Source organism: Cryobacterium sp. M91, assembly GCF_002929615.1.
Taxonomy (GTDB): Bacteria; Actinomycetota; Actinomycetes; order Actinomycetales; family Microbacteriaceae; genus Cryobacterium; species Cryobacterium levicorallinum.
On sequence record NZ_PJJT01000084.1, the window covers coordinates 1 to 179,724 of the forward strand.

At 64.9% G+C, this 179,724-nt stretch carries 169 protein-coding genes and 1 pseudogene; 121 read left to right on the forward strand and 49 right to left on the reverse strand.

The features are described from left to right. Window positions 1-162 precede the first annotated feature (162 nt). Window positions 163-1,509 carry an aminotransferase class III-fold pyridoxal phosphate-dependent enzyme gene (locus tag CXY80_RS09420; RefSeq protein ID WP_092450086.1) on the reverse strand — a complete coding sequence of 449 codons (1,347 nt, stop codon included), beginning with the start codon at window positions 1,507-1,509 and terminating at the stop codon, window positions 163-165. Between the two features lie 41 nt (window positions 1,510-1,550). Further along, window positions 1,551-2,378 (reverse strand): lysophospholipid acyltransferase family protein, encoded by an 828-nt coding sequence (locus tag CXY80_RS09425; RefSeq protein WP_369828668.1) that lies wholly within the window; start codon window positions 2,376-2,378, stop codon window positions 1,551-1,553. Window positions 2,379-2,445: 67 nt separating this feature from the next. On the opposite strand from CXY80_RS09425, the gene dxr reads away from it, so the two are divergent. Then, window positions 2,446-3,528, forward strand: coding sequence for a 1-deoxy-D-xylulose-5-phosphate reductoisomerase (dxr, locus tag CXY80_RS09430; protein ID WP_104132357.1), 1,083 nt, complete (start codon window positions 2,446-2,448; stop codon window positions 3,526-3,528). A 7-nt stretch (window positions 3,529-3,535) separates the two neighbouring features. Here dxr and CXY80_RS09435 read toward each other — a convergent pair whose 3' ends face one another. Then, window positions 3,536-4,021 (reverse strand): hypothetical protein, encoded by a 486-nt coding sequence (locus tag CXY80_RS09435; RefSeq protein ID WP_092450082.1) that lies wholly within the window; start codon window positions 4,019-4,021, stop codon window positions 3,536-3,538. After that, window positions 4,018-5,307, reverse strand: a complete 1,290-nt coding sequence (locus tag CXY80_RS09440) for a serine/threonine-protein kinase (protein WP_233195219.1) — start codon at window positions 5,305-5,307, stop codon at window positions 4,018-4,020. The genes CXY80_RS09435 and CXY80_RS09440 overlap by 4 nt, the downstream gene beginning before the upstream one ends. Window positions 5,308-5,418: 111 nt before the next feature. On the opposite strand from CXY80_RS09440, the gene CXY80_RS09445 reads away from it, so the two are divergent. Continuing rightward, a complete protein-coding gene (locus tag CXY80_RS09445) occupies window positions 5,419-6,798 on the forward strand; it encodes an RIP metalloprotease (RefSeq protein WP_092450080.1) in 1,380 nt (459 codons plus the stop codon). 3 nt (window positions 6,799-6,801) lie between these two features. On the opposite strand, the gene CXY80_RS09450 is transcribed toward CXY80_RS09445, so the two are convergent. Then, a complete protein-coding gene (locus tag CXY80_RS09450; RefSeq protein ID WP_104132359.1) occupies window positions 6,802-7,986 on the reverse strand; it encodes an acetyl-CoA C-acetyltransferase in 1,185 nt (394 codons plus the stop codon). 183 nt (window positions 7,987-8,169) lie between these two features. On the opposite strand from CXY80_RS09450, the gene ispG reads away from it, so the two are divergent. The 7 genes from ispG (at window position 8,170) to rbfA (ending at window position 16,679) form a co-directional block, all read left to right on the forward strand. After that, entirely contained in the window at window positions 8,170-9,324 is a 1,155-nt protein-coding gene (gene ispG, locus CXY80_RS09455; protein ID WP_170851566.1) for a flavodoxin-dependent (E)-4-hydroxy-3-methylbut-2-enyl-diphosphate synthase, read from the forward strand. A 147-nt stretch (window positions 9,325-9,471) separates the two neighbouring features. Then, on the forward strand, window positions 9,472-9,708 hold the full coding sequence (locus CXY80_RS09460; RefSeq protein ID WP_233195220.1) for a hypothetical protein: 237 nt from the start codon (window positions 9,472-9,474) through the stop codon (window positions 9,706-9,708). A 50-nt stretch (window positions 9,709-9,758) separates the two neighbouring features. After that, window positions 9,759-11,522 (forward strand): proline--tRNA ligase, encoded by a 1,764-nt coding sequence (locus CXY80_RS09465; protein ID WP_104132361.1) that lies wholly within the window; start codon window positions 9,759-9,761, stop codon window positions 11,520-11,522. Window positions 11,523-11,723: 201 nt separating this feature from the next. Beyond that, complete coding sequence (nusA, locus tag CXY80_RS09470) at window positions 11,724-12,761, forward strand: transcription termination factor NusA (RefSeq protein WP_092450070.1); 1,038 nt, start codon at window positions 11,724-11,726, stop codon at window positions 12,759-12,761. Window positions 12,762-12,769: 8 nt separating this feature from the next. Further along, window positions 12,770-13,027: a YlxR family protein gene (locus CXY80_RS09475; protein ID WP_104132362.1), complete on the forward strand. Its 258-nt coding sequence runs from the start codon at window positions 12,770-12,772 to the stop codon at window positions 13,025-13,027. 76 nt (window positions 13,028-13,103) lie between these two features. After that, complete coding sequence (gene infB, locus CXY80_RS09480) at window positions 13,104-15,932, forward strand: translation initiation factor IF-2 (RefSeq protein WP_092450066.1); 2,829 nt, start codon at window positions 13,104-13,106, stop codon at window positions 15,930-15,932. Window positions 15,933-16,187: 255 nt separating this feature from the next. Continuing rightward, window positions 16,188-16,679 (forward strand): 30S ribosome-binding factor RbfA, encoded by a 492-nt coding sequence (gene rbfA / locus CXY80_RS09485; RefSeq protein WP_104132363.1) that lies wholly within the window; start codon window positions 16,188-16,190, stop codon window positions 16,677-16,679. Between the two features lie 153 nt (window positions 16,680-16,832). On the opposite strand, the gene CXY80_RS09490 is transcribed toward rbfA, so the two are convergent. Beyond that, window positions 16,833-17,336, reverse strand: a complete 504-nt coding sequence (locus CXY80_RS09490; protein ID WP_104132364.1) for a dihydrofolate reductase — start codon at window positions 17,334-17,336, stop codon at window positions 16,833-16,835. Further along, window positions 17,333-18,340 (reverse strand): A/G-specific adenine glycosylase, encoded by a 1,008-nt coding sequence (locus tag CXY80_RS09495; RefSeq protein WP_104132365.1) that lies wholly within the window; start codon window positions 18,338-18,340, stop codon window positions 17,333-17,335. Before CXY80_RS09495 ends, CXY80_RS09490 begins: the two co-directional genes overlap by 4 nt. 23 nt (window positions 18,341-18,363) lie before the next feature. On the opposite strand from CXY80_RS09495, the gene CXY80_RS09500 reads away from it, so the two are divergent. Continuing rightward, the gene (locus CXY80_RS09500) at window positions 18,364-19,005 is read left to right on the forward strand and encodes a hypothetical protein (RefSeq protein ID WP_104132366.1); all 642 of its coding nucleotides are present in this window, start codon (window positions 18,364-18,366) and stop codon (window positions 19,003-19,005) included. On the opposite strand, the gene CXY80_RS09505 is transcribed toward CXY80_RS09500, so the two are convergent. Further along, window positions 19,002-20,015 (reverse strand): ketopantoate reductase family protein, encoded by a 1,014-nt coding sequence (locus CXY80_RS09505; protein ID WP_104132367.1) that lies wholly within the window; start codon window positions 20,013-20,015, stop codon window positions 19,002-19,004. The two genes, CXY80_RS09500 and CXY80_RS09505, sit on opposite strands and share 4 nt — an antisense overlap. Window positions 20,016-20,072: 57 nt before the next feature. Here CXY80_RS09505 and truB point away from each other — a divergent pair, with 57 nt between their 5' ends. From truB to CXY80_RS09525, 4 genes are read left to right on the forward strand one after another with little or no spacing between them, the layout of a single operon-like run. Beyond that, window positions 20,073-20,993 carry a tRNA pseudouridine(55) synthase TruB gene (gene truB, locus CXY80_RS09510; protein WP_104132368.1) on the forward strand — a complete coding sequence of 307 codons (921 nt, stop codon included), beginning with the start codon at window positions 20,073-20,075 and terminating at the stop codon, window positions 20,991-20,993. Continuing rightward, the gene (locus tag CXY80_RS09515; RefSeq protein WP_092450052.1) at window positions 20,990-21,358 is read left to right on the forward strand and encodes a hypothetical protein; all 369 of its coding nucleotides are present in this window, start codon (window positions 20,990-20,992) and stop codon (window positions 21,356-21,358) included. The genes truB and CXY80_RS09515 overlap by 4 nt, the downstream gene beginning before the upstream one ends. A gap of 58 nt (window positions 21,359-21,416) precedes the next feature. Continuing rightward, window positions 21,417-21,857 (forward strand): hypothetical protein, encoded by a 441-nt coding sequence (locus CXY80_RS09520; RefSeq protein ID WP_092450050.1) that lies wholly within the window; start codon window positions 21,417-21,419, stop codon window positions 21,855-21,857. Continuing rightward, window positions 21,854-22,789, forward strand: a complete 936-nt coding sequence (locus CXY80_RS09525; protein ID WP_104132369.1) for a bifunctional riboflavin kinase/FAD synthetase — start codon at window positions 21,854-21,856, stop codon at window positions 22,787-22,789. The genes CXY80_RS09520 and CXY80_RS09525 overlap by 4 nt, the downstream gene beginning before the upstream one ends. A 13-nt stretch (window positions 22,790-22,802) precedes the next feature. On the opposite strand, the gene CXY80_RS09530 is transcribed toward CXY80_RS09525, so the two are convergent. Next, window positions 22,803-23,021 (reverse strand): hypothetical protein, encoded by a 219-nt coding sequence (locus tag CXY80_RS09530; RefSeq protein WP_104132370.1) that lies wholly within the window; start codon window positions 23,019-23,021, stop codon window positions 22,803-22,805. Between the two features lie 176 nt (window positions 23,022-23,197). Here CXY80_RS09530 and CXY80_RS09535 point away from each other — a divergent pair, with 176 nt between their 5' ends. Together CXY80_RS09535 and CXY80_RS09540 are read left to right on the forward strand one after the other, a co-directional pair. Next, window positions 23,198-23,845, forward strand: coding sequence for a ScbR family autoregulator-binding transcription factor (locus CXY80_RS09535; RefSeq protein WP_104132371.1), 648 nt, complete (start codon window positions 23,198-23,200; stop codon window positions 23,843-23,845). Between the two features lie 44 nt (window positions 23,846-23,889). Then, window positions 23,890-25,113, forward strand: coding sequence for a CynX/NimT family MFS transporter (locus CXY80_RS09540; RefSeq protein ID WP_104132372.1), 1,224 nt, complete (start codon window positions 23,890-23,892; stop codon window positions 25,111-25,113). A 9-nt stretch (window positions 25,114-25,122) separates the two neighbouring features. Here CXY80_RS09540 and CXY80_RS09545 read toward each other — a convergent pair whose 3' ends face one another. After that, window positions 25,123-26,067 (reverse strand): ROK family protein, encoded by a 945-nt coding sequence (locus CXY80_RS09545; RefSeq protein ID WP_104132373.1) that lies wholly within the window; start codon window positions 26,065-26,067, stop codon window positions 25,123-25,125. A gap of 138 nt (window positions 26,068-26,205) precedes the next feature. Between CXY80_RS09545 and CXY80_RS09550 the strand changes: the two genes are divergently transcribed. The 10 genes from CXY80_RS09550 (at window position 26,206) to CXY80_RS09595 (ending at window position 38,077) form a co-directional block, all read left to right on the forward strand. Then, complete coding sequence (locus CXY80_RS09550) at window positions 26,206-27,150, forward strand: sugar-binding transcriptional regulator (RefSeq protein WP_092450038.1); 945 nt, start codon at window positions 26,206-26,208, stop codon at window positions 27,148-27,150. 62 nt (window positions 27,151-27,212) lie between these two features. Further along, a complete protein-coding gene (gene deoC, locus CXY80_RS09555) occupies window positions 27,213-28,241 on the forward strand; it encodes a deoxyribose-phosphate aldolase (protein ID WP_092450036.1) in 1,029 nt (342 codons plus the stop codon). Window positions 28,242-28,249: 8 nt separating this feature from the next. Beyond that, window positions 28,250-29,773 carry an aldehyde dehydrogenase family protein gene (locus CXY80_RS09560; protein WP_092450034.1) on the forward strand — a complete coding sequence of 508 codons (1,524 nt, stop codon included), beginning with the start codon at window positions 28,250-28,252 and terminating at the stop codon, window positions 29,771-29,773. Further along, on the forward strand, window positions 29,770-30,633 hold the full coding sequence (locus CXY80_RS09565) for an aldehyde dehydrogenase (RefSeq protein WP_092450032.1): 864 nt from the start codon (window positions 29,770-29,772) through the stop codon (window positions 30,631-30,633). The genes CXY80_RS09560 and CXY80_RS09565 overlap by 4 nt, the downstream gene beginning before the upstream one ends. A 54-nt stretch (window positions 30,634-30,687) precedes the next feature. Further along, a complete protein-coding gene (locus CXY80_RS09570) occupies window positions 30,688-32,175 on the forward strand; it encodes an SDR family oxidoreductase (protein ID WP_104132374.1) in 1,488 nt (495 codons plus the stop codon). Window positions 32,176-32,320: 145 nt separating this feature from the next. Further along, complete coding sequence (locus tag CXY80_RS09575) at window positions 32,321-32,881, forward strand: GDSL-type esterase/lipase family protein (protein ID WP_104132375.1); 561 nt, start codon at window positions 32,321-32,323, stop codon at window positions 32,879-32,881. 118 nt (window positions 32,882-32,999) lie between these two features. Beyond that, a complete protein-coding gene (locus CXY80_RS09580) occupies window positions 33,000-33,992 on the forward strand; it encodes a DUF2207 domain-containing protein (RefSeq protein ID WP_104132376.1) in 993 nt (330 codons plus the stop codon). A gap of 111 nt (window positions 33,993-34,103) precedes the next feature. Then, complete coding sequence (locus CXY80_RS20745; RefSeq protein ID WP_369828676.1) at window positions 34,104-34,376, forward strand: DUF6804 family protein; 273 nt, start codon at window positions 34,104-34,106, stop codon at window positions 34,374-34,376. A 320-nt stretch (window positions 34,377-34,696) separates the two neighbouring features. Then, window positions 34,697-36,883 (forward strand): DEAD/DEAH box helicase, encoded by a 2,187-nt coding sequence (locus CXY80_RS09590; protein ID WP_104132378.1) that lies wholly within the window; start codon window positions 34,697-34,699, stop codon window positions 36,881-36,883. Window positions 36,884-37,048: 165 nt separating this feature from the next. Then, window positions 37,049-38,077, forward strand: a complete 1,029-nt coding sequence (locus CXY80_RS09595; RefSeq protein WP_104132379.1) for a 6-phosphofructokinase — start codon at window positions 37,049-37,051, stop codon at window positions 38,075-38,077. Between the two features lie 43 nt (window positions 38,078-38,120). On the opposite strand, the gene CXY80_RS09600 is transcribed toward CXY80_RS09595, so the two are convergent. Beyond that, a complete protein-coding gene (locus CXY80_RS09600) occupies window positions 38,121-38,375 on the reverse strand; it encodes a mycoredoxin (protein WP_092450016.1) in 255 nt (84 codons plus the stop codon). Window positions 38,376-38,448: 73 nt separating this feature from the next. Between CXY80_RS09600 and CXY80_RS09605 the strand changes: the two genes are divergently transcribed. The 3 genes from CXY80_RS09605 to CXY80_RS09615 are packed head-to-tail and all read left to right on the forward strand — an operon-like array spanning window position 38,449 to window position 40,440. Beyond that, window positions 38,449-38,922, forward strand: a complete 474-nt coding sequence (locus CXY80_RS09605) for an 8-oxo-dGTP diphosphatase (protein WP_092450014.1) — start codon at window positions 38,449-38,451, stop codon at window positions 38,920-38,922. Further along, window positions 38,915-40,111: an inorganic phosphate transporter gene (locus CXY80_RS09610; protein WP_233195224.1), complete on the forward strand. Its 1,197-nt coding sequence runs from the start codon at window positions 38,915-38,917 to the stop codon at window positions 40,109-40,111. Before CXY80_RS09605 ends, CXY80_RS09610 begins: the two co-directional genes overlap by 8 nt. Further along, window positions 40,108-40,440 (forward strand): peptidase, encoded by a 333-nt coding sequence (locus tag CXY80_RS09615; protein ID WP_092450010.1) that lies wholly within the window; start codon window positions 40,108-40,110, stop codon window positions 40,438-40,440. The genes CXY80_RS09610 and CXY80_RS09615 overlap by 4 nt, the downstream gene beginning before the upstream one ends. Before the next feature lie 15 nt (window positions 40,441-40,455). Here CXY80_RS09615 and CXY80_RS09620 read toward each other — a convergent pair whose 3' ends face one another. Next, window positions 40,456-41,733 (reverse strand): uracil-xanthine permease family protein, encoded by a 1,278-nt coding sequence (locus CXY80_RS09620; protein ID WP_092450008.1) that lies wholly within the window; start codon window positions 41,731-41,733, stop codon window positions 40,456-40,458. A gap of 68 nt (window positions 41,734-41,801) precedes the next feature. Here CXY80_RS09620 and CXY80_RS09625 point away from each other — a divergent pair, with 68 nt between their 5' ends. After that, entirely contained in the window at window positions 41,802-43,355 is a 1,554-nt protein-coding gene (locus tag CXY80_RS09625; protein WP_092450006.1) for a carboxylesterase/lipase family protein, read from the forward strand. A gap of 63 nt (window positions 43,356-43,418) precedes the next feature. After that, window positions 43,419-44,903 (forward strand): NCS2 family permease, encoded by a 1,485-nt coding sequence (locus CXY80_RS09630; protein ID WP_092450004.1) that lies wholly within the window; start codon window positions 43,419-43,421, stop codon window positions 44,901-44,903. A 30-nt stretch (window positions 44,904-44,933) separates the two neighbouring features. Here the strand turns inward: CXY80_RS09630 and CXY80_RS09635 are convergent, their stop codons facing one another. The 5 genes from CXY80_RS09635 to CXY80_RS09655 all read right to left on the reverse strand — a co-directional run bounded on the left by CXY80_RS09635 (window position 44,934) and on the right by CXY80_RS09655 (window position 49,986). Continuing rightward, the gene (locus tag CXY80_RS09635; protein ID WP_104132381.1) at window positions 44,934-45,668 is read right to left on the reverse strand and encodes a FadR/GntR family transcriptional regulator; all 735 of its coding nucleotides are present in this window, start codon (window positions 45,666-45,668) and stop codon (window positions 44,934-44,936) included. Beyond that, window positions 45,668-46,435 carry a 3-oxoacyl-ACP reductase gene (locus tag CXY80_RS09640; RefSeq protein WP_304466174.1) on the reverse strand — a complete coding sequence of 256 codons (768 nt, stop codon included), beginning with the start codon at window positions 46,433-46,435 and terminating at the stop codon, window positions 45,668-45,670. The genes CXY80_RS09635 and CXY80_RS09640 overlap by 1 nt, the downstream gene beginning before the upstream one ends. Window positions 46,436-46,509: 74 nt before the next feature. Beyond that, on the reverse strand, window positions 46,510-47,856 hold the full coding sequence (locus CXY80_RS09645) for an aldehyde dehydrogenase (RefSeq protein WP_369828677.1): 1,347 nt from the start codon (window positions 47,854-47,856) through the stop codon (window positions 46,510-46,512). An 11-nt stretch (window positions 47,857-47,867) separates the two neighbouring features. Then, a complete protein-coding gene (locus CXY80_RS09650; protein ID WP_104132383.1) occupies window positions 47,868-48,632 on the reverse strand; it encodes a gamma-glutamyl-gamma-aminobutyrate hydrolase family protein in 765 nt (254 codons plus the stop codon). Then, entirely contained in the window at window positions 48,619-49,986 is a 1,368-nt protein-coding gene (locus tag CXY80_RS09655) for a glutamine synthetase family protein (protein WP_104132384.1), read from the reverse strand. Before CXY80_RS09655 ends, CXY80_RS09650 begins: the two co-directional genes overlap by 14 nt. Before the next feature lie 264 nt (window positions 49,987-50,250). Between CXY80_RS09655 and CXY80_RS09660 the strand changes: the two genes are divergently transcribed. Continuing rightward, complete coding sequence (locus CXY80_RS09660) at window positions 50,251-51,795, forward strand: amino acid permease (protein WP_104132385.1); 1,545 nt, start codon at window positions 50,251-50,253, stop codon at window positions 51,793-51,795. 56 nt (window positions 51,796-51,851) lie between these two features. On the opposite strand, the gene CXY80_RS09665 is transcribed toward CXY80_RS09660, so the two are convergent. Both CXY80_RS09665 and CXY80_RS09670 read right to left on the reverse strand, forming a co-directional pair. Further along, complete coding sequence (locus tag CXY80_RS09665; protein WP_233195227.1) at window positions 51,852-52,727, reverse strand: fumarylacetoacetate hydrolase family protein; 876 nt, start codon at window positions 52,725-52,727, stop codon at window positions 51,852-51,854. A 53-nt stretch (window positions 52,728-52,780) separates the two neighbouring features. Beyond that, entirely contained in the window at window positions 52,781-52,987 is a 207-nt protein-coding gene (locus tag CXY80_RS09670) for a hypothetical protein (protein ID WP_277871278.1), read from the reverse strand. A 139-nt stretch (window positions 52,988-53,126) separates the two neighbouring features. Between CXY80_RS09670 and CXY80_RS09675 the strand changes: the two genes are divergently transcribed. The 3 genes from CXY80_RS09675 (at window position 53,127) to CXY80_RS09685 (ending at window position 56,320) form a co-directional block, all read left to right on the forward strand. Beyond that, window positions 53,127-54,518, forward strand: a complete 1,392-nt coding sequence (locus tag CXY80_RS09675; RefSeq protein ID WP_104132386.1) for an FAD-binding oxidoreductase — start codon at window positions 53,127-53,129, stop codon at window positions 54,516-54,518. A gap of 33 nt (window positions 54,519-54,551) precedes the next feature. After that, a complete protein-coding gene (locus CXY80_RS09680; protein WP_104132387.1) occupies window positions 54,552-55,766 on the forward strand; it encodes a PrsW family intramembrane metalloprotease in 1,215 nt (404 codons plus the stop codon). A gap of 182 nt (window positions 55,767-55,948) precedes the next feature. Then, window positions 55,949-56,320 (forward strand): FKBP-type peptidyl-prolyl cis-trans isomerase, encoded by a 372-nt coding sequence (locus CXY80_RS09685; RefSeq protein WP_198414357.1) that lies wholly within the window; start codon window positions 55,949-55,951, stop codon window positions 56,318-56,320. An 84-nt stretch (window positions 56,321-56,404) separates the two neighbouring features. Here CXY80_RS09685 and CXY80_RS09690 read toward each other — a convergent pair whose 3' ends face one another. Next, on the reverse strand, window positions 56,405-56,650 hold the full coding sequence (locus CXY80_RS09690) for a DUF167 domain-containing protein (protein ID WP_092449986.1): 246 nt from the start codon (window positions 56,648-56,650) through the stop codon (window positions 56,405-56,407). Between the two features lie 78 nt (window positions 56,651-56,728). Continuing rightward, window positions 56,729-57,172 (reverse strand): pyridoxamine 5'-phosphate oxidase family protein, encoded by a 444-nt coding sequence (locus CXY80_RS09695; RefSeq protein WP_092449984.1) that lies wholly within the window; start codon window positions 57,170-57,172, stop codon window positions 56,729-56,731. A gap of 282 nt (window positions 57,173-57,454) precedes the next feature. Here CXY80_RS09695 and CXY80_RS09700 point away from each other — a divergent pair, with 282 nt between their 5' ends. Beyond that, window positions 57,455-59,119, forward strand: coding sequence for a BCCT family transporter (locus CXY80_RS09700; protein WP_092449982.1), 1,665 nt, complete (start codon window positions 57,455-57,457; stop codon window positions 59,117-59,119). 27 nt (window positions 59,120-59,146) lie between these two features. Here CXY80_RS09700 and CXY80_RS09705 read toward each other — a convergent pair whose 3' ends face one another. Next, window positions 59,147-59,413, reverse strand: a complete 267-nt coding sequence (locus tag CXY80_RS09705) for a protealysin inhibitor emfourin (RefSeq protein ID WP_134467618.1) — start codon at window positions 59,411-59,413, stop codon at window positions 59,147-59,149. A gap of 9 nt (window positions 59,414-59,422) precedes the next feature. After that, window positions 59,423-60,592 carry a M4 family metallopeptidase gene (locus CXY80_RS09710; protein ID WP_233195243.1) on the reverse strand — a complete coding sequence of 390 codons (1,170 nt, stop codon included), beginning with the start codon at window positions 60,590-60,592 and terminating at the stop codon, window positions 59,423-59,425. Between the two features lie 182 nt (window positions 60,593-60,774). On the opposite strand from CXY80_RS09710, the gene CXY80_RS09715 reads away from it, so the two are divergent. The 3 genes from CXY80_RS09715 to CXY80_RS09725 are packed head-to-tail and all read left to right on the forward strand — an operon-like array spanning window position 60,775 to window position 65,875. After that, window positions 60,775-61,674: an LLM class flavin-dependent oxidoreductase gene (locus tag CXY80_RS09715; RefSeq protein ID WP_104132388.1), complete on the forward strand. Its 900-nt coding sequence runs from the start codon at window positions 60,775-60,777 to the stop codon at window positions 61,672-61,674. A gap of 50 nt (window positions 61,675-61,724) precedes the next feature. After that, complete coding sequence (locus CXY80_RS09720; RefSeq protein ID WP_104132389.1) at window positions 61,725-62,834, forward strand: AI-2E family transporter; 1,110 nt, start codon at window positions 61,725-61,727, stop codon at window positions 62,832-62,834. A gap of 47 nt (window positions 62,835-62,881) precedes the next feature. Then, window positions 62,882-65,875 (forward strand): aminotransferase, encoded by a 2,994-nt coding sequence (locus tag CXY80_RS09725; protein WP_104132390.1) that lies wholly within the window; start codon window positions 62,882-62,884, stop codon window positions 65,873-65,875. On the opposite strand, the gene CXY80_RS09730 is transcribed toward CXY80_RS09725, so the two are convergent. Further along, window positions 65,853-66,191 carry an ATP-dependent DNA ligase gene (locus CXY80_RS09730; RefSeq protein ID WP_307725686.1) on the reverse strand — a complete coding sequence of 113 codons (339 nt, stop codon included), beginning with the start codon at window positions 66,189-66,191 and terminating at the stop codon, window positions 65,853-65,855. The two genes, CXY80_RS09725 and CXY80_RS09730, sit on opposite strands and share 23 nt — an antisense overlap. Window positions 66,192-66,394: 203 nt before the next feature. Here CXY80_RS09730 and rpsO point away from each other — a divergent pair, with 203 nt between their 5' ends. Both rpsO and CXY80_RS09740 read left to right on the forward strand, forming a co-directional pair. Then, on the forward strand, window positions 66,395-66,664 hold the full coding sequence (rpsO, locus tag CXY80_RS09735; protein ID WP_092112143.1) for a 30S ribosomal protein S15: 270 nt from the start codon (window positions 66,395-66,397) through the stop codon (window positions 66,662-66,664). Between the two features lie 168 nt (window positions 66,665-66,832). Beyond that, the gene (locus CXY80_RS09740; RefSeq protein ID WP_104132391.1) at window positions 66,833-68,362 is read left to right on the forward strand and encodes an amino acid permease; all 1,530 of its coding nucleotides are present in this window, start codon (window positions 66,833-66,835) and stop codon (window positions 68,360-68,362) included. Here CXY80_RS09740 and CXY80_RS09745 read toward each other — a convergent pair. Beyond that, on the reverse strand, window positions 68,359-69,579 hold the full coding sequence (locus tag CXY80_RS09745; protein ID WP_104132392.1) for a GAF domain-containing protein: 1,221 nt from the start codon (window positions 69,577-69,579) through the stop codon (window positions 68,359-68,361). The two genes, CXY80_RS09740 and CXY80_RS09745, sit on opposite strands and share 4 nt — an antisense overlap. Before the next feature lie 165 nt (window positions 69,580-69,744). Here CXY80_RS09745 and CXY80_RS09750 point away from each other — a divergent pair, with 165 nt between their 5' ends. The 11 genes and pseudogenes from CXY80_RS09750 to CXY80_RS09800 all read left to right on the forward strand — a co-directional run bounded on the left by CXY80_RS09750 (window position 69,745) and on the right by CXY80_RS09800 (window position 82,829). Next, on the forward strand, window positions 69,745-70,896 hold the full coding sequence (locus tag CXY80_RS09750) for an LLM class flavin-dependent oxidoreductase (protein WP_104132455.1): 1,152 nt from the start codon (window positions 69,745-69,747) through the stop codon (window positions 70,894-70,896). Between the two features lie 2 nt (window positions 70,897-70,898). After that, window positions 70,899-71,015, forward strand: a pseudogene (locus CXY80_RS20750) (NADPH-dependent FMN reductase); the annotation flags it as partial. A 463-nt stretch (window positions 71,016-71,478) separates the two neighbouring features. Then, window positions 71,479-72,027, forward strand: coding sequence for an NADH-quinone oxidoreductase subunit B family protein (locus CXY80_RS09760; RefSeq protein WP_104132393.1), 549 nt, complete (start codon window positions 71,479-71,481; stop codon window positions 72,025-72,027). Continuing rightward, window positions 72,024-74,084, forward strand: a complete 2,061-nt coding sequence (gene hyfB / locus CXY80_RS09765) for a hydrogenase 4 subunit B (protein ID WP_104132394.1) — start codon at window positions 72,024-72,026, stop codon at window positions 74,082-74,084. The genes CXY80_RS09760 and hyfB overlap by 4 nt, the downstream gene beginning before the upstream one ends. Before the next feature lie 26 nt (window positions 74,085-74,110). Further along, on the forward strand, window positions 74,111-75,004 hold the full coding sequence (locus CXY80_RS09770) for a respiratory chain complex I subunit 1 family protein (protein WP_146070716.1): 894 nt from the start codon (window positions 74,111-74,113) through the stop codon (window positions 75,002-75,004). Window positions 75,005-75,060: 56 nt separating this feature from the next. After that, window positions 75,061-75,651 (forward strand): hypothetical protein, encoded by a 591-nt coding sequence (locus tag CXY80_RS09775; RefSeq protein ID WP_233195229.1) that lies wholly within the window; start codon window positions 75,061-75,063, stop codon window positions 75,649-75,651. A gap of 1 nt (window position 75,652) precedes the next feature. Then, window positions 75,653-77,101, forward strand: a complete 1,449-nt coding sequence (locus CXY80_RS09780; protein ID WP_104132397.1) for a proton-conducting transporter membrane subunit — start codon at window positions 75,653-75,655, stop codon at window positions 77,099-77,101. Next, the gene (locus CXY80_RS09785) at window positions 77,101-78,663 is read left to right on the forward strand and encodes an NADH-quinone oxidoreductase subunit C (RefSeq protein WP_104132398.1); all 1,563 of its coding nucleotides are present in this window, start codon (window positions 77,101-77,103) and stop codon (window positions 78,661-78,663) included. The genes CXY80_RS09780 and CXY80_RS09785 overlap by 1 nt, the downstream gene beginning before the upstream one ends. Before the next feature lie 415 nt (window positions 78,664-79,078). Further along, complete coding sequence (locus CXY80_RS09790) at window positions 79,079-81,367, forward strand: polyribonucleotide nucleotidyltransferase (protein WP_104132399.1); 2,289 nt, start codon at window positions 79,079-79,081, stop codon at window positions 81,365-81,367. Between the two features lie 179 nt (window positions 81,368-81,546). Beyond that, the gene (locus CXY80_RS09795; RefSeq protein WP_104132400.1) at window positions 81,547-82,419 is read left to right on the forward strand and encodes an SGNH/GDSL hydrolase family protein; all 873 of its coding nucleotides are present in this window, start codon (window positions 81,547-81,549) and stop codon (window positions 82,417-82,419) included. 74 nt (window positions 82,420-82,493) lie between these two features. Continuing rightward, window positions 82,494-82,829, forward strand: a complete 336-nt coding sequence (locus tag CXY80_RS09800) for a metalloregulator ArsR/SmtB family transcription factor (RefSeq protein ID WP_199182248.1) — start codon at window positions 82,494-82,496, stop codon at window positions 82,827-82,829. Window positions 82,830-82,864: 35 nt separating this feature from the next. Here CXY80_RS09800 and CXY80_RS09805 read toward each other — a convergent pair whose 3' ends face one another. The 7 genes from CXY80_RS09805 to CXY80_RS09835 all read right to left on the reverse strand — a co-directional run bounded on the left by CXY80_RS09805 (window position 82,865) and on the right by CXY80_RS09835 (window position 90,743). Continuing rightward, entirely contained in the window at window positions 82,865-84,427 is a 1,563-nt protein-coding gene (locus tag CXY80_RS09805; RefSeq protein ID WP_104132401.1) for an NADH-quinone oxidoreductase subunit C, read from the reverse strand. Next, window positions 84,427-85,890: a proton-conducting transporter membrane subunit gene (locus CXY80_RS09810; RefSeq protein ID WP_104132402.1), complete on the reverse strand. Its 1,464-nt coding sequence runs from the start codon at window positions 85,888-85,890 to the stop codon at window positions 84,427-84,429. The genes CXY80_RS09805 and CXY80_RS09810 overlap by 1 nt, the downstream gene beginning before the upstream one ends. After that, window positions 85,890-86,549, reverse strand: a complete 660-nt coding sequence (locus CXY80_RS09815) for a hypothetical protein (RefSeq protein WP_104132403.1) — start codon at window positions 86,547-86,549, stop codon at window positions 85,890-85,892. Before CXY80_RS09815 ends, CXY80_RS09810 begins: the two co-directional genes overlap by 1 nt. A 12-nt stretch (window positions 86,550-86,561) precedes the next feature. Next, entirely contained in the window at window positions 86,562-87,533 is a 972-nt protein-coding gene (locus CXY80_RS09820) for a respiratory chain complex I subunit 1 family protein (protein ID WP_104132404.1), read from the reverse strand. After that, window positions 87,530-89,608 (reverse strand): proton-conducting transporter membrane subunit, encoded by a 2,079-nt coding sequence (locus CXY80_RS09825; RefSeq protein ID WP_199182249.1) that lies wholly within the window; start codon window positions 89,606-89,608, stop codon window positions 87,530-87,532. The genes CXY80_RS09820 and CXY80_RS09825 overlap by 4 nt, the downstream gene beginning before the upstream one ends. Further along, window positions 89,605-90,090, reverse strand: a complete 486-nt coding sequence (locus CXY80_RS09830) for an NADH-quinone oxidoreductase subunit B family protein (RefSeq protein WP_092449957.1) — start codon at window positions 90,088-90,090, stop codon at window positions 89,605-89,607. Before CXY80_RS09830 ends, CXY80_RS09825 begins: the two co-directional genes overlap by 4 nt. 188 nt (window positions 90,091-90,278) lie before the next feature. Continuing rightward, complete coding sequence (locus CXY80_RS09835; RefSeq protein ID WP_104132405.1) at window positions 90,279-90,743, reverse strand: Lrp/AsnC family transcriptional regulator; 465 nt, start codon at window positions 90,741-90,743, stop codon at window positions 90,279-90,281. 131 nt (window positions 90,744-90,874) lie between these two features. On the opposite strand from CXY80_RS09835, the gene pdhA reads away from it, so the two are divergent. The 3 genes from pdhA (at window position 90,875) to CXY80_RS09850 (ending at window position 94,445) form a co-directional block, all read left to right on the forward strand. Continuing rightward, window positions 90,875-91,969: a pyruvate dehydrogenase (acetyl-transferring) E1 component subunit alpha gene (pdhA, locus tag CXY80_RS09840; RefSeq protein WP_104132406.1), complete on the forward strand. Its 1,095-nt coding sequence runs from the start codon at window positions 90,875-90,877 to the stop codon at window positions 91,967-91,969. A gap of 86 nt (window positions 91,970-92,055) precedes the next feature. Further along, entirely contained in the window at window positions 92,056-93,015 is a 960-nt protein-coding gene (locus CXY80_RS09845) for an alpha-ketoacid dehydrogenase subunit beta (protein WP_233195244.1), read from the forward strand. After that, the gene (locus tag CXY80_RS09850; protein ID WP_104132407.1) at window positions 93,012-94,445 is read left to right on the forward strand and encodes a dihydrolipoamide acetyltransferase family protein; all 1,434 of its coding nucleotides are present in this window, start codon (window positions 93,012-93,014) and stop codon (window positions 94,443-94,445) included. Before CXY80_RS09845 ends, CXY80_RS09850 begins: the two co-directional genes overlap by 4 nt. A gap of 103 nt (window positions 94,446-94,548) precedes the next feature. Here the strand turns inward: CXY80_RS09850 and CXY80_RS09855 are convergent, their stop codons facing one another. Further along, entirely contained in the window at window positions 94,549-96,159 is a 1,611-nt protein-coding gene (locus tag CXY80_RS09855) for an HNH endonuclease signature motif containing protein (RefSeq protein ID WP_104132408.1), read from the reverse strand. A 347-nt stretch (window positions 96,160-96,506) separates the two neighbouring features. On the opposite strand from CXY80_RS09855, the gene CXY80_RS09860 reads away from it, so the two are divergent. Next, window positions 96,507-97,169, forward strand: coding sequence for a VOC family protein (locus CXY80_RS09860; protein WP_104132409.1), 663 nt, complete (start codon window positions 96,507-96,509; stop codon window positions 97,167-97,169). A gap of 129 nt (window positions 97,170-97,298) precedes the next feature. Here the strand turns inward: CXY80_RS09860 and CXY80_RS09865 are convergent, their stop codons facing one another. Then, window positions 97,299-97,898: a TetR/AcrR family transcriptional regulator gene (locus tag CXY80_RS09865; protein ID WP_104132410.1), complete on the reverse strand. Its 600-nt coding sequence runs from the start codon at window positions 97,896-97,898 to the stop codon at window positions 97,299-97,301. 113 nt (window positions 97,899-98,011) lie between these two features. Between CXY80_RS09865 and CXY80_RS09870 the strand changes: the two genes are divergently transcribed. From CXY80_RS09870 to CXY80_RS09890, 5 genes are read left to right on the forward strand one after another with little or no spacing between them, the layout of a single operon-like run. Then, window positions 98,012-99,619 carry a carboxyl transferase domain-containing protein gene (locus CXY80_RS09870; protein ID WP_092449941.1) on the forward strand — a complete coding sequence of 536 codons (1,608 nt, stop codon included), beginning with the start codon at window positions 98,012-98,014 and terminating at the stop codon, window positions 99,617-99,619. Window positions 99,620-99,627: 8 nt separating this feature from the next. Further along, window positions 99,628-101,697: a biotin carboxylase N-terminal domain-containing protein gene (locus tag CXY80_RS09875; RefSeq protein ID WP_104132411.1), complete on the forward strand. Its 2,070-nt coding sequence runs from the start codon at window positions 99,628-99,630 to the stop codon at window positions 101,695-101,697. Next, a complete protein-coding gene (locus CXY80_RS09880; RefSeq protein WP_092449938.1) occupies window positions 101,694-102,860 on the forward strand; it encodes an acyl-CoA dehydrogenase family protein in 1,167 nt (388 codons plus the stop codon). Before CXY80_RS09875 ends, CXY80_RS09880 begins: the two co-directional genes overlap by 4 nt. A 22-nt stretch (window positions 102,861-102,882) precedes the next feature. After that, on the forward strand, window positions 102,883-103,395 hold the full coding sequence (locus CXY80_RS09885; RefSeq protein WP_092449936.1) for a MaoC family dehydratase: 513 nt from the start codon (window positions 102,883-102,885) through the stop codon (window positions 103,393-103,395). After that, on the forward strand, window positions 103,392-104,309 hold the full coding sequence (locus CXY80_RS09890; protein WP_104132412.1) for a CoA ester lyase: 918 nt from the start codon (window positions 103,392-103,394) through the stop codon (window positions 104,307-104,309). Before CXY80_RS09885 ends, CXY80_RS09890 begins: the two co-directional genes overlap by 4 nt. 91 nt (window positions 104,310-104,400) lie before the next feature. Here the strand turns inward: CXY80_RS09890 and CXY80_RS09895 are convergent, their stop codons facing one another. After that, window positions 104,401-104,904, reverse strand: a complete 504-nt coding sequence (locus CXY80_RS09895) for a glutathione peroxidase (RefSeq protein ID WP_104132413.1) — start codon at window positions 104,902-104,904, stop codon at window positions 104,401-104,403. A gap of 351 nt (window positions 104,905-105,255) precedes the next feature. Here CXY80_RS09895 and CXY80_RS19485 point away from each other — a divergent pair, with 351 nt between their 5' ends. Continuing rightward, window positions 105,256-105,423 (forward strand): hypothetical protein, encoded by a 168-nt coding sequence (locus CXY80_RS19485; RefSeq protein ID WP_158251629.1) that lies wholly within the window; start codon window positions 105,256-105,258, stop codon window positions 105,421-105,423. 265 nt (window positions 105,424-105,688) lie between these two features. After that, window positions 105,689-107,374 carry a ribonuclease J gene (locus CXY80_RS09900; protein ID WP_092449930.1) on the forward strand — a complete coding sequence of 562 codons (1,686 nt, stop codon included), beginning with the start codon at window positions 105,689-105,691 and terminating at the stop codon, window positions 107,372-107,374. Between the two features lie 81 nt (window positions 107,375-107,455). Here the strand turns inward: CXY80_RS09900 and CXY80_RS09905 are convergent, their stop codons facing one another. After that, the gene (locus CXY80_RS09905; RefSeq protein ID WP_104132414.1) at window positions 107,456-109,069 is read right to left on the reverse strand and encodes a peptide chain release factor 3; all 1,614 of its coding nucleotides are present in this window, start codon (window positions 109,067-109,069) and stop codon (window positions 107,456-107,458) included. Window positions 109,070-109,423: 354 nt separating this feature from the next. Between CXY80_RS09905 and CXY80_RS09910 the strand changes: the two genes are divergently transcribed. After that, window positions 109,424-110,428, forward strand: a complete 1,005-nt coding sequence (locus CXY80_RS09910) for an aldo/keto reductase (protein WP_233195237.1) — start codon at window positions 109,424-109,426, stop codon at window positions 110,426-110,428. 3 nt (window positions 110,429-110,431) lie between these two features. Here the strand turns inward: CXY80_RS09910 and CXY80_RS09915 are convergent, their stop codons facing one another. Continuing rightward, complete coding sequence (locus CXY80_RS09915; protein WP_092449925.1) at window positions 110,432-111,022, reverse strand: TetR/AcrR family transcriptional regulator; 591 nt, start codon at window positions 111,020-111,022, stop codon at window positions 110,432-110,434. Window positions 111,023-111,278: 256 nt separating this feature from the next. Here CXY80_RS09915 and CXY80_RS09920 point away from each other — a divergent pair, with 256 nt between their 5' ends. The 4 genes from CXY80_RS09920 to CXY80_RS09935 all read left to right on the forward strand — a co-directional run bounded on the left by CXY80_RS09920 (window position 111,279) and on the right by CXY80_RS09935 (window position 114,532). Then, on the forward strand, window positions 111,279-112,622 hold the full coding sequence (locus CXY80_RS09920; RefSeq protein ID WP_092449923.1) for a pitrilysin family protein: 1,344 nt from the start codon (window positions 111,279-111,281) through the stop codon (window positions 112,620-112,622). Window positions 112,623-112,686: 64 nt separating this feature from the next. Next, window positions 112,687-113,289 (forward strand): histidine phosphatase family protein, encoded by a 603-nt coding sequence (locus CXY80_RS09925; RefSeq protein WP_092450135.1) that lies wholly within the window; start codon window positions 112,687-112,689, stop codon window positions 113,287-113,289. 44 nt (window positions 113,290-113,333) lie between these two features. Continuing rightward, a complete protein-coding gene (gene dapB / locus CXY80_RS09930; protein WP_104132416.1) occupies window positions 113,334-114,095 on the forward strand; it encodes a 4-hydroxy-tetrahydrodipicolinate reductase in 762 nt (253 codons plus the stop codon). Then, on the forward strand, window positions 114,092-114,532 hold the full coding sequence (locus CXY80_RS09935) for a hypothetical protein (RefSeq protein WP_104132417.1): 441 nt from the start codon (window positions 114,092-114,094) through the stop codon (window positions 114,530-114,532). Before dapB ends, CXY80_RS09935 begins: the two co-directional genes overlap by 4 nt. 11 nt (window positions 114,533-114,543) lie before the next feature. On the opposite strand, the gene CXY80_RS09940 is transcribed toward CXY80_RS09935, so the two are convergent. The 4 genes from CXY80_RS09940 to CXY80_RS09955 form a co-directional block, all read right to left on the reverse strand. Next, on the reverse strand, window positions 114,544-115,434 hold the full coding sequence (locus tag CXY80_RS09940; RefSeq protein ID WP_104132418.1) for a TIGR01777 family oxidoreductase: 891 nt from the start codon (window positions 115,432-115,434) through the stop codon (window positions 114,544-114,546). A 9-nt stretch (window positions 115,435-115,443) separates the two neighbouring features. Next, window positions 115,444-115,875 (reverse strand): OsmC family peroxiredoxin, encoded by a 432-nt coding sequence (locus tag CXY80_RS09945; RefSeq protein ID WP_092449915.1) that lies wholly within the window; start codon window positions 115,873-115,875, stop codon window positions 115,444-115,446. Between the two features lie 133 nt (window positions 115,876-116,008). Continuing rightward, window positions 116,009-116,512, reverse strand: coding sequence for a DUF4395 domain-containing protein (locus tag CXY80_RS09950; RefSeq protein ID WP_092449913.1), 504 nt, complete (start codon window positions 116,510-116,512; stop codon window positions 116,009-116,011). Then, a complete protein-coding gene (locus CXY80_RS09955) occupies window positions 116,499-116,966 on the reverse strand; it encodes a thioredoxin family protein (RefSeq protein ID WP_134477294.1) in 468 nt (155 codons plus the stop codon). The genes CXY80_RS09950 and CXY80_RS09955 overlap by 14 nt, the downstream gene beginning before the upstream one ends. Before the next feature lie 165 nt (window positions 116,967-117,131). Between CXY80_RS09955 and thyX the strand changes: the two genes are divergently transcribed. The 16 genes from thyX (at window position 117,132) to dapF (ending at window position 132,793) form a co-directional block, all read left to right on the forward strand. After that, window positions 117,132-117,842: an FAD-dependent thymidylate synthase gene (thyX, locus tag CXY80_RS09960; RefSeq protein ID WP_104132419.1), complete on the forward strand. Its 711-nt coding sequence runs from the start codon at window positions 117,132-117,134 to the stop codon at window positions 117,840-117,842. A gap of 88 nt (window positions 117,843-117,930) precedes the next feature. After that, entirely contained in the window at window positions 117,931-118,908 is a 978-nt protein-coding gene (dapA, locus tag CXY80_RS09965; RefSeq protein ID WP_092449909.1) for a 4-hydroxy-tetrahydrodipicolinate synthase, read from the forward strand. Window positions 118,909-119,085: 177 nt separating this feature from the next. Beyond that, complete coding sequence (locus tag CXY80_RS19715) at window positions 119,086-119,391, forward strand: hypothetical protein (RefSeq protein ID WP_199182250.1); 306 nt, start codon at window positions 119,086-119,088, stop codon at window positions 119,389-119,391. Window positions 119,392-119,448: 57 nt separating this feature from the next. Continuing rightward, entirely contained in the window at window positions 119,449-120,147 is a 699-nt protein-coding gene (locus CXY80_RS19720) for an efflux RND transporter periplasmic adaptor subunit (protein ID WP_199182251.1), read from the forward strand. Then, the gene (locus CXY80_RS09975; protein ID WP_104132420.1) at window positions 120,144-120,839 is read left to right on the forward strand and encodes an ABC transporter ATP-binding protein; all 696 of its coding nucleotides are present in this window, start codon (window positions 120,144-120,146) and stop codon (window positions 120,837-120,839) included. Before CXY80_RS19720 ends, CXY80_RS09975 begins: the two co-directional genes overlap by 4 nt. After that, on the forward strand, window positions 120,836-122,065 hold the full coding sequence (locus tag CXY80_RS09980) for an ABC transporter permease (protein WP_104132421.1): 1,230 nt from the start codon (window positions 120,836-120,838) through the stop codon (window positions 122,063-122,065). Before CXY80_RS09975 ends, CXY80_RS09980 begins: the two co-directional genes overlap by 4 nt. 99 nt (window positions 122,066-122,164) lie before the next feature. Beyond that, on the forward strand, window positions 122,165-125,065 hold the full coding sequence (locus tag CXY80_RS09985) for a DNA translocase FtsK (RefSeq protein WP_104132422.1): 2,901 nt from the start codon (window positions 122,165-122,167) through the stop codon (window positions 125,063-125,065). A gap of 3 nt (window positions 125,066-125,068) precedes the next feature. After that, window positions 125,069-125,662: a CDP-diacylglycerol--glycerol-3-phosphate 3-phosphatidyltransferase gene (pgsA, locus tag CXY80_RS09990; RefSeq protein WP_092449901.1), complete on the forward strand. Its 594-nt coding sequence runs from the start codon at window positions 125,069-125,071 to the stop codon at window positions 125,660-125,662. Continuing rightward, complete coding sequence (locus tag CXY80_RS09995; RefSeq protein WP_104132423.1) at window positions 125,655-126,224, forward strand: CinA family protein; 570 nt, start codon at window positions 125,655-125,657, stop codon at window positions 126,222-126,224. Before pgsA ends, CXY80_RS09995 begins: the two co-directional genes overlap by 8 nt. A 155-nt stretch (window positions 126,225-126,379) precedes the next feature. Continuing rightward, complete coding sequence (locus CXY80_RS10000) at window positions 126,380-126,703, forward strand: helix-turn-helix domain-containing protein (protein ID WP_092449897.1); 324 nt, start codon at window positions 126,380-126,382, stop codon at window positions 126,701-126,703. Window positions 126,704-126,806: 103 nt separating this feature from the next. Continuing rightward, a complete protein-coding gene (locus CXY80_RS10005) occupies window positions 126,807-127,031 on the forward strand; it encodes a DUF3046 domain-containing protein (RefSeq protein WP_092449895.1) in 225 nt (74 codons plus the stop codon). 317 nt (window positions 127,032-127,348) lie between these two features. After that, window positions 127,349-128,494, forward strand: a complete 1,146-nt coding sequence (gene recA / locus CXY80_RS10010) for a recombinase RecA (protein ID WP_092450132.1) — start codon at window positions 127,349-127,351, stop codon at window positions 128,492-128,494. Window positions 128,495-128,533: 39 nt separating this feature from the next. Next, complete coding sequence (locus tag CXY80_RS10015) at window positions 128,534-129,217, forward strand: regulatory protein RecX (protein ID WP_233195239.1); 684 nt, start codon at window positions 128,534-128,536, stop codon at window positions 129,215-129,217. 76 nt (window positions 129,218-129,293) lie between these two features. Next, the gene (miaB, locus tag CXY80_RS10020) at window positions 129,294-130,898 is read left to right on the forward strand and encodes a tRNA (N6-isopentenyl adenosine(37)-C2)-methylthiotransferase MiaB (protein ID WP_104132424.1); all 1,605 of its coding nucleotides are present in this window, start codon (window positions 129,294-129,296) and stop codon (window positions 130,896-130,898) included. Between the two features lie 5 nt (window positions 130,899-130,903). Next, window positions 130,904-131,902 (forward strand): tRNA (adenosine(37)-N6)-dimethylallyltransferase MiaA, encoded by a 999-nt coding sequence (gene miaA / locus CXY80_RS10025; protein ID WP_369828673.1) that lies wholly within the window; start codon window positions 130,904-130,906, stop codon window positions 131,900-131,902. 9 nt (window positions 131,903-131,911) lie between these two features. Further along, window positions 131,912-132,793 (forward strand): diaminopimelate epimerase, encoded by an 882-nt coding sequence (gene dapF / locus CXY80_RS10030; RefSeq protein ID WP_104132426.1) that lies wholly within the window; start codon window positions 131,912-131,914, stop codon window positions 132,791-132,793. Window positions 132,794-132,965: 172 nt separating this feature from the next. Here dapF and CXY80_RS10035 read toward each other — a convergent pair whose 3' ends face one another. Further along, on the reverse strand, window positions 132,966-133,574 hold the full coding sequence (locus CXY80_RS10035; RefSeq protein ID WP_104132427.1) for a class I SAM-dependent methyltransferase: 609 nt from the start codon (window positions 133,572-133,574) through the stop codon (window positions 132,966-132,968). A 40-nt stretch (window positions 133,575-133,614) separates the two neighbouring features. Between CXY80_RS10035 and hflX the strand changes: the two genes are divergently transcribed. Further along, window positions 133,615-135,195, forward strand: a complete 1,581-nt coding sequence (gene hflX / locus CXY80_RS10040; RefSeq protein WP_104132428.1) for a GTPase HflX — start codon at window positions 133,615-133,617, stop codon at window positions 135,193-135,195. Between the two features lie 239 nt (window positions 135,196-135,434). Here the strand turns inward: hflX and CXY80_RS10045 are convergent, their stop codons facing one another. From CXY80_RS10045 to CXY80_RS10055, 3 genes are read right to left on the reverse strand one after another with little or no spacing between them, the layout of a single operon-like run. After that, entirely contained in the window at window positions 135,435-136,454 is a 1,020-nt protein-coding gene (locus CXY80_RS10045) for a GTP-binding protein (protein WP_104132429.1), read from the reverse strand. Window positions 136,455-136,508: 54 nt separating this feature from the next. Further along, a complete protein-coding gene (locus CXY80_RS10050) occupies window positions 136,509-136,934 on the reverse strand; it encodes a (2Fe-2S) ferredoxin domain-containing protein (protein WP_104132430.1) in 426 nt (141 codons plus the stop codon). Between the two features lie 53 nt (window positions 136,935-136,987). Then, window positions 136,988-138,025 carry a GTP-binding protein gene (locus tag CXY80_RS10055; RefSeq protein WP_104132431.1) on the reverse strand — a complete coding sequence of 346 codons (1,038 nt, stop codon included), beginning with the start codon at window positions 138,023-138,025 and terminating at the stop codon, window positions 136,988-136,990. Between the two features lie 47 nt (window positions 138,026-138,072). On the opposite strand from CXY80_RS10055, the gene CXY80_RS20755 reads away from it, so the two are divergent. The 9 genes from CXY80_RS20755 (at window position 138,073) to metE (ending at window position 146,148) form a co-directional block, all read left to right on the forward strand. After that, window positions 138,073-138,222 (forward strand): ribosomal protein bL36, encoded by a 150-nt coding sequence (locus CXY80_RS20755; protein WP_134477310.1) that lies wholly within the window; start codon window positions 138,073-138,075, stop codon window positions 138,220-138,222. Window positions 138,223-138,526: 304 nt separating this feature from the next. Next, window positions 138,527-138,682, forward strand: a complete 156-nt coding sequence (locus CXY80_RS10060) for a zinc transporter permease (protein WP_104132432.1) — start codon at window positions 138,527-138,529, stop codon at window positions 138,680-138,682. Between the two features lie 163 nt (window positions 138,683-138,845). Then, on the forward strand, window positions 138,846-139,391 hold the full coding sequence (locus CXY80_RS10065; protein WP_166791487.1) for a Chromate resistance protein ChrB: 546 nt from the start codon (window positions 138,846-138,848) through the stop codon (window positions 139,389-139,391). Then, window positions 139,388-139,819 carry a chromate resistance protein ChrB domain-containing protein gene (locus CXY80_RS10070; RefSeq protein ID WP_092449875.1) on the forward strand — a complete coding sequence of 144 codons (432 nt, stop codon included), beginning with the start codon at window positions 139,388-139,390 and terminating at the stop codon, window positions 139,817-139,819. The genes CXY80_RS10065 and CXY80_RS10070 overlap by 4 nt, the downstream gene beginning before the upstream one ends. An 18-nt stretch (window positions 139,820-139,837) precedes the next feature. Next, complete coding sequence (gene chrA, locus CXY80_RS10075; protein WP_233195242.1) at window positions 139,838-141,241, forward strand: chromate efflux transporter; 1,404 nt, start codon at window positions 139,838-139,840, stop codon at window positions 141,239-141,241. Between the two features lie 567 nt (window positions 141,242-141,808). After that, window positions 141,809-142,024, forward strand: a complete 216-nt coding sequence (locus tag CXY80_RS10080) for a hypothetical protein (protein WP_146070717.1) — start codon at window positions 141,809-141,811, stop codon at window positions 142,022-142,024. Between the two features lie 101 nt (window positions 142,025-142,125). Further along, the gene (locus tag CXY80_RS20760) at window positions 142,126-142,350 is read left to right on the forward strand and encodes a sigma factor-like helix-turn-helix DNA-binding protein (protein ID WP_158251630.1); all 225 of its coding nucleotides are present in this window, start codon (window positions 142,126-142,128) and stop codon (window positions 142,348-142,350) included. 399 nt (window positions 142,351-142,749) lie between these two features. Further along, window positions 142,750-143,715: a methylenetetrahydrofolate reductase gene (locus tag CXY80_RS10090; protein ID WP_199182252.1), complete on the forward strand. Its 966-nt coding sequence runs from the start codon at window positions 142,750-142,752 to the stop codon at window positions 143,713-143,715. Between the two features lie 87 nt (window positions 143,716-143,802). Further along, complete coding sequence (gene metE / locus CXY80_RS10095) at window positions 143,803-146,148, forward strand: 5-methyltetrahydropteroyltriglutamate--homocysteine S-methyltransferase (protein WP_104132436.1); 2,346 nt, start codon at window positions 143,803-143,805, stop codon at window positions 146,146-146,148. Between the two features lie 107 nt (window positions 146,149-146,255). Here the strand turns inward: metE and lexA are convergent, their stop codons facing one another. After that, window positions 146,256-146,960, reverse strand: coding sequence for a transcriptional repressor LexA (gene lexA, locus CXY80_RS10100; protein WP_104132437.1), 705 nt, complete (start codon window positions 146,958-146,960; stop codon window positions 146,256-146,258). Window positions 146,961-147,250: 290 nt separating this feature from the next. Between lexA and CXY80_RS10105 the strand changes: the two genes are divergently transcribed. From CXY80_RS10105 to CXY80_RS10140, 8 genes are all read left to right on the forward strand, one after another. Next, entirely contained in the window at window positions 147,251-147,664 is a 414-nt protein-coding gene (locus tag CXY80_RS10105) for a LysM peptidoglycan-binding domain-containing protein (RefSeq protein ID WP_092449865.1), read from the forward strand. A 31-nt stretch (window positions 147,665-147,695) separates the two neighbouring features. Beyond that, entirely contained in the window at window positions 147,696-148,820 is a 1,125-nt protein-coding gene (locus CXY80_RS10110) for a histidinol-phosphate transaminase (protein WP_104132438.1), read from the forward strand. 9 nt (window positions 148,821-148,829) lie between these two features. Beyond that, complete coding sequence (hisB, locus tag CXY80_RS10115; RefSeq protein ID WP_104132439.1) at window positions 148,830-149,453, forward strand: imidazoleglycerol-phosphate dehydratase HisB; 624 nt, start codon at window positions 148,830-148,832, stop codon at window positions 149,451-149,453. Then, window positions 149,450-150,082, forward strand: a complete 633-nt coding sequence (gene hisH / locus CXY80_RS10120) for an imidazole glycerol phosphate synthase subunit HisH (RefSeq protein WP_104132440.1) — start codon at window positions 149,450-149,452, stop codon at window positions 150,080-150,082. The genes hisB and hisH overlap by 4 nt, the downstream gene beginning before the upstream one ends. Window positions 150,083-150,175: 93 nt before the next feature. Next, window positions 150,176-150,922, forward strand: coding sequence for a bifunctional 1-(5-phosphoribosyl)-5-((5-phosphoribosylamino)methylideneamino)imidazole-4-carboxamide isomerase/phosphoribosylanthranilate isomerase PriA (gene priA, locus CXY80_RS10125; protein ID WP_092449858.1), 747 nt, complete (start codon window positions 150,176-150,178; stop codon window positions 150,920-150,922). Further along, window positions 150,922-151,761: an SseB family protein gene (locus CXY80_RS10130; RefSeq protein WP_092449856.1), complete on the forward strand. Its 840-nt coding sequence runs from the start codon at window positions 150,922-150,924 to the stop codon at window positions 151,759-151,761. The genes priA and CXY80_RS10130 overlap by 1 nt, the downstream gene beginning before the upstream one ends. Window positions 151,762-151,809: 48 nt before the next feature. Then, window positions 151,810-156,504 carry an ATP-dependent helicase gene (locus CXY80_RS10135; RefSeq protein ID WP_104132441.1) on the forward strand — a complete coding sequence of 1,565 codons (4,695 nt, stop codon included), beginning with the start codon at window positions 151,810-151,812 and terminating at the stop codon, window positions 156,502-156,504. Beyond that, window positions 156,497-157,285 carry a DNA-formamidopyrimidine glycosylase family protein gene (locus CXY80_RS10140; RefSeq protein WP_104132442.1) on the forward strand — a complete coding sequence of 263 codons (789 nt, stop codon included), beginning with the start codon at window positions 156,497-156,499 and terminating at the stop codon, window positions 157,283-157,285. Before CXY80_RS10135 ends, CXY80_RS10140 begins: the two co-directional genes overlap by 8 nt. Before the next feature lie 66 nt (window positions 157,286-157,351). Here the strand turns inward: CXY80_RS10140 and CXY80_RS10145 are convergent, their stop codons facing one another. Further along, the gene (locus CXY80_RS10145) at window positions 157,352-157,717 is read right to left on the reverse strand and encodes a DUF1844 domain-containing protein (RefSeq protein WP_104132443.1); all 366 of its coding nucleotides are present in this window, start codon (window positions 157,715-157,717) and stop codon (window positions 157,352-157,354) included. Between the two features lie 289 nt (window positions 157,718-158,006). Here CXY80_RS10145 and infC point away from each other — a divergent pair, with 289 nt between their 5' ends. From infC to argH, 17 genes are all read left to right on the forward strand, one after another. Further along, window positions 158,007-158,633, forward strand: coding sequence for a translation initiation factor IF-3 (gene infC / locus CXY80_RS10150; protein WP_104127223.1), 627 nt, complete (start codon window positions 158,007-158,009; stop codon window positions 158,631-158,633). Further along, window positions 158,626-158,820 carry a 50S ribosomal protein L35 gene (gene rpmI, locus CXY80_RS10155; protein ID WP_092341054.1) on the forward strand — a complete coding sequence of 65 codons (195 nt, stop codon included), beginning with the start codon at window positions 158,626-158,628 and terminating at the stop codon, window positions 158,818-158,820. Before infC ends, rpmI begins: the two co-directional genes overlap by 8 nt. Window positions 158,821-158,856: 36 nt before the next feature. Next, entirely contained in the window at window positions 158,857-159,249 is a 393-nt protein-coding gene (gene rplT, locus CXY80_RS10160; protein WP_092449848.1) for a 50S ribosomal protein L20, read from the forward strand. Between the two features lie 125 nt (window positions 159,250-159,374). Next, window positions 159,375-160,175 carry an RNA methyltransferase gene (locus tag CXY80_RS10165; protein ID WP_104132444.1) on the forward strand — a complete coding sequence of 267 codons (801 nt, stop codon included), beginning with the start codon at window positions 159,375-159,377 and terminating at the stop codon, window positions 160,173-160,175. 263 nt (window positions 160,176-160,438) lie between these two features. Continuing rightward, a complete protein-coding gene (locus CXY80_RS10170; RefSeq protein ID WP_104132445.1) occupies window positions 160,439-161,227 on the forward strand; it encodes an amino acid ABC transporter ATP-binding protein in 789 nt (262 codons plus the stop codon). An 84-nt stretch (window positions 161,228-161,311) separates the two neighbouring features. Next, window positions 161,312-162,175: a glutamate ABC transporter substrate-binding protein gene (locus tag CXY80_RS10175; RefSeq protein WP_092449842.1), complete on the forward strand. Its 864-nt coding sequence runs from the start codon at window positions 161,312-161,314 to the stop codon at window positions 162,173-162,175. A 137-nt stretch (window positions 162,176-162,312) separates the two neighbouring features. Continuing rightward, window positions 162,313-162,960 carry an amino acid ABC transporter permease gene (locus CXY80_RS10180; RefSeq protein ID WP_092449840.1) on the forward strand — a complete coding sequence of 216 codons (648 nt, stop codon included), beginning with the start codon at window positions 162,313-162,315 and terminating at the stop codon, window positions 162,958-162,960. Further along, window positions 162,957-163,865, forward strand: a complete 909-nt coding sequence (locus CXY80_RS10185; RefSeq protein ID WP_092449838.1) for an amino acid ABC transporter permease — start codon at window positions 162,957-162,959, stop codon at window positions 163,863-163,865. Before CXY80_RS10180 ends, CXY80_RS10185 begins: the two co-directional genes overlap by 4 nt. Window positions 163,866-163,975: 110 nt before the next feature. Continuing rightward, window positions 163,976-165,001 carry a phenylalanine--tRNA ligase subunit alpha gene (gene pheS / locus CXY80_RS10190; RefSeq protein WP_092449836.1) on the forward strand — a complete coding sequence of 342 codons (1,026 nt, stop codon included), beginning with the start codon at window positions 163,976-163,978 and terminating at the stop codon, window positions 164,999-165,001. Beyond that, window positions 165,001-167,595: a phenylalanine--tRNA ligase subunit beta gene (gene pheT / locus CXY80_RS10195; RefSeq protein WP_104132446.1), complete on the forward strand. Its 2,595-nt coding sequence runs from the start codon at window positions 165,001-165,003 to the stop codon at window positions 167,593-167,595. Before pheS ends, pheT begins: the two co-directional genes overlap by 1 nt. A gap of 170 nt (window positions 167,596-167,765) precedes the next feature. Beyond that, window positions 167,766-168,812 carry an N-acetyl-gamma-glutamyl-phosphate reductase gene (gene argC, locus CXY80_RS10200; RefSeq protein WP_104132447.1) on the forward strand — a complete coding sequence of 349 codons (1,047 nt, stop codon included), beginning with the start codon at window positions 167,766-167,768 and terminating at the stop codon, window positions 168,810-168,812. Next, window positions 168,809-169,990, forward strand: a complete 1,182-nt coding sequence (gene argJ, locus CXY80_RS10205; RefSeq protein ID WP_092449830.1) for a bifunctional glutamate N-acetyltransferase/amino-acid acetyltransferase ArgJ — start codon at window positions 168,809-168,811, stop codon at window positions 169,988-169,990. Before argC ends, argJ begins: the two co-directional genes overlap by 4 nt. 2 nt (window positions 169,991-169,992) lie before the next feature. After that, on the forward strand, window positions 169,993-170,901 hold the full coding sequence (gene argB / locus CXY80_RS10210; protein ID WP_104132448.1) for an acetylglutamate kinase: 909 nt from the start codon (window positions 169,993-169,995) through the stop codon (window positions 170,899-170,901). Further along, window positions 170,898-172,079, forward strand: coding sequence for an acetylornithine transaminase (locus CXY80_RS10215; RefSeq protein ID WP_092449826.1), 1,182 nt, complete (start codon window positions 170,898-170,900; stop codon window positions 172,077-172,079). The genes argB and CXY80_RS10215 overlap by 4 nt, the downstream gene beginning before the upstream one ends. Before the next feature lie 96 nt (window positions 172,080-172,175). Further along, window positions 172,176-173,105 carry an ornithine carbamoyltransferase gene (gene argF / locus CXY80_RS10220; protein WP_104132460.1) on the forward strand — a complete coding sequence of 310 codons (930 nt, stop codon included), beginning with the start codon at window positions 172,176-172,178 and terminating at the stop codon, window positions 173,103-173,105. Window positions 173,106-173,301: 196 nt separating this feature from the next. Beyond that, complete coding sequence (locus CXY80_RS10225; protein ID WP_092449824.1) at window positions 173,302-174,501, forward strand: argininosuccinate synthase; 1,200 nt, start codon at window positions 173,302-173,304, stop codon at window positions 174,499-174,501. Window positions 174,502-174,508: 7 nt separating this feature from the next. Further along, window positions 174,509-175,939 (forward strand): argininosuccinate lyase, encoded by a 1,431-nt coding sequence (gene argH / locus CXY80_RS10230; RefSeq protein ID WP_104132449.1) that lies wholly within the window; start codon window positions 174,509-174,511, stop codon window positions 175,937-175,939. Window positions 175,940-176,059: 120 nt separating this feature from the next. On the opposite strand, the gene CXY80_RS10235 is transcribed toward argH, so the two are convergent. Together CXY80_RS10235 and CXY80_RS10240 are read right to left on the reverse strand one after the other, a co-directional pair. Beyond that, window positions 176,060-176,659 carry a hypothetical protein gene (locus CXY80_RS10235; RefSeq protein WP_092449820.1) on the reverse strand — a complete coding sequence of 200 codons (600 nt, stop codon included), beginning with the start codon at window positions 176,657-176,659 and terminating at the stop codon, window positions 176,060-176,062. Further along, complete coding sequence (locus tag CXY80_RS10240; protein ID WP_104132450.1) at window positions 176,656-177,285, reverse strand: DNA-binding protein; 630 nt, start codon at window positions 177,283-177,285, stop codon at window positions 176,656-176,658. Before CXY80_RS10240 ends, CXY80_RS10235 begins: the two co-directional genes overlap by 4 nt. A 145-nt stretch (window positions 177,286-177,430) precedes the next feature. On the opposite strand from CXY80_RS10240, the gene tyrS reads away from it, so the two are divergent. Next, window positions 177,431-178,732: a tyrosine--tRNA ligase gene (gene tyrS, locus CXY80_RS10245; protein ID WP_104132451.1), complete on the forward strand. Its 1,302-nt coding sequence runs from the start codon at window positions 177,431-177,433 to the stop codon at window positions 178,730-178,732. Window positions 178,733-178,792: 60 nt separating this feature from the next. Beyond that, window positions 178,793-179,332 (forward strand): GNAT family N-acetyltransferase, encoded by a 540-nt coding sequence (locus tag CXY80_RS10250; RefSeq protein ID WP_104132452.1) that lies wholly within the window; start codon window positions 178,793-178,795, stop codon window positions 179,330-179,332. Window positions 179,333-179,724 lie beyond the last annotated feature (392 nt).

Consider the following 179,724-nt stretch of genomic DNA (forward strand, 5'->3'; position numbering starts at 1 on the left):
AACTCAGTGCGAGTATTCGGCGGAAACAACTTGACCATAAAACGCTCCAATCACTAGAGCGTTGCTACGACCATATGACTTTGCCGGCGAAAACGGACCGATACTCACGGGTCGGTGCTGGAAACTCACGGCTCGGCGACGCAGGAACGACGCCGCTGGCTACTACGCGGGGTAGGCGGCCACCAGGGCGGTGAGGGCCTCTTCGATCACGGTCGCGGCATCGTCGATGAGCTCGTCGGAGATCACGACGCTCGGCATGATGCGCAGCACTGAGTCCCAACTGCCGGCATCGAGCACGATGACACCGTTTGTGGTCGCGTGCTTGATCACGGCGGTGAGCGCTTCGGGATAGGGCTTCTTGGTGCCGGGGTGCACGAGCTCGACGCCGAACATGGCGCCCTTGCCGCGCACCTCACCGACGATGGAGAACTTCTCGGCCCAGTCGCCGATGCGCGCCTGCAGCGCCTTCTCAACTCGCTTGGCTTCGCCGAGCAGGTCGTCGCGCTCGATCAGGTTGAACACCGCGAGGGCGGCCGCGGTCGAGACCGGGTTGCCACCGAAGGTGCCGCCGATACCGCCGGGCTGAACGGAATCCATGATGTCGGCACGTCCCGTGACGGCGGCGAGCGGGAATCCGCCGGCGATGCCTTTGGCCGTGGTGACCAGGTCGGGCACGACATCGTGGTGCTCGATCGAGTACCAGACTCCGGTGCGGGCGAGGCCGGCCTGGATCTCATCGGCTACGAAGACGATGCCGTTCTCGGTGCAGAATTCGCGGATGCGCTGGAAGTAGCCGGGCGCGGGAATAACGATGCCACCGTCGCCCTGGATCGGCTCGACGAAGAACGCCGCGATCTCGGTCGCGCCGATGTGAGTGGTGATGTAGTCGATGGTCTTCTCGGCCGCTTCGAGCCCGCTCAGGCCGTCGCGGAACGGGTAGCTCGTCGGCACGCTGTAGATCTCACCGGGGAACGGGCCCATGCCGGCTCGCTCCGGCCAGGGCCGATAGGTCATCGCCATGGTCAGGTTGGTGCGGCCGTGGAAGGCGTGGTCGAGAGCCACGATGGCGCGGCGACCAGTGAACTTGCGGGCGATCTTCACCGCGTTCTCCACGGCCTCGGCACCGGTGTTGACCAGAATCGAGTGCTTCTCAAAGTCGCCGGGGGTAATCTCCGCGAGCTTCTCCGCCACCGCCACATAATTCTCGTACGGCGTGACCGTGAACAGGGTGTGGGTCAGCTTCGCTGCTTGAGCGGATGCTGCCGCCGCGACATCCGGATGCGCGTGACCGATCGTGGTCACCCCGATACCGCAGCCGAGGTCGATGATCTGGTTGCCGTCGACGTCGACCAGGATGGCTCCGGCGCCGTGGTCCATATAGATATTGGCGAGGGTGCCGGCGCCGCGGGCGACGGTCTTCTCACGCCTGGCCTGCAGTTCAACCGACTTGGGGCCGGGAAGAGCCGTGACGAGTTTGCGTTGCTGGGGCACCGAATACGTTGCAGTCATTCGATCAGCCTATGACCGTCAGAGCATCAGACAAACCGCCGCTACAGGCGTTCGCGCGGAAACACCCGATGAGCGAGGCGATTGAGGGTACCGACCGGCGGCGATTCGTTGTAGGCGTTGGCCAATTCCTGACCGGACAGCTGGTGAATGGCCGCCATGATCTCATCCGTGGCCTGCCGGCGGGCCTTGCCGGAGGTAGCCGGGCCGTGGTGGCTGAGGTCGAGCGGTTCGCCGAAGGTGACGGTGACCTTGCGGATGCGCGGCACCGTGGTGCCGACTGGCTGAATCTCCTGGGTACCGATCAGCCCGACCGGAACGACAACGGCGCCCGTGGTGAGGGCGAGCCAGGCGACGCCGGTGCGTCCCTTATAGAGTCGTCCATCGAGCGAGCGGGTACCCTCCGGGTAGATCGCGAAGGCACCCTCGGTATCGAGCACGGAACGGCCGGCGTCGAGTGCGACCTGGGCGGCCTGCCCGGCTCCGCGTTCCACTCCGATGGCGCCGATCGCGGTGAAGAAGGTGCGGGACACCCAGCCCTTGAAACCGGTTCCGGTGAAGTAGGTCGATTTCGCCAGAAACTGCACGCGGCGGGTGGCGACGAGCGGAATGACGATGCTGTCGATGAATGACAGATGGTTGCTCGCGAGAATGACGCGACCGGTCGCCGGGATGTTCTCACGGCCGATGATCTTCGGCCGAAACACGATTCGTGCGACGGGCGCCATGATGCCGTAGCCGAGAAAATAGACGAATCCCGGGCGCTTGACCCGCTCCGGTTCGTCCTGCACGTCGTCAGGTGCGGCTTGCTCGTCACTGTCGATCGTGCTGGTTTCAGCGTTGTCATTGAGTTCTGCATCGGCACCAGTCACCCGTTGACACTACGCCACGACTGGCCAGCAACGAACATACGCCGCGCCCGGCACCTAGCATGGAGTTATGCGCAGAGTAATCATTCTCGGGTCTACCGGCTCGATCGGAACCCAGGCCCTGGACGTCATTCGCGCCAACCCAGAGCGGTTCGAGGTGGTGGGTCTGTCGGCCGGGCGCAACCGCGAACTGCTCGAGCAACAGGCGGCCGACTTCGCAGTCGACGACACCGCGCTCGGCGCCGACGAGGCCGAGCAGCTCGTTCGGGACGTCGAGGCCGATGTCGTGCTGAACGGCATCACCGGCTCGGTCGGTCTCGGCCCGACCTTGGCCGCGCTGAAGGCCGGGCGCACCCTGGCCCTGGCCAATAAGGAGTCGCTGATTGTCGGCGGCGACCTCGTGAAGAATCTTGCTGCGCCGGGGCAGATCGTGCCGGTGGACTCCGAGCACTCGGCGATCGCGCAGGCACTGCTCTCAGGAAGAGCGGATGAGGTGCGTCGCCTCGTGCTGACGGCATCCGGTGGACCTTTTCGCGGTTTTAGTCGGGACCAGCTCGCCCGGGTGACCCCGGCGCAGGCGCTCGCGCACCCGACCTGGAACATGGGGCTCGTGGTGACCACGAACTCGGCGACACTGGTCAATAAGGGTCTGGAGATCATCGAGGCGCACCTGCTGTTCGACGTGGAGTACGACCGCATCGACGCCGTCGTGCACCCGCAATCCGTGGTGCATTCCATGGTCGAATTCGTCGACGGCTCGACGATCGCTCAGGCCTCACCCCCGGACATGCGGCTGCCGATTTCGCTGGGACTCGATTGGCCAAACCGGGTCGCCGCCGTCGGCGCCCCGATCGACTGGACCGTTCCGCACAGCTGGACCTTCGAACCGCTCGACGAAGCCGCTTTTCCGGCGGTCGAGCTGGCTAAGCGGGTCGGCCGTAAGGGCGGCACCTATCCCGCGGTGTTCAACGCGGCCAATGAGCAGGCCGTGGCCGCTTTTCACGCCGGACGCATCGGATTTCTGGATATCGTCGACACGGTGCTGCGCGTGGTCGAATCCCACGAACAGGGCGGCGAACTCAGTCGGGAGTCGCTCGCCGAGGGCGAACGGTGGGCGCGTGCCGCCGCGGATCGGCTGATCGACCAGCGCTAGTTACCAGTCAGTCGTCCCGGTCCTCACGTTGTTCTTTGGCCCGTTCCTTGGCGGCTTCCGCGGCTTTCTTGGCGGCTTCTTCGGCCTGTTCGGCGCGGTCCTTAGCGTTTTCGTCGTTCTGCTGCTGGGCGGCAGCTGCTGCCTCGGCCGCCGCCTGAGCTGCCGCCTCGGCGGCAACGGCGGCGGCGTCGATCTCAACGGTCAAGTCGCCCTGCACCAAATTGATCGCGGACTGGATCGAGGCCGAACGCTCAGCGCTGACCTGGCCGGAGGCGGCGGCCGTGCGCAGATTCGCCTGCATGGCGGTGAGCAGGGTCTGGGCGTTGCTGAAGTCTCCGGCGGCGGAGGCCTCGGTGATGGCCAGAATCTCGGTCTGCAAATTCTCGGCCGTTGCGGCCTGCAGGTCGACCGGGTCGGCCGTGCAGCCGGACAGTGGCAGGAGCAGCCCGACGGCCAGGGCCAGGGCTAGGGGCAGTCGCTTGCGTCGATTCACGGGTTCACGCTCTCCTGAAGCTCTTGAAGATGGGTGCCGAGAGTGCCGTCGACGGTCGGATAGTTCGGTGGCGCCACGGCGGGCGCCTCGGCTGGATTGATCAGGAACAGGGCCACGACGGCGAGGGCGATAAGGGTGAGCCCGCTTACGACCAGGACGAGCACTCGCCGGTGCGCGAGACGGCGCGGCCTGGCCGGGCGCGCAGCGGCGGTGCCAGCTGCGGGAACGCTGGCGGGAGCATCCGCTTTCAGGATCTCGGTCGGAGCGGCAGCGGCAGCGGCAGCGGCTTCGGCACCCGGCAGCAACGGGGCCGGGTCGGGCGCAGCGACCGGCAACAACAGGGTCGCAGCGGGCGCCGGAGCCGGCAGCAGCATGGTGGGCGCATCGGTGGTGCCGCCACCGGCGGCCAGCGCCCGCAGCAACCCGGCGGCGTCGGCCGCGGTCGGCCGGTCGGCGGGGTCGCGGGCGGTCATCGTGCGCAGAACGTCGATCCAGTCGGTGCCGAGATCGTTCGGGATCTCCGGCTGGCGCTGCAGCCGGGCCATGGCCGATTCCACCGCGCTTCCCGGATAGGCGCGCGTTCCGGTGAGGCATTCGAGCAGCACCAGGCCGAGAGAATAGACATCCGTCGGCGCGCCGATAGCGCCGCCAAGCGCCTGCTCCGGGCTGAGGTAGCTCGCCGTGCCGAGCAGCGACCCGGTCGCCGTCAGCCTGGTTTCATCGAGCAGCCGGGCGATGCCGAAGTCGGCCAGCTTGGCGTGCATGCCGCGGCCCGGAAACCCGGAGGGTGCCAGCAGCACGTTGGCCGGCTTGACATCCCGGTGGATAATGCCCCGCTCGTGAACGTAGTGCAGTGCCTCGGCGAGGTCGGCACCCATGCCGGCCACGTCGACGCTCGGTACCGGGCCGTCTTCGATGCGGGTGCGCAGATCCGGGCCGTCGACGAGTTCCATCACGATGAAGGTGCGTGGGATGCCGTCCACCGTGGTGGTTCCGGCATCGAACAGGGTGACCAGCGCGAAGTGGTTCAGGCTCGCCAAGAGGGCGATCTCGCCGCTCTGGCGCTCGGGCTCAGTGCCACCGCCGTCGGCGCGAAACAGCTTGACGGCTACAGAGCGGCCCAGGGCGGTGTCGGTGGCCCGATAAACGGATGCCATCCCCCCGGTGCCGATCAGGCTCATGATGCTGAAACGGTCGGCCAACAGGCTGCCGACGGGGCCGAGAGTCGGCGGTACGGCTGGAGCGGGTGCTGAGAGCTTCTGCGTGGGCATGGTTTCGTGAGCCAAGGGGGACCTCCTGGTGCGTCCGACCTCTAGCCAACCACATGCATCCGCTCAGGGGGGAGATTGGTCGGCACAGCCAGCCGCTTGGCAGCTTGATGCGGTTACTCTACAACAGTGGAAACTGTACTGCTGTTCATACTGGGCGTCGCCATTGTCGTCGTCGGCCTCGCCCTCTCCATCGGCCTGCACGAAATCGGCCACCTGGTGCCCGCCAAGCTATTTGGCGTCAAGGTCACCCAGTACATGATCGGCTTCGGCCCGACGCTCTGGTCCCGCACCAAGGGCGAAACTGAGTATGGAGTCAAGGCTATCCCCATGGGCGGCTATATCGCCATGATCGGCATGTTCCCGCCGTCGAAGAAGGGCGGAGCGCCCCGCAGCACGACCACCGGGTTCTTCGATCAGATGGTGCAGGAGGGCGCGCCGGAGAAGAAGACGAGTGCCCTGTCGACCCTGGTCGACGACGCCCGCCAGGCGAGCGCCGAGACCATTGGCGAGGGTGAAGACCACCGCGCCTTCTACCAGCTGCCGGTCTACCAGCGTGTGATCATCATGCTCGGCGGGCCGACCATGAACCTGCTCATCGCGATCGTGATGTTCTCGATTTTGCTGATGGGATTTGGCTCCCCGCAGATCAGCACCACCGTCGGCAGCGTGAGCGAGTGCGTGCTGCCGGCATCGAGCGACCGCCAGACCTGCGCGGCAACCGACGAAGCCTCACCCGGAGCCGCCGCCGGCCTGCAACCGGGTGACCGACTGGTCAGTATCGGCGGAACCGCCATCTCGACCTGGGAACAGTCCACCGACATCATTCGTGCTTCAGCCGGACGCACCGTCGCGGTCGTCGTTGAACGTGACGGTGCCGCGCTTGACCTCTCGCTGACCCCCAAACTAACCGAACGCTACGTCTATACCGACGACAACGAAATCAAAACGGATGCCGCCGGCGATGCGATCACCGAGCAGGTCGGCTTCGTCGGCATCGGAGCAGCCGCCGAAATGGTGCCTCAGCCCGCAACCGCCGTGCTGCCCATGGTCGGCGACAACATTGCCAATGTTGCCCACCTGATCATCAACCTGCCCGACCGGCTCGTGGCGGTGGCCAACGCGGCGTTCGGGCCCGGGGAGCGCGACCTGAACGGACCGATCAGCGTGGTCGGCGTCGGCCGGGTGGCCGGCGAACTCGCCAGCATCGACACCATTCCGGTCGCCGACAAGGTCGCGAGCATGCTCGGCCTGCTCGGATCCCTCAATATCGCCCTGTTCGTGTTCAACCTGGTGCCCCTGCTTCCGCTGGACGGCGGCCACGTGGCTGGTGCGCTGTGGGAGGGCATCCGTCGATTCTTCGCAAAGCTGTTCAAGCGGCCAGACCCGGGGCCGGTTGACATGGCCAAGCTCATGCCGCTCACTCTCGTGGTCATCATTCTGCTCGGCGGCATGAGCCTGCTGCTGATCTACGCCGACATCGTCAAGCCGATCAACTTCTTCGGCTAGCAGCTACCGCGTCAGCAGCAGCGCTTCACCCTGGCCGCCACCGCCGCATAGAGCCACCGCGGCCTTGCCGGAGCCGCGCCGGGCCAGTTCGAGGGCAGCGTGCAGCGCGATACGTCCGCCGCTCGACCCGATCGGGTGGCCGATCGCGATGCCGCCGCCGTGAATGTTCACGACGTCGGCACTGACGCCGAGCACCTTCGATGATTGGTGCACGACGGAGGCGAATGCCTCGTTGATCTCGACCAGGTCGAGGTCGGCGGCGGTCCAGCCCTCGCGCTTCAGGGCGTGCGCGATGGCATTGGCCGGCTGGGAGTGCAGGGAGTTGTCGGGGCCGGCGACCTGGCCGCTCGCCTTGATCACGGCGAGCCAGGGCAGGCCGTGCTTTTCGGCCCAGGCGCGGCTGGTCACGACGACGGCGCTCGCGCCATCGCTCAGCGGGGCGGCGTTTCCGGCGGTGATGCTCCCTGCCGGGTCGAACGCTGGACGCAGCCGGCCGAGCGTCTCGGTCGTGCTCTCGGCGCGTACGCCCTCATCGGTGCTGATCACGAGCGGCTCACCCTTACGCTGCGGCACGCTGATCGGGGTGATCTCGTCGTGGAACACGTCGGCGGCTGCGGCTGCGGCGGCACGCTGGTGTGAGGCAGCGGCGATTTCGTCCTGCTCGAGGCGGGTTTGGCCGAGCCGGGCGTTGGCGCGTTCGGTGGAGAGCCCCATGGAGAGCCCGTCGAAGGCGTCGGTGAGTCCGTCGTGCGCGGCATGGTCGAGCGCGGACACGGTTCCGTAGTTCCAGCCCTGGCGGGAACCGGGCAGCAGGTGGGGCGCGCGGGACATGGACTCCTGGCCACCGGCCACGACGACATCCGCTTCGCCGAGCCGCACCAGCCGGGCGGCATCGATGACAGCGGCCAGGCCGGAGAGACACACCTTGTTGAGCGTCATAGCCGGTACATTCCACGGGATGCCCGCCGCGACGCTGGACTGCCGGGCCGGGTTCTGCCCGCAGCCGGCCTGCAAAACCTGCCCCATCAGCACGAAGTCCACCTGCTCCGGTGCTACTCCGGCCCGGGCGAGGGCGCCGGCAATGGCCGCCGCGCCGAGGTCAACGGCGGTGAGGGACGAGAGTTGCCCGTTCACGCGACCCTGCGGGGTGCGCGATCCGGCCAGGATTACGACGTCGGTTTCGGTCATCGGGACTCCTTTGTCGTGCATGTTTGATCGAGGTAATCCACCCAGCATATGGGTGCCCAGTGCGGATACGTTCGCCGACCTCGTGCACGCAGCCGCGTTCCGGGAGACGCTGCCAGCACGGCTTGAGCGCAGATCTCGGGCGGCATTCAGCTTGCCCGCTGCGGCGACAACTAAGCTAAGCAGGTGGCTGCAATCAACTTGGGGATGCCCAAAGTACCTGAGGTACTCGCTCCCAGACGCAAATCCCGTCAGATCAAGGTCGGAAAGGTTTTGGTCGGTGGCGATGCTCAAGTGAGCGTGCAATCGATGACGACCACCCCGACCACCAACATCAACGCGACGCTTCAGCAGATCGCCGAACTCACGGCGACCGGCTGTGACATCGTGCGTGTGGCGGTGCCGACCCGCGACGACGCTGAGGCGCTGCCGATCATCGCCAAGAAGAGCCAGATCCCCGTGATCGCGGACATCCACTTCCAGCCCAACTACGTGTTCGCCGCGATCGACGCCGGCTGCGCGGCGGTGCGCGTGAACCCGGGCAATATTCGCAAGTTCGACGACCAGGTGGGCAAGATTGCCGCCGCGGCGAAGGCCGCCGGGGTGAGCATCCGCATCGGCGTCAACGCTGGCTCGCTCGAGCCAAGCCTGATGCAGAAGTACGGCAAGGCCACCCCTGAGGCGCTCGTTGAGAGCGCCGTCTGGGAGGCGAGCCTGTTCGAGGAGCACGACTTTCACGATTTCAAGATCTCGGTCAAGCACAACGACCCGGTGATCATGGTCAAGGCCTATCGTCTGCTAGCCGAGCGCGGCGACTGGCCGTTGCACCTCGGTGTGACCGAGGCCGGTCCGAGTTTTCAGGGCACCATCAAGAGCGCCACGGCGTTCGGACTGCTGCTCGGTGAGGGCATTGGCGACACCATCCGCGTGTCGCTGAGCGCCCCGCCGGTCGAAGAAATCAAGGTGGGTCTGCAGATTCTGCAGTCGCTCAACCTGCGCGAGCGCAAGCTTGAGATCGTCTCCTGCCCCAGCTGCGGCCGGGCCCAAGTGGATGTCTACAAGCTCGCCAACGACGTCACCGACGGGCTTGAAGGAATGACCGTGCCGCTGCGCGTCGCCGTCATGGGTTGCGTCGTCAACGGACCGGGCGAGGCTCGCGAGGCCGACCTCGGCGTCGCGAGCGGAAACGGTCGCGGTCAGATCTTTGTGCGCGGCGAGGTCATCAAGACCGTGCCGGAGTCTGAGATCGTGAAGACCCTGATCGAAGAAGCCAATCGTCTCGCCGCCGAGATGCCTGCCGCTGAACTCGGCAGCCCCACGGTGTCCGTCGGCTCGCAGTAGTTCAAGAACGAGCCACCAAGATGAAATGTTCCACGACCGGGAACGGTTCGTAGAAGCGGTGACATTCGACGGAATGGCAACGACGGAATCGGCACACCCGAAGCGCTGAAGTACGGCTTTCGCGAAGACTGGTCTCGCAGAATCACCATGGAAATTGACTGGGTCAATCTGGGCCCCATCGTCGCGATCATCAGCGGTATCGTCTATGCAATCTTCGACCAATTTTTTAAAACCCGCCGTCGCCTGGCTGAAGCCGAGGGCACTTCAGCGTTGCGCATAGCGCTGACGCAGAGCAACCAGACCAATACCGCGCTGCTGAAGAAATTGACCGCAATGGACTCGCGGCTGGGGGCCATCGAGCGCACCCTGAGCGCGGTCGGCTGAGCCCTGCGGCTGCGGGGGCCGTAGAGCCGGCGCGCGCGTAAGGTAGACGGGTGCCTACACGTCTCTCCAACTACTTCCTCCGTACACTCCGCGAAGACCCCTCCGACGCCGAGGTGACCAGCCACCGCCTGCTCGTGCGGGCCGGCTACATCCGTCGTCAGGCCCCGGGCATTTTCGCCTGGCTGCCGCTCGGCTTGCGGGTGAAGGCCAAAGTGGAGCGCATCATCCGTGAAGAGATGACCGCTGCCGGCGCGCACGAGGTGCACTTTCCGGCGCTACTGCCGCGTGAGCCCTACGAGTTGACCGGCCGCTGGGACGAATACGGCGAGGGCCTGTTCCGCCTGAAAGACCGCAAGGGCTCCGACATGCTGCTCGCGCCGACCCACGAAGAGGTCTTCGCGCTGCTCGTCAAAGACCTGTACAGCAGCTACAAGGACCTGCCGCTATCGATCTACCAGATTCAGGACAAGTACCGCGACGAGGCACGCTCACGCGGCGGACTGCTGCGCGGCCGCGAATTCACCATGAAAGACGCGTACTCCTTCGACTACACCGACGCCGGCCTCGACCTGAGCTACCAGCTGCAGCGCGACGCCTACGAGCGCATTTTCAACCGGTTCGGCCTCGAATACGAGATCGTCCAAGCGGATGCCGGCGCCATGGGTGGCTCCAAAAGCGAAGAGTTTTTGCACCCCACCCCGGTGGGTGAAGACACCTTCGTGCGCAGCGTTGGCGGCTACGCGGCCAACATCGAGGCCTTTCGCACCCTCGTTCCGGCCGACAAAGATTTCAGCACCCTGCCCGCCGCGCAGGTCTTCGACACCCCGAACACCCCGACCATTCAGACGCTCGTCGACAAGGCCAACGCCGAGCAGCCGCGCCTCGACGGTCGCGAGTGGACCGCAGCCGACACCCTCAAGAACGTCGTGCTCGCGCTCACGAACCTTGACGGCACCCGTGAACTCATCGCGATCGGCGTTCCCGGCGACCGCGAAGTCGACCTCAAGCGCGTCGAGGTCGCCTTCGCCCCCGCCGAGGTCGAGGCCGCCAACGAGGGCGACTTCGCCAAGAACCCCGGCCTGGTCAAGGGGTATATCGGCCCGTGGGGAGCAGCTGGCGCCGTGCTCGGTACCAAGTCGACCACCGGCATCCGTTTTCTGGTCGACCCGCGCGTGGTCGCCGGAACCGAGTGGATCACCGGCGCCAACGAAGCGGGCCGGCACGTGTTCGGCCTCGTCGCCGGCCGTGACTTCGCCATCGACGACGTGGTCGAAGCCTCCGACGTGCGCGCCGGCGACCCGGCGCCCGACGGCTCCGGCCCGGTCGAACTTATTCGTGGCATGGAAATCGGGCACGTGTTCCAGCTCGGTCGCAAGTACGCCGAGGTGCTCGGTCTCAAGGTTCTCGACGAGAACGGCAAGCTGGTCACGGTCACGATGGGTTCTTACGGCATCGGCGTCACCCGCATCCTCGCCGTCATCGCCGAACTCAATAACGACGCCAAGGGCCTGATCTGGCCCGAATCGGTCACCCCGTTCGACGTGCACGTGATCGCCACCGGCCGCGACGAAATCGTCTTCGATACCTCGGAGGCCGTTGTTGCCGCGATCGAAGCCACCGGCCGCGAGGTGCTCTACGACGACCGCCGCAAGGTTTCGCCCGGCGTCAAGTTCGGTGACGCCGAGCTCATCGGCGTGCCGTGGATCGTGATCGTGGGTCGCGGCGCCGCCGACGGCATCGTCGAGCTGTGGAACCGTCGCACCGGCGACCGCGAGCAGGTCGACGTCGCTGACGTCGCCAGGCACTTCGTCTAAGAATCGTTTTATCGAGAACGGATACTGCCGGCCAACTGAGCAGGCAGCATCCGTTCTGCAGCGAGCCAGCGCTGGACCGACCCACCGCGGGGAGAATGGGTGACGGGACGCCGCAGATTCGGGTACCGTTGTATTCAGCCCGCTGCGCGGTTTCGCGGCGGCAAGATCATGCGACTAGATCGTACGTAGAGGAGGCCGGCCATGGACATCGACCTCAGTGTTTTGCGGCTATTGGAGCGCGAAAAAGAGATTCCCTTCGAGGAACTCGTGCAAATCATCGAACAGGCGATTCTGACCGCCTATGTCAAGCACATCCAGCAAGACGTGTCGAAGCTGGAAGCTTCGAAGATTGCTGAAGCCAAGCACGATATCCAGGAAGTGCCCGAAGCGCGCGTCGTTCTCGATCGCAAGTCCGGGCACGTGGACATCTACATTCCCGAGCACGACGACGAGGGCAACGTCATCGGCGAAGCCGTGGACAACCCCACCGACTTCGGTCGCATCGCCGCTTTCGCCGCCAAGCAGGTCATCAACCAGCGTCTGCGCGACCTGGCCGATGACGCCGTGCTCGGTCAGTTCAAGGGTCGCGAAGGTGACATCATCGCCGGAATCATTCAGCAGGGCCCTAACCCCCGCATGATTCACGTCGACCTCGGCACCATCGAAGCGATCATGCCGCCCGAGGAGCAGGTTCCTACCGAGAGCTACGTTCACGGCGCGCGCATTCGCGTGTTCGTGACGGCCGTCGGTCGTGGGCTCAAGGGCCCGCAGATCACCGTATCGCGCACCCACCCTTCGCTCGTGCGCAAGCTGTTTGCGCTCGAGGTTCCCGAGATCGCCAGCGGAGTCGTCGAGATCGTCTCGCTCGCCCGCGAAGCCGGCCACCGCACCAAGATCGCCGTGCGCGCCACCGAACCCGGCGTGAACGCCAAGGGTGCCTGCATCGGCGAACTCGGCCAGCGCGTGCGCGCCGTGACCGTCGAGCTCAACAACGAGAAGATCGACATCGTCGACTTCTCGCCTGACCTCGCGACCTTCGTCGCGAGCGCTCTGTCGCCGGCCAAGGTGACGAGCGCCTACGTGATCGACGAGTCGATCAAGGCTGTGCGTGCCCTCGTGCCCGACTACCAGCTGTCGCTCGCGATCGGCAAAGAGGGCCAGAATGCGCGCCTCGCCGCCAAATTGACCGGTGCGAAAATCGACATTCAGCCCGACAGCATTCTGGAGGATGCCGAATAGGGGGTACGATGAATTCCGTTAGAACGTGTATTGGCTGCCGTTCGCGCGCCCCTCGATCCTCACTTTTGCGGATCGTTGCTGGGAAATCAGAAGTTGTGGTGGATGAAAACGCCACAATCCCCGGTAGAGGTGCGTGGCTGCACGCCCTTGAAGCGTGCTTTCAGGATGCCGTAAGGCGCCACGCTTTCGGGCGTGCTTTTCGCGTGACCAGGTCACTGGACGCGAAACAACTAGAGAACAGGCTGAATTGGCTTATGGATAACTAATGAGCGGCTCGAAATGAGACCCGTCCGTTATTAACGGTCTGCCCCTTTCCGGGTGCAGACCCGGAACAGGAGAATTGTGGCTGCGAAACCACGCGTACACGAGATCGCTACCGAGCTCGGAGTCGACAGCAAGGTAGCCCTTGCTAAATTGAAAGAAATGGGCGAGTTCGTAAAAGGACCGTCTTCCAGTGTTGAACCGCCCGTAGCACGTCGCCTTCGAGCCGCTCTCGAGGCCGAAAGCAAGGCCGCTAAGGCTGCAACGCCAGCGCCCGCCGCCGGAGAAGCTGTAAAGGCAACGCCCGCTCGTCCGAGCCACGGCGCCAAGCCCGGTGCTCGTCCCGGCCCCAAGCCCGCCGCCGAGCCCGTTGCTCCGGTCGTCGTGGAGACCCCGGTAGCGGATGCTGCGCCCGTTCCGGTCGCACCGCTCACCGTCGCCGAGCGCCAGGCTCAGGCCGCGGAGAAGGCTGCTGCTGCGGAGAAGGCTGCTGCCGCCGCGGGTGACAAGCCCAGCACGGACACCCCCGAAGCGAAGGCCATGGAAGGATCGGCTACGCCGGTCAAGCCGGGCATGCCTCGCCCGGGAGCTGCGCGCCCCGGCAACAACCCGTTTGCCAGCAACCAGGGCATGGGCCAGCGCCCAGCTCAGCCGCCGCGTCCGGGGAACAACCCGTTCGCGAGCGCACAGGGCATGGGCCAGCGCCCCGCAACACCCACCCCGAGCAACATTCCGCGCCCTCCGGCGCCGCGCCCCGGTGCCCCTCGCCCCGGTGGACCCGGCCAGGCGGCACGCCCGACCGGTTTCGGTCAGCGCCCAGGCGCCTTCCAGCGCCCCGGCGGCGCCCCGGGAGGAGCCGGCGCCGCACGCCCCGGATTCACTCGCCCCGGAGCTCCTGCCGGAGCCCCCGGCTTCGGCCCGCCCCGCCCTGCCGGTGGAGGAGGCGGAGCCGGTCGCGGTCGCGGTCCGGGCGGTGGCACCGCTGGTGCCTTCGGTCGCGGTGGCGGCAAGAACAAGGCGCGCAAGTCGAAGCGTACGAAGAGAGCAGAGTTCGAGCTGCGCGAGGCCCCGTCGCTGGGTGGAGTATCCGTACCCCGCGGCGACGGTGGCACCGTTGTTCGTCTGCGCCGCGGAGCATCCATCACGGACTTCGCCGACAAGATTGACGCGAGCCCCGGAAACCTCGTTACCGTGCTGTTCCACCTCGGTGAAATGGCCACGGCAACGGAGTCCCTCGACGAGGCCACGTTCGACGTACTCGGCAGCGAACTCGGCTACAAGATTCAGATGGTCTCGCCCGATGACGAAGACCGTGAGCTGCTGCTCGCGTTCGATATCGACATCGATCAGGAACTCGAAGACGAAACCGACGAGGACCTTGCGATTCGTCCTCCCGTCGTCACCGTCATGGGCCACGTAGACCACGGTAAGACCGCGCTGCTTGACGCGATCCGTAACGCCAAGGTTGCCGAGGGCGAGGCCGGTGGTATCACGCAGCACATCGGTGCCTACCAGATCATCACCGAGCACGAGGGCATCGACCGTGCCATGACCTTCATTGACACACCGGGCCACGAGGCGTTCACCGCCATGCGTGCTCGTGGTGCGCAGGTCACCGACATCGCGATCCTCGTGGTTGCCGCCGACGACGGCATCATGCCGCAGACGATTGAGGCGCTCAACCACGCCCAGGCCGCCAACGTGCCGATCGTGGTTGCAGTGAACAAGATCGACAAGCCAGGCGCCAACCCGCAGAAGGTGCGTCAGCAGCTGACCGAATTCGGCCTCGTCGCCGAAGAGTACGGCGGAGACGTCATGTTCGTCGACGTGTCGGCCAAGAACAAGACCGGTATCAAGGAAATTCTTGACGCCGTGCTCCTGGTCGCCGATGCCGCACTCGACATGCGCTCCAACCCGAACAAGGACGCCCGCGGTGTCGCCATCGAGGCTCGCCTGGACAAGGGCCGCGGCGCGGTGGCAACCGTGCTCATCCAGTCCGGAACGCTGCACGTCGGAGACTCCATCGTCGCCGGAACGGCCTACGGCCGCGTTCGTGCGATGGCCGACGAAAACGGCGTTGCCGTTCTCGCCGCCACGCCGTCCCGCGCGGTCCAGGTGCAGGGTCTGTCGAGCGTTCCCCGCGCCGGTGACACCTTCCTCGTCATCGAGGAAGACCGCACCGCCCGTCAGATCGCCGAGAAGCGTGAAGCCGCCGAGCGCAACGCACTGCTGGCCAAGGCCCGCAAGCGCATCAGCCTCGAAGACTTCACCCGTGCGCTCGAAGAGGGCAAGGTCGAGTCGCTCAACCTCATCATCAAGGGTGACGTCTCCGGTGCCGTTGAGGCCCTGGAAGAGTCGCTCCTCAAGATCGAGGTCGACGATTCGGTGCAGCTGCGCATCATCCACCGTGGTGTCGGTGCGGTCACGGAGAGCGACGTCAACCTCGCTACCGTCGACAACGCCATCATTATCGGGTTCAACGTTCGCCCGGACACGAAGGCCCGCGAGCGTGCTGCTCGCGAAGGCGTCGACGTGCGCTTCTACTCCGTCATCTACTCCGCGCTCGAGGACATCGAAAGTTCCCTCAAGGGAATGCTCAAGCCCGAGTACGAAGAGATCCAGAGTGGTATCGCCGAAATTCGCGAGGTCTTCAGCTCGTCGAAGTTCGGAAACGTCGCCGGTGTCATCGTTCGCTCCGGTACCATCACCCGAAATGCCAAGGCTCGCGTTATCCGCGAGGGCATTGTGGTGGGGGACAACCTGGGCATCGAGTCGCTGCGCCGCTTCAAGGACGATGTCACCGAGGTCCGTACGGACTTCGAGTGTGGTATCGGACTGGGCAAGTTCAACGACATCCGAATTGGCGATGAGATCGAGACCATCGAAATGAAGGAGAAGCCGCGCGTCTAGCGTTGGTTTGGGGGTCGGGCTTCTCGCGAAGCCCGACTTCTGTATTGGGTCGGTCTTTTCATTGAGACCCGACCGTGGGTCGGGTCTCCGCAAATTTCCCCTCGAAAAAGAAAGAGAGCGGGGACCCCTACCCCGATTCCCTTTTCAAGGGGTAATTTGCTCCGACCCTCAGTTGGGTTCGCGGCATCCGTTTAATACGGTTTGAAAACGCAGAATGATCCGGCGCTTCGGCGCCGGCAAACAAGGAGTAGTGCAATGGCAGATCCGGAACGCGCCAGAAAGATGGCGGACCGCATTAAGGTCATCATCGCCAAGCGGCTGGAACGCGGCTTGCGCGACCCGAGGCTCGGGTTTGTGACCATCACAGACGTGAAGGTCACCGGGGATCTGCAGCACGCCTCGGTGTTTTACACCGTCTACGGCTCGATCGAAGAGCGCACGGACAGTGCAGCCGCACTCAAGGCCGCCACCGGCCTGATGCGCAGCGAGGTCGGCAAGAACATCACCGCGAGGCTCACCCCGTCGATCGAGTTCATCGCCGACGGTATTCCGGAGAACGCAGCGTTGATCGATGATCTGTTGCGTGAGGCGCACGATCGCGACACCGCGACCGAGGACAGCAAGGGCACGGCGACCTATGCCGGCGACGCCGATCCGTACAAGAAGCCGCGGGACTACGACCTCGAAGACGACGAGGCCGACGACGTGTCGGCTGACTCCGACGCTGCGAGCACCGCGAAGCACTAGCGCCACCTTCGACCGGGCCCGGGCCCGGAAACTGGGCCCATGATAGATCATGGGCCTGCTTTCCGGGCCCGGGCCCGGTCAGTTTAAAAGGCGGCGGGTTTACGGTGCTGGTGCTGGTGCTGGTGCTGGTGCTGGTGGGGCGGCAGGGTGCGGCTAGTGGATGGCGGGGGCGCGCTGGTAGCGCGCGAAACGGTAGGGCAGGCCGGTGCTGGAGTGGAGCCATCCGCTGGCTGGATTGGTGTTTACACGGGTCCAGTCGGGCGTGAGCGCTGGGGCGCGGGTATCGCCGGCGAACTGTTCGTCTATCTCGGTCAGCTCGAGGGTATCGGCGTGCGGGAGGGCGAGGCGAAAGATCTCGGCGCCGCCGATCACCCAGACCGGCCCAGCGGCAGTCACGATTGCGTCGTCGAAGCTGTGCACAACGGATGCCCCGGGCGCGGCCCAGTCCCGTTGGCGCGTGATCACGACGTTGTGGCGGCCCGGCAGGGGACGGAAGCGTTCGGGAATCGAGTCCCAGGTGAGCCGGCCCATGATGACGACACCGCCACCGGTGATCGCACGAAAATGGGCGAGGTCCTCGGGCAGGTGCCAGGGGAGGCGGCCGTCGAAACCGATCACACCATTGCGGCTTTGCGCCCAGATCAGACCGATGCTCATGACATCCCGTCGGGCAGGGTGTAACCGTCGGGGGAATCGACCGCCAGGCCGTCGGCCACGAGGCTGTGCAGCGCGCGCTGCAACTGGGCCGCCTCTGGCCAGAGCGAGGCAATCTCGGCTTCCGTTACGGCGCGGTGGGTGGAGCGGAGCTCGGCCATGATCAGGCCGCGTACCTGCCGGTCACTGCCCGCGAACTTCTTCTGCACGGTCTTGCGCGTTCCGGTGAACTCGGGGTAGTCGGCGGCGCGCCAGGCACAGTCGTCCCGAATCGGGCAGATATCGCAGTGCGGGCTGCGGCTGGTGCAGACGACCGCGCCGAGCTCCATGATCGCTGCGTTGAACAGGGCGGCTTCGAGCGCGCTACCCGGCAGCAGGGCACCCATCGCCTCGAGGTCACGCCCGCGGCTGGGCGGTGCCGGTTCTCCAGCGCCCGCGACGGCGCGGGCAATCACCCGCCGGGTGTTGGTATCGACGACCGGATGCCGGTGGCCATACGCGAACGCTGCCACCGCACGCGCGGTGTAGTCCCCGATCCCGGTCAGAGCCAGCAGCGCATCGATGTCGGAGGGGACGACGCCGCCGTGTTGCTCGGTGATCTGCACGGCCGCAGCGTGGAGCCACAGGGCGCGCCGCGGGTACCCGAGGCTGGACCAGGCGCGCACCGCTTCGCTCGGCGGCACCGCGGCGAGGTCGGCGGGTGTCGGCCACCGCGCGAGCCACTCCTGTAGCCGGGGAATGACCCGCTTCACCGGGGTCTGCTGCAGCATGAATTCGCTCACCAGAATGCCCCAGGCGCCGAATCCCTCGCGGCGCCAGGGCAGGTCGCGGGCGTTGGCCAGGAACCAGGCGTTGAGCGTGGTGCTGACATCAGCCGTCCTGCTGCCGGCCACCGCGCCCGGAGCGGCCGCACGAGCGGCGTTGTCTCCGGTGCCGGCAACTGTTGCGACGGGCACACCGGGCGCGTCCTGCGGCGCAGCGGGATCATTCGAGGGCGCGATGTTCATTCTTTCTAATCTAGGCTCGTTTCATGAAGCTGGTTTCCACACCCCGGATCGAATTTTTACGCACCCTGGCCGCCGAGATTCTGCACAATTACGGGCGAGGTCGTACGATCATTGCCGTCGACGGCAGCGAGATCGACGGCAGCGAGATCGACGGCAGCGAGAAAGCCGGCCGCGTTGGCTTCGCCGACGACCTCGCGGCGGTGTTCCGCGAGACCGAACACACCACGTTTAGAGCCAGCCTGCGAAATTTTCAGCACTCACGCGCCGAGCAACAGCGACTCGGCGGAGACCGCGTCGATGTTTCCGAGCGGTTGTACCGGGTCGGGTATGACTACTCGGCGCTGCGCCGCGTACTGGTCGAACCCTTTCGCCTGGGTGGCAGTACCGGGTTCGTCACCGAGGAATTCGACCCCGACCGCGATGCCTGGATTCAACCGACCTGGCAGACCGCCCCGGCTGACGCCATACTCATCGTCGACGGAGCCTACAGCAACCGACCGGAATTACACGGGCTGTGGCTGTTCAGCGTGCTGCTTGAATCGGAGCCAGGGAGCGACTCCGACCGGCAGTACCTCGCCGATGTGCGCCCGCGGGACCTGGTTTCGGCGGTCGTCGACAACACCAACGCCACCCTTCCGCGGCGGGTCTTGACCGACCGCTGCTAGTGGCTGGTGGCGGTGAGCTGATCGAACCGGGCCATGACTTGCGCCGGTTTCAGGAATTCCCGGCTGATCTCCACCTCGTGCACCAGCGCGGTCAGGAGCGCGTTGACCGGTGCCCGTCGTCCGGCCAGTTCGGCCTGGCGCACGACAGCGCCATTGAGGTGGTCGATTTCGGTCAGGTGGGCCCGCTTGATGCTCTGCAGGGTCGACCCCAGATTGGCGACCGGTCCCATTTTTGCGCCCATGCGCAGCGGCAGGGTCTGTCCGAGAGCCACCGGCAGCCGCGCGAACACGCGCAGGCTGCGATCGCTCATCCCCTGCAGTGACCCAAAGGTGACGTGGCGGGCCATCCCCACCTGCACGGTCTCCTGCATACTTTCGGTCAGGATTCGGCGCAGCGGTGCATCGGCGATGATCGCCTGGACGCTCAGCCCGGTGATGGCCGGCAGGGCGTTGAGCATGTTCACCACAAGCTTGGTCCACTGGGCGCCCACGAAGTCTTCGGCGGCGAAGGTGGGGAACGCCTCGTCCAGCACCGCCTGCCAGTGCTGGGTGGCAGCATCCGCTTTTCCGTTGCCGCGACCGAGGTAGCTTGATGCTGCGGTGGTCACCCGCACGCGGCCCGGCCCGATGTAGTGCGCGGCAATGAGGGTGAGCAGGCCGAAGCATTCCGAGTTGGGCAGCAGATCCTGGGCGATTCGCACCCCGTCCAGCCCGTTCTGCACGACGATCACCGGTGAGCCGTCGAGCAGCTCGGCGTTCTCGGCGATGGCGGCCGCGGCATCCTGCGCCTTCGTGCAGATGAGGGTCAGATCCGGCGTTTCGGTCAGAATCTCCCGCACCAACACGCGGCATTGCGCATCCCCGTAACCGCCGGTGAGTCGGATTCCGTTCTCTCGAATCAGCGACCTGGCGACCTCGCGGGCCGTGATGGTGAGATCGTGGCCGGCTCGCGCGAACAGGGTGGCGAAGAGTCCGCCCAGGGCGCCGGCGCCGATCACAGCAATTCGCATAGCCCCAGCCTAGATCGCGTTTCGAGCGGGAGCGTTCCACGCTGGTACCCTCATGGAGTGACTAGCGGCCTCCTCCTCATTGACAAGGCGCAGGGCTGGACCAGCCATGACGCTGTCGCCCGAACCCGGCGCCTGGCCGGGACCCGCAAGGTCGGCCACGCCGGCACCCTCGATCCGATGGCCACCGGCCTGCTCGTGCTCGGCATCGACAGCTCGACCCGGCTGCTCACCTTTGTCGTCGGGCAGGGCAAGGAATACCTTGCGACCATTCGTCTGGGGCAGTCCACCACGACCGATGACGCCGAGGGCGATGTACTCACTCGCGCACCGGGCGAACAGGTCGCCGCGATCACCGCCGAAGCCGTCATCGCGGGTATTGACAACCTCACCGGCGATATCAACCAGCAGCCGAGTGCCGTCAGCGCCATCAAGGTCGAGGGAAAACGGGCTTACGCCCGGGTGCGTGCCGGCGAAGACGTGCAGCTGCCGCCGCGACCGGTCACGGTGAGCGGTTTCGACCTGCTCACGAGCACGCCTGGCGACGGTTTTCTCGACCTCGAGGTGCGGGTCGAGTGCAGCTCCGGCACCTATATTCGCGCCCTCGCCCGTGACCTCGGTGTGGCACTCGGCGTCGGCGGCCACCTCACAGTGCTGCGCCGCACGAGAATCGGCCCGTTCCGCATCGAGAACGCGGCCACGCTCGAGCAGGTCGATGTCGTCGCCAACCTCATTTCTCCAGCGGATGCCGCCACCCGGCTGCTGGCGCGCCTCGACCTGTCCGCAGAGCAAGCCATCGACCTCGGTCATGGAAAACGCATCACCGTGGAGAAAGACGCCACCCGCACCGGTCCGGTCGCCGCCATTGCGCCGGACGGGCGCCTGGTCGGATTGGTCGAGTATCGCGGCGACCAGGCCAAGTCGCTGCTGAACTTTCCGCCAGATCTCCCGACCGCCACCGAACCGGAACACAGCTCATGATCGAATGGTTTACCTGGCTGCAGCTCGGCATCGCCGTGCCCGGCGGAGTGCTCTGTGTCATCCTCGGCTTGCTCGGCCGCAAACCCACCGACCTCACCATGGGCGCGGCCGCCCTCGTCGAGCTGCTGCTCATCGTGCAGCTCGCTGCCGCGATCGCGGCGCCACTGGCCGGCAACGACGCCACCGGCAGTCTGCTCGAGTTCTACACCTACCTGGTCAGTGCCATTGCGCTGCCGGTCGCGGCCGGATTCTGGGCGCTGGTCGAACGCAGCCGCTGGAGCACCGTCATTCTCGGCGTAACCTGCCTGTCGGTCGCGGTCATGCTCTACCGCATGAACCAGATCTGGAACGTGCAGGGGAGCTGACCCGGTTTCGGTAGCCCCGCGGAAGCTGCAATAATTATCGAGCAATGAAAACAGAGCGATGACAGAATCCCCGACCGAGAAGCCCGCCGCCGCCGAGCGGGTGAGCGGCATCGGTCGACTCCTCATCGCCGTTTACGGCGTGCTGGCCCTCGCCGCCACCGGCCGCTCCTTCGTACAAATCGCGCGGGCCTTCGATGAAGCCCCGCTCGCTTATTCCTTGTCTGCTCTCGCCGCGGTGGTCTATATCGTGGCCACGGTGGCCCTGATGCGGCGCAGCATCCGCTGGTATCGCATCGCCTGGATCACGATCAGCTTTGAACTGCTGGGCGTACTCGTCGTCGGTACCCTGAGTCTGGTTGATCCGGCGCTGTTCGAGCACGCGACCGTCTGGTCGATCTACGGCAGCGGATACCTCTTCATTCCCCTCGTGCTGCCCCTGCTGGGCATGTGGTGGCTCGCCCGCCACCGCGTCGCGTCGGTGAGCGAGGGTCGCGCATGAAGATTCTGAACGGCGTCGAGTCCGTGCCGAGCGACTGGCCCGACTCGGCCGTGAGCATCGGCAAGTTCGACGGCGTCCATGCCGGACACCGGGCGGTCATCGCCGAGCTCCAGACCGTCGCCGAGCGCGAACAGCTGGCGGCCGTCGTCGTGACGTTCGACCGGCATCCGCTCGCCCTGCTCTCGCCGCAAAACTGCCCGAGAACGCTGGTCAGCGCGGAGCAGAAACTCAACCTGATCGCCGAGACCGGGATCGACGCGACCCTGCTGCTCGAGTTCAACCACGCCCTGTCCAGCCTTCCGCCGCGCGAATTCATCGAAAACATTCTGGTCACCGCCCTGCACGCCCGTTTCGTGCTCGTCGGTCGTGACTTTCGGTTCGGAGCCAAGGGGGCCGGCGACGTCGCCCTGCTGAGGCAACTCGGCCTCGAATTCGGCTACACCGTCGGACTGATCGACGATGTGAAACCAGACGGGGAACGCCGGGTCTCGTCCACCTGGATTCGCGAATTGCTCGGCGCCGGTGCGGTGCGCGACGCCGGAGACCTGCTCGGGCATCTGCCGACCGTGCGAGGAATGGTGGTGCACGGCGCAGCCCGCGGTCGCGAACTGGGCTTTCCCACCGCGAACCTGTCCACCGATTCCGAGGGTCTGATTCCGGCCGATGGCGTCTATGCCGGTTGGCTGACGGATGCCGGTGCTCGCTACCCGGCGGCGATTTCGGTTGGCAACAATCCCACCTTCAACGGGGTGGCGCAGAAGCAGGTCGAGGCCTACGTGCTCGATGAGACCGAGCTGGACCTATACGACCGTGTGGTCGACGTCGCGTTCGTTGAGCGGATTCGCGGCATGGTCGCCTACGCCGGCATCGACCCGTTGATCGAGCAGATTCGCGACGACGTGGCGCGGGTGCGCACGATCCTGGGCCCGTAAATCCGGGAATGGTTTAGTCCAGTCGGAGCCGGTTACCGACGGCGAACCAGGCGGTCGCGCCAAACACCGGGGCGAGCAGCACCGCCAGGACCCAGTTGGTGCGCTTGGTCGGACACAGGTGTGCGGCCCGCCCGATCTGCACCATGGCGACGAGGGAGAGGGTGAGCACGACCAGCCCAGCAAGCACCGCCACCATGATGCCGACCCAGTCGTGACCGCCGATGTTTTCCATGCCCCAAACCATACCAAACAGTATGTTTATTGTTTCGCACAATGGGGTAACGGTATCTGAGCACTGGCACGCGGGGCTTAGCCCCAAAAGGGGGTGCCGTCAAGGCCCTCGGGGGGAGTCGATGCGGGTCGTTGCCCCGGGTATTCTGGAAACTCGCGCATTTCCCGGGGGATCTAATGTCACAACAAGTACGAGCGATCGAAACGCGCGCCGCGATAATTCGCGGTGCAGCAGCGGCCTTTGAGCAGCGCGGTTACGGGAGTACGTCCCTTGCCCAGGTCAGCAGCGCCGCAGGCGTGACGAAGGGCGCGCTGTACTTTCACTTCGATTCGAAGGAAGCCCTCGCCGTAGCGATTATCGCCGCCCAGCACGCGGCGTCGGCGGCGGCCGGGCAGAAGCTCCTCGATGACAACTATCCCGGTTTGCACGCCCTCGTCTCGATGTCCTACGAGCTCGCCCGGCAGCTCCGCGACGACCTCGTCGTGAGCGCCGGCATCCGTTTAACCATCGAAGCGGTGAATTTTTCCACCCCGGTGGCCGGTCCGTACCTCGACTGGATGGTCGCCTGCGAGGAATTCCTCCGCCGGGGGATCGCCTCCGGCGACGTCAACCCAAAGCTGGACGTCAGCGCGGCCGCGCATTTCTGCACCGCGGCCTTCACCGGCGTGCAGGTCGTCTCCGACGTATTGACCAAGCGGGCCGACATTGACCAGCGCCTCACCGAAATGTGGGCCATGCTTCTGCCGGCCCTCGTTGCTCCCGGCCGCTGGGAGGACCTGAAAGACCTACCGGAGCGCATCCGGCGGGAGCGCACGGGGCTGTAACCGTCGTATCCGCTCGGCTGAACCTCGCCCCCTAGACTGGCCGAGTGACTACCGCAACCCCCAGCCCCCTCTGGCCGGGACGCGGCCTGGCCCTGCTGGGCATCATTCTGGTCGCTGCCAATCTCCGCAACGCGGTGACCGCCCTCTCGCCCATCGTCGCCGAGATCAACGTCGATATTCCGCTCGGAGTGGTAGCTCTCGGCGTGCTCGGCATGCTTCCGCCGGTCTGCTTTGCCGTGTTCGGTATCTTCACCCCCATGATCACCCGCCGCCATGGCCTCGAACTGCCCCTCGTACTCGCTCTCCTGGCGATTCTGGTCGGTCATTTCACTCGCGGGTCATCCGGCTCGATCACCATGCTCATTATCGGCAGTGTCATCGCCTTCGCCGGCCTCGGCGTCGGCAATGTGCTCCTGCCGCCGCTGGTCAAGAAATACTTTCCGGACCGGATCGGCCTCGTCACGTCCCTCTACGCCACAATGATGTCGCTGAGCACCCTCGTTCCTCCGCTCATCGCCGTTCCGGTAGCGGATGCCGCGGGCTGGCGAATCTCGCTCGGCATGTGGATGCTGCTGGCTCTGCTGGCGCTGGTGCCGTGGATCACGATGCTCCTGCGGCACCGCACCGAGCAATCGCCGAGCCCCGTGGTCGATGAGGCCGATGCGGCCATTCTCGGTCGACTGTGGCGATCCTCGATCGCCTGGGCCATCGCCGGCGTGTTCGCGACCTCGTCGCTCAACGCCTACGCCATGTTCGCCTGGCTGCCTCAGCTCCTCGTCGAGACCGCGGGGGCGACTCCGGGCGAGGCGGGGACGCTTCTCGCGGTCTACGCCGGCATGGGAATCCCGTGCGCCCTGATCATTCCGATCCTCACCGCCCGCCTGAAAAATATCGGCCCGCTCGTCTACGTGGGCGTATTCGCGTTCGTAATCGGCGATCTGGGGCTATTGTTGCTGCCGGCGACCCTGACCTGGCTCTGGGTGTCGCTCGCCGGCCTGGGGCCCATGTTTTTCCCGCTGGCTCTCGTGCTCATTAATCTGCGCACCCGCACCCACGCCGGTGCGGTCGCGCTCAGCAGCTTCGTGCAGGGCATCGGTTACACCCTCGGTGCACTGGGCCCGCTGGTTTTCGGCCTGTTGCACGAACTGAGCGGTGGGTGGACCTGGCCGATGGTCTTCCTCCTCGTAACGGCGCTGGTCGTGCTTGTCGCTGGAGCGGTGATCGGTCGACCGCACATGCTCGAAGACGACCTGGCACGCTCCCGCTGAGCCAGCCGGCTACGGCACCAATTCCCCGCGGTGAATCAGCGCTGCGGCGCCGATCAGTGGGCCGTCGCCCGAGAGGGTCGAGTGCACCACGCGCACCCGGGTGGCGTAGGCGAATTGCACGCGTTCCAGGATCGCTGCGCGAGCGAAATCCAGCAGGTCGGGGGTGACATTCGAGAAGCCGCCACCGATGGCGACCACGTCGAGGTCGAGCAGCGTCGCTGCCGAGGCGATTGCCTGGCCGAGGGCCCGGCCGCTGCGCTTTACGGCCAGAATCGCGATCGGGTCGGCGGCCGCGTAGGCCGCCGCCAGGTCCTCGCCAGACTCGCCGGTGAAGCCCTGAGATCTGGCCCAGGCGACGGTTTTCGGCCCGGAGGCGATCGCCTCGATGCAGCCGGTGCCGCCGCAGGCGCAGGCATCCAGGAAGCCGCCGACCTCGATGTGGCCGATATGACCGGCATTTCCGGTGGGACCGGACACCGTGACGCCGCCGAGAATCAGGCCGCCACCGACACCGGTCGACACGATCATGCCCATTAGGTTGTCGACTCCGCGGCCCGCGCCCACCCAGTGTTCGGCCAGGGTGATGCACAGGCCGTCCATGCGCAGCCGCACATCCAGACCGGGAACCAGCTCGGCCACGAGCTCCTGGAGCCCGAACTCGCGCCACACCGGCAGATTGAGCGGCGACACCGCCCCCGAGTGCAGGTGAATCGGCCCGGCACAGCCAATGCCGACGCCGATCAGCGGATAGCCCGGCGGCACGCTCGCGAGGGTTGCCAGAATGACAGTTCTGACAGCGGATGCGAGCTGCTCACTGGTCGCGCTGGCCCCGGTCGGCGCGCGGTGCCGACTGCTTGGAAGCACCGTACCTCGGTCGTCCACGAGTGCAGCTTCGACCTTGGTTCCTCCAACGTCGACGGCGAGAACGTACTCGAGAGCTTCATTGGCGCGCATGCTCTGATCGTATGGGATGGGTTCGCTCAACGCGCCCAGCGGAGGCTCCTGCTCAAAAGAGCAAGATCGCCTACAGCTGTTGATTCGCGCGTCGGGCCCACGTAGGCTGGACTCAACCGATTGGACCGCGAACCGTATATGAGCGACACCGACGAACTCCTCTCCATCCGTGCGGCCGAGCTGTACTACGAAGAAAACCAGACCCAGGATGAGATCGGCGTGATTCTGCGCCTCACCCGCTGGAAGGTCGGCCGGCTGCTCGCGAGCGCTAAGGCGAACGGCTTCATCCGCATCGAAATCGTGCACCCGCGCGCCCGCCGGCTGCCGATCGAACGACGGCTGCGCGAATCGACCGGTCTGACCGATGCCATCGTGGTGTCCTCCGCCGGGGTGTCGAGCGATGCCGAGCTGCAATCGCGCACCGCACAGGCCGCCGCCGACTATCTCACGAGCCTCCGCCCGATTCCGCGCACGCTCGGCATCAGCTGGGGTCGCACCCTGCACGACGTGTCCCTGCACCTCAAACAGGGCTGGGCGCCGGGGGTGAACGTGGTGCAGATCAACGGCGGTGTCAGCCTGAATCAGCGCACCGGAACCGCGGCATCCACTGCGGTTACCATCGCGCACAAGGCCGACGGCTCGGCCACCCTGCTGCCGAGCCCCGCCATCTTCGAACGTCTCGAAACCAAACAGGCAATGGAAGCCGACCGCACGGTTGCCGGGGTGCTCGCCCTGGCCCGCAACGCCCAGGCCTACGTCTTCAGTGCGGGGCAGGCGGATGCGAATTCCGCCCTGGTCGACAGCGGCTACCTGACGGTCGCCCAGATCGACGACCTCGTGGCGCGCGGCGCCGTCGGCGACGTCGTCGGCCGCTACATCGACCACAACGGCCGAATCGTCGACCCCGAACTCAACGAACGCACGGTCGGCATCCAGCTCGACCAGTTGCGCCGCGCCCCGCTCACCATCGCCGTCATCTCCGGACGCTCCAAACACGCCATCGCCCGCGCCGTCGTGCGCAACGGGCTGTGCACCGTTCTGGTGACCGACGAAGACACCGCGAATGCCCTCCTCCAAGACTGAACATCTGTGACCCATAACACCAGTGCCACCGCACAGCACGTATATGCCCAGAAGGACACCCCATGACCAGTAGCCCCTTGGCCACCTACCAACCCGATCAGCGCGCCGCCTCGTTGATCGGCGGGGAGGCCACCGACGCCAACCTGCGCCGGTACCTGCACGGCATCCCCGGAATCGACGCCGTCGGCCTCGAAGCCCGCGCCGCCGACCTGGGCACCCGCTCGATTAAGACCAGCTCCAAGCGCTGGGCGATCGACACCATCATCGGACTGATCGACCTCACCACCCTCGAGGGCGCCGACACCCCCGGCAAGGTGCGTTCACTCGTCGCCAAGGCGCTGGTACCAGACCCGGGCGACCCCGGCTGCCCGCGCGTCGCCGCGGTCTGCGTCTACGGCGACATGGTCGGCACGGCCGTCACCGCGCTCGGCTCCGCCCACGCCGCCGGCGGCACCGAGGGAGCCGGTGTTCAGCGGGTACATGTGGCCGCCGTCGCCACCGCTTTCCCCAGCGGCCGCGCCTCGCTCGCCATCAAGCTCGCCGATGTGCGCGACTCGGTCGCCGCCGGCGCCGACGAAATCGACATGGTCATCGACCGTGGCGCCTTTCTGGCCGGCCGCTTCGGCCAGGTCTACGACGAGATCGTCGCGGTGAAAGACGCCTGCCGCCGCGCCGACGGATCGGTGGCCCACCTCAAGGTGATCCTCGAGACCGGCGAGCTGAACACCTACGATAACGTGCGCCGCGCCTCCTGGCTGGCCATTCTGGCCGGCGGCGACTTCATTAAGACCTCCACCGGCAAGGTCGCTCCGGCCGCAACGCTGCCGGTGACGCTGTCCATGCTCGAGGTCGTGCGTGACTGGCACCGCCTCACCGGCGTGCGCATCGGCGTGAAGCCGGCCGGCGGCATCCGCACCTCGAAGGACGCCATCAAGTACCTCGTGACCGTCGCCGAAACGGTGGGAGAGGAGTGGCTCGTGCCGCACCTGTTCCGCTTCGGTGCCTCCAGCCTGCTGAACGACGTGCTGTTGCAGCGCCAGAAGATGACGACCGGGCACTACTCCGGCCCCGACTACGTGACGATTGATTAGGAACGACCATGAAATTTCTTGACTACGCTCCGGCCCCCGAGTCGCAGGCACTGCTGGGCCTCAAAACCGACTATGGCCTGTTCATCAACGGTGACTTCACGGCTGGCCGCGGCACCCCGTTTCAGACCATCAACCCGGCCACCGAACAGCAGATCGCCATGATCGCGACCGCCAACGAAGCGGATGTCGACGCCGCCGTCTCGGCCGCCCGGCACGCCTACGACGGGGTCTGGTCCCGTCTGTCCGGCAGCGACCGGGGCAAGTACCTGTTTCGCATCGCCCGCCTGGTGCAGGAACGCGCCCGCGAACTCGCCGTCGCCGAAACCCTCGACAACGGCAAACCGATCAAAGAGACCCGCGACGTCGACATTCCCCTCGTCGCCGCCTGGTTCTTCTACTACGCCGGCTGGGCGGACAAGCTCGATCACGCCGGCGTAGGCCCGAACCCGGCCTCGCTCGGCGTTGCCGCCCAGGTCATCCCGTGGAACTTTCCGCTCATGATGCTCGCCTGGAAGATCGCCCCCGCCCTCGCCGCGGGTAACACCGTCGTGCTCAAGCCCGCCGAAACCACCTCGCTCACCGCGCTGTTGTTTTCTGAGATTCTGCAGCAGGCCGACCTGCCCGCCGGTGTCGTGAACATCATCACCGGTGATGGCAGCACCGGGCAGACGCTCGTCAACCACCCCGGCGTCAACAAGGTCGCCTTCACCGGGTCGACCTCGGTCGGGCGGGCCATCGCCCGTTCGGTCGCCGGAACCGACAAGAAGCTCAGCCTCGAGCTCGGCGGGAAGGGCGCCAACATCGTCTTCGATGACGCCCCAATCGACCAGGCGGTCGAGGGCATCGTGCGCGGCATCTTCTTCAACCAGGGCCACGTCTGCTGCGCCGGCAGTCGCCTACTCGTACAGGAAAGCATCCACGACGACGTCATCGACCGGCTCAAGCGCCGCATGCAGACGCTGCGCCTGGGCGACCCGCTCGACAAGAACACCGACATCGGCGCCATCAACAGTGCAGAGCAACTCGTCCGCATTCGCGAACTGTCCGAGCTGGGTCAGCAGGAGGGCGCCGAACGCTGGAGCGCCGACTGCGTCATCCCCGAGAACGGCTTCTGGTTCGCACCGACAATCTTCACCAACGTGTCGACCAGCCACCGCATCGCCCGTGACGAGATCTTCGGCCCGGTGCTCTCGGTGCTCACCTTCCGTACCCCGGCCGAGGCCATCGCCAAGGCGAACAACACCCCGTACGGTCTCTCCGCCGGAATCTGGAGTGACAAGGGCAGCCGCATCCTGGCCTTCGCCGACAAGCTACGCGCCGGCGTGATCTGGGCGAACACCTTCAACCAGTTCGATCCGTCGAGCCCGTTCGGCGGCTACAAGGAGAGCGGCTACGGCCGTGAGGGCGGCCGCCACGGCCTCGCTGCCTATCTCAAGCCCGCCGTGCGCACCGGCTCGCGGTCCGCCGCCGCCGTTGTGCAGCAGAGTCCCGCCACCAAGAAATCAGCATCTGCAAAGAAGGCCGCCAAGTGAACCGCCTCGCCATCCCCAAGACCTACAAGCTGTACATCGGCGGCAAGTTTCCGCGCAGCGAATCCGGCCGCGTCTATGAGGTGCTCTCGCACAAGGGCGAGTTTCTGGCCAACGCAGCGAAGGGCAGCCGCAAGGATGCCCGCGACGCGGTCGTTGCCGCTCGCAGCGCTCTCGGCGGCTGGGCCGGCGCCACGGCCTACAACCGCGGCCAGGTGCTGTACCGCATCGCCGAACTGCTCGAGGGCCGTCGGGCGCAGTTCATCGACGAGATCATGAGCAGCGAGGGCGTCAATGCCGCAGTGGCAAGCGCCCAGGTCGACGAAGCCATCGACCGCTGGGTTTGGTACGCGGGCTGGGCCGACAAGTACGTGCAGGTTGCCGGCAACGCCAACCCGGTCTCCGGCCCGTTCTTCAATCTGTCCGTGCCCGAACCCACCGGCGTCGTCGCGATCATCGCGCCGCAGGGCACCGAATCGCTCCTCGGACTGGTCAGCGCCATCGCCCCGGCCCTCGTCGCGGGGAACACCGTCGTCGTCGTCGCCAACGAGACTGCGCCGCTGTCTGCGATCAGCCTCGGCGAGGTGCTCGCCACGAGTGATGTGCCTGGTGGAGTGGTCAACATCGTGACCGGTTCGCCAGCTGAGATCGCGCCCTGGCTGGCCAGCCACGCCGACGTCAACGCCCTCGACCTCGTTGGAGCCGGCGACCTGGATTGGGTCGAGCTGCAGATCAGCGCCGCCGACACGCTCAAGCGGGTGCTCCCGCCCGAGACGGGAACGGATGCCGCAGCACCGGCGTTGTCCCGCATCCTCGCCTTCACCGAACTGAAGACGGTCTGGCACACCAAAGCTATTCTCTGATTCGGTTCCGGGGCACTCAGCGGGGGGTCAAGTGGACGGGATAAACTCCGCCGCATGACCTCACGCAGAGCACTTGTCACCGGTGCGACCGGTTACATCGGCGGACGCCTCGTACCCAAACTCCTCGAAGCCGGCTTCACGGTGCGCGTGCTCGTGCGCACCCCGTCGAAGCTGCGCGATGTGCCCTGGTCTGACCAGGTGGAAATCGTGCAGGGCGACCTCGGCGACGCCAAATCGGTGCAGTCCGCCTGCGCCGACATTGACGTGCTCTACTACCTCGTGCACTCGATGGGTGCGGCCGGTGATTTCGAGAAGACCGAGCACATCGCAGCCGAAAACGTTGCTAAGGCCGCCGCTGCAGCGCAGGTGTCGCGCATCGTCTACCTCGGCGGGTTGCATCCGGACACACAGACGCTCTCGGCCCATCTGCGTTCCCGCATGGAGGTCGGCCGCATCCTGCTCGACAGCGGTGTGCCGACCACGGCCTTCCAGGCCGGCGTCGTTATCGGCTCCGGCTCGACCTCGTTCGAGATGATCCGTCACCTCACCGACGTGCTGCCCTGCATGCCGGCGCCCAAATGGGTGCGTAACCGTATCCAGCCGATCGCCGTGCGCGATGTGCTCTACTACCTGCAGGCGGCAGCTGATCTGCCCAGTGAGGTGAACCGTACCTTCGACATCGGCGGCCCCGACGTGCTGCGCTACGACCAGATGATGAACGGCTACGCCCTCGAGGCCGGCCTCAAACATCGGGCGATTATCGCCCTGCCGGTGCTCACCCCGTGGCTGGCCTCACAATGGGTGAACCTGGTCACACCGATTCCGCGCAACCTCGCCATTCCCATCATCGCGTCGCTGCAGTATGACTGCGTCGTGCACGAGAGCGACATCGATCAGTACATTCCGCAGCCGGACGGCGGCCTCACCGGCTACCGGCGGGCCGTGCGCCTCGCGCTGGGCCGCATGCGCGACGGAGACGTGGAGACCAGCTGGCGCAACTCCTCGATCGAGGGCGCTTCCAGCAACCCGCTGCCGAGCGACCCGAACTGGGCCGGCCACGCCGTCTACACCGACCTGCGGGAGAAAACCACCCCGGCCGATCCGGCTGCGCTCTGGCGAGTCATCGAAAGCATCGGCGGCGAGAACGGCTGGTATTCCTTCCCGCTGGCCTGGGCCGTGCGCGGCCTGATGGACAAGGCCGTCGGCGGTGTTGGCCTGCGCCGCGGCCGACGCAATCCCGACCACCTGCACACCGGCGAGGTGCTCGATTTCTGGCGGGTGGAGCAGATCGACCACGGCAGCTTTCTGCGGTTGCGCGCCGAAATGCGCGTACCAGGTCGGGCCTGGCTCGAAATGAGCGTCACACCAACGGATGCTGGCGGCTCGCTCTACCGCCAGCGCGCGGTCTTCTTTCCCCGCGGGCTCGGTGGACGGCTGTACTGGGCGGCGATCATCCCGTTCCACAGCATCATCTTCGAGGGCATGGCGACCCGAATCACGGCGACGGCCGCGGCCGAATGCGTGGCGAAAAACGAGGCCTAGGAGCGGCTTTCCCTGGCGGTGGTTTCTCGCTCCCACCACGACTGATCCGGCGGGTAGATGTGTCGATAAATCGTGCGTATACTCTGGGAATTCTGGCGACTCGGCCCGGTTCGGGGCATGATGGGTAAAAGATAGGAGGCCTACTATGACAGTTTCACTCGCCTTTCTGGGCGACGGCCTCACCGCGAATGGTCAGTGGGAAGAGTGGTTTCCCGAGTACGTGGTGCACAATCTCGCTGCCAGCGGTAATACCACCGATGAGATTATTTCACAGCTTGATCAGGTGATTGAGTTGCGGCCCGACGCCATTGTGATCGGGGTCGGCACCAACGATCTCGGCTGGCGCAAATCCGACGAATATGTCGTGCGCAACCTCGAAACCATCCTGCACACGCTGCGCCGTGCCCTGCCGGAGACCCGCATCATGGTGCAATCGGTGCTGCCGCGCGACCGGGACTTCGCCGGCACCATCCGCTCAATCAACCGGCACGTCTGGCAGTACGCCCCCACCCAGCACGCGCAATACCTCGACCTGTGGCCGGCCCTGGCCCTGCCAGACGGTGAACTCGACCCGACCTTCGGCATCGACCGGCTGCACCTGAACGAGGCCGGCTATGCCGCGTGGCTGGCCGAGTTGCGGCCGGGGCTGGAGATGCTGTTCGAGCGACCGCCGTCGACGACGTCGATTCCGATTCAGCACGCCTGAGCTGTTCGGGACTGAGCTGTTCGGGACTGAGCTGTTCGGGACTGAACTGTTCGGGACTGAACTGTTCCGGACTGACCCGCGCTGCGGGCGGCTCAGCCCGGCTCGGTAGAGTGGACTCATGCTCCGATCGGTTCACCCCGCACGTGTCCTGACCCTCGGTGAGCTGGTCGTCGGTGCCGCCGCTAAGGCGATGGCCGCACAATTCATCAGCTTCGCCGTGCGCGGCAACGTGCGCATTCTCGATGCCGACGACAAAAAGAATCACTTTCTGCTGGAATTCGTGCACGCCGACGGTGTCGATGAGACCGAAAGCCGCATTCTGGGCAAACTTTTTCCCGGCTTGCGGCCCGGCGACCAGCGCGACCTGAAGAAGAAGAGCGTTTCGCTCAGTAAGGCCCTGCAGAAGGAACGGCTTGCGGCCCGCGCCGAATCGCTGCGGTTGGGCGTAAGGAAAAAGCAAAACGATGGGCTGCGGGTCTGGCTGTTACTGCTGGCCAGCGTGAGCGCCCTGGCCGCCGGAGTGGCGAGTCTCGGGGCGGTCATCACCGACGTGGGCGGTTTCTGGCCGCTGCTGTTCATCGTGCTGGGCATCACCACCGCGGTGGTCACCTTCGTTTGTGCCGGAAATCTGCGACCGCTCACCGACAGCGGCGCTGAACTGCGTGACTATTTGAAAGGCGTCAAATTGTATATAGGTCTTGCCGAAGCCGATCGACTTCGTGTTCTGCAGAGTTCGGAGGGGGCCGTGCGATCGGTCTACCGGCCGGAGAACGGTCGTCCCGATCTGACCAGAACCACCACCACAGCGGATGCCCCCTCCGTTCAGATCGTGAAACTCTACGAGCGCGTACTGCCACTGGCCATACTGTTCGGCCAGGAGAAGGAATGGTCGAAGGTCCTGGGCGAGTATTACGGGGAGAGCGGCACCCAGCCCGACTGGTATCTGGGAACGGGAATGTTCCAGGCCGTGCTGTTCGCCGGTGCTATCGGCAGCTTCTCGGCGTCCTCTGCCGCGTCGTGGTCGGGCAGTGCCACCAGCTCGTCGACCTCGGGCGGCGGTGGCGGCGGGTTCTCCGGAGGAGGCGGCGGCGGCGGGGGAGGGGGCGTCTGATGGGTACGCCAGTCGAACCGACCTTCACCCGCTCTGCCCTCGCACCGGGTCTGCTGGGGGCGATCGCNGACCTTCACCCGCTCTGCCCTCGCACCGGGTCTGCTGGGGGCGATCGCCCTGCTCGCCGGCCTAGCCCTGCTGGACAGCGAGAGCTTCATCATCATCCGCTACGCCGTCAGCATTCTCGCGCTCATCATCTGCGTCTTCGTGCTGCAGGCGCGGTCCTGGTATTGGCTGATCGGCCTCGTGCCGATGGCGATTCTGTGGAACCCTGTCGTGATTCTCGACCTCAGCGGTCAGGGCTGGGTCTCGGCCCAGTTCATCGCCGCGATCATTTTCATCGCCGTCGGCCTGCGCACCAAGGTGCCGGTTCGCAAGAATTGAACGGGGGCGTAGACTACTAGCGCGTTGAGAGAACCGGGTCAGGTCTCTACTGTGCGCTCGCTGGCGATGGCCGTACTCGTTGAATCAGTACCTGTAGAGGCGCGTGATTCGACGGCACCACCGCTGCGACAGCATCCGCTTGACCGCGAGTTTTGTGTGAAGATCGCGACCCGTGCTGTGTTTCGTGAATCGTTTGTTCCTGAGAACTCATCAGAACGATTGGCGGGCTGCAGCGTTCCGGCAACACCTGGATGCCGTGACCGGCTCGCGTGGACGGATACAGCCGGTACCCGTACCGTGCTGCTTTTGAGTGGAGAACAATGGCTTATACCCGCACCGATGCCTCGGGCAGCCGGAACAACCTCGGCCGCGGCGGTGTCACCCGCAATCGGGCCCACCCTCGTTCGCGTGACGACGACGCGCCGATCATCCCGATTCTCGCCCGCAAGGTGCGCGAGGTCGAGGCGAAGGCGCAGTCCGGTACCAAGCTCGGGCCGACCAACCGCACCAAGTATCAGGTCATCGCCCTGCTGATGCGCGAGGAACGCGCCAGGGTCAAGGGCGATAAGGGGCTCTCCGACGCCAATCGGGCCGAGCTGCTCAAACGCCTCGACGGCATTGCCCAGATTCTGGCCAAGACCGCGGCTCGCGATACCAGCCTGATCACCCTGCTCGAACCCGATGCCGGCGTCTCCACCGTCGCGCAGCGTTTTCGCCGGGACTGGCTGCTTGAATCCGGTGCCGAACTGAGTCCGGACGAACTCATCATCACCCGCGAACCCGAAGCCAAACCGGTCGTGCTGCAGAACCAGGTCGTCCCGCAGTCGGTCAAGGCCCGGCAGCTGGCCAACCCGTTCCTCGCCCCCGACTTCAGTGCAGCAGCCCAGCCGATCGTGCACCCGCGCCGGCTGGCCAATTGGGAATTGCTCGGCCCCCTGTTCAAATCGTTCGAGTACGGTTCGGGCGGCCAGGCCGCCAGCATGGACATGCCGGAAGCCCCCAAGCTTGACCGACTGTCGCCGAACGGTATGGAGCTCATGCGGCACCAGGCCCGGTTCATCGAGAGCGCTCGTCTGGGCCACCGCAGCTATCTGCTCGCCGATGAGCCGGGCCTCGGCAAGACGGCGCAGAGCCTGCTGGCAGCATCCGTTGCCAACGCCTACCCACTGCTGGCCATCGTGCCCAACGTCGTCAAAATGAACTGGGCCCGTGAAGTGGAAATGTGGACGCCGAACCGGCGTGCCACCGTCATCCACGGCGATGGTGACAGCCTGGACGCCTTCGCCGACGTGGTCGTCGTCAACTACGACGTGCTCGACCGGCACCTGGCCTGGCTGGGTACCCTCGGCTTCAAGGGCATGGTCGTCGACGAGGCCCACTTCATTAAGAACCTCGCCTCCCAGCGCTCCAAGCACGTACTCTCGCTGGCCGACCAGATTCGCCGCCGCACCCCGGGCGGCAACCCGCTGCTGATGGCCCTGACCGGAACGCCTCTGATCAACGACGTCGACGACTTTCGGGCCATCTGGCAGTTCCTCGGCTGGATCGACGGCGACAAGCCGGCCCCCGCACTGCTGAAACGCCTCGAAGAGACGGGCCTCACGCCCGCCGACATGGGTTTTTACAAGGAAGCTCGCGCCGCCGTGATCGACATGGGCATCGTGCGTCGCCGCAAGATCGACGTCGCCGCCGACCTGCCGGCCAAGCGCATCGCCGACCTCCCAGTCGAGCTGGACGACGACCTCGGCCGCTCCATCCGCCAGGCCGAACGGGAACTCGGTGCCCGGCTGGTCATCCGGTACCGCGCACTCGTCGCCGCCCGGCACACCGGCTCTGGCGGCCCGGCCGTTCCCGATGAGGATCAGCGGGATGCCTACATTCGCGCCGTCGCGCACGCCGAACTCGAAGATTCCAAGGGCCAGAGCACCGGTGAAAACGTATTCACGATGGTGCGCAAAATCGGTCAGGCCAAGGCCGGTCTCGCAGCCGACTACGCGGCCCAGCTGGCCCGGTCGGTCGGTAAGGTCGTGTTCTTCGCCAAGCACATCGATGTAATGGACACCGCTGAGGAGATCTTCGCCAAGCGTGACCTGAAAACGGTGTCGCTGCGCGGCGACCAGAGCGCGCTTGCCCGGCAGGCAGCGATCGACTCCTTCAACAACGACCCCGACGTTGCGATCGCGGTCTGTTCCCTCACCGCGGCCGGCGTCGGCGTCAACCTCCAGGCCGCGTCGAACGTTGTGCTGGCCGAGCTCAGCTGGACCGCAGCCGAGCAGACCCAGGCCATCGACCGGGTGCACCGCATCGGGCAGGATGAGCCGGTCACCGCCTGGCGCATCATCGCCGCGCACACCATCGACGCCCGCATTGCCGACCTGATCGGAAGCAAGCAGGGCCTGGCGGCTCGAGCACTGGATGGTTCGCAGGAAGAGTACGCCGCGGCCGATTCGGTGCAGGAGAGTGCGCTGATCTACCTGCTCACCCAGGCCCTCGACGGAAAACTATAGGCCGTGCGCGACTGACCGGGCCGGATGCGATTTGAGCCGTGCCCGGTCAGGCAGCATGATTGTCAAGCGTGCATCGTTGATGCGCTTGTTCTGACATTGATTGGTGGCGCGCGTTGCGTCATGATCAATCGACCGGATTCGCCCAGCTACCAAGATCGGCCAGCAATGAAGATCGGCATCCTTACCAGCGGCGGCGACTGCCCCGGACTCAACGCGGTCATTCGTGGCGCTGTGCTCAAGGGCGTGCGCACGCACGATTTCGAGTTCGTCGGAATTCGCAACGGGTGGCGCGGCCTGGCGCAGAGCGAATTCATGCCGCTCGACCGGCACAGCGTTCGCGGGCTCTCTCGCCAGGGCGGCACCATTTTGGGTAGTTCCCGTACGAACCCGTTCGAGGGTGAGAACGGCGGACCGGAGAACATCCAGCGCACGCTCGATGAGAACGGCATCGACGCCGTGATCGCCATCGGTGGAGAGGGCACGCTCACCGCCGCGCATCGCCTGACCGAGGCCGGCCTCAATATCGTCGGCGTGCCCAAGACCATCGACAACGACCTCGAAGCCACCGACTATTCCTTCGGCTTCAACACGGCCGTCGAAATCGCCACCGAAGCCATCGACCGGCTGCGCACCACCGCCGAATCCCACGGCCGCTGCATGGTGGTCGAGGTGATGGGACGCCACGTCGGGTGGATCGCCCTGCACTCCGGCATGGCCGGCGGCGCCCACGCCATCCTCATCCCGGAACAGCCGAAGTCGATCGAACAGATTTGCAACTGGGTCGAGCACGTGCGCGACCGCGGCCGGGCCCCCGTCATCGTGGTCTCCGAGGGCTTCCTGCTCTCCGGTATGGAGGAGGCGCACTCCACCAAGGGGCTGGACGCCTTCAGCCGTCCCCGGCTCGGCGGAATCAGTGAGGTCATCGCGCCGCTGATTGAAGAACGCACCGGCATCGAGAGCCGAGCGACCGTGCTCGGTCACACCCAGCGCGGCGGCGCCCCCTCGGCATACGACCGCGTGCTCGCCACCCGACTCGGCATGGCCGCCGTCGACGCGATCCACAATTCGCAGTGGGGCTCGATGGTGTCACTGCGCGGCACCGAGATCGTCGTCGTGAGCATCGCCGCCGCCACCATCGGTCTCAAGCGCGTCTCACCGGCCCGCTACGACGAGGCCGCCGTACTGTTCGGTTAGCCGCGCGGGCTCGCGCAGGGCGGTCAGGTCAGGTCAGGTCAGGTCAGGCGAGTTTGGCCTGAACCTGTGCCAGCGACGGATTCGTCGCCGCTGAGCCGTCGGGGTACAAAATCGTCGGCACGGTTTGGTTGCCGTTGTTGAGGCTCATGACGAGCTCCGACGTGCCGTCAACCCGTTCGATATTCACCTCGGTGTAGCCGATTCCGACGCTGTCGAGCTGCTTCTTCAATCGTTTGCAGTAACCACACCAGTCGGTCGTGAACATGGTAATGGTTCCGGTAGCTGGTAAAAAGTCCATGTTCGGAGCTTATCCGAGCTGCCTCCCAACCAGCTCCACGCGCCCTCTGTTCAACAAGCATTAAGATGAGGCAATGACTTTGCCCCAGGTATGCGTGTGCTACCTCACTCGACTATCTCCCGAAGGCAACCGACAGGTCCTGCTGGGGCGCAAGAAGAAAGGCCTCGGCATGGGAAACATCGTCGGGCTGGGTGGCAAGCTCGAAAGCGGCGAAACCGCAGTGGATGCTGCGGTGCGCGAAATCGAGGAGGAGTCGTCTCTCGTGGTGGCGGCATCCGCTCTTACCGAACTGGGGCTGCTCACCTACCTGTTTCCCCACCGCGAGGAGTGGAGCCAGGAGTCGACCGTCTTCGTCTGCGAGGAGTGGTCGGGAACACCGCGGGAATCCAACGAGCTGAACCCCCTCTGGTTCGATGTGGCGACCCTGCCAGTAGATGAGATGTGGGACGACGCCCGCCATTGGCTGCCCGGTGTTCTCAATGGTGTGTCCGTACGCGCCACCTTCACCTTCGGCGCCGACCTGGAGAGCGTGGTGTTCCGTGCCTGATTTCAGCCTCATCATCGTGCTGGTCATCGCCCTGGCCCTCATCTTCGACTTCACCAACGGCTTTCACGACACGGCGAACGCCATGGCCACCCCGATCGCGACCGGCGCCATGAAACCCAAGGTCGCCGTCGGTGTCGCTGCGATTCTCAACCTGGTCGGGGCATTCCTGTCGACCGAGGTCGCCCGCACAATCTCGGGCGGCATCATCAAGGAGGGCGACGGCGGGGTGCTGATCACCCCCGAGCTGATCTTCGCCGGTCTGATCGGCGCAATTGTCTGGAACCTGGTCACCTGGCTAATGGGGCTGCCGTCGAGCTCCAGCCATGCCCTGTTCGGCGGTCTCATCGGCGCCACCATCATCGGTGTCGGCACCCAGGCCATCGACTACAACGTTGTCGCCGCGAAGGTCATTCTGCCCGCCCTGATCGCGCCCGTGATCGCCGGCGTCATCGCCCTCGTCGCCACCCGCCTCGCCTATACGATCACTCGCCGGGACGTCGGTCAGCCCGACGGGCGCGGCGGCTTTCGCTACGCGCAAATCTTCTCCTCCTCCCTCGTAGCCCTGGCCCACGGCACCAACGATGCGCAGAAGACGATGGGCGTGATTACCCTGACCCTGATCGCCGGTGGATTTCAGGCCGTTGGCAGCGGGCCAACGTTCTGGGTGATCGCCGCCTGCGCGCTGGCGATCGCGATCGGCACCTACACCGGCGGCTGGCGCATCATCCGCACCATGGGTACCGGATTGACCGAGATCAAGCCAGCGCAGGGCTTTGCCGCCGAAAGCAGCACCGCCGCGACCATCCTGGCCTCGAGTCACCTCGGCTTCGCACTCTCCACCACCCAGGTCGCCTCCGGTTCGGTGATCGGCTCCGGGCTCGGCCGCCGTGGCTCGACGATTCGCTGGGGCATGGCCGGACGCATCGCGCTCGGCTGGGCTATGACGTTGCCGGCCTCGGCCATCATGGGTGCTTTCGCGGCCGGGCTGGCCTTGCTCGGCCCGATCGGCATCGTGCTGGACATGGTGATTGGCACCATCGTGATCATGGCCCTGTTCCGCTGGTCTCGGCGCAATCGGGTCACTCACCACACTCTGCTCAACGACATCGATGATGCCGGCCGGGTGGTAAGGATCAGGAAAACGCCGCGTCGCCCCACTCGTTCCGACCGCAGGAGGGTGTCGCTGTGATCGACTGGGCGGCTTTCCTCATCGTCTCCACTGCGTCGCTCGTCTCGGCGGCACTGGTGGTGAGCCTCTACTCGCTCGGTCTGCGCCTGCTCACCACGGCCGGCCGAATCCCCCTGGTCGAGCCGTACGAGTTCACCGGCGCGATTACCGTGCTGAGCCCCAAAAAGGCCGCGAAGCAGGTCAAGCGAGCGCGCAAGGCTGCCGCGGCGAACCCGCTGTCGGATGCCCAGAAGCGGTTGGCTCTCTACGCCGGCTACGTCTGCTTCACCCTGTGCGCGGCCGCCGTGCTCTACGGCGTCTACCTGATCGTGCCCGTCCTGCACGTCTAACCCTGCACGTGCGAGCTAGGCGGTTCCGCGCACCCGCGCTAGCCAGGTCATCAGGTGGTAGATCACGATGGCCGCGACCGTGCCGAGCGCGATGCCGTTGAAGCTGAGGGTGCCGGCGTTCAGCGTGAAGTCGGCGATGCCGATAATGAGCGCTGTCGCCGCCGTGAACTGGTTGACCGGCTTGGAGAAGTCGACCTTGTTGTCGAGCCAGATCTTCACGCCGATGACGCCGATCAGCCCGTACAGCGCGGTGGTGACGCCGCCAAGCACCCCGTCGGGAATCGTGAAGATGATCGCACCGACCTTGGGGGAGAGGCCGAGCAGGATCGCGACGATTCCGGCGACCCAATAGGCCGCCGTGGAATAAATACGCGTCGCCGCCATCACGCCGATGTTCTCGCCGTAGGTCGTGGTTCCGCTGCCGCCGCCGAAGCCAGCGAGCATGGTGGCTAGCCCGTCGGCGAGCAGGGCGCGCCCGGTGAGCCGGTTCACCTTCGCATCCGTCATTTGGGCCACACCCTTGATGTGGCCGACGTTCTCGGCGATGAGTACGAGCACGACCGGCAGGAAGGCGGGAAGCACCCCGAACACGGCGGCCGGGTTCTCGAACGGGTTGGCCGGGGCGGTGAACGGCGGCAGGCCGATCCAGGCGGCCTCGGCGACCCGGCTGAAGTCGACCTCGCCGAAGAAGACGGCCGCGACGTAGCCGACGAGCACGCCGAGAAAGATCGACAGCCGACCCAGGATGCCGCGAAACAGCACCGTGCACAAAATGACCGCGACGAGGGTGATCAGCGCGGTGAGCGGTGCCTTGTCGAAGTTGGCTTTGGCGACCGGGGCCAGGTTGAACCCGATCAGGGCGACAATGGCGCCCGACACGATCGGCGGCATCAGCCGGTCGATCCAGCCGGTGCCGGTGAGCTGCACGATCACCCCGACGAGCGCGAGCAGCGCTCCGACGACCAAAATTCCGAACAGGGCGCTGCCCATGCCGGCCGAGGCCGTTGCCGCGGTGATCGGCGCGATGAACGCGAACGATGAGCCGAGATAACTCGGCAGTTTATTGCCGGTGATCAGCAGAAACAGCAGGGTTCCAAGACCGGAGAACAGCAAAGTCGTGCTGGGCGGAAAGTCGGTGAGCAGCGGCACCAGAAAGGTTGCGCCGAACATGGCGACGACGTGCTGCGAGCCGATTCCGATGGTCAACGGCCAGCTCAGTCGTTCGCCCGGGCCGACGACGTCCTGTGCGCCAACCGTTTTTCCGTCACCGTGCAGGGTCCAGGGCAGTGCCATGTCGTTCTCGTTTCTTCTGTTCCGTGATCAGGTTTGAGCGTAGCCTGCGCAGCAATAAACTCGAGCCCATGAGCCAGCTCGCTGATCAGACCACCAATCAGGGTCTCGAGGTGCGAGTGGCCACCGGACTGCTCCGCGGCGTGCGTGAACGCGGCGTGCTCGCCTGGCGCGGCATTCCCTACGCAGCGGCTCCGGTGGGCGATCTGCGCTTTCGCGCCCCGCGGTCAGCCTCGGCCTGGACCGGCGTGCGCGACGCGAGCCAGTGGGGCCTGATCGCCCCGCAAAGCCACAAGGGCCAGTTTCGCGGCGCCCACCCGCGCATTCCGCAGGGCGAAGACTGCCTCAATCTCAATGTGATCGCCCCCGATGAGCGGATGCGCGCCGGCGCGCAACTCCGACCGGTCATGGTGTTCATCCACGGCGGGGCCTACAGCGTCGGATCCAGCCGCGAGGTTCCGCGCCAGGGTGAGGGATTGGTACGCCGCGGCGGTATCGTCTACGTCAGCCTCAACTACCGACTGGGCGCCCTCGGGTATCTGGACTTTTCCCGGTTTGCCACGCCGGAGCATCCGTTTGAGAGCAATTTGGGGCTGCGCGACCAGGTCGCAGCCCTGCGGTGGGTGCGGGACAACATCCGCGCGTTCGGCGGGGACCCGGATGCCGTCACCCTGTTCGGCGAGTCGGCCGGCGGCAATGCCGTCACCACGTTGATGACGGTGCCGAGCGCGGCCGGCTTGTTCCACCGGGCCATCGCGCAGAGCGCTCCGCCGAACGCGGTCTATCCGAGTGAGCTCACCGCGCGCTGGGCCGGCGAATTCGTGGACAGCCTGGCGCACGGCCCCGCAGATTACAGCGACGAACAAGCGGCCAGCCTGCTGCTCACCGTTGACCCGGACGTGCTCGCCGCCGCGACCACCGCGCTGACCGTGCGTACGCCGGACCAGGATCCGGGCACGATTCCGCTCTGCCCGGTCATCGACGGCGATTTTCTGCCGGAGCGGCCGCTCGATGCCTTTCGCGACGGCCGGGCCGCGCGCATCCCGTTGATCATCGGCACCAATGCGCGGGAGGGTTCGCTGTTCAGCGGTCGCATTGACATTCTCGCCACCACGCCGGCGCGCATCCGCACGATCTTCAAGAAGACCAAGAAGAAGGCGAAGAAGGCGCTCAAGGCACAGTATCCGGGCATTCCGGCGTTGCGAGCCGCGCTCGATTTTGGGGGTGACTACTCCTTCTGGTATCCGAGCGTGAAGGTCGCCGAGCGGCATTCCCGGTATGCTCCGGTGTACTTCTACCGCTTCGATGCTGCTCCCCGCCTGCTGCGGCTGATGGGCCTCGACGCCACACACGGCCTCGAACTGTTTCCGTTGTTCGACCGCCTCGATGGCTGGTTCGGCCGCGGCATGACGGCCCTCGGTGGGCGCCGCGCCTTTCAGGACATTGGAAACAGAATGCAGGGCTGGTGGCTCGGCTTCGTGCTCGACGGGGTGCCATCGTCCGAGTGGCCGCGGTATGAAGAGGGTGCCAGAGAGACGCTCATTATCGATCGGGACGACACGATCAAATCCGACCCGCATCGGGAACGACGTTTGGCCTGGGGTCGGTTTGTGCCGCACGTCTAAGCCAGCGGCGGCCCGGTCTTAGACTGGAACCTTGCGTTAGAGCCACGGCACCGGGAGCACACCATTAGCAGCACTGAATCACCCACTCAAGCTGCCTCGCCGCAGCCGGCATCGCGTAGCCTCAAGGCCCGCGTCGACTCCTATTTTGAGATCACCAGCCGCGGCTCCACCTGGTCCCGCGAATTCCGCGGGGGAGTCGTCACCTTCGTCACGATGGCCTACATCGTCATTCTTAACCCACTGATTCTCGGCGGGTTCAGCGCCGACCAGGCCGCCGTCGACGTCGAGGGTGGCTGGCTGCCCAACGAGCAGGTCGCCGCCGTCACCGCGCTGACCGCCGGCGTCATGACCATTTTGTTCGGCGTCATTGCCCGCCTGCCCTACGGCTTCGCTGCGGGCCTCGGCATCAACTCCTTCCTCGCCGTGAGCGTCGTCGGCCAGGTCACCTGGGCCGAAGCGATGGGCCTCGTCGTCATCAACGGCCTCATCATCGTGCTGCTCGCCTCCACCGGCCTGCGCGAACTCATCTTCAACGCCATCCCGCGCCCTCTGAAAATCGCCATCACGGTCGGTATCGGCCTGTTTATCGCGTTCATCGGACTGGTCGACTCCGGTTTCGTGCGCGCCAGCGGCGCCAACTCGCCGCCGGTGCAGCTCGGCGATGCCGGCTCGATCGCCACCCTGCCGACCGCGGTGTTCGTGATCGGACTGATCATCATGGGCGTGCTGCTTGCCCGGAAGGTCAAGGCCGCCCTGCTGATCGGCATCGTCGCGACCACCATCGTCGCCGTCATTCTGGAAGCCATCTTCAAGGTCGGGCCTTCGTTCGGTACGAACCCGGCCGGCTGGAACCTCAACGCCCCGGTGCTGCCGACGAGCGTCGTCGCCGTGCCCGACCTCGGCCTGATCGGCGAGGTCTCCTTCGGCGCGTTCGAACGCATCGGCATGCTCGCCGCCGTGATGCTGGTCTTCACCCTGGTCTTCACGAACTTCTTCGACGCCATGGGCACCATGACCGGCCTGGCCAGTGAAGCCGGCCTCGCCGACAAGGACGGCAAGTTTCCGCGGCTGAAGTCCGCCCTGATCGTCGAGGGCATCGGGGCCGTCGCCGGCGGTGCGTCGAGCGCCTCCTCGAACACCGTGTTCATCGAGTCCGGTGCCGGCATCGGCGAGGGAGCCCGCACCGGCGTTGCGAACGTGATCACCGGCATCCTCTTTCTGGCCGCCATGTTCTTCACGCCGCTGACCCAGATCGTGCCGCTCGAGGTGGCCGCAGCCGCCCTCGTCATCGTTGGAGCGCTCATGGTGTCGCAGATTCGGCACCTCGACTTCACCGAATTCTCCAGCACCCTGCCGATCTTCCTCACCATCATCGTGATGCCGCTGACCTACTCGATCGCCAACGGCATCGGCGCCGGCTTCATCAGCTGGGTGCTCGTGCGCAGCCTGTCCGGCAAGGCGCGTGAGATCAGCCCGCTGCTCTGGGTCGTCGCCGTCGGCTTCGTGCTCTACTTCGTGCGTGGCCCGGTCGAGCTGCTCATCGGCTGAGTTATCCGACAAGCGGATGCCGCGGCGCGGCTACTCGAGAAAGCCGCGCAGCAGCAGCGCTGTCCCGGCTAAATGCTCACGCATCGCCTGGGCGGCGGCACCTGCCCGACCGGACAGGATCGCCAGCACAATCTGTTCGTGCTGCGCGTCGGAGTGGGCGATATTCGGGCTCAGCAACGGGATGGCGTCGAGCAGATCGTTGACCCGCATCCGCACGTCGGCCAGCAGCGGCACGAGCGACGGCGAACCGGCCAACTCCCCGATATAGAGGTGCAGGCGAGCATCGAGCCTTCGGTAGTCCTCGGCGCTGGCCTCCCGCACCGCACCGAGGCTGGCCCAGAGCAGCTCGCGCTCCGCCGCCGGCAGCACCCGGCTGGCGGCGGCCCGGGCGGCGCCGACCTCGAGAATGTCGCGCAGCGTCAGCACATCGTCGATTTCGGCGGAACCGGGCGCCGGCGCGGCACCGTCGGGGCCGGGCGAAGCGGGAATCACCGCGGTGACGAAGGTGCCGCCGTAGCGTCCACGCCGGGACACCAGATAGCCAGCCTCGGCGAGGGAGGCGATCGCGTCGCGCAGCGTGTCCCGGCTGACGTTCAACTGCGCGGCCAAATCCCGTTCGGCGGGCAACCGTTCCCCGGGCGCGACCAAGCCCAGTCGCACCGTCTGCAGCAGCCGCTGCACGGTCTCCTCGAAGGCGTTCCCGCCCGGCACCGGGCGCAGCAGCAGACCGCTGTCGAGGCCACTGACTGCGGGCGGGTCGGCCATTATTCTGGGGTGACGTAGGCCGAGCTGATACCGCCGTCGACCAGAAAGGTCGAGCCGGTCATGAACGAAGAATCATCGCTTGCCAGAAAGGCCACCGCTGCCGCGAGTTCCTCGGGCTCGGCGAACCGGCCGACCGGAATATGTACGAGCCGCCTTGCGGCACGTGCCGGGTCTTTCGCGAACAACTCCTGCAACAGCGGAGTGTTCACCGGGCCGGGGCAGAGCGCGTTCACCCGAATGCCCTGGCGGGCGAACTGCACGCCGAGTTCACGGCTCATCGCCAGCACCCCGCCCTTCGAGGCGGTGTAGGAGATCTGGCTCGTCGCCGAACCCAGCACCGCGACGAAACTCGCCGTGTTGATGATCGATCCGCTGCCCTGCCTGACCATGTGGCGAAGCGCCGCCCGGCAGCACAGATACACCGACTTGAGGTTGACGTCCTGCACGTTCTGCCAGGCCGGCAGCTCGGTTGTTTCAATGGAATCGTCGTTGGGCGGGGAAATACCGGCGTTGTTGAACGCCACATCGACCGAGCCGTAGGTGTCGAAGGCTGTGTCGAACAGGTGGTTCACCTCCTCCTGATCGGTGACGTTGACCTTCACGAACAGCCCGCCGACCAGCGCGGCGGCCGCCTGCCCGGCGGTTTCGTCGAGGTCGCCGATCACGACCGTCGCCCCCTCGGCGGCAAACCGTTTCGCCGTGGCCAGCCCGATACCGCTGGCTCCGCCGGTGATGACGGCGACCTTGCCGGCCAGACGCTGGGTCAGGTCTATTCGAGCGATGCTGCTCACGATTTTCTCCTTCAATCTCAGACAAGCGGATGCTTCGCGCGGGTGCTGCGCTAGTCGACCGCGATGAAAACGTTCTTGGTATCGGTGAAGTTCAGCGGGGCATCCGGCCCCAGCTCACGTCCGAGCCCCGACTGCTTGAACCCGCCAAACGGGGTCGAGTAGCGCACCGAGGAGTGCGAGTTGACCGACAGGTTGCCGGATTCGACACCGCGCGCCACGCGAAGGGCCCGGCCGACATCGCGGGTCCAGATCGAGCCGGACAGCCCGTACTGGGTGTCGTTGGCCAGTCGCACCGCGTCGGCTTCGTCATCGAAGGGCAGCACCACCACGACCGGGCCGAAGATCTCGTCGGTGACACAGCGATCGGTGCGGCTTGCCGGGGTGAGCACGGTTGGTGCGACCCAGAATCCGGGGCCGATCGGGGCGTGGCCGCGAAACGCCACCGGAGCATCCACTGGCAGATAGGCGGACACCGCGGCGTGATGCTGGCGGGACACGAGCGGTCCCATTTCTGTGGCCGGGTCGGTCGGGTCGCCGACCGCGACCGCGGCAACGGCCGGTTCGAGCAGTTCCAGGAAGCGGTCGAACTGGCTCGCCTGCACCAGGATGCGGCTGCGGGCGCAGCAATCCTGGCCGGCGTTCTCGAACACGCCGGACGGCGCGGCGGCGGCGGCCCGTTCGAGGTCGGCGTCGGCGAAGACGATGTTGGCGCTCTTACCGCCGAGTTCCAGGGTGACGCGTTTCACCTGCTCCGCGCAGCCGGCCATGATCTGCTTGCCGACTGCGGTCGATCCGGTGAAGACGATTTTGCGTACGTCGGGGTGGGTGACGAAGCGGTTTCCGACGACGGAACCGCGCCCGGGCAGCACCTGGAACAGCCCATCGGGCAGTCCGGCTTCGAGGGCCAGTTCACCGAGCCGCAGGCTGGAGAGCGGGGTCCACTCGGCCGGTTTCAGCAGCACGGCGTTGCCGGCCGCGAGGGCTGGCGCGAAACCCCAGGCACCGATCGTCATCGGAAAGTTCCACGGCGTGATCACTCCCACCACGCCGAGCGGCTCGTGAAAGGTGAGGTTGATGCCGCCGGAGACCGGAATCTGCTGTCCGAACAGGCGCTCGGGTGCCGCCGAATAATACTCGAGCACGTCGCGCACGTGCCCGGCCTCCCAACGGGCTTGCGTGATCGGATGCCCCGAGTTGCGCACCTCGAGGCCGGCCAGGTTCTCTCGGTCGCCGTCGACAGCGGCGGCGAATCGGCGCAGCATTCGGGCCTTGTCGGCCGGAGCCACGGCCGCCCACAGCTTCTGGGCCGCGACCGCCCGGGCGACGGCCTCGTCGGTTTCGTCCACACCGACGTGCTCGATGGTCTCGGCGGTCGACTCGTCGGCCGGATTGACGATGGTGTAACTGCTCACGGGGTTGCTCCTTCAATGTGGGCCGCCCGGTATTCGGTGGCGGCTGCAACGAGCCCGCTGAACAGGCGCAGGTCATCGGGCGACTGCTCCGGATGCCACTGCACGGCCACCCCGAACGGAACCGTCGGCAGTTCGATCGCCTGCACGATGCCGGCATCCGTTTTCGCCGTCACCGTGAGGCCGTCGGCGACCCGGTCGATGGACTGGTGGTGATACACCGGCACCGCCGGCAGCAGGGTCTGGCCATCGAGCAGTGTGCTGAGGGTCGTGTGCGGTTCGATCACGACGTCGACGACGTTGAACACGCCGCCGCCCGCCTGGTAGCTGGTGTCGCCGACCAGATCGGGCAGATGCTGGTGCAGGCTGCCGCCGAGGGCGACGTTGAGCATTTGGGCGCCGCGACAGATGCCCAGAAACGGAAGTTCGCGGGCAATGGCCTCGTGCAGCAGCAGATCTTCCCAGGTGTCGCGGTCGGGCCGGGGTTCGTCGGTCTGTGCGTGCGGCGCCTGCCCGTACCGGGCCGGGTCGACGTCTTTGCCGCCGGTGATGATCAGGCCGTCGAGCCCGTCGAGCACCCGCCGGGCGACGGCGGCATTCACCGGCTGCGGCGGCAGCAGTACGGCGATCCCGCCGGCGCTCGTGACCGCATCGAAGTACACCCGCGGCAGGATCGCGGCCGGCACGTCCCACACCCCGGTCTGGGCCTGTTCCAGATAGGTGGTCAGACCGATGATCGGTCCGGGAGTTTCAGAGGCGTTCAAAGCCGCGCACCCGCTCCCAATCGGTCACGGCGGCGTCGAAGGACGTCACCTCGATGCGGGCGTTGTTGGCGTAGTGCTCGACGACCTCGTCGCCGAAGGCCTCCCGGGCGATAGCCGACCCGGTGAACAGGTCGGCCGCTTCGCGCAGGGTCGAGGGCACCCGTGGCAGGTCGCTGGTGTAGGCGTTACCTTCGAAGGCCGGCTCCAGTTCAAGCTCGTGCTCGATGCCGTAGAGACCGGCCGCGATCAGGGCGGCGACGGCGAGATACTGGTTGACGTCGCCGCCGGGCACCCGGTTCTCCACTCGGATACCTGGGCCATGCCCGACCACGCGCAGGGCACAGGTGCGGTTGTCGAAGCCCCAGCCGAGCGCGGTCGGGGCGAAACTACCGGGCACGTAGCGCTTATAGGAGTTGATATTGGGGGCAGAAAAGAGGGTGAGTTCGCGCATCACCGCGAGCTGTCCGGCCACAAACTGTCGGAACACGGGCGACATGCCGTTCTCAGCATCAGCTTGATAGAACGCTGATTCGCCGCCGGGGCGCTGCAGACTGATATGGATATGGCAGCTGTTGCCCTCGCGCTCGTTGTATTTGGCCATGAAGGTGATGCTCTTGCCCTGGGCGTCGGCGATCTCTTTGGCACCGCTCTTATAGATGGAGTGGTTGTCGCAGGTGGCCAGGGCCGTGGCGTAGCGAAACCCGATCTCCTGCTGACCGAGGTTGCACTCACCCTTGACGCCCTCGCAATACATTCCGGCGCCGTCCATGGCCAGACGGATCTCCCGCAGCAACGGCTCCATTCGAGCGGATGCCTGCAGCGAGTAGTCGATGTTGTAATCGCTGGCCGGGGTCAGGCCTCGATAGCCCTTCTGCCAGGCATCGCGGTAGCCATCGTCGAACACGATGAATTCCAGCTCGGTCGCGCAAAAGGGGAGGAGGCCGTGTGCGGCCAGTCGGTCGAGCTGCCGGCGCAGAATCTGCCGCGGCGAGGCGACCACGGGGATGTCGTCTGGCCAGTACAGGTCGGCGGTGACCAGGGCGGTTCCGGGCAGCCACGGAGCCAGACGGAGGGTGTCAAGGTCGGGCCGCATCGCCATATCGCCGTAGCCGCGGCCCCAGCTCGACATGGCGTAACCCTCGACCGTGTTCATCTCCACGTCGACGGCGAGCAGATAGTTGCAGCACTCAGCACCGTGCGCCGCGGCATCCTCCAGGAACAGCCGTGCTGAGAGACGCTTGCCCACCAGCCGCCCCTGCATGTCGGTGAACGCGACGATCACCGTATCGATCTCGCCGAGCGCAACCCGCGCGGTCAGCTCGTCCAGGGTGAGGTTTCCGGTACGGGTGGTCATTGAGCTTCTCCTCGGAGCCGGTCAAACGAAACGAGTCGGTCAAAGCCGGCAATCGTGCGATTTTCAACCATTAGACCACAGACCCAGCCGTACAGGGAAGGCCAATTTGCCTACACTGAGCAGATTTCATTTACTCAAAGGTATATACACCGCACCATTCCAGGCCATACCATCGTGCCAATCTCACTGAACTAGTGCTCACCGGCCGAAGGTGTTTTGCGTCTGTTTACCGACCGGGTGCGCAACGAGCGCAAAGGAATACTGATGTCCAAAGACACCTTGAAAGTTTCGGGCGTTAAATACACCACCGCGAAGGTCGGATACTTCGAGAAACGCAAGCTCAAACGCACTGCTGGCATTTGGGGCCTGTGGGGATTGGCGGTGGCCGCCGTTATCTCCGGCGACTTCTCCGGCTGGAACTTCGGCATCGGATTTGCCGGTTTCGGCGGGATGCTCATCGCCTTCCTGCTTCTCATCGTCATGTATTACGGCATGATTTTCAGCATCGGCGAGATGGCGGCAGCCATGCCGCACACCGGCGGTGCCTACTCCTTCGCCAGAGCGGCGATGGGGCCCTGGGGCGGATTCGTCACGGGACTCGCAGAAACAATCGAGTACGTCGCGACCACCGCCGTCATCGTCTACTTCTCGGCCTCCTACGCCGACTTCATCGCCACGGAACTGCTCGGCGTCTCACTGCCGCCCTGGCTCTGGTGGATGCTGCTCTACGCCGCGTTCATCGCACTGAACGCTGCCGGGGCTGCGATCTCGTTCAAATTCGCCATCGTGGTCGCGATCATTTCGATCGCCATCCTGCTGGTGTTCTCGGCCATGGCAGCCCTCTCCGGCCTGTTCAGCTGGGATAACCTGTTCAATATCGTGCCGGATGCCGGCCAGAGCGCGTTCCTGCCGCACGGCATCATCCCCATCCTGTTCGCCCTGCCCTATGCCATGTGGTTCTTCCTCGGCATCGAGGAACTGCCGTTGGCCGCCGAAGAATCGCACAATCCGGTGCGGGATATTCCCCGGGCCGGATTCATCGCTCGCTCGACCCTGATCGTGACCGGGTTGCTCGTGCTGTTCCTGAACACGGGAGTGGTTGGTGCGTCGGAAATTGCCGGTTCGGGCGAGCCGTTGCTCGACGGGTTCCGGGCGATCGTCGGTGACGGCGTGGCGGCCGTGCTGGCACTGTTCGCGCTGATCGGGCTGCTGGCCTCGCTGCAGGGGATCATGTTCGCTTACGGACGCAATATGTATTCGCTCTCCCGAGCGGGCTACTATCCGAAGTTCCTCTCGCTCACCGGAAAACGCCAAACCCCGGCCATCGCCCTGCTGGTCGGTGCGATCATCGGCTTCGTGGCACTCGTGCTGGTCGACGCGCTGGGCGGCTCCGGCGGCGTCGCGGGGGCCATCGTGCTGAACATCGCTGTCTGGGGCGCCGTGATCGCCTACGTGCTGCAGATGGTGTCGTTCGTTCTGTTGCGCAAGAAGTTCCCCAATGCGCGCCGACCGTACCGCAGTCCGTGGGGTGTCCCCGGAGCGGTCATCGCCGGCATCCTCTCACTGGCCATCTTCTTCGGGTTCTTCATCAATGAACCGGCTCGGCCCGCGATCGTGGCCATCGCCGTGGTCTACGTCGTCATGCTCGCGGCCTTTGCGCTGTGGGGGCGCAAGCGCCTCGTGCTCTCACCCGAGGAGGAATACGCGGTGTCCGGCGGGTTGCACCGCGACCCGCAGCAGGAAGGCTACGGCGGCACCGTCGAAGACGACCTCCTCGCCAGCGACGGTCGTGACGCGCCACGCCCCTGACCGGTCGGTGTACCGAGCGGCGGCATCCGCTTTCTCGAGCGGATGCCTGCTGGCGGCTAAATCTCGCGGCAGTGCGTCGTGAGCATGCCGATTTTGTCGATCGAAATGGTCACCGTCGAGCCGTCGCGCAGAAAGATGGGAGGCTTGCGGCTGTACCCGGCGCCGCCCGGGCTCCCGGTGGAGATGAGCGTGCCCGGCAGCAGGGTCGACGTCTTCGACAGGTAGGAAATGATCTCGGCGACGGTGCGCACCATGTCGCCGCTCGAGGCATCCTGCAGGATGCGCCCGTCGACGTGGGTGGTCAGCCACAGGTCCTGCGGGTCACCGATCTCGTCGGCGGTGACGACGAGCGGGCCGGTCGGGGTGAAGCCGTCGAAGGACTTGCAGCGCGACCACTGCGCTTCGGAGAATTGCAGGTCGCGCGCGGTGATGTCGTTCACGACGGTGTAACCGAAGACGTAGTCGAGGGCGTTGGCGACCGTCACGTTGCGGGCCGGACGGCCGATGATCACGCCGAGTTCCGCCTCGTAGTCGACCTGTTCGGTCAGGTCGCGCGGCCAGGTGATGGTCGAGCCGTGTCCGGTGAGCGAGTTGGGCCAGAGCGAAAACACGGTCGCGGCGGTTTCGAGGCGCAGGCTGAGCTCGGAGGAGTGCGCGGCGTAGTTGGCGCCGATGGCGATAATCTGCGGCGGGCGCAGCACGGCGGAGGAGTGCCGCAGCTCGTCGACCTGGGTTAGTACCGCCCCACCTGAAACAGCGTCCAGGCTGATCGCCCGCACGTGTTCGTAGCCGGCATCGCCGCGTTCCAGCAGGTCTTGCAGGTCGCGCGGCGCGTCGTTCATGACGTCGTCGAGGAACAGAGCCGCGTCGTCAAAGACCACAGCCAATCGGGGAACGGAATGGCCGTCAACTCTGAGATGCGCAAATTTCACTCTTCTAGGCTAGCGGCCCGGGCGTCGGCCCGCCCTGTGGGGTGCGCCAACCCTCATTCGATCCGCTTGGAGGAAACGGGGGATATGGGAGGTATTGCCCCGGCCGCCCGCCAGAGATGCATTCCCGCGTAGCTGCGCCACGGCGCCCAATCCGCGCCGCGGGCCGCGAGCGCGCGCGGTTCGATTGGTAGGCCGAGCAGGCCGGCACCCTGCCGCAGGGCCAGGTCGCTGGTCAGCAGATTGTCCGGGCTGCAGAGCACCCGCAGCGCTCGGCGAAGACCCGGTCGGCCATTGGCGGGTCGGCGGCGGTAGCTGAGCGGTTCACCCCCTCAGCCCGCCACGCCAGCACGAGCATCGGTAGCGAAAATCAGACATCGTGCCGCTCACTAGGCTGAACGGATGAACGCACTGACGCGCCTCCAGACCGAGCTTGGCGACATCGTCAGCATCGACCCGCTTGACCTTGCGGCCAGCCGCACCGACAAGTCCGGCTGGGTCGCCGACGGCACACCGCTGGCCATCGTGCGCGCGACCGAGGTGGACCAGGTGCAGGCGGTGCTGCGCATCGCAACCGAGTTTCGGGTGCCGGTGGTGACCCGCGGGGCCGGCACCGGCCTGTCCGGGGGAGCCTGCGGCACCGACGGCTCGATCGTGCTGAGCGTGGCAGGCCTGAACCGCATCCTCGAAATCAATGCAGACGACGAACTCGCCATCGTTGAAGCGGGTGTGATCAACCAGCACCTCAATGACGTGCTGGCCGAAAAGCAGCTCTGGTTCACGCCCGATCCGGCGAGCAAGGCCATTTCCACGGTCGGCGGCAACATTGCCACGAACGCCGGCGGGCTGCTCTGCGCCAAATACGGCGTCACCCGGGAGGCCGTGCTCGGCCTCGTGGTCGTGCTCGCCGACGGCAGCCTGCTGCGCACCGGCCACCGCACCATTAAGGGCGTCACCGGCTACGACCTCACCGCACTTCTGACCGGATCGGAGGGAACCCTCGGCGTCATCGTCGAGGCAACGGTGCGGGTGCGCGCGCTGACCGCTGGCACGGTCGCCACCATCGGCGCGGTCTTTGAGACCGTCACCGCGGCGGCCGCAGCGAGCGCTGCCGTCACGGCCGCTCGCATCCGTCCCGCCGTGATGGAACTGATCGACCCGATCGCCCTCGCCCACGTCGCGACCTACCTGGGCCCGGAGGGGTCGGCCGGGTTGCCGCTGGGCCGCGGCGCATTTCTACTCGTGCAGACCGACGGGCCGGCTGCGCTCGCCGAGGCCGAGCACGCCCTCATCGTGTTGCGCGCAGCCGGCGGCGAGGCCACCCTCTCAACGGATGCCGCTTCCGGCGAACGCCTGCTGGCCATCCGCCGCGCCATGCACCCGGCCCTCGAGCAGCTGGGCCAGGTTCTCATTGAAGACGTGTCGGTGCCGCGCTCGCGCATGGCCGAGATGTTCGCCGCGATCGCCGATATCAGTACCCGCACGGGGATTCCCATCCCAACGGTCGCCCACGCCGGCGACGGAAACCTGCACCCCAACTTCGTGATCGAGCGGCAACCCGGTGCGGCAGCGGATGCGCCGGTGCCCGACGAGATCTGGGCGGCGGCCGACGAAATGTTCCGGGCAGCGCTCGCGTTGGGCGGCACCCTCACCGGCGAACACGGTGTCGGCGTACTCAAGCGCCGGTGGTTGCGCGATGAGATCGGCGACCGCAGCCTAAACCTGCAGCGTCAGCTCAAGGCGGTGTTCGATCCGCTGGGTATACTCAACGCCGGCACCATGTTCGCCGCCTGAGCGCCGGCGGGGTCGTCCCGGTATTCTCAAGTAATGAGTCTCGACCAGCCGCCTGGCCAGCCGTCCCCCGAACACCTTCCCGTGCAGGCGAGCCCGGCCCCGGTTCAACCGGTCTGGAACCGGGCGGTGCGACCCTCGCGTGCCGGCGCGATCGTGCTCGGCGTTGTCGGAATCGTGCTCGCCGGGCTGGCCCTGCTGGCCGTCATTTTGTATCTGACCACGTTCCTCGGCACCGGGGCGCTGCTGCTCGGACTGCTCCTGGCGTTGCTGCCGCTCGCGGTCGTGCTGCTGGCGGTACGCTGGATTGACCGCTGGAACCCGGAGCCGCGCCCGGCCCTCATCTTCGCCTTACTCTGGGGCGCTGGCATCTCCATCGCCAGCGCGCTCGTCTTCGACCTCGGGGTGCGGATCACGATTGCGGCGAGCTCGGGGGCACTCGCCGGGAGCGATTTCGCATCCGCTGTTATTCAGGCGCCCCTGGTCGAGGAAATCGCCAAGGGGTTCGGCGTTCTGGTCTTGTTCTGGGCGGTGCGTCGGCATTTTGACGGTCCGCTCGACGGCGTCGTGTATGCCGCCACCATCGCCGCTGGCTTTGCCTTCTCCGAGAATATTCAGTACTTTGGCCTGGCCATGGCCGACGGCGGCGCGCAGCACCTGGGGGTCACGTTCTTGTTGCGCGGAGTCTTTTCGCCGTTCGCGCACGTCACCTTCACCATCTGCACCGGACTGGCCTTGGGCCTGGCCGCCCGGCGCGGCGCCTCGAAGAGTGGGGCGTTCGGATTCTTTCTGCTCGGCCTCCTGCCCGCAATCGGCCTGCACGCGCTCTGGAACGGTGCCACCTTTGTGCTGGCCGGTGACGCATCCGTTCTGATCTACTACGTCGTCGTGCAGGTGCCGCTGTTCATCGTCGCTATTCTCATCGTGGTATTTTTCCGCCGCCAGGAGGCGCGCATCACCCTGCGACGGCTGCACGAATATTCGCAGGCCGGCTGGTTTACCGCGGACGAGGTTTCCATGCTCGGCACCGGGGCCGGCCGACGTCAGGCTATGGCCTGGGGCGCGCGTCAACCGCGCTCGCGCCAGCTCGCCATGCGCCATTTCATAGCGGATGCGACCCGCCTCGCCTTTGTTCGAGACCGCCTCGTTCGCGGCCAGGGCACCCCCGCGTTATACGCCCGCGAGGCACTCCTGCTCGGTTTGCTCATAAACCACCGGGCCGAGGTACTGGGGCAGCAGCCTCCGGGCTGAAAACGAATAGTCCGCACCAACAGAAACTCGCCGCTTCGGTGGTGTGGCAATGCCGACGACTCTACCGATGCGACGAGTTGGTGTACGACTAGAGTGCACCTGCGGCGCCGTGGACGCAAGCATTATTTTTTTTTGGATCTCGCCGGTGTGCAATCGGGCACAAAATCCGGTTGGATGGGTGCATGACTGATATGAATTCCAAGCCCGAAATCGACTTTCCAGAGGGCGCTGCGCCCGAGCAACTTGAGGTCACCGATATCGTCGTCGGAGACGGCGCCGAGGCGGCTGCCGGCGCGACCGTCGACGTGCATTACCTCGGTGTTGAGTTTGAGTCCGGCGACGAGTTTGACTCGTCCTGGAACCGAGGCCAGTCGATCAACTTTCCGTTGCGCTCGCTCATCGCGGGCTGGCAGGAAGGCATCCCCGGCATGAAGGTTGGCGGGCGTCGCAAGCTCGTTGTGCCCCCGCATCTCGCCTACGGCCCGGCTGGCTCCGGCCACCGTCTCTCCGGCCAGACTCTGATCTTCGTGATTGACCTGCTCGGCGTCAGCTAAAGCGCCACTCGAATCGAAACTAAACGAAACGGGATGCGGCTGCGGCAGTCGCATCCCGTTTCGTCTGCCGGGTGGGCGCTACGACTATGACCGGTCGATGCGCAAATGCTTGATCTTGGAGGTGTGACCGCGAATGATGCTCACATCACGCTTGGCCACCTTGAAATGCTTGGCCAGCAGAGCGACCAGGGCGTCATTGGCCGCGCCCTCTACCGCGCGCTGCTGCAGAAAGACGGTGACGGAGGCGTGTTCCGGAGTGCTTTCGGCATCGTCGACCACGAGGGGGCCTTTGCGGCTGCCCGGCTTCACGTGCACGGTCAGGTTGAGCATGGCGGGCACGGGACTCCTGTTTGCCCTGGTTGGATGACAACGGGCTCACCTCAACGGTAGCGCGCCCGGTCACCGGCTCTACATCAGCGCCGTTGTGGGTTCCGGGCCGAGGGTGAACCGTCGCCCGGTGATCGTTGTTGGCATGATTTCGACGAAGGTCGGCTTGACCGTGGGAATCAGAGGCCGAAGCGGCAGGGCGGCGGCCGCGTCAATCTCGTGCTGGGAGTCGAGCGCCCGTGCCGTTCCGTGCACGACGACGCTCCACGCTTCGTCGCGACCCACGCCATCCGTTTCGAAGGCCACCGTGTGGTTCACGGTCAGTTCTACGAGTTTGGTGCCGGCTGCCGTGCGAAACAGCAGCCGACGATCGGCCGCGACGAAATTCACCGGAAAGATGTCGGCAACGCCGCCGACGGCGACCGCGAGGCGGCCCAGACTCGCCGAGAGCAGGGCATTCCAGCATTCCTCTTCCGTGAGAGTGTGCACGGGATTGTGGGTGGCGTCGACATCGTCGTAGGTCATGGTCCATAATCACACGATCCGGGACCCCGATCGAGGGGTGCATCGGCAAAAGTCGGCCTGTTCCTAAGAAAATCTCTTGCCCCACTTTGCGGCACGCTTTACCGGTAAGCTGGAAATTTGCCCAGCGGGGCACATGCCTGGCGGCTCAGCAACGGTTTCTTTCGTTCGCCACAATCTATTCTTTGAGAAAGTTTCACAGTGAGTGCGCTACCCGAAGTACCGGCGAAAACGCCGAAAATCAGTCCCCCCCGACCCCGGCGATTTGTTATTCCGGCACCTCGAGTGTTTTATCCGGCCCTCGGCATCATTTTGGCCGTCGTGATCGTCGCCATCGCCTTCCCGGTACGCACCGGCAGCGTGCTCGCCCTGCTGCAGGGTTGGGTCGTCGCCGGTCTCGGACCGTACTACATGGTCATCGTGGCCGCCTTCGTGGTCTTCGCCATCTGGATGGGCGCGAGCCGCTTCGGCGACATCAAACTTGGCCAGGACGACGACAAGCCGGAATTCGGCATCATGAGCTGGTTCGCGATGCTGTTCGCCGCCGGCATGGGCATCGGCCTCGTCTTCTGGGGAGCGGCCGAGCCGCTCACCTTCTTCACCAACCCCAAACCCGGCGTGACCGGAGACTCGCAGGAGCTCGCCGCCGCCGCCATGTCGCAGACCTTCCTGCACTGGGGCTTTCACGCTTGGGCAATCTACGCCGTCGTCGGACTCGCGCTGGCCTACTCCATCCACCGCAAGGGCCGTCCGGTATCCATCCGCTGGGCTTTGGAGCCGCTCCTCGGTGACCGGGTCAAGGGCCGCCTCGGTGACGCCATCGACGTCATTGCCATCGTCGGAACCCTGTTCGGCGTGGCGACCTCACTCGGTCTCGGGGTCAAGCAGATTGCGGCCGGCCTGAGCTACCTCGGCGTCGTGGGTGAAGTCAACAACACCCTCCTTGTCGTGCTCATCATCGTGATCACCGCCATCGCCACCGTTTCCGTGGTGAGCGGAGTCGGCAAGGGCATCAAATGGCTCTCCAACATTAACCTCGGCGTGGCCGGGCTGCTGCTGATCGCTGTACTCGCCCTCGGCCCCACGCTCTACCTGTTCCGTCTACTCGTCGAGTCCATCGGTGGGTATTTTCAAAACGTCGTCGGCCTCACCTTCGACGCCGGTTCTTTCACCGGCCAGGCGGGAATCGACTGGCAGGGCGCCTGGACAATCTTCTACTGGGGCTGGTGGATCTCCTGGGCGCCGTTCGTCGGTGTTTTCATCGCACGCATTTCGCGCGGCCGTACCGTGCGTGAGTTCATCGCCGGCGTGCTGCTCGTGCCTACCCTGGTCACCTTCGTCTGGTTCGCCGTTATGGGCGGCAGCGCCATCAAACTGGCCTGGGAAGGCGACGGCGGCGGTCTCTTCGACCCCGCGGTCGGAATCATCTCCGAGAACGTGCTGTTCAACTTCCTCGGCCAGCTGCCGCTCGGCGGCATCCTCTCGGTTATCGCGGTCATCGTGGTGGCGATCTTCTTCATCACCTCGGCCGACTCTGGCTCGCTCGTGATCGACATGCTCGCCTCGGGTGGCGACACCAACCCGCCCAAGTGGAGCCGCATCATGTGGGCGAGCCTCGGCGGAATCGTCGCGATCGCCTTGCTGCTGGCCGGCGGACTCGCTGCCCTGCAAACCGGAGCGATTCTGACCGCGATACCGGTCAGCATCGTCATGATCGGTATGTGTATTGCCACCTACAAGGCGTTCCGCATCGAGCACGAGGTTCTGGTCAGCGCTGAACGTCGTCAGCGTCGGGAGGAGATGGCGCGCCGCATCGGCAAGACCGTGACCGCGCACCTCGAGGAGAACTTCGACGACCACTTCGGCGTTCAGGTCGACGGCCACATCGAGGCCGCGCTGACCGATGATCCAGCCCGTCGCCCCCGCTGGGGCCGTCGCTCGAAAGAATAACCAGCACCACCGCCGGTTCAGGGCCGCCTACATTCCGTTGGCGGCCTTGACGCGGTTGACCAGGTCGCGCCACGGACCGTTGACCTCGGGCTCGGCGAGCACCACCTCGTGCGGGGCGCATCGAATGCGATAGGCGAACCGGTCTGCAGTTGCCACGCTGTCGGTAACGTCGTCCCAGGGCAGCGAATCGAGAAAATCCGCCCAGGTTGCGGGGTCGGGTTGCTCTTCAACTCTGACTTCCCAGGTGAGGCGGATCCCGGCCATCCCGCCGCTGCGCGAGACAATGACTTTCATACCGAAAGGTTACCCCGATGGTTGCCCCGCGGTCGGCCCGCGTGGCGGCTCCGGCAGCATCGGTGCCAGCGGGTCGACGAGAGGTGCCGAATACGCTGGCGGCAGGGAGATACCAGGGGCGCTCGGAGTGCCGGTCGTGTTGGGCAGCGGCGAGGGAACGGCGGCCACTACCCCGACCGTCGCCCAGGCCCGCAAGACCGCGTCGTGGGCGGTCGAACCGTTTCCATAGAGGTGGGCCGCGGTATCCGCCGTCGCCGCCGCGAAGGCAGCAAAATCGCTCTGCGGGCGAAGCATCGGTCCGGTGAGCGTGTCATACCAAATGCGGCCCGGCATTTCCCAGGCGTTGCCGCCGATGGCCTCGGCGACGAGATAGAAGGCGCGGTTGGGAATGCCCGAGTTGAGGTGCACCCCGCCGTTGTCGTCGTCCGTCTCGATGTAACCGGCCATGCTGTCCGGCTGCGGATCCTTGCCAAGCACATCATCGTTGTAGGCCGTGCCGGGCGCTTTCATCGAGCGCAGGGCGATGCCCTCAACCTGTTCGGTGAATAGGCCCTCGCCGATCAGCCAGCTGGCCGCACTGGTCGGCTGTCCTCGCAGATTTTGCTCGACGAGCGCGCCGAACACATCGGAAATGGACTCGTTGAGCGCGCCGGACTGACCCTCGTACTCCAGGTTCGCCGTGAATTGGGTGACGCCGTGCGTGAGCTCGTGACCGATCACACTCGGCGAAATGGTGAACCGGTTGAAAACCTGGCCATCTCCGTCGCCGAACACCATGCGTTCACCGTCCCAGAAGGCGTTGTCGTATTTCTGGCCATAGTGCACCGTGGCATCCATCGGCATACCACCGTTATCGATGCTGTCGCGTCCGAACTGGTTCCAGTACATCGCCTGGGTGGCTCCGAGGCTGTCATACGACTCGGTCACGGCAGGGTCGGTTCCGGCGGGCTGACCCTCCGTGCGCACCCGGCGACCGGGTAGGCGTTCGAGGCCACCGGCATCCGAAATGGTGCGATCGGATTCCCCCGGTGTGCGGGTGGGCAGGCTGCGCGCACTCGGGTGGGCGCGTGGATGCGTGCCATCGCGCAATTGCCGAATCCGCGAGTCCCGCAGTAGCGAGTCCCTGGCGGCAGCCGCGGCCCGTGCGAATTTGGGAACGTCTAGTTGTGCCAATCGCATCAGCAGGTACGGCGGCACGATCGTGCAGTGTGGGTGGATCTGCGGCGTGTAGATCTGCGGCGTGTAGATTTGCGGAGTGTGGATTTGCGGAGTGTGAATCTGCGGAGTGTCCATGTGCAGAGTCTGGCACCGGGCACCGACATCGCAACAGGTCGAAGCGCCCCGCTGAATAGACTCGCCTCATGCGCTTTGGAATCGTCATTCTCCCGCAAGACCCGTGGCCGCGTGCGCGCGAGAAGTGGCTCGGTGCCGAGCAGTACGGCTTCGACCACGCCTGGACCTACGACCACCTGTCCTGGCGGTCGCTCGTCGACGAACCCTGGAATGCGACCATTCCCACCCTGACCGCCGCAGCGGCCGTGACCGAACGCATCGTTCTGGGCACCTTTGTCTCCTCACCGAATTTTCGGCATCCGGTGCCGTTTGCCAAGGACATAGCCACCGTCGACGACGTGTCGAACGCACGGTTTCTGCTCGGGGTCGGGTCGGGCGGCACCGGGTTCGACGCCACCGTTCTGGGCCAGCCCGAGTACACGCCCCGGCAGCGGCACGAACGGTTCGCCGAATTCGTCGCCGACCTCGACCTCTTGCTACGCGGCGAGGAGGCGGGTTCCACCGCGGGAATCAGTTTCGCTGGTGACTGGTACTCGGCTGTCAATGCGCGCATGGTGCTGCCCAAGTCGACCGCCCCGGTGCGCCAACGCGTGCCGTTCGTCATCGCCGCCAACGGCCCCAAAGGCCTGGGACTGGTCAGTCGGTTCGGGCAGGGCTGGGTGACGACCGGCCAGGATGGAGCCTCGGGGGAGGACTGGTGGGAGGGCGTTCGCGGCCTCACTCACCGGCTGGACGACGTGGCGACCGCTGAAGGCCGAGACCCGGCCGCCATCGACCGCTACCTCTCACTCGACAGCGGCGGAACGTATTCCCTGCAGAGCATGAATGCGTTCGAGGATGCCGTCGGCCGCGCTGCCGACCTCGGTTTCACCGACGTCATCAGCCATTGGCCGCGCGCCAGTGGAATCTACGCCGGCGACGAAGCCGTACTCGAAGCGGTGGCGGGCACCTTCACCGAAATCAAATGAAGTAGCCGGTCGATCGGGGTTTCTGCCCGATGCCTGTCTAGGCTGGGTGCATGCGCGCACACGACGACCCCACGCCCCTGGTTCCTCGCACTCCGCTGAATGACCGCCTCGGCTGGCTCGGCCTGCGCAGCGGGCAGATTCTCCTCGTTATCGTGCTCGCGTCCGCCGTCATCTACGGACTCGTGCAGCTCAAGCTCGTCGTCATCCCGGTCTTGATCGCCATCATCCTTGCCTCGGCTCTGAGTCCGGTGATCAACGGACTGCGCAAGCGCGGCGTCGCCGCTATTCTGGCCACCTGGATCACCCTGCTCGGCGGCATCGCCGTGTTCGGCGGCATCATCACGCTCATCGTGTTCGCTGTGCGCGACCAGTGGAACGAACTGTTCTCCTCGGCCTCCGAGGGCATCGACAAGCTCCAGCAGTTCCTCATCGACGGACCGATCCAGGTCGACGAGCAGCAGATTACCGACGCCCGCAATAGTGTCGTCGATTTTCTCACCAGCAGTCAGTTCGGCTCGGGGGCGCTGGCCGGGGCATCCGCTGTTTTTGAACTGATCACCGGGTCCGTGCTGCTCGTGGTCATTCTGTTCTTCTTCCTTAAGGACGGCGGCCAGATCTGGAACTTCTTCCTGAGTCCGTTCAAGGGAGAGCGCCTGGCCCGTGGCCGACGCATCGGTCAGACCTCCCTGCGCGTGCTGGGCGGGTACGTACGTGGCACCGCGATCGTCGCCGCCGTCGACGCCACCGCGATCGGCATCGGCCTGGCCATTTTGCAGGTTCCGCTCGCCCTGCCGCTCGCGGTCATCGTGTTCCTCGGAGCGTTTATTCCGCTGATCGGAGCGACCGCGGCCGGAGTGCTCGCCGCGCTGGTGGCCCTGGTCGCGAGTGGCCCGGTCGTGGCGCTCATCGTGCTCATTATCGTGGTCGCCGTCAACCAGCTCGAGGGAAACTTTCTGCAGCCGGTCGTCATGGCGCAGTCACTCAAGCTGCATCCGCTCGTCATCCTGGTCGGCCTGACCGCCGGAACCATTCTCGGCGGCATTGTCGGTGCCGTGCTCTCGGTGCCGATCGCTGCCGTCGCCTGGGCCATCGCCAAGGCCTGGAACACCCCGGATGCCCCACGCGCCATTTTGCCGAAGCGGCTCGTGCGCAAGCGCTAAACCCATCCTGCTCGTGCCACCGCTGCCACCCGCATGACTGGAGAACCATGACCGAGCAGAGCCACTTCCACCTGCCGCGCCCGCGCCTAACGCTCGACCAGGCGGCCGATCTCGCCCGCGAGCGGTTCAACGTCATCGGCGTCGTCACCGAGCTGGGCAGCAACCAGGACCGCAACTTTCGCATTTACACGGATGCCGCCACGGTCGTACTCAAGGTCTCCAACCCGGCCATCGCGGCCGTCGAGCTTGAGGCGCAGAACGCTGCCCTGGCGCACCTCGGCGATCTGGGCCTGGACCTGCCCGCTGCCGTCACGGCGATCGACGGCAACGAGATCCAGCGCATCACGATCGACGGGCAGACCCTCGACCTGCGCCTGCTGACCTACGTCGACGGGCATCCGCTGACCGATTCGGTGCGGCTCACGGCAGGGCAGGTGCGCTCGCTCGGCGATGTGGCCGGCCGGATCGTGCGTGGCCTGTCCAACTTCGAGCACGCGGGAACCGACCGCTTTCTGCAGTGGGACCTCCGGCGTGGGGGCGAGGTCATCGACGCACTCCTCGGCCAGGTCAATGACGACGCGCGCCGCGAACATCTGCGCACCGTGACCGACGCCGCCCGAATGCAGCTCGCCCCGCTCAAGGGTGACCTGCGCGTGCAGACGATCCACGGCGACCTGACCGACGACAACGTAGTGAGCCGGGACGGCGACAGCATCTCCGGCGTCATCGACTTCGGCGACGTCGCCCAGGGCTGGCTCGTTGCCGAGCTCGCCGCGACCTGCGCCTGTGTGTTGTATCGCAGCCCGCGGCATCCGCTGGCCATTCTCGACACCATCGATGCCTTCGCCAGGCAGGTGCCGCTCTCCGACGCCGAACTCACCGCTCTCTGGCCCCTCATCGTGCTGCGCACGGCGGTGCTCGTGGTGAGCGGCGAAGCGCAGGTGCAGCTCGACGGTGACAACGACTATGCCGACGCCAACCGCGCCCGCGAGTGGCTCGCCTTCGCCACGGCCGCCGACCTTGATGGTGCAGAGGTCGAAGCCCTCATCCGGTTCATGTTGGCGGGCGCCGACGCCCCCATCATGACAACCGACTACCCCCTGGCTGGGCCGCTCGATCCAGCGGCCATCATCGACCTGTCCGTGACGAGCGCCGGTTACGACGCCGGAGTCTGGCTGGAACCGGACATTGATGCGCGCATTACAGCGGATGCCGCAGCCCAGCTCGGCCACGCCGTCACCCGCTACGGCGAATACCGGCTCTCCCAAACGCGCACCAACACGGCCGAGGAATCCGTCACCCTGGCCCTCGGCGTCGAGGTGATCCTGCCGGCCGGCAGCCACATCATCGCGCCGATCGCGGGGACGGTTGTGGTCGTCGATTCCGACACGGTGCGGCTCGAGGCCGCCCACTTTGACCTGTGGCTGACCGGCATCGACGCCGCGGCGATCGACGGCCAGACCGTCGAAGCCGGAACGACTCTCGGTACCGCTCTCGGTACCGCTTTCGGTACCGCTCTCGGTGCGGCTCAGGCCAGTTCGGCCGGTGCACGCCACGCCGCCCGAGTGGCCCGCGTGACCCTGCAGACCAGTCGGCTTCGCGGCATCCGCCCGCCGTTCTTCGCCGCACCGTCACACGCGGCGCTCTGGCAGCGGGTCTGCCCCGACCCGTCAGCGCTGCTCGGGCTGGAAACCGCCCGTTCACTGGCCGATGCCGGCGCCCTGCTGCAGCGCCGGGACCAGTCCTTTGCGCGCGTGCAGGCACACTATTACCAAGCCCCGCCGCAGATCGAACGTGGCTGGCAGCATCACCTCATCGATACTCACGGCCAGGCCTACGTCGACATGGTGAACAATGTCACGACAGTCGGCCACGGGCACCCGCGCATTGCCGAGGCCGCGCGCAGCCAATGGTCGCTGCTGAATACCAACTCCCGCTTTCACTACGAGGAGCTTGTGCGCTTCACCGAGCGCCTCGCCGCACTCGCCCCCGACCTGCTCGACACCGTCTTTCTGGTCAATAGCGGCACCGAGGCCGTCGACCTCGCCCTGCGCCTCGCCCTCAGCTACACCGGCCAGGACACCGTGCTCGCGGTGCGCGAGGCCTATCACGGCTGGTCGCTGGCAGCGGATGCCGTCTCCTCCTCGGTCGCCGACAACCCCCGGGCGCTCGACACCCGGCCCGACTGGGTGCACCTGGTCGAAGCGCCGAACGCCGTGCGCGGCAAATATCGGGGCATGCAGTCTGCCCCGCAGTACCTCGACGACCTCGACGGCGATCTGCGGGACCTGGCCGACGCCGGGCGCACGGTAGCCGCGTTCATCGCCGAACCCGTATTCGGCAATGCCGGCGGCGTGTTATTGCCCGACGGCTACCTGGCCGGCGTCTACGAGCGGATGCGCGCCCGCGGCGCACTCTGCATCGCCGACGAGGTGCAGGTGAGCTACGCCCGGCTCGGCAAGCACTTCTGGGGTACCGAGCAACAAGGAGTGGTTCCCGACATCATCACCATCGCCAAGGCGATGGGCAACGGGCATCCGCTCGGCGCGGTCATCACCCGCCGCGACATTGCGGAGCGCTTCAGCGAGGAGGGACCGTTCTTTTCGTCGGCTGGCGGCAGCCCGCTGAGCTGCCGCATCGGCCTGACCGTGCTCGACATCATGCGTGACGAAGGCCTGCAACAAAATGCTGAGGTCGTCGGCCGGCATCTCAAACAGGGCCTGGAACGGCTCGGCGAACGCTTCGATCTGATCGGTGCGGTGTACGGAATGGGGCTCTACCTCGGCGTCGAGCTGGTCAGCGACCGCGCCGCCTTCACTCCGGCGACGGGCGCGGCCGCGCGGCTCTGCGACGAGCTACTGCTGCGCGGCTGCATCGTGCAGCCCACCGGCGACTTCAAAAACGTGCTCAAGATCAAGCCGCCGCTCTGTCTCAGTATCGCCAGCGCCGACCATTTTCTGGACGCGCTGGCCGACGCGCTGGGTGCCATCGCCCCCAGAGCAGCGCAGTCCCCGACGCTTAGCGCCGCGTCTTCGCGCTGATGCTCGGCGACGGTGTCGGCTCGGCGATGAACGCCAGGCCGCCGGCACTGTTGGCCGAGAGCATGAGGGCTTCGATCCAGTCCCGGTTGATCGACGGGGTGCGACTGCCAAAATATCGGTAGTAGAGCGTGCTCGTCGGGTCGAGCCAGATCGCGCTGCGACCACTTCCCTCGTCGGCCGAATCGGACCAGGTGAAAATGAAACTCTCCCGGCGCCGCAGCTTGGTGCTGATCACGATCTGCAGGTGCATGAGGGCACGATCGTCGAAGGTGATTACGATACCCGGATTGCCATAGAGCAACGTACCCATGTTCATGCACCTCCTCGATTGTTCCCCCACTGTAGCGCTATGAGCGGGCGGGAATAGACCGGGCGCATGGCACCAAAACGGGAGGGTGTGCCGGTTTTACCCGGGTGCTCTGCTAGGGTATCAAGGTTGCCGTTCAACGGCCGCGGATAAAGAGAGCTCAGGCATCCTGCCAAGGGCACCGCGCAGTGAGAGAAAGGGGATCCCACTTTATGGCACTCGAACCAGATGCTAAGAAGGCGATCATCGAAAAGTACGCTACCCACCCAGGCGACACCGGGTCCCCGGAAGTTCAGATTGCAATGCTCACGCAGCGCATTCTTGACCTCACCGAGCACCTGAAAGAGCACAAGCACGACCACCACTCACGTCGTGGCCTGCTTCTTATGGTTGGTCAGCGTCGCCGTCTGCTCGGTTACCTGTCGGACATCGACATCACTCGGTACCGCACACTGATCGGCAGCCTCGGCCTGCGTCGCTAATTTCGCGCAGTTTAATTGCACGAAGTGAATGCAGCGTTGACAACGCGAACTTCTTCACAACGGGTCGTCACCTTTTAGGTGGCGGCCCGTTGTGTGTGCCGCCGCCGAGCGGGGGTAGAACAGCGGCTTGCTAACATAGGTGGTTGGCAATAACGAACGGAAATCAGCATGAGTCTTAGGCGCACCAAGAGTATTGAAGATTCGATAGCAGACTCGCTGGAAAAGGGCCACAGCCTCAAACGCACACTCGGCACCTGGGACCTCATGATCATGGGCGTAGCGGTCGCCGTCGGAGCTGGAATCTTCTCGGTCGGCGCCAAGGCAGCCGGCAGCTACGCCGGACCGTCGGTTACCCTGGCCTTCCTGCTCGCCGCCTTCACCTGCGCCCTCGCGATCATGTGTTACGCCGAGTTCGCCTCGGCCGTGCCCGTCGCCGGGTCCGCCTACACCTTCACCTACGCGACCCTCGGCGAGCTGCTCGCCTGGATTATCGGCTGGGACCTCATTCTCGAGATGCTCACGGCTGCCGCCGTCATCGCCAAATACTGGGGCATCTACCTCAGCACCGTGTTCGATCTGGCCGGCTGGAACATTCCAGCGACGATCACCGTGATCGGCCTCGACGTCAGCTGGGGAGCTTTCGTCATCGTCGCCATCTTCACCGCCCTGCTCGTGCTCGGCACCCAACTCTCCGCCCGCGTCGCCAGCGTCTTCACGATCATCAAGGTCGCCATCGTGGTCTTCGTCATCATCGTCGGCGCGTTCTTCATCAACACCGCGAACTACACGCCGTTCATTCCGGCCGAAGTTCCCAGGGCCGGCGGCGAGGGCGACGTCTGGATGCAGTCCCTGTTCTCCTTCATGACTGGGGCGGCCCCGGCGCAGTACGGCCTTTTCGGCCTGCTGGCCGGTGCATCCCTGGTGTTCTTCGCGTTCATCGGCTTCGATGTGGTCGCTACGAGCGCCGAAGAGGTCAAGAACCCGCAGAAGACCCTGCCGCGCGGCATCTTCGCCGGCCTGGCGATCGTCACGGTGCTCTACCTCGGCGTCAGTCTCGTCCTCACCGGCATGGTTCCGTACACCGTACTGGCCGACGACCCGAACGCCTCCCTCGCGACCGCATTCGTCGCGGTCGGCGCCGGCTGGGCCGCTCAGGTGATCTCGATTGGAATCCTGGTCGGCCTCACCACCGTGATCATGGTGCTGCTGCTCGGCCTGTCCCGCGTGCTGTTCGCCATGAGCCGCGACGGCCTGCTGCCGCGCTGGCTCAGCGTCACGAGCGAAAAACGCCGCACGCCGGCGCGCATTCAGATCATCTCCGGTACCGCCGTCGCTCTCATCGCCGGGCTCACCGACGTGGGGGTGCTCGAAGAGATGATCAACATCGGAACACTGTCGGCCTTCGTGCTGGTGAGTATCGCCGTCGTCGTACTCCGCAAGAAGCGTCCCGACCTGCCGCGCGCGTTCAAGGTGCCGTTCTCGCCGGTGTTGCCGATCCTGTCGGCCGTGCTCTGCGTCTGGCTGATGCTCAACCTGACCACCCTCACCTGGGCACGGTTCGGGGTGTGGCTGGCCGTCGGGTTCCTCGTCTACTTCGCCTACGGTCGCCGCCACTCCGTGCTCGGCATCAAGCAACGTGCGGCTGCTGCCGAAGCGGCCAGGGTCGAAGCTGGCGCCGCGACCAAGCGCGTCGACTAGCCGGCGAACTCGCCGTTCGTGTTCATCTCTTCCTGAATCATGAGGGCGAGCTGGCGCAGGAGGACAGCATCGAACCCCGAGTCCGCGCGCGGTTTCGGATCGAACACGCCGAGGGCGCCGATGCGCTCGCCCGAGGCCGCTTCGATGGGGAATCCGGCATAGAAACGCATGTGGGGCGCGCCGGTGACGAAGGCTTTGCGCCGCAGGCGTTGATCGGCGAGCGTGTCGGGCACGATGACGGCACCGCGTGCGCGCACAACCATCGCCGACATCGAATCGCTCCAAGCCGGGCTCGGCAAGGCTGGGCCGGCACTCGACCGAATCTGCAGGCGATTGCTGTCCCGAATAGCGAAGAGAGCGGATGCCGTGCCGAAAGACTGCTGCGCCAGCGCCACAATATGATCCAACCGGGTGTCACAGCCGCGTCTGAGGCGGCGCTGGTCACCGCCACGGATGGGCGCCGTGCTGGGCGTTGCATCGGTGGATCCGAGCGGTACCGGATAGCGGCTGCGCTGCACGACGTCCAGACGCCCCGCCATCTTCTTGGCCAGAAATTCGCCCCAGTGGCGATAATCGGTGGAATCCGACAGACCAGCGGAGGCTAGAAACTCGACGTCCGCCACGGGGACGAAAACGGAGCGACGCATCGACAGGCAGACCCGTTCGGTGATCGCGTCGAGCGATCGGGCGTGCCGGTCGGCGATTGTTCCGCCGAGGCTGTTGAAGATCGGAATGGCACGAATGGGTTGGATACCCTGAACGTAAATGTACGCGCTGTCATTCGTGTGTCGCTCGACAAAATTCAGGAGTCGAGTGAGGTTGGCCTGCCAGGTTTGCTCGGCCGTGAGGTGTAGGGCGTCACCGACGCCCAGAACGACGACGATCGCATCGAGGCGTCGAAGGTCAGCCCCGCGCAGTTGTACCTGCGCGGAGGCCAGCAGCCCGATCGAGCTGGCAATGAGGGCGACGTCAGCTCCGCGCTGCGTGCGCCCCGAAAGCGCCCGAACGAGCGAACCGGGCAACGCGAGGTCGTGGCTGCTGACGCCCCAGCCGGCGGCCGGCCCGCTGCCGAGCACGAGAATGCGATCGCTGTCGATGCCGGGGGAGTGGGCCACCGGGGTGTCGCTGGGCTGCGGAATGGTGACGCTGCCCTGCATGCTGATCGCGGCCCAGGCACGCATCATTCCGGCTGCCGCCACCCGCGCGAGTCCCTGCATCGGCGCATCCTCATTTCAGTCACTAATACTTTGTCTGACACTGGAACGTGTGCCACCCATTCTCATGGCACCAGTTCGGGGCGGTTTACTGCCGGGAATGCGGTCAACCCGGCCGCAGTTACTGGTAATATCAATGCAAACGCATTGATTTTCCTGGAGGTTTACATGCAGTTCGGAATCTTCACCGTCGGCGATCGCACCGTTGACCCCACGACCGGGCGGGAACCGTCCGAGCACGAGCGCATCTCGGCAATGGTCACGATCGCCCAGAAGGTCGAAGAAGTCGGCCTCGACGTCTTCGCCACCGGTGAGCACCACAATCCGCCCTTCGTGCCGTCGTCCCCGACCACCATGCTCGGCTACATCGCAGCAAAGACGCGCCGCATCATCCTCTCGACCGCGACCACCCTGATCACGACCAACGATCCGGTGAAGATCGCCGAGGACTACGCGATGCTGCAGCACCTGTCCGAGGGTCGGGTCGATCTCGTGCTCGGTCGCGGCAATACCGGCCCGGTGTACCCGTGGTTCGGCCAGGACATCCGTCAGGGCATCCCGCTGGCCCTGGAGAAATATGCGCTGCTGCGTAAACTCTGGCGTGAAGACGTGGTGAATTGGCAAGGCCAGTTCCGCACCCCGCTGCAGGATTTTCAATCAACGCCACGCCCGCTCGCTGGTGTGCCGCCCTTCGTCTGGCACGGCAGTATCCGCAGCCCGGAGATCGCCGAGCAGGCCGCCTTCTACGGTGACGGCTTCTTCGCCAACCACATTTTCTGGCCGGCCAGTCACACCCAGAAAATGGTCGGTTACTACCGCGAGCGGTTTGAGTACTACGGACACGGATCCGCCGAGCAGGCCATCGTCGGTCTCGGCGGCCAGGTCTTCATGCGCAAGAATTCCCAGGACGCCGTGAAGGAATTCCGCCCCTACTTCGACAACGCACCCGTCTACGGACACGGCCCGTCGCTGGAAGACTTTACCGAGCAAACCCCGCTCACCGTCGGCAGCCCGCAGCAGATCATCGACCGCACCCTCGGTTTCCGCGACTACGTCGGTAACTATCAACGCCAGCTTTTCCTCATGGATCACGCCGGTCTGCCGCTGAAAACCGTGCTAGAGCAACTCGACCTTCTGGGCGAAGAGGTCGTGCCGGTGCTGCGCCGCGAGTTCGCGCAGAATCGCTCGGCCGCCGTGCCCGCTGGCCCGACCCATGCTTCGTTGGTCGCGGAAGCAGCGAAAACGGATGCCGCAGCTCCAGCCTCCGGTTCGCGCACCGGGGCAGCCTCCGGGCTGTCCGCGTCGGCGAAGCTGGCTTAGTCATGGCCCCAACGACCCGCACCATCGCGGTGGTTACTGCGGGACTGAGCCCGCCGTCATCCACTCGGATGCTGGCCGACGAGCTCGCCCGGGCGACCGCTGACCGTCTGATCGAGCGATCCGATCGCTCCACCGCGGTGCGCGACCCCCTCGCTGTAAACCCGTCCTTCAGTCTGACGAACGGCTTCTGAGACCGATTGCCACGGCGAACGCCTCGTCTTGGAAAACAACGACGGCCCTGGCTTTCTCGGGGGCCAGAACTCCGGCGCTTGTACCGAGTTTTAGGCAGCTTTGGCCAGGTAGGCGTCGTTGAGGTAGCTGTCGATGTGGTCGTCGATAGCCCAAAATACTCGTATTCTGACGTTGGCACCGCCTGCTGCGTTATCCTCGCTGACCCAGCCAAATCATGAAAGCACCCAGCCGAAGTGTCGTCGCTGACCGTACACTACTGTCGGGTGTATAATTGACCAGAATAGATAAGATCATAGTAGGCACTCGTGCCACTGTTTCTTGATTTTGAACTTGAACTTGTCCTTGGTTAGCAGTCACCTGAACTTTAACGAGAGATAACGATAATCTTGCATGCGTGAATTTTTATCTAAAATCATTCAGACACCTCGGCTCTTGACGCCAACTCGTCATATTATGCAGCAACTACCAGAACTAGAAGTGATTGGTTCGGCCTTGCAGGATAACGTGCGACGGCTATTTAAGGGGTCGCTGGCTATACGACAGATTGATACTGGTTCTGACAATGCGACCGAACAAGAACTGGCAGCTTTAACGAACGCTTATTATGATATTGAACGGTTCGGTATTCACTTTGTCCCCTCTCCGCGCCACGCCGACATGTTGCTGGTGACTGGGCCGGTGACGCGTAACATGGCCGAAGCATTAAAGCGGGCGTATGATGCCACGCCCCATCCAAAGTTGGTGGTGGCTGTGGGTGACGATGCGATCGACGGTGGAATTTATAAAGGTTCCTATGCCGTGCTTGACGGCGTCAGTCAGGTTATTCCAGTTGATTATCAGATTGCCGGCGACCCGCCATCGCCATTAGTAATTATGCAATCATTGTTGGCGATTTTGGACGGAGCAAAAAAGGCTCCCAAACAAAAGGGCCAGTCATGATGAGCGCCCTTGCCTCTCCCACTATGTTGATCGCCGCGATGGCCCTGTTTGGGATCGGTGGAGTTGGCGCTGTGTTGCTCCGAAAGTCAGATCGGCTAGCGAATTACTGGTCGAGTGCCCTCGCACTGTTCGGGTCCGTCGCCGCGCTGGTATTTGCAGTTTCGATGCTGGCGAGTGGGCAGACATTTGTGGCCCAGATTACCAGTGATAGTTTTCCGTTGCTGTCGTTCGCACTGAACATTGACAGGTTGGCAGCTTTCTTTTTAGTGACAATTTCGATCGTAACGTTTTTTTGCTCACTGTACGGAATCGGTTACATCAAACAATATTATGGCCGCTACAACATCGGGTACTTGGGATTTTTATACAACCTGTTTATTGTGGCGATGCTGTTGGTAGTCACGTCGTCAAACGGCATATTTTTCTTGATCGTGTGGGAAATCATGTCCCTGGCCTCTTACTTTCTAGTGGCCTACGATCGTCATGACCCCGAAAACGTAAAAGCCGGTTTCTTATACCTGGTGATGACCCATATTGGCACGGCTTTCATTTTGTTAGCCTTTATACTCCTTTACGTTCACACGGGAAGCTTTGACTTCACGGTTATTCAAGCCGCGATGCCGACGGTGCCGGCGCATATCAAAGACAGCGTATTTTTGCTGGCGTTGATTGGCTTCGGCGTCAAAGCCGGCATTATTCCACTCCATATTTGGCTGCCGGCTGCTCATCCAGCTGCCCCGTCGCATGTCTCGGCGATCATGTCTGGGGTGATGATAAAAACAGGAATTTACATGATGATCCGGCTCTTTTTGGACGTCCTGCAGCCAGCTCCGCTTTGGTGGGGCATTGTCGTGTTGGTGATTGCGGTCGCATCGTGTGTATTGGGGGTTTTGTATGCTTTGACCGAGCACGACATAAAGCGACTGTTGGCCTATCACAGCATCGAAAACATTGGTATTATTTTGCTCGGAGTGGGCAGTGCATTGGTATTTTCTGCCCTTGGAATATCAGGGTTGGCGGTGCTGGCCTTGACTGCTGCGCTGTTTCATACCCTCAATCACGCGATCTTTAAGTCGTTATTATTTTTGAGTGCGGGCTCGGTCATTCATGCCACTGGAACTAGAAACATGGAAAAATACGGCGGCCTCATCAAGCTGATGCCAGCCACCGGGTTGTTCTTCTTAGTGGGTTCGATCGCCATTTCGGCGTTGCCACCGCTGAACGGTTTTTTTAGTGAATGGCTGACATTTCAGGCGCTATTTCAGGGTATCGCGCAGACTGACTTTTATATTAAGTGGCTGTTTATTGGGGTCACTGCCGCCCTGGCACTCACCAGTGGCCTGGCCGTGGCTTGTTTCGTTAAGGCTTTTGGTGTCACTTTTTTGGCCCGGCCGCGCAGTCAGCGAGCCGAAAAAGCCCACGAAGCTTCGGCGGTCATGATCGCTGGCATGGCGGGTTTGGCGGTCCTGTGCGTGGCTGTTGGCGTTGGCTCGTCATGGATTATCGCCCAGCTGCAAACGATTGCCCAGGGTGTTCTTTCGGCTGGTGACCACGCGACGCTAGTGACGGTCACATCGGGTCATATTCTGTCTATCGCGGAGGGTTTTGCTACCGTATCGGCACCGCTACTATCACTGCTATTGATCGCGGTGCCATTGGTGGTATGGACGATTACCAGGTTTGGCATCAACCGTTCGCAGCGTGTGACGACTGGACGGACCTGGGACGGTGGAACGGATCTCACTAGCCGGATGGAAATCACCTCAACTGGTTTTGCCCGCTCGATCATCCTTATATTTCGGGGCCTCCTGAAGCCAAGTTTGCAGCACAGTGTTGAATACGAAGACGCCGCCAGCCGCCTGATTCCCCGCTCTCGCTCGGTAACATTGAGCGTCCAGGATGTCTATCGTCGCTATCTGTATCGTCCAGTATTTATCGGCTTTATTCATCTGTCTCACTGGATTAAAAATGGTATCCAAAACGGGAACATTAATGCCTATATTTTGTACATCTTGGTGGTGTTGCTGGTAATGCTCGGATTGGTTGGTGTCTGGTGAGTTACCTCCTATGGATTATCCAGATCATGTTTGTGCCCCTGGTGGCGCCACTTGGCGTCGGCCTGATCAATAGCTTGAAGGCAAGAATTCAAAAACGGCGTGGTGCCAGTCTGTTGCAGCCGTACCGAAATTTGTGGAAGTTGTTTTACAAAGACGAAGTGATTAGCCGGGACGCGTCATTCATCTTTCGATTTGCGCCGTTTATCGCCATGGGAGTCACTATTATCGTTGGTGCCTGTCTGCCAATTTTTACGTCAACGCTCAGCACACCGATGAGTGATTTGCTGGCGGTTGTTTACACCTTGGCACTGGGGACGTTCTTTATGGCGCTGGCTGGTATGGACAGCGGCAGCGCATTTGGTGGTTCTGGGTCAAGCCGTGAAATGACGATATCGGCTATCGTCGAAGCATCATTCATTTCCTCGATTCTGACCGTAGCGTTCCTGAGTGGCACAACCAATATTGCCGTGATGTCTGCCGGCCTGTCGCCCGGTAGCGGCAACTTTTTGATCCCAATCGTGTTGGCCTTTGCTGCTTTTTGTATCGTGTTGCTCGCCGAAACTAGCCGCTATCCGTTTGATAATCCGGATACGCATTTGGAACTGACGATGATCCACGAGTCGATGTTGTTGGAGTTTTCTGGTAAGCGATTAGCTCTTATGGAATGGGCAGCTGCAAACCGGCTGCTTATCTTTTCAATTTTGGCGGTCAATTTATTTTTTCCGATTGGCATCGCGCACGACCAAGCGGTGCTGTCGGTGCTACTCGGCATTAGTTCAACCCTTTTGAAAGTAGCAATTGTGTACATCGTGTTGGCTGTTCTAGAGTCAACGATCGCTAAATATCGCTTCTTTCGTCTGCCGGACTTGCTGCTGGTGGCCTTTGTGTTGAACGTCGTTGCGATTGGGTTGGTCCTATGAACAGTCCACTGCTCGTCCCGATCTTGATAACGGTCATATATTTGACTAGCATTTATATGCACCTGGCTAAAAAAAACAATGGCGTCGCTGGCCTGTATGCGCTTCAATCGGTAGCCTTGGTGCTGCTGTTTGTTTCGTCGTTTCTTGCCAACCCAACCGTTTTACTTTTTCTGGTTATTATCGTGTCCATAATAGTAAAAGTGATACTGGCACCGCGCTTTTTTAACCGACTGGTGACGCGTCATAAGGTGAAGTTTACGGTAAGTTCATACGCTAATACGCCCGTTACGTTGATCGTTATTATGTTCATTACGGCTTTTGTTAATTCAGACGTTTTTTTGCCGATCACCGATCTTTCGGCTAGCAATAGTACGTATGTTGCGCTAGCGATTGCTGCCATGCTGGTGTCAATATTTTTGATGGTCAATCGTAAAAGTGCACTGTCGCAGATTGTGGGCGTGCTATCGCTCGAAAACAGTATTGTAGCGTTTGGCATTATTGCTGGGCTCGAGCAATCCGCACTGCTGCAGCTGGGTACACTGTTTGACATCTTTGTTTGGATGTTGGTCGCGACGGTCTTTGTGTCGATGGTGTATCGGCATACGGGTTCGCTTGTCGTCACGACCATGCGGCATTTGAAGGATTAATATGATTATATATATTGTCGTTGGTGGACTATTGACAGCGAGTTTGTTGAGCCTGCTGTTTAAAAACCGGGTTGTGGGCGCGGCCGCCAGCATTATCGCTCATGGGCTGGGGCTGATTGGCGCCGTCGTCCTCTGTTTGCGAGTGGCCTCCGACGGCGACTACATCCCCTCTCTGTTTACGCTGGTGGATCCACTCAGCGCGCTGACTGTGCTGATCATTTCTATCGTTGGTCTGGCCGCCAATGTGTACGCTGCCCCGTATTTAGACCGTGAAGTCTCGAAGGGAATTATTGGTCCCAAGCGCTTCCGGCAGTACTTTGGGCTGGTGAATTTATTCATGGCGTGCATGTTGTTATCGGTGACTGCCGCGCACCCGATTGCAGCTTGGATTTTTCTGGAGGCGACGACGCTGTCGACGGCCTTTTTGATTAGCTTTTATGACAGACCGTCAACGATCGAGGCCGCCTGGAAATATTTGATTATCAATTCAACGGGATTGCTGCTCGGGTTCTTTGGCGCGTTGCTGTTCTTTAGTGCTACTAGCCGATCTGGCCTTGATGGCTTTGTGACCTGGCAAAGTTTGCTCCAGCAGGCGCAGTCGATTGATCCAGGCGTCGTCAAGGTCGCCTTTGTATTTGTGCTGGTTGGCTTTGGCACTAAAGTTGGTCTGGCACCGATGCATGCCTGGAAACCCGATGCCTACAGTAAATCACCGGCTCCGGTTGGCGCCCTATTGTCGGGCGCGTTGCTGCCGGTTGCACTGGTGACGATTTTGAAGTTCAAGGTAATTACTGACACGGCCGTTGGGGGTGCGTTTAGTAGTCACCTGCTAATGGTATTGGGCGTGCTGTCGCTTCTCATTGCCGCCTTTAGTATTTTGACGATCCGCAACTACAAACGCATGATGGGATATTCGAGTATTGAACACGCTGGTCTGATGGCACTTGGTTTTGCGTTTGGCGGGCTTGGTGCCTTTGCTGCAATTTTACACCTGATATATCATTCGCTTATCAAAGCCGGACTCTTTTTTACTGCTGGTAACCTGCGGCTGTCGTTTCATTCGGCCAAGATTAAGAATGTTAGCGGCGCCCTGAAAGTGGTACCGGTCACAGCTGGTTTGTTTATGCTGCTGTTTTTGGCAGCAACGGGCCTGCCGCCGTTTGGCATTTTTATGTCCGAATTGTACATATTCGGGGCCGGTTTAAAGCAATATCCGATCGTGACGATTGTGGCACTGCTGGCCGTCGCGTTGGTGTTTGTCGGCTTTTTCCGGCAGGTATCGGCTGTGTTGTTTGGGGATCCGCCAGAGGGAGCGCAGGATGCAAAGTCGAATAAGTGGTTGCTGATCCCGCCTATTGTGCTGCTATCGCTGGTACTTGTTTTTAGCTTTTACCTGCCGCCCCCATTGCTCGATTTAATCAACGAAGCCGTCAGGAGGTATGACCTATAATGAACCAATTATACCCCGACTGCCTAACACAAATAGCGAATGTGACGAGTGATGGCTCTGTGCATCAGTTTGTCATCGAGTCGGCGGAAACTACCAAGACGTTGAGGCAGCTGCTTGAAAGTGACGATCTGACATTTAAGATGATAGATGCTACTCACGATAACCATCGTGAGTTCCGGTTGTACTATATTTTTACCGATACAAAACGGCATACGTTTATTGTTGCGGTGCTGCCGTTACTCGATACGATCGAATTTGCCACCATCGCGAATGTGCTCCCAGCCGCAGGTAGGTATGAAAACAAGCTGTGCGAAATGTTTGGACTGCACGTCACGGGCCGAGGCCCGTCGCAGCGCATGCTGCTACACGAAAACTGGCCAGAAAACCTGCATCCGCTGCGCAAAGACGTTAAGTGGGATTCGCGGCCCGAACCTGCAGGCGGTAACTACCAATTCCAGGATGTGAGCGGTGAAGGTATCTATGAAATACCGGTCGGTCCGATTCATGCCGGCATTATCGAGCCAGGACACTTTCGCTTTAGTGTGGCTGGTGAAGAGATCGTCCTGCTAGAGCCGCGCCTGGGCTACGCTCATAAGGGGAGCGAAAAGTTGTTTGAGCAATTACCCTTCGCTAGACAGATTATATTGTCAGAAAAAATCGCTGGCGATACATCATTTTCGTACTCATTGGCCTATTGCCAAGCAGTCGAGTCACTAGCTGGAATATTGGTTACACCCGAGCACGGCCAAGCGCGCGTCCTATTCTCCGAACTTGAGCGGCTAGCCAACCACTTTGGTGATATCGGCGGTATTATGCTTGATGCCGGGTTTAACTTTGGCGGTGCCGGCGGCGCTAGAATGCGCGAGACGATATTACGGCTGAATGATAAGTTGTCGGGCAGTCGTCTATTGCGCGGCATTAACACGTTTGGCGGTGTGGCGATTAGACTGTCACGGGCCCAAATCACGGACTTGCGGGCTGAGCTGCCTCTTGTCGAAAAGGATTTCGAGCAAGTTATGAGTATTGCCGAAAATACGGTGACGTTATTGAATCGGCTAAAAGGTACTGGCGTGCTTACGCTAGACGTCGCTGCTCGGTTTGGCATGATGGGCCCCGTCGGTCGAGCGAGTGGCCAAGATGTGGACGTTCGACGAGATTTTCCTTACGCCGGGTACGGTACGCTGCCTTCAACACTTGTTCCGGTCGAGACCAGCGGTGATGTGTACGCTCGGTTTAGGGTGCGGGTACGAGAAGTTGGTGTCTCTTTCAAGATAATCGACGAGGTGCTCAGTAGCATGTCGAGTATTGTGCCTATACCTTCCAACAAAACGATTAAATTGTGCAGAAATAGCCTGGGCATAGGGTGTACCGAAGGCTGGCGCGGCGAGATACTCTGTGTCGTTCACACCAACGCCGAGGGGGTCGTCTCGCGCGTTGCTGTTCGTGACCCGTCTTTTGTCAATTGGCAAGGAGTAAGCGAAGCCGCGTTTGGAGGAGTGGTTCCCGACTTCCCGCTGGTGAATAAGAGCTTCGGCCTTTCTTACTCGGGGAACGATACGTAGAAAAAGCAGACTCGCTGCTTTACACGAAGGTCCATTACCGGCTTCTCATCGCGCTCTGCACTGCCGATCATCCACCCGCACCCACCGAACTCAGGAACGCTCTACGCACCATCGACGCACCCGAGCTACCGTGTCGGCCGCTGAACCACGTAGTGCCTGTCAGCCGGTCTGATAGCATTGCAGAGGTCAATCCTCGGATTGGCCAGTTATCTGGAGCGGCCAGGTAGGACGCTGGTTATCGGTGGTGATTTTCCAACACGGTTTGCGTGGTGGTGAGTTTCCTCTGGTGGCCAGCAAATACGCTGCCTGACACTGCTCGCTGACATTGCACGCTGCCCAACTCGCCTGTCATACGGGCATGCGAGCCTTCATCGCCAGCATGGCGAGAAGCAAACTTAAAGGAGAAAACCCCCACATGGAGGGTCCAGAAATCACGTTCGCTGAAACCGTTATCGATAACGGCAAGTACGGCAAGCGCACCATCCGTTTTGAAACCGGGCGTCTCGCCCAGCAGGCGCAGGGTTCTGCCGCCGCCTACATTGACGACGAGACGATGCTGCTCTCCGCCACGAGCGTCAGCAAGCAGCCGAAGGACAACTTCGACTTCTTCCCGCTCACCATCGACGTTGAAGAGCGCATGTATGCAGCCGGCCGCATCCCGGGCAGCTTCTTCCGCCGCGAAGGTCGTCCCTCGACCGACGCCATCCTCACCTGCCGTCTGATCGACCGGCCGCTGCGCCCGTCGTTCGTCGATGGTCTCCGCAACGAGATCCAGGTTGTCATCACCGTTCTGGCCATCGAGCCCGACGAACTGTACGACGTGCTCGCGATCAATGCGGCCTCCATGTCGACGCAGCTCGCCGGCCTGCCGTTCTCCGGACCGATCGGTGGCGTTCGCGTCGCCCTCATCCCGGACGAGAACGGTGGCGGCCAGTGGGTTGCCTTCCCGAAGCACTCGCAGCTTGATGACGCCGTGTTCAGCATGGTCGTCGCCGGTCGTGTTGTCACGGACGCCAACGGCGCGCAGGACGTCGCGATCATGATGATCGAGGCCGAAGCGACCGACGCAGCCTGGAACCTGATCAAGGGCGGCGCCATCGCGCCGAACGAAGCCGTCGTTGCCCAGGGCATCGAGGCTTCCAAGCCCTTCATTAAGCAGCTCGTCTTCGCGCAGCAGCAGGTAGCGGATGCCGCCGCCAAGCCGACCGCCGACTTCGCGCTCTTCCCGCCGTACCAGCCGGCCACCTACGACGCGGTCGCCGCGCTGGCCTACGACCAGCTCAAGACGGTCTACACGATCGCCGACAAGGTCGAGCGTCAGAACGCTGACGACGCGCTCAAGGCATCCGTCAAGACCGCCATCGCGGCCAAGGTTGAAGCCGGCGAGCTCGACGCGAGCGCCAACAACCAGGTCAACGCGGCGTACAAGTCGGTCACCAAGCTCGTCGTTCGCTCACGCGTGCTCAACGAGGGCATCCGTATCGACGGTCGTGGACTGGCGGACATCCGTCCGCTCGATGCCGAGGTTGCGGTCATCCCGCGCGTGCATGGTTCGGCCATCTTCCAGCGCGGTGAAACCCAGATCCTGGGCGTGACCACGCTGAACATGCTGAAGCTCGAGCAGTCGATCGACTCGCTGAACCCGGTCACCAAAAAGCGTTATATGCACAACTACAACTTCCCGCCCTACTCGACCGGTGAAACCGGCCGGGTCGGAACGCCGAAGCGTCGCGAGATCGGCCACGGTGCGCTCGCTGAGCGTGCCCTGGTCCCCGTGCTGCCCACGCGTGAGGAGTTCCCGTACGCTATCCGTCAGGTCTCCGAGGCGCTCAGCTCCAACGGTTCCACCTCGATGGGTTCCGTCTGCGCTTCGACCCTGTCGCTGCTGAACGCCGGAGTGCCGCTGCGCGCCCCGGTCGCCGGTATCGCCATGGGCCTGATCAGCGACACCGTTGATGGTCAGACCCGTTACGCGGCGCTGACCGACATCCTCGGTGCCGAAGATGCCCTCGGCGACATGGACTTCAAGGTTGCCGGTACGAGCGAGTTCATCACCGCGATCCAGCTGGACACCAAGCTCGACGGTATTCCCGCCTCGGTCCTGGCCGGCGCGCTGAACCAGGCGAAGGATGCCCGCACCACGATCCTCTCCGTGTTGAACGCGGCGATCGACGCTCCCGACGAGATGGCGCCCACCGCGCCGCGCGTCATCAGCGTGCAGATCCCGGTCGACAAGATCGGCGAGCTGATCGGCCCGAAGGGCAAGACGATCAACTCGATCCAGGACACCACCGGTGCCGACATCTCGATCGAGGAAGATGGCACCGTGTACATCGGAGCCGTCGACGGGCCGTCAGCCGAGGCCGCTCGCGCCCAGGTCAACGCCATCGCGAACCCGACCAACCCCGAGGTTGGCGAGCAGTTCCTCGGAACCGTCGTCAAGATCGCCGCGTTCGGTGCCTTCGTTTCGCTGCTCCCGGGCAAGGATGGTCTGCTGCACATCTCCGAGGTGCGTAAACTTGCTGGTGGCAAGCGCGTCGAGAATGTCGAAGACGTGCTCGGCGTCGGCCAGAAGGTTCTCGTGGAAATCACGAAGATCGATGACCGTGGCAAGCTCTCGCTCGCTCCGGTGCTCGATGAGGCTGCTGACACCGAAGGTCGCGCTGCGGCTTCCGACAGCGCAGACGCTTCAGTCGAGGTTTAGTACTGACGAACACCTTGCCCCAATAGATCTCCCGATCACCTCTCGCCAGGTCGGTCGGGTAGACGGAAGGCCCGCACTGCTTGCAGTGCGGGCCTTCTCGCGTCCGCCTTGTGGCGTGCTGCAGAAGGGGATCATTTACGCGCCTTGCCGAGTCTGATGTCGGGGTCTACGTTCGTCGCATGACAAAACAACGCTTGGTTTCACGATTCCTGCCGCGCCTCAGTGCCGTCGCTGTGCTCACAGCGGCCCTGCTGACTGGCGCGGTGAGCGCCCCGGCGCTCGCACACACCTCGCCGACCAGGCCGGCCGTGGTTGCCGGCCCAGCCGTCAAGGCCCCTGCAACCCGTTACGTCGCGCTCGGCGATTCGTTCACGTCTGGTCAGGGCGCCCCGCCGTACGTGCTCGACGGTACTCCGTGCCTGCGTTCCAAGCAGGCCAGCTACCCGATTTTTGCGAACCTGGTCAGTCCCTTCAAACGCGTGTCGAATAAAGCATGTTCCGGGGCCAGCACAGCGGATGTTCCCGCTCAGCTCGTCGGGGTCAGCAAGGAAACTGCTCTGGTCACGTTGACCGTCGGAGGCATCGACGCCGGCTCCAACATCGTTTTGGCGGCGTGTGCGCCCGACCCGGTCAGTACGATCTGCCTCGGTACCATCCAAAACAGTGTCGCCCAGCTGAACGTTCTCGCCCCCAAGCTCGTGGGCACCTACGGTCTCGTGGCGGCGACGTTGCCGCAGGCGAAGATCGTGGTGCTCAGCTATCCGCGGCAGTTCAAGCCGGGATTCTCCCCGCTGGGCGATATGCTCAACGGGGCCACCGACGCGCTAAACACCGTTATCGTCGGATCCGTCGCGGCGATGGCGACGCCGCGCGTCCGCTTTGTTGATGCATCGCAGGAATTTGCCGCACACGGCGTTGGGTCGCGGGTTCCGTACTTCGCATTTGATCCGCTGAACCCGTACGCGCCGGCCAACTTTCACCCGAACGCGCTCGGCAACAGCTTTGGTTGCACTCGCGCCCTCGTGCATGACGGGGTGCTGCGTGTCCGTTAGCGCCGATTCAGCGTTAAGCATTCAGCGACGGGTATCTAGTTGAAAGAATCATTAGGTAGCGATATACTAAACCTGTGTTGTCCTCTGGTTTGCCCGCCGCCCAATTGAAGTCCGACCTGTTCAAGGCGCTCGGGCATCCGCTGCGGGTGCAGGTTTTGGAACAGCTCGTCGCCGGCGAACGTTCGGTGGGGTCACTCGCCGAAGCCCTCGGCTGCGAGCTGTCCAACCTGTCCCAGCAGCTCGGTGTGTTACGGCGGGCCGGCGTAGTAGTGACCCGGCGCGAGGGCAACTCCATTTTCTATGCCCTGCGCGATCAGGGTGCGGTGGAGCTGCTGACCGCGGCCAAGCGCATGGTGCTGGCCAGCCTCACCGACTCGCACGCACTCCTGCGCCACCTCGAACAGGAGTAGGACGCGCCCGCCGCGGTCAGCTCACGCGACGCGGCCTACAGGTCGTTGCCGGCGTAGGAGAGGTTGAAACTCTTGTTCGCGAGTGGAAAGTCGGGAACGATTGTTTCCGACAGGGCCTGCGGCACAGCGGGCCAGTTCAGGAACGACGGGTCGACGATCTTGACCCGGGCGAGCGTGCCGTCGGCGGCGAGTTCGACCCTGTGCGTTACAGTACCCCGCCACGCCTCGACCAGAGCCAGCCCGGTGCCGGCCGAGGTCGGGTTCAGGCTGTGCGCGGTGCCCGTGCGCCCCTGCAGTCGCTTGAGCAGGTCGAGCAGGATAGCGGTCGACACCTCGACCTCCCGAGCGCGCACGGTGTAGCGAGCGAGCACGTCGCCGCCGTCCTCGGTCACGACGTGAAAGACCTCGCCGAGATTGACGAACGGATGCTCAAGGCGGGCATCGGTGTCGATGCCGGAAGCTCGGGCGACATAGCCGAGCGTGCCAAGCGTGGTCGCATGGGCGCGGGAAAGGCGGGCCGTGCCGGTGAAGCGGCCACGCACGATGGCGTGGCCGAGCGTGATCTCGGCTAGTTCGGCCATGGCTGCGGCAATATCCGCCAGATCGTCGGAGCTCGGCAGGGCGTTGACCCTGGTGCCACCGACGCTGAGGGCGCTGCGGAGCAGACGATGCCCGGTGACTGACTTGTTGATACGCATGAGTTGCTCACGCAGGCCCTGAGCCCGCGCGTCAATGATGCCAAAGCCCACATCGTTGGCGAGCGAGCCCAGGTCTGTGACGTGGTTGTACAGCCGCTCAAGCTCCAAGAGCAGGGCGCGCAATAGCCGGTCGGGTTCGGAAACCTCGATGCCAGCGGCCTGCTCGACAGCCATGACGAATGCGAGGGAATGGCCGACGGCAGTGTCCCCGCTAATTTGCTCGGCGAGCAGCACGCCCTCGGCGGCGCTCTTGCCCTCGAAGACCTTCTCGACTCCGCGGTGCAGGTACCACTGACGGGCTTCCATGCGCACGATCGTCTCGCCGACGACCGAGAAGCGAAAGTGTCCGGGCTCGATGATCCCGGCGTGAATCGGTCCGACGGCGATCTCATAGACCCCGGGACCTTCGACCGGGACAAACGGGAAGGATTCCACGTCGGGCTCGAACTCGGGTACGACCGAGTTGGCCTTGAGCATCGGATACCAGCCGCGCGGCCAGTGGCCGTGGCGCACCAGGCGGTGAGGCTGCGGGTGATCCCGTGGCTCGACACCGTACAGATCGCGAATCTCCCGCTCGAAGTTGCCGGCCGAAAATGACAGTTCGGCGAGGCTGGGAATCCAGGCGTCCGTGCGGGGCACGCTCACTGACAGGTCAGCGCGCAGTGAGGGGTCGGCTCCGACAAAGGAATATACGATGCGAAACTGGTCGTTGTCTTCGTGACACGCGATCAAGGCCAGACGGCTGCCGGCATCCAACAAGGCACCGGCTGCCGTGGCCAGCCTCGAACGGTCGAGGTGACGTAGCTCGGCACCGTCGCCGGCGGCCAGTCCGCGTTCGGTGGAGCGGCCTGAGGCTAACTCGTCGGCGGCGTGGTCTTCAGGGGTCCGCTCATCGCGCATCAGTTGGTACCTCCCAGAACGGCTGTGGCCTGCAGCAACAGAGTGCCGACCGGCTCGGCCACGAAGGCGATCGTCGTTGTGGTCGCCAGGGCCAGAATGATGGGCAAAATCGGCCCATGGGTGGAATAGTCCGGGGTGAAGGCTTGCGGGCTCGGGGGCACCGTGGCCGCGGGAGCGCCGATGGTCATCTGCACGGTCAGACGGGTGAAGGCGGCGAAGATGACGAGCAGCAGCACGAGGGCAGCGCCGACGACTCCGCCAAGTCCCACCGACCAGCCGGCCATGATGATGCCGACCTCGGAGAAGAAGATGCTGAACGGGGGAAAGCCTACGATGGCCGCCATGGCGATCAGCCACGGGATGGCGAGCCCGGGTCGTCGCACCAGCAGGGCCCGCACATCGGCGATCACCGGGGTGCCCTCGATCTTCAGGATCCGTCCGGAGAGGACGAACAGGGTCGCCTTGATCAGACCATGGCCGAGAATGTAGAGCAACACCGACGGGAGGGCAGCTGGGCCGATGGCCACACCGATTGCCATGAGGCCCATGTGTTCGATGCTGGAGTAGGCCAGCATCCGCTTGTAATCGCGTTGCCGAATGAGCAGGGATGCGGCAATGAGCAGGGAGAGCAGGCCAGCGATGCTGAGCATGGTGCGCAGAAACTCCGGGCCGATCACGAGGTTGGTGATCGACTGGATGCGCAGGATGGCGTAGAGCGCAACCGAGAGCAGCACGCCGGACATGAGGCCGGAAACCGGAGCCGGGGCCTGGCTGTGGGCATCCGGCAGCCAGCTGTGCATCGGGGCCAGGCCGGATTTGGTAGCGAATCCGAGCACGGCGAGGGCGCCGCCGGCCGTGATGAGTGCCGGGTCGAGGCCTCGCGTGGACTGGCTGAGGAGTATCCAGGAGAGCGTCGGGGTATCGGTGCCGACCGAGGCGGCGTAGATCAGCACGATCCCGAGCAGCGCGATGGCTACACCGACCGAGCCGAGAATGACGTATTTCCAGGCGGCTTCGAGCGAACGACGGGTGCGGTGGTGGCCGACCAAAAAGGCGGTGGCAATGGTCGTGGCCTCGACGGCGGCCCACATCAGGCCGATGCTGTCGGCGAGCACGGCGAGGGACATCGCGGCCAGGAACAGGGCGATGAGTGCCTCGTAGCCGGCGGCGTTCTTGGTGCGGCTGGACGCGGCACTGCTGAGGCCGCCCCAGGTGGAGATGAGCCCGACCGCTCCGACGACACTGAGCATGTAGGCCGAGAGGGCGTCGGCACGCAGTATTCCGCCGCCGCCTTCGGGGATATCGCCGTTCAGGACGGCGCTGATCAGGAACAGACCGGAGACCAGCACGGCGCTCGACGCTGCGACGCCGACGAAGCGTCGCAGCGATGAGCCGCGCAGCAGCAGGCTCAGGGCTGCGAAGACGAGCGGGCCGACCAGGGGAATCCACAGAACAAATGACATCAATCGTGCAACTCTCTGAGCTGATCGACGGCCGTGCCGCCGAACTTGGTGCGCATGCGGCCGGTGAACACGTGCAGAATCAGCACGACCAGCAAAACGTCGAGGGAGACCGCGAACTCGAGCAGAATCGGCACACCGCCGCTGGTGAGGAACGTCGTGGTGGCGATGCCGTTGTCGAGTACCAGAAAGCCGATCAGCTGCGAGCGGGCCCGGCGGCGGCTGATCAACAGCAGAAAGCCGATCAGTACCATGGCGAGCCCGATCGGAGCGGCGTGCCCCGTGCTGCTGTCGCCTAATCCGAAGACTCGGCTGACGACGACGTAGCTGAGGATACTCAAGAGTGTGACGGCGAGCAGAGCGGCCGTGGGGTTGAGTCGGGTCGATTCCTGAATCTGTTTGATCGACGCCTTGGACTGGTACGCGAGCACCCAGGGCAGGCCGATGCCCTTGACCGAGAGAATGAGCAGCGACACCAGCCCCAGTTCGGATTCGCCCTCGGCGATGCCGATCACGGCGACAAGCGCGGCCAGGGCCACGCCCTGCAGCGCGAGCAGACGGATGGACGCCAGTAGGGAGTGTCGCCAGACCATGAGCGCGCTGGTCAGCAGCAGGGCTCCGGTGCACAGGCCGATCAGTTGGGGAAAGAAAGTTTCAAACACGACGGATGCTCCTCAGGCGACCAGATAAGAGGCGGTAACGGCCAGGAAGGCGAGGGCGAAGGAGCCAGCGAGCAGCTCGGGCACCTGGAACAGTCGTACCTTGGCGAGAAAGATCTCGCCGACGCTGAGCAGCACCCCCAGCACCAGCACCTTCACGGCGATCGAGACGACGCCAATTAGGAGGCCCAGGGCACTGAAATCGGTGACGATGCCCCACGGCACGATCAGGTTGCTGACCAGGCCGAGCAGGGCGGCCAGCTTCAGCCAGGAGCCGACTTCGAGCCAGGCGAGGTCGCGTCCGCTCGCTTCGAGCGTCATCGCCTCGTGCAGCATGGTCACCTCAAGGTGGGTGCCGGGGTTATCGATGGGCAGTCGGGCGGTCTCGGCCATGATGGCGATCGATAGCGCGACGAGGGCCAGCACGCTGACCGGCGAGATGATCAGCTCGGGGGAGAGCAGCCGGGTTTCAACGATGACCGACAGGGTGCTGGTTCCGGCCGGAATTGAGAACGCGTAGACCGAGAGCAGCAGGGTCGGCTCAACCAGCGCGGCAACCGTCATGTGTCGGCTGGACCCCATGCCGCCGAAGGCGGTACCGCCGTCGAGGCCGACAAGGGCGAGGGCGACGACGCCGATCAGCATGATGGAGACAATGACGAACAAGTCGCTGGGAATCAGCGCGAACGGAATCGTACCGACGAGCGGCAGCAGCACGCAGAGCAGCAGGCTCGACACGACCAGGGCGACCGGACCGACTCGCAGCATCCAGCTGCTGTCGGTGCCGCGCACCGGGTTCTTCGCGAGCAGTTTGCGCAGGTCGCGCCAGGGCTGCCAGATTCCGGCGCCGGCGCGGCCCTCGATGGTGGCTCGCACCTGCCGGATCACACCCATCAGCAGCGGGGCGAGGAACACGAACAAGACAACCTGCACGAGGGCGATGATGATGGCGCTGACGTCCGTGGCATTCGCGTCGTAATTGTTCATAGGGAGACCACAATCAGCACGATCAGCAGCGCGACAAAGGAATAGGAGAGGTAGCGGTGGATGCTGCCGTTGGCGACGTGCCGCACGACCACGCCGTAGCGCTGGAACAGGTTGAGCACCGGACGGTACAGCCGGGTTTCGATCACATCGGAGACGCTCTGTTCCACCCGCACGCGTTCCACCAGATAGCGGGACTCGGCCACGTGGGTGACCTGCACGTCACGGGAGGGCTTGAGCACGTCGTCGAAAACGCGAACCAGCGGCTCCGCATACGACGTCGCGGTGTACTGCATGCGTGGCCGGGCTCGAGATCCGCCGCCACCCCAGGGCAGGTCGACGATACGGTGCGGATGCCGGCGGGCCGAGACGATGATCGCGACGATCACCGGGATGGCGACGAGGGCCGACAGGACGACGAGCATGATCGGGTCGAGCACAGCGCCGATGCCCGGCAGCGATACCCCGCCGAGTCCGACCGACCGCACCGCGGCCGTCGGGTCCGAACTGACCGTGGTCGCCACGAGGGTGGCGATCGGTCCCGGCAACAAGCCGAGAGCGAGCACGGCCAGGGCGCCGAGGGCGAGTGAAATGCGCATCAGTGCTGGCACTTCCCGGGCGTCCGCTGCGGCGCTGCTTCGTGGTCGGGCCAGGAAGGCGATGCCGTAGGCCTTGACGAAGGTGAGCAGCGCCAGACCGGCGGTGAGGGCGATCACGGCGACGGCGAGCGGCATAGCGACGGATGCCGCGACCGAGACGACCGCCCCATCGAGGCGACCGCCGTGAATGAGTGACTGCAGCAGCATCCACTCGGCGACGAAACCGCTCGTGATCGGGATGGCGGCCGCGCCGAGGCTGGCGATGCCGAACGCGGCGGCAGTGACGGGCATACGGGCGCCGAGGCCGCCGAGCCGGTCGAGGTTGCGTTCGCCGGTGGCGTGGATAATGGCGCCAGCACCGAGGAACAACGTGGACTTGAATGCGGCGTGGCTGACGGCGAGCAGCAGGGCGGCGACGAGCGCGGCATCCGCTGCCGCTTGCGCGTCGTAGCCGCGCAGCAGCATGCTCGCGCCGAGGCCGAGAAAGACCAGACCCATGTTCTCGGTGGTCGAGTACGCCAGCAAAACCTTGAGGTCACTCGACACGGAGGCCTGCAGAATGCCGTACAAAGCGGATGCTCCACCGACCAGCATGATCGCGATGCCCCACCAGGCCGGACCGTCGGGCAGCAGACGCACGCAGACCAGCAGGCCGCCGTAGACGCCGATCTTGACCATAGCGCCGCTCATCGCAGCCGAGACGTGGCTCGGGGCTTCGGGCAGTACCCGGGGTACCCAGACGTGCAGCGGAACGAGTTCGGCCTTGCCGCCGAAACCGAGCAGGAACAGGACAAAGGCGACGTTCGCGGCCCAGTCACCGGGTTCGATCGCCTGCAGGCTGGTGAAGCTGGTGCCGCCCGAAGCGGCGGCGAGCACGGCGAATCCGGCGAGGATGAAGAAGAAGCTCAACTGTGACATGGCTGAGTACCAGATGCCGGCCGAGGCGACCGAGGCGCGGCTGGCGTGATCGGCCAGCAGGAGCACGGTGGAGCCGAGGGTCATGACCTCCCAGGCCAGCAGGAACGACACCGAGTCGGTCGCCGCGGGAACGAGCTGCATGCCCACTAGGAACACCGGCATGGCGACCCAGGCGGTGCGGCTCGCGTCGGGTCCGCTGGTCGAGCTCATCGAGTAGAGCGAGACAAGTATGCCGACGCCCGACACGATGAGCATGAACAGACCGCCGAGACGGTCGGGGGCCAGCAGCAGTGGGTCCATCGGCAGGGCCAGGGGAATAAGCAGGCCGCCGGTCGAGCCGAGCATCGCGGCGAGGCCGGTGACGAAACCGGTCACGGCGATCAGGGTGCAGAGGATGCCGCCGGCCCGCGACCGCAGGGACGGTGCGGCCAGCAGGGCGGTCACCACGGCCAGCGCGCCGAGGCCCAGTTGCAGCAGGAGCCCGGCTCCGATACCCGTTTGCATGAGCAGGCCCGTTCCGGTCTCGGTGTGCAGCAGGAGCCCGGCTCCGCTACCCGTCATCGGCCGGTCATCCGGCGCAGGGCCTGCACGATCTCGGTTGGTTCCGGCGGACTGCCCGGTACCTCGATATCGACGTGCACGAAATCAGAAACGGGCCCCATAATGCCGTAGCCGTCGCGGAAGGCGCCACCGTGGATGGCGCAGTCGCCGACCACGATCACAAACCGGGGGGTGGGGGTGGCCTCGATGGTGCGGCGCAACGGCTCGGCCATATTGCGAGTCACGCTGCCGACGATGAGTAGCACGTCGGCATGCCGCGGCGAGGGCACCAGGCGAACGCCGTAGCGTTCCACGTCATAGACCGGGCCGAACGCGGCAGAAACTTCCAGGGCACAGTCATTGCAGCCGCCGGCGTTGATGTAGCGCACCTGTACGCTTCCGCCGAAGACTTCGGCTCCGGGAAACAGGGGCGGAGCGGTCGGTGCCGGTTCGGCGATACGTCCGCCGTGGCGAATGAGCGTGGCCAATCGAAGGAAGCTCATCGGAGCCCCTGGTCTGCATGCATGTTCACGAAGCTGGAGCCTTCTGTGGGGAGCGCGAAAGTCGAAGGTGCTGGGCAGGCGACGGATTCTGCGGTGCGTCTGGTTGGGTGCAAGACTACCAGCGCGATTAACTTCATTACTTCTTTATATAACTATATAAAGAATTTAGCAAATAGATCGAATCGTGCTTAGGCATGCCGGTCGAGCAGCGGGGTGAGGCGATACGGGATGACCTCGCCCATCGCGAGCGAGGTTTCGGTGCGCTCGACCCCATCACAGGCGAGGATCGTGCCATCGATCCGAAACAGATCAGCGGCATCCGTGCAGACCACGCGCACGAGCAGATCGGCCTGCCCGCTCATGCCGTGCGCCTGCACGATTTCGGGAATTTTGGCGAGATCGATCACGATTTGAGCGAGGCGCTTCTGCTGCACATGCACCTCGATGAACGCGGTCAGCGGGTAGCCCAGAGCGGCCGGATTGATGCGGCGGTCGAAGCCGAGAAAGGCGCCAGAATCTTCCAATCGCTTCATGCGGGCCTGCACGGTGTTGCGCGACAGCCCCAGGGTGTCGGCGAGGGCGACGAAGGTGCTGCGCGGGTCGGCCGAGAGGGCTTGCAGGAGCTGTGTGTCGGTCTTGTCAAGGCTGTACATAGTGCAAAACTTTAACACGGTCCGACGAGTCTGAATAGGGCACTCTGCTCACTTTTTTCGTCAGTGGTTGTGCTCCTTGCGGGGTCGACGTAGGCTCACGTCAACTTTAGCAATGACGCTCGGAGCGAACCATGATTGATTTCTCCCCTCAGCTGGTGCAACTTCTCTCGCTTGACGGCGAGCGGATGCCCCGGCCCGACTTCGACCCGTGGGTCGACGATCTTGACGGGCCGGCACTGCTGGCCCTGTACCGCGACATGGTCGTAGTGCGCCGGATCGACACCGAGGCGACCGCCCTGCAACGCCAGGGCGAACTCGGACTGTGGCCGCCGCTGCTCGGCCAAGAGGCTGCGCAGGTCGGGTCCGCTCGCGCCCTGCGCAGCGACGACTTCATCTTTCCGAGCTACCGGGAGAACGCCGTCGCCTACTGTCGCGGCGTCAACCTGACCGACATCGTCAAGGTCTGGCGCGGTAACGCCCAGTCCGGCTGGGACCCTTACACGGTCAATATGGCCACGCCGAACATCATCATCGGCGCGCAGACCCTGCACGCCACCGGGTGGGCGCTCGGCGCCCAGCGCGACGAAGTCGACTCGGTCGCCATCACCTACTTCGGCGACGGCGCCACCAGCCAGGGCGACGTCAACGAGGCCATGGTTTTCGCCGCAAGCTTTCAGGCCCCGGTGGTTTTCTTCTGCCAGAACAACCAGTGGGCCATCTCCGAACCGGTCGGGCTGCAAGCACACCGCAACATCGCCGATCGGGCACCGGGCTTCGGCATCCCGAGCCTGCGCATCGACGGCAACGACGTGATCGCGGTGATGGCGGCGACCAAGATCGCCCTCGACCGGGCCCGCACCGGCGGCGGCCCCACCTTCATCGAAGCGGTCACCTACCGCATGGGACCGCACACCACAGCGGATGACCCCACCCGCTACCGCGACCCGGCCGAACTCGCCGAATGGAAGACCCGCGATCCGCTGCTGCGGCTGCACCGGCTGCTGGAGCGGCTTGACGTGATCACCCCAGAGGTCGAAGCCGAGACCCAGGCCATCGCCGACCAGGTGGCTGCCGAACTACGCGCCGGCTGCATCGGCCTGGCCGACCCACAACCGCTGAGCGTGTTCGACCACGTGTACACCACCCCTAACGCGACCCTCGAGCGCCAGCGCACCGACTATGCCGGCTACCTCACGAGCTTCGGCACACCTGGAGAAGGACGATGACCATGACCACCCTGATGACCCCCGCCAGCTTGCCCGGCCTTGCTGCCCCGAAACCGGTCCCACTGACCGAGACCAAGACCCTCACCATGGGGAAGGCAATCAATGAGGGCCTGCGCCAGGCCATGCTCGACGACCCCAAGGTCGTGCTCCTCGGCGAGGACATCGGCGCCCTCGGCGGTGTCTTTCGGGTCACGAGCGATCTGCTCGCCCAGTTCGGCGCCCGCCGGGTTATTGACACACCCCTGGCCGAATCCGCGATTATCGGCACCGCGGTCGGACTGGCCTACCGCGGCTACCGTCCGGTCTGCGAGATTCAGTTTGACGGTTTCATCTTTCCCGGCTTCGACCAGATCGTCAGCCAGGTCGCCAAGTTCCACTACCGCACCCAGGGGGCCGTGCGCATGCCCATCACCATTCGGGTGCCGTTCGGCGGCGGCATCGGCGCGGCCGAACACCACTCCGAATCACCGGAGGCCTACTTCACCCACACCTCCGGCCTGCGGGTGATCGCCGTCTCCAACGCTCAGGACGCCTACAGCCTCATCCGGCAGGCCATCGCGAGCGACGACCCGGTGCTCTACTTCGAGCCCAAGCGTCGCTACCACGTCAAGGGTGAGGTCGTTCCCGAGCTCGGCGCCCCGATGGAGCAGGCCGTCATCGTCACTCCGGGAACGGATGTCACGCTCCTCACCTATGGCGCGCTGGTGTCGACCGCGAAGGATGCGGCGCTCGCTGCGGCCGACGAGGGCGTGTCGATCGAGGTCATCGACCTGCGGTCGCTGTCCCCGGTGGATTACGTGGTGGTGGAGGCATCCGTTCGCAAGACCGGGCGCTTGGTCGTGACCCACGAGGCGGCCCAGTCGGGTGGACTCGGCGGCGAGATCATCGCGACCGTCACTGAACGCTGCTTCAGCTATCTGGAATCCGCCCCGGTGCGGGTGACCGGCTTCGACGTGCCGTATCCGCCGGCCAAGCTCGAAAGTCACCACCTGCCCGGCCTGGACCGCATTCTCGACGGCGTCGACCGGGCGATGGGGCGACGATGATCAAGGTCTTCAAACTGCCCGACCTCGGTGAGGGGCTCACCGAATCAGAGATCGTCGCCTGGCTCGTGGCGCCGGGCGATGCGGTCACGCTCAACCAGCACATCGCCGACGTCGAAACGGCCAAGGCCGTGGTCGAACTGCCGAGCCCGTTCGCCGGTGTGGTGAGTGAGCTGCACTGTCCGGCCGGTGTGGTCGTGCACGTCGGCGAGCCGATCGTCAGCTTCGACGTGGGTGGCGACGCCGACACCCCCGATACCGGTGCAACGGATGCTGCGGCCCCCGCCCAAGCCGAGAAGCGCGAGGCCAACCTGGTCGGCTACGGACCTGCCGTCGAGAGCGGCGGGCACCCGCAGCGCCGGGCCCGGCCGGGTGACGGCGTGACGGTCTCAGCCGGCGGGCCCGCCGTTGCCGAGGCTGATGGTTCCGCTGGCGGTCAGGCCGCTGGCAACACGGCAGTGCCGGCTGCGTCCGTCGGCCGGGCAGCGGCAGCCCCCGGAACGTCTGCCGTCTCCGACCAGCCCGCCGCAGCATCCGTTGCAGACCGGCCGCGCTCGACCCCGCCGGTGCGCGCCCTGGCCCGCGATCTCGGTATCGACCTCACCACGGTCACCGGGACCGGGCGCGACGGCCTGATCACCAGAGATGACGTGCGCGCCCACATCACCGAGTCGGTGCCGGCGACCGGTCTGCCCGTATCGACGCCCGACGGATCCGGGTCAGGAGAGTTCGAGCGTGAGACCCGCGCGCCGATCAAGAGCCTGCGCAAGCTCACGGCCGAGGCCATGGTGCAGAGCGCATTCACGGCACCGCACGTGACCGAATTCCTCACCATCGACGTCACGCCGACCGTGGAACTGCTCGATTCCCTGCGCGCTGACCGGGCCTTTGCCGATGCCGGCATTGGAATCCTGACCGTGGTGGCCAAAGCACTCTGCCTCGCCGTTGGCCGCACGCCCGCGGTGAACACCCGGTGGGATGAATCGGCCGGCGAAATCGTTCAGTTCCACTACGTGAACCTCGGCATCGCCGCGGCCACCCCGCGTGGACTGATGGTGCCGAACATCGTCGACGCCGACCGGCTCGACCTGCGCGGCCTCGCCGCGGCGCTCGCCGAACTGACGACGGCGGCCCGGGCTGGCACGACAGCCCCGGCGGCACTGTCCGGCGGCACGATCACGATCACGAACATTGGGGTGTTCGGCATCGATGCCGGAACGCCCATTTTGAACCCGGGGGAGGCGGCGATCCTCGCGATGGGCGCCATTCGCTCGCGGCCCTGGGAGTATCGCGGTCAGATTGCGTTGCGCAAGGTGCTCACGCTCAGCCTGTCATTCGATCACCGTCTGGTCGATGGCGAGCAGGGCTCCCGCTTTCTCGCCGACATCGGCACCATCCTCGCCGACCCCGCTCGGGTTCTGACCATGGTCTAGCCCTCTCACAGCACGGCGGAGGTGCGGTGGCGCTGACAGGCGCCCTGGTCCGTTGATCCAGTTCTTGCACCAGCAGCGTCAACCGCTCTAATTCGCATGGACTTCACGTGCGCCAGGGCGGTTCGGGGCTGGGAGTGTTGGCCCGGTGGCTTTGTCCCGGGCGCCACGTCTGAGACGGGTCCCAGACCAGGGGGCCGCGTACTTGAGGCCGACCGTCTTTCATGCGAATTTTCCATCCACTGGTCTCAATCGTGTGGTGATGGAACCAACATAGGAGACACCCGTTGTCGACGTTGGTCGGTCCGCCCTTTCCGGCCGGGAGTACGTGGTGGACTTCGGTCCAGCGGGCGGGGATGGTGCAGCCGGGGATGATGCAGCCTCCGTCGCGGGCGGCGATGGCGGCGCGCTGTTTGGGGGTGAAGCAGCGGACTTTGTCGCCGAGGTAGAGGACGTCGCCGTTGTCGCCGAAGATGATTTTTTGGGCGCCGCGGGAGCAGATCGTCTCTTTCACCCGGCGCATGCTGACGGGGGCTTCGACGCCGTCGATCCAGCCGACGCCGCGGCCTGCGTTGAGGTCGGTGGCGTTGACGTGGATCATGACGATGGGGGCGGCGCCGCCCATGGTCGGGGTCTTGGGGTCGCGCGCGGCCGCCTGGAAGACGTCGCGGAAAATGTCGGCACGTTTCTCACCCGCAGTGCGGCGGTCCCCGTCGAACCGGGTGTCCCCGCTGTACTGTTCAGAGCTGTACTGTTCAAAGCTGTATCGTTCGGCGCTGTATTGGTCGGCGCTGAAGCGTTCGGTGTTTCCGTCTGCCTCATCAATACCATCTAGTGTGGCGCCGTCGGTGCTGCCGTCGGTGCTGCCGTCGGTGCTGCCGTCGAGGGACTCGGTGGGCAGGAACATGGGGGTGCGTGACCTGGCCGACAGGCAGGTGTCGAAGAGGGTGTCCATGATGCCGCGCAGTTCGGGGGTGACGTCGGCCCGCAGCGGGTAGAGACCGTTGCGCAGCAGCCCGAACGTCAGGGTGCTCTTCGCCTCGGTCACGTCGTCGTTCGGGGCGGTGCCGTCGGGGTCGAGGCGGGCCTGCCATTCCATTGCCTGCGCGCGCAGCACGTCGGGGGCGAAGCGGATGCCCGCGCCGGGCAGTCCGGCCGTCTCCGGGGTGATGGCACCAGTGGCGGTGGCGACGAGGGCGCGTTCAACTCGGTCGAGGTCGTCGGGCATGACTTTCCCCTCGAGGGCGGTGAGGGTGCTGACGATGATCTCGGCTGATTCCACGCTGAGTTCGCCGCTGCCCAGGCCGTCGGCGATGACTGGGTACCGGGCGGGGATGGGCAGGCCGAGTGGGGTGAGTTCCACCGCGGTCTCACCGAGCTTGAGGCGCCGTTTGACCTCGCGGCCGGAGATGCCGGCGAGCTGGGTGATGAACTTGACCCGGTTGCGGCATCCGTTCTGGTAGGCCAGCGATCCGTTGCCGAGGTCGGTTTCGGCGCTCACGCCGATGTCGGTGGTAGCGCGTAGCCTGGCCCCATCGACCTTGCGGCCCAGCCCTCCCAATGCCGCGAGAACGGCAACGGCTTCGGCAACCTCGAGCTGACCAAACCGTACCGCGTCGACCACAGAAGCGAGCAACGCGCCGACCTGGGCAATGACCGAAACGCGGGACCCCTCTGGTACGGAGCCGGCTGCGGCGGGCGGGGCAGTGAGGGTCATGGCGTCGATGCCTCCTTCACCCACAATTATAGCCGAAATCAACCCCAAACGCGAGCAAATCTCAGTAATCTGGTGACGTGAAATCAGAAATTAATTCGCATTCGAGAGCGGTTGAACTGTTACTTCGGCCTTCCTGGAGCAACCGTTGCCCCGTTCTCGCGAGCTCAGGCAGACACACAACGCCGTAGTAACCGCGCAGGGCCGTGACGGCCTACTGCCGACCATCCGTCATGGCTTCGATTGCCGGGTCAGTAAGGGGTAGGCGGATCACCATCAAAGCTTGCGCAATCGGGTTTCAGTGGACGCGGGCAGTTGACCCGGGTGCGGTGGCGGAGGACAGTTGAGGCATGAACGCTCATGGTGCACTCCTCGCCCCCTTCACGACGAAGAAGCAGTTGACGGGCACCGCTTTTGTGCACCTCGACGGATTCCTGCACGCCGCTTTCCGCACCAAGGACTTCGCCTCCGCCCTGGAACTGGTCAACCGGGTCGGCGACGTGGCCGAGTCGATGAACCACCACCCCGACGTGCGCCTCGGCTACGGCAGCGTCTCACTCACCCTGACCTCGCACGATGCCGGGGGAGTCACCGCGCGTGACCTAGAGCTCGCCGTGCGAGTTCAGCAGATCGCCGATACCCTCGGTGCCACTGCCCACGACCAACAGCCGACCCGCTACGACATCGCGATCGACTGTACCGACGCGGATGCCGTGCGCCCATTCTGGCGGGTCGGCCTCGGCTATACCGAAGTCGCCGGCGACGACGGCATCGAACTCGTCGACCCACGCGGCCTCGCCCCGAAGGTCTGGTTTCAGCACATGGAAATCGCCCGCATCGCCCGCAACCGCATCCACCTCGACGTCTACGTTCCGAGCGACGATGCCGAAGACCGGGTCGCGGCCGTACTAGAAGTCGGCGGCGTGCTGCTCACCGACGAACACGCGCCCGACTGGTGGGTACTCGCCGATGTCGAAGGCAACGAGCTCTGCGTCTGCACCGCCGCCTTCTGACGCCGCTTTCCGGCTGGTCTTGCGGTAAGGACTGCGTTCTGGTTCCGTAGGGCGCGACCGCCACGGGTCGCGATTCCGACCGCAGCCCGATCCGTACGTCATTAACGAGGAATACTGCGCTCGGGATCGCTAGGCGCTCGGCAGGCCCAGAGCCGCGAGCGCCATCTCCTCGAGCAGGGCGCGCACGGCGGGCTGCGCCGAGGTGCGGGCGCTGTGTGGTGTTGAGTTCAGGAGCCCGAAGGTCGCATGGGCCCGAATGCGGAGCAGGGCTTCGTTACCCGAGGGGTGCACGCGCTTCAGCACCTCCACCCAGAGTTCCACATACTCGCGCTGCAGCAGCCGCACCCGGTGGCGGTCGGCCTCGGCGAGGCTGTCCAGGTCGCGGTCCTGCACTCGGATCACATCGGGGTTGGACAGGGCGAAGTGCACGTGAAAGCGCACCAGCTCGCGCAGGGCGGCCGCGGCATCCGTTGTTTCGGAAACGACCGCATGGCCGCCGGCCACGAGATCCTGGCTCACGTCGATGAGCAGCGCAGCGAGCACGGCCTGCTTGCCGCTGAAATGTCGGTAGACGGCGGGCCCGCTCACTCCGGCGGCAGCGCCGAGGTCTTCGATCGAGACCCCGTTGAATCCGGACTGGGAGAAGAGCGTGGCCGCGGCGCTGAGCAGGGCCGAACGACGGTCGGCTTTGGCCTGGCTGCGCGGCGTCGTTTCTATCGGGGCGCTCATGCGAACCTTTCAACTAGACATTTCAGTTAATCACGACTAACCTGAATTTCAGTTAGTAATCACTAACTGTAGTTGATGCCGGGTGCTCCGGCCTCACCAATGGGAAGATGTCGATGGAGACACTCGCGAGTCAGCTCGACTCCTCTGCTCAAGCCTTTGTCACCAATGACGCCGCCCAGCGGCAGCTCGTGACCGACCTGAAACAGCGCCTCGCCACTGCCGCGCTCGGCGGGCCGGAGAAGTCCCGGCAGCGTCACCTCGCCCGCGGCAAGCTGTTGCCGCGCGAGCGCATCGACCAACTGCTCGATACCGGCAGCCCGTTTCTCGAAATCGCGCCGCTCGCCGCGACCGGCCTGTACAACGACGACAGCCCCGGCGCTGGCGTCATCGCCGGCATCGGGCTCGTGCACGGCCGCTACGTGCTCGTGATCTCCAACGACGCCACGGTCAAGGGCGGCACCTACTACCCGATGACGGTGAAGAAGCACCTGCGAGCCCAGGAAATCGCCCTCGAGAACCGACTGCCCTGCATCTACCTCGTCGACTCCGGCGGCGCCTTTCTGCCGATGCAAGACGAGGTCTTCCCCGACCGCGACCACTTCGGCCGCATCTTCTACAACCAGGCACGGATGTCCGCGGCCAAGATCCCGCAGATTGCCGCGGTCATGGGATCCTGCACCGCCGGAGGCGCCTACGTTCCGGCGATGAGCGACGAGACCGTGATCGTGCGCAATCAAGGGACCATCTTCCTGGGCGGCCCGCCGCTCGTGAAGGCCGCGATCGGCGAGATCGTCACAGCGGAGGAGCTCGGCGGTGGCGACCTACATGCCCGCGTCTCCGGCGTCACCGACCACCTCGCCGAAAACGACGAGCACGCCCTGCAGATCGTGCGCGACATCGTTTCCACCCTGCCTCGCGTTCATGCCCCGGCGTGGCAGGTACTGCCCACCATCGACCCGGTCGCCGACGAGAGCGAACTCTACGGAGCCGTCCCGGTCGACGTGCAGGGCCAGTATGACGTGCACGAAGTCATCGCGCGCCTCGTCGACGGCAGCGAATTCCACGAATTCAAACGCGAGTACGCCACCACGCTGGTGACCGGGTTTGCGCACATCCACGGCCACCCGGTGGGCATCGTCGCCAACAACGGCATCCTGTTCGCTGACTCCGCGCTCAAGGGTGCCCACTTCATCGAGCTGTGCGACCAGCGCGGCATACCGCTGCTGTTTCTGCAGAACATCTCCGGGTTCATGGTCGGTAAGGACGCCGAGGCCGGCGGTATCGCCAAGCACGGCGCCAAAATGGTCACCGCCGTCGCCACCACCCGGGTGCCCAAGCTCACCGTCGTCATCGGTGGCTCCTTCGGCGCCGGCAACTATTCCATGTGCGGCCGGGCCTACTCGCCGCGCTTTCTCTGGATGTGGCCGGGCAGCCGCATCTCCGTGATGGGTGGTCCGCAGGCCTCCGCCGTGCTCGCGACCGTGAAGCGGGAGCAGATCGAGGGCGGCGGTGATGAGTGGTCGGCCGAGGCCGAGTCCGCGTTCAAGGACCCGATCCTGGCGAAGTACGAGACCCAGGGTAGCCCGTACTATTCCACCGCCCGGCTCTGGGACGACGGCGTCATCGACCCCGCCGACACCCGCATGGTGCTCGGGCTTGCCCTGGCCGTCTGCGCGACCGCGCCGCTCGGCGAGTCCGCCTTCGGCCTCTTCCGAATGTGAGTGAGCCCATGACCTTTGACACCGTGCTGGTCGCCAATCGCGGGGAGATCGCGTGCCGCATCATCCGCACGCTGCGGGAGCGGGGCATCCGCTCAATCGCCGTCTTTAGCGACGCCGACCGCACCGCGCGACACGTATTCCAAGCGGATGCCGCGGTGCGCCTCGGCGGCGCCGCCCCGGCCGACAGCTACCTCAACTTCGAGGCCGTTCTGGCCGCTGCGGCGCGAACCGGAGCGCAGGCCATCCACCCCGGCTACGGATTTCTCAGCGAGAATCAGGCCTTCGCCCAGGCCTGCGCCGACGCCGGCATCGCCTTCATCGGTCCGAGCGTGCACGCGCTGAACGTGATGGGCGACAAGATCCGCTCGAAGAACCACGTGGCCGGCTACGGGGTGCCGATTATCCCCGGGGTCGCTCAGCCGGGCCTCAGCAACGAGCAGTTGATCCAAGCGGCCGTCGATGTGGGTTATCCGATGCTCATCAAGCCCTCCGCCGGCGGCGGAGGCAAGGGAATGCACGTGGTGGAACGCGCTGAAGACCTGCCCGCCATCCTCGAGACGGCCCGCCGCGTGGCGCTGAGCGCCTTCGGCGACGACACCCTGCTGCTCGAACGGCTCGTGTCGACTCCGCGGCACATCGAGGTGCAGGTGCTCGCCGACAACCACGGCGCCGTCATCCACCTCGGCGAGCGTGAGTGCTCGCTGCAGCGGAGGCATCAAAAGGTCATCGAGGAGGCGCCGTCGCCCCTGCTCGACGCGGCCACCCGGGCGCGCATCGGGGAGGCAGCCTGCGCCGCCGCCCGCAGCGTGGGCTACAGCGGCGCCGGAACCGTGGAATTTCTGGTCTCCGCGACCGCGCCCGACGAATTCTTCTTCATGGAGATGAACACCCGCCTACAGGTGGAACACCCGGTCACCGAGCTGGTCACCGGCCTTGATCTGGTCGACTGGCAGCTGCGCATTGCCGAGGGGGAGCCGCTCACGGTCACCCAGAGCGACATATGCCTCACGGGGCATGCAATCGAGGCCCGGGTCTACGCCGAGAATCCCGGGCGCGGCTTTCTGCCGACCATCGGCACGGTGCTGCAGCTGCACGAGGCGACCGGCGAGGGAGTTCGGGTCGACAGTTCGTTGATGCCGGGCCTGACCATCGCCTCGCACTACGACCCGATGCTCGCCAAGGTGATCGCCTGGGCTCCCACCCGGCTGGAGGCGTTGAACCGACTCGACCGGGCGCTCGCCGACACCGTGGTGCTCGGCGTGCAGACCAACACCGAGTACCTGCGGCTGCTCCTAGCGGATGCCGACGTGCGCGCCGGCCGCCTCGACACCGGTCTGATCGAACGCAAGCTTCCGGGCCTCAAGTTTCAGGGAGCCGACGAGCACGTACTCGCCGCCGTGGCATTGTTCCTGCACGGGCGCGCCTTCGCCGGGTCGGAATTGGCCGCGTCTAGTCTGGCCGACGTGAACGGCGTGTGGACGCGGCCGAGCGGGTGGCGGGCGGGTTCGCCACGACCGGTGCGCTACTCGCTGGGAATGCGCGCGACCGAATCCATTGACGTGCGGGTAGTGGGGGAGCCGGGGATGGCATCCGTTTCTATCGGTGACGGCCCGGCCGTCGAAGCCGGACTCCTGCGCGTCGGAGACGGCGCGTGCAGCGTCGACTACGGCGGCGAGACCCGGGTGTATGCCATCGAACAGTCCGGGGCCAGCGTGTACATCGGCGCCGACGGCTTCTCGCTCGAACTACGCCACCGCTCCCGGGCCGAGCAGCTCGCGGAACACCTCCTCAGCCGTGACCGGGTGCCTGGTGCGGTCAGTCCAGACGTGCGCTCGCCGATGCCCGGCACCGTCATCGCGGTGCACGCCGCCACCGGTGACGTGGTCACAGCAGGGCAGACCATCCTCGTAGTCGAGGCCATGAAGATGGAACACAAACTCGTGGCCGCCACGGCGGGCCGCGTCACCGTGAACCTCAAGACCGGCGACCTCGTGGTCCTCGACCAGATCGTCGCCACCGTCACACCAGAAACCAGCACTACCCCCGGAACCAGCGCAGACAAGGAAGACTCAGAATGAGCTACGAACTCACCACCGAATACCAGGCGCTCAGCGACACCGTTCGCGATTTCGCCGACACCGTCGTCGCGCCCGCCGCCTACGAGTACGACACCAAGCGCAGCCTGCCCTATGGCATCATCGCCCAGATGGGGGAGCTGGGGCTCTTCGGTCTGCCGTTCCCGACGGAGTACGGCGGCCAGGGCAGCGATTACTTCGCGCTCTGCCTCGCGGTCGAGCAGCTTGCGCGCGCCGACCAGAGTATCGCTGTCACCCTCGAAGCCGGGGTCGGCCTCGGCATCATGCCGGTGTACCGCAGCGGCACCGAGGCACAGAAAGAGGAGTGGGTTCCGCGCCTCGCGAGTGGCTCGGCGCTCGCCGCGTTCGGCCTCACCGAAGCGGATGCCGGATCGGACGCCGCGGGCACCAAGACCACCGCCGCATTGGACGGCGGCGAATGGGTCATCAACGGCACGAAGCAGTTCATCACCAACTCCGGCTCGGACATCACCCGGCTCGTCACGGTGACCGCCGTCACGGGGGAGTCCACCCGCGCGGACGGTTCGATCAAGAAGGAACTCACCGCCATCCTGGTGCCGACGCCGACCCCCGGTTTCACGGCACTGCCGCCGTACGACAAGGTGGGCTGGCACACGTCGGACACGCATCCGCTCGTGTTCGACAATGTGCGGGTGCCGGAAGCCAACCTGCTCGGGGAGCGCGGCCGTGGTTTCGCGAACTTCGTGCAGACCCTCGACGAGGGTCGCGTCGCTTTCGCCGCGCTGTGCACCGGCGCCGCCCAGGGCTGCCTGGAAGAATCCATCCGCTACGCCAACAGCCGCAACGTGTTCGGCCGCTCGATCGGATCCAACCAGCACATCGCCTTCAAGATCGCTCGGATGCAGGCGCGCGTGCACACCGCGCGTCTCGCCTACTACGACGCGGCGCTGAAAATGATCAACGGCAAGCCGTTCAAGATGGAGGCTTCGATCGCCAAGATGGTCGGCAGCGAAGCGGCCATGGACAACGCCCGCGATGCCACCCAGATCTTCGGCGGATACGGATTCATGAACGAAAACCCGGTCGCCCGGCACTATCGTGATTCCAAGGTGCTCGAGCTCGGCGAGGGCACAACCGAGGTGCAGCTCATGGTCATTTCGCGGGCCCTGGGTTTCGCCGGCTGACCTGACGAAATTGGAGAAGCGGATGCCCGATTCCAGTACGAAGGAGCTGCAGCCGGAGGAGCGCCACCCAGTTCAGCAGCGCGGCCTGTACTTCGAGGAGTTCGACCTGAAGGCGCTCTACCAGCATCGCCCCGGCCGCACCGTGACCGAGGCCGACAACGTGCTGTTCACGACGATGACCATGAATACCCAATCCCTGCACCTCGACGCGGCCTGGTCGGCAACGCAGCCGTTCGGTGAACGCCTGGTCAATTCCATGTTCACCCTCTCGACCATGGTGGGCAGTTCGGTCGCCCAGTTGACCCAGGGCACGATCGTGGCGAACCTGGGTTTTTCGGCCGTGACGTTTCCGCATCCGCTGCACCACGGCGACACCCTTTATTCGGAGACCATCGTGACCGACAAACGGCTGTCGAAGAGCCGGCCGGGGCAGGGCATCATCACGCTCGAACACAGGGGACGCAACCAGCACGGCGTCATCGTCGGCACGGCCGTGCGCACCGTGCTGGTCTGGTGTCGGGGGGCAGCAGAATGAGCGGCCCGTTCGACGGGGGCCCACTCGATCCCGACCCGTTTGAGGAGTATCCGGCCGGCCCCGACCCCTTCGACGACAGCCCGAGCGGGTTGAGCCCCTTTACTCCGGCCCCGTTCACCCTCGGACCGGCGCTGCTGTTCTGCCCGGCCGACCGTCCCGAACGCTACGCGAAGGCCGTTGAGCGCGCCGACGCGGTCATTCTCGACCTCGAAGACGCCGTCGCGCCCGCAGCCCGGGCCGACGCGCGTCGGGCGCTGATTGAGCATCCACTCGACCCGATGCGCACGATCGTGCGCATCAATCCGGCCGACACTGCCGACTTCGCGCTCGACCTGGCCGCGCTGGAGCGCACGGAGTACCGCGATGTGATGCTCGCCAAGACGGTCAGTTTCGGCCAGGTCGAGATGCTCGATGACTTCCGAGTGATCGCGCTCTGCGAGACCGCCGCCGGTGTCATCTCCGCGCCCGAGATTGCCGCGGCACGAAACGTCGTCGCGCTCATGTGGGGTGCCGAAGACCTGGTCGCGTCACTCGGTGGCAGCTCCAGCCGGTTCCCCGACGGCCGCTACCGCGACGTCGCTCGCCAGGCCCGCTCCCAGGTGTTGTTGGCCGCCCGAGCACACGACAAGGCCGCGATCGACACCGTGCACCTCGACATCACCGACACGGCCGGGCTCAGCGACGAGGCTGCGGATGCCGTCGCGAGCGGCTTCACCGCCACCGCGTGCATCCACCCCAGCCAGGTGGAGGTCATTCGGTCGGCGTACCAGCCGACCACCGCCGAGGTCGACTACGCCCTCGGGCTGCTCGAGGCCGCCGCCAGTGCGCGCGGCGTCTTCCAGCACGAGGGCCGCATGATCGACGGCCCCGTGCTGCGTCACGCCGAGGCCGTGCTGCGCCGCGCAGCCGGCTGAAATTCTCCGGGCCCACCTGAGAGTCCTGGGCCCATGATCCAGCATGGGCCCACTTTCCGGGCCCGGGCACGGGAGGTAGAGACGCGAGGGGCTAGGCGGCTTTGGTGGCCAGAACCTTTTCGATCGCGTCGACGATCTCGGTCGACTCCGGTTCCACCGAGGAGGCGAAGCGGTCCACGATCTCACCGGTCGGTGTCACCAGAAACTTCTCGAAGTTCCACTTGATCAGACCGGGGAACAGGCCCTGCTTGAACTTCGTCAGCTCCGCGTAGAGCGGATGCTGGTGCTTTCCGCGCACATCGACCTTGGCTGTCATCGGGAAGGTCACGCCGTAGGTCATGCCGCAGAATTGGGCGATGTCCTCCTCGGTGCCGGGCTCCTGGCCCATGAACTGGTTGCTCGGCAGCCCAAGCACGACCAGCCCGTCGTCGGCGTAACGCTCGTAGAGTGCCTCCAGTCCAGCGTACTGCGGCGTGAAGCCGCACTTCGAGGCCACGTTGACGACGAGAACCGTCTTGCCCTGGTAGGCGCCGAAGGTGGTTTCTGTTCCGTCGATGAGGGTGAGGGGGATGTCATACAGCGCAGAAGAAGTCATTACAGAATTTTATCGACTTTAGTCTCCATGCTGGCTGCACGGTACCTGTGTAGCTGTAGGCCATCCTGTAACTGCATGGCGCCTGTGTAGATCGTGCATTTCCCCCAAATGGGTGGCACGCTGCGGTATTCTTAGTGCAGCTCAGAAATCATGGCGGTCCATTAGAGGATCCGGGTTTCTGCAGCCCGCGCGGCGCAGCGCATTTTCCCCGCCGACCGGGCCATCACCCCAGTTTCACTCGAACCAGCTCCTCGCAGACACGCCTGTGCGTTTTGCGAGGACTCTCGAACGTGACTGGGTGCTCTGTCTGACTGTCGGCATCCGCTTTCACTCAATTGCACCAGGAGCACCGTGAATTCCTACGTATCGAAGCCCACGACACTCACGACCACCGCCAACGAGTACGTCACCCACGACGTTCGCCGAGCGATCACCGCCACCGGCTACGTCAGCGGCACCGCGCGGCACCTCGAGGCCGGCGGATACGTGTCGGCGCAGGCCGCGCCGTGTAGTCGTTAACCAGACCGACCGCCAAGGTCGATGACACGAATCAGGGGACTCCGCCGAGCGCGGGGCCCCTTTTTCGTGCCCAAAACTCCGATCGTGGATGCGTCGGTAGACTAGGGAGGTATCTGGCCGGTATTTTGCTTGCCCGCCAGACACGACACGAGGTACGCGTATGCGCGCTGAGGCCCCCTGAGTATTGCTCGTCGGTCTTTCGCATGCCCGATCTCGGTCCCCACACACCTGGACATGCAGTATCGCAGACAACGAAATGAGATTCATGAATAACCACTACCTCGACCTGAGCACTCCGCCGGCATTGCCGGCCCGCGGCATGCGCATCATCCCGCTCGGAGGCCTCGGCGAGATCGGCCGCAACATGACCGTCTTCGAGCACAAGGGAAAGCTGCTCATCATCGACTGCGGCGTTCTCTTCCCCGAGGACAACCAGCCCGGCATCAACGTGATCCTGCCTGACTTCACGGCCATCCGCGACCGCCTGCAGGACATCGAAGCCATTGTGCTCACCCACGGTCACGAAGACCACATCGGCGCCGTACCCTACCTGCTCAAGGAACGCGGCGACATTCCCGTCGTCGGCTCCAAGCTCACCCTGGCCTTCCTCGCCGCCAAGCTGCAGGAGCACCGCCTCAGCCAGAACTTCATCGAGGTGAAAGAGGGCGAGCGCCGCACGATCGGCCAGTTCGACCTCGAATTCATCGCCGTGAACCACTCCATCCCCGACGGCCTGGCCATCGCCATCCGCACCGAGGCCGGCCTCGTGCTCGCCACCGGTGACTTCAAGATGGACCAGTTCCCGCTCGACAAGCGCCTCACCGACCTGGGCGCCTTCGCGCGTCTGGCCGAAGAGGGCGTGGATCTGTTCATGACCGACTCGACCAACGCCGAGGTTCCCGGCTTCACCACTGCCGAGAAGGATATCGGACCGGCAATCGACACCGTGTTCCGCACCTCCCCGCGCCGCATCATCGTGTCGAGCTTCGCCAGCCACGTGCACCGCATCCAACAGGTCATCGACGCTGCCGTCAAACACAACCGCAAGGTCGCGTTCGTCGGCCGCTCCATGGTGCGCAACATGGGGATTGCGAGCGAGCTCGGCTACCTCAACGTTCCCAAGGGCCTGATCGTCGATATGAAGGCGCTCGAGCGTATGAAGGACGACAAGGTCGTTCTCATCTGCACCGGTTCGCAGGGGGAGCCGATGGCAGCCCTCTCGCGCATGGCAAACCGCGAACACGTCATCAAGATCGGCGAGGGCGACACCGTGCTACTCGCGAGCTCGCTGATCCCCGGCAACGAGAACTCCATCTACCGCGTCATCAACGGCCTGATTCGTTGGGGTGCCAACGTTGTGCACAAGGGCAACGCCAAGGTGCACGTCTCCGGCCACGCGAGCGCCGGCGAGCTCGTCTACTGCTACAACATCGTCAAGCCGGTCAACGTCATGCCGATCCACGGTGAATGGCGTCACCTCACGGCCAACGCCGACCTCGCCATCCAGACCGGCGTCCCCTCGGAGAACGTCATCGTCGTCGAAGACGGCGTCGTTGTCGACCTCATCGACGGCCACGCCAAGGTCACCGGCCGCGTTGTCGCCGACTACGTCTTCGTTGACGGCATGACCGTCGGCGGGGCAGCATCCGCTGCGATGGAAGATCGTCGTAAGCTCGCCGAGGACGGCACCATCACCATTCTCGGAATCCTCAACGCCAAGACCGGCACTCTCTCCGAGCCCGTCGAGTTCCTGGCGCGCGGATTCGTGCACGACGACGAGTGGGTCAAGGGCGCCACCAAGGTCATCGATGAGGCCATGAAGGCCGCGAACCGCATCAAGATCGTGGACGGCGCCGAGCTCGAGGATCTATTCACGCAGTCCGTGAGCCGTTGGATGAACCGCAAGTACCGTCGCAGCCCCGTCATCACCTCCGTGGTCGTCGATGCGTAACCGCTGCATCACCTAGCTGCTACAGCACGAGAAAGGCCGCATCCTCCACGAGGATGCGGCCTTTCTGGTTAGTGAAACACGCTACATAAAGTCGTCGGCCGTCGCGTTCGCAATGTCGATCAGCACGAGCTTCGGGTTCTCCTTGGCAATGGCCTGCAACCGCCACGGCGTGCTGAACAGGGCGAGCAGCGTGCCGTCGGAGCGGGTGAACACCTCCACCTGGCGGGTTCCGGCGAGCACGAGCGCGCTCTCCTTGTCGGTCTTGCGGGCCACCTGGTATGGCAGCGCTTCCATGCGGATATCGGCGTGAAAGTCGTGCACCATGCGGTCTTCGACGACCTCGAACTGCATCGGTCCGACGGCACCGAGCACCGGGGCCTGCTCGCCGCGCACCTCTGAGCGCATCACCTGGATGACGCCCTCATGGTCGAGCTGGTCGATGCCGCGGCGAAACTGCTTGTGCTTGCTGCTGTCTACCGGGCGAATGGCGCGAAAGTGTTCGGGCGAGAACAGTGGTAGCGGCGGAAACTCCACCCGCTCGTCTTCGAAGATCGAGTCGCCCACCCGCAGCGCCGACGCGTTCACGAGTCCGACGATGTCGCCGGGCCAGGCCCGGTCGGTGACGGTACGTTCCTTGCCGAACAATTGCTGGGCATACTTCGTGGCAAAGGGCCGGCCGGTCGCGGCGTGGGTGACGATCATGCCGCGGCGAAATTCGCCGGAGCAGACGCGCACGAAGGCCACGTGGTCGCGGTGCGCCGAGTTCATGCCGGACTGCACCTTGAACACAAACCCCGAGAACGGCGAGGTGACCTTGCGCGGGTTGCCATCGATATCGATGCGGGCTTCGGCCGGCGGCGCGAACTCGACCAGGGTGTCGAGCAGCTGCTGCACCCCGAAGTTCGCCACGGCCGCGCAGAATAGCACCGGGGTGGTCTGGCCGTCGAGAAACAGCTCGGAGTCGTGATTCTGCGACTCAGCGTCGAGCAGCTCAGATTCTTCGACAGCGGATGCCCAGGCCGGGCCCTCTTCTTTGGCCGCGTCACCCGCATCCAGCCGCACCGATTCGGCCACGGTCGCGCCACCAGCCGTGCGGGTGTAACGCAGAAAATCACCGGAACGGCGATCGAGCACACCGCGCAGGTCGCCGGCCTCGCCGACCGGCCAGTTCAACGGCGTCGGCAGCAGACCGGTACGGGTCTGGATCTCATCCATCAGGGCCAGGGGGGTGTCGCCCGGCCGGTCCCACTTATTGATGACGGTGATGACGGGAAGCCCGCGCTGCTTGCAGACCGCGAACAGCTTCATGGTCTGCGGCTCGAGACCCTTGGCGGCGTCGACGAGCATCACCGCGGCATCCACTGCCGAGAGCACCCGAAAGGTGTCCTCGGAAAAGTCGGCGTGGCCGGGGGTATCGACGAGGTTGATCACGGCGTCGTGGTACTCGAACTGAATCGCGGCGCTCGTGACCGAGATGCCGCGAGCCTTTTCCATCTCCATCCAGTCGGAGACGGTACCGCTGCGGCCGGCCTTGCCGTGCGTGGCTCCGGCGGAAGTGATGGCGCGGGCGTGCAGCAGCAGTGCTTCGGTCAGCGTGGACTTTCCGGCGTCCGGGTGAGAGATCACGGCGAAGGTGCGGCGCCTGCGAGCCTCACGGGGAACCTGAGGGTTGGGCACGGAGGCGTCGGTGGTCATGGCTGCTTTCCTGCGGCTGATTCGGGCAGGATACCTCGCCAGAAGATCGAATAGTCGATTCGATAACCGGCGGCCCAGGGCGGATGTGCGCCTGCACATTCAGCCCAATTTTCGCGCAACGGCCAGTCTAACAAATCATGCGGGTACCGACTGTCGACCAACGCAGTCTGGCCCCGCCTTGAGGGTCAGCAGCACCAATTCGCCCCGTTCCGACGCACGTTTTGGTAACGGTTTAGCGTGCCGCCGGGAAATGTCGGTGGCCTCGCCTAAAGTCGGGCCAATAGCAAGCTTCACGCATCAAAAATCCGGCAGAAACGACTGGCCCGGCGAACACCCCGCGGGAGGAGAATCACGATGACCAGACAAACGCTCTCATCCTCCCTCGACGCGATGTCGATCGACCGTTCCGGGCTGGCCGAGTTGACCGTTGGTGCGCCTGTGGTCCGGCGCCAGATTCCGGGGACTGAGTTGTTCGTGCATCCGTTAGCTCTGGGCTGCAACGCCTTCGGCTGGACGGCTAACGGTGAAACCTCAACCGCGATTCTCGACGTTCACCGCGATCTGGGCGGAAATTTTCTGGACACGGCCGACAGCTTCGCCGCCGGTCGCAGCGAGGTGATCATCGGTGGGTGGCTGCGCTCGCGTCGAGCGCGCGCCGAGACCATCGTGGCCACCAAGATCGGACACAACCTCGATAACCCCGGGTTGAGCCAGCGCAGCATCGTCGGCGCCGTCGAGGCCAGCCTGGCTCGGCTCGGCACCGACTATCTCGACCTGCTCTACTTTCACTTCGACGACAAGTCCGTCGCCCTCGAAGAGAGCCTGGTTGCCGTGGACACGCTCGTGCGCGCAGGCAAGGTTCGCCATCTTGCGGCCTCCAACTTCTCGGCTGAGCGCCTGATGCAGGCCCGGGTTCTCTCGGCATTAGGCCTGCCCAAGTTCGTCGCCGTCGAAACGCCGTACAACCTCGTGCACCGTACCGAACTGGAACCGAGTATCGCGGTTGCGGCCGGTGCACAGAATCTCGGTCTCATGCCGGGCTTCGCTCTGGCGCACGGTTTTCTGGCCGGTGCCTATCGCACCAAAGCGGATGCCGCCGGCACCGCCCGCGGTCAGCTCGCGCGGGTTTATGTCAACCGGCGGTCCCTGCGCGTGCTCGCCGTGGTCGATCGCATCGCCGCCGCCCACAGCGTCCCGCCTGCGACGATCGCACTGGCCTGGCTCCTGGCCCGGCCGGATGTGGTCGCACCGATCGCTGGGGCCGGGCAACCTGATCACGTGGCGTCGCTACTGGCGGCGGCGAGCATCCGTCTCGGTCGGACCGATCTGGCCGACCTGGATCGGGTGTCGACCGTCTGATTTCTAGTCGCTCGACTCGTCGAGGACGCGCTGCACGGCACGAATCAGCGCGGTGTGGGCGCCGATCGGGTCGCCGAGGTTGGCGCCGGCGAAGGCACCGTCCCTGGCCAGAAAGAAGTCGTCCGACGCGTCACCGGGCCGGGCATGACCCATGCCGCGGAACAGGTCTTCGACGCTGCGGCCGTACCAATCGCGGTGAGCGGCGACAGCCTGACGTACCGGGTGCGTCGGGTCGGTGAACTGCGCTGCAGCGTTGATGAACGGGCAACCGTGGAATCCCTCGCGGATCACCTGAGCCGAAATTTCGGCTACGACACCGCGCAGGCGTTGCTCGGGGGTGTCGAAGCGTCGCTCCAGCTCGGCGAGAAGCTCCCGAGCGCGTCGGTCCCGACCCTGCAGGTAGACCACGATGAGGGCGTCCTTGGAACGGTAGTACTTATAGAAGGTAGCTTTGGTGACTTTGGACTCGCTGATGATTCGGTCCACACCCACGGTGTGCACGCCCTCGGTGTAGAACAGACGGTCGGCGGTGGCGAGAATGCGCACCTTCGCGTGTGTCGCCGGCCGAACGGCCTCATCTGTCAGCGTGGTCATTCGGGCTCCTCTATCGGGGGCCGTTTGGGGCCCAGATCAGCGCAAAACCGCGGGTTTGGGCAGGTCAGCTCCCAGACTGTAACACACACTAGACAGACCAGTCTGTCGGATCTGACGGCTCGGTTCGATTTGGCCAAACTGGGGGTATCGAACGGTACTGATGTTCAGCGGAACACTACTGGTGCCAGCGTTGTGGCGGTGCCTCCCCGCGGGTACGCCGGCGCGAACGGAGCGGTCAAGTAAGGTTGTGGGTGATATGAACGGTGCAGTCGACTTTCCCCTAGACCAGGCCGAACTCACGTTTCGGGCCGCCGGTGATGCCCTCGTGCGTCGAACCGTTTTGCCGAGTGGGGTGCGCATTCTTAGCGAGCAGGTACCGGGCGCCCGCAGCCTCACCATCGGCTATTGGGTTGCCGTCGGGTCGCGCGACGAGCAGCCCGGCCATTTCGGCTCCACCCACTTTCTCGAACACCTGCTGTTCAAGGGCACGCCCACCCGGTCAGCGCTCGACATTGCCATCTCCTTCGACGCGGTCGGCGGCGAACATAACGCCATGACCGCCAAGGAGTACACCTGCTACTACGCAAAGGTGCAAGACCGCGACCTCGGCATGGCCATCGACGTGCTCACCGACATGCTGACCTCGTCCAAACTGGATGCCGGTGAGTTCGAAACCGAGCGCGGCGTCATTCTCGAAGAACTCGCCATGGCCGATGATGACCCGGCCGATGTCGCCAATGAGCGTTTCTTTGAAGCCGTGCTGGGGCAGCATCCGCTCGGTCGCCCGATCGGCGGCAGCGCCGACGACATTCGCGGTGCCACCAGATCGGCCGTCTGGGAGCACTACCAGGCCAACTACCGCCCGCAGGACCTCGTCGTCACTGTCGCCGGCGCTGTTGACCACGACGTGCTCGTCGCCGCCGTCACCCGGGCCCTCGAACTGGCCGGCTGGGACCTCAGCGTCGCGCAGACCCCGGTAAGCCGTCGCGGCGGTGTCGCAGCCGATATTCAGCAGGGCCAGGCGCTCACCATCGTCAAACGGCCACTGGAACAGGCCAATCTGTTGCTGGGAATGCCCGGGCTGCTGGCCACCGACGACCGCCGCGTCACCATGAGTGTGCTCACCTCGATTTTCGGTGGCGGCATGTCGAGCCGGCTGTTCCAGGAGGTGCGCGAGAAGCGCGGCCTGGCCTACTCGGTCTATTCCTTCGCTCCCGGTTACTCCGACGCCGGGCTGTTTGGCATGTACGCCGGATGCACACCGGCCAAGGCCGGCCAGGTCGCCGAGCTCATGCTCAGCGAACTGCACCGCCTCGCCGATTCCGGCGTGACCACCGACGAGATGAAGCGGGCGTCGGGGCAGCTGAGCGGAGCATCCGCTCTCGCGCTGGAAGACTCGGACACGCGGATGTCCCGGCTGGGTCGTTCCGAGATCACCCTCGGTGAGTTCGCCGATCTCGATGAGGCCCTGCGCCGCCTCGCGCTCGTCACCGCGGCCGACGTGCAGGAGCTCGCCGCCGAGCTCGCGAGCGGGCCCGTGTCGATCTCCGCAGTTGGCGCGCTTGACGATGACGCCTTCGCGGCGATCCTCCCCGGCTGAGCCGGCCGCAAAGCTTCTGCAGTATCCGCACCCGCGGACTCCTTGAAATTCGAAATGGACAATGATGCCCCAGTACATCTACCTGGTACGCCACGGCGAGCAGCAGGATGCCGAACACGGCCTGCATGACGGTCCACTATCGCCGCGTGGCAAACGTCAGGCGTTACTGATCGCCGACCGGCTGAGCGGCGTTCCCTTCACCGGCGCGTGGCATTCACCGCTGCAGCGAGCGGCCGAAACCGCCGAAATCATGGCCGAACGGTTGCCGTCGGTGCAGAGCGAATCGTCTGCGTTGCTGTTCGACTGCATTCCTTCTGGCCGGGCTGCCGAAACACCCAAGGCCTACGACCCTTTCTTCGGCTCGGTCACAGAGGACGAAATCGCTGCCGGACGCGCCCAGATGGAAGACGCGGTCGCCGAATTTCTGCAGCCACGTCGCAGCCAGCGGCACGACCTGCTGATCACCCACAATTTCGTGATCGCCTGGTTTGTGCGTGAGGTGCTCGGAGCTCCCGACTGGCGCTGGGTCGGCATCAACCAGGCCAATTGCGGATTGACCGTGCTGCAGCAGAAACCCGGCCGTCCCTGGACGCTGGTCACCCACAACGATCTCGGCCACCTGCCGGTCGAGCTGCGCACCGGACTGCCCGAACCGCTGATGTTCTAATCGACCGGGCGTTGCTGACAGAGATCAATTGGTAGATTGGTTCCATGACAACACGGGTGGCCATTATCGGCGCAACGGGCAAGATGGGCCGCCTGGTCTCCGACCTGATCGACCGAACCGAGGGCTACGAGGTCGTCGCCCGGCTTGATTCCCGCAGCGAGCTGAGCGAGATGCTCGGCGCCGAGATCGCCGTTGACCTGACCCGTCCCGACGTCAGCCGCACCGTCGTCGACTTCGCCACCGAGCACGGTCTGCGGGTGCTCGTGGGCACTTCGGGCTGGAGCCAGGAGGGCATCGACGCACTCGGCCACCGCCTCGAGGGCCGCGACGATACCGGCGTCATTATCATTCCCAACTTCTCGATCGGATCAGTTCTCGCCACAGCGTTCTCCGCCTTGGCCGCCCGATTCTACGACTCCATCGAGATCGTCGAGGCGCACCAGCCCGGCAAGGTTGATTCGCCGTCGGGCACCGCTGTGCGCACCGCCGAACTGATCGGTCGTGCCCGCGCCGAACTGGGCCCGGTGTCTGCTCCGCACACCGACCAGCGGGCCCGCGGGCAGCAGGTCTCGAGTGTGCCCGTGCACAGCCTGCGCCTTGCCGGACTGCTCGCCCGGCAGGACGTGATTCTGGGCGGGACCGGTGAAACGCTTACGATCAGCCACAACACCCTGTCGCCGAGCGCCTACGAGAGCGGCATTCTACTGGCCCTCGCCGCGACACGCACCGCCACCGGGGTGACGGTGGGCCTGGACCAGATCGTCGACCTTGGATTCGGTTCGGACACCGCGGGAGCGAACAAATGAAGGGCAAAATCGCCGTCATCGTCATGGCGGTACTCCTGGTTTTCTACCTACTGCTTGCCGGAGTGCGCGCCATTGCGTTCATCCAGAGTGGGGAACCGGTCGGGATAGCGATCGGCGTGGCGCTGCTCGTCTTGCCGCTGATCGGATTCTGGGCGCTCGCGCGGGAGATTACCTTCGGCATCCGCTCGGAGCGGCTGGTGCGTCAGCTCGACGAACTCGGGGGGTTTCCGTCGAACGACCTGCCGGTGCGTCCGAGCGGTCGTCCTTATCGGGACGCTGCCGACGCTCAGTTTCCGGCGGCCCAGGCCGAGGTTGAGGCGGAACCCGAGAATTGGCAGTCCTGGCTACGTCTCGGCCTGGCCTACGACGCCTCCGGCGACCGCAAACGTGCGCGCGGCGCGATTCGCACGGCGATCACCCTCGAGCGCACGCGCTAGAGCCAGCGCCGCTACGGCTGGCGCAGCATCCAGGCGATCGCGGTGGCCGGCGTACGCTGAGCGAACTCGAATCCGTCGTCGAGCAGCTTCTGGGGGCTCACCTGCTGATCGGCGAGCAGCAGTTGGCGGGCGGCATCCTGTAACAGAAAAGTCAGTATCGGTTTCGGTACCGGCAGCCGGAACGGCCGGTGCAGCGCTGCGGCGAGTGTGCTGATGATGTCGTTGGCCGTCGCGGGGGTCGGCCCGACCAGGTTTACCGGGCCGGACAGGGTCGAGGTCAACAGGTGCACGATCGCCGCGGCCTCGTCGTGCAGGCTGATCCAGGCCCAGTGCTGCATTCCGCTGCCGAGCGGCCCGGCCAGACCGAGCTTGGCCAGCGGCAGCACGGGTTTGAGCGCCCCGCCCTTGGCTAAAACCAGACCGGTCCGCAGAGTGACGACGCGGGTCGATTCGGGTGCGAGTTGCGCCTCGGCTTCCCAACGCGTGACCACCTCGGCGAGAAAATCGGTGCCGACAGCGGATGCCTCGCTCAGTACTTCCCCCGGCCGATTCCCATAGATCCCCACCGCAGAGCCGTTCAGCAGAACGGTCGGCGGGTTCGTTGACCGACGCAGCGCGTCGGTCAACGTGCGCGTGGCGTGCAGACGGGATTGCAGGATTTCCTGGCGGTACCCGCTTGTCCACGGCAGCCGCGCCAGCGACGCGCCGGACAGGTTGACGACGGCGTCGATGTCGTCGAGCACGCTCGGATCCAAAACCAACGTGGCCGGGTCCCAACGAATCTCGTTGGGACCGAGGGCCTCGCGTCGTACCAGCCGCACCGGGGTGTGGCCGGCAGTTTCGACCTGGCGGCTAAGCTCCCTGCCGATGAGACCGGATGCGCCGGCAATCAGAACGCGCATGGCCTGAGCCTAGGCCAGCTCTGCTTCAATGGTGATCGGAATGCCGGCGAGCGCCTTCGAGATCGGGCAGTTCTCCTTGGCATCCTGTGCAAACGTTTCGAACTCGGCCTCGGTCAGACCGGGAATCTTCGCGCTGACCAGCAGGTGGCTGCCGATGACGCCGGTTCCGGCCGCAAAGGTGACGGCGGCGGTGGTCTGGATACTCTCGGGGGTATGGCCAGCCGAGCCGAGGGCGTTGGCGAGGGCCATAGAGAAGCACGCTGCGTGAGCGGCGCCGAGCAATTCCTCGGGGTTGGTGGTGTTCGATACCCCTTCGGCGCGAGCCTTCCAGTTCACCGAAAATTCCGCGGTATGTGAGGAATCGAGCGTGACAATTCCGGAACCGGTCGGAAGATCGCCGGTCCAGACGGTGGTTGCTTCACTCGTGAGTGTCGTGGGCATGGTGTTACCTCCAGGTGGTTGAATTCCACCCTATCCGTCAGACCTGCCCGGCGAACCTGTCCCGTCTGGGAACTTCCTGAGAGCCAGCCCGACACGACCCCGGCCCAGTTTCCCGGCTGGGCCTGGAATACCTTCAGGCGCCTCGAACCCGTGCACCCCGGTTCAGCAAGCCGAATCGTACGAGCAGCAAGTAGATCTGGCAGCCGAGGCAGTAATCGAACACAGCGTTGAGAAAGGCCGCGACGAAGGCTGCCGCCGCGGCGATGCCGACCGCGCCGGGCACTCCGGCCAGCCCGAGAGCCACGCCGACGAGCGCGACCGCGAGGCCGACGCCCTGGGCAAAGGTCGGTGGAGCGGCATCCTCGAGTTCGGCCGGGGGAGCAAGGCGGGGTCGGACGAATTTCTTGAACAGCACGCCATAGGGATGCCGTCCGGCTCCGGCCGCAGCGCCCCACGCGAATAGTCCGGTCAGCGCCGACAGCAGGATCAACGCGGCAACGGATGCCCCGGTCAGCGACAAGAAGACCACGGCGAGCAGCAGCACGGCGGTGATCGCCGCACCGAACCTGGGCCCGCGCGGATCGAGCCGGGGGCGCACCCTGGGTGGCGTCGTGATCGGCGAATCAGCGGTTGACATAGGAACTCCAAAGGGTTGTGGACCGACCCGAACCGGGCTCGAAATTGTCCAGGGCAGCGGCGATGGCAGCGCGGTTCGGCGCACCACCCACTCGTGCGCGCACCCGTCCGGCTCCATCGAGAATCAGGGTCGTCGGTGTTTGCAAAATGGAGTACCGGTTCGCTAAATCCGCGCGATGGGTCAGGTCCACGTCGACGTGCACGACGCCGGGGCGGGAATCCGCCACGGCACCAAGTAGTCGGCGGGTGCCCGGGCAGCGGGCGCACAACTCGGTCGAAAACTGCAACAGGGTCGCCGCAGCGCCGAACGGGGTCGCAGCCGCGACATCCGCTGGCCTGATGATCTGGCCGGAAATCTGGGTGACGCGACCCTGTCTGGCCCGCCAGAACAGGCCGAGCACGGTCGTGCCGGCCAGCAATGCCAACAGCAGGCCGATAGCTTCGAGGGGATTCATGGTTGCAACGCTACGCGGGCGTACTGTGAATCTCGCACTGTGACGAGAGATTACGCCGGCTCACGGTGTGGCCCGACCCCTACCTGCGGTGGATGCGACTAACCTGAACCAGTGTCTGATACCGCCGAACAAGAGCCCCGCCCTGAAATCGAATTTAGATCGGAAATGACCGTCGAACTCGTGCGCGCGAGTGCCCACGACTCCGATGTGCTGTTTGCCGCCCGGGTATCGACCCTGGGGGAGCAGACCCTGGAACAGAGTCAGCTCGAGGGGTCCGAGAGCGAGGCCGACGAGAAGCGTGACCGCGGCCTGATCAATTACCTCATGCGCGACCGCCACGGCTCGCCGTTCGAACACAACTCGATGACGTTTTACGTGCGCGCGCCCATCTTCGTGTTCCGCGAGTTCATGCGGCACCGCATTGCCTCCTACAACGAAGAATCGGGCCGCTACCGGGAGCTGGGCCCGGTGTTCTACGTGCCCTCCAACGAGCGCAACCTCGTACAAGTCGGCAAGGCCGGTGCCTATGACTTTCTGCCCGGAACCGCCGAGCAGACCGCGTTGGTGCAGCAGCAAACCCGTGCCGCCGCGATTCACGCCTACGAGGCCTACCAGCGGATGCTCCAAGCCGGCGTCGCGCGCGAGGTCGCCCGCATCGTGCTGCCGCTGAACATCTACTCCTCGATGTATGTCACACTCAACGCTCGTTCGCTGATGAACTTTCTCAGCCTGCGCACCAAGCGGGAGGGGAGTCAGTTCCCGTCCTTCCCGCAGCGTGAGATCGAGATGTGTGCCGAGCAGATGGAGACGCACTTCGAGAAACTGATGCCGCTGACCCATGCATCCTTCAATAAAAACGGTCGCGTTTCGCCGTAACGAGATTTCGTTCAGAAGTGCCCGGTTCACACGGGCACTTTTTGGGCTCTCGCCGGGCGGAGGGCGTGGAGACGATAGCCTGTAGCTCGTGTCTACCTCTACGAATCCCTTTGGCCAGGTGCTGGTCGCACTGGTCACCCCGTTTACCTTTGATGGCGAAGTGGACTGGGCCGGGGTGGAGAAGCACATCGACGACGTCATCAACGCCGGGGCCGATGGCATCGTCGTCACGGGCACGACCGGTGAGACCAGCACGCTGACCGACCCGGAGAAGATCCGCCTGGTCGAGGTCGGCAAGTCGGTCGCCAACGGCCGCGCCAAGATCATCACCGGCGGTGGCTCAAATGAGACCGCTCACGCCATGCAGCTGGCCCGGCAGAGTGAAAAAGCCGGTGCGGACGGCAATATGATCGTCACGCCGTACTACAACAAGCCGACCCAGGCCGGTATCCTCACCCACTTCCGCATGATCGCGGATGCCACCGACCTTCCGGTCATTCTGTACGACATTCCGGGGCGCACCGGCGTCGCGATCGCCTACGAGACCATCCTGCGCGCGGCCAAGCACCCCAATATTCTGGCTATCAAAGATGCCAAGGGCGACTTCGCCCAGGTCAGCCGGGTACTTAACCAGACCGACCTCCTGTACTTCTCCGGCGACGACCCCAACGTTCTGGCACACCTCTCGATCGGCGCGACCGGCCTGATCGGCGTGACCGGCAATATCACGGCCACCCCGTACCGGCACATGGTCGACGCGGTCAACCGTGGCGACCTCAAGGTCGCGACCGCCGCCCATCAGCAGCTCGAACCACTCGTGCGCGCCGTGATGACACACGTTCCCGGCACCGTGGCGGTGAAGTACATTTTGCACGGCCTCGGGCGCATCGGCAGCCCGCGGGTGCGCCTGCCCCTGGTCGGCCCGGAGGACTCCGAAGCCGCTCAGATCGAGGACGAACTCTCGCTCGTGCAGGACATCCCCGGCGTGGACTTCTCTAACTTCCGTCCGGACCGCAACGCTGCGGCCGGCGGATCGCTCCCCAAGGTCGCCGGCACCACCCGCTAAAGCGTTGATCGTGCTCGCGGCACTCGTTGGCGTTCGCGGCGCCCGTCCGTAGGGTCGCCGCGAACTGCAACGAGTGCCGCGAGCCCGGCAAACCCAGCGCGCGATGCACCTTGCCACAAAACGCTAGGCTCAGGCCATCGAGCTTGACCAGGTCCGGTCGGCCGGGTGGGGAGTCTCGTGAATATTGCACGCAAATGGGTTTTTCCCATACTTCGATTGATCGTGATTGCGGCCATCGCCGTTGCCTTGGTCAAGATTGCCTTCTACCCAGACGCCGCAGCCGACAGCAACCCGGCCGAGCCCACCGGCGTCATCGTCGAGCCCCAAATTCCGGTGGCCCTCGGCACGATCAGCAACGATGTCACCCTGCCGGGCACGGTCAGTGCAGACCCGGCCGTCGCCATCAAAGCGACCGCCGTCGGAACGGTCGACGAGATCTTCATCGCGGCCGGACAAGCCGTGAACAAAGACGACAAGATCTAAGACATCCGGGTTGAGACGATCAAAGACCCGGTCGAAACAACGGATGCCGACGGCAACGTGACCATCACCCAGCCGAAACCAGTGGTCACCTTCGCCAAGGTATTCGCGCCGATCACCGGAATTCTCAGCTCGCTCACCGTGATTCCCGGTCAGAGCGTGGCCGTTGGCGACGCCACCGGGCAGGTTGCACCGCCCACCTTCTCGGTGAGCGGCGCACTCAGCCCCGAGCAGCAGTATCGGCTGCTGACCAAGCCGACGGAAGCATCCGTTGCGATAACGAAGGGGCCGGCACCGTTCACCTGTACCGGCCTGACCATCACCACCCCGCTGGCCGGGGAATCGGCCGGTGGCGACGGCTCGGCGGGCGGCCAGGCGGGCACGAGTGGCACGACCGTGACATGCGCGATTCCGGCCGACGTGACGGTGTTCGCCGGCCTCGCCGCGCAGATCACCATCGCCGCCGGCCTGGCGGAAAACGTGTTGGTCGTGCCGACCACCGCCGTCGAGGGCTCGGCCGAGACCGGTGTCGTCTGGTTTGTGCTGGCCGACGGCGGTACCGAGGAACGCCCGGTCACGCTTGGCATGACCGACGGCACCAACGTGCAGGTCATTGACGGACTCGTCGAGGGCGATGTGATCAATCAATTCGTGCCGGGTGCCCCCGTGGCACCGGGAGCCGACGGCTGTGATACCCAACCCGATGGCAGCCAAGTCTGCTACATGCCGAGCATCTCCAGCAGAGCGATCTCCCATTGAGTCTTCTACATCTTGAGGGCGTCACCCGCACCGTGCAGCTCATCGATGCGCCGCCGCTGACGATTCTCTCCGGCATCGACCTCGACATCGACGTGGGCGACCGCGTCTCGATCGTGGGCCGCTCCGGTTCGGGCAAAACCACCCTGCTCAACCTGCTCGGGCTGCTCGACAACCCCACCAGCGGCACCATGCTGTTCGAAGACCGCCCCGTGCAGTCGCTGTCCTCCGGCGCGCGGGATCGGTTGCGCGGCCGAGAGGTCGGCTTCATCTTTCAACAGTTCAACCTGTTGCAGGGACGCACCGCCCTCGAAAACGTTATGACTCCGCTGCTCTACGCGGAGGGCCGCCAGTTCTGGCAGCGCACCCGAATCGCCACCGAGATGCTCGAACGCGTCGGGCTCGGCGACCGGCTCGGTTCACTGCCCGACAAGTTGAGTGGCGGTGAACAGCAGCGGGTGGCGATCGCTCGCTCGCTCGTGCGCGGCCCACGGCTGATTCTCGCCGACGAACCCACCGGCGCTCTCGACCTCGAGACCGGCGAAACGGTGATGGACCTGATCGACGAGGTCGCCACCGAATCCGGCGCAGCCCTCGTCACCATCACGCACGATCCCGCCATCGCCGCCCGAGCCAGCCGACACCTGCGCCTCGACCACGGCGCGCTGCAGGCCACCAGCACGGTGCCGGCATGAAGCGCGCCGTCAGTAATCTGGTAGGCGCGGTGATCGAGGCCTGGCAGGAGGTGCGCATCCACAAGACCCGCGTCATGCTGTCGTTGATCGGCGTCGCCGTCGCCGTCTGCGCCATCACCACCGTGGTCGGGCTTGGCGCGGTCGCCCAACAGGCGACCGTCGAATCGAGCGAACGCTCGGGTGGGCGCGCCGCGAGCCTCTTTCTGTCGGCATCGATGAACGACGGCTCCACCCCGCCGGGAATGCCCGAAATCTGGCGCACAGCGCTTGAACGCTACCAAATCGACTACGCCAGCCGGGTCATGAACACCAGCCAGACCGTGCAATTCGCCGACGGAGCCGTACCGGTGCAGACCCTCGGCATCGACCCGCCCTACGGCACCATGCACCGCATCACCCTCGAGGAAGGTACCTGGTTCACCGAGGCCGATACGGCCCGGCTTGCACCGGCACTGCTCGTCAACTCCATCTTTTATGACCGTCTCGGTCGGCCGGATCTGCGCACGCACCCGACCACGACCCTGATCGGTGAACGCACCACGACGGCCGTCGTCACCGGCGTCTACCCCTCACTCTCGTGGGAGACCGAACCGGCCATGTACATGCTCGCCGACGCACTCACCGCCATTACGCCCGTCGTTAGCGACCCGAACCTCCAACAATTCGGACCGCCGTCCTACGAGCTGTGGGTGCCTGTTGACGTGTCGGAGCAGCTGGTCACCGCGCTGCAACGCGACGTACAGGGCGCGCTCGGCGCCGACGCCTTCGTGCAGGTGAACCGGCAGGACTTCGCGGCCTTCCAGGACGGCGACCCCTACCTCTCGCTCAAACTCACCGTCGGCGCGATCGCCGGGCTGGTGTTGCTGCTCGGCGCGCTCGGCCTGGTCAATATCGCCCTGGTCACCCTCAAGCAGCGCATCCGGGAGATCGGCATCCGGCGCAGCTTCGGCGCCACGGCCGGGCGGGTGTTCTTCGCCGTGATGATGGAAAGCGTCGTCGCGACCGTCGTCGCCGGAATCATCGGCGTGATCGGCGCCGTCCTCATCGTCAAGAGTCCTTTTGTCGAGGATTTCATCAGCCAGGGCCAGGTCACCGACTTCCCGCCGTTCCCGGTTGAGGCAGCCATCCTCGGCCTGGTCTGCGCCACCGTCGTCGGCGCCCTCGCCGGGCTGATCCCCGCGCTCGTCGCGGTGCGCGTCAAGGTGATCGACGCCATCCGCTATTAGCAGCAAAACGGATGCCGCGGCCAGGCTTTCGCGGACCAGTCACGCGGGGCGTAGGCGTGGGGCCGAGGGAATGTCACCGGTGCTTGGTAGCGTTATTTCATGGCTACGAGCACTAAGTCGACCGGGCGTGCCCGCACCCCCGCAGCGAAGGGCGCTCCGGCGCGCAAACCCGCAACGCGGGGAGCCGGCGGCACGGCCGCGCAGAAGACGGTCAAGTTCACCGCCGTCGAGGTGAAACCAAGCCTCGGAGCCCGCGCCTGGATGGGCCTGGCCCACCTGACCGGCGGCGCAGCGCGTGCCCTCGGCCCCGAAAAACTCTCCAAAGACGAACGCCGTGACGGTCTGCCGTTCTTTCTCGTTCTGCTCGCCATCTCCGGCGCCATCGTCGAATGGTTCCTGATCAATAACTTCGTCGCTCAGCAGCTCGACGCCTACACCTTCGGCGGATTGTTCGGCCGGGTCGCCTTTGCCCTCCCGGTCATCCTTCTGCTGTTCTCCGTCTGGCTGTTTCGCAAACCGAGTTCGGTGCACGACAACGGTCGCATCGGCATCGGGCTGAGCCTGCTGCTCGTCACCATCTCCGGGCTCTGCCATATCTTCGGCGTGCAACCCGAGCCGCAAGACGGCATGCCGGCCCTCGCCCTGGCCGGCGGCGTGATCGGCTGGATGATTGCCGCCCCGCTGATCCTGCTCAGCACCTCGATCGGTGCCACCATCGTCGTCATCCTGCTGTTGCTGCTGAGCCTGTTCATCATCACCAAGACGCCGCCGAATCGCATCGGTCAGCGCTCCCGCGAGCTCTACGACTGGCTGTTCGGCGCGCAACTGACCGACGACGAAGAACGCGCGGCCGCCAGCAAGGTCGCCAAATCGGGCAAGACCGTTCAGGTCGAACTGGACGGCGTCGACGAAGACGGCCCGGAGGGCGCGCTGCCCTGGTGGCGCCGCAACAACAGCAAGCGGGAGGAAGACCCCGACTTCGGCAGTGCACTCTCGACCGAAGAACGAGGTGCCGACGCCAAGGCGGCGGACACCGCCGACCCGATGAGCGTGCTGCTCGGCGGCAACCAGTCCCGCGGCGGTTTTGACAGCGCGATCGAACCCGAAGTCACCGACCACACCGCCCCGCCGGAACGCGACCATTACGGCACCGAGGTGCTCGAAGACCTGCGCAAGGCCGAGCTCGCCGTCAAACGGTTCACCGGAGAGGTCGACCTCGGCGCGGGTCCGTCCACCGGCCTGCACTCTGACGACCCGGCCGGCCACACCGAGGTCCTTCCCGGCTTCGACGACGTCTTCCCCGAACTGAGTCAGGCAGTGGATGCCGACGGCGCGACTCTGCCGCCTCTCGCCTCCACAGATCCCCACCCTGCCATTCCGTATCTCGTGCCGGCAGCATCCACTCTCACCGCCGGCCCGCCGGCCAAGGCCCGCTCGGCCGCCAACGACGACGTGGTCAAGTCGATCACCGAAGTACTACGTCAGTTCCAGGTCGACGCGAAGGTCACCGGGTTCTCGCGTGGCCCCACGGTCACCCAGTACGAGATCGAACTCGGCCCGGGTGTCAAGGTCGAGCGGGTGACCGCCCTGAGCAAGAACCTCTCCTACGCGGTCGCCTCGAACGAGGTGCGCATTTTGTCGCCGATTCCCGGCAAGAGCGCCATCGGCATCGAGATTCCCAACACCGACCGTGAAATCGTCACCCTCGGCGACGTGCTGCGCTCGAGTACCGCCACCAACGCCACGCACCCGATGACCATCGGCGTCGGTAAAGACGTCGGCGGTGGCTTCGTCATCGCCAACCTCGCGAAAATGCCCCACCTGCTCGTGGCCGGTTCCACCGGTTCGGGAAAGTCGAGCTTCGTCAACTCCATGATCACAAGCCTGCTGATGCGGGCCAAGCCGAGCGACGTGCGCATGGTGCTGATCGACCCGAAACGGGTCGAGCTCGCTGCCTACGCCGGCGTGCCCCACCTGATCACGCCCATCATCACGAACCCGAAGAAAGCGGCCGAAGCGCTGCAATGGGTCGTGAAAGAGATGGACATGCGTTACGACGACCTCGCCAGCTTTGGCTTTCGCCACATCGACGACTTCAACAAGGCCGTCAATAACGAGGAGATCGTGCTGCCGGTCGGCAGTGAACGCAAGCTCAAGCCGTACCCGTACCTGCTGGTCGTCGTCGATGAGCTGGCCGACCTCATGATGGTCGCCCCGCGCGACGTCGAAGACTCGATCGTGCGTATCACCCAGCTCGCCCGCGCCTCCGGTATCCACCTCGTGCTCGCCACGCAGCGTCCAAGCGTCGACGTCGTCACCGGGCTGATCAAGGCCAACGTGCCCTCCCGGCTCGCCTTCGCCGTGACGAGCGTCACCGACTCCCGAGTCATCCTCGACCAGCCGGGTGCCGATAAGCTCATCGGTCAGGGGGACGCGCTGTTCCTGCCAATGGGCGCGTCCAAGGCCGTGCGCGTGCAGGGCGCCTGGGTGACCGAAGACGAGATCGAAAAAGTCGTCAAGCACGTCACCATGCAGGCCAGGCCCGACTATCGGCCCGATGTCTCCATGGTCGCCCCGCGTAAAGAGATCGACTCCGACATCGGCGACGACCTCGAAGTGCTGCTCGCCGCCGCAGAACTCGTCGTCTCCACCCAGTTTGGGTCCACGTCCATGCTGCAGCGCAAACTGCGGGTCGGCTTCGCCAAGGCCGGCCGCCTGATGGACCTGCTCGAGTCCCGCGAAATCGTCGGCCCCTCCGAGGGCTCCAAGGCCCGCGACGTGCTCGTCAACGCCGAACAGTTGCCGAGCGTGCTCGCCCGCCTGCGCGGCTCCGACGACGAACAGCACGCCCTCAAGGCTCAATCCGACGATTCCCGTGCAGCCGCGGCACCCGACCCGCGCTACGCCGACGACCCGGTGGAGAAAATGTCGCAGGGGTATCCTGAGGTCGACGGCACCGAGGACGACGAGGATGCCTGGAAACTAACGGGCAGGGACTGAACCATGGCATCACCGCAAGCATCCGTCGCCCGCCCGAGCAACTGGAACCTGCCCAACCTGATCACGGTCGTACGCATCCTGCTCGCCCCCGTCTTCATTTGGATGCTGCTGGCCGACAACGGCGCCCACGACGCACTGCGCTGGGCCGCCGCCGTGCTGTTCATCATCGCGATCGCCACCGATGGAATCGACGGCATGATCGCCCGCCGCCACAACCTCGTCACCGACCTCGGCAAGATCCTCGACCCGATCGCCGACAAGATCCTCACCGGCGGCGCCCTGGTCTGCCTCTCCATCCTCGACGAGTTGCCCTGGTGGGTGACCATCGTCATCCTGGTGCGCGAAATCGGCATCACCGTGTTCCGATTCGTCATGCTACGCGACCGGGTCATCCCGGCCAGCCGCGGTGGCAAGCTCAAAACCGTGTCCCAGTCGGTGTCGATCTCGCTCGCGCTGCTGCCGTTCTGGCTCGTTTTCGGCGAGTGGGTGCACTGGCTCAACACGGCTACCATGACCATCACCCTGATCCTCACCGTGGTGTCCGGCCTCGACTACCTGCTCTCGGCCTGGCGCCTGCGCAAGCACGACGATGCCTGACCCGGCCGACTCGATCGACCTCCCCGACGTCACCCTTCGCGCCCGCACCGCTTCAGGCGATCTGCAAGCGGATGCAACGGCCGATTTGATCGCGCAACTCACCATTCGGCACCTCACCATTGCGGTCGCCGAGTCACTGACCGGCGGGCTGCTCGTGGCCGAACTCGTGCGCATCCCTGGGGCATCCGTTGTGGTGCGCGGGGGAGTCGTCGCCTATGACTCGGACCTCAAACGGAGCCTGCTTCAGGTCGACAGCAGCGTGCTCAACGTTCATGGCCCCGTGCACGCCGACGTCGCCAAGCAGATGGCCGTCGGTGTACGCACACTCCTCGCCGTCAATGATGTGCGCGCCGACGTCGGGGTGTCCACGACGGGCGTGGCCGGACCGGGCCCCGATGGTGGCCACACGGCCGGAACCGTCTACATCGGGCTCTCCAAAGGCACCGGATCCTGGGCGGTGCCCCTGCAACTCGATGGAGACCGAGCCGAAATTCGCACCGAAACGGTGCGCCAGGCCATCCTTGCTGTGCGTGCGCTGATAGCGCGCGGTGACGCGGAATAGTTCTTGTTACGGGCTGGTTACATCGAAGGAATACATAAGCAAAGTCCAACGTATTTCGGTTAGTGTCAGCTTGTCAGAGGAATGACGTAGTGTAAGCACCAACTGGAACTTCAGTAGTTTGGGCTCGAGTTATTAAGGTATAGAAGGAGGTTCCGATGATTCTTGTTCGTCAGGAAATCGGCGATGTGCTCAGGGACTTCCGCCTGCAAAAGGGGCGTACCCTGCGTCAGGTCGCAAGCAAAGCCAGCGTCGCGCTCGGCTACCTCAGCGAGGTAGAACGGGGACAGAAAGAAGCCTCCTCGGAGATTCTCGCGTCCGTGGCCGATGCACTGGAAACCCCGATTTCGGTCATCATGCGTGAAGTTGGTGACCGTCTCGCCGTCATCGAGGGAATGGATCAGTTCCCCGACACGGTACCCGACGACCTCGTCACCACGTTCGATTCCGGGCTGATGTCGTTAGACAGCGGCGCGCGCTAGTCGCCCCACCGATTCAAAACAATAAGGCCACCGTCGACACCTTGTGTCGGCGGTGGTTGTCTTTCAGGAGTGTGTGTGTTCAGATTCGGGTGGAGGCAGCGCCGTGCGATTGAGTGAATTTCGCACCGCGCTGAAGGAAGAATTCGGCGACGGTTACGGCCGAGTGCTCACCCGTGACCTCGTGCTCACCCCGCTCGGCGGACGCACTGCCGATCAGGCACTCGCAGCCGGCGTCCCGGCCCGTGACGTGTGGCTGGCACTGTGCGCCGCGGTCGACGTGCCGCGCAGTCGTTGGTATGGCGCTGGCATCCCGGCCCCTCGCCTGTAACAGACTGGACTTCACCTTAGGCCTCTGATTCGACACGCCGTGCACAATATCCGGGAATGCTCGAATACCTGTTCGGCTTTGATAGGCTCCTCAACAGCAGACTTTCTGACAGGTTCTCCACTGTTCGATCGTGCTCCCGGCCAATGTCGGAGGTGCGGCGTACAGTCGAATTTGTCAGAGAAAGTCGGCGATTGCCTTGTCGAAACGGGCATCGGGGTCCTCTCGATGAGCGGGCCGACAGCCTATAGGCGCCACCAGGCACGTCCCGAAGCTCCGTTCAAAGCGAGCGACCGTGCAGAACCCAGGAGATGAAGACCATGGCATCACAAGCGAACCGCGAGAAGGCCCTCGAAACCGCCCTCGCGCAAATCGATCGTCAGTTTGGCAAGGGCTCGGTCATGCGCCTCGGCAGCGACGAGCGTGCCCCCGTTGAAACCATTTCTACTGGGTCGATCGCGCTAGACGTCGCGCTCGGCGTAGGTGGACTGCCGCGTGGCCGCATCGTGGAGATCTACGGTCCGGAATCCTCGGGTAAGACCACGCTCACCCTGCACGCCATCGCGAATGCGCAGAAGAACGGTGGCATCGCCGCGTTCATCGACGCGGAGCACGCCCTCGATCCGGAATACGCCAAGAAGCTCGGCGTCGACATCGATGCCCTGCTGGTCTCGCAGCCCGACACGGGCGAGCAAGCCCTCGAAATTGCTGACATGCTCGTGCGAAGTGGGTCCATCGACCTCATCGTTGTCGACTCGGTTGCTGCCCTCGTGCCGCGTGCTGAGATCGAGGGCGAGATGGGTGATTCCCACGTGGGCCTACAGGCCCGGCTCATGTCGCAGGCGCTCCGCAAGCTCACCGGTGGTTTGAGCCAGACCAACACCACCATGATCTTCATTAACCAGCTGCGCGAAAAGATCGGCGTCTTCTTCGGTAGCCCCGAGACCACGTCGGGCGGTAAGGCACTCAAGTTCTACGCGTCGGTGCGCCTTGACATTCGCCGCATTGAAACCCTCAAAGACGGAACCGAAGCCATCGGTAACCGCACCCGGGTCAAGGTCGTCAAGAACAAGATGGCACCGCCCTTCAAGCAGGCTGAGTTCGACATCATCTATGGCATCGGAATCTCGCGCGAGGGCAGCCTGATCGACTTCGGAGTCGACCAGGGCATCGTTAAGAAGTCCGGTGCCTGGTACACCTACGACGGCGACCAGCTCGGTCAGGGTAAAGAGAACTCGCGCAACTTCCTGCTCAAGCACCCCGAGATGGCCAACGAGATCGAGAGCAAGATTCTGATCAAGCTCGGCATCGGCCCGGAGGGCATCGCGGCCAAGGCCGCCGAGAAGGCCGCAGCGGCGATTGTCGCTGAGGCCGAAGCGAAGGCTAAGGCAGAAGCGGATGCCGCGGCGGTACTCGATGGTGGTCCGGTCGCCATCAAGGTACCGGCAGCGCGCAAGAGCGCCTAACCGAGACCACCGCACGACAACGAAAGGCAGGTCACGGGAATGGTTCACTTCGAACCCAAGAATGACGCAGCACCACAAGCAGACGCCGGCTTGGCTCCCGTGACCTACCTGCCCGGTGCGGCTCCGGGAATGAAGCGCCGCTCGCCGCTGCAGGCAGCGGCCAGCGAACCCGACGCTGAGATCGACGACGTCGACGCTGACGCTGACGCCGAAACCGATGCAGACGCCGACGCGCTCGACCAGCGTGAGCGGGCCGAGAAGGTGCTGTTGCACCGGTTGCGTGGCCGTTCCCTGTCCACCGTCGAGGCCCTGCTTGTCTTGAACGGCACCGGGGTAGACTCCGGCGAGGCGAGTGAGGTCATCGAGAAGTTCATTCAGCTGCAGTACCTCGATGAGGCCAAGCTCGCCGATCAGATCATTCACAGCCACAACGTGCGCAAGGGTCTCGGTCGCACCGGTGTTGAGGCTGAAATGCGGCGGCGCAAGCTCGATCCGAGCGTCATGATGGACAAGCTCGAAGAGCTTCCCGACGACGAAGCTGAACGTGCCATCGACCTGGCCACCAAGCGCATGGGTCAGATGGAACGTTTCGACGACCAGACCATCGACCGTCGACTCACCGGTTTTCTCATGCGCAAGGGCTATAGCTCGGCCGCCGTACGATTGGCGGTCAAAGCCGCAATGGACAGCCGCGGTGGCGGCTCGCGTGTGCGCTTCCGCTAATGCTGCCGCCCGTTATTTCTGACCGCGCGTCGCACACGGCTCGCACACCGAATTGCTCGCGTAAACTATACCCACTATGAGTATCGTCGCCCCCGCACTTGCCCGCCGAACCGTGATCACCCCCTCGGTAGCCGCGATCGACGCCTCGGGGCGTGCGCGCACCTATGAGGTGCGCACCTTCGGCTGTCAGATGAACGTGCACGACTCCGAACGCTTGAGCGGCTCTCTCGAAGCCGCCGGCTACGTCTCGGCGAACGGCGGTGAGGCCGACATCGTCGTGATCAACACCTGCGCCGTACGAGAGAACGCCGACAATAAGCTCTATGGCAACCTCGGCTACCTCGCCTCGGTCAAGCGCAAGCATGAGGGCATGCAAATTGCCGTCGGTGGGTGCCTCGCGCAAAAGGATAAGAACACCATCCTCGAGAAGGCGCCCTGGGTGGACGTCGTCTTCGGAACGCACAACATGGGCTCTCTTCCGAGCTTGCTCGAGCGGGCCCGCCATAACGGTGAGGCGCAGCTCGAGATTCTCGAGTCGCTCGAAACCTTCCCGTCCACCCTGCCGACCAAACGTGACTCCAGCTACAGCGGCTGGGTCTCCATTTCGGTTGGCTGCAACAACACCTGCACTTTCTGCATCGTGCCCGCCCTGCGCGGCAAAGAGAAAGACCGCCGTCCGGGCGAGATCCTCGCCGAGATTCAGGCCCTCGTCGACGACGGCGCCATCGAGGTCACCCTGCTCGGGCAGAACGTCAACTCCTACGGCGTTGAATTCGGCGACCGCCTCGCCTTCGGTAAGCTGCTGCGCGCGGCCGGCAAGATCGACGGGCTGGAGCGCATCCGCTTCACCAGCCCACATCCAGCCGCGTTCACCGATGATGTCATCGACGCCATGGCGGAGACGCCCTCTGTCATGCCCCAGCTGCACATGCCCCTGCAGTCCGGGTCCGACCGGATCCTCAAGTCAATGCGCCGCTCCTACCGCTCGGCGAAGTTCCTCGGCATCCTCGACCGCGTGCGTGCACAGATGCCACACGCCGCCATCAGCACCGACATCATCGTCGGCTTTCCCGGCGAAACCGAGGAAGACTTTCAAGAGACCCTACGGGTCGTTGAACAGGCTCGCTTTGCCACTGCGTTCACCTTTCAGTACTCGATTCGTCCGGGTACCCCGGCCGCGACGATGGCCGACCAGGTTCCCAAGGCCATCGTGCAAGACCGCTACGAGCGTCTCGCCGCCCTGCAGGAACGTATCTCCCTCGAAGAAAACCAGGCCGTCATCGGTCGCGAGGTTGAACTGCTCGTCGCCAACGGCGGTCGCAAGGACAGCGACACCCACCGCCTGAGTGGGCGCGCCCCCGACAGCCGGCTCGTGCACTTCGACGTACCGGCCGGTTCGCCACGGCCACGTCCCGGCGACGTGGTTACGGTCGTCGTCACCCAGGCCGCACCGTTCCACCTGATCGCTGACTCGACCACCGACGCGCCCCTGCGCATCCGTTCCACCCGTGCCGGGGATGCCTGGGACCGCCTTGAAGCCGAATCCTGCGGCGTTCCGTCACACGGTGGAGCAGCTGGCGGTACTGGTCCGGTCTCGCTTGGCCTGCCGACCATCGGTCTGCGAGTCGAGAGCGGCTCGAGCACCATCCCCATCTACAACGTGAACGACGACGAGCGTTAGGAACGGTGTCGCCTGAGAAACCGGTGCCAGCCGAACCATTGGGGTCAGCTGCCTTGCAGGTGCTGATCGCGATCGTCGGATCGACCGGCACCGGTAAGTCGGAGTTGTCCCTTGATCTGGCCGAACGGCTGATCGAGCGCGGCCAGCCGGCCGAAATCGTCAACGCCGATGCCATGCAGCTCTATCGCGGCATGGATATCGGCACGGCAAAACTCACCCTCGCGGAACGCCGCGGTATTCCGCACCACCTGCTCGATGTGCTCGAGGTGACCGCCGAGGCCACCGTGAGCAATTACCAAACGGATGCCCGTGCAGCGATCACCGAGATCATCGCGCGTGGCGCCGTGCCGATCCTGGTCGGCGGCTCGGGATTGTATGTCTCCTCGGTCGTGTTCGACTTTCGGTTTCCCGGCACTGATCCGGAGCTGCGCGCCCGGCTCGAAGCTGAGTTGATCGACAGTGGACCCGGCCTGATGTACGCCCGGCTGCAGGCCGTCGACCCGCAGGCTGCACAGAGCATCGGCCCGAGCAACGGCCGGCGCTTGGTGCGGGCGCTAGAAATCGTTGAGCTGACCGGTGCCCCGCACCTGGCCGCCCTGCCGGACGAGCCAGTTTACTGGCGCGCCAGCGTCTTGCTTGGCCTCCGCACCGCGCGCGAACAACTGACCCCTCGGCTCGACGCCCGAGTAGAGCGGATGTGGGCGGTCGGCATCGTCGACGAAGCACGCGGGCTGCTCGCGGGCGGCATCGAAGACGGCGTGACGGCGAGCCGTGCGATCGGCTACGCCCAGGCCCTCGGTCAGGTGCACGGAACGCTCGGCCAGGCCGAGGCGATCGAGGCAACCCAGCAACTCACTCGGCGCTATGCCCGCCGCCAGGTGAGCTGGTTCAAGCGCTACGCCCACACCCACTGGATCGAATCCGACGCGGCCGACCGGGTCGATGACGCGCTCGCGCACGTCGACCGCGCCGTGACCGCAGAGTACGCAGCGACCGCCCCGTAAACTGGCAGCATGGGCATCACTCTGAACTTCACCAAGGGCCACGGCACGGGGAACGACTTCGTGCTGTTCGCTGATCCAGACGGAAAACTGGAACTGACTCCGGCACAGATTCGTGCCGTGTGCGACCGCAAGTTCGGAGTCGGTGCCGACGGCATTATCCGTGCCGTGCGCAGCCAGAACCTGCCCGACGGTACTGCCGCCCTCGCCGAAGACGACGCGGCCGAGTGGTTCATGGACTACTGGAATGCCGACGGCACCGTCTCGGAAATGTGCGGAAACGGCATCCGCGTCTACGCCAAATTCCTGATCGAAAACAACCTTGCCGAGCTGTTACCCGGTGACACCCTCATTATCGGCACCCGCGGCGGCGTGCGCGACGTGCAGCGCAACGCCTCCGGTTTTCAGGTCGACCTCGGTCGGTGGAAGCTTGACGGCACCGAGCCGCTCGTGCGCACCAAGAACCTGCCCGTGGCCCGTCCGGGCCTCGGCATCAACGTCGGCAACCCGCACACGGTCGTCGCACTCGCCGACGACGACGAGCTGGATGCCGCTGACCTCACCTTCATTCCGCAGCTCGACCCGGAACCAGTCGGCGGCGTCAACATCGAATTTGTGGTGCCGAACGACCCGCTCGTCGTCAACGGCGTTGGGCGGTTCCGCATGCGCGTGCACGAGCGTGGCAGCGGGGAGACACTGTCGTGCGGCACCGGAGCGGTCGCGGCGGCCCTGGCTACCCGGCACTGGGCCGGGAAAGCGGCACCGCATCAGTGGCGGGTCGAGGTTCCCGGCGGCGTGCTCGGGGTACGGATGTTCCCGGCCGAGGATGGCGAGCACGTGTCGCTGTCCGGGCCGGCGGAGCTGGTGTTCGACGGGGTTCTGAACCTAGGCTGACACCGGTTTCTGGAGGTGGGGCCGGGCCGGCGGGTCATCCGCTCCTCGCTCAAACATTCGGACCTTCCGGGCGGTCTCCGCGAAAAGCGTGCGGAAACCTCCCAAAAGACCCGAAAACTCGCAACCCCGCGGAAAACCCCGCCGCCCCGGCCGGTTGACCGGAATTTGGGGACTAAGAGCGGTGCACCTGGAGTACTCGGAAGCCCTTGCTGATGGCCTCGCGGGTGGTCTCAAAGGTGTCGGGGAGTTCGGCAGCGAGCCAACGCTGGAGTGAGTCAGAGCCGAGGTTTCGCTGGATGACGAGCCAGGCATCCGCTTCGGATTCGAGGCGGGGCAGCCAGGTCTGCATGAGGCCGTGCAGCTCGTCCTTGCCGACGCGGATGGGCGGATTCGACCAAATGGTGCGAAAGCTGATGTCTGCGGGCACGTCGGCGGCGAGCACGGCCTTGACGTTGGTCAGGCCGAGGGTCGCGGCGTTGGTGCGCACGAGGTCGAGTGCGCGCTCGTTCACGTCCACGGCCCACACGGTGGACTCGGGGGAGGCCAGGGCGAGATGCAGCGCGATCGGACCCCAGCCGCAGCCGAGGTCGAGAAAATGACCGGTCAGGGGCGGCTCGGGGGCGTATTTCAGCAGTACCTCGGTGCCGGTGTCGATGTGGGCGGGGCTGAACACCGAGTTGGCGGTCGTGAGTTCATGATCCTGCCCGTGCAACTGCACTGTGATCTGTCGGGTTTTCAGTACGGTGCCGGGCGCCGGAGAAAAATAGTGGTCGGACGACATAGGAGGAACCTTTCAACTTCGTTGAACTAAGGTTAATGGGATGAATGATCCAACGGCGCCCCGCGGCAACGACGCAGTAGAAAACGAGCCCGTAGAACCGGCACTTGACGCCGATGATGTCGTGGCGCGCGTGTTGGCCAGCGCCGACAGTAAGGCTGCCGGCTATTCCCTGTTCCGTAGCGGATCGGCTCAGGCCCTGCAAACGCAGGCCTCCGGTGAATATGACGGCAGCGACCACGACGGTGACCAGTCCGAACGTGCCGACCGCAACGCCCTGCGTCGCGTCGGCGGCCTCTCCACCGAGCTTGAAGACGTCACCGAGGTGGAATACCGCCAGCTGCGCCTCGAAAACGTGGTCCTGGTGGGCGTCTACACGCACGGCACCGTCGACGACGCCGAAAACTCTATGCGGGAACTGGCCGCCCTGGCCGAGACCGCCGGCGCAACCGTGCTCGACGGTTTGCTACAGCGTCGGGCCACCCCCGACCCCAGCACCTACCTGGGCAAGGGCAAGGCCCAGGAAGTCGCCGACATCGTCAAGGCGCTCGGCGCCGACACCGTCATCGCCGACACCGAACTCGCTCCCAGCCAGCGGCGTGCCCTCGAAGACGTGGTCAAGGTCAAGGTCATCGACCGCACCGCCGTGATCCTCGATATTTTCAGCCAGCACGCCAAAAGCCGGGAGGGTAAAGCGCAGGTCGAACTGGCTCAGATGGCCTACATGCTGCCGCGCCTGCGTGGCTGGGGTGACTCGATGTCTCGCCAGGCCGGTGGCCAGGTCGGTGGCACCGGGGCCGGCATGGGCTCGCGTGGTCCCGGTGAGACCAAGATCGAACTCGACCGTCGCCGCATTCACACCCGGATGTCCAAGCTGCGCAAGCAGATGGTTGAGATGAAACCCGCTCGCGAGGCCAAACGCGCCAACCGCAAGCGCAACTCCGTTCCCTCGGTCGCAATCGTCGGTTACACGAACGCTGGCAAGTCCAGCTTGCTGAACCGCATCACCAAGGCCGGAGTGCTCGTGGAGAACTCCCTCTTCGCGACCCTCGATGCCACCGTGCGAAAGTCGACGACCGCCGACGGCCGCCTGTACACCCTCACCGACACGGTCGGCTTCGTGCGCAACCTGCCGCACCAACTGGTTGAGGCGTTTCGTTCGACCCTGGAAGAAGTTGCCGATGCCGACGTCATCGTGCACGTGGTGGACGGCTCCCACCCCGACCCGGTCGCGCAACTGGCGACCGTGCGCGATGTTATCTCCGAGGTCGGCGCCCGCGACATACCCGAACTGGTCGTCTTCAATAAGAGCGACCTGATCAGCGACGATGACCGGCTTGTGCTGCGCGGCCTCGAGCCGAAGGCGACGTTCGTCTCGGCCCGAACCGGTGAGGGTATCGAAACCGTGCTTACCGCGGTGGCGCTGTTGCTGCCGACGCCGCAGATCGAACTCGACCTGCTCATTCCCTACGATCGAGGCGACCTCATCGCCGTGCTGCACGATCAGGGCCGCATCGAGGCGACCGAGTACGTGGAAGCCGGTACTCACGTGACGGCGTTCGTCACCCCCGAGATCGAGCCCCAGTTCGCCCCGTTCGTGATTCTGTCCGCGCTCTCCGCGTAGCTTTTCGCTTCAAGTAGGGTGGACGCACGAGGAAACGATCTATTCCGCGGTTCCTTGTCTTCCTCGTCGTAGTAGTTGCATCGAGTTCCGCTCTCATGCTCGTCGTTCCGGCCAGTCTTGTTGCGCGTAGCCGTCGGGGTCGAGGGTTCGGCTGAGGCGTTTCCAGTGGCGGCCGGGCCCGCGAGCGGGGCGTCACCCTGACCGATACGTCCTGCGGTTAGTGGGCCGTGTCAAATCGGTCAGATGCTCAACCGACGCAGCCGGGTGAGCCGACGGAGACCGTCGTTGGGTGAAAGACTTCGTGCCGGGTTGACGGCGCTTTCGAGGCGGTTGCGCACCGACGCCACGATTAGATGCATCCCGATCGCGACCAAGCCGTCTTCGCCCGATCCGACCGGGTGCGGGGCGATGTGGATGTGCCGGCCGACGACGTTGACCGAAATTCGGCGCCGACGGGATCCAGCCCCTACCGTGACCGCACCCTTTAGCCGGTACACCCCATCGGGCGGGTGCTCAAGAAGATCCACCAGCCGACCGGCGTCCACCGGCGCAAGGGCCGTCACCGTCACGGCGTCGGCATGCGGGTGGGGGTGTAGGTCACGAACCGGGCCAGAGCCGAGCAGCGCGGCGAACGATAGCTCGCCATCTGGAGCCGGTTCGAGCGCCGCGTCGAACACTAGCGCGGGGTCGAGGCGCCCCTGGGCCGTGCTGATAATGCGAGCCCAGGGATTGCGCTGCCGAATCCGATTAACGATGCGCGCCACCGCAGCTTCTCGTTCCGGCGGCGGGATACGGTCGGTCTTGTTGATCACAATGAGAGATGCCGCGGAATACCGCGCCAGCGCCAGGACACCGGTGTCGATGGTCTTGAAGTGTTCTACGGCGTCTACGATATCCACTAGCCCGCCGGACCGTACGTTGGCAACTCCGCTGTAGCGGATGAGGCGGGCAAGAGCGGACGGCTCGGCCACGCCACTGGCCTCGACGATCACGGCGTCCAGTCGCAGCCGTGGCTGGGTGAGCGCGTCGAGGGCGGCATCAAGGCCGCCCGCGTCGGGCAGGCAGCACACGCATCCGCCACAGATGCCCGCCACCTCATCGATTTGGCCGATCGCCAAGCCAGCGTCGACGTTGAGGACGCCAAAGTCGTTGATGACGACGCCCAGACGCGCGTCCGGGGCGCGCAGTAAGTGATTGAGCACCGTGGTTTTGCCGGCGCCGAGGTGGCCCGTCAGAGCGATCACCGGAACTTGCCGCACAGCGGATGCCTCTCCTTCATTCGGTCGCGCCGCTGGCGGTCCAGCCGGCCCTGCCTACCGCTTATTAGGATGGGCCTGGATGGGTTTGCCGACGCCGAGGACGGCGTCTTGCAGCAGGAGGGGTACGTCGTTGGCTGGCATTTCGCCGGGCAACGGTCCGCCGCCGCGAATCCACCCGAGGAGCGCGTCCAGGATTGCGGGCCGGTCCACGCCACCCAACCATACGGATGGTCCGGTCGTGCCGGTGACTCCATCGCGGCGGGCAACAGCGGCGACTGCCCCATTGGCGCAGGCGCCCAAGCAGGGTGCGGACACGAGCACGGCGCCGCGACCGCTCACGATCGTGGTGCGCACTCTGTCGGTGCCGGTCTGGTCATCGGCCAGTCGGTGCAGAGCCTCGCAGCGGTGTCCGGTGCAGAGAGCGACGAGTGGGCCGCTCGCGCCGGGAACGATCGAGGTGTGAGTGTGGGGGCTGGTCATAGTTGTCTCCCTTGCGGTGTGTTGCGGTGTGTTGCGGATGGGGCGGTGCCGTTTCAGTCGTCATCCTGGTTGAGGTCCCAGGCCGGGAACGGGTCGGTCAGGCTCCGCCACTCCATGGGACCGCCGATGAACTCGCGATCGTCGAGCAAGCAAGCGTCAAGGTTCGCGGTGAGTCGGGCGCCGTCAAGGTTTCGGCCAAAGAAGGCGATTTCCTGACCCCATGGCGACTCGGGGTCGTGGCTGCCCATGCTGGTCGGCTCGAATGCGATGGTGGGACCGGCGCTGTTCCACGACCCGACGACGTGCGGGCGCGATGCCAGTCTGAACAATCCACGGGAGCGGAGGATCTCGCCGGACTCGGTGGACGTGTCGCTGAGGAAGCTGGCGAGGCGGCCCGGGTGAAAGGGGCGGGGATCCCGGTAGACGACGCAACCGAGACCGGTGCGGCCCGAAGCTAACAGCCCCTCGCTGTTCAGCTGTCGGATCCAGCCGGGGCTCTGCTGCAGCCAAGTGAGCATGTCCACCCGGGGTGGCAACCACGCACTGACCGAGCTGTGCCCGTGACGGGCGAAGATCACCTGGCAGGACGGGTTGAGCAGTCTCACGAAGTCGCGCAGGTCCGCGCACTCGGCGGCGGTGGAGAGATCGGTCTTGTTGATCACCACCACGCTGGCCCACTCGATCTGTTGCACGAGGGCATCGGCCACCGTGCGGTCGTGCTCACCGTGGGTGGCGCAGGGCTGCGGTGGCTCGGGTGCGAGTTTATCGCTGCGTATGTCCCGCCAGAAGGTGGACGCATCGAGCACGCTGACGAAATTTCCCAGGCGGATGGCGCCGGCTTCCGAGTGCAGAACTAGGTCACCGCCGGCGGCCATGACCGCGACGGCCACCTCGAGCGGCACGGCGGATGGGTGGATCTCCAGCATGACCTCGCTCCGAGTGCCGGTGCCCGCGATGGCCCCACTGACGGCGGCCCGATCGGCACCGTCCAGACTGATGCTGGTTCGGCCGCTCGCGCGAGCGATGGAGGACTTGCCGGCGCCGGCGAGGCCGCTCACGAGGTTCAGGGTGAGGAATGAAGGCGATGTCATGCCTGCTACTCTAATTGATACGTATTCTCAATAAGGAAGAAATGGTCATGAAGGTACGCAATTCGCTCAAGAAGCTCCCTGGCGCCCAAATCGTGCACCGGCGCGGTCGGGTGTTCGTGAGCGACAAGAAGATCCCCGCGCCTGAAAGCCCCACACGGCTGGTCCTGCCCGTAACCGACCGGCCACCGACTCCGTAGACGCGGTCGACCTGTCAACCGGTGAGACCGCCGCCTCGACCAAGCCGCCGGAGCACCCGGTGAGATCGCAGTCATCACCGACAACTGCACCGCTGCGGGATGCCGTCATGCTGCCAGGTGCTGGTCCAGCAAACCCCATCCGCGCATGAAGCCGCGACAAGCGTGACAATACGGCACCACTCGAGTCTTCCCTGCCGCCTGCGGAACATGCCCAACCCGGGAACGAATACATCGTCGATCGCTCATGTATCTGGTTGGCTGGATCTACTAGCAGTTGCCTAGACGGATCCACAAGGAGAACAGCATGCCCCTCACCGACACCCATGCAGAGCACGCGGTCGCGGACCACCAACACGGCGACAACTGCGGCCACCAAGCCATCAGTCACGACGACCACACGGACTACGTGCATGGCACGCACCACCACGCTTTGCACGGCGACCACTACGACGAGCACTAGCTAGACGGCGTCCTTCCCGGCTACGGCTCGTCCAACGGTTTATTGCATTTCATTGGTTGTGAGACGGTGGCATGTGTTGAATCTCGGCTGTGGGCAAGCTCCCTGTCTGCGCGACGCCGCTGACCTCCGCCTTAGAAAGTGTAACTATGGTTACACTAAAATTATGGATCTGACCTCTCCGCCGCCCGAAACGCACCCGTGGGTGTTGTTGAGCTATCACCTGCCCCGTGAACCGTCGGCGCCCAGAATCGCGCTCTGGAGGAGGTTCAAAGTCCTAGGCGTCGTCAGGTTGCAGACCAATCTCGTAGCCCTTCCCGCCGAGGCCAAAACTCGTGAACAGCTGGAGTGGCTCGCCGAACAGGTAGTGCACAACGGCGGCGAGGCGGGAGTGTGGCTGGCAACGGCCGGGTCTCAACGTCAAGAACAGGACCTGGTCGCGTCCATGACGGCAGACCGGGTCGCGGAATACCGCACCCTCGCGGAGGCTGTGGTTCAGGCCCAGCCCCTGATCGGCACCGCCCGGACCACAGCGATCAAGAAGTTGCGCCGCGAGTGGCGGGACATCAGCCGGCGGGACTATTTTCCCCCGCCGGCCAAAGAGGTAATCTCCCGTCTGTTGGACGAGATGGCCCGGTCCGCCCTGGACGGCGCTGTCGGAGCTGGCGACATTGTCGGCGTTGCAACCCACGCAGCCGGCGCGCCATCATGAAGTGGGCAACGCGCGAACATATGCATATCGACCGGGCTGCATGCGCCTGGCTGGTAACGCGATTCATCGATGCGGATGCCCAGTTCATCTTTGTCGCCGATCCGACCCACGTTCCGAAAGGGGCGACGGCATTCGATATGCGCGGCGCCGAGTACTCCCACGTGGGGTCCGACTGCACGTTCGAAACGATCCTGCGCCGGCACGAACTGGCCGATCCCGTACTCTGGAAAATCGCCCAGATCGTGCATGAGGCCGACATCGAAGATGGGCGCTTCGACGCGCCCGAGGCCCCCGGACTCGACGCCGTCCTGAGGGGACTCTCCCTGACGGGCACCGACGAACAGACCCTGGCCGTGAGTAAGCCGATATTCGACGGTCTGTATGAGTTCTACCGCCGCAGCCTGCTCCACGGCCGCGAAGCCTCCTGACGATACGAGAACTGCACTGTGAAACCCAAGAAGGCCCGGCCAGTGTCCGCAACGGATGCCGCCGAGACCCGAGACCTGGTCCCGTTCCGGGACGCCCTGCGCGTCTGGTTCCTCGTCTCGCTCGAGACTTTCGGCGGGCCGGCCGGACAGATCGCCGTCATGCACCGCATCCTCGTCGAAGAGAAACGGTGGATCGGACACCGCCGCTTCCAGCACGCCATGAACTTCTGTGTCATGCTCCCCGGCCCCGAGGCGCAACAGCTTGCCATCTACATCGGCTGGTTGCTCAACGGCAAACGCGGCGGCCTGGTCGCCGGCACACTGTTCGTTTTGCCGGGCGTCGTCGCCCTCCTCGCCTTGTCCGACATCTTCGTGGCCTACGGTGACGCACCCGTGGTCGCAGCGCTCTTCACCGGCATCGCCGCCGCGACACTAATCATCGTGGGACAGGCCATCGTCAAAGTCGGCCGACGGTGCCTCGTCCACCCCGCCTTGGTCGTGCTCGCCGTCGCCGGGTTCGCCGCCCTAGCCCTGTTCGCAGTTCCCTTCCCCGTCGTGATCCTCATCGCAGCCCTGACGGGCTGGCTCCTCACTCGATATGTGCCCGGCGTAGCGAAGAAGATCGACGGCAGCGGCGATGCACCCGACCGAATCCAACCCGTCATCGCCGATAACGCGCTCAACGCCGGGAAGCCCTCCGCCGTGAGCGCGGGCAAGATTCTGGCCGTGGGGCTGACAGTGTGGATCCTGCCCATAATCGCCGTAGTACTTTTCACCGGCATCGGCTCGGTATTCACGCAGCAGGGCGTGTTCTTCTCCACCATGGCCCTGGTCACCTTCGGTGGCGCGTACGCCGTGCTGGCCTACGTCGCCCAGCAAGCGGTGGAGGTCTTCCACTGGCTCACGCCCGGGGAGATGGCGCGCGGACTCGGTCTGGCCGAGACCACACCCGGACCCCTGATCATGGTCGTCCAGTTCGTCGGCTTCGTCGGCGCGTACCGCAACCCCGGCGACCTCGACCCGTGGGTCGCGGCCATCATCGGAGCCCTCCTGACCACCTGGGTCACCTTCGTGCCCTGCTTCATTTTCATCTTCCTTGGCGCACCCCACATCGAACGGCTCCGCGGCAACCGCCAACTCTCCGGAGCGCTCACCGGCATCACTGCGGCGGTCGTCGGAGTCATCGCCAATCTCGCCGTCTTCTTCGCCTTCAACATCCTCTTCTCCGAAACGTTCCGCCTCGACTCCGGGCCGCTACAACTCCAGCTGCCTGTGCTGAGCTCGGTGAGCATCCTGCCGCTCGCCGTCGCCGTTGTCGCGGGAGTGCTCATGCTGAAACTCCGGTGGACCGCACTGCGCACCATCGGCGTGTGCGCCCTCCTCGGACTCGCCGCCGGACTACTCGAGCTGGCCACCGCATAGATATATTTCAGGACGCCCCGCGAGCGACATATAGCGAACACAGAATGCCGCCACCAAACGGCAAAATCCACATGGTATGTCGATTCGACCGCGGTCTCAGTCTGCGTGAAAAATCGGCGACGTTCTCGCTCCTTGCCCGGACTTCATCACATCCAATCAGGGAGATCAACTTGCCGAGTGATCGTTTCGAGTCCGTCCGGACATGTCTGTAATGACGGACCCTTCAGACTTGGAGCAACACATGAACGCAGCAGACCCACTCGACGTGATGCTTGACCAATCATCACCGGGGACGGTGACGATCACGCCGAGTGTGCAGCGCGATCTTGAGGTAACGAATAGGGCAGCAGCACGCGAAGTCGTGGCATTGACTCCCTCTCGTTGGACCACTCGTTTGGTCGTCGGATTCGGCCTTGCCCTGGCGCTGCCGGCGCTGCCACAGCCACCGGTGTTTTCGCGTGGCTGCCCTGGGCTGAGAATCCTGACATGGCCTACGCGTTTGTGCATGTCAGCGGTGAGAGGTGTGGCCGTTTCCGACGCCCAGGTCCAGTGCGCGGTTGTCGCGCCGTGAGCGCCCGTCAGAAGGGCGAAAAGCTGAAGTCCATCCTCGACCAGTATGCTGGGGACGTGCTGCGTTACCTGCAACGCCGAGTGGGGCCCGACGATGCCGCCGATCTCCTCGGCGACACAATGGTCGTCGCCTGGCGCCGGGTGAACCTTCTTCCCGAAAACGCAGAGGTGCCCGGATGTGGATCTTCGGACTTGCCAGGGGAACCGTCCTGAACCATTCCCGCGGTGAACGACGTCGCCTCGCCCCGACGTAGAAGATTCGAACACGCGGAATATCGGCCTGTACCGCGCCGGCAGCCGACGAGGGCAGCGAAGTGCGGGGCGCTCTCTCGCAACTCAACCCCGCGCTTCGGGAAATCGTTCAGCTCGTCCATTGGGAAGGGTTCACCCTCGCTCAAGCTGCCCAGGTCGTCGGAATTCCCGCACCGACGGCGCGCGGGCGGTATGCACGTGCGAAGGACGAACCGCGAAAACTACGAATCCCGATAGGGGGACGTTCTTTGTGCAGTTCTCTAGCTAGGCTAAAACGGCGACGTTAATGGCGTTGACCCGCCCCGATTTTAGGGACGAGAAGACGATCGGTTGCTCAGCGCCCGCATGCGAATAGGCGTCGTAGCCGCCGGTCTCCGGCAGTACGGGAAGCGCCGAAATCGGTGACACCGTAGGGGACCAGTCACCCGCGCGGGCTTAACACCTATCCCGTCCGCTGGGCCAGCGGATAGATGCCGTCTGACCGCGCGGATGACACGAACTGTCATATTCGCATCGCTCGACGTTGGTGTTGTTACTGTCTAATCAATCGTTGCCGACGGAATTCATTCCCCGGCATGGAGCGACAGCCGAGCCCGGCATCCGCCCGCGAAGAACCGCCAGCCCGCTGGCGCGTCCGCGGCCACCCGGCCATCACCCGCTGTACTGCTTCTGCCGAATGAGGAACCATGACCACGACAGGAATTTCCGCGTGTAACGCCCGCCCGGCGTTCTCGTTCGAGGTGTACCCGCCCAAATCGGTGGCCGCAGCATCCGCTCTAATGAGCACCATCGACCACCTGGCCGCCGCCGGCCCCGAGTTCATCTCGGTCACCTACGGCGCCAACGGCTCCTCGCGCAACTCTTCTCTGGACGTGCTGCGCTACATCAAGGACCACACCGAAGCGGATGCGATGGCGCACCTCACCTGCGTCGGCTCCTCGCACGCAGGCGCAAGCCGCCTCATTCGGGAGTTCCTCGACGCCGGCATACGCAGCTTTCTGGCCATTCGCGGCGACGCACCGCAGGGTGCGGTCGAAGGCGACAACACTTTTCTCGGCGATCTGCACAGCGCGGGGGAGCTGGTGCAGCTCATTCACCGCGTGCAGACCGAACGGGTGCCGTATATCGAAACGGTGATTCCGGGCCTGCCCGGCGCCCGCGGGGTGAAAACGGAACGCAGCAAGGTGCGCATCGGGGTCGCGGCCTTTCCGAACGGACATCCCAACTCCCGGTCGGTCAGCCAGGACATCGACACCCTGCTGGCCAAGCAAGCAGCTGGTGCCAACCTCGCCATCACCCAACTCTTCTTCCACGCCGACGACTACCTGAGCTTCATCCAGCGGGCTCGCTCGGCCGGGGTGCTCTTTCCCATTCTTCCCGGCATCATGCCGGTGACCAGCCCCAACCGGTTGCGCCGAATTCTGCAGCTCTCCGGGGAGAAGCTGCCGGCCGACCTGTCCATCGACCTTGAAGTCGAACCGACCGAGGAAGGGCAGCGCCAGATCGGCATCGACTACGCCGTGCGCCTCGGGCAGGATGTGCTTGCGGGCGGCGCCCCCGGACTCCACCTCTACGCCTTCAACCAACACGACACTGTGCTGCAGGTTCTCGAGGGGTGTGGGGCACTTCCGGTGCCGGCAGTAATGCTTTAGGCCTCACGCCCGCTTCAGCGTGTAGGCCCCGAACTCGTTCGTTATTTTGCACCATTCCAACGACCAATCTCCAGTGAAGGAATCTCCATGCCCATTTCACCCGCATTTCCCACCGGTACCATCCTCGGCTACCCGCGTATCGGTCGCCGGCGCGAGCTCAAGAAGGCCGTGGAAGCGTTCTGGTCTGGGGCGATCGACGCGGTCGCTGTGGAGAGCGTGGCCGCCGAACTGCGCTCGGCCACCCGGGAACGGCTCGTTGACCTCGGGCTCGGCCGCGCCGACTCGTCGATCCCCGAGTCGTTCTCGTACTACGACCAGGTGCTGGACACCATTGTCGCCGTTGGAGCGATTCCCACCCGGTTTGCCTCGCTCGTCGGTGCTGATGGAACCATCGACCTGGCCGGGTATTTCACCCTGGCCCGCGGCGAGGGCGAGAACCTGCCGCTTGAGATGACCAAGTGGTTCGACTCGAACTACCACTACCTCGTGCCCGAGATTGGCCCGGAGACCGTGTTCTCGTTGGCCGGTGACCGCATCGTGCGCGAGTTTCTCGAGGCCAAGGCGGCCGGCTTCCTCACCCGTCCGGTGCTCGTCGGTCCGGTCACCTTTCTACTGCTCAGCAAGGCCAGCGATGAGGCGCCGGCCGGGTTCTCCCCGTTGTCCCGGCTCGACGACCTCCTTCCTGTCTACGCAGCGCTGGTATCGCGGCTAGCGGATGCCGGCGCCGACTGGGTGCAACTCGACGAGCCGGGACTGGTCAGCGAATCGATCGATGTGCCACGCGGGGACACGCTGGCGGCGGTCGCATCCGCTTATGGCGTGCTCGGTCGGCTCAGTGGCCGCCCCGCCCTGTTTGTCGCGGCGCCCTACGGCAGTCTCGATGATGCCCTGCCGGTTCTTGCCGGCACTACCGTCGAGGCGATCGGCCTCGACCTGGTTCGGGGCACCCTGCCGCAGGCGGTGCCCGGGCTGGCCGCCAAGACCCTCGTTGCCGGGGTGATTGACGGGCATAACATCTGGCGCGGCGACCTGGCGGGCGCCTTCGAGCGCGCCGAGAGCGTGCGCGCGCTGTCTGACTCCGTCACCGTATCCACCTCAACGTCGCTGCTGCACGTGCCGCACGACGTGCTCGATGAGACCTCGTTGCCGGTCGACCTGGCCAGCTGGCTGGCCTTTGCCGACCAGAAGGTGGGCCAGGTTGCCACCCTCGCGTTCGGCCTCGCTGCGGGGCGGGCGGCCATTGCCATTCCGCTCGCGGATGCCGCTGCCGCGCTGACCGCGCGTCTCGCCGCTCCGGGGGTGCGCGACGGTTCGGTGCGAGCGCGTTCGGCCGCACTCACCGACGCCGATTTCACCCGTGGTGCCTACGCCGATCGCCTGACTGCTCAGAATGCTGCGCTGCAGCTGCCGTCGCTGCCCACGACCACGATCGGATCCTTCCCGCAGACCGCAGACATTCGCCGGGCACGCGCCCAGTTTCTCAAAGGAAACCTGCCAGCCGATGACTACCGCGACCTGATGCGCGCCGAGATCGGCCGCGTCGTCGCCCTGCAGGAAGAGATCGGACTCGACGTGCTCGTGCACGGGGAACCCGAGCGCAACGACATGGTGCAGTACTTTGCTGAGAACCTCGACGGGTTCGCCGTGACCGAGAACGGCTGGGTGCAGTCCTACGGCAGCCGCTGCACCCGGCCATCCATTCTGTGGGGCGACGTCTCGCGCCCGGCCCCGATCACGGTGGACTGGTCGGTGTACACGCAGAGCCTGACAGCCAAGCCGGTCAAAGGCATGCTCACCGGACCGGTGACGATTCTGGCCTGGTCGTTCGTGCGTGACGACCAGCCGCTTGGCGAGACCGCTCGCCAGGTCGCCCTTGCCCTGCGCGATGAAATCGGCGACCTGGAAGCTGCGGGCATCCAGATCGTTCAGGTCGACGAGCCGGCCTTGCGGGAGCTGCTGCCGCTAAAGGAGAAGGACCACGCCGACTACCTGGACTGGTCGGTCGGCTCGTTTCGGCTGGCCACGGCCGGGGTCGCGGAAGCGACTCAAATTCACACGCACCTCTGCTACTCGGAGTTCGGCGTCGTCATCGAGGCTATCCGCAACCTCGACGCCGACGTCACGAGCATCGAAGCTGCCCGCTCGCGCATGGAGGTGGTACAGCAGATTGAGGCCGGCGGGTTCAACCATGGCATCGGGGCCGGCATCTATGACATCCACTCGCCGCGAGTACCCAGCGTCGACGAGCTGACGACCCTGCTGGACACCGCCCTGGAATCCATCCCCGAACGCCAGGTCTGGGTGAACCCGGACTGCGGGCTCAAAACGCGTGGCTACGAGGAGACGGTGCAGTCCCTGCACAACATGCTGGCTGCGACCCGGGTGGTGCGCGATCGCCGCGCTGCCGATCTGAGAGCCAGCCTCACCCGGTAACTCACCCGCGTACCTGGCGCCAGCAGGCAGTCTTCAGGCCCGATCACCGGTTAGTGGTCGGGCCTCACGCCGTGCTTCTGCTCTCTTCTTTGCTTGAAGCTGACTCGCTAGACCGAGCGCAATACGGCGACGACCTTGCCGAGGATGTCGGCGTAGTCGCCGACGATGGGCTCGAAGTTACTGTTGCGCGGCAGCAGCCAGGTGTGGCCGTCGCGCTTGCGCAGTACCTTCACGGTGGCCTCGTTGTCGAGCATGGCCGCCACGATCTCGCCGTTCTCCGCGGTCTTCTGCTGGCGAACGACAACCCAGTCACCGTCGCAGATCGCCGCATCGATCATCGACTCACCGACGACCTTGAGCATGAACAGCTCCCCCTGGCCGACGAGCTGGCGGGGGAGCGGGAAGATCTCGTCTATCTGCTGATCGGCCGTGATCGGAATGCCAGCAGCGATTCGACCGACGAGGGGAACCATCGCAGCGTCGCCGACCTGCACGCCCGGGTGAAAACTGTCCTGGTCGCCGGTTCCGACGTCTTCGGGCGCGCGTTGAATCTCGATGAGTACCTCGAGTGCGCGAGGACGATTCGGGTCACGACGCAGATAGCCGCTCAGCTCAAGCTGGTTGAGCTGGTGAGTCACGCTCGACAGCGAGGCGAGGCCGACGGCGTCACCGATCTCACGCATGCTCGGCGGGTAGCCGCGCGAGCTGACCGAACGCTGAATAACGTCGAGGATGGCGAGCTGGCGCGGGCTCAAACTCTTTCGGCGCCGAGTGCCGCCCTTGTCGCGGGTACCGCCGGTGCTTTGTGTCACGAGAAGCGCTCCTTGAGTCGGTCCCGCGCGGGTTAGAGGACGTCTCGCGGGAATGTCGGTGGTGTCTGGTTGAGTAGCAATCAAGCAATTGACCTATCGAAAGTTTATCCAGTTCTCGGCCTTGAAACAAACACTTATTCGAGTGTGTTGCGTGATTTTCCGGGCAGAGACGAGAAAAAGCTTGCATGTTCGATTGTTCGAAGTTATATTCGGAACATAGTTTCGTATTCGGTCCTCCCGGCCGAGGGCCGAATACGAGACTCGCAGCCCGCCTACCTTGGAGGTTTGACATGACCACAGCATTTGCCCCCGCAGTTTCTCTCCCGCCCGTCACACGTCTTCGCCTCACCCGGCGTGGACGAGTCGTCTTCACCACGCTCGCCGCATTGCCGGTCATCCTTGGCGCCCTCGTATTTGCCGTCAATGGGGGAGCGGCCGGCGCCTCTGGGTCCGCCACCGGCATCGATCTCATGTCGTACACAACCGACTCCGGCATTGTGGCCACGCTGGCCTATTCACCGACCGACGTCGGTTCAGCCCGATTCATCACGGTCGAACCCGGCCAAACCCTCTGGAACCTTGCCGAAGAGAACTTTCCCGCCGCCGACCCGCGCGACGTTGTCGCCGATATCAAGCGCATCAACGCCCTGTCGGTGGAAACGCTGCAGCCGGGCCAGCGCCTGGAAATCCCCGCCAACTCCTAAGTAGTGATGGGCAGCAGTACGGGGCCCTAGCATGGAGAGGGTGACCAGTCTCGAAGATCTTCCCCTCCGCACCAACCTGCACGGCCTGACGCCCTACGGGGCTCCGCAACTGCATGTTCCAGTGGCCCTGAACGTGAACGAGAACACGCACCCCATTCCTGAAGCGGTGGCCCGCGACATCCTCGCAGGCCTGGCCGAGGCCATCCGCACGGTGAATCGGTATCCCGATCGAGAGTTCACCGCCCTGCGCGAGGCGCTCGCCCGCTACCTCGGCGAAGAACTGACCGCCGAGAATATCTGGGCGGCCAACGGCTCCAACGAGGTGCTGCAACAGGTGCTGCAGGCTTTCGGCGGACCGGGACGCAGCCTGCTGGGCTTTGCCCCGACCTACTCGATGTACTCGATCCTCGCGTCGGGAACCGACACCACCTGGATTGCCGGTGCCCGCGACGCCGACTACGAGCTGTCGCCAGCGACCGCCGTGAGCGAGATCACGCGTACCAAGCCCGATATCGTCTTTCTCTGCTCGCCGAACAACCCCACCGGTACGCCGCTCTCCCTCGAGACCATCGCCGCTGCCTATGACGCGACCGACGGCATCGTCGTGGTCGACGAGGCCTACGCCGAATTCGCTCCGGTCGGCACCCCGAGCGCGCTCACCCTGCTGCCTGGCCGGGAACGCCTGCTCGTCTCCCGAACGATGAGCAAGGCCTTCGCGTTCGCCGGTGCCCGTGTGGGCTACCTGGCAGCCGATCCGGCCGTAACGGATGCCCTGCGTCTGGTTCGCTTGCCGTACCACCTCTCGGCCCTGACCCAGGCGGCCGCAAACGCGGCCCTGGCTCACAGCGTCGAGATGCTCGCGATGGTCGATGACATTCGTGGGCAGCGCGATCGGCTCGTTGTCGAGCTTGCGGGCCTGGGCTATGCCCCGCACCGCAGCTGGAGCAACTTCGTACTGTTCGGGGGAGTAGCCGACCCGCACGAGACCTTCGAGGCGCTGCTGGCTGAGGGAATTCTTATTCGCGATGTGGGCATCGCCCACCACCTGCGCGTAACCGCCGGCACCGAACAGGAGACGACCCTGTTCCTAGACGCCATCGCCCGACTTGGTCGCAGTGGCGGCTCCGGTCAAATTGCGCCCGCCCAAGCCGAATAAACTAGGTCCATGAGCTCACCTGCTGACATTCCCGCGCCCCGCGTCGCACACCTGCAACGGGAGACGAGTGAATCCAGCATCGACCTGTCTCTGAACCTTGATGGCACCGGCGTCAGCGACATCCGTACCTCGGTTCCGTTCTTCGACCACCTGCTGACGGCGTTCGCCAAACACTCCCTGACCGACCTCACGGTGCGCGCCTCCGGCGATGTCGAAATCGACGTGCACCACACCGTCGAAGACGTGGGAATCGTGCTCGGCCAGGCCATTCGTCAGGCCCTTGGTGACAAATCGGGCATCTCCCGTTACGGTGACGCTCTCGTGCCCCTCGACGAGGCGCTGGCCCAGGCCGTGGTCGACATCTCCGGCCGCCCCTACCTCGTGCACACCGGCGAACCGGCCGGTTTTGAATTTCACCTCATCGGCGGACACTTTACCGGCTCCATGGTGCGTCACGTCTTCGAAGCGATTACTTTTCACGCCGGCCTGACGGTGCACGTCACCCTGCTTGGCGGGCGCGATCCGCACCACATTGCCGAGGCTGAATTCAAGGCCTTCGCCCGCGCCTTCCGACTCGCCAAGGCCCTCGACCCGCTGGTGCACGGTATTCCGTCGACTAAGGGAGCCCTATGACGAAGGTTGTCGTCTTCGACTACGGAACCGGAAACGTGCACTCCGCGGTCAAGGCGCTCGAGTTGGCCGGCGCCGAGGTCACCCTCACGAGCGACCGCACGACTGCATTGGAGGCCGACGGTCTCGTCGTGCCCGGAGTTGGAGCGTTCAGCGCCGTGATGGCAGCGCTCAAGTCCGTTCGCGGTGACGACATCGTCGACCGTCGTCTGGCCGGCGGCCGCCCGGTGCTCGGAATCTGCGTCGGCATGCAGGTCATGTTTGAGCATGGAGTGGAACGTGGCGTGGACACCGAGGGGCTCGGCGAATGGCCGGGAACGGTCACCGAGCTTCCCGCGAAGATCCTTCCGCACATGGGCTGGAACACCGTCACGAGCGCACCCAACTCTGAATTGTTCCGAGGCATCGAAGAAGAGCGGTTCTACTTCGTGCACTCCTACGCCGCGCAATCCTGGACGCTTGAGGTCATGCCGCCGTTCCCAGAGCCCCGGCTGACCTGGGCCGATCATGGGGTGCCGTTCCTGGCCGCGATCGAGAACGGACCGCTCAGCGCCTCCCAGTTTCACCCGGAGAAATCGGGGGAGGCAGGCATCCGCTTGTTGAAGAACTGGATCGGCACGCTGCACAGTTAGCCCGGCGAGCCTAGACTTCACAGTCCCATCCGCATCACAGCCACAGCCCCTGCAATTGGTCGCACAGCGCGACCGCACCAATCAAGGACACCAATGAGTGAGTTCAACAAGACACCGAGGCTCGTCCTCCTGCCCGCCGTCGATGTGGCCGGCGGCAAGGCGGTTCGCCTGACCCAGGGCGAGGCCGGCACGGAAACGAACTACGGTGACCCCGTCGACGCCGCGGCCGACTGGGCCAGGCAAGGTGCTGAGTGGATTCACCTCGTCGACCTCGACGCGGCCTTCGGCCGTGGCAGCAACACCGGTGTGATCAAGAAGGTCATTCGTCAGGTCAAGGGCGTGAACATCGAGCTCTCCGGCGGTATCCGCGATGACGAATCGCTCGAAGCGGCACTGACCACCGGCGTTAAACGCATCAACCTCGGCACCGCAGCGCTGGAAAACCCGGAGTGGGCGGCGAGCGTCATCGCACAATACGGTGAGGCCGTTGCCGTTGGCCTTGATGTACGCGGAACAACCCTGGCCGCGCGTGGCTGGACCAAAGATGGCGGGGACCTCTGGCAGGTCCTCGAACGGCTCGAAACAGCCGGGTGTGCCCGCTATGTGGTGACCGACGTCACCAAGGACGGCACTCTGCAGGGCCCGAACATCGACCTGCTGCGTCAGGTACTCGACCGCACGCGCAAGCCGGTCATTGCCTCCGGCGGCATTTCGAGCCTTGATGACATTCAAGCGTTGCGCAAGCTTGTGCCGCTGGGGCTTGAGGGTGCCATCGTGGGCAAGGCGCTCTACGCCGGCGCGTTCACGCTGGCCGAGGCCCTGGACGTCGCGGGGGACTAATGGCTCGGGCGCGAAACCTCGGCTCAACGGGAGACCCCTCGGGCCAGCCGGGCTCAGGGCGACCTGGCGACGGGAATGAGTCAGCCAACACGGCCGACTCGGCCGGCCAGCCGTGGGCCGGACGGGAATTCGAGGCCAACCTCGAAGCCGGTGATGACGGGGCCGCGCCCGCCGCCCTTGCCGCGGCGCTTGCCCGTTTTCAAGCTCGAGAGGCCGGCGAAGAAAGCGTCATCGATGCCATTCGCGGATCTCGTCTGCTCATTCCGCTGGTGACCAAGCTCGGCGAGGCCGCCGTGAACGCGCGTGGGCAGACCATCGATAAAACCCAGGAACTATCGATCATCACGGTTGAAGGGCCGGACGGCCGTACCGTGCTCCCAGTCTTCTCGTCGACCGCTGCCATGGCGGCGTGGAACCCCCTCGCAAGGCCCGTACCAGCGGATGCCGTGCGCGTCGCCCTGGCCGCCGCGCAGGAAGACACCGACCTCGTCGTGCTCGACCCGACATCCCCCGGGGAATTCATCATTCGGCGACCGGCGCTTTGGGCGATCGCCCAGTCGCTGCCGTGGACTCCGAGTTACGCGAGCCACTTCATCGCCGACGCTTTCACCGCATCAATCGCCACGGAACTCTCGGTGCTCTCGGTTCAGCTCATGGCGGGCGACCCGCTGGCGCAGCTCAAAGGTCCCGAACTCGTGGTCCAACTGGAATTGGTCGACGGCCTCACCCAGTCGGACCTTGACGCGATTCTGAGCCGCCTCGGCACCCGGTGGTCGGAGAGCGAGATCATCACGACCGGCGTGGATTCGCTGCGCGTCAAGCTCGTCGCCTCCGCGTAGGTTTCCGGGTGAAACCCGAATGTCGGTGGGGTGAGCGACAATAACGGTATGAGCGACGTTCTTGAACGATTCTCCCCGGCCGCTCGGGCCTGGTTCACCGAGGCTTTCGCGGCACCGACAGCAGCGCAGCTGGGAGCATGGGAGGCCATTTCGTTGGGTTCGCACGCCCTCGTGGTGGCTCCGACTGGGTCGGGCAAGACCCTCGCCGCGTTCCTGTGGGCCATTGACCGGCTGGCCACCGAGTCGGCCGCACCGGCCGTCCCCGCCGCTTCCACGCCCATCACTCGCGTGCCCGCCGCTTCCACGCCTATCACTCGCGTGCCCGCCGCTTCCACGCCCATCACTCGCGTGCTGTATATCTCGCCGCTCAAAGCACTCGGCGTCGATGTGGAACGCAACCTCACCGCTCCGCTCGTGGGAATCACCCGTTCGGCCCAGCGGCTCGGCCTGGAGCCGCCGCGCGTCACGGTTGGCGTGCGCTCGGGAGACACGCCGGCCGCCGACCGGCGCAAACTGGTCACCTCGCCGCCCGACATTCTTATCACCACCCCGGAGTCGTTGTTTCTCATGCTGACCTCGGCCGCCCGCGAATCCCTGCGCGGCGTGCAGACCGTCATCATCGATGAGGTGCACGCGGTCGCGGCGAGCAAACGCGGTGCACACCTGGCCGTCTCCCTCGAGCGACTCGACGCCCTGCTGAGCCGGCCGGCGCAACGTATCGGGCTCTCCGCCACGGTGCGGCCGCAGAGCGAGGTGGCCCGATTTCTCGGCGGCGCCGCACCCGTGCAGATCGTGGCTCCGCCCGTGCTGAAACGGTTCGACCTGCGGGTGGTCGTACCGGTGGACGACATGAGCGACCTCGGTCCGGTGCCGCAACGCGAAGGAGTCACGTCAGCTTCGGCGCCGCAGACCGGGTCGATCTGGCCCCACGTAGAGGAGGCCATCGTCGACGAGGTGCTTGCACACTCCTCCAGCATCGTGTTCGCAAACTCGCGCCGCCTCACCGAACGGCTCACGGCGCGGTTCAATGAAATCTATGCCGAGCGCCTGGCCGGGGAGGAGGCATCCGCTCTCGTGACGGTGTCGCGGGGGGACGCCCGGGCGGTGGGCAGCCCCGCGCCTGCCAGACCGCCAGCCGAGCTCATGGGCGCAAGCGGCGAGAGTGCGGGGGCCGAACCGCTGCTCGCTCGCGCGCATCACGGTTCGGTCAGCAAAGAGCAGCGCGCGCTCATTGAAGACGACCTGAAATCGGGGCGGCTGCGCTGTGTCGTCGCCACGTCGAGCCTTGAACTCGGCATTGATATGGGCGCCGTCGACTTGGTCGTGCAAGTGGAGTCACCGCCGTCGGTTTCGAGCGGGCTGCAACGGCTCGGCCGGGCCGGGCATCAGGTGGGTGAGATTTCGCGCGGGGTCATCTACCCCAAACATCGGGCCGACCTCATCCACGCCGCGGTCGCCGCCGAACGCATGGTCGCCGGTGCCATCGAATCGCTGCGGGTGCCGACCAATCCGCTCGATATCCTGGCCCAGCAGACGGTCGCGGCCTGCGCGCTCGAACCAATCGACGTCGAGACCTGGTTCGACACCGTGCGGCGCAGCGCACCCTTCGTAACCCTGCCCCGCTCCGCCTACGAGGCCACCCTCGACCTGCTGGCCGGTCGGTATCCCTCCGACCAGTTCGCAGAACTGCGCCCGCGCATCGTCTGGGATCGCGACGCCGGCACCCTCACCGGCCGCCCCGGCGCGCAACGGCTGGCCGTCACCAGTGGCGGCACCATTCCCGACCGCGGTCTATTTGGCGTCTTCATGGTCGGCGGAGAGCAGATCACCGGCAAACGGGTCGGTGAACTCGACGAGGAGATGGTCTACGAGTCCCGCGTGAATGATGTCTTCGCGCTCGGCACCACGAGCTGGCGCATTCAGGAGATCACGCACGACCGAGTACTCGTCGTGCCGGCGTTCGGGCAGCCCGGGAGGCTGCCGTTCTGGAAGGGCGACGGGCTGGGCCGCCCGGCCGAACTGGGCCAGGCCATCGGTGCCTTCGTGCGCGAGGTCGGCAGCCTGCCGGCCGACCAAGCCAGGGACCGCTGCGCCGTGGGTGGCCTCGACGACCGGGCGATCACTAACCTGCTGGCCTTTCTCGGCGAGCAACGCGCTGCCACCGGGCAACTGCCGACCGACCGCACGCTCGTGGTCGAACGCTTTCGTGACGAGCTGGGGGACTGGCGGGTCGTGCTGCATTCCCCGTACGGCGCCCCGGTAAACGCACCGTGGGCACTCGCGGTCGGTGCCCGCGTGCGCGAACGCTATGGAATCGACGGCTCCTGCGTGGCAAGTGACGACGGCATCGTCGTACGCATTCCCGACACCGAAACCGAGCCGCCCGGCAGCGAACTGTTCGTGTTCGACCCCGACGAGCTCGAGCAACTGGTCACCGACGAGGTTGGTGGCTCGGCTCTGTTCGCGTCCCGGTTTCGCGAGTGCGCCGCCCGAGCCCTGCTTCTGCCCCGCTACAAGCCCGGGGCGCGCTCACCGCTCTGGCAGCAACGCCAGAAGGCGGCGCAACTGCTCGACGTGGCCCGCACCTTCCCCACTTTTCCGATCATTCTCGAAACCCTGCGGGAATGCCTGCAAGACGTCTACGACCTGCCAGCCCTCGGGGTGCTGGCCCGACAGATCGCTTCGCGCGAACTGCGCCTGATCGAAATCACGACCGACACCGCGAGCCCGTTCGCGAGTACCCTATTGTTCGGTTACGTCGCCGCCTTCATGTATGAGGGCGACACCCCGCTGGCCGAGCGGCGGGCGACCGCCCTCGCGATCGACTCGAGCCTGCTCGCCGAACTCCTGGGTCGGGTCGAGCTGCGGGAGCTGCTCGACCCAGCCGTCATCGACCAGACCGACCGGGAACTGCAGCGGCTCACCTCCGACTACCGGGCCAAGGGCGTTGAGGGTGTCGCGGACCTGTTGCGTACCCTGGGGCCGCTCAACACCAGCGAGGTCGCCGAGCGGATGCTCCTGCCCGCGCCCGAATCGCCGCACGTGCCCGGTGCGATGGCGGCAGAGCAGGCCCTGCTCGCTCTCGTTGATGCCCGCCGTGCCATCCGGGTCAACGTCGGCGGTGAGGATCGCTGGGCGGCGGTCGAAGACGCCAGCCGGTTGCGCGATGCCCTCGGTGTTCCCCTGCCGATCGGCGTTCCCTCCGCCTTCACCGAATCCGTGCCTGATCCGCTCGGTGATCTGGTGAGCCGGTATGCGCGTTCCCACGGGCCCTTCACAACGAATGCCGTCGCCGACCGGTTTGGCCTCGGTACGGCCGTCGTCCAAATCGCCCTCGGCCGACTCGCCGATGCCCGACGCATCGTGGCCGGAGAGTTTCGACCCAACGGCAGCGGCCTGGAATGGTGCGACGCCGAGGTGCTGCGGCGGCTCCGCCGTCGTTCCCTCGCCGCGCTCCGGCACGAGGTCGAACCGGTCGACCAACGGGCGATCGGCCGGTTTCTGCCGGCCTGGCAGCACGTGGGCGGAAAGCTGCGCGGAATCGACGGCGTCGCATCCGTTGTTGAGCAGCTGGAGGGCGCGCGCATTCCGGCATCCGCGTGGGAGACGCTCATTCTGCCCGCCCGGGTCAGCGACTACCGTCCGGATATGCTCGACGAACTCACCAACGCGGGCGAGGTGCTCTGGGCCGGCGGGGGAACGCTTGCCGGCAATGACGGCTGGGTGAGCCTGCACCTCGCCGAAACCGCCCAGCTCACCCTGCCGGTACCGATCGACGTCGAAACGACGCCCCTGCAACAGGAGATCCTGGCGACCCTGGGCAGTAATGGTGCCTACTTCTTTCGGCAACTTGCCGATGCCGTCGGTAGCCAGAATGACCAGGAATTGGTGCATGCGCTGTGGGACCTGGTCTGGGCCGGCCTGATCACCAATGACACCTTCGCCCCGGTCCGGTCGCTTCTCTCCGGCGGTCACACCGCGCATCGTCCGAGCCGGGCCGTGCCCCGGGCACGCCTGCACCGCGGGCGGTCGATGCCCCGGCCGAGCCTGGCGAGCCGCGGCGGACCACCGACGGTGTCGGGTCGCTGGTCGATTCTGCCCGTGGCCGACGACTCACCGACCCGCCGCGCGCACGCCCTGGGGGAGACCCTGCTCGAACGCTACGGAGTAGTGACGCGCGGCGCGGTCATGGCCGAGAGCGTCATCGGCGGATTCTCCCTCGTCTACCGCACGCTCACCGGATTCGAGGAGATGGCACGCTGCCGACGCGGCTACTTCATCGAGGGGCTCGGCGCTGCCCAGTTCGCCACCGGCGGCACCATCGACCGGCTGCGCACCTTCGCCGCCGGGGTAGCCGACTCGTCGGTCGGGCATCCGGCCGTGGTGACCTTGGCCGCGACCGACCCGGCGAACGCGTACGGTGCTGCCCTGCCGTGGCCAGCGCTCCCCGGCGACACCACCCATCGCCCGGGCCGGAAGGCGGGTGCACTCGTCGTGCTCGTCGATGGCGCCCTCGTGCTCTACGTCGAGCGCGGCGGCAAGACCGTGGTTGCCTTCGAGACGGATGAGGCCAGGCTCGCGGCCGCCACGGCGAGCCTGGCTGCTCTGGTCACAACGGGTCGCATCCAGAAAATCGCGGTCGAAACGGCCAACGGCGTGTTCGTCATGGGCACCGAGGTGGGTGCGGCTCTGCGCGCCGCGGGATTCACCGAGACTCCAAAAGGGCTGAGGCTTCGTGCCTGAGGGCGATACCGTCTATCGCACGGCCCGAACCCTCGACCAGGCGCTGCGCGGCAGTATTCTCACCGGCTGCGACATCCGCGTGCCAGCCTTCGCGACCGTCGATCTCACGGGCCAGACCGTGCACGAGGTCGTCAGTCGCGGCAAACATCTGCTGCACCGGGTCGGCGAGACGAGCATCCACTCGCATCTGAAAATGGAGGGCGCCTGGCACCTGTACCGGCCCGGCACGCGGTGGCAGCGGCCGGCGTTCCAGGCGCGCATTGTGCTGCAGACCCTGGACTGGGTCGCGGTCGGGTTCGAGCTTGGTGTGCTGGAGCTGGTTCCCACCCGGGCCGAGTCGGAGGTGGTCGGCTATCTCGGACCCGACCTGCTCGACACCGAATGGAGTGCGGTCAACAGCGCCGAGGCGGCCACTCGCCTCGCTGCTCGGCCCGAACAACCGGTCATTCTGGCCCTCGCCGACCAGCGCAATCTGGCCGGACTCGGCAACGTCTATGTCAACGAACTCTGCTTTCTGCGCGGACTATTGCCGACCCGGCCCCTGGCCGAGGTTACCGACGTCCCCGGACTCGTCGCCCTGGCCCGGCGCCTGCTCCTGGCCAATAAAGACCGCGACGAACGCACGACCACCGGCAACCTGCGCCGCGGCACCCAGACCTGGGTCTACGGGCGAGGCGGTCAGGCGTGCCGACGCTGCGGAACCCACATTCAACGCAGCACTCTCGGTCGCAGCGATGTCGAGCAGCGCAATACATTCTGGTGCCCGCACTGCCAGACCTGACTCAAGCTGCGCAGAACGGATGCCGTCGGTCGGGTGACCGGCGGCATCCGTTCGTGAGGGGAGGAATCAGTTGACCGGGCCGGTGAGCTTCTCGCCGGGGCCTTCGCCGATCGCGTCGGGAAAGGCGGACGCCTCGCGGAACGCCAGCTGCAGTGAGCGCAGCCCGTCGCGCAGGCTACCCGCATGAAGGCTGGAGATGTCGGGAGCGGCAGCCGTGACCAGCCCGGCCAGAGCAGTGATCAGTTTGCGCGCCTCGTCAAGGTCGATCTGGGCATCGGGATCGTCGGCGAGCCCGCACTTGACGGCGGCCGCGCTCATCAGGTGCACCGCGGCCGTGGTGATGATCTCGACAGCGGCCACATCAGCGATATCGCGCGTTGCCTGTGCTGCATCCTGCTCAAAATCCGTATCTTGCTCAAAACTGGGGCTCACTGCATTCCTCTGCTAGGCTTGTCTTTGGTTCCGAGACAATAGTCTCGGTACGAAAGTGGAGAATCTCCCACCCGCGCATACCGCTTCATCAAGGTTACCGGGTAGATTGCACTCCGCCGTCGCGTTATCGCCTCCCTCGGGAAGGTGGCAGCGTGAGGGTAGACAGGGTGCCGTGTGGAACACATCAACGAAAAAGTTGGCGTGGAAATCGCGTGATTTTCCTCTCTTCGTCCCCAGGCGGCATCCGCTGTCTGGTTGTGATCACGAAGTTAACCAAGAGGAGAGACGCATCAGCGATCCCCGTACAAATGACCGTATACGCGTCCCCGAAGTTCGTCTCGTTGGTCCCAACGGCGAGCAGGTCGGGGTCGTGGCGATTGATGTTGCCCTGCGCCTGGCACAGGATGCCGACCTCGACCTCGTCGAAGTTGCACCCGAAGCCAAGCCGCCCGTGGCCAAGATCATGGACTACGGCAAGTTCAAGTACGAGGCTGCGCAAAAGGCCAAGGAGGCCAGGCGCAACCAGGCGAACACGATCCTGAAAGAGGTTCGTTTCCGTCTCAAGATTGATACGCACGACTACGAGACCAAGCGCAAACGCGCCGAAGGCTTCCTGAAGAGCGGTGACAAGGTCAAGGCCATGATTCTTTTTCGTGGCCGTGAACAGTCCCGGCCTGATCAGGGCGTACGACTGCTCCAAAAATTTGCCGAGGATGTCGCCGAGTACGGTTCCGTGGAATCGACTCCGATGATCGACGGTCGAAACATGGTCATGGTGATTGGCCCGTTGAAAAACAAGTCAGAAGCCAAGGCCGAGATCAACGCCCACAAGGCTGCCGAGAAGGCAGACAAGGTCGCCGATAAGGCAGACAAGGTTGCCGACAAGGCAGCGAAACAGGAGGAACCACATGCCTAAGATGAAGACCCACTCCGGAACCAAGAAGCGTTTCAAGGTCACCGGAAGCGGAAAGATCATGAAGCAGCAGGCCGGGCTTCGTCACAACCTCGAAGTCAAGAGCACGCAGCGCAAGTCCCGTTTGAACCAGGACCAGGTGCTGGCCAAGTCAGACCAGAAGGTCATCAAGAAGCTTCTCGGTCTGTAACACCAGGCCCCCGTAACGAATAAGGATTTGTAAAAAATGGCAAGAGTAAAGAGGGCCGTAAACGCCCACAAGAGTCGCCGCGTTATTCTCGAACGCGCCAAGGGCTACCGCGGACAGCGTTCACGCCTGGTCACCAAGGCGAAGGAGCAGCTCACTCACTCCTTCACCTATAGCTACCGTGACCGTCGCGCACGCAAGGGTGACTTCCGTCGCCTGTGGATCCAGCGGATCAACGCTGCGTCGCGCGCCAATGGCCTGACCTACAACCGTCTGATCCAGGGCCTCGGCCTGGCCGGCATCGAGGTTGACCGTCGTATCCTCGCCGACCTGGCCGTCAACGAGGCAGCGACGTTCGCCGCCCTCGTTGAGAGCGCCAAGGCAGCCCTTCCCGCCGACACGTCGGCACCGAAGGTCGCCGTCAAGGCGTAATGCTTCACCGTGATTGACCACCACCGGCTGCCTCCTGGGCGTGAACGTGGTGAATCGGTCAGAATTCCACAGTGAGGAGCGGGCGACCTGGTCGCCCGCTCCTTTTCTGCAAGTAAACTTGCCACATGCTTGATAATCCACGTTCACCGCGCGTCCGTGCCGTCGCAAAACTTGCCAAGCGCGACGCGCGCCTCGAGTCCGGTCTCTTTCTGCTCGAAGGCCCGCAGGCCGTCTCAGAAGCCCTCACCTTTCGCCCAGAGCTCGTCGTGGAGCTGTTCGCCACGCCGACCGCGCTCGATCGCTATACCGATCTGGCCCAGAAGGCCGTCGACGCCCAGGTCGAGGTGGAGTTCGTCTCCGAAGAGGTACTCGAGGCCATGGCCGACACGGTCACCCCGCAGGGCTTCGTGGCTGTCTGCCACCAGTTCCCCACCTCGGTCAAGAAGATCTTCAACGCTGCCCCCAAGCTCGTCGCCATTCTCGAAGAGGTGCGCGACCCCGGCAACGCCGGCACCATCATTCGGGCAGCGGATGCCGCCGGCGCGGACGCCGTCATCCTCACCGGTCGCAGCGTTGACCTGTACAACCCCAAGGTCATCCGTTCCTCGACCGGCTCCATTTTTCACCTCCCTGTCGCCATCGCGGGTGATCTCTCCGACGTGCTGGACCGTGCTCGCTCCGCCGGCCTGCAGCTGTTCGCCGCCGACATCAAGGGTTCCGACCTGCTTTCCGCCCGCAATGAGGGGCTGCTCGCCGCTCCGACGGTGTGGCTGTTCGGCAACGAGGCCCGCGGCCTGACCGACGAAGACCTCGCCCGGGTCGACCGCAGCGTCAGCGTGCCGATCTACGGCGAGGCTGAGTCGATGAACCTGGCGACCGCGGCATCCGTTTGCCTGTACGAAAGCGCGTTCGCCCAGCGCGCCTGACCTGCCGTTCCGAACAAAAACTCGATGCCCGGACTGCTCCGTCCGGGCATCTGGCATGCCCGGGGCGAGTGTGCTCGGGCATGGCCGAGCCGACCCTTTTTCTGCGGCGACCGAGCCGCTGGACGGGCCGGCTGGTGCCCGGCCGGAGACCGCCGGCTGACCTGCTACATAGCACAGACGACGGATGGCTGGACTGTTACAAATGCGTTACTGTCCGGGAATTTGGCACCCCTCATCCGGTGATCTGTTCTAAGTTGGGGGGTATGGAGCCAATAGATTCGTCCCCGGCCACCTCGAATATCACCGTTCGTCGGGGCGAACCGCTAGTCGTCGTCAAGGACATCAACAAGCACTACGGAGAACTGCACGTTCTCAAGAACATCAACGCCGTAGTCAACCGCGGCGAGGTGGTCGTCGTGATCGGACCAAGTGGGTCGGGAAAATCGACGCTCTGCCGGGCCATCAACCGCCTCGAGACCATCGATGGCGGCGTCATCACCATCGATGGCGTCAAGCTTCCGGAAGAGGGCAAAGCCCTCGCCCACCTGCGTGCGGACGTCGGCATGGTCTTTCAGGCCTTCAACCTGTTTGCGCACAAGACCGTGCTTGAAAATGTGACCCTCGGTCCGATCAAGGTGCGCGGCCTCAAGAAAGCCGACGCCGAGAAGAAGGCGATGGCACTGCTCGACCGTGTCGGAGTAGCCAACCAGGCGCAGAAGATGCCCGCACAGTTATCCGGTGGCCAGCAACAGCGCGTCGCCATTGCGCGTGCCCTGGCCATGGATCCGAAGGTCATCCTTCTCGACGAGCCGACCAGTGCCCTCGACCCGGAGATGATCAATGAGGTGCTCGAGGTCATGGTCGACCTCGCCAACGACGGTATGACCATGATCGTCGTGACGCACGAGATGGGCTTCGCCCGCAAGGCCGCAGACCGCGTCATTTTCATGGCGGAGGGCGAAATCGTCGAGGAGACCTCCCCGGAGGAATTCTTCACGAACCCGCAGAGCACCCGCGCTCAGGACTTCCTCTCCAAAATTCTCGACCACTAAAACTTTCTTCCACTAGATCTCTTGTCCACCAGTCAGTGTGCAAGATCGTCCAGAGCACCTCACAGTAATCAGGAGCAGACACAAATGAGACTCAAAAAAGGCCTTGCAATTTCGGCCCTTGCCCTCGCCAGCGCACTCGTACTCAGCGGTTGCACCGACTCCGGGGCAACCACCGACACGGTCGACGTAGCCGACGCCCCCGAATTCGAAGCGGGAACTACCATGGCCGCCCTCGCCGAAGCCGGCGAGATCACCATCGGCACCAAGTTCGACCAGCCGCTCTTCGGCCTCAAGGGCACGGGAGACCCCATCGGCTTCGACATCGAGATCGGCAAGCTCGTCGCCGGTGCGCTCGGAATCAGCGCCGACAACATCAACTGGATCGAAACCATCTCCGCGAACCGCGAGCCGTTCATCATCAACGGCCAGGTCGATATGGTTGTCGCCACCTACACGATCAACGATACGCGCAAGGAATCCGTCTCCTTCGCCGGACCGTATTACTCGGCCGGGCAGGACCTGCTCGTGCTCGCGGGCAACACCGACATTACCGGCCCAGAGGACCTCGCCGGTAAGGCTGTTTGCACCGTGAGCGGTTCTACTTCGGAGAAGAACATCGCCGAGTACACGACGGACATCATCGCCACGGATGCTTATTCCAACTGCCTCGGCCCGCTGCGCAGCGGCGAAGTCGCCGCTGTGACCACCGATAACGTGATTCTCGCGGGCCTCGCCGACCAGAACGGTGATGAGTTCGAGGTCGTCAACAACCCGTTTACCGAGGAGCCCTACGGTATCGGCGTTGCGCTCGAAGACACGGAGTTCCGTAACTTCATCAACGATGTACTCGAAGCCTCCTACGAAGACGGAACGTGGGTGAAAGCCTGGGAAGCCACCGCGGGCAGCGTTCTCGACACCCCAGAGCCGCCGGCCGTCGACCGCTACTAGGTCGATTGCAGCAGCAGCGCACTCGCGCTCAGTCCGGATGGCCCGTTCGTCTCACGGACGGGCCATCCGGGTGAACCCGCACTACGATCTATCCGGTCGCTCACACAGTTTTACATCTACAGAAGGGGAGGTGAGTTGTGGACGCAGTTATCGACAACCTGCCGTTGTTCTTGGAAGGCTTCCGGAACACGCTGGGCCTCCTCGCTGTCGCCGGCGTGGGCGCATTCATCCTCGGCGTGCTCGTCGCCGCAATGCGCATCTCACCCGTGGCATCGCTCCGGGCCTTCGCCACGGTTTACACCGAAATTGTGCGTAACACACCGCTCACGCTCGTGTTGTTCTTCTGCGCCTACCTGCTGCCCTACCTGCAATTCTCGCCGGGGTACTTTCAGCTCGCTGCGATCGGCCTGACGGTGTACACCTCGCCGTTCGTCGCCGAAGCGCTGCGCTCCGGCGTCAACGGCGTGCACGTGGGCCAGGCCGAGGCCGCCCGTAGTGTCGGCCTGACCTTTGGCCAGACGCTCTCCTTTATCGTTCTGCCGCAGGCGTTCCGAATGGTGATCCCCCCGCTGATCAACGTGTTCATCGCCCTGGCCAAGAACACCTCGGTCGCCGGCGCATTCTTCGTCTTTGAACTTTTCGGGGCGGCTCGCCGTATCACCAACGATCGTGGGGACGCCGTCATTGCGATCCTGCTCGCGGTTGCCGCGTTCTACCTCATCATCACCATTCCTTTGGGCTTCATCGCCGGCAGGATCGAGAAGAAGGTGGCGGTACTCCGATGACCTCCGTGCTCTACGACGTTCCCGGCCCCCGAGCCCGCTTCCGCTCCAAGATCTTCTCCGTCGTCGGCGTCGTCATCATTGTTGGTGCTTTGCTGACCCTGATCGTGGTTTTGGGCCTTCCCAAGACGAGTGCCAACGGGGCCGTGCAGCCCGGCATCTGGGATGCCTCCCGTTGGGACGTCCTCAACGACGTGCAGGTCTGGCGCACCCTGGGCATCGGCGCCTTAAACACGCTGCGGATGGCCTTCGTCGCGGCGGCTTTTGCCCTCGTGATCGGCGTTCTCTTCTCCTTCGGCCGTTCCTCCGGCGCCGCCTGGATCCGCATCCCGACCACGATCGTGCTCGAATTCTTCCGCGGCATGCCCGTGCTGCTGATGATGCTGTTCATCCTGCTGGTCTTCTCTACCGGTTCGTTCTGGGCCGGCGTGGCCGCCCTGGCCGTCTATAACGGTGCAATCATTGGCGAGGCCCTGCGCGCGGGCATCAACGCCCTGCCGAGCGGACAGCGTGAAGCTGGGCTGGCCATCGGCCTGACGCCGATCGCGACGCGTTTTCGCATCGAATTTCCGCAGGCGTTCCGCCAGATGCTTCCGATCATCATCGCGCAGCTGGTTGTGCTGCTCAAGGACACCTCGCTGGCTTTTGTGGTCGGCTACCCCGAACTGATGCGCTCCGGAAACTACAACCTGGGTACCTTCTTCGGCAACCAATACCAGTTCTCGTTCTTCTTCGTCGTGCTTGCCATCTACCTGACGATGAACCTGTCGCTGTCTTGGCTGGCCCGCCGAATCGCCAAGCGCACCGGGCCACAGGCTGGCAAGCTCATCAAACCCGACCCTACGCCGCCGATCGACCCGAACCTCGTCGACCCGCGCGCACTGGGTGCGCAGAGCAGAGGCCAGTAGCAAGCCCGCTAAACTTGGGCCTTGTGTCTGTTCCCAGCGTTCCCCCAGAGCCCACCACACCATCCGATCCGGCGGCACCTGACGCCGTCGCATCCGCTCAGCCGGAGCCGTTGATCTCCGAAGACGCCGTCAACGCCGCGGTTGACGCGGCATTAGCCGCCATCGCTGCCGCCACTACGACCGCCGCGCTCAAGCGTGTGCGCAGCGAGCACGCGGGGGAGTCGTCGCCGTTGTCGAAGCTCAACGCGCTCATGCGCAGCGTGCCCGGAAACCAGAAGGCCGCCGCCGGCAAGCTCGTCGGCCAGGCCCGCGGCGCTGTCACGAAGGCGCTGACCGCCCGCGAAGACGAGATCGGTGCGATTGAAGCCGCCGCCCGGCTGCTCGCCGAAACGGTGGACGTGACGGCCGCAGCATCCGCTTGGAAAGCCGGGGCGCGGCATCCGATTTCACTGCTGACCGAACGGGCCGCCGACGTGTTTGTGGCCATGGGCTGGGAAGTAGCCGAAGGACCGGAGCTTGAGAGCGAATGGTTCAACTTCGACGGGCTCAACTTCGACGAGGACCACCCCGCCCGCGCCATGCAGGACACCTTCTTCGTCGAACCGACGGATGCCCACCTCGTTTTGCGCACGCAGACCTCGCCCGTGCAGCTGCGCGCGTTGCTCAGCCGCGAGCTTCCGGTGTACGTGGTCGCGCCCGGACGGGTGTTTCGCACCGATGAGCTCGACGCGACGCACACGCCGGTGTTCCACCAGATCGAGGGCATCGCCATCGACAAGGGCCTCACCATGGCGAACCTGCGCGGCACGCTCGACCACTTCGTGCAGGCCTTGTTCGGCCCCGAAGCCAAGGTACGCCTGCGCCCGAACTACTTTCCGTTCACCGAACCGAGCGCCGAGCTCGACGTCTGGCACCCGACCTTCAAGGACGGCGCGCGCTGGATCGAGTGGGGCGGCTGCGGCATGGTGCACCCTAACGTGCTGCGCTCCGCCGGAATCGACCCCGAGGTGTACTCCGGGTTCGCGTTCGGCGTCGGCGTGGAACGAGCAGTGATGTTTAGAAATGACGTAAAGGACATGCACGACATGGTCGAAGGCGATATCCGGTTCAGCCAGCAGTATGGGATGACGATCTAATGCGGGTACCACTGTCCTGGCTCGGCGAATTCGTCGACCTCGCGCCCGGCACGACGCCGGAAGACGTGCACGCCGCTCTCGTCAGTGTCGGCCTCGAAGAAGAAGACATCCACCGCTTCGAGGTGTCCGGCCCGATCGTGGTCGGCGAGGTACTCGAATTCGTCGGCGAAGAGCAGAGCAACGGCAAGACCATCAACTGGTGCCAGGTGCGCGTAGCCCCCGAGGGTGAACTCGCCGCCGACGGCGGCCCGGCGGTGCACGGCATTATCTGTGGTGCGCACAACTTCGCCGTCGGCGACAAGGTCGTTGTGACCCTGCCCGGCGCCTCGCTGCCGGGACCGTTTCCGATCGCCGCCCGCAAAACGTACGGCCACGTCTCCGACGGTATGATCGCCTCGGCCCGTGAACTCGGCCTTGGCGACGAGCACGATGGCATTCTGCTGCTGTCATCGCTCGGCATCGACGCCCCGGTGGGAACGGATGCCATCCCCCTGCTGGGCCTGGACGACAGCGCCGTCGAGATCAACGTGACGCCTGACCGCGGCTACGCCTTCTCCATTCGCGGCGTCGCCCGCGAATATTCGCACGCGACCGGCGTACCGTTTCGGGACCCCGCACTCGCCCTCACCGTCGTGGCTCCGGTCACTCGGTTCCCGGTCACGATCGACGACCAGGCCCCGATTCGGGACCGGACCGGTGCGACGGTGTTCGTGACCCGCGTCGTGCGCGGCGTCGACCCGACCCGGCCAACCCCGGCCTGGATGATGGCCCGGTTGGGGCTGGTCGGCATCCGCTCGATCTCGCTCGTAGTCGACGTGACCAACTACGTGATGTTCGAGCTCGGCCAGCCGCTGCACGGCTACGACCTCGACAAGCTGGCCGGCGGCATCATCGTGCGACGCGCGATCGCCGGCGAGAAATTCACCACGCTCGACGCCGTCACCCGCACGCTCAACATCGAAGATCTGCTGATCACCGACGAATCCGGGCCAATAGGCCTGGCCGGAGTGATGGGAGGGGCGAACACCGAGATCAGCTCGGAGACCGTCAATGTGCTCGTCGAGGCCGCCAACTTCGACCCGGTGTCCATTGCGCGCTCGGCCCGCCGCCACAAGCTGCCCAGCGAGGCGAGCAAGCGGTTCGAACGCGGCGTCGACCCGCAGGTTGCTGCCGTTGCCGCCGCCCGCGTGGTGCAGCTGCTGGTGGAACTTGCCGGGGGAGTTGCCGACAACCTCGGGTCGGTTTACAACGAGGCGCCGGCCGCACAGCCGATTCTGCTGCCGACCGGATTCGTGTCGGGCCTGATCGGCTTTGCCTACACCGGCGACGAGGTGCGTGCTGCCCTGGTCGACGTCGGTGCCTCCCTCGAGGAAGCCGACGGCGACCTGCAGGTCACTCCGCCGAGCTGGCGCCCCGACCTCACCGACAAGTGGACCCTGGCCGAAGAGGTCGCCCGCATTGTCGGGTACGACAAGATTCCCTCGGTTCTGCCGGTCGCGCCGCCCGGCCGCGGCCTGACGCACACCCAGACGCTGCGCCGCACGGTCGCGCAGACCCTCGCCGCCACCGGCCACAGTGAGGTGCTGACCTATCCGTTCGTCTCCGAGCAGGCGAACAACCTGTTCGGTGTGGCCGTCGTGCCGTCGCAGACGGATACTGACAGCACCGACGGTGCTGCGGCATCCGCTGCACCGGTCGCGGTGCCCCAGATGAAGGTCGCCAACCCGCTCGACGGTGAGGCGCCGTACTTGCGCACCTCGATCCTGCCCGGAATGCTGCAGATCGCGCACCGCAACCGTTCTCGCGGGCTCGTCGATGTGGCCATCTACGAGCAGGGCCTGGTCTTTCGGCCCGTGGCCGGGGTGAGCTACGGCATGGCTGTGCTTCCCGCCGGGGCCGCACGTCCGAGCACGCAGGATGAGGCGGCGCTGAACGCGGGAATTGTGCCGCAGCCGCTTCTGGTTGGCGTCGTTCTCATCGGCAACGACGTGCGGCACCAGCCGGGCCAGGCTGCCGTCGCCGCCGGCTGGCAGTCGGCGCTGGCCGCCGTGCAGCAGGTGGCGCTGGCCACCGGGGTGCGCATCGAGGTTCGCCAGGGTCGGCACCCGGCGATGCATCCCGGGCGCACCGCCGAACTGTTCGTCGCTGCTCCGGGCACCACCGCCACGGTGTCGGTCGGATTTGCCGGCGAACTACTGCCCGCGGTAGCCGACGACTACGACCTGCCCGCAGTCGTCGCCGTCGCAGAGATTAACCTCGCGCTCGTCTTCGCGCAGGCCGGAGTGATCAATACGGTCACGCCGATCCGCACGATGCCCGCCGCCACCCAGGACCTCTCGCTCGTCGTGGCGGCCTCCGTGCCGGCTGCTGACCTGCGTGCGGCCGTGGCGGAGGGCGCCGGTGACCTGCTCGAGAGCATCGAACTGGTCGATGACTACCGCGGTGCCGGAGTCGAACCCGGCCAGAAATCACTCACCTTCGCGCTGCGTTTTCGCGGCGAGGAACGCACGCTGACCGCTGCCGAAGCCAGCGCTGCGCGCCTGGCCGGTGTCGCTCTCGCGGACGACCGGTTCGGCGCGACCCTGCGCGAGTAAACGCTGGTGAGCGGATGCCGCGGCCCGACCCTGCGGGGTCGGCCCGCGGCATCCGCTGTTCGGGCTGCGAGGTTCAGCGTTCGGATGCGGCCGGGACCGCACCGAACTCGCGCATGACGCCGCGCGCCGATGCGGAACCGGGGCCGCCGGGGCCGCGCTAGGTTTAACCCATGGTTTTTTCGGTGGCAGTGGCGGGCGCGAGCGGGTATGCGGGCGGCGAACTGCTGCGGCTGCTCGCCGGACACCCCGAATTCGAGGTGCGCACGGTCACCGCGCACAGCAATGCCGGGCAGCTCCTCATCGATGTGCAACCATCGCTGCGTTCCCTCGCCCACCTGACCCTGGTCGACACGACCCCGCAAAACCTCAGCGGGCATGACGTCGTCTTCGTCGCCCTGCCGCACGGAAAATCCGGCGAGCTGACCGCGCACCTGCCGGCCGACACCCTCGTCATCGACTGCGGCGCCGACCATCGCCTCGAGAACCCCGACGACTGGGCCGCGTTCTACGGCGGCGACTACTTTGGCGCCTGGAGCTACGGCGTACCCGAACTGCTGATCGGCACCGGCAAGCAGCGCGACCGACTGGTCGGTGCCCGCCGCATCGCCGCCCCCGGTTGCAACGCCAGCACGGTCGCCCTCGCCCTGGCTCCCGGCATCCAGGCCAGCGTGATCGAGGCGCAGGACCTCGTCGCGGTGCTCGCCGTCGGCCCGAGCGGTGCCGGCAAGAGCCTGAAGCTACCCAACCTCGCGGCCGAGATCCTCGGCTCGGCCAACCCCTACGCCGTCGGCGGCACCCACCGGCACATTCCCGAGATCGTGCAGTCGTTGCGCTGGGCCGGCTCCGAAACCAACGCCACCATCTCGTTCACCCCGGTGATCGTGCCGATGGCTCGCGGTATCCTCGCCACCGCGACCGCTCGAATTGTGCCGGGCACCAGCGCCGCGGTCGTGCGTGCCGCCTGGCAGAGCGCCTACGCCGACGAACCGTTCGTGCACCTGCTGCCCGAGGGGCACTTTCCGCGCACGGCTGACGTTATCGGCGCGAACACAGCCCTGATCGGCCTGGCCGTCGACGTAGCAGCCGGCCGGGTCGTCACGATCACCGCCATCGATAATCTTGTTAAGGGCACCGCCGGCGCTGCCATCCAATCCGCCAACATTGCCCTGGGCCTGACCGAAACGCTCGGTCTGACCCTGAATGGAGTTGCTCCGTGAGTGTCACCCTTCCCGCCGGTTTTGCTGCTGCCGGTGTCACCGCCGGCCTGAAAAAGTCCGGCGGGCTCGACCTCGCCCTCGTGCAAAATCTCGGTCCGCTGCAGAACGCCGCGACCGTGTTCACGAGCAACCGCTGCCAGGCCAACCCCGTCATCTGGAGCACCCAGGTCATGAGCGACGGCCGGGTCAGCGCGATCGTGCTCAACTCGGGCGGTGCCAACTGTTATACCGGCAGCATCGGCTTCCAGACCACCCATGCCACCGCCGAAGCGGTCGCCACGCGCCTCGACATCTCCTCCGGCGACGTACTGGTCTGCTCCACCGGGCTGATCGGAGAACAGCTCGACCTCGACCTCGTCACCGCCGGCGTCTGGGACGCTACCCTCGCCATCAAAACGGATGCCGCCACCACGCCCGAAGCCGGCCTCCTGGCCGCGCAGGCTATCATGACCACCGACACTCGCCCGAAGCAGGCCTCCCACACCTCGCCTCACGGCTGGAGCATTGGCGCAATGGCCAAGGGTGCCGGTATGCTCGCGCCGGGACTGGCCACGATGCTCGTCGTCATCACGACCGACGCCGTGCTCAGCTCGACCGACCTCGACACTGCGCTCCGCGCGGCGACCCGGGTCACTTTCGACCGCCTCGATTCCGATGGCTGCATGTCGACCAACGACACCGTGAGCCTGCTCTGCTCCGGGGCGAGTGCCGTCCCCACCGACCACGCGGAATTCAGCAAAGCGCTCACCGACACCTGCCGCGACCTGGTCCTGCAGCTGCAGGGTGACGCCGAGGGCGCCGCGCACGACGTGGCGATCACGGTCACCAACGCCGTCTCCGACGACGAAGCCGTCACCGTGGCCCGTGCGGTCTCGCGTAGCAACCTGTTCAAGTCGGCCATCTTCGGCAACGACCCCAACTGGGGCCGAGTGCTCGCCGCCGTCGGAACGGTACCGGTTCAGGACGCCGCATTCGACCCCTACGGCATCGATGTCGCCATCAACGGTGTGCAGGTCTGCACAGCGGGGGAGCCCGACCAGCCGCGCGAACTCGTCGACCTCTCGGGCCGCGCCGTGACTGTATTGATCGACCTGCACGCGGGTAGTGAAACGGCCACGCTGTGGACCAACGACCTCACCCACGATTACGTCGAAGAGAACAGCGCGTACTCGAGCTGAATATGACCGACATCACCCACGCAGACGAAACCAGCCAGGCCGAAGCATCCGTCAAAGCCGCGACGCTGATCGAAGCGCTGCCCTGGCTCAAACGCTTTCACGACCAGATCATCGTCGTGAAATTCGGCGGCAACGCCATGGTCAGCGAAGAGCTGCAACGCGCCTTCGCCGAGGACATGGTTTACCTGCGCTACGCCGGAATTCGCCCGGTCGTCGTGCACGGCGGCGGCCCGCAAATCTCGGCCATGCTCAAGCGCCTCGGCATCGAGAGCGAGTTTCGCGGCGGCTACCGGGTGACCACGCCCGAAGCGATGGACGTGGTGCGCATGGTGCTCACCGGCCAGATCAACCGCGACCTGGTCAGCCACATCAACCAGCACGGTCCGCTCGCCGCCGGACTGTCCGGCGAAGACGCCGGCCTGTTCCGCGGAAGACGTCGCGGCGTGGTCATCGACGACGAAGAAGTCGACCTCGGACTGGTCGGCGACGTCATCGACGTCGACCCCGAAGCGGTGCTCGCCCAGCTCGCGGCAGGCCGCATCCCGGTGGTCTCGTCGATCGCCCCCGATACGGATGTCCCCGGCCAGTCCCTCAACGTCAACGCCGACGCTGCTGCTGCCGCACTCGCGATCGCGCTCGGCGCGGCGAAGCTCGTGATTCTCACCGACGTCGCCGGGCTGTACCGAGACTGGCCGAACCGGGATTCGCTGGTGTCGATCATCGACGTGGTCGAGCTGCGCGGTCTGCTTCCGCAGCTGGAATCAGGCATGATCCCCAAAATGACCGCCTGCCTCGACGCCGTCGAGGGCGGCGTCGCCAAGGCCGCGATCATCGACGGGCGAGTGCCGCACTCGATCCTGCTCGAAATTTTTACTGGAAGCGGCATCGGCACGGAGGTAGTACCCGCATGACTCAACATCCCTGGCAAGACCGTTTCGCCGACGCGATGATGAAAACCTTCAGCCCGCCGTTGGCCATGCTCGTGCGCGGTGAGGGCTGCTATGTCTGGGACGAAAAAGGCACCCAGTACCTCGACTTTCTGGCCGGCATCGCCGTGAACTCGCTCGGCCACGCCCACCCCGAGGTCGTCGCCGCCGTCACGAAGCAGATCGGCACGATCAGCCACGTCTCCAACTATTTCGCCACGCCGCCCCAGATCGAGCTGGCCGAACGTCTCAAGCGCATCACCGGCGCCGGCGACGAAGGTCGGGTTTACTTCTGCAACTCCGGTGCCGAGGCCAACGAGGCCGCGTTCAAACTGGCCCGCCTCAACAATAAGGGCCACCGCAACCGCATTATTTCGCTGCACGACTCCTTCCACGGTCGCACCATGGGAGCCCTCGCGCTCTCCGGCAAACCGCACATGCGCGAGGCCTTCGAACCGGTTCCCGGCGGCGTCGAACACATCGACAGCACGATCAAGGCACTCGAAGCGACCATCGACACCACCGTCGCCGCACTGTTTCTCGAACCGGTCAAGGGCGAGGCCGGCGTCATCGACCTGCCCGATGGCTATCTGAAGCGTGCGCGGGAGCTGTGCACCGAGCACGGTGTGCTGCTCATCCTCGATGAGATCCAGACCGGCATCGCTCGTTCCGGCGCCTGGTTCGCCTACAACCACGCCGACATTCTTCCGGATGCTGTCACCATCGCCAAAGGGATGGGCGGCGGTGTTCCCATTGGTGCGCTCGTCACCTTTGGCTGGGCCTCCGAACTGTTTCGCCGTGGCCAGCACGGCTCGACCTTCGCCGGGAATCCGCTGGTGACCGCGACCGCGAACGCGGTGCTCGGCGTGATCGAACGCGACGATCTCGCCGCCAACGCCACCTTAAGGGGCCAGCAGCTGCGCGAGATCATTCTCGGTTTCAAGTCTCCCTGGATCGAGGAAGTGCGTGGGCGCGGACTGCTGCTCGGCATCGGCCTGACCGAACCGGTCGCGTTGAAGCTGGGAGCTGCCGCTTTGGCCGAGGGCCTGATCGTCAACGCCGCCAATGAGACCAGCATTCGAATCGCCCCACCGCTGATCGTGGGTGACACCGAACTCGCCGACTTCCAGGACCGGTTCGGGCGAGCCCTGGCCAGCCTCTAGGCTGGACGAATCCCTCTGTGCTTGCTGGGAACCGTGCGGGGCCGCTGGAGCGGCATCCGCTTGCCCGCTAAAAGCATTCCAACCGAAAGTGACACCGTGACCCGCCATTTCCTGCGCGACGACGACATCTCCCCGGCCGAACAGGCCGAGATTCTCGACCTGGCCCTGGAGCTGAAGCGAGACCGATTCGCGGTGCGCCCGCTCGATGGCCCGCAGACCGTGGCGGTCATTTTCGACAAGTCTTCGACCCGCACCCGGGTGTCCTTCGCGGTCGGCATCGCCGACCTCGGCGGCAGCCCGCTCATCATCAGCACCGCGAACAGCCAGCTCGGCGGCAAGGAAACCGCCGCCGACACCGCTCGCGTGTTGGAACGCCAGGTCGCCGCAATCGTCTGGCGCACCTACGGTCAGGCCGGACTCGAAGAAATGGCGCTCGGTACCACGGTGCCGGTCATCAACGCGCTCAGCGATGATTTTCACCCCTGCCAGCTGCTCGCCGACCTGCTTACCATCCGGGAACACCGCGGCGACCTGGCCGGTCAGACCCTCGCCTTTCTCGGCGACGGCGCCTGCAACATGGGCCAGTCCTACCTGCTCGCCGGCGCGACTGCGGGGATGCACGTGCGTATCGCGTCGCCGGTCGGGTACACCCCCACCGATCAGGTCGTAGCGGATGCGACCGCCATCGCCGCCCAGACCGGCGGCTCTGTCGCGCTGTTCACTGACCCGCGCGAGGCCGTCACCGGTGTCGATGTGGTCATCACCGATACCTGGGTGTCGATGGGTAAGGAAGAGGAGAAGGCCGCGCGCCTCGGCGACCTCGGCCGGTACCGGGTCGACGCGGAACTGATGAGCCTGGCCAAGCCGGGCGCGCACTTCATGCACTGCCTGCCGGCCGACCGCGGCTACGAGGTGACCGCCGACGTCATCGACGGCCCGCAGAGCATCATCTGGGACGAGGCGGAGAACCGCCTGCACGCCCAGAAGGCGCTGTTGGTCTGGCTGCTCGCCCACAACGCGGCCTGACCGACCCGAGCGCGGCCATCCGCTCTCATGCTTTCTGACCGGGCCCGGGCCCGGACACTGGGCCCACGATAGATCATGGGCCCGCTTTCCGGGCCCGGGCCCGGAAAGAGTGAGAGAAGCGGGCGGGCGACCGGGCGACCGGCGGGCCGCGCCACAGCACGTAAACTTTAGACAGATCAAGATTTTAGGGAGAACCATGGCGGAACGCGTTGTACTCGCATACTCGGGCGGACTGGATACCTCGGTCGGCATCGGCTGGCTCAAAGATGCCACCGGCAAAGAGGTTGTAGCCCTCGCCGTCGACGTCGGACAGGAGGGCGAAGACATGGACGTAATCCGTCAGCGCGCCCTCGACTGCGGCGCCGTCGAATCCATCGTCATCGACGCCAAGGACGAGTTCGCCAACGACTACATCATCCCGACACTCAAGGCCAACGCCCTGTACCAGAAGCGTTATCCGCTCGTTTCGGCCATCAGCCGCCCGCTGATCGCCAAGTACCTCGCCTCCACTGCCAAGGAACTCGGCGCCGACAGCGTCGCCCACGGCTGCACCGGTAAGGGCAACGACCAGGTTCGATTCGAAGCCGCCGTCGCCGCGCTCGCCCCCGAGCTGACCTCGCTCGCCCCGGTGCGCGACTTCGCGCTGACCCGCGACAAAGCCATCGAGTACGCCGCCAAGCACGACCTGCCCATCGTGCAGTCCAAGAAGAGCCCGTACTCGGTCGACCAGAACGTCTGGGGTCGCGCCGTCGAGACCGGATTCCTCGAAGATCCGTGGAACGCGCCGATCGAAGACCTCTACACCTACACGCAGGACCCGTCGGTCACCCGCGCCCCGACCGAGGTCGTCATCTCCTTCGAGCAGGGTGTGCCCGTCGCCATCGACGGCAAGAAGGTCACCCCGCTGCAGATGATCCAGCTCATGAACCGTCTCGCCGGCGACCAGGGTGTCGGTCGCATCGACATCGTCGAGGACCGTCTGGTCGGCATTAAGAGCCGTGAAATCTACGAAGCCCCCGCGGGAATGGCGCTCATCGCCGCCCACGAAGAGCTCGAGAACATGACCGTCGAACGTGACGTCGCCCGCTACAAGCGCGGCGTCGAGAGCAAATGGGCCGAGCTCGTCTACGACGGCCTGTGGTTCTCCGGCCTGAAGAAGAGCCTCGACGTGTTCATCGAGGACACTCAGAAGTACGTGACCGGCGACATCCGTTTGAAAATGCACGCCGGCACTGCCGTCGTCACGGGGCGTTCGAGCACGACCAGCCTGTACGATTTCAACCTCGCCACCTACGACACCGGCGACTCCTTCGACCAGACCATGGCGAAGGGCTTCATCGAGCTGTGGTCGCTGCCGAGCAAGGTCGCCGCACGACGCGACGCCGCCGCGAAGTAGGGCATCCGTGTCGAGTGAGAAAAACCGCGCCGGCCGAGCTGGTGCCCTCTGGGGCGGCCGTTTCGCCGGGGGACCGTCGCCGGAACTGGCACGGCTGAGCAAGTCGACCCAGTTCGACTGGATGCTGGCCGAATACGACCTGCAGGGCAGCCGCGCGCACGCTAGGGCCCTCGCCGCCGCCGGATATCTCACCGACACCGAATTGACCCAGATGGTCGGCGCGCTCGAACAACTCGAGCGCGCCGTCGTGGCCGGCGAATTTCTGCCAGCCGAAGCCGATGAAGACGTGCACTCGGCCCTTGAACGTGGCCTCATCGACATCATCGGCGTCGAGGTCGGCGGCAAACTTCGCGCCGGCCGCAGCCGCAATGACCAGGTCGCAACGCTTGTGCGCATGTGGCTGCGCGACCACGCCGCCATTCTCGCCTCCCTCGTCATCGAACTGATCGACGCCCTCGCCGCTCAGGCCGAAGCGCACTCCGGGGCCATCATGCCCGGCCGCACCCACCTGCAGCACGCCCAGCCGGTGCTGCTCGCCCACCACCTGCTGGCGCACTGCTGGCCACTCGTGCGCGACCTCGACCGCTTCGCGGACTGGGGCCGGCGAGCGGATGCGTCCCCCTACGGTTCAGGCGCCCTCGCCGGCAATACCCTCGGTCTCGACGCGCATCTCGTCGCCGTCGACCTGGGCTTCGCCGCCGTGGTTGAGAACTCCATCGACGGCACCGCGAGCCGCGACCTGGTCGCCGAATTCGCCTACATCACCGCTCAAATCGGCATCGACATGTCGCGGCTGGCCGAAGAGATCATTCTCTGGAACACCCGCGAATTCGGGTTCGTCACCCTCGACGACGCCTATTCCACCGGGTCCTCGATCATGCCGCAGAAGAAGAATCCAGACATCGCCGAGCTCGCTCGCGGCAAGTCGGGCCGCCTGATCGGCAACCTCACCGGGCTGCTCACCACGCTCAAGGGCCTGCCGCTCGCCTACAACCGCGACCTGCAGGAAGACAAAGAGCCGGTCTTCGACTCGATCCAGACCCTCGAAGTACTGTTGCCCGCCTTCACCGGCATGGTCGCGACACTCACCTTCCACACCGAGCGGATGGCCGAGCTCGCGCCGCAGGGGTTCTCCCTCGCCACGGATGTCGCCGAATGGCTGGTCAAACGCCACGTTTCGTTCCGTGATGCGCACGAGATCACCGGTTCGCTGGTGAAGTTCGCCGAGACGAACGGACTCGACCTGCATGAGGTCGACGACGCGGCGCTGCTGGCGATTTCGCCGCACCTCGTTCCGGAGGTGCGCGAGGTGCTCACCATCCGCGGATCGGTCGACAGCCGCGACGGCGCCGGCGGAACCGCGCCGGTGCGCGTCGCCGAGCAGCGGGCCCACCTGGTCAACCGGGTACGCGACCTGACGGCGGCGCTCAGCCGGTAACCGTGCCGAACGCGTCCGGCCCGGCTGGAAAGTCAGTGGGGTTGGCGCGTGGAATCGAGTCCTCGTGGTGGTTTTGGATGCCGGGGGAGGCATCCGTTCAGGCCGTCGAAAAGAGCGGCGCTAGACCAGTGCCATCGGCACGAGGGCGGCGCAGGCACAGGCCCAGGTGAGGCTTGACAGGGTGCCGATGATGAACCTCTCACGCGATTCTGCCGCGGCCAGCTCGGTGAACCGGCCGACACCCTTGATGGCGACGACGACGGCGATGGCCTCGGGGAAGCCAGCCAGAATAGCGCCGGCCACGGCGAGACGTTCCAGGATGCCGATGGTCACACCCCCGCGCAGCACCTCGTGGGTCTCCGGATCACTGATCCCGGCCATGGTCGGGGCCGGTTTTCCGGCGTTCAGAACCATGATTCCACCGTGCTGGCCCGGCGGCACCGAGTTGTTGGTGGCGAGATCGAGGGCGAGTACCGCGACGGGGCCGCCGCCGATGACGGCGAGGGCCAGGGCCAGCATGCCGAGCACAATGCCGAAAGCGCTCGGGCCGGGCCCGACGGGGACAGCGGCCAGCACCAGCGCGACGGCCAGTCCAGCGATGGCGGCGACGGCGTAGAGCTGCCGATGCAACTTGAAGGCGATCGCGGCGCTGGTGAGCGCGGCGAGGGTGACCAGGAGTAGGACGACCCAGTACAGAAACGTGAGAACGGTGAAAGTCATGCGGGTTCCGTTTCGTTCGGGCCGGTGTTCGGGCCAGCATCGAGTTGCTCTAGCAGCCTAACCAACGCCGGCCGTGCGGCCTGCTCGACCCGGTACTGCGCCGCTTTGAGCCGCTGGCTCACCGCCCCGGTGGTGATGCCGAGCCTGTCCGCGATGTCGGTCTGGGCCAGTCCGCTTTCGAACAGATCACCGGCCTGCCAGCCCTGCGGGGAGCGGCGTTGACGCAGCAGCAGGAGCATGGTGAGGAGTGCCTCGATGCCGGGGGCTGCGGCATCCGTTTGACCGACGTCGAGCGCAAAGTGCGCCTCGGTCTTCTTGGCCCGAAGTACGGCCTCGCGGGCTGCGATGAACGCGCCACCGGTGGCCTGCCGTGTCGACGCCGGCAGGGGAGTGCGTACGGTGCCCACCCCGAGTCCGACGCTCCAGTGGCCGGAACGGTGCAGCGTGAGAATGGCGTTGAGCGTTGGCCGGGCCGTCGAGACAAGCAATTGGATCTCATCGCCCGCCGTCTGGTCGGGCGGCAGACTATATGCGTGCGGGCTCTGGTCCACGAGTCGCGCGATCATCTCCCGCGCTCGATCGTGATCGTTGCGGCTGTCAATCTGGTCAGCGGTGATGACAAACATGGGCTGAGGCTCCGTCCTGCATTCAATATAATTCAGGTCACAGACTAAATCAAATGAGATATAGGTTTTAGACTAAATTGCTCTTCGAGACGAGCGGATGCCGCCCGCAACTCGTCGAGGCCGCCACGGCTGGTAATCTGAACGCGTGTCAGACCCCACCATCCTCGCCCAGCAGACCAACGATCCCTCTTTCGATTCCGTCTGGGAGGAGATCAACTGGCGCGGCCTCGTGCACGTCTCCACCGACGAGACCGAGCTCAAAGCGCTGCTCGATGGCGGTCCGATCACCTACTACTGCGGATTCGACCCGACCGCGCCGAGCTTGCACCTCGGCAATCTCGTGCAGCTGCTGCTAATGCGGCGCCTGCAGCTGGCCGGGCATCATCCGCTTGGACTGGTCGGCGGATCCACGGGACTCATCGGGGATCCGCGCCCGACCGCCGAGCGCACGCTGACCCCGACCGATACCGTCGCAGAATGGGTCGGCTACCTGCAGGCCCAGGTTTCGCGGTTCTTGAGCTCAGAGGGCGATAACGCCGTCACCCTGGTGAACAACCTGGACTGGACCGCACCGCTTTCCGCGATCGATTTTCTGCGCGAAATCGGCAAATACTACCGCGTCGGCACGATGCTCAAAAAGGATGCTGTCAGCGCGCGGCTAAATTCTGATGCCGGCATTAGCTACACCGAATTCAGCTACCAGATTCTGCAGGGCCTGGACTACCTCGAACTGTTCCGCAGCTACAACTGTGTGTTGCAGACCGGTGGCAGCGATCAGTGGGGCAATCTCACGAGCGGAACCGATCTCATCCGTCGGGCCGAAAGCGGCAGCGTGCACGCGATCGGCACGCCGCTCATCACTAACAGCGACGGCACCAAATTCGGCAAGAGTGAGGGCAACGCGGTCTGGCTGGACCCCAACCTGACGAGCCCCTACGCCTTTTACCAGTTCTGGCTCAACACTGACGATGCCGACGTGGTTTTTCGGCTCAAGGTGTTCACGTTTCTGTCACGGATCGAAATCGATCGGTTCGCCGAGCTTGTCGAAAACGAACCGTTCCGCCGGGAAGCGCAGCGCCGACTCGCCCTCGAGGTGACCAGCCTCGTGCACGGCCAGGCGGCGACGGATGCTGCCATCCACGCCGCCGAGGCGCTGTTCGGTCAGGGCGACCTTGCTGAACTCGACCCCGATACCCTCGAGGCCGCGCTGCGCGAACTTCCGCACACCACGACGGCGCCGCACGCCACCGTATTGCAGTTGCTCGTCGACACGGAATTGTCGAAGAGTCTCGGTGACGCGCGCCGCGCGGTGCAGCAGGGCGGGGTCTACCTGAACAACGAGAAGGTCACCAGCGTCGACCTGACCATCGAAGGATCGGTGCTTCCCGGGGGAGTGGCTGTACTGCGTCGCGGCAAGAAGACGCTCGCCGGCATTTTCGTCGAGTAGCTGTTTCGAGGCGCGAGCTCGGTGCAGGGGTCGGGCAGGTGTGGGTGGCAAGATGTCGACGTGGACACTCTTCGAACCGAACGCCTGCTGCTGCGCCCCTGGACCCTCGATGACACCGACTTCGTCTTCGGGTTGTACTCGTTGTGGTCCGTGCAGCAACACATCGGGTTGCATCCGCGGGTGATGACCGACCGCGCCGAGGCGATCGCCGTGATCACCCGGTGGCAGGGAATGGAACACCCCATTCACGCCATCAGGGCCGTAACGGATGCTGACACCGGCGAAATCTTCGGCAACCTGCTGCTCAAGTCGATTCCAGCCTCGAGCCCGGTCACGCCGCTTGAACCGTCGGGGGATACCGAGATCGGCTGGCACTTTCACCCGAACGCGTGGCACCACGGCTACGCGACCGAGGCGGCATCCGCTGTACTGGCCGAAGGGTGGAAGACGGGACTCGACCGGGTGGTGGCCGTGACCACCCCGAGCAATCGTCCGTCGCAACGGGTCTGCCTGCGCATCGGTATGACGCACAAGCGGAGAACCGACCAGTACTACAACTCCGTGAGCGAGCTCTTCGTCGCCGAGGCCCCCGCGACTTAGCCGTCTCCAGTGGGGTGTGGCACCCCGCCTTGCCCCGTCACCCGCAGCCAGCCCCGGTCGGTCCATCCATGGATAGGTTCGGGGCCCGGGCCCGGGCCCGGAAAGCGGGCCCATGTTCTATCGTGGGCTCGGTTCCCGAAGGTGGGCCCGGCTTTCTCGGTGGACCGGTTCATGAGTAGAGCGCGGGTCGGTCTCTAAAACGCCCCATTCTGTTGATCGAGCTTGTCGAGATTGCCATACGACCGGCGTGAGCTGGTCTGCGTTGCCGGCCCTGCGGCTGGGTGGGGGAGTGGGTGTCGGGGTTGCGACACGCCCGGGTGGGGGGCGTTTTGACGGGTGGGTGGTCTGGCCGTAATGTATCTATACGTACCCCAAAGGTGCGGAAAGCCGTA

Bases quoted from the DNA above. Each gene is read 5' to 3' on its own strand.
- CXY80_RS10170 (WP_104132445.1), top strand. From the start codon at position 160,439: ATGGAGCCAATAGATTCGTCCCCGGCCACCTCGAATATCACCGTTCGT.
- CXY80_RS09980 (WP_104132421.1), top strand. From the start codon at position 120,836: ATGAAGCGCGCCGTCAGTAATCTGGTAGGCGCGGTGATCGAGGCCTGG.
- CXY80_RS10185 (WP_092449838.1), top strand. From the start codon at position 162,957: ATGACCTCCGTGCTCTACGACGTTCCCGGCCCCCGAGCCCGCTTCCGC.
- hflX (WP_104132428.1), top strand. From the start codon at position 133,615: ATGAATGATCCAACGGCGCCCCGCGGCAACGACGCAGTAGAAAACGAG.
- CXY80_RS09850 (WP_104132407.1), top strand. From the start codon at position 93,012: ATGATCAAGGTCTTCAAACTGCCCGACCTCGGTGAGGGGCTCACCGAA.
- CXY80_RS09775 (WP_233195229.1), top strand. From the start codon at position 75,061: ATGCACCTGGCTAAAAAAAACAATGGCGTCGCTGGCCTGTATGCGCTT.
- hisB (WP_104132439.1), top strand. From the start codon at position 148,830: ATGAGCTCACCTGCTGACATTCCCGCGCCCCGCGTCGCACACCTGCAA.
- CXY80_RS10070 (WP_092449875.1), top strand. From the start codon at position 139,388: ATGAAGTGGGCAACGCGCGAACATATGCATATCGACCGGGCTGCATGC.
- CXY80_RS09420 (WP_092450086.1), bottom strand. From the start codon at position 1,509: ATGACTGCAACGTATTCGGTGCCCCAGCAACGCAAACTCGTCACGGCT.
- CXY80_RS09520 (WP_092450050.1), top strand. From the start codon at position 21,417: ATGACAGAATCCCCGACCGAGAAGCCCGCCGCCGCCGAGCGGGTGAGC.
- CXY80_RS09790 (WP_104132399.1), top strand. From the start codon at position 79,079: ATGGAGGGTCCAGAAATCACGTTCGCTGAAACCGTTATCGATAACGGC.
- CXY80_RS09830 (WP_092449957.1), bottom strand. From the start codon at position 90,090: ATGAGCTTCCTTCGATTGGCCACGCTCATTCGCCACGGCGGACGTATC.
- CXY80_RS10225 (WP_092449824.1), top strand. From the start codon at position 173,302: ATGGCGGAACGCGTTGTACTCGCATACTCGGGCGGACTGGATACCTCG.
- CXY80_RS09570 (WP_104132374.1), top strand. From the start codon at position 30,688: ATGACCTCACGCAGAGCACTTGTCACCGGTGCGACCGGTTACATCGGC.
- CXY80_RS10090 (WP_199182252.1), top strand. From the start codon at position 142,750: ATGACCACGACAGGAATTTCCGCGTGTAACGCCCGCCCGGCGTTCTCG.
- CXY80_RS09860 (WP_104132409.1), top strand. From the start codon at position 96,507: ATGAACGCTCATGGTGCACTCCTCGCCCCCTTCACGACGAAGAAGCAG.
- CXY80_RS09750 (WP_104132455.1), top strand. From the start codon at position 69,745: ATGCAGTTCGGAATCTTCACCGTCGGCGATCGCACCGTTGACCCCACG.
- rbfA (WP_104132363.1), top strand. From the start codon at position 16,188: ATGGCAGATCCGGAACGCGCCAGAAAGATGGCGGACCGCATTAAGGTC.
- CXY80_RS09595 (WP_104132379.1), top strand. From the start codon at position 37,049: ATGAAGATCGGCATCCTTACCAGCGGCGGCGACTGCCCCGGACTCAAC.
- CXY80_RS09880 (WP_092449938.1), top strand. From the start codon at position 101,694: ATGAGCTACGAACTCACCACCGAATACCAGGCGCTCAGCGACACCGTT.
- CXY80_RS09530 (WP_104132370.1), bottom strand. From the start codon at position 23,021: ATGGAAAACATCGGCGGTCACGACTGGGTCGGCATCATGGTGGCGGTG.
- CXY80_RS09795 (WP_104132400.1), top strand. From the start codon at position 81,547: ATGACAAAACAACGCTTGGTTTCACGATTCCTGCCGCGCCTCAGTGCC.
- nusA (WP_092450070.1), top strand. From the start codon at position 11,724: ATGGACATCGACCTCAGTGTTTTGCGGCTATTGGAGCGCGAAAAAGAG.
- CXY80_RS09580 (WP_104132376.1), top strand. From the start codon at position 33,000: ATGCTCCGATCGGTTCACCCCGCACGTGTCCTGACCCTCGGTGAGCTG.
- CXY80_RS10000 (WP_092449897.1), top strand. From the start codon at position 126,380: ATGATTCTTGTTCGTCAGGAAATCGGCGATGTGCTCAGGGACTTCCGC.
- CXY80_RS09870 (WP_092449941.1), top strand. From the start codon at position 98,012: ATGGAGACACTCGCGAGTCAGCTCGACTCCTCTGCTCAAGCCTTTGTC.
- CXY80_RS10060 (WP_104132432.1), top strand. From the start codon at position 138,527: ATGCCCCTCACCGACACCCATGCAGAGCACGCGGTCGCGGACCACCAA.
- CXY80_RS09855 (WP_104132408.1), bottom strand. From the start codon at position 96,159: ATGACCCTCACTGCCCCGCCCGCCGCAGCCGGCTCCGTACCAGAGGGG.
- CXY80_RS09955 (WP_134477294.1), bottom strand. From the start codon at position 116,966: ATGAATCCCCTCGAAGCTATCGGCCTGCTGTTGGCATTGCTGGCCGGC.
- CXY80_RS09460 (WP_233195220.1), top strand. From the start codon at position 9,472: ATGGAAATTGACTGGGTCAATCTGGGCCCCATCGTCGCGATCATCAGC.
- CXY80_RS09865 (WP_104132410.1), bottom strand. From the start codon at position 97,898: ATGAGCGCCCCGATAGAAACGACGCCGCGCAGCCAGGCCAAAGCCGAC.
- CXY80_RS10065 (WP_166791487.1), top strand. From the start codon at position 138,846: ATGGATCTGACCTCTCCGCCGCCCGAAACGCACCCGTGGGTGTTGTTG.
- CXY80_RS09760 (WP_104132393.1), top strand. From the start codon at position 71,479: ATGCGTGAATTTTTATCTAAAATCATTCAGACACCTCGGCTCTTGACG.
- CXY80_RS09900 (WP_092449930.1), top strand. From the start codon at position 105,689: ATGAATAACCACTACCTCGACCTGAGCACTCCGCCGGCATTGCCGGCC.
- CXY80_RS20755 (WP_134477310.1), top strand. From the start codon at position 138,073: ATGAAGGTACGCAATTCGCTCAAGAAGCTCCCTGGCGCCCAAATCGTG.
- CXY80_RS10035 (WP_104132427.1), bottom strand. From the start codon at position 133,574: ATGTCGTCCGACCACTATTTTTCTCCGGCGCCCGGCACCGTACTGAAA.
- CXY80_RS09560 (WP_092450034.1), top strand. From the start codon at position 28,250: ATGAAATTTCTTGACTACGCTCCGGCCCCCGAGTCGCAGGCACTGCTG.
- CXY80_RS09950 (WP_092449913.1), bottom strand. From the start codon at position 116,512: ATGTCAACCGCTGATTCGCCGATCACGACGCCACCCAGGGTGCGCCCC.
- rpsO (WP_092112143.1), top strand. From the start codon at position 66,395: ATGGCACTCGAACCAGATGCTAAGAAGGCGATCATCGAAAAGTACGCT.
- CXY80_RS09715 (WP_104132388.1), top strand. From the start codon at position 60,775: ATGCGCTTTGGAATCGTCATTCTCCCGCAAGACCCGTGGCCGCGTGCG.
- CXY80_RS09895 (WP_104132413.1), bottom strand. From the start codon at position 104,904: ATGACTTCTTCTGCGCTGTATGACATCCCCCTCACCCTCATCGACGGA.
- CXY80_RS09825 (WP_199182249.1), bottom strand. From the start codon at position 89,608: ATGACGGGTAGCGGAGCCGGGCTCCTGCTGCACACCGAGACCGGAACG.
- CXY80_RS09845 (WP_233195244.1), top strand. From the start codon at position 92,056: ATGGGGAAGGCAATCAATGAGGGCCTGCGCCAGGCCATGCTCGACGAC.
- CXY80_RS09710 (WP_233195243.1), bottom strand. From the start codon at position 60,592: ATGCGATTGGCACAACTAGACGTTCCCAAATTCGCACGGGCCGCGGCT.
- CXY80_RS10050 (WP_104132430.1), bottom strand. From the start codon at position 136,934: ATGACCAGCCCCCACACTCACACCTCGATCGTTCCCGGCGCGAGCGGC.
- CXY80_RS09590 (WP_104132378.1), top strand. From the start codon at position 34,697: ATGGCTTATACCCGCACCGATGCCTCGGGCAGCCGGAACAACCTCGGC.
- CXY80_RS09495 (WP_104132365.1), bottom strand. From the start codon at position 18,340: ATGAACATCGCGCCCTCGAATGATCCCGCTGCGCCGCAGGACGCGCCC.
- priA (WP_092449858.1), top strand. From the start codon at position 150,176: ATGAGTGAGTTCAACAAGACACCGAGGCTCGTCCTCCTGCCCGCCGTC.
- CXY80_RS09995 (WP_104132423.1), top strand. From the start codon at position 125,655: ATGCCTGACCCGGCCGACTCGATCGACCTCCCCGACGTCACCCTTCGC.
- pheT (WP_104132446.1), top strand. From the start codon at position 165,001: ATGCGGGTACCACTGTCCTGGCTCGGCGAATTCGTCGACCTCGCGCCC.
- CXY80_RS09490 (WP_104132364.1), bottom strand. From the start codon at position 17,336: ATGAGCATCGGTCTGATCTGGGCGCAAAGCCGCAATGGTGTGATCGGT.
- CXY80_RS09985 (WP_104132422.1), top strand. From the start codon at position 122,165: ATGGCTACGAGCACTAAGTCGACCGGGCGTGCCCGCACCCCCGCAGCG.
- CXY80_RS10215 (WP_092449826.1), top strand. From the start codon at position 170,898: ATGACTCAACATCCCTGGCAAGACCGTTTCGCCGACGCGATGATGAAA.
- CXY80_RS09545 (WP_104132373.1), bottom strand. From the start codon at position 26,067: ATGCGCGCCAATGAAGCTCTCGAGTACGTTCTCGCCGTCGACGTTGGA.
- CXY80_RS09690 (WP_092449986.1), bottom strand. From the start codon at position 56,650: ATGCTCAACCTGACCGTGCACGTGAAGCCGGGCAGCCGCAAAGGCCCC.
- CXY80_RS10110 (WP_104132438.1), top strand. From the start codon at position 147,696: ATGGAGAGGGTGACCAGTCTCGAAGATCTTCCCCTCCGCACCAACCTG.
- thyX (WP_104132419.1), top strand. From the start codon at position 117,132: ATGACCGTCGAACTCGTGCGCGCGAGTGCCCACGACTCCGATGTGCTG.
- CXY80_RS09720 (WP_104132389.1), top strand. From the start codon at position 61,725: ATGCGCGCACACGACGACCCCACGCCCCTGGTTCCTCGCACTCCGCTG.
- CXY80_RS10135 (WP_104132441.1), top strand. From the start codon at position 151,810: ATGAGCGACGTTCTTGAACGATTCTCCCCGGCCGCTCGGGCCTGGTTC.
- CXY80_RS09740 (WP_104132391.1), top strand. From the start codon at position 66,833: ATGAGTCTTAGGCGCACCAAGAGTATTGAAGATTCGATAGCAGACTCG.
- CXY80_RS09655 (WP_104132384.1), bottom strand. From the start codon at position 49,986: ATGACCACCCGTACCGGAAACCTCACCCTGGACGAGCTGACCGCGCGG.
- CXY80_RS09515 (WP_092450052.1), top strand. From the start codon at position 20,990: ATGATCGAATGGTTTACCTGGCTGCAGCTCGGCATCGCCGTGCCCGGC.
- CXY80_RS09835 (WP_104132405.1), bottom strand. From the start codon at position 90,743: ATGTACAGCCTTGACAAGACCGACACACAGCTCCTGCAAGCCCTCTCG.
- dapB (WP_104132416.1), top strand. From the start codon at position 113,334: ATGACAACACGGGTGGCCATTATCGGCGCAACGGGCAAGATGGGCCGC.
- CXY80_RS09910 (WP_233195237.1), top strand. From the start codon at position 109,424: ATGACCAGACAAACGCTCTCATCCTCCCTCGACGCGATGTCGATCGAC.
- CXY80_RS09905 (WP_104132414.1), bottom strand. From the start codon at position 109,069: ATGACCACCGACGCCTCCGTGCCCAACCCTCAGGTTCCCCGTGAGGCT.
- CXY80_RS09725 (WP_104132390.1), top strand. From the start codon at position 62,882: ATGACCGAGCAGAGCCACTTCCACCTGCCGCGCCCGCGCCTAACGCTC.
- CXY80_RS09525 (WP_104132369.1), top strand. From the start codon at position 21,854: ATGAAGATTCTGAACGGCGTCGAGTCCGTGCCGAGCGACTGGCCCGAC.
- metE (WP_104132436.1), top strand. From the start codon at position 143,803: ATGCCCATTTCACCCGCATTTCCCACCGGTACCATCCTCGGCTACCCG.
- miaB (WP_104132424.1), top strand. From the start codon at position 129,294: ATGAGTATCGTCGCCCCCGCACTTGCCCGCCGAACCGTGATCACCCCC.
- CXY80_RS09505 (WP_104132367.1), bottom strand. From the start codon at position 20,015: ATGCGAATTGCTGTGATCGGCGCCGGCGCCCTGGGCGGACTCTTCGCC.
- CXY80_RS10235 (WP_092449820.1), bottom strand. From the start codon at position 176,659: ATGACTTTCACCGTTCTCACGTTTCTGTACTGGGTCGTCCTACTCCTG.
- CXY80_RS09660 (WP_104132385.1), top strand. From the start codon at position 50,251: ATGTCCAAAGACACCTTGAAAGTTTCGGGCGTTAAATACACCACCGCG.
- CXY80_RS09940 (WP_104132418.1), bottom strand. From the start codon at position 115,434: ATGCGCGTTCTGATTGCCGGCGCATCCGGTCTCATCGGCAGGGAGCTT.
- CXY80_RS10105 (WP_092449865.1), top strand. From the start codon at position 147,251: ATGACCACAGCATTTGCCCCCGCAGTTTCTCTCCCGCCCGTCACACGT.
- CXY80_RS09785 (WP_104132398.1), top strand. From the start codon at position 77,101: ATGAACCAATTATACCCCGACTGCCTAACACAAATAGCGAATGTGACG.
- rpmI (WP_092341054.1), top strand. From the start codon at position 158,626: ATGCCTAAGATGAAGACCCACTCCGGAACCAAGAAGCGTTTCAAGGTC.
- CXY80_RS09820 (WP_104132404.1), bottom strand. From the start codon at position 87,533: ATGAACAATTACGACGCGAATGCCACGGACGTCAGCGCCATCATCATC.
- CXY80_RS10165 (WP_104132444.1), top strand. From the start codon at position 159,375: ATGCTTGATAATCCACGTTCACCGCGCGTCCGTGCCGTCGCAAAACTT.
- dxr (WP_104132357.1), top strand. From the start codon at position 2,446: ATGCGCAGAGTAATCATTCTCGGGTCTACCGGCTCGATCGGAACCCAG.
- CXY80_RS09605 (WP_092450014.1), top strand. From the start codon at position 38,449: ATGACTTTGCCCCAGGTATGCGTGTGCTACCTCACTCGACTATCTCCC.
- CXY80_RS10015 (WP_233195239.1), top strand. From the start codon at position 128,534: ATGGTTCACTTCGAACCCAAGAATGACGCAGCACCACAAGCAGACGCC.
- CXY80_RS09600 (WP_092450016.1), bottom strand. From the start codon at position 38,375: ATGGACTTTTTACCAGCTACCGGAACCATTACCATGTTCACGACCGAC.
- CXY80_RS09685 (WP_198414357.1), top strand. From the start codon at position 55,949: ATGACTGATATGAATTCCAAGCCCGAAATCGACTTTCCAGAGGGCGCT.
- CXY80_RS10175 (WP_092449842.1), top strand. From the start codon at position 161,312: ATGAGACTCAAAAAAGGCCTTGCAATTTCGGCCCTTGCCCTCGCCAGC.
- dapF (WP_104132426.1), top strand. From the start codon at position 131,912: ATGGGCATCACTCTGAACTTCACCAAGGGCCACGGCACGGGGAACGAC.
- CXY80_RS09730 (WP_307725686.1), bottom strand. From the start codon at position 66,191: ATGAACATGGGTACGTTGCTCTATGGCAATCCGGGTATCGTAATCACC.
- CXY80_RS09680 (WP_104132387.1), top strand. From the start codon at position 54,552: ATGAGTCTCGACCAGCCGCCTGGCCAGCCGTCCCCCGAACACCTTCCC.
- CXY80_RS10130 (WP_092449856.1), top strand. From the start codon at position 150,922: ATGGCTCGGGCGCGAAACCTCGGCTCAACGGGAGACCCCTCGGGCCAG.
- CXY80_RS09705 (WP_134467618.1), bottom strand. From the start codon at position 59,413: ATGAAAGTCATTGTCTCGCGCAGCGGCGGGATGGCCGGGATCCGCCTC.
- CXY80_RS09475 (WP_104132362.1), top strand. From the start codon at position 12,770: ATGAATTCCGTTAGAACGTGTATTGGCTGCCGTTCGCGCGCCCCTCGA.
- CXY80_RS09695 (WP_092449984.1), bottom strand. From the start codon at position 57,172: ATGACCTACGACGATGTCGACGCCACCCACAATCCCGTGCACACTCTC.
- argC (WP_104132447.1), top strand. From the start codon at position 167,766: ATGGTTTTTTCGGTGGCAGTGGCGGGCGCGAGCGGGTATGCGGGCGGC.
- recA (WP_092450132.1), top strand. From the start codon at position 127,349: ATGGCATCACAAGCGAACCGCGAGAAGGCCCTCGAAACCGCCCTCGCG.
- CXY80_RS09550 (WP_092450038.1), top strand. From the start codon at position 26,206: ATGAGCGACACCGACGAACTCCTCTCCATCCGTGCGGCCGAGCTGTAC.
- CXY80_RS09745 (WP_104132392.1), bottom strand. From the start codon at position 69,579: ATGCAGGGACTCGCGCGGGTGGCGGCAGCCGGAATGATGCGTGCCTGG.
- CXY80_RS09925 (WP_092450135.1), top strand. From the start codon at position 112,687: ATGCCCCAGTACATCTACCTGGTACGCCACGGCGAGCAGCAGGATGCC.
- CXY80_RS09885 (WP_092449936.1), top strand. From the start codon at position 102,883: ATGCCCGATTCCAGTACGAAGGAGCTGCAGCCGGAGGAGCGCCACCCA.
- CXY80_RS09920 (WP_092449923.1), top strand. From the start codon at position 111,279: ATGAACGGTGCAGTCGACTTTCCCCTAGACCAGGCCGAACTCACGTTT.
- CXY80_RS09675 (WP_104132386.1), top strand. From the start codon at position 53,127: ATGAACGCACTGACGCGCCTCCAGACCGAGCTTGGCGACATCGTCAGC.
- CXY80_RS09780 (WP_104132397.1), top strand. From the start codon at position 75,653: ATGATTATATATATTGTCGTTGGTGGACTATTGACAGCGAGTTTGTTG.
- deoC (WP_092450036.1), top strand. From the start codon at position 27,213: ATGACCAGTAGCCCCTTGGCCACCTACCAACCCGATCAGCGCGCCGCC.
- CXY80_RS09805 (WP_104132401.1), bottom strand. From the start codon at position 84,427: ATGCGCGATGAGCGGACCCCTGAAGACCACGCCGCCGACGAGTTAGCC.
- CXY80_RS09810 (WP_104132402.1), bottom strand. From the start codon at position 85,890: ATGTCATTTGTTCTGTGGATTCCCCTGGTCGGCCCGCTCGTCTTCGCA.
- CXY80_RS09500 (WP_104132366.1), top strand. From the start codon at position 18,364: ATGAAGCTGGTTTCCACACCCCGGATCGAATTTTTACGCACCCTGGCC.
- CXY80_RS09450 (WP_104132359.1), bottom strand. From the start codon at position 7,986: ATGACCGAAACCGACGTCGTAATCCTGGCCGGATCGCGCACCCCGCAG.
- CXY80_RS09935 (WP_104132417.1), top strand. From the start codon at position 114,092: ATGAAGGGCAAAATCGCCGTCATCGTCATGGCGGTACTCCTGGTTTTC.
- hyfB (WP_104132394.1), top strand. From the start codon at position 72,024: ATGATGAGCGCCCTTGCCTCTCCCACTATGTTGATCGCCGCGATGGCC.
- CXY80_RS09635 (WP_104132381.1), bottom strand. From the start codon at position 45,668: ATGGCCGACCCGCCCGCAGTCAGTGGCCTCGACAGCGGTCTGCTGCTG.
- CXY80_RS09915 (WP_092449925.1), bottom strand. From the start codon at position 111,022: ATGACCACGCTGACAGATGAGGCCGTTCGGCCGGCGACACACGCGAAG.
- pgsA (WP_092449901.1), top strand. From the start codon at position 125,069: ATGGCATCACCGCAAGCATCCGTCGCCCGCCCGAGCAACTGGAACCTG.
- CXY80_RS10240 (WP_104132450.1), bottom strand. From the start codon at position 177,285: ATGTTTGTCATCACCGCTGACCAGATTGACAGCCGCAACGATCACGAT.
- CXY80_RS10055 (WP_104132431.1), bottom strand. From the start codon at position 138,025: ATGACATCGCCTTCATTCCTCACCCTGAACCTCGTGAGCGGCCTCGCC.
- CXY80_RS09535 (WP_104132371.1), top strand. From the start codon at position 23,198: ATGTCACAACAAGTACGAGCGATCGAAACGCGCGCCGCGATAATTCGC.
- CXY80_RS09620 (WP_092450008.1), bottom strand. From the start codon at position 41,733: ATGGCACTGCCCTGGACCCTGCACGGTGACGGAAAAACGGTTGGCGCA.
- CXY80_RS09625 (WP_092450006.1), top strand. From the start codon at position 41,802: ATGAGCCAGCTCGCTGATCAGACCACCAATCAGGGTCTCGAGGTGCGA.
- argB (WP_104132448.1), top strand. From the start codon at position 169,993: ATGACCGACATCACCCACGCAGACGAAACCAGCCAGGCCGAAGCATCC.
- CXY80_RS09875 (WP_104132411.1), top strand. From the start codon at position 99,628: ATGACCTTTGACACCGTGCTGGTCGCCAATCGCGGGGAGATCGCGTGC.
- CXY80_RS09945 (WP_092449915.1), bottom strand. From the start codon at position 115,875: ATGCCCACGACACTCACGAGTGAAGCAACCACCGTCTGGACCGGCGAT.
- rplT (WP_092449848.1), top strand. From the start codon at position 158,857: ATGGCAAGAGTAAAGAGGGCCGTAAACGCCCACAAGAGTCGCCGCGTT.
- hisH (WP_104132440.1), top strand. From the start codon at position 149,450: ATGACGAAGGTTGTCGTCTTCGACTACGGAACCGGAAACGTGCACTCC.
- CXY80_RS09770 (WP_146070716.1), top strand. From the start codon at position 74,111: ATGTTTGTGCCCCTGGTGGCGCCACTTGGCGTCGGCCTGATCAATAGC.
- CXY80_RS09890 (WP_104132412.1), top strand. From the start codon at position 103,392: ATGAGCGGCCCGTTCGACGGGGGCCCACTCGATCCCGACCCGTTTGAG.
- CXY80_RS09575 (WP_104132375.1), top strand. From the start codon at position 32,321: ATGACAGTTTCACTCGCCTTTCTGGGCGACGGCCTCACCGCGAATGGT.
- pdhA (WP_104132406.1), top strand. From the start codon at position 90,875: ATGATTGATTTCTCCCCTCAGCTGGTGCAACTTCTCTCGCTTGACGGC.